We start from the raw sequence: 228,436 nt of genomic DNA on the forward strand, positions 1-228,436 counted from the left end.
GCAGTACCAGGTATTTGCCACTGAGGCGTTGCAGTTTCTTCGTGAAATGGCGGGGGCGAGTTAAGCCATGGCCGAATCCGAGAGCGGTGCCGATAAAAGCGAGGAACCCACGGAGAAACGCCTACGCGAATCCCGTGAAAAGGGGCAGATTGCCCGTTCAAAAGAACTCAATACCCTGGCGGTAACCCTCGGCGGTTTTGGTGGCATGCTCGCGTTTGGCGGCAGCATGGCTAACGCCATGCTCGACATCATGCGGGGTAATTTCTCGCTGACCCGCGAGGTGATCATGGATGAGCGCAGCATGTCGCTGTGGCTGGCAGCCTCTGGGCAGATCGCGCTGGAAGCGCTGTTCCCGCTGTTCGTGTTGTTGTTGATTGTGTCTATTGTGGGGCCGATTTCTCTCGGTGGCTGGCTGTTCTCGGCCGAAGCCATGGCGCCCAAACTCAGTCGCATGAACCCTCTGGCAGGGCTCAAACGCATGTTTTCGACCGATGCCTTGGTTGAGCTGCTCAAGGCGTTGGCCAAGTTCACCCTGATTCTGTTGGTGGGCGTAGCGGTGCTTTCGGCCTGGCAAGAAGACCTGCTGGCGATCGTCCATGAGCCGATTGAAGCGGCCATCCTGCACTCCGCCACGGTGGTGGGCTGGAGTGCATTGTGGATGTCCTGTGGGCTGATTCTGATTGCCGCCGTGGATGTGCCGTTTCAGCTCTGGAGCAGTAAGCAGAAGCTGATGATGACCAAGCAGGAAGTGCGCGACGAGTACAAGGACAGCGAGGGTAAGCCCGAGGTCAAGCAGCGTATTCGCCAGTTGCAGCGTGAAATGGCCGAGCGACGCATGATGCAGTCGGTGCCCGACGCTGATGTTGTCATTACCAACCCGACGCACTTTGCCGTGGCTTTGAAGTACGACCCGGCCAAAGGCAGTGCGCCGGTGCTGCTGGCCAAGGGCGGTGACTTCACCGCATTGAAGATTCGCGAAATCGCCAACGAGCACAAGGTCATGGTGCTTGAGTCACCAGCCTTGGCGCGGGCGGTGTTCTATTCCACTGAGCTGGATCAGGAAATCCCGGCCGGCCTGTACCTGGCCATCGCTCAGGTCCTGGCGTACGTCTACCAGCTGCGTCAGTACCAGGCGGGCAAGGGCAAACGTCCCGGCCCGCTGCCGGATGTGCCCATCCCTCCAGATTTACGCCGCGACGAGTGATTTCATCTGCTGTTACAGCGTGTCCAGGTTTGTTTTGTTGCAACCTGAAGAAGTTGGACAGCTTCTTGCAAAACCCTCCCCAAAGGCGCGCTCAGCGTCAAAAGATTGAATTGGCTGGGGTAGGGATGTGGCAATAAATCGCTCGCAAGTGCTCAATGATGCGCGCAGTAACCTCTCGGGGTTGAAGCAGGGCAATCTGGGCATCCCGCTGTTGCTGCTGGTCATGCTCGGCATGGTCATGTTGCCCATCCCGCCTTTCCTGCTGGATGTGCTGTTCACCTTCAGTATTGCCCTGTCGATCGTCGTCCTGCTGGTGGCGATCTATGCGTTGCGCCCACTGGATTTCGCCGTTTTCCCGACCATTTTGCTGGCGGCGACCTTGCTGCGTCTGGCGCTTAACGTCGCCTCCACCCGGGTGGTGCTGTTGCATGGTCAGGATGGCCACGACGCTGCGGGTAAGGTGATCCAGGCTTTCGGTGAGGTGGTGATCGGCGGTAACTACGTGGTCGGTATCGTGGTGTTCGCGATCCTGATGATCATCAACTTCGTGGTGGTCACCAAAGGTGCCGGACGTATCTCCGAGGTCAGTGCGCGTTTCACCTTGGACGCCATGCCGGGCAAGCAGATGGCCATCGACGCGGACCTGAATGCCGGGTTGATCGACCAGGCGGAGGCCAAGAAGCGTCGCAGCGAAGTGTCCCAGGAAGCCGACTTCTACGGCTCCATGGACGGTGCCAGCAAGTTTGTGCGCGGCGATGCGATTGCCGGCCTGCTGATTCTGTTTATCAACCTGATTGGCGGCATCGCCATCGGTATCCTCCAGCATGATTTGAGCTTTGCCGACGCCGGCCGTATCTACACCTTGCTGACCATTGGTGACGGTCTGGTGGCGCAGATTCCATCGCTGCTGCTGTCGACTGCAGCGGCGATCATGGTGACCCGCGTTTCCAGCTCGGAAGACATGGGCGCTCAAGTCAATCGGCAGATGTTCGCCTCGCCGCGGGCGCTGGCGGTGACGGCTGCGGTGATGATCGCCATGGGCTTGGTGCCCGGTATGCCGCATTTCTCTTTTATCAGCCTGGGTCTGGTGGCTGCGGGTGCCGCGTACTGGATTGCCAACAAACAGCGTACAACCAAGGAAAACGAGATCAAGGAAGTGCAGCGCCAACAGGAATTGCTGCCGGCGCAGAAGGCTCAAGAGGTCAAGGAGCTGGGCTGGGACGACGTAACACCGGTGGATATGGTCGGCTTGGAAGTGGGTTATCGGCTGATTCCGTTGGTTGACCGTAACCAGGGTGGCCAGCTGCTGGCGCGGATCAAGGGCGTGCGTAAGAAACTCTCACAGGAAATGGGCTTTCTGATGCCCTCGGTGCATATCCGCGACAACCTGGACCTGCAGCCCAATGCCTATCGCCTGACGCTAATGGGGGTGAGCGTAGCCGAGGCCGAGGTGTACCCGGATCGTGAGCTGGCGATCAACCCCGGCCAGGTGTTCGGTCCGCTCAATGGCATCGCCGCCAAGGATCCGGCATTCGGTCTGGAGGCGGTGTGGATCGACCCGAGTCAGCGCGATCAGGCGCAGTCGCTTGGCTACACCGTGGTGGACGCCAGTACCGTAGTGGCGACCCACCTTAACCAGGTCCTGCACAAACATGCCCACGAGCTGCTGGGTCATGAGGAAGTGCAACAGTTGATGCAGCTCTTGGCCAAGAGCTCGCCGAAGCTCGCTGAAGAGCTGGTGCCAGGGATGATTTCCCTGTCAACCCTGCTCAAGGTGCTGCAGAGCCTGCTGCAGGAACAGGTGCCGGTACGCGATATCCGCACCATCGCCGAGGCCATCGCCAACGTCGCGGTGAAGAGTCAAGATCCCGCCGCGATGGTGGCGGCGGTACGCGTCGCGTTGGCCCGCGCAATCGTGCAAAGCATTGTGGGACTAGAGCTGGAGCTGCCTGTGATCACGCTGGAGCCCAGGTTGGAACAGATATTGCTCAACAGTATCCAGAAAGCCGGTCAAGGCTCCGAGGAGGGCATCCTCCTGGAACCTGGAATGGCTGAGAAGCTGCAGCGTTCCCTGGTGGAAGCGGCGCAGCGCCAGGAAATGCTCGGCAAGCCAGTGATTCTGCTGGTAGCCGGTCCGGTCCGGGCGATGCTCTCGCGATTCGCGCGGCTGGCGGTTCCGAGTATCCATGTACTGGCATACCAGGAAATTCCGGATAACAAGCAGGTCACCATCGTTGCGACGGTGGGGCAGAACTAACCGAGGTTACAGGCCATGCAGGTCAAACGCTTTTTCGCCGCCGATATGCGTACCGCCATGAAATTGGTGCGTGATGAGCTGGGTGCCGATGCCTCGATCATTGGCAATCGCCGGGTAGCCGGTGGTGTCGAATTGACCGCCGCGCTGGATTATCAGGTGCCAGCCGCACCGGCGCGTCAGCCCAACCCTGCGTTGGAAGCCGAGCTGCGCAAGACTCAGGCGAAAATTGCCACGGCCCAGGCCGAGCTGACCACCCGTACTCAGGTCGATGCCGGCAAAGACCGCCAGCTGTTTGGCGCTGCTGACAGCCTGCCTGCTGACAGCTTGGCGGCTGTGATGCGCAAATCGCAGGCAGCGCCAGCTGCGGCAACCGATCAGCGCGCCCTGGATGCCATGCGTTTCGAACTGCATGGCCTGCGTGAGCTGATTGAAGTGCAGCTGGGCTCGATTGCCTGGGGGCAGTTGCAGAACCGTCGCCCGCAGCAAGCCAATTTGTGGCGTCGCCTGCAGCGCATGGGCTTGTCGGCCGAATTGTCGAAAGCGCTACTGGAACGTGTGAATACGGTGACTGAACCTCGCCAGGCCTGGCGCATGGTGCTGGCGCACCTGGCTCACGCAATCAAAACGCCGAAGCAGGAACCGATGGAAGAGGGCGGCGTAATCGCCTTGGTAGGCCCTGCTGGCATGGGCAAAACCACTACTCTGGCCAAGCTGGCCGCGCGTTACGTGCTCAAGTACGGCGCCCAGCATATTGCCCTGGTCAGCCTGGACAGCTACCGCATTGGTGCTCAGGAGCAGCTCAAGACCTTGGGGCGTATTCTCAATGTCCCGGTAACGCTGGTTGACCCTGGTCAATCGTTGACTCAAGCCTTGGCTCCGCTGGCGCGCAAGCGGGTGGTGCTGATTGACACTGCCGGCCTGCCCGCCAATGACCCAGCCCTGCGCATGCAGCTGGAAACGCTGGCAAGCCGTGGTGTCAACGCAAAAAATTATCTGGTCATGGCCGCTACCAGCCAGGGCCAAGTGCTGAAAGCCGCCTACCATAGTTATAAGCGTTGCGGCTTGTCTGGCTGCATTCTGACAAAAGCGGATGAGGCCACCAGCCTGGGTGAGGTTTTAGGACTGGCTATTAGCCAGCGTCTACCGGTAGCCTATCTCGCTGATGGGCCACGCATTCCCGATGATCTGCAGATTCCACGCAGTCATCAATTGGTTAGCCGGGCCGTAGGGCTGCAGGCAACCCAGGATCCAAGCGAAGATACGATGGCGGAGATGTTTGCCGGGCTTTACCAGCAACCCGCACGACGCGTCAGTTAAGCGTCCTGCTGTTGGCAATGAACCGCGCTTAGCCAGCCAAGTGGCTCCAGTCGAAGTTAGACAAGGTGTGTAGAAATATGGGTATGCATCCCGTACAGGTGATTGCGGTGACCGGCGGCAAAGGTGGCGTCGGTAAGACCAACGTCTCGGTGAACCTGGCGTTGGCCCTGGCTGATCTCGGCCGTCGGGTGATGCTGATGGACGCCGACCTTGGCTTGGCTAACGTCGACGTTTTGTTGGGCCTCAGCGCCAAACGCACCCTGGAAGACGTCATCAGTGGCGAGTGCGAGCTGCGCGATGTGTTGCTGCAGGGCCCTGGCGGCATTCGTATCGTGCCGGCAGCCTCGGGTATTCAGAGCATGGTGCAGCTGTCACCCATGCAACATGCGGGGCTGATCCAGGCGTTTAGCGATATCAGTGACAACCTCGACGTGTTGATCATCGACACTGCCGCGGGTATCGGTGACGGTGTCGTGAGCTTCGTGCGCGCGGCCCAGGAAGTGCTGGTGGTAGTGTGTGATGAGCCGACCTCGATTACCGATGCCTACGCGCTGATAAAACTGCTTAATCGCGATCACGGCATGAATCGTTTCCGGGTATTGGCCAATATGGCCCACAGCCCGCAGGAAGGTCGCAACCTCTTTGCTAAGCTGACTAAAGTGACTGATCGTTTCCTTGATGTTGCCCTGCAGTATGTAGGCGCGGTGCCATACGACGAGTCAGTGCGCAAGGCCGTGCAGAAGCAGCGTGCGGTCTACGAAGCCTTTCCGCGTTCGAAGTGTGCGCTGGCGTTCAAGGCGATAGCCCAGAAAGTTGACGCCTGGCCGTTACCGGCCAATCCGCGTGGCCATTTGGAGTTTTTCGTTGAGCGTCTGGTGCAGCAACCGATCGCGGACACGGCTATATGACAGCAGCCTCTGGACTTCGTATGTATAGCAAGGCGCAGGCGCAGGATTCCCAGCACCAGTTGATCGAGCGCTACGCGCCCCTGGTCAAACGCATTGCCTATCACCTGTTGGCCCGCCTGCCGGCCAATGTACAGGTCGACGATCTGATTCAGGCCGGAATGATCGGCCTGCTCGAAGCGTCAAAAAAATACGACTCCAGTAAAGGCGCCAGTTTCGAGACGTTTGCGGGTATTCGCATTCGCGGTTCGATGCTCGATGAAGTGCGCAAAGGCGACTGGGCGCCACGTTCGGTGCATCGCAATAGCCGCATGGTCAGTGATGCAATTAGAAAAATTGAAGCCAGAACGGGCCGAGACGCTAAAGATCAAGAGGTTGCGGCCGAACTCCAATTGAGTCTCGAGGATTACTACGGCATTCTTGGCGACACTTTAGGCAGCCGCCTGTTCAGTTTCGACGACCTGTTGCAGGACGGCGAACACGGTGGGCTGGGTGAAGACGCTGGCAGCAACCACCTCGAACCTTCTCGTGATCTGGAAGATGAACGCTTTCAGGCGGCCCTGGCAGATGCCATTGCCAACCTGCCGGAGCGCGAGCGCTTGGTGTTAGCGCTATATTACGATGAAGAACTGAATCTTAAAGAGATCGGCGAGGTGTTAGGGGTTAGCGAATCACGTGTAAGCCAACTACACAGTCAGTGTGCCGCACGTTTACGTGCTCGACTGGGTGAGTGGCGCGCACATTGAGTTGAATTCGCTGATGCTGGGCCGGTTTCACGATTAAAAGCGCATGCAGGTTGCTGCCTGCGTTTGGGACTGTACGGAGGTCGACTTGGACAAGAACATGAAAATCCTCATCGTTGATGACTTTTCAACGATGCGACGGATCATCAAGAACCTTCTGCGTGACTTGGGGTTCACCAATACCGCGGAAGCGGATGATGGCGTCACCGCGCTGCCCATGCTGCAAAGCGGTAGCTTCGATTTCCTCGTGACTGACTGGAACATGCCTGGCATGACGGGTATCGATCTGTTGCGCGCAGTGCGTGCGGATGATCGCTTGAAAACCTTGCCGGTACTGATGGTCACGGCAGAAGCCAAGCGTGATCAGATCATCGAAGCAGCCCAGGCGGGGGTTAACGGTTATGTGGTCAAGCCGTTCACAGCTCAAGTGCTGAAAGAGAAGATTGAAAAGATCTTCGAGCGGGTCAACGGCTGATGTTTGCCACGAGGGTGCTATGGAGCATAAAGATTCCGTTCAAGGTGACCTTGAGTCGACCCTGAAATACAACGCTCGCCAACTGGTAGATAGCCTGGAACAAGGCAACTTTGGTGAAGCGGTACAGCTGATACATGAGCTCAATAAGGCACGTGACCATGGTCTTTACCATGAAGTCGGTAAGCTGACTCGTGAGCTGCATAACGCCATCGTCAATTTCCAGCTCGACCCCCGTGTGCCACATGCCACTGAGGTTTCGCAAATTACCGATGCCACTGAGCGCCTGAATTATGTGGTGACGATGACCGAAAAAGCGGCCAATCGCACCATGGATCTGGTCGAGCAAAGTGCCCCGCTGGTAAATGACCTCAGCGATGAAGCGCAAAGCCTCAGCGGTGATTGGGGGCGCTTCATGCGCCGCGAAATGAGTGCAGATGGCTTTCGCGAGTTAGCTAAGCGTGTGGAGCTTTTTCTCGCGCGAAGCGAACGCGACGGTGCCAAGATTTCTGCACACCTCAATGACATCCTATTGGCCCAGGATTATCAGGATCTGACCGGCCAGGTGATCAAGCGTGTAACGCAGCTGGTTACCGAAGTGGAAAGCAACTTGCTGAAACTGGTGCTGATGGCCAGTCAGGTTGATCAGTTTGCCGGCATTGAGCACAACCATGAGTTGCTCCGCGCCGAACAAGAAAAACAAAAAGAGCCTTCGCGTGGTGAAGGTCCGCAGATTCATGCCGATAAGCGTGAAGACGTCGCATCCAATCAGGATGATGTCGACGACCTGCTTTCCAGCCTGGGATTTTAGGAGCACGTCTTATGAGCTTCGGCGCCGATGAAGAAATCCTCCAGGACTTCCTGGTAGAGGCCGGCGAGATTCTTGAACTACTGTCTGAGCAGCTTGTAGAGCTGGAAAGTCGCCCGGACGACATGAATCTACTCAACGCCATTTTTCGCGGGTTTCACACCGTCAAAGGTGGTGCTGGCTTTCTCCAGCTCAATGAGCTGGTGGAATGCTGCCATATCGCAGAAAACGTCTTTGACATCCTGCGTAAGGGTGAGCGGCGCGTCGACTCCGCGTTGATGGATGTGGTGCTGGAAGCACTGGATGCTGTCAACAGCATGTTTACCGAGGTCCGTGAACGTACCGATCTCACTCCGGCTACGCCTGAGCTGCTTGCCGCCTTGGCGCGTTTGGCTGAACCGGCGGGTGCTGATGATGCCGCACCCGTTGAAGCACACGCTGAGCCTGAGCTGGAATCTGAACCTGAGGTTGCAGTCGAGGTTGAAGAGGCCGCTGGCGATATCACTGACACTGAATTCGAGCAGTTATTAGGCGCCTTGGGGGACTCACCGGCGCCAATGGCTGCGGCTGCAAGCAGTGATGAAATCACTGATGATGAGTTTGAGTCGTTGCTTGATCAGCTGCATGGCAAAGGCCAATTTGTAGCACCTGATGTAGCTGTAGCTCGCGCTGTGCCTGCTGTGGCGGCATCTGCTGCAACGGCCACGGGCGGTGATGAAATCACCGACGATGAATTTGAATCGTTGCTCGATCAGTTGCACGGTAAAGGTCAGTTTGCGCCTCCTCCTGTATCGGCGCCTGCCGCACCTGAAGCGGTGGCTGAGTCCGCTGCTGCGCCGAGTGGCGACATCACGGATGATGAGTTTGAAGCACTGCTTGATCAGCTGCATGGCAAAGGCAAGTTTGTTGAGCCTGAAGCGATCAAACCTGTAACGCCTGCGTCGACTGCCAAGCCTGCAGAGCCTGCCAAAGCAGCCGCCAAACCTGCGGCAAAACCTGCCGCTAAGGTTGAACCTGCAAAAGCTCCTGCAGCTCCGGTCGCTGCGCCTGTTGCTGAGAAGGCTGCGCCGCCCAGTGAAGCGGAAACCACTGTGCGGGTCGATACCGCACGGCTCGACGAAATCATGAACATGGTTGGCGAGCTGGTGCTGGTGCGAAATCGCTTGGTGCGACTCGGATCAAGCAGTGGCGATGAGGCTATGTCTAAAGCGGTGTCGAACCTGGATGTGGTGACGGCTGACTTGCAGACAGCGGTCATGAAAACCCGCATGCAGCCCATCAAGAAGGTGTTCGGGCGCTTCCCTCGGCTGGTTCGCGATTTGGCGCGAAACCTTAAGAAAGAGATCAACTTGGAGTTGGTCGGTGAAGAAACTGACCTCGACAAGAACCTGGTTGAAGCCTTGGCTGATCCGCTGGTCCACTTGGTGCGTAACGCGGTTGACCATGGCATTGAAACCCCGGAAGAGCGTGAAGCCTCAGGTAAGGCGCGTGGCGGTAAGGTGATATTGTCCGCCGAGCAGGAAGGTGATCACATCCTCTTGTCGATCTCTGACGATGGCAAGGGCATGGACGCGGATGTACTGCGTGCCAAAGCCGTGGAAAAAGGCTTGCTGGATAAAGACGCGGCCGACCGTCTCAATGAGTTCGAATGCTACAACCTGATCTTTGCCCCGGGCTTCTCGACCAAGACTGAGATTTCCGATGTGTCTGGGCGCGGCGTTGGCATGGATGTGGTGAAAACTAAGATTTCCCAGCTCAACGGCACGGTCAATGTGTTTTCGGTCAAGGGACAGGGCTCAAAAATCGTTATCAAGGTGCCGCTGACGCTGGCGATCATGCCGACACTGATGGTGATGTTGGCCAATCAGGCGTTTGCTTTCCCGCTGGTCAACGTGAACGAGATTTTCCACCTCGATCTGTCGCGAACCAATGTGGTTGACGGCCAGGAAGTGGTGATCGTGCGCGACAAGGCGTTGCCGCTGTTCTATCTAAAGCGCTGGTTGATCGGCAGTGCAGCACACGTGGAGCAGGGTGAGGGGCATGTGGTGATTCTCACTGTTGGCAGTCAGCGTATTGGCTTCGTGGTCGATCAACTGGTCGGACAGGAAGAAGTGGTCATCAAACCGCTGGGCAAAATGCTGCAGGGTACGCCAGGCATGTCGGGTGCAACCATTACCGGTGATGGTCGTATTGCCCTGATTCTTGACGTGCCGAGCATGCTCAAGCGTTACGCGCGGCGCATCTGATTGTTAGCGGCGCAGCTATCTGTGGCGCCGTTTAGGAGTGTTTATGGCTGTTAAGGTGTTGGTGGTTGATGACTCCGGTTTTTTCCGCCGGCGCGTGTCGGAAATTCTTTCAGCCGACCCGAATATCCAGGTAATCGGCACCGCCACTAACGGCCGTGAAGCCATCGAGCAGGCGCAGGCGCTCAAGCCCGATGTGATTACCATGGATTACGAGATGCCGATGATGGATGGCATCACCGCTGTACGTAACATCATGCAGCGCTGCCCGACACCCGTACTGATGTTCTCCTCGCTAACCCATGAAGGTGCGCGAGTGACGTTGGATGCGCTGGAAGCCGGTGCGGTGGATTTTCTGCCGAAGAATTTTGAGGACATTTCGCGCAATCCAGAGCGAGTTAAGCAACTGCTTTGCGAGAAAATTCATACGATTGCCCGCAGTAATCGTCGCAGTTTCAGCCCATCGCCTGTCTCTACTCCCGCAGCTATACCCGCTGCAGCAGCCAAGCCTGCGGCGCGTCCAGTAACCTCTGCCAGCACGCCAAGCCGTCCAGCTGTGGCGCCTGCCCCCGTTGTTGCCAGTGCGGCGCCAAAACGTAAATCCTACAAGCTTGTTGCGATCGGTACTTCCACCGGTGGGCCGGTTGCGCTTCAGCGGGTACTGACTCAATTGCAGGTGAATTTTCCAGCGCCAATCGTGCTGATCCAGCATATGCCGGCTGCCTTTACCAAAGCCTTTGCCGAACGTCTCGACAAGCTCTGCCGCATCAGTGTCAAGGAAGCTGAGGACGGTGATGTCTTGCGTCCCGGTCTGGCACTGCTCGCACCGGGTGGCAAGCAGATGATGGTGGATGCGCGGGGCGTGGTGAAAATCCTGCCTGGCGATGAGCGCCTGAATTACAAACCCTGTGTCGATATCACTTTTGGCTCGGTCGCCAAGTCTTATGGTGACAAGGTGCTGGCAGTGGTGCTCACAGGTATGGGGGCGGACGGCCGTGAGGGCGCTCGCCTGCTCAAGCAGAGTGGAAGCCAAGTGTGGGCGCAAGACGAAGCCAGCTGTGTGATCTACGGCATGCCGATGGCTATTGTGAAAGCCAACCTGGCTGATGCGATTTACCCGCTGGATGATATCGGCAGGCACCTGGCGGAGACCTGTATTTAATGGATGTACTGAGCCTTATTGGGGTCATCCTGGCGTTTGTCGCCATTCTTGGCGGCAACTATCTCGAAGGGGGCCATGCTGCGGCCCTGCTCAATGGGCCGGCTGCATTGATTGTGATTGGCGGTACCTTGGGTGCGGCTTTTTTGCAGGCACCCGTGCATGTGTTCAAACGGGCGCTGGCCATTATTAGTTGGATATTCTTTCCGCCGCGCGTGGACTTGGCCGGTGGTATTAATCGGGTGGTTGGTTGGAGCATGACTGCGCGCAAGGAGGGTTTGCTCGGTCTTGAGGCCGTGGCAGATGCCGAACCCGATCCCTATGCGCGCAAAGGCTTGCAGCTGTTGGTCGATGGCGCCGAGCCTGAGGCTATTCGCAGTATTCTCGAGGTCGATCTGTACACCCAGGAAGGCCGTGATATTCAGGCAGCCAAAGTGTTTGAAAGCATGGGCGGTTATGCGCCGACCATCGGCATTATTGGTGCGGTGATGGGTTTGATCCATGTGATGGGTAACCTGGCCGATCCAAGCATGCTTGGCAGCGGAATTGCCGTGGCGTTTGTGGCAACCATCTACGGTGTTGGTTTTGCCAACCTGTTGTTATTGCCGATTGGTAACAAGCTCAAAGCTATCGCTCAGCGCCAATCCCGTTATCGCGAGATGCTGCTTGAAGGCATCCTGTCGATTGCGGAGGGTGAAAACCCGCGCTCCATCGAACTGAAGCTGCAAGGCTTCATGGATTGATGGGGACACCTTATGGCCCGCCGGCGTCATCAAGAAGAGCATGAAAATCATGAGCGGTGGCTAGTCTCTTACGCCGACTTCATTACTCTGCTGTTCGCCTTTTTTGTGGTCATGTACTCGATTTCCTCGCTCAATGAAGGCAAGTACAAAATTCTTTCTGACAGCCTGACAGGGGTGTTCAATCAACCTGATCGCGCTATCAAACCGATTCCGGTTGGTGATGAGCGTCCGCGGACCACGGAGCCGGACCGTTCCTTGGTTGATGAGGAAAGCGCTCAGTCTTCGGCTGATGATCTGCAGAATATTGCCAACAGTGTGCGCGAGGCTTTCGGCGACTTGATTCAGTCGGATCAGCTGAAGGTCAGTGGAAATGAGCTGTGGATCGAGATTGAGCTCAGCTCTAGCCTGTTGTTCACCAGCGGCGATGCCATTCCTAACAATGCAGCGTTCGATATTATCGAAAAGGTAGCCAAAATTCTGGCGCCGTACGAGAATCCAATACACGTGGAAGGCTTTACCGATAATCTGCCTATTCAGACGGCTCAGTTCCCTACCAACTGGGAGCTGTCTACCGCAAGGGCTGCGAGTATCGTGCGTATGCTGACGATGGATGGGGTCAACCCCAGTCGCCTGGCAGCGGTCGGTTATGGTGAGTTCCAGCCCGTCGCGGATAACACCACCGCTGAAGGGCGCGGGCGCAATCGTCGCGTCGTGTTAGTGATCTCGCGTAATCTAGACGTACGTCGCAGCGTTAGCGGTGTGGGCAGTGCCAATGCTAAGCCTGATGCGGCGTTGCAACGTGCTGGCACGCAACCTGCAAAAGCCCCAGCAGCGCCGGTCCCGCAAGCGGGTGCCGTCAATCCCCCGTCGCCGGTCCCATAGGGTGGCCCCGTTCTCGGTCAGGCTGCAGCTGAACCGGGAGGATGATAACGATGAGAGTCTGGGCAGTAGCCAATCAAAAAGGTGGAGTCGGTAAGACCACCACATCAATCGCTCTTGCAGGCCTGTTGGCAGATGCCGGCAAGCGTGTGGTGATCGTCGATCTCGATCCCCATGGGTCGATGACCAGCTACTTCGGGCATGACCCGGACAGCCTGGAACACAGCAGCTTCGATTTGTTCCAACATAAAGGCGCTGTGCCGCGCGGTTTGCCCCAGCAGCTGCTCCTGCCTACCAGTGATGAGCGTATCTCCCTGCTGCCGTCCAGCACTGCACTGGCCACCCTGGAGCGCCAGTCACCCGGGCAGAGTGGCTTGGGCTTGGTGATAGCCAAGAGCCTTGCGCAGCTTTGGCAGGATTTTGATCATGCGGTGATCGACAGTCCGCCCTTGCTTGGGGTACTGATGGTCAATGCACTGGCGGCAAGTCAGCAGCTGGTAATTCCTGTGCAGACTGAATTTCTGGCTGTAAAAGGCTTGGAGCGGATGGTCAATACCTTGGCGATGATCAACCGTTCGCGTCAGCAGGCGTTGCCGTACACCATCGTACCGACCCTGTTCGACCGTCGTACCCAAGCGTCGATGGGCACGCTGCGTGTGTTGCGCAACAGTTACCCTGATCACCTGTGGCCGGCCTATATTCCGGTTGATACGCGTTTACGTGATGCCAGTCGGGCAGGGCTGACCCCGTCAACGTTTGATAGCAACAGCCGCGGTGTACTGGCTTATCGCGCCTTACTCAAACACCTGCTTTCTCAGCAGATTGCTGCTCAGGTCGCTTGAGATGAACGACTATGCTGAAGATATGGGCTCAAGTCTGTCGCTAGCGCGGCCGATAGTCTGTACAGACTGTTATTGCGAGTTGTCTTGATGAGTCGTCCTTTAGCCACCGCTACACGTTCGCAACAGGTCTTGCAGTCCTATTTGGATGGCTTGTTGCAGGAGGCTGCGGTCGAGTTTGTCGATAGCATCACGCTGGATGAATTCGAGGCCGCGGTGCTGGAAGAGCAGGTGCGCGATGCGCGCAGCATGCCGCAGGTGAGCGTGGCTAAGGTCAAGCCTCTGGCTGAGTTGGCGCCGCGTCCATTGGTGCTGCCCACTTTCGAGATGCCCACTGCGCACGTTGATGTTCACGTCGAGTCGCTGCCAGAGGTTGTAGAAACTGTTGTAGTGGCTGAGTCGGTGCAGTCAGAGCCGCAGATGTTGGTGGTACCTGAGGCGGTGCCGCAGGGGCGGCCTGAATGGGCGCAAGGGTCTTTCGAATGCCTGTTATTTGATGTGGCTGGGCTGACCTTAGCCGTTCCGCTGGTGTGCCTGGGTTCGATTTATCCCCTGGAGGGGCAGGAGCTGACACCATTATTTGGTCAGCCTGACTGGTTTCTCGGCATACTGCCGAGCCAGGCCGGTAACCTGAAAGTGTTGGATACAGCGCGCTGGGTGATGCCTGACCGTTATCGCGATGATTTTCGCGAAGGGTTGCAGTATGTAATTTCCGTTGAAGGTTATGAGTGGGGGCTGGCGGTGCATCAGGTCAGTCGCTCGATTCGGCTGGATCCCGACGAGGTTAAATGGCGCAGCCAGCGTACGCAGCGTCCGTGGCTCGCGGGTACGGTGATTGAACACATGTGTGCCTTGTTGGATGTCGCATCCCTGGCCGAGTTGATTGCCAGTGGTGCTGCCAAGCGCATGGCGGCCAAGCAGGTGCATTGAATAACGCGGGGCTGTGCGAGGTGCGCAGCTTTGCATCTATAGTAATCATAGCGGGGTATACACCCGCGATCGCCGCCGCGAGCGGTTCATGACGAGGCTAGGGACATGAAGAAAAGTTCTGCACAAGGTTCTGATGATCCGATTCTGCAGTGGGTAACGTTCCGCCTGGATAACGAAACCTATGGCATCAATGTGATGCAGGTTCAGGAAGTCCTGCGCTACACCGAAATTGCCCCTGTGCCGGGTGCGCCAAGCTATGTGCTGGGCATCATCAACCTGCGCGGCAATGTGGTCACAGTCATCGATACACGTCAGCGTTTCGGGTTGGACTCCACCGAGGTGACCGATAACACCCGTATCGTGATTATCGAGGCCGACAAGCAAGTGGTCGGTATCTTGGTCGATAGCGTGGCAGAAGTGGTTTATCTGCGTCAGTCTGAAGTGGAAACTGCTCCGAACGTGGGCAATGACGAATCTGCCAAGTTTATCCAGGGCGTGTGCAACAAGAACGGCGAGCTGCTGATTCTGGTTGAGCTGGACAAGATGATGAGCGAAGAAGAGTGGTCCGATCTGGAGAGCATCTAAGTCATGCTCGAAGCGCTGCTGGTCGCATTAGCCCTGGTGTGCCTGGGGCTGGTATGCGTCAGTATCTGGCTTGTCAGGCAGTTGCGTGACTTTATCAAGTTGCAAGGTGAGCGTGACGCAGTGCGTGATCGCCGGCTCAAAGAACTTAGCCGGCGACTGGATGCCTACCTGACTGGTAGCGTGCAGATGGGTGAGGAGTTGCACGAATTGCGCAGGGTTGTTGCACCTTTGCCGGACAAACTTAATCAGATTGAGCAGCGTGATCCTAGCAGCCTGTCATTTACTCAGGCTGCACGTTTGGCGGGTATGGGTGCCAGCGTGGATGATCTGACCCAGTCATGCGGTCTGAGTAAGGCCGAGGCTGAGTTGGTCAGCAAGATGCAGCAGGCCAAACTGCAGCGCTCCTGAGGCTCCCTCACTCTGGCGGTCCTGCCAATAAACGCAGCGGTGGTGTGATGTCGGTATCCCGCCCGCTACCGGCCGGTGCCTTACCTTTCAAATACCAAGCAAAGGCGATGATTTCCGCGATACAGCGATACAGCTGCTCGGGAATTGCATCACCCAGTTCCAGTCGCGCCAATAATCGCACCAGCTCAGCATTTTCATAGATCGGTACTTCGTACTCGCGGGCAATCGCCAGAATGGCTTCGGCCAGTTCGTCATCGCCTTTGGCACTGAGTACGGGCGCTTTCTGGCCGTCGTAGGTGAGGGCGATGGCTTGGCGGGGTGCGGTCTTCTTCATGCGGTTTCATCCACCCAGCGCTGTTCCAGCGTCGTGCGCGGCCCGCGTGGCGGCGTGCCTTGGTTGCAGGCCAGCTCGCCAACCTGCACGCCTGCGGCATTCAGGCGTTGACGCAGGTTATCCAGCTCCGCATCGATCAGGTTGACGGTGCTGCTGCGCTCAGCCCACAACTGACTAGAAAGGCGGCCATGGGCCAATTGCGCCTGCACCTGCAAGGGACCTAGTGGATCCAGATCAAAGGCCAGTTCGACTTTCCACAGGGTTTCCTTTTTATCGGGTTTGCCTTGTGGGTTGCTTTCATCGCGCTGGATTTTTACCTGCAGTGGAACCAATTCTTGCTGATTGCGCATCGGCAGTTCCAGTTGCCAGGTGGTCAGCAGGTTGCCATCCGGACCGACCTGGCTCTGCGCAAGGCTGGAAAGTTGGTGGGTCTGCAGGCGAGAGAGGGCAGCCGCGGCGAGCTTTAGCATGGTTTCCAGGTCGGCCTCACCTTCCATGGCCTGTAGCAGGCGTGAGGGCAGGGGGAAATTCAGCGCTTGCTGGCGATTCGTGGCTTTGCCCAGGTTGCCGAGCAGGTCGCGTGCAAGGGCGGGCATCGCCTGAGCCAGCGATGTCCCTGCGGTGGCTGCGGCCAGTGGTGTGCCGGTGGATAGATTCGGCAGTAATTGAGTGATCAGGCGCAGCAGGTTGGCTTTCAGGTCGTTCGGCAGTGCCTGGCCCTGACCGCCAAGTAATTTGCTTTCCAGCAGGATGCCACTGTTTTCAAGGGCGGCAGCCAGGCCTTTGGCGCTGCTCAACTGCGCGGCGTCGGGCATGATGCCGAAGAGTTTGTCGATGCTGGTGCGTAGGCCTTCGCTCATGTCGGCATTGCCACGGATACCCTGCAGGGCGCTGAACAGCCCTTCCAATGAGCCCTGGCGGTTGCTTTGGTTGCCCAGTTGCTGGCTCAGGGCAAGTTGGTCAAGGCGGCCACTCAGGGGCAGGAAATTCAGCGCCTGGCTGCCCTGTACCTGAGCGCTGAGCAGGCTACCTAAAGGCAGTGCCAGCGGGGTTTCCAGAGACAGCTTGCTGCCGGCCAGTGGCGTATTGAGCAAGCTGACCAGCACCTTGTAGATCACCTGTTGCGAGCGGCCCTGCAGCAATTGTTCGCGGGCCACTACCTTGCCCTGCAGCAGGGTGCCGATGGGCAATTGGTCGAGGTCCAGGCTGGTTAGAGGTTTGTCCCCTCCCATCAGCAGGGACAGGGCCAGCCGGGTTTCCGACAGGGCGGTTACGGCCAGGGATGTGCCCTGAGCCAACGGGCGCGGGCTGTTGGCCTCAAGGGTCGCCTGATTTCCATTATTCAGGGTCAGCTTGAGCAGCACCTGAAAACTCTGCGCCACTTCCTTGAGTGCGATGACTTCGGCCTTGGCGGTTTCGCCACTGGCCAGCAAGCCTTGCATGGGCTGTAACAGTTTCACTGCCAGGTCCGCCGCGACAGCGCTGGGGCGGCTGCTGGGGGGCGTTGGCGCAATAGGCCGCGGACTGCTGATTTCGCTCATTGGCGGGTTACACCCTGTCGAAAATGCCCGCTGCGGCAGGCGGAGCTGGGCATGTATAATCGCGCCCCGTCTGGTTCGGCTGCGCATTCCATTTGCGTCAGTATAGCGGCCAAGACGCTGCCGACTTGAACAGCTTTTGCCATCCATCTTAGGTGCCGATGCCTTGACCAGCCCTCTTCTTGAAGCCGTTGCGCTCGCCTGTGAGCGAGACTGGCGCATGCTCTTCGAGCGTGTGGAGCTGCGTCTGGTTCCCGGTGAAATGCTTCAGGTGGCGGGCCCCAATGGCAGTGGTAAAACCAGTCTGCTGCGCTTGCTGGCTGGGTTGATGCAGCCCACTGCTGGTGAGATTCGTCTGAATGGTCGCCCGTTGACCGCGCAGCGCGCCGAGCTTGCGCGCAACCTGCTGTGGATTGGACATGCCGCCGGCATCAAGGGCTTGCTTACTGCCGAGGAAAACCTCACCTGGCTTTGCGCCCTGCATCAGCCGGTCGAGCGCGAGACCATCTGGCAGGCTCTGGCGGCGGTGGGGCTGCGCGGGTTTGAAGATGTGCCTTGCCACACCCTGTCCGCCGGGCAACAGCGCCGTGTCGCGTTGGCGCGTTTGTATCTGCCAGGCCCGTCGCTGTGGGTGCTGGATGAACCGTTTACTGCGCTGGACAAGGCGGCAGTGGCGCAGCTGGAGAACCATCTCGCCGCGCATTGTCAGCAAGGTGGCCTGGTGGTGCTGACCACGCACCATGAATTGACGGTCAAGCCGGCCGGCTACCGCGAGCTTGATCTGGGGCAGCGTCCGTTATGAGCAATGTCTTTAGCCTATTGCTCGCCCGCGAGGCGCGCCTGTTGTTTCGCCGCCCGGCCGAGCTGGCCAATCCGTTAGTGTTCTTTGCCATTGTGATTGCGTTGTTCCCATTGGCGGTGGGGCCGCAGACGCAGTTGTTACAAAGCCTTTCGCCGGGGCTGGTGTGGGTGGCGGCCCTATTGGCCGTGCTGCTCTCGCTGGACGGGCTGTTTCGCAGTGATTTCGAGGACGGCTCGCTGGAGCAGTGGGTCCTTTCGCCGCACCCCCTGGCTCTTCTGGTTCTGGCCAAGGTGCTGGCACACTGGCTGTTCTCAGGCCTGGCGCTGGTGCTGTTGGCGCCACTGCTGGCGTTGATGTTGGGTTTGCCGGGGCGCTGCCTGCCGGTGCTGCTGATCTCGCTGCTCCTCGGTACGCCGGTGCTGAGCTTACTGGGCGCAGTTGGCGCGGCGCTGACGGTGGGTCTGAAGCGTGGCGGCCTGTTGCTCGCGTTGCTGATTTTGCCGTTGTACATCCCGGTGCTGATTCTGGGCAGCGGTGCGCTACAAGCCAGCCTGCAAGGATTGCCGGCGGTTGGTCACTTGTTGTGGCTGGCCAGCCTCACCGCATTGGCGGTGACCTTGACACCTTTTGCCATCGCCGCTGGTCTGACGATCAGTGTCGCTGAGTAGACAATAAGCCTGAATGGCCGGTTGATCGTGGTGCCTGCCTGCGCCCTGATCAGCCCTAGCACTGATGAGTAACCTGATGAACTGGACGTGGTTTCACAAGCTCGGCTCGCCTAAATGGTTTTATGAAATCAGCAGCCGCTGGCTCCCCTGGTTGGCCCTGGCCGCCGCTGTGCTGTTGGCGGTCGGCCTGGTTTGGGGCCTCGCCTTTGCGCCGCCGGATTACCAGCAGGGCAACAGCTTTCGCATCATCTACATCCATGTGCCTGCGGCGTTTCTCGCTCAGTCGATCTACGTAATGTTGGCGGTGGCCGGCGTTGTCGGGCTGGTGTGGAAAATGAAACTGGCCGATGTCGCCTTGCAGCAGGCCGCACCCATCGGCGCCTGGATGACGGCGATCGCTCTGGTGACCGGTGCGGTGTGGGGCAAGCCGACCTGGGGTACTTACTGGGTGTGGGATGCTCGCCTGACCTCGATGCTGATTCTGCTGTTCCTGTATTTCGGTGTAATCGCCCTCGGCAATGCCATCACCAACCGTGATAGCGCGGCCAAGGCCTGTGCGGTGCTGGCCATTGTGGGTGTGGTGAACATCCCGATCATCAAATACTCGGTGGAGTGGTGGAACACCCTGCACCAGCCGGCCACCTTCAGTGTGGTGGCCAAGCCGGCCATGCCGTTTGAGATGTGGATGCCGCTGCTGATCATGGTGCTGGGCTTCTACTGCTTCTTTGGGGCCGTGCTGCTGATGCGCATGCGCCTGGAAGTGCTCAAGCGCGAGGCCCGCAGCAGTTGGGCCAAAACTGAGATCAAGGCGCAGGTGGAGAAGAGGCTATGAGTTTTGCCAGCTTCAGCGAGTTTCTCGCCATGGGCACCCACGGGCCTTATGTCTGGTCCTGTTATGCCATCAGCCTGGCTGTGCTGGGGCTGAATGTGGCGCTGCCAATCCTGGCGCGTCGCCGTTATCTGCAAGACGAGGCGCGTCGTTTGCGCCGGGAGGAGTCGAAGTGAACCCCGTGCGTAAAAAACGCCTGTATATCGTCCTGGCAATCATCGCCGGTGTCGGCATCGCTGTGGCGCTGGCCCTGAGCGCGTTGCAGCAGAACATCAACCTGTTCTACACCCCGACCCAGATCGCTAACGGCGAAGCCCCGCAGGACACTCGCATCCGTGCCGGCGGCCTGGTTGAGGAGGGCTCGGTGAAGCGCTCCAGCGACTCACTGGACACCGATTTTGTCGTCACTGACGGCGCCAAGAGCGTGACCATCCGCTACAGCGGCATCCTTCCGGACCTGTTTCGTGAAGGGCAGGGCATCGTCGCCATGGGCAAGCTCGACGCCAGCGGCGTGCTGATTGCCGATGAAGTACTGGCCAAACACGACGAAAACTACATGCCGCCGGAAGTCATGCAGGCCTTGGAGCAGAGCGGCATGAAACAGCAGCACGACGCGGCCAAAGCGGCCAAGCAAGCGTCCCCATCGGAGTACGCACAATGATCCCCGAACTCGGCCATCTGGCGATGATTCTGGCGCTGTGCATGGCGCTGGTGCAGGCAACACTGCCGTTGATCGGTGCCTGGCGGGGTGACCGGCAATGGATGAGCCTGGCGCAGCCGGCTGCCTGGGGGCAGTTCGCCTTTATGCTGTTTGCGTTCGTCTGCCTGACCTATGCCTTTATGATCGACGACTTCACCGTCGCCTATGTGGCCAACAACTCCAACAGCGCGTTGCCGTGGTATTACAAATTCAGCGCCGTGTGGGGTGCCCACGAAGGGTCGCTGCTGCTGTGGGGGCTGATCCTTGCCGGTTGGACCTTTGCCGTGTCGATCTTCTCGCGGCAGTTGCCTGAAGAGATGCTCGCCCGTGTGCTGGCGATCATGGGCATCATCAGCATCGGCTTTTTGTTGTTTTTGATCATCACGTCCAATCCGTTCGAGCGCCTGCTGTTTGACACCCCGTCTGATGGCCGTGACCTCAACCCGCTGTTGCAGGACTTCGGTCTGATCATCCACCCGCCGATGCTCTACATGGGCTATGTCGGCTTCTCCGTGGCCTTCGCCTTCGCCATTGCGGCGTTGCTGGGCGGCAAGCTCGATGCAGCATGGGCGCGCTGGTCGCGGCCGTGGACCATCGTCGCTTGGGCCTTCCTTGGCATCGGTATCGCGCTGGGCTCGTGGTGGGCCTACTACGAACTTGGCTGGGGTGGTTGGTGGTTCTGGGATCCGGTGGAAAACGCCTCCTTTATGCCCTGGTTGGTCGGCACCGCGTTGATCCACTCCCTGGCTGTGACGGAAAAGCGCGGCGTGTTCAAAAGCTGGACCGTACTGCTGGCGATTGCCGCGTTCTCCTTGAGCCTGCTGGGCACCTTCCTGGTCCGTTCCGGCGTGCTGACCTCGGTGCATGCTTTCGCCAGTGACCCTGAGCGCGGCGTGTTTATTCTGGTGTTCCTGCTGATCGTGGTGGGCAGCTCCTTGGCGCTGTTTGCCATCCGCGCGCCGGTGGTGAAAAGCCAAGTTGGCTTTGCCCTGTGGTCGCGGGAAACCTTGCTGCTGGTCAACAACCTGATTCTGGTGGTGTCCGCTGCGATGATCCTGCTCGGCACCCTCTACCCCTTGGTGCTGGATGCCACCACTGGCGCGAAATTGTCCGTTGGGCCGCCTTACTTCAACGCCTTGTTTGTGCCGCTGATGGGCTTGCTGATGGCTGTAATTGCCGTCGGTGTGATCGTGCGTTGGAAGGACACACCGGTGCAGTGGTTGCTTGGCATGCTCGCCCCGGTGCTGATCGGCAGCGTGGTGCTGGCTGTTATCGCGACGTTCCTGGTCGGTGATTTCAACTGGGCGGTGCTCGCTGTTTGCCTGTTGTCCGCTTGGGTGGTGCTGGCGGGTGTGCGCGACATCCTTGAGAAAACCCGTCACAAAGGCCTGCTCAAAGGGCTGCCAAGCCTGACCCGTAGCTACTGGGGCATGCAAACTGCGCACTTGGGCATGGCGGTGTGTGCCCTCGGTGTGGTGTTGACCAGCGTGGGCAGCTTTGAGCGTGACATGCGCATGGCGCCGGGCGAGTCGGTCGAAATCGGCGGTTACCAGTTTATCTTCGAAGGGGCTGAGCACTTTGAAGGGCCGAACTTTACGTCGGATAAAGGCACGGTGCGGATCCTCGAAGCGGGCAAACAAATTGCCGTGCTGCACCCCGAGAAACGCCTGTACACCGTGCAGCAATCGGTGATGACCGAGGCGGGCATTGATGCCGGTATCACCCGTGACCTGTTCGTTGCTTTGGGTGAGCCGCTGGAAGACGGTGCGTGGGCGGTGCGTGTCCACATCAAACCGTTCGTCCGTTGGATCTGGTTTGGCGCCTTGTTGATGGGGCTCGGTGGCTTCCTGGCCGCTGCGGATAAGCGCTACCGGATGAAGGTGCGCACCCGTGTGCGTGATGCCCTGGGTATGGCGGGGGCGCAGGCATGAAGCGTTTACTGCTGCTGTTGCCGTTAGTGGTTTTTCTGGGCGTCGCGGTGTTTCTCTACCGCGGCTTGTTTCTAGACCCTTCCGAACTGCCATCGGCGTTGATCGGTAAACCCCTGCCGGCGTTCTCCCTGCCGGCGGTGCAGGATGGCAAGCCGCTTACCGACGCTGATCTCAAGGGCAAGCCGGCGCTGGTCAACGTTTGGGCCACCTGGTGTGTGGCCTGCCGCGTGGAACACCCAGTGCTGAACAAACTGGCCAAGCTGGGTGTGACCATCTACGGGGTCAACTACAAGGACGACAACGCCGCCGCGCAGAAGTGGCTGGTGGAGTTCCATGACCCCTATCAGCTGAACATCAACGATGCGCGCGGCACCCTGGGCCTGGACTTAGGCGTGTATGGCGCACCCGAGACCTTCCTGATCGACAAGGACGGCATCATCCGCCACAAGTTTGTCGGGGTGATCGATGAGCGTGTCTGGCGCGAACAGCTGGCGCCGCTGTATCAGGCACTTGTCGACGAGGCCCAGCCATGAAGCGTCTGCTGAGTGCTGCGGTACTAGGGTTGGCCTTGCTGGGCACCGCTCAGGCCGCAATCGACACTTACGAGTTTGCCAGTGAGGCGGAGCGTGAGCGTTACCGCAACCTGGTCGAAGAGCTGCGTTGCCCCAAGTGCCAGAACCAGAACATTGCCGACTCTGATGCGCCGATTGCCATGGACCTGCGCGCGCAGATCTTCCGCATGCTGGAAGAGGGGCAGAGCAATGAGCAGATCATTGATTTTCTGGTCAGCCGTTATGGTGATTTCGTGCTCTACAAACCGCCGGTCACCGCGCGCACCTTGCTGCTGTGGTATGGCCCAGCTGGCTTGTTGGCCGGTGGTTTTGTCCTGCTGGGGGGCATCCTGTTGCGTCGTCGTAGCAAGCCGGGCGTTATCGCCAGCGGCCTGTCTGCCGATGAACAGCAACGTCTGGCTGCTTTGCTAAATCAAACGCCTGTGGATAAGAAAGACTGATGATTGAATTCTGGTTGTGCGCTGGCCTGCTGTTGCTGACAGCCCTGGCGTTTCTGCTGATCCCGGTGCTGCGTGCACGCAAGGTTCAGGCTGAGGAAGACCGTACGGCACTCAACGTGACCCTTTATCAGGAGCGCTTGCTGGATCTGCAAAGCCAGCACGCTGCCGGGGCACTGAATGCTGAGCAGTTGGCCAGTGGCCGTGACGAGGCTGCTCGCGAGCTGCTCGCGGATACTGAGGGTGCGCTGGCGCAGCCGACCCAGCGCAAGCTGGGCAGCACGGTCCCGTTGATTGCCGCGCTGCTGATGCCGCTGCTGGGTTATGGCCTTTATCAGCACTGGGGCGCCATTGGGGATGTTGAGCGCGCACAGGTTTTTGCAGCGCAGCCGAAGACCATCGAGGAAATGACCGCACGCTTGGAGGCCGCAGTAAAGAGCAACCCTGAGTCGGCGGAAAGTTGGTACTTCCTGGGGCGTACCTATATGGCGCAGGAACGTGCCGCCGATGCCGTCGTGGCGTTTGAGCGTGCTGTGGGTGTGGCCGGGCGTGAGCCGGAGTTGCTCGGGCAGTGGGCTCAGGCGCTGTATTTCGCCGGTGACAAGCAGTGGACCGCGCAATTGCAGGCGTTGACAGATGAAGCACTGAAAGCCGATCCGGCGGAGGTTACCAGTCTTGGGCTGTTAGGGATTGCGGCCTATGAAAGCGGCCAGTTCCAGAAAGCCATCGGTCACTGGCAGCAGCTGGTAGCGGTGTTGCCGGCGGAAGACCCGTCTCGCCAGGCTATTCAGGGGGGGATTGAGCGTGCTCAGGAGCAATTGGGCGAGCCCGCCACTCAGTCAACACCCGCTACCTCTCCAGGTCTGACAGTTCGGGTTGAGTTGGACCCTGCGCTGCAGGGCAAGGTGCAACCGGGCGATGCGGTGTTCGTGTTTGCTCGAGCGGTCTCCGGGCCGCCGATGCCGCTCGCGGTCAAGCGTCTGAGCGTGGCTGATTTGCCGGCTGAGGTCAGCCTGTCAGACAGCGATGCGATGATGCCGCAGCTGAAGATCTCCGGCTTCGAACAGGTGCAGTTGGTCGCGCGCATTTCGCGCAGTGGTAACGCTACGGCCGGTGAATGGGTAGGTAGCAGCCAGCCGCTGGCCAGCAAGACCACGGAATTGCAGCAGCTGCGGATCGACAGTGCCGACAGCAAAGCCCCATGAAGTCGTTACTGCGTGGCGTCGTGCTGATTGGCCTGCTGGGGCTCGGTGCTTGCGTGCAAACACCAACGGCTACCGTGCCCGTTACCAGTCCAAGTGGCAGTAGCAACCACCCACGCTTTGCCCCGCCACCTGGGGTGGACAGCCAGTGGAATGCGCAGTTAGGGGTGTACGTGGTGGGTGGTGCTTCTCACCTCTATTACCGTGAGCGCACCTATTACCGTTGGAACTCTGGCTGGAGTTTGGCCGGTAATCCGCAGGGCCCCTGGTTGCCTACCGACAGCAGCGGTGTGCCGCCGGGCTTATATCGTCGTTACGCTCAGTAAGCGTTTTTAGTGGGCAGGGCAGGGCGTCGCTGGGCGGCGTTCGATATCCGGCTCGAAATCTTCGATCAACCGGCAGATGGCCTGACCATCTGGGGCGCACTCGCCTTTGTCGGCCCAGTCGTCGAAGGCGTTCTGCATCACCAGCGCCAGGCGTTGGCACTCCTCGATATGCGCCTGTAGCGCCGCCAAGCGTTCACTGAGCAGGTCACGGACCTCGGCGCAGGGCGCCTGGCCGTTATCGGCACTGGTGAGTATCTGCTGTGTGTCTTTCAGGCTAAAACCCAAGCGCCGGGCGCGCGCGATAAAACGCAGGCGTTGCAGGTCGGTGCTGGAGTATTCCTGGTAGCCGTTATCCGGGTTGCGCGTAGGCCTGAGCAGGCCGAGATCGGTGTAGTGACGCACGGTCTCACTGCTGACGACGGCGGCTTTGGCCAGTTGGGCGACACGCATCGATAAACACTCCGAAAAACTAAAGGCCGCGCCAGGTTAAAACCTGGGGGCGGCCCTTGGGTCAAGCTCGCAGGCTTATTCGGCGATCTGCAGCTTGCGCGCCTCGTGGTAGAAGAAGCGAATTTTCTCGTACTCGAACGGTGAATTGAGCTGACCGTAGCGGAAGTTCACCGTGGAGCGCTGGTCGACCACTTCCAGCAGGGTAATTTCTGGGTGGCTGACACTGGCTTCGGCAACATTTAACCAATTGACCTGGCTCTTGGCGGCAAAGTCTGCCACCAGACCGCCGGTATCACGCAGGTTCGATGGCCCCAGCAGCGGCAGAATCAGGTAAGGCCCGGCAGGGGTGCCGTAATAGCCCAGGGTCTGACCGAAGTCTTCGCGCTGCTTGGGCAGGCCCATGCGTGTAGCAGGGTCCCAAAGCCCGGCTACCCCAAGGGTGGTGTTGAGCAGCAGGCGCCCGGTGGTCTGCATGGCGCGCTTGCCCTTGAGCTGCAGCGCGCTGTTGAGCAGGTTGGGTACATCACCCAGGTTGCTGAAGAAGTTGCTGACGCCGGTCTGCACCAGGTTGGGGGTGATATAGCGGTAGCCATCGACAATCGGCAAGAACACCCACTCATCGAAGCGGTAGTTGAAGTGATAGACGCGACGGTTCCACGACTCCAGCGGGTCATAGACGTTGAGCGCGTTGAGGGTCGAACGTTCAAACTCGCGCTGGTCAAGCCCCGGGTTGAACTGCAGGTGCTGCAGCGGTTGTTTGAAACCGTCGTCATCAACGGTGTGCTGGGCATGCGCCAGGCCGCTACCGAGCGCAAGGGTGAAAAACACGGCAATAAAGGTTGGCTTAGCCACGGAAGAACTCCAGCATGGCGTCGCTATTGACGCGGTAGTTGAGGTTGCCGCAATGGCCACCCAGCGGGTAAACGGTCAGGCGATCCCCCAGGGTGCGCCGCAAAAAGCCCAGATCACCCGGGCCGAGGATGAGGTCATCGGCATTGTGCATAACGGCGATCTTGCTGCTGTTTTTCAGGTAATCGGCGACGCCATACAGGCTGATCTGGTCAATCAGCTGCGCCACGCTGCCACCGTCAGTACGTGCGCGCCACATGGGGATCAGTTGCTCGGTCAGGTAACAGTCGAAGTCGCACTGCAGGGCGCGCCGGAAGAATGGCGTAAGACTGGTGCCTTCGCTGATCGGGTAGTTGATCGGGGTAATCAGTCCGCGGCGGTTGATCAGGTCCGAGGTAAAGGCGATATCGGCAGCTGAGAAGCGAAAAGCCGCGCCAATCAGCATGGCCATCTGCTCGTCGTTGAGCTGCTCGCCGGAGTTCTGGAAGTCATAGAGCAGGGCGTCATTGATGTCGACGTAGCCCTTGTTCTGGAAGTAGCGGGTCAACTTGCCCAACACCAGTTCATAGAATGTGGTGCTGTTGTCGATGCCATCCACCTTGGTCTGCACGAGGCGGTCAAGATTAGTGGTTGATGTGTAGAGGTTGACCGGCGGGTTGAGCAGCAGCACACGCTTGAAGTTGAAGCTGCGACGGGTCTCGTCCAGCTCGCTGACAAAGGCCGCCTGCAGCGCACCCAGGCTGTAGCCGGTGAGGTGATATTCACTGACTTTCAAGCGCGGATGCTGGGCGCGCACCGCCTGCATGGTGCGGTACAGATCGTCGGCGTCTTCACGGGTAATGCCGGGCGTGGCAAAGCGTGAGGCGGAGGTCATGAAGTCATAGCTGGTCGGCGACGACAATTGCACCACGTGATAACCCGCACCGTAGAACAGCTTCTTCAGGTATTCCGGGGTGCTGCTGGCGTAATGCGCGCCCGTGCCGGCAATGATAAAGATCAGCGGCGCTTCGCCGGACTGTTTGGCAATGCGGTAGTGCATCTTGGTCACCGGCCAGAAGTTTTCTGGCAATTCAAACTCGCGCTCCGGGCGCAGTTTGATCTGGTGGTCACTTTGGTTGATGTCCGCGTCAGCCGGCAGTTTCGGACGCAGCTCGGGCGGTGTGGTTGCCAGAGTGGCTTCGAAAGGGTTGCTGATCGGGTAGCCATAACTGCTGGCGTCGATATCGGCGGCGCTGACGGGAGCCATCAGGGCGAGGCAACTGAGAAGGGCAAGCAGACGAGGGACAGGCGACATGGCTAAATCTCTTGAGAGCTAGGGCTGATGCAGTGCTTCAGGTGCGGGTCGATTTGACCACATAAGCGTGGTTAAGTGCCGTTTAGTTATAGAACTGTCGGTTTTCAGGCAAAAGAGCCATTTGAAAATGGGGGCGTCAAGGCAATACGGCCAACTGTTCAACCCAGATTAGCTCGCAGGCACCGTCACCGGTGTCTTCGCGGCTGAGTGAACTGATCCAACGATAGCCATCGTCACCGTCGATTCGCACCAGCTGTCCACTCAGGCGAATCTGCTGACCTTCTTTGAGTCCGGCCAGGGTGCTGGCTACCGCCGGGTTGGCGGGTATCAGGTGCATATTGGCGCTGTGGATCTGGATCTGTCGGCGTTCGATTGGCAGTTGTTCGGCGCGCCAGAAATACCAGCGGTTACGCTGGCTGATGGTGATATGGCGCAGCACCTCCGGATCAGCCATCGGCCCCCAACCGAGCGCCAGATCGGTTGGCGAGAGCTTGGCGCCGCGGTCAAAGTAATAGTCTTCACGCCCGAGGATGCGCGCTTCCAGTTGGAACGGCTGCAACGTACTGACGGTGTGCGCGGCTAAGCGCCAACTGCCGCTGTGTGATGGGGGGCTGGCAGGCGGGCCGCTGGGCGTGGGCAGCACAATGACCCACAGCATCCAGAGGCCGAGCAAGCTTGCGGCGATCAGTATCAGGCGACGTATCAGCATGGCTGGATTCTAGCCGCAGCGGCGGTGAGTAGGCGATTTCGGGGGGTGTTATCCGTGACGCGGCGGCTTATCCTACGCAGCCTTTTCAATTGCCCGAGTTACCCATGTCTCGTTATTTGCCTCTGACTGCTCTGCTGATCGCCGCGGCCCTGTGTCTGGCCCTGAGCTTTGTGCTGCGTTACCAACTGATGGAAGGCGCACAGTGGGTTGGTTTATGCGTTGATGACCCGCAGCAGATGGCTTGCCAGGTACGTGCCAGCCTTGGCTGGTTGATCCATTTCCGTGTATTGGCTTGGGCTGCGCTGGTCTGTGCCGTGTTGGCATTTGTGTTGCCCGGCGCTTGGGGCAAGCGACTGGCAGTGCCGGCCTTGCTGCTCGGCCTGCCGGCGCTTGTGTTGTACAGCGCCAGCCTGGCAGTTTTTGCCGTCGTGCTGGCGCTGCTGCGTTGGGTGCGTGCGCCGCAAATCGCCTGATTAGGCGGCTTGCGCTTTAACCCGCAGGCTGCGCCACAGCGCCGCCACCAGTAGCACGCAGGTCATCGCCCAGCCGATGGCTTGCCAGTTGCTCAGAGTTTCCTGGTACAGCTGCGGTGCAATGCAGGCGCCGATCAGCAAGGCAAGCAATGCAACTTCACGGCGGTAGCCGCCTACTGGGCGGCACAGGTAGATCAGTGCCGGTAGCAGCAGTGCCGCGCTGGGGAAGCTGCGGTAGCGCGCATCCACCACCAGCGCGAGCATCATCACCGCGCCGGCAAAGCCGCTCAGGGTCAGCCACAGTGCGCCCCGGCTATGCAGCCAGTTGAAGGTACGTGCGCGCCAGCCATTTCGGCTGCTGAGTAGCAGTGCGCCATGGCTCAGCACCACGAGGTTGAGCACGATCAGTGCACCTGCCCAGAGCCATTCGCCCACGTAACGGCTGGTGACCAGCGTTAGTTCTGCAAACAGTCCGATACAGGCAGCACCCACTGCCGCAAGCAGCGGTAACAAGAGCGCGGCGCGGGGGGAGTGGGGGCGGCCAGCCCACATCAGGGTGGCGGCTGCAAGGATCAGGCTGATCATCAGCCAGGTCGGCCAGTGCGGCAGGTTGGACACCGGACCGGCGAGGATTGATTTGTCCTGACGATCCGCATCGTAGAGCCCCCAATAACCTCCGACGGCACCTTCACTGACACGTTTCCACGGCTGGTCAAAGGCCTCGATCAGGTTGTAGCGCCAGCCGTTTTGCTCGGCCATGGCGACGAAACCACGAATGAATTTCGCTTGGTTGGCCAGGCTGGGTACGGCAGTTTCGCGTTGGCGACCTTCGCTTGGCCAGCCGGTCTCGCCGATTAGGATGTCCTTGGGGGCATAGGCGTTGCCAAAGGTCTGGCGGACTTCGGCGACTTCATGCAGCGCATTCTCGATACCCGCTGGGTTGTCTTCCCAATAAGGCAGTAGGTGGATGGTGATGAAGTCCACTGCGGGAGCAACTTCCGGATGCTTGAGCCAGAACTCCCAGACATCGGCATAGGTTACCGGCTGCTTGATCTGTGCCTTGACCTGTTCAATCAACACCACCAGTTGCTGCGGGGTCACTTCCTTGCGTAGCAGCGCTTCGTTACCGACGATCACTGCTTGCACCACATCTGGGTGTGCGTTGGCGATTTTAACCAGGCCGGCAATCTCAACCGCGGTGTCGGCTGGGTTTCGGCTGACCCAGGCGCCGACGATGAGCTTCAAACCATGTTTGCGCGCCATGTTCGGCAACTCTTCCAGGCCAGTCACCGAATAGGTGCGCAGGCACTCAAAGCGCTCGGCGAGTAGCGCCAGGTCGGCTTCCATTCGCTCTGGACGCAGCTGCATCGGTTGATCGAAGGGCGATTGGTCTTTGTCGAACGGTGTGTAGGACGCGCACTGCAGTTTGTGCGTGGGCGTTGCGGCATCCGCCAATGTGACGGGTTGACCAATGCCATACCACAGGCCGAATAGCGCAAGGAGGCCAAGCAGGCAGGCAAATGCAAAAGGAGCGGTAGGAAAGCGAGAGGTAGCAGGCATGATACGGGCGCGTATGGTGGTTGAGCCGCGCATAGTAGCGGATTGGCACAGTGCCACGCTGGTTGTTTTTTATGCACTGTTCGGGTTTTTACCCTCGCACCAGGCCTTATGCCTGGTGATGCAGCCAGGCATGTGTGGGGCGTTCAGCGGCGGCTTTAGGGCGCCCCTCAATACGTTGCCAGACCTTCTCGTGAAAGTAGAAACCCACCGAGTTGCACAGCGGTTCAATAGCCGCTACCAGGCCACTGGCTGCGATACTGCCGGTCAGGGCGTAAGTGACACCAAAGGCGATGCAGAAGTGCATGAGGGTGAAGGTCAGGGTCTTGAGCATGGCGCACCTCGAGTGAGAATTATTCTTTACTGAGGTGTAGCGTAGTGGTGCGGCTGTGATTGGTGAAATGTTTGGATTGAATAGCTTTAATAGTTTTTGGTGATTTCTGTTCGTGGTGCGCGCCATAAGATAGGCAATAAAAAACCCGCACAAGGCGGGTTTTTTACATTCAAGCGAACTTGAATGGTGTTGCATGCGAGTTGCGTGTTCTGCGAACAGCTGCGTAAAGCCAGCTGCATTTCGCACCACGTGCGACCCAAAAATGGTCGGGGTAGGGGGATTCGAACTCCCGACATCCTGCTCCCAAAGCAGGCGCGCTACCGGACTGCGCTATACCCCGATGAACTACTGGCTCCGCGACCTGGACTCGAACCAGGGACCCAATGATTAACAGTCATTTGCTCTACCGACTGAGCTATCGCGGAACGATGGCGCGTATCCTACTGATTCAAAAAGGGAAGTCAAGCATATGCTGACTTCCTTTTAGCAGGTTTACAGCACCTGAGCGATGGCCTGGGTCACCGCAGGCAGGTTTCGCTGGTTCAGCGCGGCGACGCAGATGCGGCCAGTGCTGACCGCGTAGATGCCAAACTCGGTTTTCAAGCGTTCTACCTGCTCGGCGGTCAAGCCCGAGTAGGAGAACATACCGCGCTGCTGAGCGACAAAGCTGAAGTCGCGTTTGCAGTTCAATGCAGCCAGCTGTTCAACCATGGCCATGCGCATGCCGCGAATACGCTCGCGCATGCAGGCCAGCTCTTCTTCCCACAGGGCGCGCAGCTCAGGGCTGTTCAGCACACTGGCCACCACTGTGGCGCCATGGGTCGGCGGGTTGGAGTAGTTGGTGCGGATCACTCGCTTGGCTTGCGAGAGCACGCGGCCGGCTTCTTCCTGGCTGCCGGTGACAATCGACAGGGCCCCGACGCGCTCGCCGTAAAGTGAGAAAGATTTCGAGAACGAACTGGAGACGAAAAATGGAATGCCGGAGGCGGCAAACAGGCGCACGGCAAAGGCGTCTTGCTCGATGCCGTCGCCAAAGCCCTGGTAGGCGATGTCGAGGAACGGTACATGCTCACGCTCGCGCAGCACGTCCAACACGGCTTTCCAATCGTCCAGCGACAAGTCGACACCTGTCGGGTTGTGGCAGCAGGCATGCAGCACTACAACTGAGCGGGCAGGCAGGTTTTTCAGGTCTTCGAGCATGCCGGCGCGGTTGATGCCGTGGCTGGCTGCGTCGTAGTAGCGGTAGTTCTGTACTGGGAAACCCGCTGATTCAAACAAGGCGCGGTGGTTTTCCCAGCTTGGGTCGCTGATCGCCACCACAGTGTTGGGCAGCAAGCGCTTGAGGAAATCAGCGCCGGTCTTCAGTGCGCCCGTACCGCCAACGGCCTGGGTGGTGATCACCCGGCCAGCGGCGATCAGTTCAGAGTCAGCACCCAGCAACAGTTTCTGCACGGCGCTGTCATAGGCGGCAATGCCTTCGATCGGCAGGTAGCCGCGTGGGGCATGGGCTTCAATGCGGGCTTTCTCGGCTTCGGCTACGGCGCGTAGCAGCGGAATGCGGCCTTCCTCGTTGTAGTAAACGCCCACGCCCAAATTGACCTTGGTCGTGCGGGTATCGGCGTTGAAGGCTTCGTTGAGGCCCAGGATAGGATCGCGCGGAGCCATTTCGACGGCAGAGAACAGACTCATGGATGCGGCAGCTCTGAAGAGGAGAAGTGGGGATCAGGCAACACCCGACTAGGGGTTGCGTAAGTGCGGCGGTAGTATACCGGCGCATAACCTGTGCTGCGACAACAGGCACACGCTTTTCACCGGTTTTGACGTAGGCTTTCAGGCCGCGTCACATCCGCTTGTCGAGGTCCGTCATGTCCGAGTTTCAACTGGTCACCCGTTTCCAGCCTGCCGGCGATCAGCCCGAGGCGATTCGGCAGATGGTCGAAGGCCTTGAAGCAGGTTTGTCACACCAAACACTGTTAGGCGTGACGGGCTCGGGTAAGACGTTTTCCATCGCCAACGTGATTGCCCAAGTCCAGCGGCCGACGCTGGTGTTGGCGCCGAACAAGACCTTGGCTGCGCAGTTATACGGGGAGTTCAAGAGCTTCTTCCCGAACAACGCGGTGGAGTATTTCGTGTCTTATTACGACTACTACCAGCCAGAAGCTTATGTGCCGTCCTCGGACACCTTTATCGAGAAGGATGCGTCGATCAACGACCACATCGAGCAAATGCGCCTGTCGGCGACCAAAGCGCTGCTGGAACGGCCGGACGCGATCATCGTCACCACCGTGTCGTGCATCTACGGCCTGGGCAGCCCCGAGTCGTACCTGAAGATGGTGCTGCACGTCGATCGCGGCGACAAAATGGACCAGCGCGCCTTGCTGCGCCGCCTGGCTGACCTGCAATACACCCGCAATGACATGGACTTTGCCCGCGCCACCTTTCGCGTGCGCGGCGATGTGATTGATATTTACCCGGCCGAATCTGACCTGGAAGCCATTCGCATCGAACTGTTTGATGACGAGGTGGAAAGCATTTCGGCCTTCGACCCGCTGACTGGCGAGGTCATCCGCAAGCTGCCGCGTTTCACCTTCTACCCCAAGAGTCACTACGTCACCCCGCGTGAAGTGCTGCTGGAGGCGGTGGAGAAGATCAAAGTCGAGCTGGTTGAGCGCCTGGAGTACCTGCGCAGCAATAACAAACTGGTGGAAGCGCAGCGGCTGGAGCAACGCACCCGTTTTGACCTGGAGATGATCATCGAGCTGGGTTATTGCAACGGCATCGAAAACTACTCGCGTTACCTCTCGGGCCGTGATTCTGGCCAGCCGCCGCCGACACTGTATGACTACCTGCCAGACCAGGCGCTGCTGGTAATCGACGAGTCCCACGTCTCGGTGCCGCAGGTCGGCGCGATGTATAAGGGCGACCGTTCGCGTAAGGAAACCCTGGTCGAATACGGTTTCCGCCTGCCGTCGGCGCTGGATAACCGCCCCATGCGCTTCGAAGAGTGGGAGGCCGCCAGCCCGCAGACCATCTTCGTTTCCGCCACGCCGGGCAACTATGAAGCCGAGCATGCCGGCCGGGTGATCGAGCAGGTGGTGCGGCCGACTGGTCTGGTTGACCCGCAGATCGAGGTGCGCCCGGCGTTGACCCAAGTCGACGACCTGCTCTCGGAAATTCACAAACGTGTGGCCATCGAGGAGCGCGTGCTGGTCACCACCCTGACCAAGCGCATGGCCGAAGACTTGACCGATTACCTTGGGGATCACGGCGTCAAGGTGCGTTACCTGCACTCCGATATCGACACCGTAGAGCGCGTCGAGATCATCCGCGACTTACGCATCGGGGCGTTCGACGTGTTGGTGGGTATCAACCTGCTGCGCGAAGGCCTGGATATGCCGGAAGTGTCGCTGGTAGCAATTCTTGATGCGGACAAAGAGGGTTTCCTGCGTTCCGAACGCTCGTTGATCCAGACCATTGGCCGCGCTGCCCGTAACCTCAATGGTCGGGCGATTCTGTATGCCGACCGCATGACCGGTTCGATGGAGCGCGCCATCGGCGAAACCGAGCGGCGACGCAACAAGCAGATCGCTTTCAACGAAGCCAATGGCATTACCCCCAAGGGTGTGTTCAAAGACGTTAAGGACATCCTGGAGGGGGCCGTGGTGCCTGGCGCGCGCAGCAAGAAGCGCAAGGGCATGGCTCAGGCGGCTGAGGAAAGTGCGCGTTACGAGAACGAACTGCGGTCACCGAGCGAAATCACCAAGCGCATTCGCCAGCTGGAAGAGAAAATGTACGCCTTGGCCCGCGATCTGGAATTCGAGGCCGCCGCGCAGCTGCGTGATGAAATCCAGAAACTGCGCGATCGATTGCTGCAGGTTTGATTGGCTGGGTGTGGAAGGGGCTTTCGCCGCGACAGGCTGACTGTTTGTCCGCGGCTAAAGCCCCTTTTTCAGGTGTGCGATTAACGTCGGCCGAAGATAATCAGCACTACACCGCTGAGGGTGATGCCGCAGGCCAGCAGTGCCATCAAGCTGAGCCGTTCGCCCAGCAGCAGGTAGCCGAGCAGCAAGGCCACCACTGGGTTGACGAAGGCGAAGGTCGACACCAGGCTCGGGCGCACTTCACGCAACAGCCAGAAATACGCGGGATAAACACCCAGACTTACAGGTAGCACCAGATACGCCAGCCACAGCCAGGCATTGCCGCTTATTGCGCGCAGGTCCAGCGCTTGCCAGTCGCCATGCCACAGGCCGAACAACGCCAGCAATAGTGCGCCGATCAGCATCTGCAGGCTTAGTCCCAGCCAACTGGAACGAAACGGCGGGCGCTGGCGCATAAGCCAGGCACCGCCGGCCCAGAGCAGTGTGGCGAATACCACCAGCAGGCCGGCGAACCATTGCTCAGTCGACGCGCGTTGGTCCAAGCCGTTGTTCATCAGCAGGACAATTCCGCTGCAGGCCAGCGCCAGCCCACACATTACCCATAGCGGCGGACGCTCACCGAGCAGCCATTCCAACGCCACGCTCCACAGCGGCAGTGTGGTGTAGAGCATGGCCAGCATGCCGGTGGGCAGGTACTGGTTGGCGTAGATCAGCGCGCCCTGGCCGACGGCAATCAGCGCCAGGCTGCCGATCAGTACGCCGCCCCAGTCGCTGCGCTGGATGCGCAATTGGCCGCTGAGCAGCACCCAGGCCAGGGCGAGCAGGCCGGCAATCGAGAAACGCAGGCTGCCGATGACAAAGGGCGGGACTTCCAGCAAGAGGAAGTGGTTGGCCAGGTAAGTTGTGCCCCAGCCAATGTAGATAATGGCGAAGGCACCGATCAGCAGCAGGGAGCGGGTGCGCGAAGCGGATGCGGACATGGATGACCTGAAACAGCAGCGCGCCGGTATGCGGCGCGCAAGATGGATTAGTGCGCGGCACCACCGGTAGTGCCAGCGGGCAGTTTGCGCGTCAGCAGAACTGCCAGCATGCTGATGCCGAGGGCGATGCCGATGCAGTGGAAGGCGTCATTGTAGGCCATGATCGCCGCCTGCTGATGGGTGATCTCGCTGAGTTTGGCCAGTGCCGCTTGTTCGCTGCCGAGCTTTTCAGTCAGCAGCGCCAGGCGCTCGGCGACCTGCGGGTTTGTCGGTACCAGCGACTCGCGCAGGTAGTCGAAATACACCTTGGCACGGCTGTCCAGCAGGGTCGCTAGCAGGGCGATGCCAATGGCGCCGCCGAGGTTACGCAGAATGTTGAACAGGCTCGACGCCGAGCCGGCATCCTGCGGTAGCGTATAAGCAGTGGCGATCAGTGAAATGGTGACCATCACCAGCGGCTGGCCCAGCGCACGTAACAGCTGGATGTGGTTGAACTGCTCGCCGGCGAAATCCGGGTTGAGTACCCCGGAGAGGAAGCTGGCACCGCCGAACAGGCCAAACCCCAAAGCGCACAGCCATTTCGGCGAGATCTTCTTCATCAGCAGCGGCACCAGCGGAATCAGAAACAGCTGTGGCACGCCCATCCACATGATCACCTCGCCGATCTGCAGGGCGTTGTAGCCCTGGATCTGCGCCAGGTACAGCGGCAGTACATAGATCGAGCCATACAAGCCCATGCCCAGGCCGATGCTGGAAATACTCGACAGGCCGAAGTTGCGTTCACGCAGCACGCCGAGGTTGATCAGCGGGTTGGGACGCGAGATTTGCAGGATGACGAACAGCACCAGGCTGATCGCGGCGATGCTGCCCAGCCCGCTGATCAGGCTGGACTCCAGCCAGTCCTTGCGATGGCCTTCTTCGAGAAACACCTGCAGGCAGCCCAAGCCCATACCGAGGGTGACAATGCCGGCGTAATCGGTACTTTTCAGCAGCTGCCAGTCTGCGGGCTTTTTCTCCAGGCCGTACATCAGCCCGGCGATCATCAGCAGACCGGGCGGCACGTTGATGTAGAAGATGTATTCCCAGCCAAAGTTTTCCGTCAGCCAGCCGCCGAGGGTCGGGCCGATCGAGGGGGCGAAGGTGGCGGTCAGGGCGAACAGCGCCATGCCCTTGGCGCGGTGGTGTTCCGGCAGTTTGATCAGCGTCAGGGTGAACGCCAGGGGAATTAACGCGCCGCCGGTAAAGCCCTGCATGGCGCGGAACACGATCATGCTCTCCAGGCTCCAGGCCATTGAGCAGAGCAGCGAGGAGGCGAGGAAACCCAATGACACCCATACCGCCAAGCGGCGTGCCGAGAGCAACTGCACCAGCCAGGCGGTGAGCGGGATCATGATGATTTCCGCTACCAGGTAGGAGGTGGAAATCCACGAGCCTTCCTCCAGGGTGGCCGACAGCGCGCCCTGGATGTCCTTCAGCGATGAGTTAGTGATCTGGATATCCAGTACCGCCATAAAGGCACCGAGCATTACGCTCATCACCGCGATCCAGTCGCGCCGGCTCGGCTCGCCTGTGGGGCGGATCAGCGCATCAGCTGCCATGGTGCGGCTCGGACTGCAGGTCGACCTTGACCTCGACCGACATGCCCGGACGAATCAGCCCCTTGAGTGGGTTGTCGGCGGCAAAGGTAAGTTTCACCGGGATGCGCTGCACCACTTTGGTGAAGTTGCCGGTGGCGTTATCCGGCGGCAGCAGGCTGAACTGCGCACCTGAGGCGGCAAATAAGCTTTCGATGCGGCCTTCGATCGGCGTGTCAGGGAAGCTGTCGAAGGTCAGTTCGGCACTCTGCCCAGGGCGCATGTGGCCGATCTGGGTTTCTTTGAAGTTGGCCTGAATCCAGATGTCCTGATCCGGTACCAGTGACAGCAGGTAGGCGCCCGTCTGCACATATTGGCCGTGGCGTGCGGCGCGCTGGCCGATAAAACCGCTGATGGGCGCGCGAATTTCAGTGCGGGCAATATTCAGCTCAGCCTGGGCCAGGTCGGTACGGGCGCTGCTGATCTGCGCTTCCAGGCGCTTGATCTCGGCTTGCAGGGTGCTGACCTGCTGACGTTGGGCTTGTAGATCGGCTTGCGCTTTGTTCACTTGCGAGCGGGCGATGCGGCTGTCGGCGGCCAGGGTGGTGACACGCTCCTCGGAGACGAAACCCGGCTTGCGCAGGGTTTGTGCGCGTGACAGATCGATCTGCGTGCGGCCCAGAGTGGCTTCGCTGGCCGACACATCGGCACGACTTGCAGCAATCAGGCTGTCCTGTTGGTTCAGGGTACTGCGCGCCTGGCTCAGCTCGGCCTCGCGGGTGGCCAGGGTGGCTTCGGCGCGTTGCTTGGCCAGCTCAAAGTCGGCGCTTTCCAGCACCAATAGCAGCTCACCCTGCTCGACATGCTGGTTGTCTTGCACCAATACCTTGTCGATGCGTGCGCCCAGCTGGCTGGACACACGGGTGATTTCACCTTGTACATAGGCGTTGTCGGTGCTTTCAAGGTGTCGGCCGATCAGCCACCAATGGCCGAAAAAGGCGGCAGCGATGAGGCAGAGAAGAAGCAGGAAGACAAACAGGCGGCGTTGCAGTTGGGCAGGCATGGCGGGCGCTCGAAGCTCGGGCAAAAGTGTAAGCAAATCTAACAGTGTTCCTTTCGTGCCTGTAGTCGTTAGACTTCGGAAACTTTGTTGCTTATGAGGAACAATCATGGGGCTGGATGATGCGCTGATCTTCACGCGGGTGGTCGAGTGCCACAGCTTCACCCTGGCAGCGCAGGGGTTGGGTATGCAGAAGTCGACAGTCAGTCGACGCATTGTTCTGCTCGAAGAGCGTCTTGGTGTGCGCCTGCTCAACCGCACCACACGCAAGCTGCGCCTAACGGAAGTCGGACAGGCCTATTACGAGCGCTGTCGGCAGATCATGCTCGACTTTGCCGAGGCCGAGCAGGCGGTGATGCAATTGCAGTTGGAGCCCTCGGGATTGCTGCGCATCACTGCACCGATTGAATTTGGTCAGCTGTTCCTTGGCAGGGTACTGGGTGACTTCATGCGCCAGTACCCGCAGATCAGCGCCGAGGTGGAGTTGACCTCGCGGCATGTCGACCCCGTTGAGGAAGGGGTGGATATCGCCATTCTGGTGGGGCAGCCGCAGGACTCCACCTTGATTGCACGCAAGATGTTCGAGACCAGTCGGCGTCTGTATGCCAGTCCGGATTACCTGGCTCGGCACGGTACGCCGCGAACGGTCGAGGAATTGGCGGGGCATCGCGCCGTTATGTTGCCGCGTGACTCGTCGCGCTATTGGCCGTTGGCGGGCGAAAACATCACCTGCCAGAGTGTGCTGTCGTGCAACAACATCACCTTTGCCCGAGAAACCGTCATGGCGGGGGCTGGAATCGCCGGGCTACCGGTGATGATCTGCGGTGCTGCGGTAGAGACGGGGCAGCTGGTTGAACTGTTGCCCGAAGCGCGGCTGACGGTCGGCGAACTCTATGCGGTCTATCCATCACGGCGGTTCCAGGCCATGAAGGTGAAAACTTTCCTGGATTTTCTGATACGCAGTCTGTCGTTGTCGGGTGGTCACCTGCTGGAGCCGCCCACGGCTGGCCTGTTACCATCGCCGTCTTAATCCGCGTTCACTGCAACTCTTCGAGACTTTCCATGACCACCGTCCGCACCCGTATTGCGCCGTCGCCCACTGGTGATCCGCACGTAGGCACCGCCTATATCGCCCTGTTCAACCTGTGCTTTGCCCGTCAGCATGGTGGCGAATTTATCCTGCGTATCGAAGATACCGATCAGGTGCGTTCGACGCGTGAGTCTGAACAGCAGATCTACGACGCCCTGCGCTGGCTGGGCATCGAGTGGAGTGAAGGTCCTGATGTCGGCGGCCCGCACGGCCCGTATCGACAAAGCGAGCGCGGCCACATCTACCAGAAGTACAGCGCCGAGCTGGTAGAGAAGGGGCATGCCTTCCACTGCTTCTGCAGTGCTGAGCGTCTGGACAAAGTGCGTGCCGAGCAGATGGAAGCCAAGCAGACGCCGCGTTATGACGGCCATTGCATGCACTTGTCCGCCGACGAAGTACAACAGCGCCTGGCGGCTGGCGAGCCGAATGTGGTGCGGATGAAGGTACCGACCGAAGGCGTGTGCGTGGTACCGGACATGCTGCGTGGCGAAGTGGAGATCCCATGGGATCGCATGGACATGCAGGTGCTGATGAAGACTGATGGCCTGCCGACCTACTTCCTGGCCAACGTAGTCGACGACCACTTGATGGGTATCACCCACGTGCTGCGCGGTGAAGAATGGCTGCCGTCGGCACCCAAGCTGATCCTGTTGTACGAATACTTCGGCTGGGACAAACCGCAGCTGTGCTATATGCCGCTGCTGCGTAACCCGGACAAGAGCAAGCTGTCCAAGCGCAAGAACCCGACCTCGATCACTTTTTACGAGCGCATGGGCTTCTTGCCCCAGGCAATGCTCAACTACCTCGGGCGCATGGGCTGGTCGATGCCGGATGAGCGCGAGAAGTTCAGTCTCGACGAGATGGTTGCGCACTTCGATATCAACCGTGTATCGCTGGGCGGGCCGATCTTCGACCTGGAGAAGCTGTCCTGGCTCAACGGCCAGTGGATGCGTGAGCTGAGCGTCGAAGACTTCGCCGCTGGCGCGCAGAAGTGGGCGTTCAACAGCAACTACCTGATGCAGATCGCCCCGCATGTACAGGGCAGGGTAGAGACGTTTAGCCAGATCGCCCCGCTGGCCAGTTTCTTCTTTGCGGGCGGCTTGACGCTGGACGCCAAGCTGTTCGAGAGCAAAAAGCTCAGTGCCGATCAGGTACGCCAGGTCATGCAGTTGATCCTGTGGAAGCTTGAAGCGTTGCGTCAGTGGGAAAAGGACAGGATCACTGGTTGCATTCAGGCTGTCGTGGAGCACCTGGAGCTGAAGTTGCGTGATGCCATGCCGTTGATGTTTGCTGCTGTCACTGGCCAGGCCAGCTCGGTATCCGTACTCGATGCCATGGAAATCCTCGGCCCGGATCTGACTCGCTTCCGTCTGCGTCAGGCCATTGAGCTGCTCGGTGGTGTGTCGAAGAAAGAAAACAAAGAGTGGGAGAAGCTGCTGGCAGCCATTGCCTAAGCAGCTGAATGCCCCGTCCGGCTGTCGTTTTGGCGTGCCGGTATGGGGTAAGTGGTTGTTCTGTCAGCATAAAGAATGCAGATGCTGGTAAAAATTTTGTTGACAGGTGTGGGGCGCGCTCTTAACATGCGCCCCGTCCTTGAGATGGGGCTATAGCTCAGCTGGGAGAGCGCTTGCATGGCATGCAAGAGGTCAACGGTTCGATCCCGTTTAGCTCCACCATCTTCAAAGCCGTAAGGCTTGCCACAATCAGCTCTTGTAGCTGGTTGGTTGTAGAAGGGTTACGTCCCCTTCGTCTAGTGGCCTAGGACACCGCCCTTTCACGGCGGTAACAGGGGTTCGAGTCCCCTAGGGGACGCCAGTTTCAAAAAGCAGTGCTGGTTTGGGCTGTGAGCCGAGAGGCGATAAATCTGGGGGTATAGCTCAGCTGGGAGAGCGCTTGCATGGCATGCAAGAGGTCAACGGTTCGATCCCGTTTATCTCCACCAATTTTGCAGCAGTAACAACTGCCACGGGGCCAGCGTAAAGCTGGCCTTGTTCTTCGAAGGTTTCGTCCCCTTCGTCTAGTGGCCTAGGACACCGCCCTTTCACGGCGGTAACAGGGGTTCGAGTCCCCTAGGGGACGCCATTTTTGCCCGCTCTGCGGGATTTTGAAGGGTCATTCATTAGTGAATGGCCCTTTTGTTTTTGTGGCCTGATATCCCTGGCGGCCACCCTGCGGACCGTTGCTACGCGACGTTAAACATTGCTCCAAGCAATTTTTTCTACCTCCTGAACAGTATTCTCCAGCCGATCAGCGGTTGCTGCAGAGGCTTGCTTAATTATATTTCGATCTTAATATTATGGTCGTAATGTTAAGGAGGCAGGCATGAGCGATAAGAAGGCGCAAACCCGCGAGCGCATCCTCGCAGCTGCTCGTGCGGCGTTGTTGCAGCGCGGTCCTACTGAGCCTGGTCTGGCGGAGTTGATGGGCGCTGCAGGCCTGACAGTCGGTGGCTTCTATGCGCACTTCACGAGCAAGGACGCGCTGATGTTGGAAGTGTTCCAGCAGATGCTTTGTCAGCGCCGCGAGCGAGTCGCGCAGTTTGATCCCGTGCTGCCTGGCCATGAGCGTCGGGTGTTGCTGGCTGCCTTTCATCTCTCGCGTAAGCACCGTGATGCCAGCGAGCTAGGGTGTCCGTTGCCCAGTTCGATAGGCGAGCTGGCGCGTATGCCGGAAGGCTTTCGCGTCGTGCTGGCCGAGCATATCGAGTTGATCACTGCGCAGCTCGCGGGCCGTCCTGAAGAGGCTGAGCAGGCGCTGGCCGATATTGCCTTGATGGTCGGAGGGCTGGCGCTGGCACGCGCGCTGGGCCCTGGTGAGTTGTCTGATCGAGTCTTGCGTGCCGCTAAATCGGCAATCGTTTGAGGATATGGCAATGAATAGCATGAGCTGGGTTCGTGGTTTCAACGCATCGATTGGTCTGCTGGCGCCACATGCCCTGGCCAGCAAGTTGCGCCGGGAGTTTATGACGCCACACACCTTGCCGCCGCGGGATTGGGAGTTGCCGCTGCTGGCGCAGGCCGAGCGCATCACCCTGCGTTTCGGTCTGTCCGCGCTGCGTTGGGGCAGTGGGCCAGCCGTGTTGTTGATGCATGGCTGGGAAGGGCGGCCGACGCAGTTTGCCGAGCTGATCAAGGCTTTGGTTAATGCTGGCTACGGCGTGGTGGCGCTGGATGCTCCAGCTCATGGCCGTTCGCCTGGGCGCGAGGCCAATGTGGTGCTGTTTGCCCGTGCCTTGCTGGAGGCTGCCAGTGAGTTGCCACCACTCAAAGCAGTGATTGGTCACTCCATGGGCGGCGCTAGCGCCTTGCTGGCCACTCAGTTGGGCTTGCGTACTGAGGCGCTCGTCAGCATTGCCGCGCCCAGCCGAATTCTGACCATGCTGCGGCGCTTCTCGCACTACATGGGGCTGCCGCGCCAGGCCCGCGCGCACTTTGTCCAGTTGGTCGAAGAGCAGGCAGGGATTCCTGCAGGACAACTTGATAGCGCGCACTATCAACTGGATTTTCCCGGACTGGTCGTGCATGCGGTGGACGATCCGATGGTGCCGTTCAGCGAGGCGGAGGCCATTCACCAGAGTTGGTTCGACAGTCGTCTGCTGCGCCTCGAGCGTGGTGGGCATCAGCGCGTACTGGCCGATCCGCAGGTTGTACAGGCCGTGCTGACGCTGTTGGCGTCGTTGACTCAGGCACCGTCCAAGGCGCTCGCCTCGTAGCCAATAACCCGGTTACGCCCGGCTGCTTTGGCTTGATAGAGCGCTTGGTCAGCGTGCCGTAACAGCTGCTCGCGTTCGCTATTGGGGCCTGGCGTGAGCGTGTACACGCCGATGCTTAGGCTCAGGTCGATACTCAAACCCTGGTGCATGCAGGGGTGACTGGCCAGGTCTGCGCGAAGCTGCTCGGCCAGGTCCATTGCGCCAGATTGGTGGGTGTCGCAAAGCACGGCGGCAAACTCCTCACCGCCAAAACGTACCAGTAGGTCATTACTGCGCATGCGCTGCTGCATGCGTAGGGCGGCGTGCTGCAAGCAGGCATCGCCGACCAGATGGCCGTGCAGGTCGTTGACCTTCTTGAAGTGATCCAGGTCCATCATCAGCATTGAAATCGGCTGCTGGCTGCGTTTGGCCTGTGCCAGCAGACGCTCCAGTTCTTCGTTGAGCACCTGACGATTGAGGAGCCCGGTCAGGCTGTCGCGACGACTCAGTTCGGCCAGCTGACGGTTGGCAATCGATAGTTCCTGCAGGGCCTGTTGCAGGGAGGCGGTGCGCTCCTGCACGCGGGCTTCCAAGCCTTCGTTAATTTGTTGTTGCAGGTCCAGGCTCTTGGCCTGCTCCAAGCGCAGCTGGTGCTCGTTGGCAAATAGCTGAGCTTGAGCTTCTTGCTGGGCGTTTTGCGCAAGCCGAATGCGTAAGCCAAGGGCAATTGAAAAGATCACCAGCTCAAGCAGGCTGCCGATCTGCTGGGCGTGCAGGGTTAGCAGCGAATTGGCGATCAGGCCGGTGCCGCTCAGCACGCTGAACAGGCTGGCGATAATCAGTGCTGACCAGCCCAGGGCAAACAGCTTGGCCGGCGGGTAGCCGTCGCGCCAGCGCAGCACGGTGAAGATGCAGCCGAAAATTGCACAGACCAGAAGCAGCACGAAACTGCCGATTAACGCGACGAGGTAGGGCGCTGCCACGGCCAGTGCCATCACCAGCAGGCTGCAGCCAATTAGGCCGTGGCAAATCCAGCTGTAAGCCCGATGGTGATTTTTGAGGTCGAGCACGCCATGGGTGAACAGTACGCCGAACAGTGTCGCCAGCGCCGAACTGAACGGGAAACTCATCTGCTGCCAAGTCAGTGACTCGGGCCAGAACCATTGCAAGGCGAAGCCTAACTGGATGAACTGGTAAAAACTGAAGCTGGCGACAAACAGGCTGTACCAGAGGTAGTTACGGTCGCGGGTGATGATAAAAATCGACAGGTTGTAAATCATCATCACCAGCAGCGCACCAAAGAACAGGCCCTGGAGCAGCAGCATGCGTTGTTCATACTGGTTGAAGGCCTGGCTGCTCATCAGGCTTGCGCTGAGGTTGGCCGAGCCGTCGGTCTGCATGCGCAGGATCAGCTCACGTTCCTCCCCGGCAGCCAGGCTGAATGGCAACACCAGTTGGCGGTGATTGACCCAGCGTTGGTCGAAGGGCCGCTGATCGCCCGCCTGGTACACCCGGCCGTCGTCCAGGCCGTATGCGTCCAGGGTGTCGAGCAGCGGATTACCGATCAATAGCACCCAGTTGATGGCGTTATCAGCCGGGTTGTGCAGGCTGAAACGCAACCAGTAGGCGTGTGTGCTGTACCCGAAACTGGCATCGCGACGGGCTACCGGTTGCCAGGCCGATTCAGGCAGCTGGCGAACGCTGTGAATGTCCGCCAGGCCTTCGGGGTCAGCCCAGACATGCATGGCCGGGCCTGGCAGCAGCGGGGTATCGCTGGCTAGAAGCGGCAGGCTGGAGGCCTGCGCCAGTGTCGGCAGCAACAGCAGTAGGAGTACGCGCAGCAACACAATCAAAAGAGGCATTCCATGGCAAGGATGTTGGCGACACTACAACGGTGCATTATTACGCGGCCTTATGACATACCGATAGCTTCTCCGAGGTCGCTTATGAGTCAAAATTTGTTGCATTGCCATGCTCAGCGCGACGCTTGTCTGCATGCGCTGGCTGCTGATCTGACAACGCAGATTCGGGCCACACTGGGGCAACAGCCTCGCGCCGGTCTGATCCTGCCCGGCGGCAGTAGCCCGCAGGCCTTATTGCCCCTCTTGGCGCGGCAGTTGGACAGCCAACGGATTGACATCAGTCCCAGCGATGAGCGCTGGGTGCCAGCGCAGGCGGCAGAAAGTAATTGGCAGCTGTTGCATCAGGGGCTGCCGCAGGCTAATTGCCTTGACCCACGCCAAGGCGCAACGCTTGAACAATCGGCATTGAGCTGGGGCGAGCAGTTGGCGCAGTGGCCACCGTTTAGTGCAGTGTTGCTGGGCATGGGTGAAGACGCGCATATCGCCTCGCTGTTTCCCGGTATGCCCGGCCTGGCTGCTGCGCTGGATCCGCAAGCTCAACCTGCAGCCTTGCCAGCTCTGGCGCCGCAAGAGCCACGCCAACGGTTATCACTAAACTTGGCGATGTTGCAGCGCGGGAAGTGGTTGGGCTTGCTGGCGTTCGGCGAGCGCAAGCGCGAGCTGATTGATGCCGTGCTGGCGGATCAACCTTCGGCTCGCGAGTTACCGCTGTATGCTTGGCTGCAGCGCAGTCCGTTGCCGGTAAATATCTACTGGGCACCCTGAGAGCATGTTGAGGTCTGCTGCATATAGGCGTTGCTGCGTTAGAGCAGTGGCTAAGCCGTTACACTGCAAGCCTGTACCTCACCGAGAAAGGGAATAGTCATGTTGCATCCGGTTGTTGAGCAGGTGACCGCCGCACTGGAAAAACGCTCGGCCAAACGCCGCGAGCGCTATTTACAGCGCTTGACCCAGGCTGCCGCGCGCACCGCACATCAGGCCCTGGGTTGCTCCAACCTGGCCCATGCTCTGGCGGCGCAACCTGATGATGCGCGGCTGATCATGAAACAGGGTGGCTCGCCACATGTCGCGATCATTTCCAGCTACAACGATCTGCTCTCGGCCCATGCGCCGCTCAGGGACTATCCCGAGCGTCTGAAAGTGGCGCTGGCCAAGGCTGGCGCGACCTCGCAGTTCGCCGCCGGGGTGCCGGCCATGTGCGATGGCATCACCCAGGGCGAGGGCGGCATGCAACTGTCGCTGTTTTCCCGCGACCTGATTGCCCAGGCTGCCGGCATCGGCTTGACCCACGGTATTTTCGATGGCGCGCTGTATTTGGGGGTGTGCGACAAGATCGTCCCCGGCCTGCTGATTGGCGCGCTGCATTTCGGTCATCTGCCGGCCGTATTCGTGCCGGCCGGGCCCATGCAATCTGGGTTGCCGAACAAGGAAAAAGCCGCAGTCCGCCAGCGTTATGCCCGTGGCGAAGCCAGTCGTGATGAGCTGCTGGCTGCCGAGTTGGCTGCTTACCACCAGGCCGGCACCTGCACCTTCTACGGCACGGCCAATACCAATCAGTTGCTGATGGAAGCCATGGGCCTGCACGTGCCGGGCAGCGCCTTTATTCACCCCTACACACCGCTGCGCGATGCCATGACTGATGAGGCAGCGCGCCTGGTGGCGCACAACAGCCGCCAGGGCGAGCGCTATCTGCCGGTCGGTCAGCAGATTGATGCGCGGGCGCTGATCAATGCGGTGGTGGCTTTGCTTGCCAGCGGCGGCTCGACCAATCACACCTTGCACCTGCCGGCCATCGCTCGAGCGGCGGGCTATGAACTGAGCTGGGATGATTTCGCCGCGTTATCCAAGGTGGTGCCGCTGCTGGCGCGGGTTTATCCGAATGGCGCGGCGGACGTGAATCAGTTTCAGGCCGCCGGTGGACCGGCCTGGCTGCTGCGTGAACTGCTTGGCGCCGGCTTGATGTATGACGATGTAGCCACCGCCGCCGGACATGGTTTACGTGCCTATACCCGCGAGCCCTGGCTGGAGGGCGAGCGTCTGGCCTGGCGTGACCTGCCGGCACAGAGCCCGGCGCCGGATATTGTCCGGCACGTGGCTGAGCCTTTTGCTGAGGAGGGCGGGCTGGTGCTGCTGGCTGGCAACCTGGGGCGCGCCATCCTGAAAACCTCAGCGGTGGATCCGGCGTTCTGGCATATCCGCGCCCAGGCGCGCATCTTCGATTCGGAAGCAGCTGTGCAGGCGGCCTACAGTGCCGATGAGCTGCAAGGTGACCTGGTGCTGGTAGTGCGCTTCCAAGGCCCACAAGCCAATGGCATGCCTGAGCTGCACAAACTGATGCCGTTGTTGGCCAATTTGCAGCAAGCCGGCCAGCGGGTAGCCCTAGTGACCGATGGGCGCATGTCTGGGGCTTTGGGGCAGGTATCCACTGCCTTGCACGTCACCCCGGAGGCGGCGGCCGGTGGTCCCTTGGCGCGGCTGCAGGACGGTGATTGGTTGGTACTGGATGCACAAAATGGCCTGCTGCAGGTGGAACTGACTGAGCAGCAATTGGCCGCGCGGCCATTGGCATCTGCCAGTACCGAGCTGGAATTGGGCTATGGTCTGGAAATGTTCGCCGCGCAGCGCCGCCTGGTCGGGTCGGCTGAGCAGGGCGCCAGCAGCCTGTTTGAAGACTGAACGCGACAATTGAATTTGAGAGCGGGGAACAAGGCATGAGCCTGACGATGGATGTGGTGCTGCAGCAGGCCCGCCCGGTGTTGCCGGTGCTGGTGATTGAAGACATCAGCCTGGCGGTGGACCTGGCCCGTGCGCTGCACGCCGGTGGCATCCGCGTGCTGGAAGTGACCTTGCGCACGCCGCGGGCATTGGATGCCCTGGCGGCGATGCGCAAGGAACTGCCGGACCTGTTGATTGGCGCCGGCACAGTGATCCACGCCGAGCAGTTTCTCGAAGCCCGCGATGCCGGTGCGCAGTTTGCCGTCAGCCCTGGCTGCACTGAACGTCTGGCGGCGGCGGCAGAGGATTCCGGCCTGCCATATTTGCCGGGGGTGATGACGCCGTCCGAGGTGCTGCTGGCGCTGGAATACGGCTACCGCTCGCTCAAGCTGTTTCCGGCCGATGGCGCCACCAGTATCAAGATGCTCAAGAGCTTCAAAGGCCCGTTTACCGGTATTCGCTTCTGCCCAACTGGCGGGGTAACCCCGGATAACCTGTTGGGCTTCCTGCGATTGCCCAACGTGGCCTGTGTCGGCGGCACCTGGATCGCGCCAAGTAACCTGGTACGCGCACGTGCCTGGGATCAGATCACCCAGCTGGCCGCCGAGGCGCGCGCCCTGGCCGGTAGCCTGGAGCAGTCGGCATGAGCTGGGAACTGAGCAATCCCTTTGTCATTGATATACAGGTCACGGCCGAGGATATCGACGGCCTTGGTCATGCCAATAATGCGGTCTACGTCAGCTGGTTGGAGCGCTGCGCCTGGCGCCATTCGCAGTTTCTGGGGCTGGACCTGGCTGAGTATCGCCGCCTCGACCGCGCTATGGCCGTGCTGCGCCATGAGATCGACTACCTGGCCAGCGCCTACGAAGACCAGCAGCTGCAGATGGCTACCTGGATCGTCGAGTCCGACCAGCGCCTGAAGATGGACCGACGCTTCCAGCTGATTCGCCCGGAAGATGGCATGACCCTGTTGCGCGCGAAAACCACTTTTGTCTGCATCGAACTGTCCAGCGGTAAGCCTAAGCGCATGCCTCCGGAGTTTGTTGAGGGTTATGGCGCTGCCTTGCAACCCCCATTTCCCATGGAGCTGTGACGCGCCGTTGGGCTAATGCCTGAGCGTTTCACCATCACGCCGCGTACACTACGCGGCGTTTTTCTACCTGCGGCCTTTAGCTAACGCGCGGCACAGCATCTTCAAGAGACTGCCTATGCAAATCGCCCTGGCCCCGATGGAGGGATTGGTCGACGAAATCCTTCGCGATGTACTCACTCAGGTGGGTGGCATCGATTGGTGTGTGACGGAATTTATCCGGGTTACCGAGCGGGTATTGCCCGGCAGCACCTATGAGAAGCTCGCACCTGAATTGTTCAGCAGCGCGCAAACGGCCGCAGGCACGCCGCTGCGCGTACAGTTCCTCGGCTCCGATCCAGCCTGCCTGGCGGATAACGCGGCGTTTGCCTGCACCCTCGGCGCGCCTGTGATCGACCTCAATTTCGGCTGCCCGGCCAAGACGGTGAACAAGTCCCGTGGCGGTGCAGTATTGCTCAAAGAGCCTGAGCTGCTGCATGCCATCGTCCGTGAAGTGCGTCGTGCGGTGCCGGCCGCGATCCCGGTCACGGCGAAAATGCGCCTGGGTTTCGATCACAAGGACTATGCCCTTGAGTGCGCCGAGGCATTGGCCGAGGGCGGCGCGGCGCAGATCGTGGTGCACGCGCGGACCAAGGTTGAAGGCTACAAGCCGCCGGCACATTGGGAGTGGGTGGCCCGGGTACAGGACGTGGTCAAGGTGCCGGTATTTGCCAATGGCGAGATCTGGACCCTGGATGACTGGCGGCGTTGCCGTGAGGTCAGTGGGGTTGAGGACATCATGCTCGGTCGTGGCCTGGTGGCGCGTCCTGACCTGGCCCGGCAGATTGCCGCTGCCAGGGCAGGGCAGGACGTGGTTGCCATGAGTTGGGCTGAGTTGCAGCCGCTGCTTGCGGATTTCTGGCTGCAGGCGCGGTGCAAAATGTCACCACGCTACGCACCGGGGCGGCTCAAACAGTGGTTGGCCATGCTGACGCGCAGCTACCCCGAAGCCACCGAGCTGTTCAACCTGCTGCGCCGCGAAAACGACTGTCTGCGCATTGATGGCTTGCTCGGTATCCAGTTTGCCGAGGTAGAGCCTGTCGAGCAGGCCAGTGCCTGACGATCTGCCAGCCCTTACTGCCGCTGTGGCGCTGTGCAAAACATGCAGCACTTGAAATTTTTCTGAGTCACCACATGTTCAGTGGTGTGGGATGCCGAAATCGGGTCCTGCGCTTATTCACTCGCTGAACATCAGGAGATTTTTATGAGCACTGCATTTTCCATGACACCGCTGTTCCGTCAGTCCGTTGGCTTCGACCGGTTTAATGATCTGTTCGAGTCGGCCATGCGCAACGAGGCAGGTAGCAGCTATCCACCCTATAACGTCGAGAAGTATGCCGACGATCAATACCGCATTGTGGTTGCGGCTGCGGGCTTCCAAGAAGACGATTTGGAGCTGCAGGTCGAGCGCGGCGTGTTGACCGTTAGCGGTGGCAAGCGCGATACCAGCGCCGAGAACGTCACATACCTGTACCAGGGCATCGCTCAGCGCGCCTTCAAACTGTCGTTCCGCTTGGCCGACCATATCGAGGTCAAGGCTGCCAGCCTGGTCAACGGCCTGCTGAATATCGACCTGGTGCGTATCGTGCCGGAAGAGGCAAAAGCCAAGCGCATTCCAATTGGTGCTGGTCGCACTGTGCTGCAGAGCTAAGCAGCGTTGCGGTTAACAACAAGGGCACCTGCGGGTGCCCTTGTTGTTTTACAGGGGCGCCGGGATGCGGTTGTCGTGCAGCAACTGGCGGAACTGCTGCAGTGGCACCGGCCGGCTGAACAGGTAGCCCTGATAGTGGTGACAGCCCTGTTGCTGGAGAAACTCCAACTGATCGACCTGTTCAACCCCTTCGGCAATCATGCCCAAGCCCAGGCTGCGAGCCATGGCGACGATTGCGCGGATAATCTCGGCATCGTTGGCATCGAGGGTGGCGTCGCGCACGAACGACTGATCAATCTTCAGCACATCCACCGGCAGGCGCTTGAGGTAGGTCAGCGAGCTGTAGCCGGTGCCAAAATCGTCCATGGCGAAGGTTACACCGAGGCGTTTGAGGCGATTCATCTTGGCGATGGTGTCGTCGATGTTCTGGATCACGATGCCTTCGGTGATTTCCAGTTTGAGCATCTGCGGCGGCAGGTGGCTGTTGGTCAGGCTGCTTTCTACTCGGTCAACAAAGTCATGCTGACGGAACTGTCGAGGGCTGATGTTGACGCATAGGCTGAACTGCGCGCCGTTGACCATGCCCTGCTCAATCAGGCGGGCGCAGGCGTGGCAGGCTTCGGCAAGTACCCATGCGCCGACTTCAAGAATCAGCCCGCTTTCTTCGAGCACATGGATAAACAGCGCCGGCGACTGCGGCCCGAGGGTTGGGTGCATCCAGCGCAAGAGGGCTTCGGCCCCGATAATCTGGTTGTTCCGTGCATCCACCTGAGGCTGAAAGTACAACTCGAATTCACCCCGGGCGAGCGCCAGACGCAGGTCGTTTTCCAGGCGCAGGCGTTCGCTGGCAGCCTTCTGCATGGTGTTGCGAAACAGTTGGATGCAGTTGCGGCCCGAGTCTTTGGCCCTGTACAGGGCGATATCCGCACGCTTGAGCACATCGGATGGTGTATCGCCGTGGTCAGGCACCAGGGCGATGCCAATGCTGGGCGTGACTTGCAGTTGGTGGCCGTCGAGCAGCATGGGTTCGGCGAGTAAGTGGCGCAGTTTTTCCGCCAGGGCGCGGACCTGTTGCACGACCTTTGAACGCTTGCCTTCCAGGCCGGAAATCAGCACGACAAATTCGTCGCCACCCAGACGTGCCACCGTATCTTCCTGGCGTACGCTGGACTCCAAGCGCGCCGTCACCAGCTTGAGCACCGCATCGCCGACGGGATGGCCGAGTGAGTCGTTGATGTGTTTGAAGTGGTCCAGGTCAATAAATAGCAGGGCGCCACGCAGTTCGTGACGTTTGAGCAGGGCGATTTGCTGGGTCAGGCGATCAAGCAGCAGTGCACGGTTGGGCAGGTTGGTCAGCGAGTCGTGGTAAGCCAGGTGCTGCACCTGAGCCTGGGCTTCCTTGAGCTCGCTGATATCGCGGGCGGTGAGCAGCAGGCAGGGCGTGTTGTTTAGCTCGATGGGTTCAACCGACACCTCAACCAGCTTGATCGTGCCGTCGCGGTGCTTGCCGTGCATTTCCATGTGGTAGACATGACCGTCGCGCTGCAGCCGCTGGATCATCGCGTCACGCTCAGCCAGGTCTGCCCAGACATTGAGCTCCATGGCGCTGCGCCCGATCACCTCGTCAATGTTGTAGCCGGTTAGGCGACCGAAACCTTCGTTGACTTCGATATAGCGGCCGCTGTCGCGTTCGGTAATGGTGATGGCGTCGGGGCTTGAGTGGAACGCCAGGGCGAACTTCTCCTGGCTGGCCTGCAGCTCGGCCTGGGCTTTTTGCCGTTCGCTGATGTCACGGAAGGTGGTGAGGATGCAGGGTTGGTTATTCAGCAGCAGGGGTCTGGTGGACACCACGCAGGTGATCACGCGCCCTTGTTTATCGAGGTAATCCGCCACTTCGTTATGCAGGCTCTTATCGCGTTCGAGCTTGTCGTACAGCGCGGTTCGCACGTCGAGGTCGGCCCAAAAGTTCAGCTCGGTCATGCGCCGGCCGATAATTTCCTCGGGCTGCCAGCCGAAGGCCTGGCTGAAGCTTGAGTTGATTTCCATAGCCACGCCGTCCGGCAGGGTGGTCAGGGCGACGGGGTCGGGGCTGGCTTGGAACAGGTTGGCGAATTTGGCTTCAGAAGCGGCTAGGCGTTGTTCGCGGCGCACACGCTCGCTGATATCGATGAGGATGCCGGCCATGCGTTCAGGTTTGCCGTCGGCGTCGCGGTAGAGCTTGGCGGTGCTTTCCAGGTAATGCACCTCCTTGTTGCCGTACACCGCGCGGTAGGTGACCTGGTAATCCTCGGTGAGTCCCTGCGCCAAGTTATTGAAGTGCTTGCGCATGGCGTGACGATCTTCCAGTGGGACGCAGCTGAAGAACTTGCGAAAATCATCGTGGAAGGGCTCATCTTCCAAGCCGTGTAGCTTTGAGGCGCGCGCCGAGCCAAACAGCATGTTGCTGGGGATGTGCCAGTCCCACGTGCCGAGGTCGGCCGAATCCAGGGCCAGATTCAGGCGCTCCTGGCTATCGTGAAGATCACGCTCCTGCTGGCGTTGCTGGGTAATGTCACGCAGCGACAGAACCAGGCAGGGAATGCCATCCAGGGTAATTTCGCCGCCAAACAGCAGGTTCCGGCGAATGCTGCCATCGCGGTGGTAGAGCGGTACTTCCAGGCCGTTGAGGGTGTTGCTTTTGACCGCATCCATCATCCGTTGGCGATCTTTGAGGCATGCCCAGATGCCCATTTCCAGCGAGGTGCGGCCTAGGGTCTGTTCGCTGGTCCAGCCGAATTGACGTTCGAAACCTGCGTTGATTTCGATAAAGCGGCCGCTGGATTTCTCCGTGATAACCACCGCGTCCGGGCTGTAATTGAAGGCCTGGGCGAACTTTTCCTCGCTGCTGCGCAGTGCCTGTTCGCGGGCTTGCTGGTTGCTGATGTCGCGGATGACACCAATGACACGCTGCTTGCCATCGGCGTCCAGTTGCAGGCTGCCGCTGATCTCCAGCCAGTGCAAGCTGCCGTCCGGCCAGCGAATACGGTGGCGGAAGGCACGGTTGCTGGGGTTGCCAGCGAGCAGTTGTTCAAACAGGCGCAGAATATCCGGACGGTCTTCCTCGGGAATCAGCTCTATATAGTCGATGCGTTTTTTCAGCGGTTGCTTGGGGTCGAGGCCGAACAGCGCCTGGGCGCCCCGTGACCAGCTGACCCGACCGCTTTCGATGTCCCAGTACCAAGTGCCCAGTTTGGCGCCGTTAAGGGCGCGCAACAGGCGCGGGGCATCGTTCCAGGCGCTTTCGAATTCGGCAGGATCCAGTGCCGGGATAAACGGCAGTGGCGGACGGCGATCACTGGATTTAGCCACGACCAACTCTTCCTTTGTATGCGTGGGTTTCCTGGTCGCTGGCTGAGCTACGGGGCTGAGTCATGCAGAAACCTTTCTTATCGTTATAAGCCCACGTTAGCCCCTAGTCGCTGGCCATTGCAAGGCCATCACGCTGAGCATCCAGCAGGTTCATAAAGGCCCGCGCGGCGTTGGAAAGGGTGCGTTCAGTGTGGCTGATATAGCCCAGCTGACGGGTCAGCTGGATGCCCGGTAATGGCAGGCGCGCGACCTGATCATCGAGCATAGTGCGCGGCAGCACGCTCCAGGCCAGGCCGATGGAAACCATCATCTTGATGGTTTCCAGGTAGTTGGTGCTCATGGCGATATTCGGCGTCAGCCCCTGGGCCTCGAACAGGCGCCGCACAATGTGGTGGGTAAAGGTGTTGCCGCCGGGAAATACCGCCGGGTGGTGTGCCACATCGGCCAGGCTGATCGCCTTGCTACGTGCCAGTGGATGCTCGGGTGCAGCGACGAAATCCAGCGGATCGTCCCAAACAGCTACCGCATGCACCGGCTCACGGGTTTCCGGGGCCAGGGTTATCACCGCCAGCTCGGCGCGGCCATGCAGCACTTCTTCATAGGCCACTTCGGAGTCGAGAAACTGGATATCCAGCGCCACCTGTGGATGCGCCCGGGTAAAGGCGCGCAACAGCGGCGGCAGGCGGTGCAGGCCAATATGATGACTGGTGGCCAGGGTCAGGCGGCCGCTGATCTCGCCATTCAGATTGGTCAGCGCGCGGCGCGTATCATCCAGCACATTGAGTATCTGGTAGGCCCGCGGCAGCAAGGCGCGGCCGGCCTCGGTCAGGCTGACCTCACGGCCCAGGCGGTCGAACAGGCGCACATTGAGCTGCTGCTCCAGGCTGGCGATGCGTTTGCTCACCGCCGGCTGGGTAAGGTGCAGGCGTTCCGCAGCCTCGGAGAAGCTGCCCAGCTCGGCGATGGCGATAAAGGCGTTGAGGGTGGCGAGGTCCATGGCGGCTGTTCCTGGCAGTTTGCGGGGCGCAATAGGCGCGGCTCAAGCTTACTTGTATTCCACTGAGGAATCCTTTGGATGAAAAATATGAATTTGAGTAATTTAATGCAAGCCCATAGGATTACCCCATAAGCCAAAGGGTTATTTGCCCAGGCATAGAAACAGGTTGATGAGGGATAGCGGATGGCTGGCAAAACGCTGTACGACAAGCTCTGGGAAATGCACGAAGTGAAGCGCCGCGACGATGGCTCGTCGCTGATCTACATCGACCGGCATATCCTCCACGAAGTGACCTCGCCCCAGGCCTTTGAGGGCTTGCGTCTGGCCGGGCGCAAACCGTGGCGCATCGACGCCAACATCGCCACTCCGGACCACAACGTGCCGACCACCAAAGCCGAGCGTCAGGGCGGCCTGGAAGCCATCGCCGATGAAGTGTCGCGCATTCAGGTGCAAACCCTGGATGAGAACTGCGATGACTTCGGCATCCTCGAATTCAAGATGAATGACATCCGTCAGGGAATTGTTCACGTGGTTGGACCAGAGCAGGGCGCGACCTTGCCGGGCATGACCGTGGTCTGCGGCGACTCGCACACTTCGACCCACGGCGCATTCGGCGCGCTGGCCCATGGCATCGGCACCTCTGAGGTCGAGCATGTGCTCGCCACCCAGTGCCTGGTGGCCAAGAAGATGAAGAACATGCAGGTGCTGGTCGAAGGCAAACTGCCGTTCGGCGTGACCGCCAAAGACATCGTACTGGCCGTGATCGGCAAGATCGGCACCGCTGGCGGCAACGGCCATGCGTTGGAGTTTGCTGGCAGCGCAATCCGCGATCTGTCGCTGGAAGGGCGCATGACCATCTGCAACATGTCCATCGAAGCCGGTGCCCGCGTCGGCCTGGTGGCGGTGGATGAGAAAACCATTGCCTATGTCGAAGGTCGTCCGTTTGCCCCGAAAGGCGCCGATTGGGCCGCCGCTGTGGCGCAGTGGCAGGACCTGGTATCCGACGACGATGCGCATTTCGACACCGTGGTTGAGCTGCGCGCTGAAGACATCAAACCGCAAGTCAGCTGGGGCACTTCGCCGGAAATGGTGCTGGCGGTTGACCAGAACGTGCCGGACCCGGCTGCCGAAAGCGACCCGGTGAAGAAGGATTCGATCATCCGCGCCCTGAAATACATGGGCTTGCAGGCCAATCAAGCGATCACCGATATCCAGCTGGATCGCGTATTTATCGGCTCCTGCACCAACTCGCGCATCGAAGACCTGCGCGCCGCTGCTGAAGTGGCCAAGGGCCGCAAGGTCGCCAGCACCATCAAGCAGGCGATGGTGGTGCCGGGCTCCGGTCTGGTTAAAGCCCAGGCGGAACAAGAAGGGTTGCACCACATCTTTATCGAAGCCGGCTTTGAGTGGCGCGAGCCAGGCTGCTCCATGTGCCTGGCGATGAACCCGGACAAGCTAGGCAGTGGCGAGCATTGCGCCTCCACCTCCAACCGTAACTTCGAAGGCCGTCAGGGCGCTGGTGGGCGTACTCACCTGGTCAGCCCGGCGATGGCTGCGGCGGCGGCGGTGACTGGCCGCTTTATCGATGTGCGCGAATTGATCCAGGCCTAAGGAGCTGACGATGAAAGCCTTTACCCAACACACCGGCCTGGTTGCACCGCTCGATCGCGCCAACGTCGACACCGACCAGATCATCCCCAAGCAGTTCTTGAAGTCGATCAAGCGCACCGGCTTCGGCCCGAACCTGTTTGATGAGTGGCGTTACCACGATGTTGGCCAGCCGAACCAGGACAACTCCAAGCGCCCGGTGAATCAGGAGTTCGTGCTGAACTTCGCGCGTTACCAAGGTGCCAGCGTGCTGCTGGCGCGGGAGAACTTTGGTTGTGGTTCGAGCCGCGAACACGCGCCTTGGGCGCTGGAAGAATACGGTTTCCGCACCATTATTGCGCCGAGCTTTGCCGATATCTTCTTCAACAACAGCTTCAAGAACGGCCTGCTGCCGATCATCCTCAAGGAAGACGAGGTCGATGCACTGTTCCAGCAGGCCGAAGCCACGGTTGGCTACCAGCTGACCGTCGACTTGGCCGCGCAAACCGTGACTCGTCCGGATGGCGTGCAGTACAGCTTCGAGGTCGATGCCTTCCGTAAGCATTGCCTGCTCAATGGCCTGGACGATATCGGCCTGACCCTGCAGGACAGCAACGCGATCAAGACCTTTGAAAGCACTTACCAGCAGCGCAGCCCTTGGCTGTTCGGCGCTATCAAGTAATCAGTGGGCGAGTGCATGTGTCACTTGCCGATTTAATGAGTTGAGAAAAGTATGTCCAAGCAGATTCTGATTCTCCCCGGTGACGGTATTGGCCCGGAAATCATGGCCGAAGCGGTCAAGGTGCTGAACCTGGCTAACGATAAGTACAACCTGGGTTTCGAGCTGAGCTTCGATGACCTCGGTGGTGCGGCCATCGACCGTTATGGCGTGCCGCTGGCAGATGAAACGCTGGACCGCGCCAAGGCCGCCGATGCCATTCTGCTCGGTGCTGTCGGTGGCCCGAAGTGGGACGCTATTGATCCGGCTATCCGCCCGGAGCGTGGCCTGCTGAAAATTCGCTCGCAGCTGGGGCTGTTCGGCAACCTGCGTCCGGCGATTCTCTATCCGCAACTGGCCGATGCCTCCAGCCTCAAGCGCGAAATCGTTGCCGGCCTGGATATCCTGATCGTGCGTGAGCTGACCGGCGGCATCTATTTCGGCCAGCCGCGCGAAAGCAAAGTGCTGGAAAACGGTGAGCGCATGGCCTACGACACCCTGCCGTACAGCGAGAGTGAAATCCGCCGTATCGCCCGCGTCGGCTTCGACATGGCCCGCGTGCGTGGCAAGAAGCTTTGCTCGGTGGACAAAGCCAACGTGCTGGCTTCCAGCCAACTCTGGCGTGCTGTGGTCATTGAAGTCGCCAAGGATTATCCGGACGTCGAACTCAGCCATATGTACGTCGACAACGCTGCCATGCAGCTGGTGCGCGCACCGAAGCAGTTCGACGTGATGGTCACCGACAACATGTTTGGCGACATCCTTTCTGACGAAGCCTCCATGCTCACCGGCTCTATCGGCATGCTGCCGTCGGCGTCGCTGGACGCCAACAACAAGGGCATGTACGAACCGTGCCACGGCAGCGCGCCGGATATCGCCGGCCAGGGTATTGCCAACCCGTTGGCGACCATTCTGTCGGTGTCGATGATGCTGCGTTACAGCTTCAACCAGACGGTCGCGGCTGATGCCATCGAGCTGGCTGTGAGCAAGGTGCTCGATCAGGGCCTGCGTACCGGCGATATCTACAGCGCGGGTACTACCAAGGTCGGCACGGCGGCGATGGGTGATGCGGTAGTCGAAGCGCTGCGTAGTCTGTAATCTTCCTGGCCCGCCGGAGGTCTCCGGTGGTCAGCTTATATAGGTGTAGTGGTTATGAAACGTGTAGGTCTGATCGGTTGGCGCGGCATGGTCGGTTCCGTGCTGATGCAACGCATGCTGGAAGAGCAGGATTTCGACTTGATCGAGCCGGTGTTCTTCACCACCTCCAATGTCGGCGGCCAAGGCCCGGCGATTGGCAAGGAAACGGCGCCCTTGAAGGACGCCTACAGCATTGACGAGCTGAAAAGCCTGGACGTGATCCTCACCTGCCAAGGTGGCGACTACACCAGCGAAGTCTTCCCCAAGCTGCGCGAAGCCGGCTGGCAGGGTTACTGGATTGATGCTGCCTCGTCGTTGCGCATGGATGACAGTTCGGTCATCGTGCTCGACCCGGTCAACCGCAAGGTGATCGACCAGCAGCTGGATGCTGGCACCAAGAACTACATCGGCGGCAACTGCACCGTCAGCCTGATGCTGATGGCGCTGGGCGGCCTGTACGAGGCTGGCCTGGTCGAGTGGATGAGCGCCATGACCTATCAGGCGGCTTCTGGTGCCGGCGCGCAGAATATGCGCGAGCTGATCAAGCAGATGGGCGCAATCAACGCCTCGGTAGCTGATGAACTGGCCGACCCGGCCAGCGCCATTCTGGATATCGACCGCAAAGTGGCCGAAGCCATGCGCGGCGAGTCGTTCCCTGTCGATAACTTCGGCGTGCCGCTGGCCGGTAGCCTGATCCCTTATATCGACAAGGAGCTGCCGAACGGCCAGAGCCGTGAAGAGTGGAAGGGCCAGGCAGAAACCAACAAGATCCTCGGTCGTTTCAAGAACCCGATCCCGGTTGATGGCCTGTGCGTGCGCATCGGTGCCATGCGTTGCCATAGCCAAGCGCTGACCATCAAGCTGAACAAGGATGTGCCGCTGTCGGACATCGAAGGCCTGATCAGCCAGCACAACCCCTGGGTCAAGCTGGTGCCGAACCAGCGTGAAGCCAGTATTCGCGAGCTGGGTCCGACTGCTGTAACAGGTACCCTGAGCGTGCCGGTCGGTCGTCTGCGCAAACTCAACATGGGTTCGCAGTACCTCGGAGCGTTCACTGTCGGCGATCAGCTGCTGTGGGGCGCGGCCGAGCCGCTGCGGCGCATGCTGCGCATCCTGCTGGAGCGTTAATCGCGCGGCGCTGATACGTAAACAGGCTGACTAAGAGGGGCGGGCTGTTGGGCATTCGAGTCAAATCGAGTGCTCAATAGTCCGCTCCTTTGCATTTTGCGGGTGCAGCTATACAGTGCTGGGCTTATTTATCAGAGCCTTGCCATGACCCGTACTTTTGATATTGCCGTAATCGGCGCCACCGGCAGCGTTGGTGAAACCCTGGTGCAGCTGCTGGAAGAGCGCGAGTTCCCGGTGGCTAATCTGCATCTGGTAGCCAGCGGTGAGTCAGCCGGACGCTCCTTGTCCTACAAGGGCAAGAACCTGCGCGTACGTGATCTGGAAACCTTTGATTTTGCCAGTGTGCGGCTGGTGTTCTTCGCTGCTGGCAGCAAGGTGACGCAGAAGTATGCCGCGCAAGCTGCTGCCGCTGGCTGCGCAGTGATTGATCTGGCCAGCGGTTTGCCAGCCGCGCAGGCGCCACGAGTGATTCCCGAGGTCAATCCTGCCGTCTTAGCGAGCTTGACGGCGCCTTATCTGTTGACCAGCCCAAGCGCCCCGGGTATTGCACTGGCCGCGGTGCTGGCGGCGTTGCCTGAGCAAGTGCGTATTCATCGGGTGACTGTGACGGCCTGCCTGGCGGTTTCCAGCCGCGGACGGGAAGGGGTGTCTGAATTGGCGCGGCAGACTGCCGAGCTGCTCAACGGGCGGGCGCTCGAACCGCAGCTGTTTGATCGGCAAATGGCGTTTAATCTACTGGCGCAGGTCGAACAGACTGACAGCTCGGGGCACTCGGCGCTGGAGCAGCAGATTGCCGGCGAGCTTAAGGAGTTGCTGGCCTTGCCCGATTTGCAGGTTGCGGTGACCTGTATTCAGGTTCCGGTGTTCTTTGGCGACAGCCTGAGCGTTTCAGTGCAGGCCGAATCGGCCATCGACCTGAGCCAGGTCTATGCCTCATTGGAAGCCGCGCCCGCTCTGGAGTTGGTCGAGTTGGATGATTACCCAACCGCCGTCGGCGACGCTGTCGGCCAGGATGTGGTCTATGTTGGCCGAGTGCGCGCCGGTTTGGCTGATCCTGCTGAACTCAATTTGTGGATTGCGTCTGATAACGTGAGAAAAGGCGCAGCGCTAAACGCTGTGCAATTAGCCGAGTTGTTGATAAAACACTATCTGTAAAAGATACTTACCAAGAAATTTGAAGAATCTTTCGAGCTTGGCAATACTGGCTGAGTTGATTGCTGGATGGGGTTGCGTCTTCGGGCGTGGTAGGCAGCAATTATCAACATCCTCTCGCTGGCCGAGAAAAAAAGATAAAACAAGGGATAACGCTATGGTTCGGGTTCGCAAACTGGTGCTGGCAATCGCAGCTGCTTCGGCGCTGTCATCCGGTATGGCGCACGCGCTGGGGCTGGGTGAGGTGACCCTGCAATCGGCGCTCAATCAGCCGTTAGTGGCTGAGATTGAGTTGCTGGAAGTGCGTGACCTGGCTTCCAACGAAGTTATACCGACCCTAGCGTCCCCGGAAGCATTCACTAAAGCCGGCGTTGATCGTCAGTTCTTCCTGACTGACCTGAAATTCACCCCGGTGCTCAAGCCCAATGGCAAAAGCGTCATTCGGGTGACCTCCAGCAAACCCATGCGTGAGCCTTACCTGAACTTCCTAGTTGAAGTGCTCTGGCCGAATGGCCGTTTGTTGCGTGAATACACCGTGTTGCTGGATCCGCCGCTGTATACCCCGCAGAGCGTTATTCCTGCAGCAGCGCAAATGCCTGTAGCTGCACCAGCGCCTGCGCCACGTGTGCAAGCTCCTGCTCCTGCTCCGCGCCCGGCCCCAGCTGCAGTTAAGCCTGTAGCGCCTACGACCCCGGCAGCACCTGCTGCGCCAGTGGGCAAACCGCTGGAAGGCAATGAATACAAAACCACCGCCAACGACACCCTCTGGGAAATTGCCCAGCGAGCGCGTGCTGGTGGCAGCGTGCATCAGGCCATGTTGGCAATCCAGGATCTGAACCCGGATGCCTTTATCGGTGGCAACATCAATCGTCTGAAAAACGGTCAGGTGCTGCGTCTGCCTGATGAGCAGCAAGTCAAGAGCCGTGCCCAGGGCGAAGCCCTGGCTCAGGTTGCCGAGCAGAATGCAGCCTGGCGTGAAGGTCGCAGCGTTGCCGCCAGCGCTCGCCAGTTGGATGCCACTAAGCGCACTAGCGCCGCCGCGACTCCAGCCAAGGTGGAAACTGGCGATAGCCTGAAACTGGTTGCTGCTGACAGCGGTAAAGCCACTACTGGCAGCGACAAGGGCGCAGCCGACAGCAAAGCGCTGACTGACAAATTGGCCGTGACCCAGGAAAGCCTGGATTCCAGTCGTCGTGAAAATGATGAGCTGAAAGGCCGCATGACAGACCTGCAGAGCCAGCTCGACAAGCTGCAGCGTCTGATTCAGTTGAAAGACGACCAAATGGCCAAGCTGCAGGCTGATCTTGCTGCTCAAGGCCAAGCCCCAGCTGTTGCGCCTGCCGCCCCCGTAGCACCGGTAGCTGAAGCCCCGGCTACTCCGGTTGAGCCTGCGCCAGAGGCCGCGCCAAAGGATCCAGCTGCTGCTACTCCCGTAGTGCCGGCTGCTACACCTGAAACGGATTTTAACTACAGCGAAGAGCCCGCTGCCCAGCCGGAGACTGCAGCACCTGTTGCGGTGGAACCCGCTCCGATTGCTGCTCCTGAGCCAGCTCCGGTCACCCCTGTTGCTGAAGCACCGGTAGTGGCTGAGCCGCAAGCTGAAAGCAGTACCCTTGATGATTTGTTGGCTAACCCGATTTTGCTGGGCGCTGCAGGTGGTGGTGCACTGCTGATATTGCTGGTGGCGCTGATGATGCTGTCGCGCCGCAATGCACTGAAAGAAGCCGAGCTGCAGGAAAGCTTGGCAGCTGATGACGCCCCGTCCGATCTGGATGCTGGTCTGGACCTTCAGGATGACAGCTTTGCTGGCATGGCTGATGAACTGGATGGTCAGCAAACCGATCTGCCGAGCGAAGAGCGTGTGACTGCGCAAACCGGCGATGCCTTGGGTGAGGCTGACATCTATATTGCCTACGGTCGCTTCCCTCAGGCTGCTGAACTACTACAAAGCGCCATCAATGATGAGCCTCAGCGCAGTGATCTGCGTCTGAAATTGATGGAAGTCTATGCCGAGATGGGTGACCGTAATGGTTTTGCCCGTCAGGACAGCGAGCTGCGTGAGATTGGTGGCAGTGCTGCCGAGCTTGATCAGATCAAGGCCCGCTACCCAGCTATGGCCGTTGCTGCTGGCGCAGGCTTTGCTGCCGCAGCTGCTGCTGAAGAAAGCCTGGACACCTTCAGTCTGGACGATCTTGCTCTGGACGAGCCTAGCCCGAAAGCCGCTGCTGGCGATCAAGACGATGCATTCGATCTGAGCCTGGATGATCTCGAGTCTGAGCTGGATCGTGATCTGCAGGCTGCCGGTAACACTGCTTCGCTGGATGATCTGGATAGCTTGTCACTTGATGACGATCTGGACTTCAGCTCGCCGGTTGAGCAAGCCGACAACAAGGATGACGACCTGGGTTTTGATCTGAGTCTACCTGAAAGCGGCGATACTGGTCTGGATCTGAGCGGCGATCTGGCTGATTTCAGTCTGGATCTGGATACTCCGGCCAAGCCTGCGGCAGCTGCCGAAGACGACTTTCTGCTGAGTCTGGATGACGAGCTAAGTGCAGCGCCGATCGTGGCTGAGTCAGGTTTTGATCTGCCGAGTGAGCAAGCGGGTGGTGATTTCGACTTGTCGGCTGATTTCGACCTGTCGCTGAATGATGATGCGCCTGCGCAGCCATCAAGTGACAGTTTCGCTGCTCAGTTGGATGAAGTTAGCGCTGAGCTGGACCTGTTGTCTGATGACTTGGATCAGCCAGCGGATCTGGGTATGCCGACAAGCACTGCTTCGTCTGGTATGGATAATGACGATGACTTCGACTTCCTCTCGGGTACCGACGAGACAGCAACCAAGCTCGATCTGGCGCGTGCCTACATCGATATGGGTGATACCGAAGGTGCTCGCGATATCCTCGATGAAGTCATCACCGAAGGTAACGAAGGTCAGCAAAGTGAAGCGCGTGAGCTGATCGCTAAATTGGTTTGATACATGTCTGATGGTCTTACTACAACGGCAGCCGAATCGGCTGCCGTTGGCGTTTTCAAGATAGCCCTGGGTGTCGAGTACAAAGGTTCGCGCTATCGTGGTTTTCAGCGTCAGCGTGCAGGCGTGCCTTCAATTCAGGAATCGCTGGAAAAAGCCCTTGCGAAAGTCGCCGGCGGCGTTCCCGTAACCCTGAGTTGTGCCGGGCGTACCGATGCACTGGTGCATGCCAGTGCCCAGGTGGTGCATTTCAGTACGCCGGTCGAGCGCTCCATGCATGCTTGGGTCATGGGCGCGAATATGAATTTGCCTGGTGATATCAGCGTGACGTGGGCCAAGTCGATGCCGGCGCACTTTGATGCGCGTTTTTGCGCCCAGGCGCGGCGTTACCGTTATGTGATCTATAACGACCAGATTCGCCCGGCGCATATGGCCGAAGAGGTCACGTGGAATCATCGGCCGCTGGATGTCGAGCGCATGCGCCAAGCCGCGCAGTGTTTTATCGGTACCCATGATTTCAGTGCCTTCCGTGCCCGCCAGTGTCAGGCCAAGTCGCCGATCAAAACGGTGCATCACCTTGAGCTATTGCAGCACGGACGGTTTATCGTGCTGGATATCCGCGCCAATGCCTTTCTGCATCATATGGTGCGCAATATCGCTGGGGTGCTAATGACCATTGGTGCGGGCGAGCGGCCGATTGAGTGGGCGCAGGAAGTGCTGGAAACCCGCGTGCGGCGTACCGGTGGAGTGACTGCGCACCCTTATGGTTTGTATTTGGTGCAGGTTGATTACCCCGAGGAGTTCGACTTGCCCAAACGCTACTTGGGGCCGCACTTTCTTTCCGGCTTGCCTGATGTGGCGGCTGACGCCTGAAAGGCTATTTGCTAGCATCCGGCTTCCACTGAATTTATCGAGGTCATCCTGTTGTCAGCCGTTCGCAGCAAGGTTTGTGGCATTACCCGCATAGAGGACGCATTGTCGGCTGTCGAGGCGGGCGCTGATGCAATTGGCCTGGTGTTCTATGCCAAGAGCCCGCGCGCGGTCACGCTGCAGCAAGCGCGCTCGATCATTGCTGCTTTGCCACCTTTTGTGACCACGGTGGGCCTGTTTGTCGATGCCAGTCGTTGTGAGCTAGGTGAGATTCTCGATGCTGTGCCGCTGGATTTGCTGCAGTTCCATGGCGACGAGAACCCTGAAGACTGTGATGGCTACCATCGCCCCTATATCAAGGCGTTACGGGTCAAGCCGGGCGATGACATTGCTGCGCAGGTGGCGCTTTTCAAGAATGCCAGTGGTGTCCTGCTGGACACCTATGTGCCAGGCATTCCGGGGGGGACGGGGGAGGCCTTCGATTGGTCGCTTGTGCCTCAAGGCTTGAGCAAGCCGGTTATTCTGGCGGGCGGCCTGACGGCTGAGAATGTTGCCCAGGCCATCGCTCAGGTGCGTCCCTATGCCGTGGATGTCAGTGGTGGCGTCGAAAAGACCAAGGGCATCAAGGATGCTGAGAAGATTCGCGCTTTTATGCAGGCGGTAAAGACTGCTTAAGGTGCGCAGGGTTGATGTGACGACGCTGCTGGCTTGGTCGTCCATACCCCTGTTGCAGGTTTGATAAACGCTGCAGGCGGTCGTTTGAGGTGGCGGGTGGGTAATGCGGATAGCTCTCACCGGCCCCTGAATCGACCGTACCCATGAATTTTCCCGGTTAGGCTTGGTCGCATTTAGTGCAGCCCGTCCGGTTAACAGCTTTGGAGAGTCAAGAGCATGAGCAACTGGTTGGTAGACAAACTGATCCCATCGATCATGCGTTCCGAGGTCAAAAAGAGTTCGGTGCCCGAAGGCCTGTGGCACAAGTGCCCGTCCTGCGATTCGGTGCTGTACAAGCCTGAGCTGGAAAAGACCCTGGATGTTTGCCCCAAGTGCAATCACCACATGCGTATCGATGCCCGCACGCGCCTGGATATCTTCTTAGATGCTGAAGGACGTGAAGAACTGGGCGCCGATCTTGAACCGGTTGATCGCCTGAAGTTTCGCGACAGCAAGAAGTACAAGGATCGCCTTGCTGGCGCGCAAAAGCAGACCGGCGAGAAAGATGCCCTGGTATCGATTCGCGGCACCCTGGAGGGCATGCCGATTGTGACTTGCGCGTTCGAGTTCTCCTTTATGGGTGGTTCGATGGGCGCCATTGTGGGTGAGCGCTTTGTCCGCGCCGCCAATGCCGCTTTGGAGCAGCGTTGCCCGCTAGTGTGCTTCTCCGCATCCGGCGGTGCACGCATGCAGGAAGCGCTGATCTCGCTGATGCAGATGGCCAAGACTTCGGCCGTGCTGGCACGCTTACGTGAAGAGGGTATTCCATTTATTTCCGTGCTGACTGACCCCGTGTACGGCGGCGTGTCGGCTAGTCTGGCCATGCTCGGTGATGTGATTGTTGCCGAGCCCCGCGCTCTGATTGGCTTTGCTGGCCCGCGGGTGATTGAGCAGACCGTGCGCGAGAAGCTGCCGGAAGGCTTCCAACGCAGCGAATTCCTGTTGGAGCACGGCGCCATCGATATGATCATTCACCGCGCTGAACTGCGTCCGCGTCTCGCGCGTTTGCTGGCTCAGCTGATGGGGCTGCCGTCGCCTGTAGCCCTGCCGGCGACTGCATGACCGAGCGCTCCCTTGCCGATTGGCTGAGCTATCTGGAGCAGCTGCACCCCAGCGCCATTGATATGGGGCTGGAGCGCTCGCGGATCGTTTTACAGCGTCTTGGTTTGGCCAAGCTGGCGCCGCATGTGGTTACCGTCACTGGAACCAATGGCAAGGGTTCGACCTGTGCGTTTATTGCCTCGCTGCTGCAAGCGCAGGGCCTCAAAGTCGGTGTCTACAGCTCACCGCACCTGTTGCGTTACAACGAGCGAGTACAGATCGCTGGCGTCGAAGCCACTGACGTCATGCTCTGTGAGGCCTTCGCTGTGGTCGAGGCCGCGCGTGGTGACACCTCACTGACCTATTTCGAAATGGGCACTCTGGCCGCCTTCTGGTTATTCCAGCAAGCTGGTTTGGATGCGCTGGTGCTGGAAGTTGGACTAGGCGGGCGCCTGGACGCAGTGAATCTACTGGACGCCGATATCGCTCTGGTTACCAGCATCGGCATCGACCACGCCGACTGGCTGGGTGATACCCGTGAGTCGGTCGCTTTTGAGAAGGCTGGTATTTTCCGTGCTGGGAAACCTGCTCTGTGTGGCGATCTTGAGCCGCCGCAGCCGCTGCTTGATCAAGTGGTACTGCTCGATGCTCCATTCTTTCTGCGTGGTCGTGACTATGACCTGAGCCTGAATGCGCAGGATTGGTCCTGGTACGGCCTCAATCATCAAGGCGAAGTGCTGAAGCTGGCCCATTTGCCGCTGCTCGACCTGCCCATGGAAAACGCTGCCCTGGCTCTGCAGGCGTATGCAGTGATGCAGCTGCCCTGGCAGCCTGAGGTGATCAGTCAGGCGTTGCAGCAGACCCGGGTGACCGGGCGTCTAGATCGCAGAAGCCTCAATTGGCAGGGTAAGTCACTCACACTGCTGCTCGATGTTGGGCATAATCCCCATGCTGCCGAGTATCTCGCTCAGCGCCTGGCTAGTCGGGCGCTGTCAGGCAAGCGCCTGGCCGTGTTTGGTTTGCTGGCTGACAAGGACCTGCCCGGTGTAGTGGCGCCGTTGTTAAGCGAAGTGGACAGTTGGGCGGTGGCGGCTTTGCCGACCAGTCGTACACGGGCTGCCAGCGAGTTGCAGTCGCACCTGCAGCATAGCGGGGCGCAAGTTACCGCTTATGCCAGTGTGCAGGCGGCACTTGAGGCTCAGTGTGAGCAGGCTTCGGATGGGGATGAAGTGCTGCTGTTTGGATCTTTCTACTGTGTGGCCGAGGCCCTGGATTGGCTGGCCCGCCAAGCCAATGGGGGCGTGCAGGATGGCTTTGCTGGATAAGGGATTGAAACAGCGCATGGTCGGTGCGTTGGTATTGCTGGCGCTGGCAGTTATTTTCCTGCCAATGCTGTTGTCGCGTGAGGATGAGTCGCAGCGCGTGCAGGTAGACGCGCCTGAAATGCCTGCGGCTCCCCAGGCTCCCGAAGTTGAATTACAGCCTGTGGCCGTGCCTGAACCACAGCTTTTGCCTGATGAGCCGATTGGTAGCGAGGCCGCGCAAAGCCTGGAGCCAAGCGAGCCTGTTGTGAGTGAGCTGCCGGCCGAACCCATCACTCTAGGGATACCAGCAGCCGCGCCTGAGCCTGTGGCAGAACCACCTCAGCCTGCGCCGAGTAAGCTGGATGCCAATAGCTTGCCGATCAGTTGGTCGGTGCAGTTGGCGAGCCTGTCCAGCAGTGATGGCGCGCAGAAACTACAGAAAACCCTGCGCAGCCAGGGCTACAACGCCTATATCCGCAGCGTCGATGGCATGAACCGGGTCTTTGTCGGGCCGCTGATTGAGCGTGCCGAGGCGGATCGCCTGCGTGATCAGCTCAATCGTCAGCACAAGCTCAATGGTTTTGTGGTGCGTTTTCAGCCCGAAGCCGGCTGAGTAAGAGGCTTGACGTTCTTCGCCAAGCCGAACTGTTTGACCCGCCACTAGGCTGGCCGGGCATTTCAGCGGTTGGCGAATCCTTTGCTTACGCCCCACACAGGTGCTCTGCTAAAATGCAGCGCCTTTCTTGTCGGTAACCTGCATCGTGGCATTCACCTGGGTCGATTGGGCGATTATCGCCGTTGTCGCCGTTTCAAGTCTGATCAGTCTGAGCCGAGGCTTCGTCAAGGAAGCCCTGTCATTGCTTACCTGGATCATTGCTGGCGTGGTCGCCTGGATGTTGGGCGGCGCACTGTCGCAGCACCTGGTGGATTTTATCGAAACACCCTCGGCGCGCGTGATTGCAGGTTGCGCGATTCTATTTGTGGTCACCCTGTTGGTTGGTGCCCTGGTCAATTACCTGATTGGTGAATTGATCCGGGTGACCGGACTGTCAGGGACAGATCGTTTTCTCGGCATGGTTTTCGGCGCGGCGCGCGGAGGCCTGCTGGTCGTGGTGCTGGTCGGTTTGATCAGCCTGGCACCGGTGGAGCAAGACAGCTGGTGGCAGGAATCAGCACTTGTACCGCATTTTCTGATGGTTGCTGATTGGTCGAAAAACCTGATCCTGGGTCTGTCCAGTGAGTGGCTGGCTAGCGGCGTTACGGCGCCGGTGGAGTTACCGTTCAAAGAGGCACTGCAGCAGCCTAAACTGCCGTAAGTGCATTGCGAATCATCGTGTTTCATTGAGTAGGGGTTGCGTCACATGTGCGGCATTGTCGGTATCGTCGGTAAATCGAACGTCAATCAGGCGCTGTATGACGGGCTCACCGTCCTCCAGCACCGCGGCCAGGATGCTGCCGGTATTGTCACCAGCCATGATGGCCGTCTGTTCCTGCGCAAGGACAACGGTCTGGTACGTGACGTGTTCCAACAACGCCACATGCAGCGTCTGGTCGGCCATATGGGCATTGGCCACGTGCGTTACCCGACTGCGGGTAGCTCCAGCTCGGCCGAAGCGCAGCCGTTCTACGTCAACTCGCCGTATGGCATCACCCTGGCGCACAACGGCAACTTGACCAACGTCGAGCAGCTGGCCAAGGAGATCTACGAGTCTGACCTGCGCCACGTGAACACCAACTCTGATTCGGAAGTGCTGCTTAACGTGTTCGCTCACGAGCTGGCCCAGCGCGGCAAACTGCAGCCCACCGAAGAAGACGTGTTCGCTGCCGTGACTGACGTGCACGAGCGCTGCCTTGGTGGCTACGCGGTAGTGGCGATGATCACCGGTTACGGCATTGTTGGTTTCCGCGACCCTAACGGCATTCGTCCGATCGTCTTCGGTCAGCGTCATACCGACGAAGGCGTGGAATACATGATCGCCTCGGAAAGCGTCTCCCTCGACGTGCTCGGCTTCACCCTGATTCGCGACCTCGCGCCGGGCGAAGCGGTGTACATCACCGAAGAAGGCAAGCTGTTCACCCGTCAGTGCGCGGCGAACCCAAAATACGCGCCCTGCATCTTTGAGCACGTCTATCTTGCGCGTCCGGACTCGATCATGGATGGCATCTCGGTGTACAAGGCGCGCCTGCGCATGGGCGAGAAGCTGGCCGACAAGATCCTCCGTGAACGTCCGCAGCATGACATTGACGTGGTTATTCCGATTCCGGATACCAGCCGTACTGCTGCACTGGAACTGGCCAACCATCTCGGCGTGAAGTTCCGCGAAGGCTTCGTCAAGAACCGTTATATCGGTCGTACCTTTATCATGCCGGGCCAGGCAGCCCGCAAGAAATCCGTACGGCAGAAGCTCAACGCCATCGAGCTGGAGTTCCGCGGCAAGAACGTGATGCTGGTGGATGACTCCATCGTGCGCGGCACCACCTGCAAGCAGATCATTCAGATGGCCCGTGAAGCCGGGGCGAAGAACGTGTACTTCTGCTCGGCCGCACCAGCGGTGCGTTACCCGAACGTGTACGGCATCGACATGCCCAGCGCCCATGAGTTGATCGCGCACGGCCGCACCACCGAGGAAGTCTGCGAGCTGATCGGCGCCGACTGGCTGATCTATCAAGATCTTCCTGATCTGATCGAAGCGGTCAGTGGCAGCAAGAAGATCAAGATCGACAACTTTGACTGCGCGGTGTTTGACGGCAAGTACGTGACCGGCGATGTCGACGCGGCTTATCTGGATAAGATCGAGCAGGCGCGCAACGATGCCTCTAAGGTCAAGTCCCAGGCCGTCAGCGCGATTATCGACCTGTACAACAACTAGGTTGCAGTCCGGCCCGCTGCGGCGGGCCGGTTGAGGAAATTGGCAATGACGATTGAATGGCAAGCCGGGCGTCTGGACAGTGATCTCGACGGCGTAGGCTTCGATACCCTGGCGGTGCGCGCCGGTCAGCACCGCTCGCCAGAAGGTGAGCACAGCGAGGCGATCTACCCAACCTCCAGCTACGTATTCCGCACCGCGGCTGATGCTGCCGCGCGTTTTGCTGGCGAAGTGCCGGGCAATGTTTATTCGCGCTACACCAACCCAACTGTGCGTGCTTTCGAGGAGCGCATCGCCGCCCTGGAAGGGGCCGAGCAGGCGGTCGCGACCTCATCCGGCATGTCGGCGATTCTGGCCATTGTCATGAGCCTGTGCAGCGCCGGTGACCATGTACTGGTGTCGCGAAGCGTATTCGGTTCGACCATCAGCCTGTTTGAGAAGTACCTCAAGCGCTTCGGCGTGCAGGTCGACTACGTGCCGCTGGCTGATCTTGATGGCTGGGCCGCTGCCTTCAAGCCCAACACCAAGCTGCTGTTTGTCGAGTCGCCGTCCAATCCGTTGGCCGAACTGGTGGACATTGCTGCATTGGCGGATATTGCTCACAGCAAAGGCGCGCTACTGGCGGTGGATAACTGCTTCTGCACCCCGGCGCTGCAACAGCCGCTGAAGCTCGGTGCAGACGTGGTGATGCATTCGGCAACCAAATACATCGACGGCCAGGGCCGCAGCATGGGCGGTGTAGTGGCAGGCTCGGCCAAGCTAATGACCGAAGTGGTGGGTTTTCTGCGTACCGCCGGGCCAACACTCAGCCCATTCAACGCCTGGATCTTCCTCAAAGGCTTGGAAACCCTGCGCATCCGCATGCAGGCGCATTGCGCCAGCGCGCTGCAATTGGCGCAGTGGCTGCAGCAACAGCCCGGCATTGAGCATGTCTACTACGCCGGTTTGCCCAGCCATCCGCAGCATGAGTTGGCCAAGCGTCAGCAGAGTGCTTTCGGTGCCGTGGTCAGCTTTGAGGTCAAGGGCGGCAAAGAGGCGGCCTGGCGTTTTATCGATGCCACGCGGGTGATCTCGATCACCACCAACCTCGGTGACACCAAGACCACCATCGCCCATCCCGCGACCACCTCGCACGGTCGTTTGAGTCCTGCTGAGCGTGCTAACGCCGGTATTCGCGACAACCTGATCCGCGTCGCGGTGGGCCTGGAAGACCTGGCCGACCTGCAAGCCGATCTGGCTCGCGGCCTGGCGGCGCTCTAAGTCGCTCTCCCCACCTGGCGGGCCTTCTCGGCCCGCCAGGCTGCTTCATTTCTCCCCAAATTCATTCTCTTGTCTCGCCAAATTCTCGGGCGCGTATGGCTGTGGGCAATCCTTTGGTTAGCTGCGGGTAAAACATGACGCACTTCAAAGTCTGAAGGTGCGCAGGCGCTAGCATCCTTGGCCAGGTGCGGCGTCTGACCGTGCGAACAATAATAAGAACAGGGTCTGCCTGATGGACCGACTTCAGCCATGCGTATTGCCTGCCAATGGTGTGCTCCGCCAGAGCCTGCTGAACCTGTTGGCGCGCAGTGAAGATTTTGCCCTGACTTTACTGCTGGCCCCGGCCGGCTCGGGAAAGTCGACGCTGTTGCAACACTGGCGCGGCCGTTGCGCTGCCGCGGTGGTGCATTACCCGCTGCAAGCGCGGGACAACGACCCGCTGTGTTTTTTCCGCCGCCTGGCTGACAGCATCCGCGCTCAGGTAGGCGATTTTGATACGTCCTGGTTCAACCCTCTGGCGGTGGCCTCCAGCCTGTCACCGCAGCTATTGGGTGAGCTGCTCGCGGATGCCCTGGCGCGAGTCGAGGGCCCGCTGTTTATCGTGCTGGATGATTTTCAGTGGATCGAGTCGCGCAGCATTCTCGAGGTGATGGCGGCGCTGCTGGAGAAGCTGCCAGGCCATGTCCATCTGATCATCGCCAGCCGTAACCACCCAGGCTTTGCCCTGAGCCAGCTGAAGTTGGAAAACCGCCTGCTGTGTATTGATCAGCATGACCTACGTTTGTCAGTTGAGCAGGTGCAGCAGCTCAATACCCACCTGGGTGGTCAGGCGCTCAGTCAGGCGTATGTCGACAGCCTGCTGGGCATGACCGAAGGCTGGGTGGCGGGGGTTAAGATTGCGCTGCTGGCCTATGCGCGCTTCGGTACTCAGGCGCTGCAGCGCTTTAACGGCAGCCAGCCAGAAATCGTCGATTATTTCGGCCATGTGGTGCTGCGTCAGTTGCCGCCGGGCCTACGCGAGTTTCTGCTCTGTTGCGGCCTGTTTGAACGGTTTGACGGTGCGCTTTGCGACTATGTGATGCAGCGTAATGGCTCGGCGTTGCTGCTGGAGGAGTTGGCTGAACGCCAACTGTTCTTGCTGCCGGTGGACAATCAGCCCGGCTGGTTTCGTTTTCACGCCCTGCTGCAGGATTTTCTCTGTCGTCGTCTGCAGGTCGAGGAATACGCGCGCCTGGATCAGCTGCACAGCCGTGCCGCCGACTATTACCTGAGCCTGGGCGAGTATGAGCAGGCGTTGCAGCATGCCCGGCACTGTAGCGATCAAAACGTCTTCCTCGGCCTGTTGGAGCACTGCTGTGCGTCATGGGTGCGCAGTGGGCAGTTTGGCGACATTCTGCGTTGGCTTGAACCGCTGCCGGAGACGCAGCTGCTGGCGCAACCCAAGTTGCTCGGCTGGTTGATTGCGGCGCTATCACTGTCGCGGCGTTTTCACCAGGCGCATTACTACCTTGAGTTGCTCGATACTCTTGAACACACCATGCCAGGCGTAAATCTGGAGCCGGCAACGCGGCAGTTTCTTGCCCTGTTGCTGGGCTTGTTCGAGCAGGACAAGGACTTTGTGCCGCCGCCGGCCTGGCGCGACTTGCTGGGTGCAGGGCAGGACCTGGAAATTCGCGCTTGCACCCTGGCGGTGATTGCTTATCAGCATCTATTGGCGGCGCGCCTGCAGGATGCGATTCGTTTTGCCAGCGAGTCCAAGCAGTTGCTCGCGCAATGTGGGCACAGCTTTCTGGAAAGTTACACCGATCTGATTATCGCCCTCTGCCACCGCAATGCCGGGCGCGCCACCCATGCGCGTAAGCAGGTGTGTCTGGACTACCAAGGCACCGATTCTGTTTCTCCGGCCTGGGTCAATCGCGCCACGGCCATGGTGGTGGTGCTGTATGAGCAGAATCAGCTGGTCGAGGCGCAGCAGCTGTGTAACGAGCTGATGGCGATGGTCAACTCATCCTCGGCCACCGAAGCGATTGCCACGGTCTACATCACCTTGTCGCGGTTGCTGCATCGCCAGCAGCTGACAGCGCGTTCCAGCCGCTTGCTCGACCAGCTGTCGTGCATCCTGCAGCTGGGCAACTACGCGCGTTTTGTCAGCCAGATGGCCCAGGAAAGCATGCGTCAGGCGTACCTGAGCGGTAAGAGTGTCGTCATGGATGCCGTAGCTCAGCGCTACTGTTTGCTTGGGCGGTTGCAGGCCGGGGAATGGGAGCGCGTGCGCGCCTATGACGAAAGTTGGGAACGTCAGGGGTTGGCCTGTGTGTACTGGTTGCAGGCACGCGGTGCGCAGGCGCAGGCCGAGCGGATTCTCAAGGTGCTGGCGGCCTCGTTGCGGCAAAGTGAGATGCGTGCGCGGCTGCTGATCGTCGAAGCCAACCGCCTGGTGCTGGCGGCGCCCAGCCAGAGCAAGGGCCAGCAACTGGCTGCTTTGGCGGGGCTGGTTGAGACTTATGGCATCGTCAATATCAATCGCTCGGTATTCGATGAGGCCCCAGGTTTTGCCGCCAGGGTGCTGGATCTGGTGCAGGCCGGCTTATTGGTGGTACCGGACAATTACCGTGAGCACTACGCAGAGTTTCTCCAGGGTATTCAGGTTGCGCCGGCTCTAGATACGCTGGCCGGCGGCCTGCTGACAGGGCGTGAGGTGGAGGTGTTCGAGTGCCTGCTTAGCGGCCTGTCGAACACTCAGATCAGCGACAAGACCGGTATCGCTTTGTCCACCACCAAATGGCACCTGAAAAACATCTACTCCAAGCTCAATGTCTCCAGTCGCACCGAGGCGATTCTCGCCGTACGGCCGCGCGCCACGCTCAACTAGATCGCTCTGCCCACCTGATTGGCCATAGCCCCTCCGCTGGAGGGGGGCGATCCGCTGTACCCGTCGATAGGCTTGATCCTGCGCTGCTATGTCAGTAGCCGCCTTGTCCGTACAACAATAAAAACGGGAGCATTAGCCATGTCGGTATGGGTCACTTGGCCAGCTTTGACCAAGCTGGGAACGCTGGGCGTAGTCTCCGGACTACTGGTGCTGGCGGTTGAACGCCAGGCGTTGTTCGAGAACAACCTCTTCGATGTTGAAAACTACGCGGGCTACAACGCCAACATCACCTGTGATGCGCGCAGCCAGGCGGCTCGTACTGAAGACGGTACCTGCAACATTCTCAGTAACCCGGCCGAGGGTTCGGTGTATCGGCGCTTTGGCCGTAACGTCAACCCGGCGGTGACCCAGGGTGAAACCACCACCTTGCTTAGCCCTAACCCGCGTGAGGTGAGTAACAGCCTCATGGCGCGCGAGGATTTCAAGCCGGCGCCAAGCCTGAACTTTATCGCCGCCGCCTGGATTCAATTTATGGTGCACGACTGGTTCGATCACGGCCCGAATGCCGACGCCGACCCGATCCAGTTCCCTCTGCCCCCGGGCGATTTGCTGGGCAGCGGCAGTATGTCGGTCAAGCGCACGCAGCCTGACCCGACGCGCAGCAGCAGTGACGCCGGCAAACCGCAAACCTACCGCAACCACAACACCCACTGGTGGGACGGCTCGCAGCTGTATGGCAGCAGCAAGGAAACCAACGACAAGGTGCGCTCGTTTGTCGACGGCAAGCTCAAGGTCAACGCCAACGGTACTTTGCCCACTGAGCTGCTCAGCGGTAAACCGGTCACCGGGTTCAACGAAAACTGGTGGTTAGGCCTGAGCATGCTGCATCAGCTGTTCACCCTCGAACACAACGCCATCGCCAGTAAGCTCAAGCAGAAGTACCCGGCGCAGAGCGACCAGTGGCTGTACGACCGCGCACGCCTGATCAACTCGGCGCTGATGGCCAAGATCCACACCGTGGAGTGGACCCCAGCGGTGATCGCCAACCCAATCACCGAACGCGCCATGTACTCCAACTGGTGGGGCCTGCTCGGCCAGGGCGGCCCGCGTGATGACTTCCAGGCCGAAGTACGCATGCTGCAGGCGGACTTGGCGCGCTCCGACTCCTTCGTCAAGCGTATCCTCGGTTTCGACCCGAATGTGGCGCCGGGCGTTGGTAACAGTGCCATCGACCACGCCCTGACCGGCATCGTCGGCTCCACCGCGCCGAACAACTACGGCGTGCCGTTCACCCTTACCGAAGAGTTCGTCGCGGTGTACCGCATGCACCCGCTGATGCGTGACAACGTGCAGGTGTATGACATCGGCTCGAACCAGGTTTCGCGCACCATCGCACTGCAGAACACCCGTGACCGCGACGCCGAAAACCTGCTCAACGACGAGCGCCCGGAGCGCCTGTGGTACTCCTTCGGCATCACCAATCCGGGTTCGCTGACGCTGAACAACTACCCGAACTTCTTGCGTAACCTGTCGATGCCGCTGGTGGGTGATATCGACCTGGCCGCCATCGATGTGTTGCGTGACCGTGAGCGTGGCGTGCCGCGCTATAACGAGTTCCGCCGGCAGATCGGCCTCAACCCGATCACTAAGTTCGAGGACCTGACCAAGGATGCCGCGACCCTGGCCGAGCTCAAGCGTCTGTATAACAACGACATCGAGAAGATCGACACCCTGGTCGGTCAGTTGGCGGAAACCGTACGTCCTGAGGGCTTTGCCTTCGGTGAAACGGCATTCCAAATATTTATCATGAACGCCTCGCGCCGCCTGATGGCTGACCGCTTCTATACCAAGGATTACCGTCCGGAGGTGTATACCCCGGAAGGAATCGACTGGGTCGAACACACCACCATGGTGGATGTGCTGCGTCGGCATAACCCGCAGCTGCAAGCCAGCCTGGCCGGCGTGGAAAACGCCTTCAAACCCTGGGGGCTGAATATTCCGGCGGACTACGAAAGCTGGCCTGGGGCCAACAAGCAGGAAAACCTTTGGGTCAACGGCGCGCTGCGCACCCAGTATGCGGCGGACAAACTGCCAGCGTTGCAGCCGGTGAATGTTGGCGGGTTGATCGGCTCAATCCTCTGGAACAAGGTCAAGGTGCGCAGCGACGTGGCCCCGGCCGGTTATGAGAAGCCGATTCATCCGCATGGTGTGATGGCCAAGGTCAAGTTCGTCGCGGTGCCCAATAACCCCTACAGCGGCCTGTTCCAGGGCTCTGACAGCGGCCTGCTGCGGCTGTCGGTTACCGGTGATCCGGCGGATCGCGGTTTCGCACCGGGGCTGGCGTGGAAGGCCTTTGTCGATGGCAAACCGTCGGAGAACGTGTCCGCGCTGTACACCCTGAGCGGGCAGGGCGCTAACCATAACTTCTTCGCCAATGAGCTGTCGCAGTACGTGGTGCCGGAAGCCAATGACACCCTGGGCACAACCATCCTGTTCTCCGCGGTGAGCCTCAAACCGACGTTGCTGCTGCTCAACGACCTGGCAGAAGTCACCCAGGCTGGCGCCGCCGTAGCTAAACCCAAAGCGCCGACGCAGATTTACTTTGTGCCGCGCACCGAGCTGCGTAATCGTTTCGCCAGCACAGCCCATGACTTCCGTACGGACCTGCTGACCCTGAATGCCGGCACCAAGGTCTATGACGTGTACGCCACCTCGATGGAGATCAAGACCTCGATCATTCCATCGATCAGCCGCAGTTACGCCGCTCAGCGGCGCAACAGCGCGGTGAAGATTGGCGAGATGGAACTGACCTCGGCCTTTATCGCGTCTACCTTCGGTGACAGCGGTGTGTTCTTCAAGCACCAGCGTAACGAAGATAAGTAAGGATTCATCGCGGTAAACAAAAAGGCCTCGGTATCCACCGAGGCCTTTTTTATTGCTATGTCGCCTGATTACGTATCCGTAACCATCACTCGCGCAGGTCGATCGCCTCAGGAGTGTTCTGGTCAAACAGCTGCACAGGGTCGCGCGGCAAAATGCCAGGACGGTAGTCCTCACGTACGTCGCCCAGTACCCGGATATCGCTGTATTTCTTCCCAGACAACGCCGCCAGGCCTGCGCCATCGCGCACCACGGTTGGACGCAGGAAGACCATCAGGTTGCGCTTGATGCGGGTTTCCTTGGTTGAGCGGAACAGGGCGCCTACTAGCGGAATATCGCCGAGCAGTGGCACCTTGGAGTCAGCCTGGGTCACGTCATCCTGAATCAGCCCGCCGAGCACGATGACCTGGCCATTTTCGGCAAGGATAGTGCTCTTGATCGAGCGCTTGTTGGTAATCAGGTCAACGGCATTGACGCCCTGGCTGGTGGGCGCAATAGAGGAGATTTCCTGCTCAATTTCCAGGCGCAGGTTGGCGCCTTCGTTGATGTGCGGGGTAACTTTCAGGGTCACGCCGATGTCCTGGCGTTCGATGGTGGTGAAGGGGTTATCCGCGCCCGAACCGCTGGTGGTAAAGGAGCCGGTCTGGAAGGGGACGTTCTGCCCGACCAGAATTTCCGCTTTCTGGTGATCCAGCGTCAGCAGGCTGGGCGTGGACAGTAGATTGCTTTTGCTATTTGCCGACAGCGCAGTAATCAGCACCCCGAAACTGTCTGTGCCCAGGCCGATGATGGCGCCATCCGGCAGGTTGGCCAGGGTGTTGTTATCAGTGTCGCTGCCGCTGTCCTGGATGGCTTGTAATACACGTCCCACAGACAATCCGGTGCCGCTGAAGTTGGTGCCGCCCAGGCCACCGGTACTGCCGCGGCCATCCACGGCCCACTGCACACCGAGGGCGTCGGTGATATCGCCGGAGACTTCGACAATCGCTGCCTCGACCATAACCTGAGCGCGTGGCACATCCAGCTGGCGCACGATGTCTTCCAGGGTCGCCACCACATCAGGTTCGGCCAGCAGCACCAGAGCGTTGAGGCTCTCGTCGGCGCGGATCAGGATGGTCTGCGGCTTGCCAGTGGTTTCACCACCGGTTTCAGGTTTGAGTTTTTCGGAAATCTCGCCGAGGGTTTCCGCCAGGCTCTTGGCATCACCATGACGCAGGCGAATCACGCGGGTATTGGCCGAGCGGCTGGTGGGTGTGTCCAGCGACTGTGCCAGGGCCACCAACTTGGCCCGTGCGGCCGGCGGGCCGAGCAGAATCAGGCGGTTGGTGCGGCCGTCGGCAATCACCTGAGTGCCAGACGCGCCCTTGGCCTGGCCACGGTCTACGGCATTGCGCAGCACTTCGGCGGTGTCCATGACCCAGGCGTGTTGCAGATTGAGCACGCTGTAGTCGTTTTGGCCTTTCTGGTCGAGCTGACGCAGCAGGTCTTCGATGCGTTCAATATTGGCTGTACGGTCGCTGATGATGATGGCGTTGGCGCTGCTGATCGCCGCCAGGTGGCCGTACTGCGGCACCAGTGGGCGGATCAGCGGAATCAGTTCGGTGGCCGAGCCATGCTGTACCTGTATCAGTCGGGTTTCCAGGCGGTCTGGTGCGTTGCGCCCGGCGTCCGCATCGGCCTTGGCCTCGGCGTTGGGGACGATGCGCGCCTGGTCGCCCTGGGTGATCACGCTGAAGCCGTGGGTGGCCATCACCGAGAGAAACAGTTGATACACCTCAGTTAGTGTCAACGGGCTGTTGGACACCACGCTGACCTGGCCCTTGACCCGTGGGTCGACGACGAAGGTCTGCCCGCTGATCTGCGCGACCTGGTCGATAAACTCACGGATGTCGGCGCCCTTGAGGTTGATGGTCCAGTTTTCTTCCTGCTGGCTGGCGCTGGGCGCTACAGCAGTAACGGCAGCACTCAGTGGCAGCGAGCTGAAGGCAAGGCCGGCGGCCAGCAGGGCGAAGGTGAGGCGCGAGAGAGTCGGAGTCATCGTGTCAGTTGGTTTCCAAAGGCTGTTCGGTGGATTCTGCAGTGCCCGGCAGTGTGCTGGAGTCCTGCATCTGCTGGCGCAACGCATCCATGCGTTCACGTAATTGGCTCAGGTCGTCGGATTCCATTTCGCTGAGCTGCTCAAGTGGGTCCGCTATGGCCTCCGAGGTATTGCTCTGCAGGCTGCTGGTGCTCGAGTTATTCAGCGGGAAGCTAAGGCTTTCGCGGCGGCCATTGCGCAGCAGTTCAACGTGGTCGGCAGCTACCGCATGCAGGCGTACACCGCTGCTGATCTCGCTGTTGAGGGTGTAGCGCTGGGCGGTGCTGCCTTCACTGCGAATAATCGCGGTGGAGCGCTGCGGATCGGCATGTACAAAACTGCCAAGCAGGGTCAGGCGCAGGTTGGTACTGGGTGCTGGGCTGTCGCTGGTTGCGCTGCTGGTGCCGAATAGCTGGCCAATTTCAGTAGGCTGTACAGCGGTTTGCACGGTAGTGGCCGAAGTGTCATTCGCACTGATCGGGGTGCGCAACAGGCGCAGCCAATCGGCGCTTTGCCAGGCAAGGCTAACGCTCATGGCGATCACCAGCGCAAAGCCCACCAGAGTGGTGGCATGGCGCTGCAGCCAGCGTTGGGAGGCCAAAAGGGGCAAGGGGCGTCACTCCGGAACTTATTATTATGTGGCGTGGATCGCGCGCTGATCATAGACACTTGCCGGGCATTTGGCAGCCCCCCGTTGGGGTAGTGTGTCGATCCGCTCAATGTGCTAAAGATAGTGCGCTGTTTTCATGCTGTTTCCGCCAACTTACAACAATTAATTCACAGAACCCTGGCTAGCTGTCCTGCGTTTGGCGCCTGTTGCGTGGTGTCGGGTTATTGTGACAAAGGCATGTTACGAATGAATGCGCTGCTTATCGAAGTGCCCTTACGGCGTTTGCCCTTCAGCTTTGCCAAGCGCCATGGTGTGGTGCTGTTAAGCGTTGAGGGCGCATCCAGCCTGGTTTATCGCCCAGGCGTCGAACTGGTGGCGCTGAGCGAGGCGCAGCGGTTTGTCGGTGCACAGCTGCCGTTGCAGGCGCTGTCGGCAGAGGCCTTCGAGCAGGCCCTGGCCAAGGCCTATCAGCATGATTCAGCCTCCATGCAGTTGGCTGAAGACATCGGCGGCAGCCTGGACCTGGCGGCATTGGCCGAGCAGGTGCCGGAAACCGAAGACCTGCTGGAGCAGGAGGACGACGCGCCGATCATCCGCCTGATTAACGCCATCCTCGGCGAGGCGATCAAGGAAAACGCCTCGGACATCCACCTGGAAACCTTCGAAAAACGCTTAGTCGTGCGCTTCCGGGTGGACGGCATTCTGCGTGAAGTGCTGGAGCCCAAGCGAGAACTGGCGGCGTTATTGGTCTCGCGGATCAAGGTCATGGCGCGGTTGGATATCGCTGAAAAGCGTATCCCGCAGGATGGCCGTATTTCCCTGAAAGTCGGTGGTCGTGAAGTCGACGTGCGGGTTTCGACCCTGCCATCGGCCAATGGCGAGCGCGTGGTGCTGCGTTTGCTGGATAAACAAGCCGGCCGTCTCAACCTGCAACACCTGGGCATGAGTACGCGCGACCGCGACCTGATGGAAACCACCGTACGCAAGCCCCACGGCATTCTGCTGGTCACTGGGCCTACCGGTTCGGGTAAGACCACCACGCTGTACGCCAGCCTGGTCAGCCTGAATGACCGCACGCGCAATATCCTCACCGTCGAAGACCCGATCGAATATCACCTCGAAGGCATCGGCCAGACTCAGGTCAATTCCAAGGTCGATATGACCTTTGCCCGTGGCCTGCGCGCGATCCTGCGTCAGGACCCGGACGTGGTGATGGTCGGCGAGATCCGCGACAAGGAAACCGCCGAAATTGCCGTGCAGGCCTCGTTGACCGGTCACCTGGTGCTCTCGACCCTGCACACCAACAGCGCCATCGGCGCGATTACCCGTCTGGTGGACATGGGCATCGAGCCGTTCCTGCTGTCGTCGTCCTTGCTTGGTGTGCTGGCCCAGCGTCTGGTGCGGGTGCTCTGCCCACATTGCAAAGAGGCCTACCAGGCCGATGAAGCCGAGTGCAAATTGCTCGGTGTACCGTTCGCGCGTCCACCGACGCTGTATCACGCCCGCGGCTGCGCCGAGTGCCATCAGCAGGGCTACCGCGGCCGTACCGGTATCTATGAGCTGGTGGTGTTTGATGACCACTTGCGCACGCTTATTCACAACGCCGCTTCCGAGCAGGACATGACCCGCCACGCCCGCAGCCTCGGCCCGAGCATCCGCGAGGATGGCCGACGCAAGGTGCTGGAAGGCGCGACCACGGTCGAGGAAGTGCTGCGCGTGACTCGCGAAGAATGAGCGGGGAAGAATAATGGCCGCGTTCGAATACCTCGCCCTCGACGGCAAAGGTCGCCAGCAGAAAGGCGTGCTGGAAGCCGACAGCGCGCGCCAGGTGCGGCAGATTCTGCGCGAACGGCAACTGGCGCCGCTGGATGTGAAGGCTACTCGCACCCGTGAAAATGCTGGCGCAGGCTCACATTTCAGTTTTGCCCGAGGTATTTCCGCTCGCGATCTGGCGTTGATCACCCGGCAATTGGCGACTTTGGTGCAGGCCGCTTTGCCTATTGAGGAGTCCTTGCGCGCGGCCGCCGCGCAAGCCAGCTCACCGCGTATCCAAAGCATGCTGCTGGCGGTGCGTGCGCGGGTGCTGGAAGGCCATGATCTGGCCAGCAGCCTGAAAGAATTTCCCTCGGCTTTCCCTGAGCTGTACCGCGCCACGGTGGCGGCGGGCGAGCATGCCGGCCATCTTGGTCCGGTGCTGGAGCAGTTGGCCGACTACACCGAACAACGTCAGCAGTCGCGGCAGAAAATCCAACTGGCGCTGCTTTATCCACTGATTCTGATGTGCGCTTCGCTGCTGATAGTCGGCTTCCTGCTCGGTTATGTGGTGCCGGACGTGGTGCGGGTGTTTGTCGACTCCGGGCAAACCCTGCCGGCGCTGACTCGCGGTTTGATTGCCCTGAGCGATTGGGTCAAAGGCTGGGGCTGGCTGGCGGTGATTCTCGCCATCCTGGGCGTGTTCGCCCTGCGCTGGGCGCTGCGTGATGATGCGGTCAAGGCGCGCTGGCATGGCTTCTTGCTGCGCATCCCGCTGGTGGGACGGCTGATTCGTGCCACTGACTGCGCGCGGTTTGCCTCGACCCTGGCCATTCTGACCCGCAGCGGCGTACCGCTAGTTGAAGCCCTGGGCATCGGCGCACAGGTGATTGCCAACCGGGTGATCCGCGCCGATGTAGTAATTGCCGCGCAGAAGGTGCGCGAGGGCGGCAGCCTGACCCGCGCGCTGGAGGCTAGCGGGCAGTTTCCGCCGATGATGCTGCATATGATCGCCAGCGGCGAACGCTCGGGTGAGCTGGATCAGATGCTGGCCCGCACCGCGCGTAATCAGGAAAACGATTTGGGTGCCCAGGTGGCGCTGCTGGTGGGGCTGTTCGAGCCCTTTATGCTGGTTTTTATGGGGGCGGTGGTGCTGGTGATCGTACTGGCCATTCTGCTGCCGATTCTGTCTCTCAATCAGTTGGTGGGGTAAGCAGTGAACAAGCGTCAATCCGGTTTTACGCTGATCGAAATCATGGTAGTGGTGGTGATCCTCGGCATCCTCGCCGCGTTGGTGGTGCCACAGGTAATGAGCCGCCCGGATCAGGCCAAGGTCACCGTGGCCAAGGGCGATATCAAGGCCGTGGCGGCCGCGCTGGATATGTACAAGCTGGATAACCATGCATACCCCAGCACCCAGCAGGGCCTGGAAGCGCTGGTGAAGAAGCCATCCGGCAACCCGCAGCCGAAGAACTGGAATCGCGACGGTTACCTCAAGCGCTTGCCGATCGATCCGTGGGGCAACGTCTACCAATACCTGGCACCGGGCACCAAGGGGGCTTTCGACCTGTATTCCCTGGGCGCCGACGGCAAGGAAGGCGGCAGTGATCAGGATACCGATATCGGTAACTGGGACCTCTGATCCCCATGCGCCAGCAACCGAGCCAGGCTGGGGGCTTTACCCTGATCGAACTGCTGGTGGTGCTGGTGATTCTTGGCAGCCTGATCGGTATTGCGGTGCTCAGCGTGGGCATCGCCGGTCCGGGGCGCGAGTTGCATAACGAAGCCGAACGGCTGGCCGGGTTGATTGGCGTGCTGGCCGAGGAAGCGGTGCTGGATAACCAGGAGTACGGCTTGCTGCTCAGCCGCGAGGCCTACCAAGTGCTGCGTTACGACTCGGCGAAGCAGAGTTGGCAGGCCTTGTCGGCCAAGCCCCATAAGCTGCCGGGCTGGGCCGAGCTGAGTGTCGAGCTGGAAGGTGCGGCGCTGGAGCTACCGCTGCCTGAGGGCGAAGAACCCAGCAAAGGTGCACTGACGCCGCAGTTGTTGTTGCTGTCGAGCGGGGAAATCAGCCCGTTTCGTTTGCGCTTGGCCGAGCGCCGCGCTGATGGGCTGCGCCTGCAATTGGTCAGCGATGGTTTCCAGCTGCCAAAGGTTGAGAGCGAGCAGCCGGCAGGACGCAAACGATGAGGCGCGCGGGCGGCTTTACCCTGCTTGAGGTGCTGGTTGCTTTGGCAATTTTTGCGCTGGTCGCCGCTAGCGTACTGACGGCCACCGCGCGCAGCCTGCAAACCGCCTCGCGGTTGGAAGAAAAGACCCTGGCCATGTGGATCGCCGACAACCAGCTGGCGGAGTTGCAGTTGTCGAAGACTCCGGTTGCTGATGGCCGCGACCAGGGCGAGGTGGATTTCGCGGGGCGGCGCTGGCAATGGCAAAGCGAGGTGCTGGCCACCAGTGAGGCAGATATGCGCCGCGTCACCCTGTGGGTCGCGCCCGCAGAGCAGGGGCGTTCGGGCGGCGATGTGCGTGAGCGTGCGGTGGTCAGCCTGAACGCTTTTCTCGGGGTGCTGCAATGAGGGCGGTGCGCGGTTTTACCCTGCTCGAATTGCTGATCGCCATCGCCATCTTTGCGCTGCTGGGGCTGGGCACCTACCGCATGCTCGACAGCGTGCTGCAAACCGACAAAGTCACCCGAGCCCATGAAATGCAATTGCGCGAGCTGGTGCGCGCCATGGCCGCATTCGAGCGCGATGTGTTGCAGGTACAGGCCCGACCCACGCGTGATCCCTTTGGTGATCCTCGCGCCGCTTTGCTCGGCGAAGACCTCGATAATCCGGCCCTGGAACTGACCCGCAGCGGCTGGCGCAATCCCCTGGGGCAGTCGCGCTCCGGCCTGCAGCGCGTGCGCTGGCAGCTCAGTGGCGAGCAGTGGCAGCGCCACTACTGGACGGTGCTGGATCAGGCGCAGGACAGCCAGCCGCAAGTGCAGCAAGCGCTGGATGGGGTGACCCGACTGCAATTGCGCTATCTGGATCAGGAGGGCATCTGGCAGACCAGTTGGCCGCCGCTGGGCAATAACCCGGACGATGCGCTCAAGCTGTTGCCGCAGGCCGTTGAGCTGGTGCTGGAACATCGCCGCTATGGCGAGCTGCGCCGTGTGTTACGCCTGCCCGAAGGCTTGCCGGAGCGCTTGCAGCAAGCACCCGAGCCGAGCCCGGACGACCCCGCCGAGCCCGGTGGCGATATTCCCGAGGAGCCGCGCTCATGAATCGGCAGCGCGGTATGGCGCTGATCACCGTCTTGCTGGTGGTGGCGGTGGTCACGGTGGTCAGCGCCGGGATTATCGCCCGCCAGCAGCTGTCGATCCGCAGCAGCGCCAATCAGCTGCACGTGCGCCAAGCCTGGCATTACGCCCTGGGCGGCGAGACCCTGGCCAAGGCTATTCTGCAGCGCGATCTGCGTGAGGGTGACCCGCGTGCGCCGGTGGATCATCCGGGCGAGGCCTGGGCCAAAGCTCGTGCGCCCTTTGCCCTGGATGAGGGCGGCGCATTGCGTGTGCAGATCACCGATCTGACTGGGCGTTTCAATCTCAACAGCCTGCTGCGTCAGGGCCAGCCCAATGAGGCCGCCGTGGCGCAGTTGCGCCGTCTGTTGCTGGGGCTGCAGATCGAAGCGCCCTACGCCGAGCGCCTGCTCGACTGGTTGGACGCTGACGATCAGCCCAGCGGTGGTTACGGCGCGGAAGACAATCAATATCTGCTGGCGCAGCCGCCTTATCGCGCGGGCAACCGAGAGTTGAAGGATGTCTCCGAACTGCGCTTGTTGCTGGAAATGACCGAGGCGGATTACCAGCGCCTGTCGCCCTATGTCAGCGCGTTGCCGGCGGATGCCACGCTTAACGTCAATACCGCCAGCGCGCGGGTATTGGCCAGCGTGGCTGAAGGGTTGCCCCTGAGCACCGCCCAGGGCCTGGTCGCCGCGCGGGGCAGTGAGGGCTATCGTGATTTACCGAGCTTTACCGCGCAGCTCAGCGGCTTGCAGGTGCAGAGCCAGGGCCTGGCGGTCGGCAGTCAGTATTTTCAGGTGCTCAGCGAAGTCACTGTTGGTGAGCGCCGTCAGGTTTTACGCAGCACCTTGCAGCGCGCCAGTGATGGTCAGTTGTATGTTCTAGCCCGTGATTTGGGGCAGGGCGGTATGCCGCCGGCGCCCGTTGAGGAAGTCGAACCATGAGTCAGACCTATGTGTTTCTGCCACCCGCCGCCTGTAGCGGCGCGCAGGCGGATCTACCCGTGCAGTGGGTGGCCGACGGCGTAAGCGAAACCCTGGAATTCTGTGAGGCGCAGACGCAGCTTGGCGGCAATTGGACCCTGGTCCTGCCCGTTGAGGCGGTGACGTCCTGCGCGGTCAATCTGCCGACGCGCAAAGCCCGCTGGCTGCGTCAGGCGCTACCTTTTGCGGTAGAAGAGCTGCTCGCCGAAGAGGTCGAGCTGATGCACCTGGCGTTGGGTGAGCAATTGGCCGATGGCCGTCATCGGGTGTTTGCCGTGCGCCGCAGCTGGCTGGCCGGCTGGCTGGCGTTGTGCCCCACAGCGCCGCAGGCGATAGTTGTGGATGCCGATCTGCTGCCAGGGCAGGGCACTGCGCTCTTGCTGCTGCACGGTCGCTGGTTGCTGGGCGGCGAGAATGTCACGCGGATGGCGCTGCAGGCGCAGGATTGGCCGCAGCTGAGCCCCCTGTGCGCGCAGTCACAGGTTGCCTGGTGTGATCCGCAGCACCCGGCGCCGCAACCGGTGGATGAAAGCATAGTGGTGGTCGATCCCTATGTTTGGCTGGCCCAGCAGCCGCTGCGCAATAACCTGGCCCAGGGCGAGTTCGCCTTGCAAAGCAGTAGCGGCCAGTGGCAGCGCTGGCGGCCATTGTTGGGGCTGGTCGGTATGTGGCTGGTGTTGCAGTGGGGCTTCAATCTGGCGCAGGGCTGGCACCTGCAGCGTCAGGCCGATGAATATGCCGCTGCCAGCGCCGCGTTGTACAAGGAGCTGTTCCCGCAGGACAGCAAGCTGATCAACCTGCGTGCGCAGTTTGATCAGCATCTACAGGCAGGCGCGGGCAGCGGGCAAACCCGTCTGCTCGGCTTGCTCGCCCAGGTCAGCGGCGCTTTGGCTGCTGAGGGCGGCCAGGTGCAGATCAGTCAGGTGGATTTCAGTGAAGTACGTGGCGATCTGGCCATGCAGGTGCAGGCCGCCGGCTTTGCCGAGCTGGAGCGTCTGCGTGAGCGCTTGCAGGAAAGTGGCCTGGCGGTACAACTGGGCTCGGCCAGCCGTGAAGGTGCAAGCGTCAGCGCGCGCGTGGTGATCGGAGGATGAGTATGGTTTCGCAAGGCAAGGGCTTTACCGCGCAGTTGGATAATTCGCTGTTGCTGCAGCGCTGGCGTGCTCTGGCGCCGCGTGAGCAGTTTTCGCTCGGCAGTCTTGGGGCGTTTCTGCTGCTGGTGCTGCTCTATCTGACGCTCTGGCAACCGACGCAGGAGCGCCTGGCCGCAGCACGCAGTGCATTTGAAACGCAGCGCGAATTGAATGCCTACCTGCATAGTCAGGCGCCGGCGGCGCGTAATGTGGCCAGCACCCCGCAACAGGCGATTGATCCGGAGCGGCTGCAAGGCATGGTCACGGCCACGGCTGCGACCCAGGGCCTGACCATCGAGCGCCTGGACAACTCCGGCGACGGCGCTGTGCAGCTCAATCTGCAGCCGGCACCTTTTGCCCAGCTGTTGCGTTGGTTCACTGTGCTGCAGGAACAGGGCGTGCAAATCGCCGAAGCCGGGCTGGATCGCGCCGAAGACAATAAGGTGGCTGCTCGGCTCAGTCTGCGGGTGGCTCAATAATGGTGCGGCGAGTTCCTTAGTGGCACCTGGGGAGGGCAGCAGTTTTTGCACTTTTTTAGAAAAACTTGAAGCAGGGTGTTGACTTAGGTGCGGCCCTTGCGTAAATTTCGCGCCTCGCAAGCAGCGGGTGATTAGCTCAGCTGGGAGAGCATCTGCCTTACAAGCAGAGGGTCGGCGGTTCGATCCCGTCATCACCCACCACTCTTGTGAAACCGGACGAAAGTCCACCGACGCGCAGCGGTAGTTCAGTCGGTTAGAATACCGGCCTGTCACGCCGGGGGTCGCGGGTTCGAGTCCCGTCCGCTGCGCCATATTTTCCTGCTTGAGTTCGCTCAGGTTGAGATGGAAAAGCCCTAACAGGCGGCTTCATCAGATTAAGCAAGAGTTGTACGGACGAAAGTCCACCGACATGCAGCGGTAGTTCAGTCGGTTAGAATACCGGCCTGTCACGCCGGGGGTCGCGGGTTCGAGTCCCGTCCGCTGCGCCATATTAGAAAGCCCGCTGATAGCGATATCAGCGGGTTTTTTATTGCCATGCCATCCATGGCGGCAACCCTTCGGGCCGTCGCTGCGCGACGTTAAAAATGGCTCCCGGCCATTTTTTATTGCCTGTAATTTCCTGCGATTGGCCTGAATCTGGTTGCGCGACAAACTGTCATCTTGCGTTCATCTACCTGCCCTAGCCTGATTGGCATGCTCTTTGTTTATGCAATGAGCAGTCGCTGACATATCGAGTGGGAGGAATAGGCAATGGACGATTATCAAGAAGAGCTGCTGGAAGCGCGCGCCACCGAGCAGGATGTGCCGGAGCGTGACGAAGACGCCACCGAGCTCTGATCTGTTTTAGCGCTGCTAGAGCGCCCGGCGCTGTTCGCGGCGATATTCGCCTGGGGTTTGCTGGTTCCAGCGTTTGAACGCGCGCTGGAAGGCTTCGGCGGAGGCAAAGCCGAGCAGGTAGGCGATTTCGCCAAAGGCCAGCTCGGTGTCGCGAATATAGGCCATGGCCAGGTCGCGGCGGGTGTCGTTAAGGATGCTGCGAAACTGCGTGCCTTCCTCGGCCAGCTTGCGCCGCAGGGTCCAGGTCGGTAGCTGCAAGCGTGCTGCCACTTCTGCCAGATCAGGTTCGCGGCCGTGCAGCAATGGGCCGAGCAGTTGAGTAATGCGCTCGCGCAGGTTGCGGGTGCGGGTCAACTGCGTCAGTTCCCGCTCACAGATTTCCAGCAGGTGCCGCCAGGTGCTCGGGCAGTGTTCGGGGTTGCGCAGGTTCAGGCTCTGCTGGCCCAGGCGCAGTTGGTTATGCTCACTGGCAAATTCCACCGGACAGTTAAACAGTTCGCCGTACTGCGCTGCATAGATGGGCGCGGGAAATTCTATCTGCACTTTCTCCACGGGCAGCGCTTGTTGCGCCAGCTTGCTGAGTTGTTGCGTCCAGCTTGCCAGTACCGAGTCGACGACAAAGCGGTTATAGGCGTTGTACGGGCTGATCGAATAGAAGCGCAGCCAGGCGCCCCGATTGTCCTCGTGCAGGCTCGACTGGCCGCGGTAGTTGCTGGCATACAACGGCTCGAAGCGAGTCAGCGCGCGCGCCGCTTCACGCACCGTCGGTGCCTGCATGGCTGTCACACCGGCTAAGCCGAGTTGGCTCAGACGGCTGGTTTGCCCCATCAGCAGGCCAAGGCCGGGTTCGCCGCATTGTTGGATGGCGCTATGACCCAGGCGCATGTAGCGCGGTATCGACAGTCGCGCGCGCGGCTCGGCCAGGCGCGCGGCATCCAGGCCGTAGCTATCGAGCAACGGTTGTGGGTCCTGGGCGCAGCGGCGCATGGCGTCCGCCAGGCTGTCGACAAAGCCCACCGACAGATCGCCGAGTTTCACCCGTGTGCTTTTCAGCATTGCAGCGTTATTCCGTCTGCGCCCATTCAGTGCTGGGCATTTAGATAAGGCGCCAGGGTAGGCAGGTGCTTGGGCTTTGCCAAGAGCTGCTGCTCTTTTTGATCATTAGGTTGTAACTTTAGGTCATTGAGCTGTTCGGCGCGGCTGATTATCGTCTAGACCATATTCGACCGCGACCCGCTAAGAGGTTGCGGCATCCGTGAAAGCCAACACCCGATGTGGAGATTTCCATGACTGCTCAGTACCCCCACCTGCTGGCCCCGCTTGATCTGGGCTTCACCACTCTGAAGAACCGCACCCTGATGGGCTCGATGCACACCGGGTTGGAAGAAAAGCCCAATGGTTTCGAGCGCATGGCGGCCTACTTCGCCGAGCGTGCCCGTGGTGGCGTTGGCCTGATGGTGACGGGCGGTATCGGCCCGAACGATGAGGGCGGCGTGTATTCCGGCGCAGCCAAGCTGACCACTCCGGAAGAGGCGGAAAAGCACAAGATCGTTACCCGTGCGGTGCACGCGGCGGACGGCAAGATCTGCATGCAGATACTCCACGCCGGCCGCTATGCCTACAGCCCGAAATCGGTAGCGCCAAGCGCGATCCAGGCGCCGATAAACCCGTTCAAGCCCAAAGAGCTGGACGAGGAAGGCATCGAGAAGCAGATCCAGGACTTTATCAACTGCTCCGTGCTGGCCCAGCAGGCCGAGTACGACGGCGTCGAGATCATGGGTTCGGAAGGTTATTTCATTAACCAGTTCCTCGCTGCCCACACCAACCATCGCACCGATCGCTGGGGCGGCAGCTACGAGAACCGTATGCGCCTGCCGGTGGAAATCGTCCGCCGTGTGCGTGAGGCCGTTGGCCCGAACTTCATCATCATCTACCGCCTGTCGATGCTCGATCTGGTCGAAGGTGGCAGCACCTGGGACGAGATCGTCCTGCTGGCCAAGGCCATCGAGAAGGCCGGCGCTACCATCATCAACACCGGTATCGGCTGGCACGAAGCACGTATCCCGACCATCGCCACTAAGGTGCCGCGTGCGGCGTTCACCAAGGTCACCGCCAAGCTCAAGGGCGAGGTCAGCATTCCGTTGATCACCACCAACCGCATCAACACCCCGGAAGTGGCCGAGCAAGTGTTGGCCGAAGGCGACGCCGATATGGTGTCCATGGCCCGTCCGTTCCTCGCCGACCCGGATTTCGTCAACAAGGCCGCAGAAGGCCGCAGCGATGAAATCAACACCTGCATCGGCTGCAACCAGGCCTGCCTGGATCACACCTTCGGCGGCAAGCTGACCAGCTGCCTGGTCAACCCGCGCGCCTGCCACGAGACCGAGCTGAACTACATTCCCACCGCTGCGGTGAAGAAGATTGCCGTAGTCGGGGCCGGTCCTGCTGGCCTGTCCGCTGCCACCGTGGCCGCCGAGCGTGGCCATAGCGTGACCCTGTTCGATTCGGCCAGCGAAATCGGCGGCCAGTTCAACGTGGCCAAGCGCGTGCCGGGCAAGGAAGAGTTCTTTGAGACCCTGCGCTACTTCAAGCGCAAGCTGGAAACCACTGGCGTTGATCTGCGCCTGAACACCCGTGTTTCGGCCGACGAGCTGGCCAAGGGCGGCTTCGATGAAATCATCCTGGCCACCGGTATCGCGCCGCGCACTCCGGCCATCCCGGGTATTGAACACGGCAAGGTAATCAGCTACCTGGACGCCATCCTGCAGCGCAAGCCGGTCGGCCAGAAGGTTGCGGTGATTGGCGCCGGCGGTATCGGCTTCGATGTGTCCGAATTCATCACCCATCAGGGCGAGGCCACCAGCCTCAACCGCGAGGAGTTCTGGAAGGAGTGGGGCATCGACGGCGCGCTGGAAGCCCGTGGCGGCGTGGCGGGTATTCAGGCCCATCCGCACCCGGCTGCGCGTGAAGTGTTCCTGCTGCAGCGCAAGAAATCCAAAGTCGGCGACGGCTTGGGCAAGACCACTGGCTGGATTCACCGTACCGGCCTGAAGAACAAGAATGTGCAGATGCTCAACTCGGTCGAGTACCTCAAGGTCGACGACGCCGGCCTGCATATCAGCATCGCCGGTGGTGAGCCGCAGGTATTGCCAGTGGATACGGTGATTGTCTGTGCTGGGCAAGACCCGCTGCGCGAGTTGCAAGAAGGTCTGGAAAGCGCCGGGCAGAACGTGCACCTGATTGGCGGTGCTGATGTGGCCAGTGAGCTGGATGCCAAGCGTGCGATCAACCAGGGCTCGCGCCTCGCCGCCGAACTCTAACGCAACCGACGCCCCGCCTAGTGCGGGGCGTTTTGCATTTGGCTCACAACAATAAGGAGAAGCTCATGTCCAGCAACGCTCAACTTCAACCGGCAGCGGCCGCAACGCTCGCGCAGTGGCATGCCCTGATGCAGAACAACGACTTGCGCAGCCTGCCGGAATTACTACACCCGCAGGCGGTGTTCCGTTCACCCATGGCGCACAAGCCCTATGCCGGTGCTCCGGTGGTGTCGCTGATTCTCAATACCGTGAGTAAGGTGTTCGTCGACTTTGCCTACCACCGCGAGCTGGCCAGCGCCGATGGTCTCAACGTGGTGTTGGAGTTCAGTGCCAAGGTGGGCGAGCGCGAGCTCAAGGGCATCGACATGATTCGCTTCGATGAAACCGGCAAGATCGTCGATTTTGAAGTGATGGTTCGCCCCATGAGTGGTCTGCAGGCCTTGGGCGAGGAAATGGGTCGACGCCTGGCTCCATTCCTGGCTGCCGCCAAAGCCTGAGTCGTTGCACCAAATCCATCACAGTTTCGCCCTGTAAGCCGGTTTTTAGCGGCTGGCTGGCAGGGTGACTGCCAACACAGTCACATTGCTGGGCTTGGTTTTTCCCCTAGACTTGCCTGAACAAGGGTATAGCGCCTGCAACATAGGTATTGCTTAGCCCGTCAGATTGTTGGCAGTCTTGTCATATGCGCCATTTTTTGCGCACCATGATCAAGATGAGTCACCGCTGAGCGGAGCCCCGTTTCGGCCTAGAGGAAAAGCGATGAGCATGCAGAACAAGCCACAGATGGTTGAGGCCGTACTGTTCTTCAGTGAGCGCGGTGGCATCTGCAAGCAAATGTTTTTCCCTGAGTTCGAAGCGTTGCTCGATGGCGTAGTGAATATGCCGGAGTTCGCCGACGAGCAGATGCGGGTTGCCTATGTGCTGATCAATCCGCGCTTGCTGATCAAGGCGCTGGTGTTTTTCTACCTCGATTTCGACGAAAAGGGTGCGCCGGATTCCGGTTGGAATATCCCCTTGCAGGCTTTGGCCGAGCGGGCAGGGCGCGGCCCTGATCTGGGTGCCGGACCGATTCGCCTGGCGTGCCGCAGCCAGTGTCCGGTGTCCTGGCACCAGATGCACCTGTGGGACCCCAGCCTGACCCCAGGCAATAACGACCTTGCACTGCTGCGCGATGTGGTCAAACGCAACAGCTTGGGGCTTCTCGCCGAAGATGAAAGCACTCAGGCGGTGGCCCCTGAGCGCTTGCAAATGGCTTCGGAGGATAAGTGGTACGCACCTGATCCCGCTCAGGAAGAAGCTGCCAAGGCCACCGAGAAGCTTGATCAGGAACAACGTCTGAAAGCTGCACAACTGATCAAGCAGCAACGTCTGCGCATCAGCAGCCTGGCCCAGCAGCATGAGGAAGAGCTGGCCAAGTTCAAGTTGGCCAGCGACGAGCAGAGTAAGAACTTGCAGGCGCAAATCCACGGTCTGCATCAGGCCTTGCGTCAGCAAGAAGAGCACAATGCTGCGTTGAAGGCGCAGCTGGCTGCCCAGGCGGCCAGTTTCCAGACCTCCCGTGAGGAGATGACCGAGCAACTGCGGGCGCTGGAGCGTGATGGTCGCAGTGAGAGCGACAGCTTGCGCGCGCAGTTCGAAGGCGAGATGCAGGCCAAGATTGCTTCTGCAGTGGCTGAATACAAAGAGCAGATTGCCATTCGCGATGTTGAGCTGGCTTATCGCGGCGAGCAGGACACGCAAGCGTTGCAGGAGATCAATCGCCTCAAACGCGCATACGCCGATCTGGCCAGTCAGGGCGGTGATCAGATTCTCGAGCGCCTGGCCAAGCTCGGTGTGGTCTTTGTGGTCTATCACCCAGGCGCGGGTCACCTGACCATCCCGCTGCAGGACATCGCTGCCTACCAGGACAACCCGCTGGCCTATGCGGCAGCCAAGTGTTTTGTCAGTGAAGAGCAATACCGTCACTGGTTGGCGCATTATCAGAAGCCGAGTTGTGAGGCTTCTTTGCCCAGTGGCGAGCGTTGCGCCATCCCCATCGACCGTATCGATACGCCGAGCCGTTTTGTTTTGGGTGAATCCAATTGCTGTGCGCGGCACAAAGCCAGTAGCCGTTTGCGCACTGTCAGTTAACCTTGTCTGTTGTCCTGCCTGAGTGGGCGCCCCATGCCCCGTTGCGGCACTTTCCGTTGGATTGGTCGGTGGCTGCTGGAGTTGAGCTGGCGGTGCTGCGCCTTGACCTGCTCGACCCACTCATCAGCGGTAATAAATGGTTCAAGCTCACCCATCATCTGCGCGCTGCAGAGGTCGCTGGCGCCTCGGGCGTGATCAGCCTGGGCGGCGCGCACTCCAATCATCTGCATGCACTTGCTGCCGCCGGTCAGCGTTTCAACTTTCAAACGGTCGGGCTTTTGCGCGGTCACCCGCAGCAGACGCCAACGGTGACCGATCTGCAGGCCTTCGGCATGCAGCTGCATTGGCTGGGCTATGCGGGTTATCGCGCTCGGCATGCGGCTGATTTCTGGTTGCCATGGCAAGCGCTTTATCCGGGTTTCTATCCAGTGCCGGAGGGCGGTGGTGGTCTGCCGGGTGCGCTGGGGTGTATGGGCTTGGTGCAGCACGTTCGCCAGCAGCTTCCAGCTCTGGGGTGGGCTGATTACGATGCCTGGTGGTTGGCAGCAGGCACGGGCACCACGCTGGCCGGTTTGCTGCTCGGTGAAGCGGCTGCGCATCCGGTGCATGCGGCGCTCGCTGTACCGGCGGATCATGGCGTCGAGCAGCAGGTGCAAACGATTATTCAGGCGGCCGGTATGCCGGTGGGGTCTTATCAGCTGCATGAGGCCAGCCGTGGTGGATTTGCCAAGGTGGATGCTGAATTGCTCCATTTTATGCAGGCGGCAGAAACGCAGAGTGGTGTGCCGCTGGAGCCGCTGTATACCGCCAAGGCATTAATGGCGTTGCGCCAGCAGGTCGAGGCCGGTTACTTTGCTCGCGGCAGTCGTTTGGTGTTTGTGCACACGGGCGGCTTGCAGGGCCGTGCCGCGGCCTTGCAGCAGGCGGCGAAAGCATGATCGGCCGATTAACCCAGCTACACTGAACTTCACCAGCGGAGCCTGGATACTCCATGAGCGAACCTCTTAACCCCGAACAGTTGCGCAGCCTGACGCCACTCAATGTGCTGTCTGAACAGCAATGGCGCGAATTGCGTGCGCAGTTGGTGCCGCAACCGTTGTTGGCGGGTCAGTTGTTGTTTCGTCCGGGGGATCAGGCGCGGCTGACCTATTACCTGCTGGCGGGTGAGCTATTGCTGCAATCGGTCGATGGCCAGGCGCAGCGCTTGCAGGCTGGCAGTGAGGCCAGTTGTCACCCGTTGTCGCCGAGCCTGCCGCGCTTGCACGAAGCGCGGGCGCTGACTGATGTCAGTGTGCTGGCGTTGGACACCGCGACCCTCAATCGGCTGCTGACCTGGCGCCTGGCTTATCAGGATCTGCTACTCGAACTGGGGCAGGATCATGCCGAAGTCGAATGGTTGGAACGCCTGCTAGAAAACCCACTGTTTGCCAAGGTGCCGCCGTCTAACGTACGCGCTATGTTGGCACGCCTGCAGCGTGTCGAGCTGGCCGCAGGCAGTACAGTGCTGCAGGAGGGTGATATCGGTGACAGCTGCTATTTCCTGAAAAATGGTCGGGCTGAGGTGATCCGCGGTGCGGGCAGCGCTCAGCAGGTGTTGGCCGAGCTGGAGATCGGCGCCTGCTTTGGTGAGGAGGCCTTGCTGGCCGACAGCCCGCGCAATGCCACGGTGACCATGCTGGAAGATGGTGTGGTACTGCGTCTGGATCGTCAGGATTTCTTTGCGTTGCTGAAGGCTCCGGTGGTCGATGAGGTGTCGCTCGGCGAAGCATCACGTTTGCTGGCGGCGGGTGCGCAGTGGTTGGATGTGCGTCTGCAGGAAGAATACGAGCGTGCCCATGCGCTGCAGTCGCTGAATATGCCGTTGCAATTGCTGCGTCTGAAAGCGCGCTTACTGGATAAGACGCGTACTTATCTGTGTTACTGCGACAGCGGCAAGCGCAGCAGCAGTGCAGTGTTTCTACTTTCGCAGCTTGGCTACCGCGCCTATGCACTGCGTGATGGGGTGGATGCCTTGCCGGCGGTCCAGCGTGATGCGCTGCTCTGTGAGAGTGGTTCGGGCTATCTCGCGCGCTCGGGCGGTCGAACCGAGCGCAGCCTCTGAGCTAGTCGCCCGGTTGCGCGGGCCAGTGGTCATTGACCAAAAATACTCGCTCGGCTTCCAGCCAATCATTCTGTGGGCCTTCAATCAGGCATACGAGCAGCTGTGCGTTAGCATCGCTCGGTAGCGCCGCAAGCCATTGATTGAAATGCTCCCGCGACCATAAACACGCTTCTTCAATACACGCAGGCGCTAGCCAGGCGTGACGGTCCAATGGCTGCCATTGACCAGGTGTGTGCATGGCAAAATCGCTCCAGTCAGCACGATGCAGCCAACGCCCACGCAGGTGTTCAGGGTTGCCCTCTGCCGGCGCGGCATAGGATGGCTGCTGCCAGGGATAGAACAGATAACCGCCCAGCCACAGCGCCGCCTGCGGCCGTTGAATATTCAGCTCGGATAAGCGCTGTTGGGCTTCGGCGCGGGTCGACAACGGCAACTGGTGCTGGCCTAGATGCGTCAGCTTGAGATCCAGGCGGTCGTGGCTGCCGGGGCCTAGCCAGTGCGCCAGATCCGTGCCATTGCACGACGGTTGGCCCAGGTACAGTTTGATGGCCAACTCCAGGTGATGCACGCCTTCCTCGTCACGCAGCAGCATGTCCAGCTCACCCAGGGTATGACCGTGTTGGCGGATGGGCAGGTTGGCGGCCAGTACCTCGACACCCGGCGCGGCATGCAGGGCAAACTGCCAGAGCCGTTCGTAATACAGCCCCAGACGGCGTATTGATCGTTGGCTTAGCCACTGCTGCAAATCATGGCTGTCGGCATCCAGGCTCAGGAGCCAGTCCGCCAAAGCGTCGGGTTGCTGGCTCCAGCGACTGGCCTGGAGAGGATGACGCTGTGGCCAGGGTGTTTGCGCCAGCAGCGGTGGTGAAAGCAGCGCCCAGGCCAGGTCGCGTACAGCAGGCTGGCGCAGCTGCGAAGGCAGGTTGGTGAGCAGAGGAAAGGGCGTCATGTTGCGAGCATAGCGCTTCAAGGCTAATTGGCGTCGACTGCGCATCGGTGCGGCGGGTTTAAAAACCATTCACGCGTTCTCAACGGGTTGTTAATCGATGCCATAGGCAGTCAGCGGTTTGCCGCTGCCATGGGCTTTCGCCCATAATCCGACCCATTAGATCCAGAGCCTGGCGGGAGCACCATGGAGCAGTTTCGTAATATCGGCATCATCGGTCGACTGGGCAGCACCCAGGTTCTCGACACCATTCGCCGGCTGAAGAAATTTCTGCTCGCTCGTCACCTGCATGTGATCCTCGAAGACACCATTGCCGAAGTGCTGCCGGGCCATGGCTTGCAGACCTCGTCACGCAAAATTCTCGGCGAAGTGTGCGACCTGGTCATCGTGGTTGGCGGCGACGGCAGCATGCTCGGCGCCGCCCGCGCCCTGGCGCGGCATAAGGTGCCGGTGCTGGGCGTCAACCGTGGCAGCCTGGGCTTTCTCACCGATATTCGCCCCGATGAACTGGAAGTCAAAGTGGCCCAGGTGCTCGAAGGGCATTATCTGACCGAAAACCGCTTTCTACTGGAGGCCGAGGTGCGCCGTAATGGCGAGGCCATCGGCCAGGGCGATGCACTCAACGATGTGGTGCTGCACCCGGGTAAGTCCACGCGGATGATCGAGTTCGAGCTGTTTATCGACGGCCAGTTTGTTTGCAGCCAGAAGGCCGACGGTTTGATTGTCGCCACACCGACCGGCTCCACGGCCTATGCGCTGTCTGCCGGCGGGCCGATCATGCACCCCAAGCTGGACGCCATCGTGATTGTGCCGATGTACCCGCACACGCTGTCCAGTCGGCCGATTGTGGTGGATGGCAACAGCGAGCTGAAAATCGTCGTGTCCAAGGATCTGCAGCTGTATCCGCAGGTTTCCTGTGATGGACAGAATCACTTCACCTGCGCCCCCGGTGACACGGTCACTGTGGCTAAACGGCCGCAGAAGCTGCGCCTGATTCATCCGCTGGATCACAACTATTACGAAGTCTGTCGGAACAAGTTGGGCTGGGGTAGCCGGCTTGGCGGGGGGGCTTGATGCACCTCGATCCCGCTCGCGGTTACGACCTGATCGGCGATATCCATGGCTGCGCAAAAACCTTGGAACGCCTGCTCAGCAGCCTGGGCTACCGCCAGCAGGCCGGGGTGTGGCAGCACCCTAAGCGTATGGCGATCTTTCTAGGGGATCTGGTCGATCGTGGCCCGCGTATCCGTGAAGCGTTGCACCTGGTGCGCGATATGGTCACGGCCGGACAGGCGCTGTGCATCATGGGTAACCATGAGTTCAATGCCTTGGCCTGGAGTACACCGGCCGCGCCTGGCAGCGGTCGGCAGTTTGTCCGTGAGCACACGCCACGGCATGCGCGGCTGATCAAGGAAACCCTGGAGCAGTTCGACGCTTACCCGGCGGAGTGGCAGGGTTTTCTCGACTGGTTCTACGAGTTACCGCTGTTTATCGATGCTGGGCATTTCCGTGTGGTCCATGCCTGTTGGGACGACAGCCTGATTGAGCCGTTGCGTGCGCAGTTTGCCGATGGCTGCATCGATGAGCATTTTCTCCAGGCCGCCGCCGTGCATGGCAGTTTTGCCAATACCGCGCTGGATCGACTGCTGCGCGGCACTGATATGCGTTTGCCACATGGCATGACCCTGACCAGCGATGACGGCTTTACCCGCGCGCACTTTCGCACCAAATTCTGGGAAGAAGACCCACAAACTTACGGCGATATCGTCTTCCAGCCTGATGCTCTGCCGGAACTGGCAGCGCAGATGCCGCTCAGCGAGATGCAGAAAACCGAACTGCTTAAATACGGTGCTGATCAGCCGCTGCTGTTTGTTGGCCATTACTGGCGCAGCGGCAAACCAGCGCCGATTCGCAGCAACCTGGCCTGCCTGGATTACAGCGCCGTCTTGAACGGCAAACTGGTGGCCTATCGGTTGGATCAAGAGACGCGTCTGGAGGCCAGTAAGTTTGTGTGGGTCGATGTCGACAGTCCGGAGGCGCGGCCATGAACGCAGTCGCGGCAATGCGTTTGCCTGAGCATGTCGATCTGAGTGGTTTTATTACCTTGTTGCAGCGCTTAAAGGTGCCGCATCGGGTCGCGGAAGAGGCGGGCGAACAGGTGCTCTGGGTGCCCGGAGAGCAGTTAGCCGAGCAGGTGCGTGAGCTTTATGGGCGCTATCCGCAGGGCGATGCTGAGGTGTTGCTTGAGCCGTCACAGGCTTCTAAAAATAGTGCTCAGGGCTTTGTTCAGCAGCTGAAAAACAGCCCGTTAACGGCAATCATGTTGGCGCTGACTTTCGTGGTCTTTGCTGTCACAGGTACAGGCGAGAATTACACGACAGTCCGCTGGTTTAGTTTTGTCGATTTTCGCATTCAGGATGGCCACATCTACCTCGCTTACCTGAATGAGACCCTGGCCAGCAGCCAATGGTGGCGCCTGTTGACGCCGATGTTGATCCATTTCGGCTGGTTGCATCTGGCCATGAACAGTCTCTGGTATTGGGAGCTGGGGCGGCGGATCGAGGCACGTCAGGGTGCCATGATGTTATTGGGGCTGAGCCTGCTGTTCAGTCTGACGGCCAATTTCGCCCAGTACCTGAATGCCGGCCCATCGCTGTTTGGCGGCTTGTCCGGGGTGCTGTATGGCTTACTTGGGCATTGCTGGATCTTCCAGCGGTTGGCACCTACTCCCGCCTATCGGCTGCCGCCAGGGGTATTGGTAATGATGCTGGCCTGGCTGCTGATCTGCATGACTGGCATCTTCGAGCTGCTGCAATTCGGCGCAATTGCTAACGCGGCGCATGTCGGCGGCCTGCTGGCCGGTTGCCTGACCGGGCTGCTCGGTGGCGCGCTGGCGCGTCGGCGACACAGTTAGTTCTTCTACAGGCTGGTAAACTGCCACTTTGCATTTGGAGGCGCGTATGTCGTCCTTTCTTGAAGCGATTGAAAACATCACCCCTGAGATCTACCAGAGCCTGAAATTGGCTGTGGAAATTGGCAAATGGCCGGATGGCCGCAAGCTGACTCAGGAGCAGAAAGAGCTGACCCTGCAGGCGCTGATCGCCTGGGAAACGCACAACCTGCCGGAAGAAGAGCGCATCGGTTATATGGGCCCGCAGGAATGCAGCAGCAAATCCGCGCCTATCCCCAATCTGTTGTTCAAGTCCTCGGATACTCTGCACTGATGAGTGAGTTGGCCCGTGGTGCCCTGAGCAAAATGGCGGCGCAGCTGGATGCGCCGGTGCAATACAGCTTTCGCTTAGGCGATGAGCTGCTGCCGGTTAATCCGTTGATCGGTAAGACCCTGCGTCTGGAGTTTTTAGGCGCGATCCACTGCACCCACTGCGGGCGTAAAACCAAGAGCAGCTACAGCCAGGGTTATTGCTACCCCTGCATGCAGAAGCTGGCGCAGTGCGATATCTGCATCATGAGTCCGGAGCGCTGCCACTATGATGCAGGCACCTGCCGTGAGCCGAGCTGGGGCGAGCAGTTCTGCATGACTGATCATGTGGTCTATCTGGCTAACTCCAGCGGCATTAAAGTCGGCATTACCCGGGCCACGCAGATCCCTACGCGTTGGATCGACCAGGGCGCGACTCAAGCGCTGCCGATTCTGCGGGTCGCCACGCGTCAGCAGTCTGGCTTTGTCGAAGACCTATTGCGTAGCCAGGTGGCGGATAAAACCAATTGGCGCGCCTTGCTCAAGGGCGATGCCGCGCCGGTGGATCTGCTTGCCGTACGCGAGCAGCTGTTTGCCACGTGCAGCAGTGGGCTGACCGAGTTGCAGCAGCGCTTTGGCATCCAGGCCATTCAGCCGCTCAGTGATCAGCCGGTGGTGCAGATCAGTTATCCGATTGACGCCTACCCGGCCAAGATCACCAGCTTCAATCTGGACAAGAATCCGCTGGCCGAAGGCACCTTGCTGGGCATCAAGGGCCAGTACCTGATGTTCGATACCGGCGTGATTAACATCCGCAAATACACCGCTTACCAGCTGGCCGTCCACGAACTGGCCGCCTGAGTTACTTATTCGCGAACCCGGCGCCCGCGCGCCGCAGACAAAGGGCCACAAGCCATGCGCACCGAACAGCCGAAGATGATCTACCTCAAGGACTACCAGGCCCCGGATTATCTGATTGATGAAACGCACCTGACATTCGAGTTGTTCGAGGACCATACCCTGGTGCATGCGCAACTGGTCATGCGTCGTAACCCGGCGGCGGGCACTGGTTTGCCGCCTCTGGTGCTGGACGGTCAGCAGCTTGAGCTGCTCAGTGTGGCGCTGGATGACCGCGAGCTGAGTGCCGGCGATTACCAGCTGAGCGACAGCCATCTGACCTTGCAGCCCAATAACGCCAGCTTCGTGATCGACAGCAGCGTGCGCATCCATCCGGAGAGCAACACCGCGCTGGAAGGGCTGTACAAATCCAGCGGCATGTTTTGCACCCAGTGCGAGGCCGAGGGTTTCCGCAAGATCACCTATTACCTCGACCGCCCGGATGTGATGAGCAAGTTCACCACTACCCTGAGCGCCGCGCAGCATGACTACCCGGTGCTGCTGTCCAACGGCAACCCGATTGCCAGCGGCAGCGACGAAGGCGGTCGTCATTGGGCGACCTGGGAAGACCCGTTTATGAAACCGGCCTACCTGTTTGCCCTGGTCGCTGGTGATCTCTGGTGTGTGGAAGACAGCTTCACCACCATGAGCAAGCGCGACGTGGCGCTGCGCATTTATGTCGAGCCGGAAAACATCGACAAGTGCCAGCACGCCATGGACAGTCTGAAAAAATCCATGAAGTGGGATGAAGAGGTCTACGGCCGTGAGTATGACCTGGACATCTTTATGATCGTCGCGGTCAACGACTTCAACATGGGCGCCATGGAAAACAAGGGCCTGAATATCTTCAACTCCAGCTGTGTGCTGGCCAAGGCAGAAACCGCTACCGATGCCGCGCATCAGCGCGTTGAGGCCGTCGTGGCCCACGAGTATTTCCACAACTGGTCGGGCAACCGCGTGACCTGTCGCGACTGGTTCCAGCTGTCGCTCAAGGAAGGCTTTACCGTTTTCCGTGATGCCGAGTTCAGCGCCGATATGCACTCGCGTACGGTTAAACGCATTGAAGACGTGGCGTACCTGCGTACTCACCAGTTTGCCGAAGATGCTGGCCCCATGGCCCATCCTGTGCGTCCGGACGCCTTTATGGAAATCTCCAACTTCTACACCCTGACGGTGTACGAAAAAGGCTCGGAAGTGGTGCGCATGATCCGCACCCTGGTCGGTGCAGAGGGCTTCCGCAAAGGCAGCGATTTGTACTTCGCGCGCCACGACGGTCAGGCTGTGACATGCGACGATTTTATCCGCGCGATGGAAGAGGCCAATGGCATCGACCTGACCCAGTTCAAACGCTGGTACAGCCAGGCTGGCACACCGCGCCTGGAAGTCAGCGAAAGCTACGATGCTGCCGCTAACAGCTATCGCCTGCAATTCCGTCAGAGCTGCCCTGCCACGCCGGGGCAGGCCGAGAAGCAACCCTTTGTCATCCCTGTGGAGCTAGCTCTGCTGGATGCCCAAGGGCGTGAGCTGCCGCTGCAACTGGTCAGTGAAAACGTCGCCTTGGGCACTTCCCGCGTGCTGCAAATAACTGAAGCCGAACAGGCGTTCACCTTTGTCAATTTGGCGGAAAAACCGCTGCCGTCCTTGCTGCGCGGTTTCTCTGCACCGATCAAGCTGAGCTTCCCTTACAGCCGTGATCAGTTGATGTTCCTGATGCAGCACGACAGCGATGGCTTCAACCGCTGGGAAGCGGGGCAGCAACTGTCCGTGCAAGTGCTGCAGGATCTGATTGGTCAGCATCAACGCGCTGAGCCGCTGGTGCTTGATCAGCGCCTGGTCGAGGCCTGCCGTACGCTGCTGGCCGATGAATCGCTGGATCAGGCTATGGTCGCTGAAATGCTCTCGCTGCCAGGTGAAGCCTACCTGACAGAAATCAGCGCGGTGGCCGATGTCGAAGCGATCCATGCCGCCCGTGAATTTGCTCGCAAGCAACTGTCGGATGCGTTGTTTGAGCTGCTGTGGGCGCGCTACCAGCGTAACCGTGAGGTGTCCCGTACCAGCACTTATATGGCCGAGGCCGAGCACTTCGCCCGGCGCAGCCTACAGAACATCGCGTTGTCTTACCTGATGCTCAGTTGCAAGGCTGAGGTGTTGGCAGCTTGTTTGGAGCAGTTCGAGAACGCTGACAATATGACCGAGCGTTTGACTGCGTTGGCGGTGCTGGTCAATTCGCCGTTCGAAGCCGAAAAGGCAACTGCCCTGGCCAGCTTCGCCGATTTCTTCAAAGACAACCCGCTGGTTATGGATCAGTGGTTCAGCGTGCAGGCAGCTTGCGCCTTGCCAGGTGCGCTACAGCGTGTTGAGCAACTGATGCAGCATCCAGCGTTTACCTTGAAGAACCCGAATAAGGTTCGCGCCTTGATCGGTGCATTTGCCGGGCAAAACCTGCGGGGTTTCCATCAGACTGATGGCAGTGGCTACCGCTTCCTGGCCGACCAGGTGATTACCCTGAATGCCCTCAACCCGCAGATCGCCTCGCGCTTGCTGGCGCCGCTGACTCGTTGGGCTAAATATGGCAGTGCACGTCAGGCTCAAATGAAGGAGCAGCTGCAACGCATTCTGGCTTCAGGTGAGCTGTCTAGCGACGTGTATGAAGTGGTCAGCAAGAGTCTGGCTGGTTAATTGATCAGCGGTAACAAAGTAGGGGCGGTCATGTTACCCCTACTTAAATTTGTATGTGTCTGATCGTTTTTCGATCAATTCGTTAATACTAAAGACCGATCAAACAGGCCTGTGTGCAATGCATGGGGTTAGATGCTCTTCACGAAGTCCTACCGAGTCGCATAAAAGTGTTACCCGTTTCGAACGGGTAACACTTTTTGTGTTACCTGATTAGATGTAAGCAAAGTTTGCACAATCTGAATTGGCCTGCTTGGCTTGACCTTGGCCGATTTGTTTGAAGCGTCTGGATGCTTAATCCCGGGTGGGGTGACTGATCACGCCAGATGGTAGGACAAAATAGGAAAAATCCATCACCGCATACAGTTGATTGGTTGCTGAATGATCAGTCATAAAATGGTTTTATGGTTTGAGTTGTGCGTTACTGTTTTTTTTATACGGTCGTTTGAATTGGCACCATGGTTGCAAGGAACTAAATTGATTTGACCTCGTCATGGTGCACGCCAAACAGTGAGGTGCGTGTAAGCGCGTTGGGGGCTTGCCTTCCAATCAACATTTAAGGCCGTCATCAGTATGGCCATAACGTGCCTCAGCGGTTGGGGTACAAAAAAGATGATCTGTCCACGGAGTAATGTTTCGATGGAAATTAAGTCCCGTAAGCCCGTATTGCGTTTCGCACCTGCCAAGGCAGGTTTTGCTTTTGTCGGCATTCTTCCACTCCTGGTGGCGGCCCATGCCCAAGCTGTGGAATTCAGCTTCGCAGACAATGAAATCAGCGGCTCCATCGATACCACCGTGTCCTACGGTCAGCTCTGGCGCGTACAAGGTCAGGACAAGACCAACAACGATATCAATACCAACGACGGTAACCGTAACTTCGGTACTGGCTTGGTTTCTGAAGTCTTCAAAGTTACTTCCGATATGGAAGTGACCTACCAGAATTACGGCGCTTTTGTGCGCGGCACGGCGTTCTATGACACCCAGATCATGGACAAACGTAACGACTACTACGACTCCAGCCTGGCGTATCAGCCAAGCCAGAATGTACCGAAAGACGACAGCTTTACCCGTGGCACCCGCCACTCGGCCGGTCGTAACGCTGAAATCCTTGACGCCTATGTTTACGGTAACTGGGATATCGCCGACATGCCGGTCGGTGTGCGCTTTGGTAAGCAGGTATTCAACTGGGGTGAAGGCCTGTTCTACCGCGGTGGTGTAAACACCACCAACCCGGTTGATGCCGGCAAGTTCCGTCTGCCTGGCGCAGAAGTTAAAGAAGTGCTGGTGCCGGTTGAAGCGCTGAGCTTTAGCGTCGGCCTGACTGACAATATCTCCATGGACGCGTTCTACCAGTTCAACTGGAAAGAGTCGGCGATTGATCCGGTTGGTACTTATTTCTCTGAGACTGACTTGTTTGGTGAGGGTGGTAATACTGCCTATAACAATTTCGCGGGCACAGCGCTGGCGGGTGTAATTCCTACATATAATGCATCTGCCAATCCGTTGAATCCGAATCTGGCAGCATTGAAGGCTACTGGTCTTTATCAGGCGGGAACTAATAAGTCTTTTGGCAATATCCTAAAGGTTGCAGACGTAACAGAAGATCTTAACGCTAAAAATGATGGTCAGTATGGCTTGTCATTTAAGTATATCGCCGAAGAGTTGAATTCTACTGAGTTTGGTGCTTATCTCGTTAATTATCATGCCAAAGAGCCTACTATTTATGCCGATTTGAATGGCTACAAAGGTGTTGATATTGGTGCTTTGGCGGGCACGCTCTGCGGTATTACTCTTGGTCTTAACCCGAATTGCGCTAACCCTGCATCTGCTACATTCCAGAATTTTGTTCCGGCGGCAGGCGGGCTAGCTACTGTTGATATGCTTGGCTCCACCCAGGCTAAGCGCGAGTATGCCGAAGATATCCGGATGTACGGTTTCAGTTTCAACACCACGCTGAATGAAACTTCAGTATTCGGTGAGCTTGCATATCGTCCAAACCTGCCTGTGGGTATCTCTGCCACGAATGACCTGTTGGGTGATATCGTTCTGCAGGGCGGTTCTCTGGCTAATAATCGCGGTGGCAGTCTCGGTAGTGGACTGATTTCGGGTCAGCAAGTTAATCGCAATTCACAGGTCAGTAACTATCGCCGTGTTGAAGCGTTTAATGCGTCCATTGGTGCAATCCACAACTTTGGCACTGTGTTGAGCTTTGATTCGCTGTTCGGTGTTGCCGAACTCGCCTCGGAGCACCTGCGCGGTGATAGCCTGAAATACAGGTCTGTCAATGGCGAGCGTTGCATCGCAGGCCGCGCCAACACCTCCTACGCTACAGATGCCGCGATGGCCAAGCAGGACTGCGCATCGAGTGACGCCTATGGTTACACCTTGGTGCTGTCGGGTACTTGGAACGATGTGTACGCAGGCGTGAATCTGTCGCCATTTACGGTTTTCAAGCATGACTTCCAGGGCAATGGCCATCAGACCGGTAACTTCATCGAAGATCGTAAGGCATACACTCTGGGCCTGCGCGCTAGCTACCTGAACAGCCTGGAAGCTGAAATTCAATACACCGAGTTTATGGGTGCAGGTCAGAGCAACTCGGGTCGCGACCGCGACAACGTCGGCTTGAACGTCAAGTATTCCTTCTAAACATAACTAGAAAATATCGAGTGCCTGCGGGCACTCGGTTGCTGACTTATTTCACGGAGAATCAAGATGCTGAAAAAGCACACGTTGATGGGGGCCGCGATTGCGCTGGCACTGTCCGCTGGCAGCGCGTTCGCTGCGGTTTCGCCTGCAGAAGCAGCCAAATTGGGCGCAAACCTCACCCCGTTCGGTGCCGAGAAAGCCGGCAACGCGGCGGGCACTATTCCTGAGTGGAACGGTGGTATCACCAAGGCTCCGGCGGGTTACACCACGCCAGGCCAGCACCACGTCGATCCGTTTGCAGATGACAAGCCGCTGTTCACCATCACCAAAGCCAACCTGGATCAGTACAAAGACAACCTGACCCCAGGTCAGATTGCGATGTTCAACACCTACCCGAACAGCTACCAGATGCCGGTCTATCAGACTCGTCGCTCCGGTTCTGCGCCGCAGTGGGTGTATGACAACACCATCAAGAACGCTACTACTGCCAAGTTGCTGGATGGCGGCAACGGCTTCTCCGACGCCTACGGCGGCATCCCGTTCCCGATCCCGCAAAATGGCGTAGAAGCGTTGTGGAACCACATCGCACGCTACCGTGGTACCTACATTGTGCGTCGCGCTTCGGAAGTGGCCGTGCAGCGTAACGGTAGCTACTCGCTGGTGACCTCGCAGCAAGAAGCGATGTTCAAGTTCTACAACCCGAAAGGGACTGCAGCAGATCTGAACAACATCATGTTCTACTACCTGTCCTTCACCAAGAGCCCGGCGCGTCTGGCAGGTGGTGCGGTACTGGTGCACGAAACCCTGGATCAGGTAAAAGAGCCGCGTCAGGCTTGGGGCTACAACGCCGGTCAGCGTCGCGTACGTCGCGCGCCGAACCTGGCTTATGACACCCCGATCGCTGCCGCTGACGGCCTGCGCACAGCAGACGACACCGACATGATCAACGGTTCGCCAGATCGTTATGACTGGAAACTGGTGGGCAAGAAGGAAATCTACATTCCTTATAACAGCTACAAAGTCACCAGCCCTGAAGTTAAGTACAAGGACCTGTTACAAGTCGGTCACTTGAACCCAGCGTTTACTCGCAACGAACTACACCGTGTGTGGGTGGTTGAAGGTACGCTGAAGTCGGGTGCTCGCCACATCTACTCCAAGCGCACCCTGTTCCTCGACGAGGACAGCTGGCAAGCAGCAGTGGTTGATCAGTACGACGGTCGCGGTGATCTTTGGCGCGTGTCGATTGCCTACCTGAAAAACTACTACGACCTGCCGACCACTTGGTCTGCACTGGATAGCTTCCACGACCTACAAGCCCGTCGTTACCATGTGCAGAACTTGGATAACGAAGAGCCAAGCACCATCGACTTTAGCCAGGCTGTGCCGGATGACGGTTACTTCAAGCCTGCTGCGCTGCGTCGCCGCGGTACGCGTTAATCCGCGTGTAGGTTGAGCAAAAGGCCGCTACTGTTGTAGCGGCCTTTTGCTATTTGTCAGCCAAACAGGGCATGGTAGACGGGCGGGTTTAACAAAACATAACGTCGCGCCGATTGTCAGGCCTTTTGAAAGCTCAGTAGGATAGGCGCACTGCTATAAGGGTAGTGCTACCTATAAGAATAAGGGGGAAGGTATATGAGTGAGCCCGTCATGCGGCGCACCCAGGCCGGTCGTTCTGTGGGGTCGTCCCACACGCCGGAGTTCCGCGTCCACTCGCCACTGACTAAAGCGCTTTCGCTGTGCAGTGTGCTGTCCATGCTGATGCTCGCCAGTGCGCCAATGCACGTGCAAGCTGAAACCGTCAAAACTGAAGTCCAATCCGTTGTATCGGCCAAAGCTCAGCACAGCTTGTTGCTGGATATTGTCAGTGTTGGCAAGCGCTTGGTGGCTGTAGGCGATCGGGGCCACATACTCTTTTCCGATGACGATGGCGGCAGCTGGACACAAGCTAGCGTGCCATCCAAGCAGATGTTGACTGCCGTTTTCTTCCTCGACGATAGCCATGGTTGGGCTGTCGGTCACGATGCGCAGATTCTCGCCAGCAGCGATGGCGGCGCCACCTGGGTGAAGCAGTTCGAAGATCTTGAGCGCGAAGCGCCGTTGCTGGATATCTGGTTCAAGGACCGCAACAACGGTTTTGCAGTGGGTGCCTATGGTGCTTTGCTGACCACTACCGATGGCGGTACAACCTGGGAAGACGTCAGTGAGCGTATGGACAATGAGGATGCCTATCACCTCAATGCCATTGTCGAAGTGAAGGATTCAGGTCTGTTTATCGTTGGCGAGCAGGGTGTGATGTTCCGCTCACCTGATTGGGGGCAATCCTGGGAAACACTGGAAAGCCCGTATGAAGGTTCACTGTTTGGTGCGCTCGGTACCGGCGAGCCCGGTGCGGTGCTGGCCTATGGCCTACGGGGACACTTGTTCCGCTCTGCAGATTTCGGCAGCACGTGGGAGCGTATTTCGCTCAAAACGGCGAACAATGGTGAGCTGGAGTTTGGCTTAGCCAATGGTGCCATATTCAAGGATGGCAGCATCGTGATTGTCGGCCATGGTGGCAGCGTGCTGCGTAGCATCGACAAGGGGCGTAGTTTCAGCGTCCTAAATCGTCCTGATCGTTTGTCCTTGGCTGGCCTTGCCATGGATAACAGCGGCCGCATGATCCTCGTCGGGCAGGGTGGCGTACATGTTTCCGCGCCGACTGATGCCAGTCTTGGCCAACAATAATAAGCTGGGGTAGCGTTTGATGAGTAACCATCACCAGGACAAGGCGAGCTTTCTTGAACGCCTGATTTTCAACAACCGGCCTGCGGTGATTCTGATCTGCTTGCTGGTAAGCATTTTCCTGTTCTACCAAGCCTCGCAAATCCGGCCATCGACCAGCTTTGAAAAAATGATTCCGCTGAGCCATCCGTTCATTCAGAACATGATGGAGCACCGTAATGACCTGGCCAACCTTGGCAACACGGTGCGTATTTCGGTAGAAGCCAAAGATGGCGATATCTTCACCAAGGAATACATGGAGACGCTGCGTCAGATCAACGACGAAGCTTTTTATATTCCTGGTGTCGACCGTTCTGGCCTGAAGTCCTTGTGGACTCCTAGCGTGCGCTGGACCGAAGTGACCGAAGAAGGCTTTGCCGGCGGTGAGGTAATTCCGCAAACCTACGACGGCAGTGCCGAGAGCATGGAGGAGTTGCGCAGCAATGTCCTCAAATCCGGCCAGGTCGGTCGTCTGGTGGCGAACAATTTTAAGTCCAGCATCGTCGATGTACCGCTGCTTGAGTCCTATCCTGATCCAAACGACCAGGGCAAGTTGATCAAACTGGACTATCAGCAGTTCTCCCACCAGCTTGAGGAGAAAATCCGCGAAAAGTACCAGGCGCAGAACCCTAATGTGCAGATTCACATCATCGGTTTTGCCAAGAAGGTCGGCGACCTGATCGATGGTCTGGTGATGGTGGTCGGCTTCTTCGCCATCGCCTTGCTGATCACCTTCGTCCTGCTGTACTGGTTCAGCTGGTGTATCCGCAGCACCGTCGGCGTGCTGGTAACCACACTGGTTGCAGTGGGCTGGCAACTGGGTCTGATGAACCTGGTTGGATTTGGTCTCGACCCATACTCCATGCTGGTGCCGTTCCTGATCTTCGCCATCGGTATTTCCCATGGCGTGCAGAAGATCAATGGTATCGCGCTGCAATCCAGTGGCGCCGATAACCCATTGATGGCGGCGCGGCGCACCTTCCGCCAGCTGTTTCTGCCGGGCATGATCGCGATTCTGGCTGACGCCGTGGGCTTTATCACCCTGCTGATCATCGACATTGGTGTGATCCATGAGTTGGCGATCGGGGCTTCCATCGGTGTAGCGGTTATCGTCTTCACCAACCTTATTCTGCTGCCGGTTGCAATTTCCTACTTGGGTATCAGCAAGAAGGCGATTGAGCGCAGCAAGAAGGATGAGGTGGCCGAGAAGCCGATGTGGCGTCTGTTGTCCAACGTCGCCCATCCGAATGTTGCGCCGTTTATGGTTGTGCTGGCGCTGGTGGGTGGTGTCAGCAGCTTCTTCTATCAGAAGGCTTACCTGCAGGTCGGCGACCTGGATCAGGGGGCGCCTGAGCTGCGTCCTGATTCGCGCTACAACCAGGACAACGACTTCATCATCAAGAACTATTCGACCAGTTCCGATGTATTGGTGGTGATGGTCAAGACGGCTCCTGAAGGCTGTTCGGCTTTCAAGACGTTGTCGGCCATGGATGAGCTGATGTGGAAGATGGAGAACACCAAAGGTGTGCAGTCTGCGGTTTCCATGGTCACGGTGTCGCGCCAGATGATCAAGGGGATGAACGAAGGCAACCTGAAGTGGGAAACTCTGTCGCGTAACCAGGACGTGTTGAATAACTCGATTGCCCGGGCGGATGGCCTGTACAACGCTGATTGTTCGGTTGCCCCGGTGCTGGTGTTCCTTGAGGATCACAAGGCCGAGACACTTAAACGTGCGGTCAGCTCGGTACAGGAGTTTGCCAAGGTGAATAACCAGGAGGATCTGGATTTCCGCCTGGCTGCTGGTAACGCGGGTATCGAGGCGGCGACCAACGAAGTGATTGCCAGTTCCGAGTTGACCATCCTGGTGCTGGTTTATATCTGGGTGGCGGTGATGTGCATGATCACCTTCCGTTCTGTGCCTGCGACTATCTGCATCGTGTTGCCGCTGATCCTGACCTCGATTCTGGGTAACGCACTGATGGCGTTCCTGGGTATCGGCATGAAGGTCGCAACGTTGCCAGTGATCGCGCTCGGCGTGGGCATTGGTGTGGATTACGGCATCTACATCTACAGCCGCTTGGAAAGCTTCCTGCGTGCGGGCTTGCCGCTGCAAGAGGCCTACTACCAGACGCTCAAGTCCACCGGTAAAGCTGTGCTGTTTACTGGCCTGTGCTTGGCCATCGGCGTTGCCACCTGGATCTTCTCGGCGATCAAGTTCCAGGCTGACATGGGCCTGATGTTGACCTTTATGTTTGTCGTCAACATGTTTGGTGCCTTGCTGCTGTTGCCGGCTCTGGCGCGCTTCCTGATCAAACCAGAAAAACTGGTTGGCAAAACAGGTGGTTCGTTGCTTTCGCACTAAGGGCAGCTTGATGGCGTAAGCGTCTTGCGCTTATGCCAGGCCCAAAAACAGAAACCCTCGGTGAAGCGATTCCCGAGGGTTTTCTGTTTCTGGCGTTTGGGTAACGACTGCCGTGGCAGGCTCCGCTGCGTAGGCTTTATCCATCCTGAGAGGCGCCGCTAGGCCTGCTTTGGCTGTTAGAAAAACTGCTTGCCGGCAAGTTGTGCACAGAGCCTAAGTATTGCTAAACAGATGGGCTGGCCTGGCTTGTGTTATGCCCTGCTAGGCAATGCTGCCCATCACTGGCTGTGTCCGCGCGGGTTTAACGCGGATACAGCGGGGGCAGAGCGCTGGTATCCGTGTTGGTATTGCTCTCAAGGTCTTCTACGGCAGGCAGGCTACGAATGGCCAGCCACAGATTGCGACCTTGCCAGTGCTGACCGCTTTCGCTGTAGAGCGCGCCATTCAGGCCGTCGAGGGCTTCAGACAATGGGATAAAACGCGCGGCCATATCGGCGAGGGTTTCCGGCTGCTGCCGGGCCCAGGCGTCCAGCGCATGGCGCGTGGCCTGCGAGTCGTTAGCCAGGCAGCTGCGCTTGAGATCATCGAGCAGGTTGCGTTGGCTTGGCCCCGTCTGCTGGCTAGGCAATACAGGAGGCTGACGGCGCGCGCGCCACCACAGGGTAAAGCCGAGCAGGGTGGTCAGGCCCAGAAGTGCAGTGCTGAGTTGCCAGGCCCAGAGGTGGGCATTGTCCACCTCGCGCACGGTTGGGCTTGCTACTTCAATCGGCAGGGTTTCCATGTTTGGATTTGCGGCCACCTGCAGCTTACGCGTGGGCAGGCTGCTGCGTTCGAGTTGGTCGGTCGTGGTGTTCCACCACAGCACATCGATTGCCGGCAGGGTGATCTCGCCTTCACGGTTGGCTACCAGAGCTTCACGTTCTTCACGGCTGGCTACCAGACCGTTGTCGTTGGCCTGGTTGGCTAATTGGGGTTGGTCGGGGTAGCGGCGCAGGCCGGCTACTTGGGTGGCGGGCAAGGGCGGTAATTGTGCGCTGGCCAAACCTTCAACCTTGAGCAGTAGGCTGCGCGTCAGCGAATCACCGACGCGGGCCGCCTCCGGTTGTGGACTCCAGACTTCACTCAGGCTGAGTGCGCGCGCCGGCAGCCAGGGCGCGTCGGCCGGATAGCTGGCTGGCTTGGCTTTCACCGTCAGCGGAATTTCCGGCGAACGGACCCGCACCACTTTGCCGGGGCGTGGACCGAACGGGTTGTATGCATTGCTGGCGGAGCGATCAACCGCAGTGGCGGTAAAGGCTTGCGAGGGGATCAGCAGGTCGCCACTTTCCTGGGGAAAAATCGCGTAGCGCAGTTCAATTACCCCATGGCGTATGCCGTTGATGTCTTTCTCGTAGGTGCGCGGTTCACCAAGCGCTTCAACGCGCGCCTGGGGCATCTCCAGTTGGGTCAGGCTGCTGTCGTCGTACAGTGAAACGGAGTGGTAGATGCGCAGTGTCAGCACGGTTTGCGCCTGCACGTAGACACTTTCCTGGTCCAGGCTGGCATCGATAAACACCGGTGCCAGGCGACTGTCATCGGCGCTCGCGGCTTGCTGAACATGCAGGGTAATCGGCTCGCTTTGCAGCTGGCCGAGTGTGAGCGGAGGTATCACCACATAACCGCTGTGTTTGGGTTGCAGGGTGACGATCCAGCGCGTGCTGGCCTGGGCACCGTTGCTGCCGCTGGTCAGGCGGTTGACCTGGCGGGTGCCGAGCACCTCAAACAGCTCATTGAGCGGCTGCAGGTCGGGCTTGCCGAACAGCGTGGCGTCATCTGATTCCAGGGTCAGCTCAACGCTCTCGCCGGCATCCAGGCGCGTACGGTCGACGCTGGCGGTCAGGCTTTGCGCGCTGACGTTCAGGGCCAGCAGGCCAAGCAGAAGGGTACAGAGCAGTCGGCTCATTGCAGTTGTTCCTGGCGCTGTTGTTGTTCCAGCCTGAATTTACGCCGCAGTAGCTCGCCCGGATCGTCCGGAATCTGCCGCAGCCATTGTTCCAATGCCTGACGCCGTTCGCCGTCGAGGGCCGGCTCGGCGCTGGCGATCTGTTCTTCGCCGCTGTCGCTGTCGTCTTCTTCTGGTTGTTTCGGCGGTATATCCACGTCTTCGTCGGCGCCGGGTTGTACGGGTTTTTCGCCCTCATCATCAGACTCTGACGGCTTGGCCGGCGATTGCTCGGCCTGCTGCTGGGCATCTGGATCGGACTGGCCGACCTGTGGTTGGCTGTTGGGCTTGTTCTCTTGCTCGGTGGGCTCTTGCGGATTGTCGGCCTGACTCTGCTGTTGCTGCTGGTTTTGGCGCAGCAGCTCTTCGACCAGGGCTTTGTTCTTTTGCGCCTGGGCCAAGTCGGGTTGTAGTTCCAGCGCCTGGGTGTAGGCGTCTAGGGCGGCTTCCAGTTCGTTGCTACGCGCCAGGGCGTTGCCACGGTTGTAGTGGTCGCTGGCGCTTTCGCCATTGGCGAAGCGTTCGGCGGCCGCGGCGTAATCGCCGGCCTGGTAGAGCGCCTGGCCTTGCCAGCGCGGATCGTGGAAACGCTGCGCGGCTTCTGCCGGTTGTTGCGCCTCAAGCAGGCGCTGGCCTTGTTGATCGGCACGTAGCCAGAGGTCATCGAAGCTGAAGGCGTAGCTGTTCTGCGGCAGGCTCAGCAGCAACAGCGGCAGGCACAGCAGCCAGCCGCGGCGTGCAGCGCAGGCAGCGAGTAACAGCAGGGGCAGAAGCAGCCAGTGGCTCTGGTCTGCCCAGGCTTGCAGCTGGGTCAGCTCACCATCGCGGCGCAGCTGTTGGGGGGCATCGAGTAGGCCGAGGTTGCGCAGGTCGCGCTCATCCAGCGTTACGCCCTGATACTGCCCGCCCAGCTCGTTGGCAAAGCGCTTGAGGCCGTTGCTGTCCAGGCGTGGCAGCAGGATGGTGCCCTGAGCGTCCTTGAGGAATGAGCCGTCCTCCTGAATGATCGGCGCGCCCTGGGTGCTGCCAATGCCGAGAATGCGTAGGCGCTCACCACGGCGGCCGAGCGCCTGGGTGATGGCCTGGCGTTGCGTCTCGTCGAGGCTGCTGGTTAGCAGCAGCAGGCGGCCATTGCCCTGGGCGCCCCGCTCGAGCAGTTGCAGCGCCTTGATCACCGCCAGGTCAGCGCGCTTGCCAGGCTCGGGCATGATTTCTGGGCTTAGTGCATCAAGCAGGTTGCGGCTGGTGGCCAGGTCGTCGGAGAGCGGCACCAGGGTATGTGCGCTACCGGCATACACGACAATGGCGGTTTGCGCATCCTGCCGTGCTTCCAGCAGATCGAGCAGCTTGCGCTTAGCCTGGGCCAGGCGATTGGGTGAGGCGTCGCTGGCGAGCATCTCAGGGGTCAGTTCGAGCAGTACCACCAGCGGGTCGGCCGGCTTGGGGTTCTGTTGCTCGATGCGTTGCCAGCTGGGGCCTAGCAGCGCCAATAGTGCAAGGAGCCAGGCTAGGCCGAGGGCCAGCCAGGGCAGGCGACTGTTGCGCCCACCGGTGGCGGTTAGCAGCGCGGACTGGAACGCGGCCGGCAGCAACGCTTGCCAGCGACCGCTGCGTTTCTCCCGGTGCCAAAGCTGCCAGAGCAAAAAGCCCAATAGCGGTATCAGCAGCAGCCAGAAGGGGCGTTGCCAGTGGGGCCAGAGGCTGGTCAGTTCGCTCATGACGGTTTCCCCCGTAGCCGTGTCAGCTGAGTACGCCAGCGTTGTTGCAGGCTTGGCCAGAGTGTTTGGCTGACCAGCAGCAGGCTGAACAGCAGGGCCAGGCCCAGCGGCCAGGGATAGAGTGGCAAGGTCGGCCGCGCCAGAGTCGGTTTCTGCGCCACAGGCTCCAATCTATCGAGGGTCGCTTCGATCGCCTGCAGTTCTTCACTGTCACGGGCGCGGAAGTATTCGCCGCCGGTGGCTTCGGCAATTGCCCGCAGGCTCGGCTCGTCCAGATCGATACCGGGATTAAAGCCGAGCATGCCGAGTACGCCGCCTTGTTCGGGGTCGGCACCGATGCCTATCGGGTAAATGGTGATGCCTTCTTCGGCGGCCAGGCGTGCGGCAGTCAAGGGATCGATTTCGCCACCATTGTTGGCACCGTCAGTCACCAGTACCAGTACGCGGCTCTGCGCCGGACGCTCGCGCAGGCGCTTGACCGCCAGGCCAATGGCGTCGCCGATGGCGGTCTGTGGTCCGGCGATGTTCTTCTGCGCCTCATCCAGCCAGGTATGCACGGTCTGCCGGTCGAAGGTCAGCGGCGACTGCAGGTAGGCGCGGCTGCCGAATAGGATCAAGCCAACCCGATCACCCTGACGGCCATCGATAAACTCACCGAGCAGGTGTTTGACCAGGGTCAGACGACTGACTTCCTGGTCTTCCCACACCATGTCGGAATAATCCATGGAGCCGGATACATCCACCGCCAGCAGCAGGTCGCGGCCGCTGGCCGGCAACGGCAGCGGCTCACCCAGCCATTGCGGGCGCGCGCAGGCGAGCAGCAGTAACAGCCAGATCAGTGCAAACGGTGCTTGTTGTCGCAGGGCAGGTAGCCGTACGCGGGCGCGGCGGCCGCTCAAACCTTCCAGTTCGGCCAGGAAGCTGATTTTCAACGCTGCTTCGCCGCTGTCCGCAGGCGGTAGCCAGGCGCGGAGCAACCAGGGCAGCGGGGCGACCAGAAAGACCCAGGGCCAGGCAAACTCAAACATGTTTGCGAATCCAGATCGCTACGGCCTGGTTGAGCCCGGCGATGGCCTTGTCATCCAGGTTGCAGTGCGGGCGATAGGCGCCTTCCACCAGAATCATCCAGCGAGTCAGGCCGGCGGCTGGGCAGCGGCTGTCGAGAAAGGCCAGCCAGGCGCGGCTACTGAGGATATGGCTGTTGCTTTGCGGGTAACGCTCGCGGCACAGGCGTTTGAGGATGGCGTTGAGTTGCTGAAGCCAGGGGCCGGCATCGACGCCGTCATAAGGTTTGCTCAGGCGTTCGAGTTCGTTCAGCGCGGCCTGGCGCAATGGGTCGAGCGGCGCTTCGTTCGACTGCTCGGCCGCTTTGCGTGGCAGGTGTTTAAGCAGCCTGAAGGCGCCCCACAGCAGCACAGGCAACAGCAGGGCGAGCAGCCACCAGCCCGGAGCCGGCGGCCACCAGCTGATCGGCGCAGGGGCGATCAGTGGTTCGAGTTGGTCCAGCGGGTTCACAGGGCTTTCCTCGGCCGCTGGGCATTCAGGTGCTCGCGCAGCTGCTCGATAATCTCGCTCTGGGTGTTCAGGGCCAGCAGCGGCACGCCGAGCTTCTGCGCCAGGCGCTGCCAGCGTGCCTGGCGGGCATCGGCCAGGCTGCGGTATGCCTGGCGCAGTTCGGCATCCTGGGTATCCAGCTCCAACTGTGCGCCATATTCGGTAAAGCGCAGCAGGCCAGCATTGGGCAGAGCGTGGTCGAGCGGGTCGGAAAGGGGCAGCAACAGCAGGTCGGTATGCCGCGCCAATAGCAGCAGCTGCTGTTCGCTGCTGTCGTTCAGCGTGCGCTCATCACAGAGAATCACCACCAGACTGCCGGGGCGCAGCACTTCGCGGGCGCGGCGCAAGGCCAGGCCGAAGCTGTCGCGCCCACCCTGGCTGTCGTTGCTCAGGGCCTGATTGGCTTTGGCCAGGCGGCTGAGCAGTTGCAGCAGGCTCTGCTTGCTGCGCCGTGGTTTGATTTCGTGGTGTTCGTTGTCGCCAAACACCAGCCCGCCGATGCGGTCGTTGTGGCCCAGCGCAGCCCAGCCGATCAGGCTGGCGGCCTGGGCGGCGAGTACCGATTTGAACATCAGTCCGGAGCCGAAGAACAGACGCTTGCTCTGCTCGACCATGATGTAAATCGGCCGCTCGCGCTCTTCGTGGAATAGCTTGGTGTGCGGCTCCTGGGTGCGCGCGGTCACTCGCCAGTCGATGGTGCGTACGTCGTCGCCGGGCTGGTACACGCGCACCTGGTCGAAGTCCACGCCGCGCCCGCGCAGTTTGGAGTGGTGCAGACCAATCAGTGGGCTGCGCCGTGCCGGTGTGGAGAACAGCTGCACCTCACGCACACGGTGGCGCATCTCGATCAGTTCACCGAGGCTGACGCGAATGCCGGGCTGCGCGGGTTGGTCGTGCATGGTGGTTAGGCGACCGCCACAACGTCGAGAATGCGCTGCACCACGCGGTCCTGGTCGATGCCGGCGGCTTCTGCCTCAAACGACAAAATGATGCGGTGCCGCAGCACGTCGAACAGCACCGCCTGGATATCTTCCGGGCTGACGAAGTCCCGCCCGGCCAGCCAGGCGTGGGCCCGTGCACAGCGGTCCAGGGCAATCGAGCCGCGCGGGCTGGCGCCGTAGGCAATCCACTCGGCCAGCTCAGGGTCGAACTTGGCCGGTGTGCGCGAGGCCATCACCAGTTGCACCAAATACTCTTCCACTGCGTCGGCCATATACAGGCCGAGAATTTCCTGGCGCGCGGCAAAGATTGCCTGCTGGCTGACTAGCTGCTCAGGCTTGGTTTCACCGTTGAGCGCTTCACCACGGGCCTGGGCGAGGATCTTGCGTTCCACGCTGGCATCGGGGAAACCGATCTTCACGTGCATCAGAAAGCGGTCGAGCTGGGCTTCGGGCAGCGGGTAGGTGCCTTCCTGCTCGATCGGGTTCTGCGTAGCCATCACCAGAAACAGCGGCGACAGGTGATAGGTGCTGCGGCCAACGCTGACCTGGCGCTCGGCCATGGCTTCGAGTAACGCCGATTGCACCTTGGCCGGGGCACGATTGATTTCATCGGCCAGCACCAGATTGTGGAAGATCGGCCCCTGCTGGAACACGAAGCTGCCGGTTTCCGGACGATAGATCTCGGTGCCGGTGATATCCGCCGGGAGCAAGTCAGGGGTGAACTGTATGCGGTGGAACTCGGCCTCGATACCTTCGGCCAGCTCCTTGATCGCCTTGGTCTTGGCCAGACCGGGAGCGCCTTCGACCAGCATGTGGCCATCGGCGAGCAAGGCAATCAGCAGCCTTTCGATGAGTTTTTCCTGGCCGAGGATCTGACTTGAAAGAAAATGTCGCAGCGCGACAAGCGCTTCACGGTGTTCCATCGTTAAGCTCATCCGGCAAATGTGACCAGCGAGTCTTGAATCTCGCCAGAGTTAAGTGGCAGCCACTTTAATGCAATCGCGGCCTCCTAGACTAACGTTGAACAACAAGGTTGTGGCGAAGGTCATTACTCGTGACTGCCTTGATCGAGTCCCCTGACGAATAACAAGCCAAACGGAGCAAACCCATGGCGTTCTTTACGGCGGCCAGCAAAGCCGATTTTCAGCACCACCTGCAAACGGCGCTGGCGCAGCACGTCAGTGAACAGGCTCTGCCACAAGTAGCCCTGTTCGCCGAGCAATTCTTCGGCATCATCGCCCTCGAGGAGCTGACCCAGCGTCGCCTCTCTGATCTGGTCGGTTGCACCTTGTCGTCCTGGCGGTTGCTGGAGCGTTTTGAACCGGCCAAGCCCGAAGTGCGGGTATTCAACCCCGATTATGAAAAACACGGCTGGCAGTCCACCCATACCGCCGTAGAAATTCTGCACAGCGATATTCCGTTTCTGGTCGACTCGGTGCGCATGGAGCTGAACCGCCGCGGTTACAGCATCCACACCCTGCAGAACAGCGTGTTCAGCGTACGCCGCAACAAGAGCGGCGAGCTGCAGGAAATCCTGCCCAAAGGTGCTCAGGGCAAGGATGTGCAGCAGGAAGCCCTGATGTTCCTGGAGATTGACCGCAGCTCCAACGTCGGTGAATTGAAGACCCTGGAAAAAGACCTGCAAGAAGTCTTTGGCGATGTGCGCCTGAGTGTCGCCGACTTCCAGCCGATGAAAGCCAAGGCCAAAGAACTGCTGGCCTGGCTGGATAAGGCCAAACTCAAGGTTGAAGGCGCCGAGCTGGAAGAGATCAAGGTATTCATGAGCTGGTTGCTCGACGACCACTTCACCTTCCTCGGCTATGAAGAGTTCACTGTTGCCGACAGCACTGGCGGCGGCAGCATGGTCTATGACGAAAAGTCCCTGCTGGGCTTGTCCAAGCGCCTGCGCAGCGGCCTCAAGGCCGATGAGTTGCATATCGAACCTGAAGCCGTGGCCTACCTGCGCGAGCCGCAGCTGCTGTCCTTCGCCAAGGCTGCCGTACCAAGCCGCGTGCACCGCCCTGCGTACCCGGATTTGGTGTCGATCCGCGAACTGGACGCCAAGGGCAAGGTGATCAAGGAATGCCGCTTTATGGGCTTGTACACCTCCGCGGTGTATGCCGAGAGCGTGTGGAGCATTCCGTTTATCCGCCGCAAGGTGGCGGTGATTAAGCAGCGTTCCGGTTTCGATAGCAGCGCGCACCTGGGCAAAGAGCTGGCTCAAGTCCTAGAAGTGCTGCCGCGTGACGACCTGTTCCAGACCCCGGTGGATGAGCTGTTCAACACCACCATGGCGATCGTGCAGATTCAGGAACGCAACAAGATTCGCGTATTCCTGCGTCGCGACCCGTACGGTCGTTTCTGCTATTGCCTGGCTTATGTGCCACGCGATGTGTACTCCACCGAAACCCGCATGAAGATCCAACAGGTGCTGATGGAGCGCCTGCAGGCCACCGATTGCGAGTTCTGGACCTTCTTCTCCGAGTCGGTACTGGCGCGGGTGCAGTTCATCCTCAAGGTTGACCCGAAGAACCGCGTGCAGATCGACCCGCTGCGCCTGGAAAAAGAAGTCATCCAGGCCTGCCGTTCGTGGAAGGACGATTACACCAGCCTGATTGTCGAAAGCCTTGGCGAAGCTCAGGGCACTGAAGTGCTAAGCGAGTTCCCCGGCGGTTTCCCGGCCGGTTACCGCGAACGTTTCGCCCCGCACTCGGCGGTGGTGGATATGCAGCACCTGCTTAGCCTGAATAATGAACGTCAGCTGGTGATGAGCTTCTACCAGCCGCTGACCCAGGGCGAGCAGCAGCTGCACTGCAAGCTGTACCACGCCGACACGCCGCTGCCGTTGTCGGACGTGCTGCCGATTCTGGAAAACCTCGGCCTGCGCGTACTGGGCGAGTTCCCTTACAAACTGCGCCGCGCTGATGGCCGCGAGTTCTGGATTCACGACTTCGCCTTCACCTATGCCGAAGGCCTGGATGTCGACATCCAGCAGCTCAACGACACCCTGCAGGGCGCTTTCGTCAATATCGTTGGCGGTGCGGCGGAGAACGACGGCTTCAACCGTCTGGTGCTGATGGCCGCCATGCCGTGGCGTGATGTGGCGTTGCTGCGTGCTTACGCCCGCTACCTCAAGCAGATTCGTCTGGGCTTCGACCTCAGCTACATCGCCAGCACCCTGGTCAACCACGCTGATATCGCCAAGGAGCTGGTGCGCCTGTTCAAGACGCGTTTCTACCTGGCGCGCAAGCTCACCGCCGATGATCTGGAAGACAAGCAGCAGAAGCTTGAACAGGCGATTCTCGCCGCGCTGGACAACGTTGCGGTGCTCAACGAAGACCGCATCCTGCGCCGCTACCTGGACCTGATCAAAGCTACCCTGCGCACCAACTTCTACCAGACCGATGCAGCCGGGCAGAACAAGTCCTACTTCAGCTTCAAACTCAACCCACGGGCGATTCCGGATATTCCACGTCCGACGCCGAAGTTCGAAATCTTCGTCTACTCGCCGCGTGTTGAAGGTGTGCACCTGCGCTTTGGCGACGTCGCCCGTGGCGGCCTGCGTTGGTCGGACCGTGAGGAAGACTTCCGTACCGAGGTGCTGGGTCTGGTCAAGGCGCAGCAGGTGAAGAACGCAGTCATCGTGCCGATGGGCGCCAAGGGCGGCTTTATCCCACGGCGTCTGCCGCTGGGTGGCTCGCGTGATGATGTGTTGGCCGAGGGCATTGCCTGCTACCGCATCTTTATCAGCGGCCTGCTGGATATCACCGACAACCTGAAAGACGGCGCCGTGGTGCCACCGCAGAACGTGGTGCGTCACGATGGCGACGATCCGTACCTGGTGGTGGCGGCCGACAAAGGCACCGCGACCTTCTCTGATATCGCTAACGGCATTGCTGCCGAATACGGTTTCTGGTTGGACGACGCCTTCGCCTCGGGCGGCTCGGCCGGTTACGACCACAAAGGCATGGGCATCACCGCCAAGGGCGGTTGGGTCTCGGTGCAGCGCCATTTCCGCGAGCGCGGCATCGACGTGCAGAAAGACAACGTCACCGTAATCGGCATCGGTGATATGGCTGGCGACGTATTCGGCAACGGCCTGCTGCTGTCGGAAAGCCTGCAGCTGGTCGCGGCCTTCAACCACATGCACATCTTTATCGACCCCAACCCGGATGCGGCCAAGAGCTTTGTTGAGCGTCAGCGCCTGTTTGATCTGCCACGCTCTAGCTGGGCCGATTACGACGCCAAACTGATTTCGGCGGGTGGCGGGATCTTCCTGCGCAGCGCCAAGAGCATCGCCATCAGCCCGCAGATGAAAGAGCGCTTCGACATCAGTGCTGACAAGCTGGCGCCCAACGAACTGCTGAATGCCTTGCTCAAAGCACCGGTGGATCTGCTGTGGAACGGCGGCATCGGCACCTACGTGAAATCCAGTAAGGAAAGCCACGCCGATGTCGGCGACAAGGCCAACGACCTGCTGCGCGTGGATGGCCGCGAACTGCGTGCCAAAGTGGTGGGTGAGGGCGGTAACCTCGGCATGACCCAGCTGGGTCGTGTCGAGTACGGCCTCAATGGCGGCAAGAGCAACACCGACTTTATCGACAACGCCGGTGGTGTGGACTGTTCCGACCATGAAGTGAACATCAAGATTCTGCTCGGCGAAATCGTCGGCGCGGGTGACATGACCGGCAAGCAGCGCAACAAGCTGTTGGTGGAAATGACCGATGCAGTTGGTGGACTGGTGTTGGGCAACAACTACAAGCAGACCCAGGCGTTGTCGCTGGCTGAGCGCCGTGCGCGTGAGCGGGTGAGTGAGTACAAGCGCCTGATGACGGCTCTGGAAGCGGCCGGCAAGCTGGATCGCGCGCTGGAGTTTCTGCCTACCGACGACGAGCTCAACGAACGTGCCGCCAATGGTCTGGGTCTGACTCGTCCTGAACTGTCGGTGCTGATCTCCTACAGCAAGATCGATCTCAAGGAATCGCTGCTGAAATCCCTGGTGCCGGACGATGAGTACCTGGCACGCGAGATGGAAACCGCCTTCCCGCCGCTGTTGGCGAAGAAGTTCGGTGAGCCGATGCGTCGCCATCGCCTTAAGCGCGAAATCGTCAGCACGCAGATTGCCAACGACTTGGTTAACCACATGGGCATCACCTTCGTGCAGCGCCTGAGGGAGTCCACTGGCATGAGCGCGGCGAATGTCGCCGGCGCCTATGTGATCGTGCGTGACCTGTTCCGCTTGCCGCATTGGTGGAAACAGATCGAGGCCCTGGACTATCAGGTTCCTGCCGAACTGCAACTGCAGTTGATGGATGAGCTGATGCGTCTTGGCCGCCGTGCCACGCGCTGGTTCCTGCGCAGCCGCCGCAACGAGCTGGATGCGGCCCGTGACGTTGCGCATTTCGCACCGCGCATCGAAGCACTGGTGGGTCGACTCGACGAACTGCTCGAAGGCCCGGCCCGTGAACAGTGGCTGGCACGCTTCCAGGGGTATGTTGAAGCCGGTGTGCCGGAAGAACTGGCGCGGGTAGTGGCTGGCACCAGCCATCTGTACACCCTGTTGCCGATCATCGAAGCATCGGATGTGACCGGGCAGGAGCCGGCTCGGGTTGCGGCGGCGTACTTCGCCATTGGCGGGTCGCTGGAGCTGTCCTGGTACCTGCAGCAGATCACTAGCCTGCCGGTGGAAAACAACTGGCAAGCGCTGGCCCGCGAGGCCTTCCGCGATGACCTGGACTGGCAGCAGCGCGCTATCACGGTGTCTGTACTGCAAATGGCCGAAGGTCCTGCAGATATCGAGGAACGGGTCGGTGTGTGGCTGGATCAGCACCGCCGTCTGGTGGATCGCTGGAAGGTTATGCTCGGCGAACTGCGTGCGGCCACCAACACCGATTACGCCATGTATGCCGTGGCTAACCGCGAGTTGATGGACCTGGCGCAAAGCGCCTGATAAAGGCAGCGCAGGCTTGGCCTGCGCTGACTGCAGTAATAAAAAAGCCCCGCGATTGCGGGGCTTTTTTATTGGCGACGGTTATGCGGCGACTGTGGTTATCAGTCGTCGAAATCCATCCAGCCGCCCATCTCTTTCCAGCGGTTGACGATGCCGCAGAATAGCTCGGCGGTCTTCTCGGTGTCGTAGCGGGCCGAGTGTGCTTCCTTGCCGTCGAAGTCGATGTCGGCGGCCTGGCAGGCTTTGGCCAATACGGTTTGACCGTACGCCAGACCAGCCAAGGTGGCGGTGTCGAAGCTGGAGAATGGGTGGAACGGGTTGCGCTTGATGCCCGTGCGGTTAACCGCAGCATTAAGGAAGCCCAGGTCGAAGCTGCTGTTATGGCCAACCAGGATCGCCCGCTTGCAGCTGTTGGCTTTCAGCGATTTGCGCAGGCCACGGAAGATTTCCGTCAGCGCATGCTCTTCAGTGACGGCCATGCGCAGCGGGTGATCGAGCTTGATGCCGGTGAAGTCCAGCGCCGCTTGTTCGATATTCGCGCCTTCAAACGGCTCGATACGGAAGAACTGGGTGTGCTCAGGGTAGAGGAAGCCGCCTTCGTCCATGCCGATGGTGGTGGCAGCAATTTCCAGCAGAGCATCGGTGGCGCAATTGAAACCACCGGTTTCCACGTCCACGACTACCGGCAGGTAGCCACGAAAGCGTGCGGCCATCGGGTGGCGCGGGCCGGAGTGGCTGCCGCTTTCGGCTTCGTCGTCGTACAGGTCTTCACTCACGCTTGGTTCTCCAGCAGACGCCAGCGCAGGGTTTCACCGGCGCGCAGCGGGATAACGGTTTGCTCGCCCAATGGCAAGCTGGCCGGTGCGGTCCAGTCTTCACGCACCAGAGTGATGCTGTCGGTGTTGCGCGGCAGGCCGTAGAAGTCCGGGCCGTTCAGGCTGGCGAAGGCTTCCAGTTTGTCCAGCGCATTGCGCTGCTCAAAAGCCTCGGCATACAGCTCGATGGCCGCATAGGCGGTGTAGCAACCGGCGCAGCCGCAGGCGGCTTCCTTGGCGTGCTTGGCATGTGGCGCCGAGTCGGTGCCGAGGAAGAACTTGGCGTTGCCGCTGGTGGCCGCATCCAGCAGGGCGTCCTGATGGGTGTTGCGCTTGAGAATCGGCAGGCAATAGAAGTGCGGGCGAATGCCGCCAACCAGCATGTGGTTGCGGTTGTACAGCAGGTGGTGGGCAGTGATGGTGGCGCCGACGTTGGCCGAAGCGCCTTGCACAAACTCCACCGCATCACGGGTGGTGATGTGCTCGAACACCACTTTCAGGGTCGGGAAGCGCTCGACCACACGGCTCAGATGTTCACCGATAAACACCTTCTCGCGGTCGAAAACATCGACTTCGCTGCGTGTCACTTCACCGTGCACCAGCAGCGGCAGGCCGACTTCGGCCATGGATTCGAGCACCGGGAAAATCTTGTCGATGCTGGTCACGCCCGAGTCGGAGTTGGTGGTCGCGCCGGCCGGGTAGAGCTTGGCCGCATGCACAAAACCCGAGGCCTTGGCCGTGCGCACATCGTCAGGCTGGGTCAGATCGGTGAGGTACAGCACCATCAGCGGCTCGAAACGGCTGCCGGCAGGGCGGGCGCTGAGAATGCGCTGGCGATAGGCGTCGGCTTCGCTGGCGTTGCGCACGGGCGGTACCAGGTTGGGCATGATGATGGCGCGGCCGAAGGTACGGGCGACATCGGCGACGGTGTGGGGCAGAACGCCACCGTCGCGCAGGTGGATGTGCCAGTCGTCGGGACGCAGCAGGGTAAGGCGGTCAGTCATGGAAGCTTCCAGGCGGGCAAAACGTAGTGAGAATGCTACCGGAAAAGCCCCTTGGCAGCACGCTGAAAGCGGCTGTCGCGGGTAAAGCGGATTGAAGGCGGGGTTGGTTTATGGTCCGCCCCGAGCAATAGCCATAAAGCACTGCTCAAGTTTTCCGCCGTGGCACCGATAGACAAGAGGTAAGCCGTATTCCCTGGAGTCTGTCGTGCGACCCTACCCACTCGCGGTGCTTTGCCTGCTGGCAAGCCAGCCCGTCCTAGCCATCAGCTTCCAGACTCGTCTGGAGAAGATTGAGTGGCAGGTCGAAGGCGATCAGTTCGAGTGCCGCCTGTCGCAACCGATCACCGATTTCGGTTCTGGGGTGTTTGTACGCCGTGCGGGCGAACAGGTCACCTTCAGCTTGAAAGCCCGTGAGCGCTGGCTGGGTGCCGGTAATGCAACCTTGCTGGCGGCGGCGGCGCCCTGGCAGCCGGGGCGTGGTGATATCAACTTGGGCTCAGTCAGTGTGGTGCCGGCCGAGGTGCTGTTCAACAGTTCGCAAGAGCAAGGCACGCGCTTGCTGACTGGTCTGTTGGAGGGGCGCAGTCCTCTGGTACGCCATCGCGCAGCCATGGGGGGGGATGCGGTTGAGGTGCGCCTGCTGCCGGCCAAATTCAATAAGGCCTACCACGAGTACCTGGATTGCACGGCCAAGCTGCTGCCGGTGAATTTCGATCAAGTGCGCAAGAGCCAGGTCGGCTTTCCAGGTGGGGGGGTGGCGCTGGAACCGCTGGCCCAGGCCAAACTCGATATCATCCTCAGCTTTCTCAAGGCCGACCCCAGCGTCAATCGCATTCAGCTAGACGGCCATGCCGACAATGGCGGTAATCGTCTGACTAATCGCGATTTGTCGCGCCGCCGTGCGTTGGCGGTGATGGAGTACCTCAAGGCCAACGGCATTCCTGCCGAGCAGATCACCATGCGTTTTCATGGTGAGCGCTACCCGGTGGCGCCGAATAACAACGAAGCCAATCGGGCGAAGAACCGCCGAGTAACCATTCTGCTTGACCGAGTGCCGGAAGCAGCAGTGCCTCCTGCGCCAGCAGCGGAGCCGGCGCCTGCTGCTGCGGATCCAGCGGCCACCTCCTAGCGCCTGCAACTCGTCTGTTGTCCAACAATTATCCGTCGCTTGGTCGTCACAAGCTGTCGCGCCTCTGTAAATCAGGCGGCATGGGCAGTAGAATCGTCGGTTTTCCCGCACAACCCCGTGGAGTTGATGGCATGGCCGACGTAAACAAGGTAGTCCTGGCATATTCCGGTGGCCTGGACACTTCCGTGATCCTCAAGTGGCTGCAAGATACCTATAACTGCGAAGTGGTGACCTTCACCGCTGACCTCGGCCAGGGTGAGGAAGTCGAGCCGGCACGCGCCAAGGCACAGGCCATGGGCGTCAAGGAAATCTATATCGACGACCTGCGCGAAGAATTCGTCCGCGATTTCGTCTACCCAATGTTCCGCGCCAACACCGTCTACGAAGGTGAGTACCTGCTGGGCACGTCCATCGCTCGCCCGCTGATTGCTAAGCGTTTGATCGAAATCGCCAACGAAACCGGCGCCGACGCCATTTCCCATGGCGCCACCGGCAAAGGTAACGACCAGGTGCGCTTCGAACTGGGCGCCTACGCGCTCAAGCCCGGCGTAAAAGTGATTGCCCCATGGCGCGAGTGGGACCTGCTGTCGCGCGAGAAGTTGATGGACTACGCCGAGAAGCATGCCATCCCGATCGAGCGTCACGGCAAGAAAAAGTCGCCGTACTCCATGGATGCCAACCTGCTGCACATCTCCTATGAAGGTGGCGTGCTGGAAGACACTTGGACCGAGCACGAAGAAGACATGTGGCGCTGGACCAAGTCTCCAGAAGCCGCGCCGGATACCCCAACCTATATCGAGCTGACCTACCGCGCCGGTGACATCGTCGCCATCGACGGCAAGGCCATGAGCCCGGCCACCGTCCTGGCTGAGCTGAACCGCATCGGCGGCGAAAACGGCATCGGTCGTCTGGATATCGTTGAAAACCGCTTTGTTGGCATGAAGTCCCGTGGCTGCTACGAGACCCCTGGCGGCACCATCATGCTCAAAGGCCACCGCGCCATTGAATCGATCACCCTGGACCGCGAAGTCGCTCACCTGAAAGACGAGCTGATGCCGAAATACGCCAGCCTGATCTACAACGGTTTCTGGTGGAGCCCTGAGCGTCTGATGCTGCAACAGATGATCGATGCGTCTCAGGCCAACGTGAACGGCGTGGTACGCATGAAACTGTATAAAGGCAACGTGATCATCACTGGTCGCAAGTCTGATGATTCGCTGTTCGACGCCAATATCGCCACCTTTGAAGAAGATGGCGGTGCTTACAACCAGGCCGACGCTGGCGGTTTCATCAAGCTCAACGCCCTGCGCATGCGCATCGCTGCGGGCAAAGGCCGTAAGATGCTCTGATAGACTTGAGCACCTGAGCCACACCAAGCCCCGGCCATAAGCCGGGGTTTGCATTTATAAGCCCACACAGCCGGGCATTGATGAGGAGACACCTGATGAGACTGCTGCATACCATGCTGCGCGTCGGCGATATGGATAAATCCATCGCGTTCTACACCGAAGTGCTGGGCATGACCCTGCTACGCCGCAAAGACTACCCAGAAGGGCAGTTCACCCTAGCCTTTGTCGGCTATGGCGATGAAGCGCACAACAGCGTGATCGAACTGACCCATAACTGGGGCGTGGAAAGCTACGAACTGGGCACCGGCTATGGTCATATCGCTTTGGAAGTGGCCGATGTGTACAAGGCTTGCGAAGACATTCGCACCCGCGGCGGCAAGATCACCCGCGAGCCCGGGCCGATGAAGCACGGCACCAGCATTCTGGCGTTCGTCGAAGATCCGGATGGTTACAAAATTGAGCTGTTGTCGCCGTCGCGCGCCGATTAAGGCCGGCTGAGTCAGCTGAGCCACAAAAAAGCCCCGCAGTGTAGCGGGGCTTTTTTGTTGGCAAGACCGTTAAAGGTCGAAGTCGTATTCGGCCAATTGCTTGTGCAGGCGGCGCTCTTCAAGGAAGTTATCGATGATGCGGCGCTTGGTCAGGTTGGTCTTGGCCACCTCGACCGGTGCTTCGGCATCGTCCGCTTCTTCAGCAACAAAATCTTCGTCGAGCTCAAGTTCTTCTTTGTCAGTGCTCATCAGTTCTGCTCCAGGCTACAAGGGCCATTTGCGCACCTTATAACGGCAAAACCTGGGCGGGTAAAAAAGATTTTTTCAATGAGCTTATTGAGCGACTAAATAGTGGCTCAATCGTCGGAGGTTTTCTGTTTGTATTCGCACAGGTCTTCGATGCGGCAGCTGCCGCAGCGCGGCTTGCGCGCTTGACACACATAGCGACCATGGAGGATCAGCCAGTGGTGTGAGTCGAGGAGAAATTCCTTGGGAACAAATTTCATCAGCTTCTTTTCCACTTCCACGACATTCTTGCCGGGAGCGATGCCGGTGCGGTTGCTGACGCGGAAAATATGCGTGTCCACCGCCATCGCCAGCTGGCGGAACGCCGTATTGAGCACCACGTTGGCGGTTTTACGCCCGACGCCAGGCAGGGCTTCGAGGTCTTCGCGGTTGTCCGGCACCTGGCTGCCGTGCTTCTCGATCAGGATACGGCAGGCCTCGATGACGTTCTTCGCCTTGCTGTTATACAAACCGATGGTCTTGATGTATTCGCTTAGCCCCTCGACGCCGAGTGCGTAAATCGCCTCGGGCGTATTGGCCACCGGGAACAGCTTGGCGGTGGCCTTGTTCACGCTGACGTCAGTGGCCTGGGCAGACAGCGTCACCGCGACCAGCAGTTCAAACGGCGTGTTGTAGGCCAGTTCTGTCTTGGGTTCAGGGTTGTCTTCATGCAGGCGACGGAAGATTTCGTAGCGCTTGGCCGCGTTCACTCGATCACTCCAGTGACGCGTACGCGACGGCTTTGCACAGGAGCTTCTGGTTCCTGCGCCTTGGCTTTGGCCTCGAGGTGTTCATCGATGCGATTTTTGCCTGCCACCAGCAGGCCCAGCACCAGAAATGCCCCCGGCGGCAGGATCGCCAGGAGGAAGCCCTTGTAGTCACTTAACAGTGTCAGTTGCCAATTTGCGGCGATCGGGCCGAACAGCAGCTGCATATTGGCAAACAGTGCGCCGGTGCCAAGCAGTTCACGCACGGCCCCGATCACCACCATCACCAGGCCGAAACCAATGCCCATCATCAGTCCATCAAAGGCGGCATGGCTGACCTTGTTCTTGGCGGCAAAGGCTTCGGCGCGGCCGAGGATGATGCAGTTGGTGGTGATCAGCGGAATGAAGATGCCGAGTATCTGGTACAGCTCGTAGGTGAAGGCCTGCATCAGCAGCTCGGTGCAGGTGGTCAGCGCAGCGATGATCATGACAAATGCGGGCAAGCGCACCGCATCGGTGACCGCATTGCGGATCAGCGACACGGCAGCATTCGAACAAGCCAGCACCAGGGCAGTGGCCAGGCCCATGCCCAGGGCATTGACTACCGAGTTGCTGACTCCTAGCAGGGGACACAAGCCAAGCAACTGGACCAGGCCGGGATTGTTCTTCCACAGGCTGTTGACGACGATTTCGCGGTAACTAGCCATTGTCAGTCTCCCGGAGCGTGAGCAGTTCAGCGCGGTGCTCATCGAAATACTGCAGCGCCTTGTGCACCGCTTTGACCACGGCGCGCGGGGTGATAGTGGCCCCAGCGAATTGATCGAACTGGCCGCCGTCCTTCTTCACCGCCCAGCCGGACTCATCCGGACTCTGTAATGAGGTGCCCACGAAACTGTTGATCCAGCTGCTCTTGGCCAACTCGATCTTGTCGCCCAGGCCCGGTGTTTCCTTGTGGCTGATCACCCGCACGCCGGCCAGGCGGCCATCGGCCAGGATGCCGATCAGCAGGCTGATGCTACCGCTGTAACCGTCCGGGGCCGTGGCCTGCAGGATCACCGCACTGGGTTCGCCATTGCGAGTGGCCAGATAGGCCGCAGTAGGGCCTTTGTTGCCCAGCAATGGGTCATTAACGTCGCGGATGTTGTCCAGCAGGTGGTTGTCATAGCTGCCGGCGGGCAGAATCTGCGCCAGCGCCTGGACCTTGGCTTCACGCTGGGCGGCCTCAATACGTTTGGCCGTACCCAGTTGCGTAATAGCGACGATGCCCACTGTCAGAATGGCGAAAGCCCCCAGTACCAAGGCGTTTTTCAGCATCGAGCGGCTAATTTCAGGCAGGGCCACTGTCACTCTCCCAACTTGAAGCCGCGTGTCGGCTTGCGATGGCCGTAGGTGCGCGGCCGCGTGTAATAGTCGATGGTCGGGGCTGCCAGGTTCATCAGCAGCACGGCGAAGGCGACGCCGTCCGGGTAACCGCCCCAGGCGCGGATCACATAGACCAACACGCCAACGCCTATGCCGAAGATCAGCCGGCCGAGGTTGCTGGTGGCGCCGCTGACCGGATCGGTGACGATAAAGAAGGCGCCGAGCATGGTTGCGCCGGTCAGCAGATGAAACAGCGGCGAGCCGTTAGAGTCCGAGCCTGAGCCGTTCCAGAACAGCAGGCTCATCACGGCCAGGCCCGCGAGCATGCCCACTGGCGCATGCCAGGTGAACAGGCGCTTGTGCAGCAGGTACAGGCCGCCGGCGAGGAAGGCCAGATTGACCGCCTCGGTGGCGGCGCCGCCGAGATAGCCGAACGCGGGGTGCTGCGCCCACAGCTCGTCAATGGTCAGGCTTTTATTGACCTTCAGTGCGTCCAGCGCAGTGGCCTGTGCCCAGCCGTCAGGCAGGTTGGCGATGCCGAGAATCTGTTGCAGCCCTTCAAGCAGGCCGACCGTATGCGGCGCTGGCCAGCTGGTCATTTCCACCGGGAAAGAAATCAGCACCACCACATAACCGAGCATGGCCGGGTTGAAGGGGTTCTGCCCGAGACCGCCATACAGCTGCTTGCCGAACACCACGGCAAACCCGGTCGCCACCAAGGTCAGCCACCAGGGCGAATAGGGCGGCAGCGCCAGGGCCAGCAGTACAGCGGTCACCAGTACGCTGTAGTCCTTGAGGAAGAACAGCACCGGGCGTTTACGCAGGGCCAGGATAGCCGCTTCAAAACCCAGTGCGCAGGCGCTGGCCCACAGCAGGTTGATCAACGTGCCTGCGCCGAACAGCCAGGTCAGGGCGAGAATCCCCGGCACCGTAGCCAGCAGCACCTGCAGCATCACTTGCTGGGTGCGATTGCTGCCCTTGGCGTGGGGCGATGTGATGCGGGGCAGGGCCATTGGCACTCCGGTTGTTGAGTTGGCTACGCAGGGCTGTTATCAGCTGCCTGCGTGTTCCTGTAATTGGCGTTCGGCATCGGCCAGGCGTTGACGTGCAGCCGTCAGGGCGTCTGCTGGGCTGTTGGCGTCACGTTCAAGCTTGCGCAGATCCGCACGGGCAAAGGCTACTTCGGTCTTCAACGCACGAGTGGTTTCATCAATCGGTTTTTTGTCGGTGAGCACCAGCTCAGGTGCCGGCTTGCCGGATGCGTCCTCGGCCTGGTGCAGCGCCTGCTCGGCGGCTGCCAATGCCTCGCGCAGGCTGATAAGCGCGGCTTCATCGCTGCCGGCTTTTTCGGCCTTTTTCAATTCGGCGCGCTTCATCGCCAGTTCGATCTTGGCTTTTTTCAGCGGATCGGAGGCTTCTGCATCGGGCGCTTTTGCGGTGGCGGTCGGTGCCTGGGCTTCCAGGCTGGCCAGCAGTTTTTCGGCGGCTTCCAGCTGGCTGCGCAGCTGCTGCAATTCGCTTTGCTGCTCGTCGTTGGGTGCTTCGAGCTTCTCCAGCTTGCGTACTTGCGCGCGTAGCATGGCAGCGTCGATTTTGGCCTTTTTCAATGCGCCGTCGTCGGCAGCAGGTTTGGCGATTGGTGCTGGCGCGTGAGCTTCCAGGCTGGCCAGCAGTTTTTCTGCGGCGTCCAGTTGGCTGCGCAGTTGCTGCAGTTCGCTTTGTTGCTCGTCGCTTGGCGATTCGAGTTTTTCCAGCTTGCGTACTTGCGCGCGTAGCATGGCAGCGTCGATCTTGGCCTTTTTCAATACGCCATCGTCGGCAGTCGGTTTGACGGTTGGTGCTGGCGCCTGGGCTTCCAGGCTGGCCAGCAGTTTTTCGGCGGCTTCCAGCTGGCTGCGCAGTTGTTGCAGTTCGCTTTGCTGCTCATCGCTGGGCGCTTCAAGCTTCTCCAGTTTGCGAACTTGGGCGCGGAGCATGGCGGCGTCGATCTTGGCTTTTTTCACTGCACCATCGTCGGCAACTAGGGTGGCCGCCGCCATGGCAGGCGGGTTGGCGGCCATGGCCATGTCGAGCGCTTGCTGAGCGATGGCCGCTGCGCTGCGCAGCTCGTCGACCTGGGCCTGTAGCTCGGGGCTGGCGTGGGTTGCCAGCTGCTTTTCGGCTTTTTTCAGGGCGACCTGGGCCATGCTGGCTTCGATCTTGAGTTTTTTCTGTTCATCACTCAGCCCGGCCGGTTTGGCCGCTGCTGTATCACTGCTAGCCATAGCGGGTGCGGCCTGGGCTTGCGCTGCCTTGGCTTGGGCCGCTTTGGCAGCACGGGCCTGACGTTCGGCTTCTTTCTGTTCTTCAGCGCGGCGCAGGCGTTCCTGGCGCAGCTCGAAGCGCTGCTTCGACTGCTCGGCCTTGAGTTGTTTCTGCTCCAGATCGCGAATCTCACCCTTGGCCGCGCGGTAGTACTGCACCAGAGGGATGCTCGACGGGCAGACATAGGCGCAGGCGCCGCATTCGATGCAGTCGAACAGGTTATGCGCCTTGAGCTGTTCATGCTCCTGGCCGATGGCGAAGAAGTGCAGCTGCTGCGGCAGCAGGCTGGCCGGGCAGGCTTCGGCGCATTCGCCGCAGCGGATGCACGGCATGGCCGGCGGCGGTGGTGGCAGCTCGGCGGTGGTCGAGGCCAGCAGGCAGTTGGTGGTCTTGATCACGGGTACGGCGAAGTCGTGCAGGGTAAAGCCCATCATCGGGCCGCCCATGATCAGGCGGTTCAGCTTGCTGCGGTCGAGGCCAGCAAACTCCAGCAATTCACCCGCCGGCGTGCCGAGCAATACCTCGACGTTCATCGGTCGGGCCAGGGCCTCACCGGTCAGGGTGGTAATGCGCGAGATCAGCGGTTTGCCGTGCATCACCGCGTCATGGATGGCTACGCAGGTGCCAACGTTCTGGCAGAGCATACCGATATCCGCCGGCAGGCCGCCGCTGGGCACTTCCACACCAGTGAGAATCTGGATCAGCTGTTTTTCGCCACCGGAGGGGTATTTGGTGGGGAATACCTTGAGCTGATAGCTGCGCTCGTTCAGCGCGCTGCGCACGGCGGCGATGGCTTCGGGCTTGTTGTCTTCGATGCCGATCAGCACCTGATCCGGCTGGATCAGCTGCACCAGAATATCGATGCCGCTGATCAGCTCACTAGCATGCTCGCGCATCAGCAGATCATCGGCGCTGATATAGGGCTCGCACTCGGTGCCGTTGATGATCAGCGTGTGGATCTTCTGCGTCGGCCGCGCGTTGAGTTTCACTGCGGTGGGGAAGCCCGCACCGCCCAGACCGCTGATCCCTGCCTGGCGAATCAGCTCAACCAGAGCGCTGCTTTCCAGGTGACGATAGTCAGGCTGTGGTGTCAGTGCGATCCACTCATCCAGCCCATCGCTTTCGATGATGATGGCTGGGGCGAGCATGCCCGAGACATGCGGGTAAGGCTGCGGGCCGATAAAACTCACGGTGCCAGAGGTCGGCGCATGCACGGGCACGCTGACAAAACCATTGGCAGCGGCGATCAGCTGGCCTTTCAGCACGCGCTCACCCACGGCGACCACAGGTTCTGCGGGCGCGCCGATATGCTGGTTGAGTGGCAGTGTCAGGCGCTTGGGCAGCGGCGCTGGCTGGATCGGCGTGCGGTTGGACAGCTCCTTGCGCTCGGCCGGATGAATGCCGCCGGGGATATCCCAGATACGTTCCTGCGCACTCATGCCGCTTGCTCCCGGTCACTGGCAATCAATTGGCCGGGGGCCAAGGGTTTTTCCCATTTCCAGCTTTGCACGGTGCTGCCCACTTCGATCATGTCGATGCAGTCCACCGGACAGGGTTCGACGCACAGGTCGCAGCCGGTGCACTCGCTGACGATCACCGTGTGCATTTGCTTGGCCGCGCCGACGATGGCGTCCACCGGGCAGGCCTGGATGCACTTGGTGCAGCCGATGCATTCTGCTTCGCGGATATAGGCGACCATTTGCGGCTTTTCGCCTTCTACGGCGTCCAGCGGCTCGGCTTCAACGTCGAGCAGATCCGCCAACGCCTGAATGGTTGCTTCGCCGCCGGGCGGGCATTTGTTGATCTTGTCGCCGCCAGCAATTGCCTCGGCGTAGGGTTTGCAGCCGGGGTAGCCGCATTGGCCGCACTGGGTTTGCGGCAACAGGGCGTTGATCTGCTCGGCAATCGGATTGCCTTCGACCTTGAAGCGCACGGCGGCGAAACCGAGGATGGCGCCGGCCACCAGGCACAGGGCGAGCAGGGCAAGAACGGCGATCAGCACCAGGCTCATAGCTTGATCAGCCCGGTAAAGCCCATAAAGGCCAGGGACATCAGCCCGGCGGTGATCATTCCGATGGCCGCGCCCTGGAAGGACTTCGGCACGTCGGCAATCGCGATGCGCTCACGCATGGCCGCGAACAGCACCAGCACCAGGGAGAAGCCGAGGCCGGCGGCAAAGCCGTTGGCGGTAGCGGTGATAAAGGTGAATTCGGCCTTGTTGGCGTTGAGCAGGGCCACGCCGAGGACGATGCAGTTGGTGGTGATCAGCGGCAGGAAAATGCCGAGCACGCGGTACAACAGCGGGCTGGTCTTGTTCACCACCATTTCGGTGAACTGCACCACCACGGCAATCACCAGAATAAAGCTGATGGTGCGCAGGTATTCGATATCCAGCGGCTTGAGCACGTACTGCTGCACCAGGTAGCTGCACATGGCGGCCAGGGTCAGCACGAAGGTGGTGGCCAGCGACAGGCCGATAGCCGTCTCGATCTTCTTCGAGACGCCCATAAAGGGACACAGGCCAAGGAACTGGACCAACACGAAGTTGTTGACCAGGATGGCGCTGACCATGATCAAGGCGAGTTCGGTCATTGCAGGTTCCGTGAATGGACGGGCAAAGGCCGCAGGAAAGGGGTGGCTATTATCGGTAAGCCGATCCAGCCATACAAGCCGGATCAGCCTTCCTGAGGTGCTGCCATAAGGCTAGCGCAGCCTGATCAGAGTGGCTGCGCTATTGGGTCGCAGGTTTATTTGACCCGCTGGCCCGGCTTGGCACCGCTGTCCGGGCTGAGCAGGTAGATTTCCTCGCCGCCAGGGCCGGCCGCCAGGACCATGCCTTCGCTGATGCCGAACTTCATCTTGCGCGCCGCCAGGTTGGCCACATACAGAGTCAGGCGGCCTTCCAGCTTGCTCGGGTCCGGGTAGGCGCTCTTGATGCCGCTGAACACGTTGCGCTTGGCATCGCCAATATCCAAGGTCAGGCGCAGCAGCTTGTCGGCACCTTCAACAAACGCGCACTTCTCGATAAGGGCGATACGCAGGTCGACCGCGGCAAAGGCGTCGAAGGCGATTTCGGCGGCCAATGGGTCTTTGGTCAGCTCGCCGTTGCCTGGTGTAGCAGGTGTGGCTTCGCTGGCGGCCAGGTCTTCTTTGGAAGCTTCGATCATGGCGTCGATTTTCGCAGGCTCGATACGGGTCAGCAGAGCGGTAAACGGGTTTAGCTGGTGGTTGGCCAGCAGCGTCTGGTGGTCGTCCCAGCTCAAAGGCGCGACATTGAGGAAGGCCTCGGCATCGCTGGCCAGCTTGGGCAGCACCGGTTTCAAGAAGATCACCAGCTGGCGGAACAGGTTTACGCCCAGAGCGCAGATGGCCTGCACTTCGTCCTGCTTGCCGTCCTGTTTGGCCAGGGACCAGGGCGCCTTGTCGGCGATCCAGGCGTTGGCGCGGTCGGCCAGGGCCATGATTTCGCGCATGGCGCGGGCGAAATCGCGGGCCTCGTAGGCTTCGGCGATGCTCGGTGCGGCAGCCTGGAAGGCCTCGGTCAGCTCAGGTGCGGCATTGCCGGCTACCAGCAGGCCGTTGTTGCTCTTGTGGATAAAGCCGGCGCAGCGGCTGGCGATATTTACCACTTTGCCAACCAGGTCCGAGTTGACCTTCTGTACGAAGTCTTCCAGGTTCAGGTCGAGGTCATCCACGCCACGGCCCAGTTTGGCCGCGTAGTAGTAGCGCAGGTATTCCGGGTTCAGATGATCCAGGTAGGTGCGGGCCTTGATAAAGGTGCCGCGTGACTTGGACATCTTCTGCCCGTTGACCGTCAGGTAGCCGTGCACGGCTACTGCAGTAGGCTTGCGCAGGCCGGCGCCTTCTAGCATGGCCGGCCAGAACAGGGCGTGGAAGTTGACGATGTCCTTGCCGATAAAGTGGTACAGCTCGGCGGTCGAGTCCTTGTTCCAGAACGCGTCGAAGTCCAGCTCCGGGCGCTTGGCGCAGAGGTTCTTGAAGCTGGCCATATAGCCGATCGGCGCGTCCAGCCAAACGTAGAAGTACTTGCCCGGCTCGTCGGGGATTTCGAAGCCGAAGTAGGGCGCATCGCGGCTGATGTCCCATTCCTGCAGGCCGGAATCCAGCCATTCGGCGATCTTGTTGGCTACTGCGTCCTGTAGCGCGCCGCCACGGGTCCAGCTTTTCAGCATGGCCTCAAAGTCCGGCAGCTTGAAGAAGAAGTGCTTGGAGTCGCGCAGCTCAGGTACGGCGCCGGAGATGGCCGAGCGCGGGTTTTTCAGCTCGGTCGGCTCGTAGGTGGCGCCGCATTTTTCGCAGTTGTCGCCGTACTGATCTTCCGCCGCGCACTTGGGGCAGGTGCCTTTGATAAAGCGGTCGGCGAGGAACATGCCCTTCTCAGGGTCGAAGTACTGGGTCACCGAGCGGGTGGCGATATGCCCGGCGTCGCGCAGCTTCAGGTAGATGGCCGCAGACAGCTCGCGGTTTTCATCCGAGTGCGTCGAATGGTAGTTGTCGAAGTTGACCCCGAAGTCGGCAAAGTCGGCGGTGTGTTCGGCCTGCACATTGGCAATCAACTGTTCCGGGGTGATGCCTTCCTTCTCGGCGCGCAGCATGATCGCCGAGCCATGCGCATCATCGGCGCAGACGTAGATGGCCTGGTTGCCGCGCAGCTTCTGGAAACGCACCCACATGTCGGTCTGGATGTACTCGAGCATATGGCCAAGGTGAATCGAACCGTTGGCGTAGGGCAGGGCGCTGGTAACGAGAATCTTGCGGACTTGGCTCATGGGATCGGCTGCACTGGTAACTCAGGGAAGCCGGCAACTATATAGGGGCAGCGGATATTTTTCACCCTTGCGCAGGCAATGCCTGCCGGTGCGCGCCTATGGAGTTAGCCTGGGGTAAGATGCCTGCCTGCTTTACTCAGCCTTTCGGAGCCTTCCATGAGTGTCGTTACCCGCGCAGCGGTCGAAGCCGCCTTGTCCCAATACACCGACCCGCACTTGAATCAGGACCCGGTTAGCGCCGGTTGCCTACGTGAGGTGGATATTCAGGGCGGGCAGGTCAAGGTGCGCCTGCAGTTGGGCTACGCGGCGGGGCTGTTCAAGAGCGGCTGGGCGCAGATGCTGCAGATGGCCCTGGAAAACCTCGACGGTGTCGAGCGTGCACAGGTACAGGTTGATTGCGTGATCGAAGCGCATAAGGCGCAGGATCAGGTGCCGGCGCTGGCCAATGTGAAGAATGTGATTGCCGTGGCCTCCGGCAAAGGCGGTGTGGGCAAGTCCACCACGGCAGCCAATCTGGCGTTGGCGCTGGCCCGTGAAGGTGCCAAGGTCGGCATTCTCGATGCGGATATCTACGGGCCGAGCCAGGGCATCATGTTCGGTATCCCGGAAGGCACGCGGCCGCAGGTGAAAGACCAGAAGTGGTTTGTGCCGCTCAAGGCGCATGGCGTGGAAGTGATGTCCATGGCCTTTCTCACCGATGAAAATACGCCGGTGGTATGGCGCGGGCCTATGGTGTCTGGCGCGCTGCTGCAGTTGATCACCCAGACCGCCTGGGATGACCTGGATTATCTGGTGGTCGATATGCCGCCGGGTACCGGTGACATCCAGCTGACCCTGGCGCAGAAGGTGCCGGTGGCTGGCGCGGTGATCGTCACCACGCCCCAGGATCTGGCCCTGCTGGATGCCAAAAAGGGCGTGGAAATGTTCCGCAAGGTGAATATCCCGGTGCTCGGCGTGGTGGAAAACATGGCTGTGCATATCTGCTCGAACTGCGGGCATGCCGAGCATCTGTTCGGTGAGGGCGGCGGCGAGAAGCTGGCGGCGCAGTTTGGCGTCGATCTGCTGGCGTCGTTGCCGCTGTCGATGGCCATTCGCATGCAGTCCGACGGCGGTAAGCCAACTACCATCGCCGATCCGGAAAGCCAGATCGCGATGATCTATCAGGAAACTGCACGTAACGTCGGCGCGCGGATTGCTCAGGGCACTGCGCAGCAGGCAATGCCGAGCATTGTGATCAGCGAAGATTGATTCGGTAGTGGCGCACGCAAGTGCGCCACATCCTGCGCGCAGATAAGTAAGCGCCCGTAAAAAAGCCCCGCACTAGGCGGGGCTTTTCTCAAGCGAGGTTAGTGCAGGTTATACAACCTGAACTTCCTCAGCTTGCATGCCTTTCTGACCACGGGTAGCGACGAAAGTCACTGCCTGGCCTTCTTTCAGGCTCTTGAAGCCATCGCTCTGGATAGCTTTGAAGTGTACGAAGAGGTCGTCACCGGACTGTGGGGTGATGAAGCCGTAGCCTTTTTCATCGTTGAACCACTTGACGGTGCCATTCTGACGATTCGACATGTTATGTCTCCTAACAAATTTATTAACAGCCCTGGAAAAGCCCAGGCCGGGACTGAGTGCAACGAGTACTAGGAGTCGGACGATGTTTGGATCGAAATCTAGGCATCAAGTAGCGATTCGCGGTGACACATGCAGCACAGTGGGCCAACCATACTCGCTTTTAACGCTAAGCGCGAATGCTCTGTGCATCTTTCTGTTATTTGGCGACAGATAGACGGTTTACCGTTTTGCGCCCCGTGCTTGCTCAAGAGCCTTTGAACCCTGTCGCCGGCCCCGGTAAGATGCGTGCACTTTTCACCCTTCGCTACAGCAGGACAGCCGCCATGAGCATCAAATCGGATAAGTGGATTCGCCGCATGGCGCTAGAGCACGGCATGATTGAGCCCTTTGTTGAGCGCCAAGTGCGCGCTGAAGGTGCCCAGCCGCTGATTTCCTATGGCGTTTCCAGCTATGGCTACGATGTACGCTGCGCCGATGAGTTCAAGGTGTTTACCAACATCAATTCGGCAACTGTCGATCCGAAGAACTTCGACGAAAAGAGCTTTGTCGATGTGAAAAGCGATGTTTGCATCATTCCGCCTAACTCGTTCGCATTGGCTCGCACCGTTGAGTTCTTCCGTATTCCGCGTGATGTGCTGACCATCTGCCTGGGCAAGAGCACTTATGCGCGCTGCGGCATCATCGTCAACGTCACCCCGTTGGAGCCAGAGTGGGAAGGTCATGTGACCTTGGAATTCTCCAATACCACCACTTTGCCGGCGAAGATCTACGCCAACGAAGGTGTGGCACAGATGCTGTTCCTGCAGTCCGATGAGCCTTGCGAAGTGTCCTATAAGGATCGTGGCGGTAAGTACCAAGGTCAGCTGGGTGTGACGCTGCCTCGAGCCTAAGCGGTTGATGGAACGAAAAAGCCGGGCAATGCCCGGCTTTTTCATGTGTATCGGAAGTTCAGGGAACAAGTGGCAGTTCGCGCTTATGGCGAGTGGCGTCATAGGTGCGCACGATGATGGCGTATGCCTCGTCGCGAACTGGCTGGCCGTGCAGGAAAGCGTCAATTTCGCTGTAGGTGACGCCATGCGCTTCTTCGTCCGGCTTGCCGGGACGCAGTTCTTCCAGATCAGCTGTAGGCACCTTGAACACCAGATTTTCCGGTGCTCCCAGATGCTTGGCGATGGCGCGAACCTGGCCTTTGACCAGGCCAGACAGCGGGGCAAAGTCGCAGGCGCCGTCACCGAACTTGGTGAAAAAGCCCATCACCGCTTCAGCGGCGTGGTCAGTGCCAATCACCAGCCCGTTGTTGGCGTTGGCAATGGCAAACTGCGCAACCATGCGGATGCGCGCTTTAATATTGCCGGTAACGAAGTCGCGGCGGGCATCGCTGAGCTTCTGCAGATGAGTCACCTGCTCGCCGAGGCCCGATACGCTGTCCGCGATATTCACCGTGTCTTCTTCATCGGCGCGGATGAATTTCAGTGAGTCCTGGGCGTCTTGTTCGTCGTGTTGGGTGCCGTGAGGGAGGCGCACGGCGATAAAGCGATAGGCCTGATCACCGGTTTCTGCCCGAAGCTCTTCCACAGACAGCTGTGCCAGGCGGCCGGCGGTCAACGAGTCGACGCCGCCGCTGATACCCAATACCAGTACCTTGAGGCCCGAGTTGCGCAGGCATTGCTTGATAAACGCCTTGCGCTTGTCGATTTGCGCGACGAGTGCGGCGGAGTCGGCAAAGGGCGGCACAACGTCAAGTTCAGCAGCGATTTCGGCTTGGCGGTTGCTCATTTCAAAGTCCTCACTGGGAGCAGAACAAGTGGCTTATGCAGGTCGCGCAGCAGAAATGCTGACGGTAGGGCATCAAGCGTTAGCGTAATGACAAAGCTTACGTTGAACCGGCTGTGAAGTGCACGCTAGAGCTGCAAGACTTTAATGTGCGGAGCGAGTCGAAGGAAAATACTCGACCGTGATCGAAACCGGCATGAGAACTGGCAGCTAAGGTGCATTAGGGAATCGCGGGCAAAAGAAAGGGCGCTAAAAAGCGCCCTAAAACGATGATGATCTATGGAGTAAGTCCACTTACTCAGAGGGTGCGCCGCTGAATTGGTTCAGTGGCGGCCGACGAACGGTAGTTGGCCGCTGGTGAGCTTCAATTTGCAGGCATCAGCAGCAAACGTTTATTGCCATAGACCTTGTCGAGATTCTGCGATTGGAATGGGAAGCTCATGTAGCTGCCCTTGAGCCAGGCGTCGATGCCGTCTGCGTAATGCTTGCTGGCCGGGTTGCCGGATTGTCCGGAGCTGTTGAGGCCAATCAGGGGCTCTTCGCGGCCGAAGTCGACGACGATGCGCATAGCTGGAATTAGCCAGGTATCGAAGTTCTCGCCCCAGTTGTAAGCCGCCACATTCAGTGTGCCGTGGTCACCGCCCGCAGGGTAGGGGCCGCGATCCAGGTAGCTTTTGATGGCGTTGATGCTGGTGCGTTGGCTGGAGCTCATGTATTGCGCCAGTTGGCTGGTTTCGGTGGTCCAGTTGTAGGTGTGTAGCTTGCCCCATTGCCAAGCGCTGCGCTCACTGCCCAATTTGGTTTCAAGCAGGGTGACGGCGCCGGCCAGGCTGCGTGCCAAGATGGTCGGTTTATCTTCGCGCTGCGCCGTGCGGGTGTCATTCCAGAACGGGCTGTCTTCGCGGCCGAGCAAATGATCGGCCTGAGCGGAGTAGGAGTTATTAGCGGTATCTACCAGGGCTTTCCAGGCACGTGTGCTGTCGGGGCCGAGTTCGTCGAGGAAGGTTTCTCGCGCGCTTTGGTGGAGGAATGCACTGTAGAGCGCGGCGTCCGCGGATGTTGCGGCCATTTTGCCGTCAAACTTCATCAGTCGGTCATGCGCTTCGCGTGCCTTGCTGCGCTCGATGGCGGGTAATGCATCAATGGCGGCTTTCAGGCTTTCAGCCATGCCTGGTGCACTGAACATGTTCTGCAGTTTGGCAACGAAGGGCGAGGTCTGGTCGTACTGCATGGCAATCATGCTTTGGGTGTCATGCCTGCCCGTTGCCGCCAGCGCGGCGATGCGCTCGGCGCGTTCGGGGTAGAACCAGGAGTTGGACAGCTGCATGCCATAACCGCGCGGTACGGTGCGGTGGTTGGCGGTGCCTAGCCAGCCATCTGGCGGGTCCTGATCGTAGGGGTGCAGCATCGGGTCGGCGAAACCGTCCCAGTCATACTGGCTGTCCCAGCCGGGGGAGGGCATCAGGCCCAGGCCGGCGCGGCGGTTGGGGAAGCGCCCGGTAACTTGCCAGCCGATATGCTGCGCATCGGCGAAGACAATGTTCAATGGCATGGCGCGCACTTCACGGGTGGCCTCGAAGGCCTGCTCGACTGATTGCGCTCGCGACAGGTCGAAGAAAGCGTCCAAGGTCTTGTCAGCTTCAAACTGCGTAGTTTTCAGGGCCAAACCGTAGCGACTGCTCAGCTGCATGGGCTGCAGCATGTGTTTGCGTTCGCCCAGTACCGAGTTCAGCAGCGGGCCGTGGCGGGTTTCGAAAATGGTTTCGCGAATCGGCCGCTCACCTTTGATAAAGAAGGTTTCCTGGCGTTCCTGCGCCGGTAGCCATTTGCCGTCGGCCAGGTAGTGCAGACGGCCGCCTTGCTGCTTGACCTGCTCAAGGAAAAGGTCCTGGTTATCGCCCATGACCATGGTCATGCCCCAGCCCAGCTTGCCGTTGAAGCCCGCGACCACCGCCGGTACGCCTGCAATCGACACGCCCGCTGCCTGATATTTGGGTGAGCGGATTTGCACGAAATTCCACACCGAGGGCATCGACAGCGGTAGGTGGGTGTCGTTGGCCAGCAGGCTTTTGCCACTGCGTGTGCGCTGCGGGGCAAATGCCCAGTTGTTGGACGCCGCCACGCCGAGCATATGCGCATCGGCAAATTGACTGACGGCTGCGCTGACATCGCTCAAGCCAGCCAGCTGGCCCTTGAGGTCAAGGCCTTTGAGTTTGGCAGCTTCTTCAAGTGGCAACGGCTCATCAGGGTAGGTTGGCAGCAGCCAGGCCAGCTGTTCGCTGCCGACTTTTTGTGCAAGTTCCAGAGAGGCGATTTCTTCCTGCAGGTTGACCGCCAGGCCGAAGTTCAGCAGACAGAACACCAGCACTGAGTCTTCGGCTTTCCAGTACGCCGGGCGATAGCCGGACTCGGCCAGGTCCATCGGCAGCTTGTCGCGGTAGCGGAACAGGTAGGCGTTGACCCCGCGGGCATAGACCTCGAAGAATTTTTTAATCCGAGGCGAGGCGTTGCTGTAGAGCACTTCAGCGCTTTTTTTCAGGTTAACCGCGCGCATGAAACGGTCCATTTCCAGCACGCCTGGGCCGGCCATCTCGGCCAGCCGACCTTCAGCCATCAGCCGTAGGCCAACCATTTGGCTAAGCCGATCGCTAGCGTGCACGTAGCCCAGGGCGAACAACGCGTCATGAAAGGTGGTGGTTTCGATTAGTGGCATACCCAGCGGATTGCGGCGAATCACCACGCTTTGCGCCAGGCCCTTGACCCGCACGATGCCCTGATCAGGGTGCACGCTGTCGCTGTAGCGGCTGTTCAGAAATGACTGACAGCCCGTAAGCGCGACGACGGCCGTCAGTAAGGCGGCGAGGCTTAGATGGGCCATGGGGCGTAACGCGCGCGCTAGCATGCAGCAGGCTCCTTGCGGGTGGAAAACGGTCGGTTGGGGTGTGCGCTTTCCAGAAGCGTAAGCGCGCAGGTGAGGAGGTACTAAGTTAGCCAGCCGCCATGCACCTGACAAGGCGCATGGTGAGTAAGTCAGGCGCTTTGCCGCAACGGCGGTACAGCCTCATCAAGCAGCCAGCGAGCGGCGGCGCGGGCGGCGGCCTTGTGCTGCAACTCAAGCTCACTGAAACGTTGCTCATGCTGACGGCGTACGCTTCTTTCAAGCGCTTTCCAGTCGGCGTGGGTCGGCACCTGGGCGGTGGCGGTGAACAGCAAGTGAAAAACCTCACAGCGCGGGTCCTGACTGAGGCTGCTGTCGTAGTTATCCAGCAATACCTTGATCCGAATAGCACCTTCAATCAGCGGAAGCTGACCCTCAAGTAAGCTGCTGGCAAGGATGCGCAGATCACCACCGATGCGTTCGCGCTGTGTATTGAGTGCCTGAGTCTGGATTTTTTCCTGGGCCCAGACCCGCCGCCACAGATGCAGGGCGTAGAGCGCGAGCGCGGCAATCAATACAGCACTGCCAAGCAGGACTAGTAGCGTGAGGTTGTTCATCACAGGCTTATGCGCCGTGGCATTTCTTGAATTTCTTTTCGCTACCGCATGGGCAGGGGTCGTTGCGGCCAACGTCTTTCAGGGCGTTGCGGGCAGGTTCCTGGTGGCCGTGGTTGCAGTGCGGGCCATGCACGTGGCCGTGATCATGGCTGTGTGCGTGATCGTGGTCGTGGTTGCAGTGAGGGCCGTGGACGTGTTCTTGCTGGGTCATGCGAGTTACTCCGGAATGTAATCGCCGGGAATTATCTCGCCATTGCGCGACATGTGCACGCTCTGTCCGAACAGCCAGCCGGTTTTTACTGCACCTTGAAGGCGGTAAGGGATGGGCTGGTCCGGTTTATCCAGGGCCTTGACGATCTGTCGCAGGTGGCGCCAAAGGTTGGTGCGCACCGGTATGGAAAAGTTGTGGTGGCCATGGGCCGGAACGGTAAATGAAACGCTCGATTCGCCTTCAGCCAGTTTGACCTGGTTCAGGTGCACCAAATAGTCCATCCCGCGGACAGGCAGGCTGAAATTATTGGGGTTATCGATGCGAAAGCGCAGCGTGAAATGCTGCTCCAACAACTTGGCTTTAACGACGTCGACTTTAACGAGGCGTACTTCGGGCGACTTCAGATCGCCTGGAGAGGAGCATCCGCTAAGGCCTGACAGAAGGCCAAAAAACATCAATAGGCTGAGAATTCTTATCGTTTGCGCCTGATAAAACATTGCATACTCCGAATGACGCATCAGTGTAACAAGCAAGTGCTTGGCTGCCACCTGTTGTGACGGTAAAAAAACCTGCGCCATACTGAGCAACGAATAGGACAGGAGTATGACCATGGCTCGCTACGAAATTGCCTTCAGTGCGCAGCTGGTTCCGGGTGCCCAGTTGGAACTGGTGAAGGCCAACCTGGCCAAGCTGTTTCAAGCGGATGAACAGCGCCTGGCGTTGCTGTTCTCGGGGCGACGGATCGTGATCAAAAGCAACTTGGATGCAGCGGGTGCGGAAAAATACCGTTCGACCCTAGAGCGGGCGGGCGCCTTGGCTGAAGTGGCTTGCTTGGATGATGAGATCGAGGAAATCGAGTTGACTGCGCCGCCGGCGATGGCCGTCACGCCGGTTGTGTCTCCAGCTGCTGCATCAGTGCAGGCGGGAAGTGGCCAGCCTGCTGGGCGCCTGAAGGTCGCGCCGCGAGATGAGTACATGGCCGCATTTAGCGAAGTTGACGCTCCGGATTTTGGCATTGCGCCACTGGGCGACGACGTTCAAGACGGCAAGCCGCAGGTGCAGGCGCCAGCTCTAGACCTGTCGCAGTTCAGCTTGGCGCCGCCCGGCAGCGACATGGGCGAGGCTAAAAAAGCCCCAGCCGGACCGCCGCCGGATATTTCTCATCTGAAACTGCAGGATTAGCCTGCTCTGCGCCGAGAGTCCTAGGAGGAGGCTCTCGGAGAAACACTGGGTGTCAGTGATCAGAAATAACTCGCGCAGCACTTCTTGAATTTCAGTCCACTGGCGCACGGGCAGGTATCGTTGCGGCCAAGTTTCAGCTCAACTGTAGGGTCAATGAAATACCAGTGGCCGTTATTGCACACAAATGCCGAGCGTTCGCGGTGGTTGTGTGTGCCGCTTTCATCACGCCAGTGCGCGGTAAAGGTGACGTAGGCGTGCTGCGGTTCGCCTTCGATTAGCTGCGCTTCTTCAACCTCAAGCCCGAGCCAGGTGCTGCCCAGGCTCCAGGCCAGGATGGCGTCACGGTCGAGGCCAGCTTGCTGGGCGGCAAGTGTGCTGCGCACCAGATAATCGATCAGTCCCAGGGCGTAGGCGCTATAGCGTGAGCGCATCAACGCTTCTGCGCTAGGGGCTGGTATGCCTGCGTGATAACGACCGCAGCATGATGCCAGCAGTTGGTCGCTGCCGCATGGGCAAGGTGTGTTGCTCATGGCTTTACCACCAGTACTTGCCAAAATTCTCCGGATTGGCCCAGAACTTTGCGTTCAGCCAGTCAGGTACTTGCTTGTATTCCAGCAGGTCGTAGGTGAATAGATTGAGCGTCTGCTCATCGCGCTGGAAACGCTCACTAGCCTGAAGAGCCAAGGCAAAGAAATCGGTTTCTTGCCACTCACAGGCCTGCAGATCGACCAGCACAGCCATTCGGCTGGCATTCAGGTTGCGAATTCCCCCAAGCAGCTCCAGCCCGGCACGTTTTGGCAGGTGTTCAAGGCAGTCGACAATCAGCGCCAGATCGAAACGTTGGGCGGCTACTTCATTAGATAGAACGCCTGCATCCGCCTGCACCAAGTGGCAACTTGGATGAGCCTGGATAAATGCTTCAATGGCAGGTAGTTTTCGGCTACCGACTACCAACAGGCGTTCTGGCGTGTAGCGTGCCAACAGGGCGGCAAGGTCTTGCTGGGGTGTTCGGGTGGATGGGGTTGCAGGCATAACGGCTCCTCGCTCAAGTGTGCAGAGACTAACGTGCTGCAGTAATGCGGCCTAGTGCGGATCGTGCTAGTAATGTGTTTGCATATTCTCTGGCATATTTTGTTACTGGCGTCTTTACTTCGTCAGTATCGGTTTTTGCCGATTTACCAATAGGAGACGTATATATGAGCATCACCAGGAAAGCATTACCCCTGATTGTCGCGAGTACCTTTTTGACCGGTTGTGCCGGGCTACAAAAAACGGATTGGCCAACCTGTGCCGCAATCGGCGGTGTAGGTGGTGCTGCTCTGGGCGCTATTGAAAGCTCTTCGTGGGCCGGTGGTGGTGCCGTCGTAGGTGCCGGTATGGCAGCTGCATATTGCTGGGTGCATGGCGCCAGCGATGAGCAGGTTGTTGTGGTTGAAGAAGTGGTTGAAGAAGTTGTCGTTGCTGAACCAGCTGAAGTCGTACGTGTAGAGCTGGACGTCAAGTTCGACTTCGACAAGGCTCAGGTCAAACCAGAAAGCTACGGTGACATCAAAAACCTGGCTGACTTCCTCACTCAATACCCACAAACCACCACCGTGGTTGAAGGTCATACCGACTCCGTCGGTAGCGACGCATACAACCAGACCCTGTCCGAGCGTCGTGCCAATGCGGTGCGTGATGTACTGGTTAACCAGTACGGCGTAGGCAGCGATCGCGTTAACGCTGTGGGCTATGGCGAAACTCGTCCGGTTGCGGACAACGCCAGCGCTGATGGTCGTGCCGTGAACCGCCGCGTAGAAGCTGAAGTAGAAGCTCGTCCTTGATCGTCTGACTCCAGACGTTCTGAAGAAAACAAGCCAGGCCCTCTAGGGGTCTGGCTTGTGTAGCTTCCTGGGTAGGTCTTTACTCCTAAGTTACCGGCAGTAGCCGGTATTACAGGAGATTCCTACCATGAGAGTTAGATCCATCGTGGGGCTAGCCCCCATTCTCTTGGTCAGCAGTGTTCTTTCAGGTTGCGTCACAACTTCCAGTACGGGAGATGCGCCGCTCAACCAAGGGAACTGGCCCCTGTGCAGTGCGATTGGCGGTCTGACCGGTGCAGGTCTGGGCGCAATCGAAAGTTCTACGTGGGCAGCAGGTGGAGCGGTGGCCGGTGCGGTCATTGGCACGCTGATTTGTTACGCCCAGGATGGTGATGAAGACGATGACGGCGTGTTCGACCGTCGTGACCGTTGCCCAGGAACCCCGCCTAATACACCAGTTCACCATAACGGCTGCCCGATCAAGGAATATGCCAGTACGCCTGCCGAAGCAGAGCCTGAGCCCATTGAAATGGTGGAGTCGGTTCGGGTAGAGCTGGATGTTAAGTTCGATTTCAACAAGTCCGATGTTAAAGAAGACAGTCAGGCCGATATCAAAAGTCTTGCTGACTTCATGAAGCAGTACCCGCAAACCACCACGACTGTTGAAGGGCATACCGATGCGGTGGGCAGTGATGCATACAACCAGGGACTTTCCGAACGGCGGGCGAATGCTGTGCGTGATGTACTGGTCAATCAACATGGTATCGACAGCAGCAGGGTTTCGTCGGTCGGTTATGGTGAATCGCGGCCGGTAGCGGATAACGACACTGACTCCGGGCGTGCAATTAATCGTCGTGTTGAAGCGGAGGTTGAAGCGCAGCCATAACCGACGTGATGCGCTGTCAGGCCGTTGCGAACCCATCAGCCATGTTCGCAACGGCCTAACAGCGAAGCGTAGTTTTAAACCAGTAAAAGCTGTGAAGGCATTCGTTCCTCATGGTTTTTACTGGTCTTCTGGCAGCTCACTCCCAAAGCAGATAAGGTGCAGCGAAATAAAAAACTGCCGGGGGCGGATATGAAGGTATTTCTGACGTTGGGTAAGGTGCTGACGGCATTATTCTGGGGTGTTGTACTGGCAAACCTGCTGCAGCCCTTTGCACAACCCTTTGCGCTGCTGTTGAACGGCGCTGGGGCTTTTATTCTGCTGATCCATGCCCTTGAACTGTGGTTTTTTAGCAAGCGCATCGCCGCTTGCCCCAAACCGGCTCACGAGCGTGTGCACGTCATGCTGTTCGGCGTGTTTCAGTTGCTTGGGCTGCCCGCTGAGCCAGTAGCCGAGCCTGAGCCAGCGCAGCAGATGGAGGCCGAAAATGCGTAAGCTCATCGTCCTCGCTGCGCTGTTCAGTCCGCTGGCATTAGCCCAGGCGGTGATTGAAGTTGATTCCCATGCGGTTATGCGTCTACCCAGCACTACCAGCGTGTTGCTGTTAGACCGTCTGGCGATTGCCGATAATGGCACCTTGCTGATTCCATCTGGCTTGACCGAAATTCGTGTCGCACAGCTGCGCCTTGGGCGTGATGCGCGGCTGGCGATTGCCCCTGGTGATCAGGTGTTGCGCCTTGAAATTGAAACCGCCGATATTGCCAGTGGCGCACAGATCAGCGCGCGTGGCGCACGCGGCAGTGCTGAAAAGCCGGCGCTGCCGGGGCGCAACCTGAGTCTGCGACTGCAGGCCGTTACCCTGGAAAATTTAGTGCTGGATGCCCGCGGCGGCACAGGTGCGCCAGGCTATGCAGGTCTAGCTGGTGCTGATGGCAAGCCAGGTGGCTGCACCTGGGGTGAAGCCAGTCGCGGTCATGACGGTTTGAATGGGGGCGACGGCCAGCCGGGTGCTGCCGGTGCGCAGGTGCGCTTGGAAGTGCCACAGGATTTCCCTGTTGAGCAGGTACAGGTGCGTTTGGATGGCGGCAGTGGCGGTCAGCCGGGCGCGCCTGGTGCAGGCGGTCAAGGCGGCGTGAGTAAGGGTTGCTGGTTGTACAGCACCGATGGCGCTCGCGACGGCAAGCCAGGACAAGCAGGGCGTGCCGGTGAGCCAGGCCCTGCAGGTGCGCTGAATATCGTGCAGTTCTAAGCTGCTTTGAGGGCCAGCCGCTGCCCGAAAGCAGCGGCTGCGTAAGTAGGCTTAGAGCGAAGGGCGCAGGCCCGCGATTGTTACCCCCAACAATCCCAGCAACAAGTTGATACCAACCAGTCGTCGAATACGCCCAAGCACGGCGCCACCATTCGGCCAATCCTCTGCCGCCACGGCGCGGCGTAACTCAGGCAGTTGCAGTGCCTGAATCCGCAGAAACAGCGCCAGCATGGCGATATACAGCCCCATCATGATGTGCACGTAGCGCGGTGCGGTATCGAAGCCGCTAAAGCGCAGGTGCAGCATGCCTACACCGGTGACCGGCAGCACAATCACCGCCGCCCATACCCAGTAGAAAAACCGTGGGAAGACCTCCAGCCAGAGTTTCAGGCGCGGCGGGGCTTCTAGGGCGGCGACTGCGGCTGGGCGCAGGATCATCCACGCGAAGAACATACCGCCCACCCAGATTAGGGCGGCGAGCAGATGCAGGCTGTAGACGAAAGCGTATGGGGTCATGCAGGCACTCCTGTTGATTGAGGCGCTTGTTGCGATCTGCGGCGCGTCGGCCCTGCTGCTATAGAAACAGGCTCTCGCTCGCGAGTTCGTAAACAGGGCCTAAGCGATTCAGCGCTGGATCGATTAGCGCGCTATGATAGCCGCCGATTACAAACACTGAAAATTTATCCAGCCTTTTCGCGTCAAAATCCCCATGCTCAGTACCGAACTCAAGTCCCAGATCCAGGGCGCTTACTCCCGTTTTCTCGAGGCCAAGTCGCTCAAGCCGCGCTATGGCCAGCGCCTGATGATTGCCGAAATTGCCAAAGTGTTGGGGGCGATTAAAACGGACGACGAAGGCCGTCGCCTGGGTGACCCTGCCGTCGTAGCGGTTGAGGCCGGCACCGGTACTGGCAAAACAGTGGCCTACAGCTTGGCGGCGATCCCCACGGCGAAGGCCGCAGGTAAGCGCCTGGTGATCGCCACGGCCACCGTTGCCCTGCAAGAGCAGATCGTGCACAAGGATCTACCGGACCTTATGCGCAATAGCGGGCTGAATTTCAGCTTTGCCCTGGCCAAGGGACGGGGGCGTTACCTGTGCCTATCCAAGCTGGATATCCTGTTGCAGGAGGGTCAGGCGCAAAGCGCCACCGCCCAGCTGTTCGAGGAAGAAGGCTTCAAGATCGATGTGGATGAGCAGAGCCAGAAGCTGTTCACCACGATGATCGAAAAACTCGCCGGCAATAAATGGGACGGCGACCGTGACAGCTGGCCGGAAGAGCTGGAAGACACGCGCTGGTCGCAACTGACCACTGATCACAGCCAATGCACCAACCGCCATTGTCCGAACTTTCAGCAATGCGCCTTCTACAAGGCACGCGAGGGCATGGGCAAGGTCGACGTCATCGTCACCAACCATGACATGGTCCTGGCTGACCTGGCCCTGGGCGGCGGTGCGGTGCTGCCGGACCCGCGCGACACCCTTTACGTGTTCGACGAAGGCCATCACCTGCCGGACAAGGCCATTGGCCATTTCGCCCACTTCACCCGCTTGCGCTCGACTGCCGATTGGCTGACCCAGATCGACAAGAACCTGACCAAGTTGCTGGCGCAGAATCCGCTGCCCGGGGATCTAGGCAGGCTGATCGAACAGGTGCCGGAATTGGCGCGGGAGCTTAAAACCCAGCAGCAATTTATGTTCGCCGCCTGTGAGCAGGTGGCCGACTTCAAACCGGGCGAAGATATGCAGGGCCGCGAGCGGCCGCGCCATCGCTTTATCGGCGGTGTGGTGCCGGAGCACTTGACCGAGCTGGGTCTGGAGCTGAAAAAGGGTTTTTCCAAGCTCAATGATCTGTTCACTGGCGTAACGGAACAGCTCAAGGAAGCCATGGATGGTGAGGGGGCTGTCGGTATTGCCAGTCACCAGGCTGAGGAATGGTACCCGCTGTTCGGCAGCCTGCTGGCGCGGGCCAAGGGCAATTGGGAGCTGTGGCTGGCCTTTACCGCTGAAGACCCGGAGGAAAGCCCGCCCATGGCGCGTTGGTTGACCCTGGCCGATAGCGGTGCGCTGTTCGATATCGAGGTCAATGCCAGCCCGATCCTGGCGGCGGAAACCCTGCGACGTAATCTGTGGAATGTCGCCTATGGCGCCCTGGTGACCTCGGCGACCCTGACGGCGTTGGGTACCTTTGATCGCTACCGTATGCGCGCCGGCTTGCCGAAAGTGGCAGTTACCACCGTGGTGCCGAGCCCGTTCCATCATTCCGACGCCGGTGTGCTGCGGGTGCCCAATCTGAACGCCGATCCGCGTGATGCGGTGGCGCACACGGCGGCGATTATTCGCGAGCTGCCTGGTCTGGTAGAGGGTTCACGCGGCACCCTGGTGCTGTTTTCGTCGCGCAAGCAGATGCAGGAAGTCTTCGACGGCCTGGAGCGCGACTGGCGCAAGCGGGTGTTTATCCAGGGCAACCTGTCCAAGCAGGAAACCCTGAACAAGCATAAGGCGCGGGTCGATTCCGGCGAGGAAAGCGTGTTGTTTGGCCTGGCCAGCTTTGCCGAAGGTGTCGATCTGCCGGGCGCCTACTGCGAGCATGTGGTGATCGCCAAGATCCCCTTCGCCGTACCGGACGATCCGGTAGAAGCGGCCCTGGCCGAGTGGATCGAAGCGCGCGGTGGCAACCCCTTTATGGAAATTGCCGTGCCGGATGCATCGCTGCGTCTGGTCCAAGCATGCGGCCGATTGCTGCGCACCGAAGCGGATCGCGGCATTATTACCCTGCTGGACCGGCGTGTGGTCACCCAGCGCTACGGCAAATCGATTCTCAATGCTTTGCCGCCGTTTCGTCGGGAAATCAGTTAGCAGTCCACATGGTAAGCAACTCGTTGAGCCTTATCGGCTCCAAGTGGCGCATGGATAATGCCTTGGTAAGCACCAGGGCCTGGATTTTGCCTCCGGCAGTGTTGCCCGAGGCGGTTGAAACAATGGGGGAGTGTGGTTCGTGAAGGTTAAGCGCAGGCTGCAAACGGCTGTTCTGGTATCAGCGCTCGTGGGTTTTTACGGGGCGGCCGTGGCCACAGAGCAGCAGGAACTGTTCAACTTTGTTCGGCCGATGGATGCCGTGCAGGTCACGACACAGGATGCCGATCTGCCCAACCGCATCGGCGAGCCGACCCCGCAAGGCGAAGTGCTGCGTCGAGTGACCTTCCATCCTGCCGAGCAGCCGAGCCTGCGCCTGACCCCGCAAAACGGTAGCTGGGACTGGTCGCAGCAGGCGCTGGTCAGCCTGCGTGTGCAGAACGCCATGGATTGGGCGCTGACCCTGGATGTGCTGATCGAGAGCACTGACGGCCAGCGCCTGAGCACGCGTATCGCCCTGCCTGCCGGCCCTGCGCAAACCCTGTTGATTCCTTTGCAGGCGGCCTCGCCCCGCGATCAGGGTATGCGTGCCGGCGTACCGATGCCCTGGACGCACAAAGGCCAGCGCCTGCTGCTGGCGGATACGGTCACGGGTGCGCTGGACCTGAGCAAGGTCAGCGCGGTCACCCTGTCCATGCCGCAGCCGAAAGCCGCGCAACATATTCTGATCAGCCAGTTTGGCGTGAGCACCGAGCAGCTTTCGGCGGCGGCCTATGCCGGCATCGTCGACAGTTACGGCCAGTACACACGGGCCGATTGGCCAGGCAAGGTCAAGAACGACGAGCAATTGCAGCAGGCTGTGGCCCAGGAGCAGAAACAATTGCATACCTGGCTGGCTGAACGCCCTGCGCAGGACAAGTTTGCAGGCTGGACCGGCGGGATGCCGTTTGAGGCGAGCGGCTTCTTTCGCACCGAGAAACGCGACGGCCGTTGGTACCTGGTAACGCCAGAGGGCCATCCGTTCTACTCGCTAGGTGTCAATGCGGTCACCGCGCAACAGAGTGCTACTTACGTTGAGGGGCGTGAAGCGATGTTTGCCGGCTTGCCGCAGCCGGGCGAAGCACTGGCAGCCTATTTCGGCACGTCCGACAGCCGCAGCGACACCGGCGCCAATCAGGGCCGGGCATTTGCCAGCGGGCGCTGGTTCGATTTCTACAAGGCCAACCTGCAGCGCAGCTACGGTCAGGTTGACCCCGCGGCCTGGCGTACACTGAGCCAGGATCGTCTGCAGGCCTGGGGTTTCAATACCCTAGGGAACTGGAGCGAGCCGGCCTTTGGCAGCGATACCCGCATGCCGTTCAGCATCCCGCTGTCGATTCATGGCGATTACGCCACCATCAGCACCGGCGTCGATTGGTGGGGCGCGATGCCTGATCCATTCGACCCGCGTTTTGCCATGGCCACCGAGCGCGCAGTGGCGATTGCTTCGCGCGATCACCGCGACAATCCCTGGCTGCTCGGTTATTTCGCTGATAACGAACTGGCCTGGGCTGGCCCGGCGGATGACCCCAACGGTCGTTACGCCCTGGCGTACGCCACGCTGCGCCTGACCACCGATGTGCCGGCCAAGCGCGCCTTCCTCAAGCAGCTGCGCGACAAGTATCGCAATCAGAATGGCCTGTCCCGCGCCTGGGGTATCGAGCTGCCGGCCTGGGAGCTGATGGAAGATCCGGGCTTTAAGGCGCCGCTGCCAAGTGCCGAGTACCCGGCCATCGAGAAGGACATGCAGGCATTCTTGCGCCTGTATGCCGACACCTATTTCAAGACCATTGCCGATTCGCTCGACTGGCACGCGCCCAATCACCTGCTGCTGGGTGGTCGTTTCGCCAGCAGTATTCCCGAGGCGGTGAATGCCTGCGCCGAGTTCTGCGATGTGCTGAGTTTCAACTTCTATACACGTGAGCCGCAGCATGGGTATGACTTTGCTGCCCTGCGCCAGCTGGACAAACCGTTGATGGTCACCGAGTTCCACTTCGGCTCTCGTGACCGTGGGCCGTTCTGGGGCGGAGTTGCCGAGGTTTATAAGGAAGAAGAGCGCGGCCCGGCCTATTCGCATTTCCTGGCCAAGGCCCTGGAAGAGCCGCAGATCGTCGGCTTGCACTGGTTCCAGTACCTCGATCAGCCGGTTACCGGGCGTTTACTGGATGGCGAGAATGGTCATTTGGGTCTGCTCGCCATTACCGACCGGCCTTGGGATGGCTTTGTCAAAGCCGTGCGCAAGGCCAACCTCGATGTTCCTAAGACGCTGCTCAAGCCTGTAACTGCGCCAGTTCCTGCGGCTCCGTAAAGGGCTATTCGCCTAGCTGATAGTAGGATTACCAGCCTTGTGCTGGGTTCACCGCAGGCGTCAGAGCTGAAACAATCTGCCGAACATTTGGCGAGTATAAAAAGGGGGCAGGGTGGTGCAGATACAGGGTTATTTCGACCTCAAGTTCGAAGCGCTTAGAGACGCCTTTGCAGCACTGTTCGATGAGCCACAGGAGCGCGGTATGGCGCTCTGCGTGCAGGTCGGCGGTGAAACCGTGGTGGATCTGTGGGCCGGGGTTGCCGACAAGGAGGGTCAGCAGGCCTGGCACAGCGACACCATCCTTAACCTGTTCTCCTGTACCAAGACCTTTGCTGCAGTCACCGCCTTGCAGTTGGTGGGTGAGGGCAAGCTGGAACTGGATGCGCCAGTCGCACGCTACTGGCCCGAGTTTGCCGCCGCCGGCAAGAACAAGATCACCCTGCGTCACTTGCTCAGCCATCAGGCCGGGCTGCCTGCCTTGCGCGAGATGTTGCCGGCCGAAGCTTTATACGACTGGCATGCGATGACCACGGCTCTGGCCGCTGAACAGCCTTGGTGGCCATTGGGTGAGGGCCACGGTTATGCGCCGATCACCTATGGCTGGCTGGTGGGTGAGGTGTTGCGCCGAGTTGAGGGGCGTGGGCCGGGCGAATCCATCGTCGCGCGCACGGCCAAACCACTGGGTCTGGATTTTCATGTCGGTCTGGCCGATGAAGAGTTCGACCGGGTGGCGATCATCTCTCGTGGCAAGGGCAACTTTGGCGACGCCGCAGCCCAGCGTCTGCTCAAAACCATGATGAGCGAACCAGCGGCCATGAGCACGCGGGCCTTTACCAACCCGCCGTCGATCATGACCAGTACCAATAAGCCTGAGTGGCGGCGCATGCAGCAGCCTGCGGCGAATGGTCATGGCAATGCCCGTAGTCTGGCCGGTTTCTACAGCGGTCTGCTGGATGGTCAGTTGCTGGAAAGCGAGTTGCTGGCCGAGCTGACCCGTGAACACGCGGTCGGTGAAGACAAGACCCTGCTGACCCGCACCCGCTTCGGTCTGGGCTGCATGCTGGATCAGCCCGAGGTCGCCAACGCCACCTATGGCATGGGGCCGCGCGCCTTTGGTCACCCTGGCGCCGGCGGTTCCATTGGCTTTGCCGACCCGGAGCGAGATGTGGCCTTCGGTTTTGTCACCAACAACCTAGGACCGTTCGTCTTGATGGACCCTCGTGCGCAGAAACTTGCGCGTCTATTGGCTGATTGTTTGTAGCCAGCTCGGCTAAACTGCTGCGCAACATGGTTTGGCCCGCCGCCCGCGCGGGCCACTGACCGGCTTATTTTTGCTTACCACGTGTGGATACCCGATGCTCGCCAACAAAACTCTCGCCATCGCTTTGTGTGTACTGATCAGCGGTTGCAGCCTTTTCGAGAAATCCGAAAAGCCCGCGCCGAAAGCGGTGCCAATGCCGCCGCCGGCAGTGACTCAGGCCTGGTTGGATGTGTACGAGCCGAAGGTGCGTGAAGCGATCAAAGGCACCCATTTCGAGTTTGAGCGTCGGGAAAATCTGCTGGTGGTCACTGCGCCGGTGCAGGGCTCCTTCAACCCGGATCGTCCGCACATGATGCTGCCAGCCACCCTGGCCCCGCTGAGCCGCATGGCTAAGTTGCTGGAAAGTGATGAAACCATCGGGGTATTGATTCTCGGCCATGCTGACAGCAGCGGTGAAGTAAACGCCAACCGTGACCTTAGCCAGCAGCGCGCCCGTGCATTTACCTCGATTTTCCGCCTTAGCGGGCTCAAGCAGAACCGCTTAATGGTCAAGGGCCTGGGCTCGGACATGCCGCGTGCGGCCAACGACAGCCAACAAGGCCGTGCGCTGAATCGCCGGGTGGAAATTCTCCTGACCTCGAAAGCCACCCTGAACGCGCTTATCGCCAAATACAGCCAGCCGGCAGCGGCTCCCGCCCCAGCAGTCGCGGCCAGCAAAACCGTAGCAGACAAAAACGCCAAAACTGTTGCCAAGGCCGATAAGCCCGCCAAAAGCCAGTAAGGGCTTTGTCGCGGCGTGTTGCCGCAGATCAAGCCAAATAGAGCGCTCGCGGGTAAGCTAGGCACCATCTGTTCGAGAGGATGTGCCCATGACTCAAACCCTGGCTGATATGCGCCGTGACTACACCCGTGATGGCTTGAGCGAAACGCAGGCGCCGCTCGAGCCGTTTGCGTTATTTGAGCAGTGGTTTGCCGAGGCGGTGAAAACCGAGCAGGTACCGGTCGAACCCAATGCCATGACCCTGGCGACCGTTGATGCCGACGGTCGCCCGCACTGCCGGGTGCTGTTGCTCAAGGGGCTGGATGCGCGCGGCTTCACCTTCTTCAGTAATTACGACAGCGCCAAAGGTAAGCATCTGGCTGCCAACCCCTTTGCCGCCATGACCTTCTTCTGGCCCAGCCTGGAGCGTCAGGTGCGCATTGAGGGGCGTGTTGAGCGGGTCACGGCCGATGAGTGTGATGCTTACTTTCAGGTGCGTCCGCTGGGCAGCCGACTGGGGGCATGGGCCTCGCCGCAGAGTCGGGTGATTGCCGATCGTGCTGAGCTGGAAGCCCTGCTTGAAGAGACCGAACAACGCTTCCTGGATCGCGCGCCACATTGCCCGCCGCACTGGGGTGGCTATCGCCTGCTGCCGGAGCGCATCGAGTTCTGGCAAGGTCGCTCCAGTCGTCTGCATGACCGCCTCAACTTCCGTTTGCAGGGCGCCGACTGGCTCCGCGAGCGCTTGGCTCCCTGAGTTCTCATCAGTCGCCGGCGTATTCTCCGGCGGCTTGCTCAAGCCAGGCGGGTAGGTTACTGCGCGTGATACCGGCGGCCTGGGCTTCAGCTAGGCGAGTAAGCATATAGCTGCGTTTGGCTGCGCAGTCGCCCGCCAGTGATAACGCCAGGTCGCGGTCCATCCAGCGTTTGATTCGCACATACAGCCACCAGTGGAAGTACAGCCCAGCCACACTGGTGATGACGACGATAAAGTAATCCATAAGTCCTCCAAGCCAAGTCTTAGCTTAGGCTGATTGGGTATTGAGGTTGCACGCGGCGTAGTGTCGCGCTAACGCTCCGCATCGCAGCTTGGGTAAAGATTTGCTGCATATTGGCGGGTGACAGCTAAGCTGCGCAGGCGGTTTAATGAACACCTGCCTAACTGGAGAAATGATCATGCGTAACCCTGTTCTGTTGGCCGCTTCGTTTGCCGTGCTGACCCTGTTGGGCGGCTGCGCCTCCAGCCTGACTGGTGACACCTACTCGCGTGATGAGGCGCGAACCGTGCAGACCGTGCGCATGGGCACCATCGAAGCACTGCGCCCAGTGAAGATCGAAGGCACCAAGACCCCAATCGGCGCCGGTGCCGGTGCGGTTATCGGCGGTGTCGCCGGTAGTGGTGTGGGCGGTGGTCGCGGCAGTGCCGTGGCGGCCGTGATCGGTGCAGTGGCCGGTGGTTTGCTCGGCGCGATGACCGAGGAAGGGCTGACCCGCACCCAAGGTGTGGAAATCACCGTCCGCGAGGATGACGGCAGTATGCGTGCCTATGTTCAGGCCGTTGAAGAAAATCAGGTTTTCCGCGTTGGTGAGCGTGTGCGCATCCTGACGGTAAATGGCACCAGCCGCGTTTCTCACTGAGCCTTGAAAAAGCCGGATCAGTTTTGACTGATCCGGCTTTTTATTGCCTTTTTTCTAGATAAACCAGACGTTTATCCTTGTTTTAAGGGGTTTTCAGGCGACTTCGCGGGAAACGGAGTTTTTAGTAATAATTCTATCCATGACGGTTAGCCGATAGTTATGGATAATCGCGCACGCTGTTGTACCGGCAGGCGCTCGTAACGCCGCGGTGCAATACTTTTGTATGAGTGCGGCTTCGGTCAGTGCTATGGCGGGCCGCCAGTAAGCAAGTTAGGGAGTCAGCCGGGCACGGTAACGTGCCGGGTTCGTATTAAGGGGTTTTTCTATGACGCTTGCGCTGATCATCGCCTTGCCATTTCTCGGCATTTTTCTGCCATTACTGGCCGAGCGTCTGGGCCGTTCCGCCTGCGCCGCGGCGGCCGGGGTGGCGCCGCTGATGGCTCTGGTACTGCTGCTTTCGCAGCAGTCGGCGGTGTTCTCTGGCGAGCTGCTGAAGGTCAAGCTGGAGTGGTTACCGGCCCTGGGCCTGAATCTCAGCCTGCGTCTCGATGGTTTGGGCTTTCTGTTTGCCCTGCTGATTCTCGGCATTGGCCTGCTGGTGATTCTTTATGCGCGTTACTACCTGTCGAAGAAGGAGCCGATGGGGCGTTTCTTCGCTTTCCTCTTGCTGTTTATGGGCGCCATGCTCGGCGTGGTGCTGTCGGAAAACCTGCTGCTGATGCTGATGTTCTGGGAGCTGACCAGCCTGTCGTCGTTCCTGCTGATTGGTTTCTGGGGCGCCCGTTCCGATGCCCGCAAAGGCGCGCGCATGGCCTTGGCCGTGACCGGCGGCGGTGGTCTGGCATTGTTCGCCGGGATTCTGCTGATCGGCCATATCGCCGGCAGTTTCGAGTTATCCCAGGTGCTGGCGGCCGGTTATGCGATCCGCGCCCATGAGCTGTACCCGCTGGCACTGATTCTGGTGCTGCTGGGCGTATTCACCAAGTCGGCGCAGTTCCCGTTCCATTTCTGGCTGCCCCATGCTATGGCCGCGCCGACGCCGGTGTCGGCGTATCTGCATTCGGCGACCATGGTCAAAGCCGGGGTGTTTCTCCTGGCGCGTCTGTATCCGGCGTTGGCAGGGTCGGAGTGGTGGTTCTACCTGGTCAGTATCACCGGCCTGGTGACCTTGCTGGTTGGTGCCGGGATGGCCCTGTTTCAGCATGACCTCAAGGGTTTGCTGGCCTATTCAACGATCAGCCACCTGGGCCTGATCACCTTGCTGTTCGGCCTCGATACCCGCTTGGCCGCTGTGGCAGCGGTGTTCCACATCATCAACCACGCCACCTTCAAGGCCTCGCTGTTTATGGCGGCAGGGATCATCGACCACGAAACCGGTAGCCGCGATATGCGGCGCATCAACGGTATGTGGAAGTACATGCCGCACACGGCGGTTCTGGCGATGGTGGCAGCCTCGGCGATGGCCGGGGTGCCGTTGCTCAATGGCTTCTTGAGCAAGGAAATGTTCTTTACCGAAACGCTCAATCAGCACCTGCTGGGCAGCTTCAATTGGGTGATTCCGGCGGCGGCCACCTTGGCTGGGGTGTTCTCGGTGGCGTATTCGCTGCGCTTTATCCACGACGTGTTTTTCAACGGCGAGCCGGTCGACCTGCCGCATTACCCGCCGCATGAACCGCCGCGCTACATGAAGGTGCCGGTGGAGATTTTGGTGTTCCTCTGCCTGCTGGTGGGGATTATTCCGGCCTATACCGTGGCACCGTTGCTGGCTGCTGCCGCTTCCGCCACCCTGGGCGGTGATGTGCCAAGTTACAGTCTGGCGATCTGGCATGGTTTCAACCTGCCGCTACTGATGAGCTTTATTGCCTTGTTCGGCGGGATTCTGGTGTACGTGTTCCGTCAGCCGCTGTTCCGTTGGTATGCCGGGCTGCCGAGTGTGGATGCCAAGTTGATCTTTGAGCGCGGCGTACAGGCGCTGGTCAAGGCATGCAGCGGCTTTACCCAATGGCTGGAGAATGCTTCGCTGCAGCGCTACCTGGCACTTTTGCTGGCGGCCGCCTTGTTGGTGGTGACTCAGGGGCTGAGCTCCTTGCCGCAGATCAGCGGGCCGCTGGCGATGACCGAGATTGACGGCATCACTGCCCTGGGCCTGGGCATCATGGCGTTTGCCGCGCTGGTAACGGTGGTGTTCCACCGGCAGCGTCTGGTTTCGTTGTTGATGCTTAGCGTGGTCGGTCTGATGGTGGCCTTGGCCTTCGCCCGCTATTCGGCGCCGGATTTGGCCCTGACCCAGCTCTCGGTCGAGGTGGTGACCATCATCCTGTTGATGCTCGCCTTGTTCTTCCTGCCGGCGCAGACGCGCATCGAGTCGAGCAGCCTGCGCGGTTTGCGTGACTTCGCCCTGGCGGTCGGCAGTGGGCTGATGGTTGCGATGCTGGTGTTCGCCGTGCTGACGCGGCCGTACGACAGCATTTCAGCGTTCTTCCTGGAGAACAGCGTACCGGGCGGCGGCGGCACCAACGTGGTCAACGTGATTCTGGTGGACTTCCGTGGCTTCGATACCCTCGGTGAGGTCACTGTGCTGGCGATTGCGGCCGTGGGCATCTTTGCCTTGCTCGATGGTTTGCGCCTGTTCCAACCCAAGGTCGATGCGCAGGGCCGCAGCTGGGCGCGGGACCGTCATCCGCTGATCCTCGCCACCTTGTCGCGGGTGCTACTGCCGATGGCGCTACTGGTCTCGGTGTTTATCTTCCTGCGTGGCCACAACCTGCCCGGTGGCGGCTTTATTGCCGGCTTGGTGACAGCCGTAGCGCTGATCCTGCAATACGTCGCCAGCGGCGTGCAGTGGACGCAGTCGCGCCTGCCGCTGAATTACCAAAGCATGGCAGGTCTCGGCGTGATGATTGCCGGCCTGACGGGTTTGGGCAGCTGGCTGTTTGATCGGCCGTTCCTGACCTCGGCTTTTGGTCATTTCCATATCCCGCTGGTCGGAGAAATTGAGCTGGCTACTGCCCTGTTGTTTGACCTGGGCGTGTACCTGACAGTGGTCGGCGCGACCCTGCTGATTCTCGCCAACCTGGGCAAGTTGACCCAGGAAAAAGCTGTAGAAGAGGTGCTTTGAAATGGAAGCCATATTTGCCGCAACCTTGGGCCTCCTCACCGCAAGCGGTGTTTATCTGCTGCTGCGCGCCCGGACCTTCCCAGTGGTGCTGGGGCTGACGCTGATTTCCTACGCGGTCAACCTGTTCCTGTTTGCCATGGGCCGCTTGCAGGGCGGTGTGGTCACGGTGATTGGCAAGGGCAGTGCCTACGCGGACCCACTGCCGCAGGCGCTGGTGCTGACTGCCATCGTGATCGGCTTTGCCATGACGGCCTTCGTGGTGGTGCTGGCGCTGCGCAGCGTGGGCGAAACCCAGACCGACCATGTTGACGGCCAGGAGCCAGCACAATGAATCACGGCGTGATCCTGCCCATTCTGCTGCCGATGTTTGCCGGCAGCCTGTTGCTGCTGGGTGCGGGCCTGAGCCTGCGGGTCAAACGCAGCCTGTCGCTGGTGGCAACCCTGTTGCTGCTGCCATTGAGCGGCTATCTGCTCTGGCTGGCTGATCAGGACGTGCTGCAGGTGTATGCCGCCGGTAACTGGGCGGCGCCGTTCGGCATCATCCTGCTGCTCGATCGGCTGAGCGCCTTGTTGCTGGTGGTCACGGCGGTGCTGGGTAGCTTTGCCCTGTTGTATGCGGTGCGGGGCGACGATGAGCGCGGGCAGAGTTTTCATGCGCTGTTCCAGTTTCAGCTGATGGGCATCAACGGCGCCTTCCTCACGGGTGATCTGTTCAACCTGTTCGTGTTCTTCGAAATCCTGCTGATCGCCTCCTATGCGCTGCTGGTGCATGGCGGTGGGGCAGAACGGGTGCGCGCGGGGCTGCATTACGTGGTACTGAACCTGGTGGGGTCGGCGTTCTTCCTGCTCGCCGTGGGCGTGCTGTATGGCATCACCGGCACCCTGAACATGGCTGATATGGCCATTCGCGTGGCGGCTGCCGGGCCGGATGATGCGGCGCTGCTGGGCGCTGCCGGCTTGCTGCTGCTGGTGGTGTTTGGCCTCAAGGCGGCGTTTCTGCCACTGTATTTCTGGCTGCCCAAGGCCTATGCCTCGGCCACTGCGCCGGTCGCCGCGCTGTTTGCGATCATGACCAAGGTCGGCCTGTATTCGATCATCCGCGTGTACACGCTGATCTTCGGTGACGAGGCCGGCAGCCTGGCCAACATGGCCAACGACTGGCTCTGGCCGATTGCCTTGCTGACCCTGGCACTGGGTGTGATCGGTGCACTGGCCGCCGTTAGCTTGCAGGGGCTCCTGGCGTATCTGGTGGTGGTATCGGTGGGCACTTTGCTCGCCGGCATTGCCATCGGCACTGAGCAAGCCCTGGCCGCAGCCCTGTATTACCTGGTGCACAGCACCTGGGTGGCCGGTGGGCTGTTCCTGCTGGCTGATCTGATTGCCCGTCAGCGCGGCGATAAGCAGGCGCTGCTGGTGCAAGGTCCCGCGCTGCAGAACCCGCACCTGCTCGGCGGCCTGTTCTTCTTCGGCGCGATTGCAGTGGCCGGCCTGCCGCCGCTGTCTGGGTTTATCGGCAAGCTGTTGCTGCTGCGCTCGCTGGAGCCGGGCGTGCAGGCGCTCATGCTGTGGCCCGTGGTGCTGGGCGGCGGCCTGCTGACCCTGGTGGCCCTCAGCCGTGCCGGTAGCATGCTGTTCTGGCGTGTCGGCTTGAGCCAGCTGGACAGTGCCGAGCTGGATTACGGCCGGCTGTTAGCCTGCGCTGGTTTGCTGCTGCTCAGCCTGGTGTTGATGGTTGGTGCCGCGCCGCTGCTGAGTTATGTCGAGGCTACCGCCAGCCAACTGCATGACTTGGCGCTGTACCGGCAAATCATCGAATCGGGAGCTGCACGATGAAAGCACGTCGCTGGTTACCCCATCCGCTGCTGAGCGTGTGCCTGCTGTTGGTCTGGCTGCTGCTGATGAATGACCTGAGCCTGGGCCACTGGTTGCTCGGTGCGCTGCTCGGCTGGGCCATTCCGCTGTTGACCCAGGTGTTCTGGATCAACCCTCCACGGGTGCACAAACCGTTCAAGCTGTGCCTGTTTTTGCTGCGCATCCTCGGCGATATCATCACGGCCAACCTGCAGGTGGCCAAGCTGATCCTTGGGTCGACCGCCAAGCTGCGCCCAGCCTTCGTGGAAATTCCCATGCTGCTGGAAGATGAACTGGCCCTGACCATGCTCACCAGCATTATTTCTCTGACCCCGGGCACGGTCTCTGCCGACCTCAGTGACGACCGTAAGATGCTCCTGGTGCACGGCCTGGATGTGCCGGACCCTGACGCCTTGGTCGCAGAAATCAAACAGCGTTACGAAGCCCCCCTGCTGGAGGTGTTCACATGCTCGCCTACGTGATCCCGCTGTGCCTGATGATCATTGGCGTGGCCCTGGTGCTGACCATGGCGCGCCTGATCATCGGCCCGGATTTGCCCGACCGCATCCTGGCCCTGGATACCCTGTATATCAACGCGATTGCCATGCTGGTGTTGCTCGGTATTTGGCTGGGATCGGACCTGTATTTTGAAGCCGCCCTGCTGATTGCGGTGATGGGCTTTATCGGCACGGTCGCAGTGGCCAAGTATTTGTTGCGCGGCGACATCATCGAGTAACAACGTTCTACGGAGACTGCTGAATGGATACCTGGATCGAAGCGCTGGTGGCGCTGTTTCTGCTGATCGGCAGCCTATTCGCCTTGATCGGTGCGATTGGTTTGTACCGCCTGCCGGACTTTTTTATGCGCCTGCATGGCCCGACCAAAGCCAGCACCCTGGGCGTGGGCGGCATGGTGATCGCTTCGCTGATCTACTTCAGCTTTCGCGGTGAGGGCGTCAGTTTGCATGAGCTGCTGATTACCCTGTTTCTGTTTATCACTGCCCCGGTCAGCGCCCACATGTTGGCCAAAGCCGCACTGCAGCAGAAGCTGCGGATCAGCGAGCAAACTCGCGGTAAGCCCTGGGAACAATAAGCCCACACAGTTCAAGGCGCTGACTGTATCTGTCGGCGTCGCGTATGCCTCTCTACACTGCAGCCTTTAGTCAGGGGCTTGGTATGCAAGAGCGGGAAAGGGGCATCGCGATCATCTGCCTGGTGATCGCCATGGCGCTGTGGGGTAGTTCCTTTATTGCGCTGAAACTGGCCTTTGCCGAATTGCCGCCGCTGTGGGTGATCTTCGGCCGTATGGCCCTGGGCAGCCTGGTGTTTCTGCTGGCCTGGCGCTGGCGCGGACAGATGCATTATCGCGCCGGTGACTGGAAGTACCTGCTTGGCCTGGCTGCCTGCGAACCCTGCCTGTATTTCCTCTTTGAAGCCCTGGCGCTGCAGCAAACCAGCGCCGCGCAAGCGGGCATGGTCACGGCTTTGCTGCCGCTGCTGGTGGCGGTGGGGGCGTTTGTCTTCCTGCGTGAACGGATCAGTCGCATCACCCTGTCGGGGTTTCTGATCGCCCTGGTCGGCGCCGTATGGCTGAGCCTGGCCGGCAGTGCCGACGAGCACGCCAGTAACCCCATCCTCGGCAACTTCTACGAGCTGCTCGCGATGCTCTGCGCCATGGGTTACACCCTGTTGCTCAAGCACTTGTCATCGCGCTATTCGCCCTTTCTGCTGACCGCCATGGTGGCCTTTGTCGGCACTGTTTTCTTTCTGCCTTTGGCCTGGTTCAGCGCGCCGTTGCCGACCAGCGTCAGCCCCATGGGCCTGGGCGCGGTGGCCTATCTGGGCATTCTGGTCACCGTGGGCGCTTATGGGCTCTACAACTTCGGCGTCAGCCGCTTGCCGGCCAGCCAGGCCTCAGGTTTTACCAACCTGATCCCGGTGTTCACCTTGCTGTTCGCCATACTGTTATTGGGCGAAAGCCTGAATAGCATGCAGATGCTGGCAGCCGCCTTTGTGTTTGCCGGCGTGTTGTTGAGTCAGTGGCGAGGCGCGCGCGTGGTGCCCGCTGGTGTTCTGGATTAGGGGATAAGGTATGAGCGATTCAAGAAGCTGGGCGCGCGAAGCGATCCGCATCATCGAGGCGGATTTTCAGCGCAGCGCCGACACCCACCTGATACCCCTGTCGCTGCCGGGATTGCCCGGCGTCGAGCTGTATTTCAAGGACGAATCCAGCCACCCCACCGGCAGCCTCAAACACCGGCTGGCGCGATCGTTGTTTCTTTATGCGCTGTGTAACGGCTGGCTCAAACCCGGCGCACCGGTGATCGAGGCGTCCAGTGGTTCCACGGCAATTTCCGAGGCCTATTTCGCCCGCTTACTGGGGCTGCCGTTTATCGCGGTGATGCCGGCCAGCACCTCGAAGGAGAAGATCGCACAGATCGCTTTCTACGGCGGCCAGAGCCATCTGGTGACTGATCCAACGCAGATATACGCCGAGTCTGAGCGCCTTGCGCGAGAGACCGGCGGGCATTTTATGGATCAGTTCACCTACGCCGAGCGCGCCACTGACTGGCGCGCCAACAACAACATCGCCGAGTCGATCTTCCAGCAGCTGCGCAGTGAACGTTTCCCTGAGCCTAGTTGGCTGGTGTCCAGCCCTGGCACCGGCGGCACTCTGGCGACGTTGGGGCGCTATGTGCGTTATCGCCGCCACAACACTCAGGTGTTGTGCGCGGATGCCGAGCGTTCGGTGTTTTTCGATTACTACCGCACCGGTGATGCCAGCCTGTGCCTGAACCACGGTTCGCGTATCGAAGGTATTGGCCGGCCACGGGTCGAGGCGTCCTTTCTGCCGACGGTGATCGATGCCATGTGCAAGGTGCCGGATGCCTTGTCGTTGGCCGCCATGCATTACCTGGCGCAGCGCCTGGGTCGGAAAGTGGGCGGCTCCAGCGGTACCAATCTGATTGGCGCGCTGCTGGTTGCACAGCGGATGGTCGCGGCGGGGGAGTCCGGTTCGGTGGTGGCGATTCTCTGCGATGGCGGTGAGCGCTATGCCGACACCTACTACGATTTCGCCTGGCTCAGTGCTCAGGGGTTCGAGCTGGCCGCGTTCATTACTGCTGTGGCGGACTGTGCCGAGCGTGGCATTCCTTTGCCTGCTGACCTGCCTACCGCCGGTCTATAGCTTAAACCGGCGGGCGGACTGAGTTGCGCCATGGGCTGATCAGTAACCAGCAGCGGCGTATCAGGCTTCTGCAATCCCGAGCATGTCGCGAATCAGCGCTTCGGCCACACGAATGCCATCCACCCCGGCAGAGAGAATGCCGCCGGCGTAGCCGGCACCTTCACCAGCCGGGTACAGGCCGCGAACGTTGAGGCTCTGCATATCCGCGTCACGGGTAATGCGCAGTGGCGAAGAGGTGCGGGTCTCGATGCCGGTCAGCACCGCGTCATGCAGGTCGAAACCTTTGATCTGCTTGCCGAAGGCCGGCAGCGCTTCGCGGATCGCCTCGATGGCAAAGTCCGGCAATGCCAGGGCCAGGTCGCCCAGTTTGATTCCCGGTTTGTACGACGGCTCGACGCTGCCCAGTTCAGTAGAAGGCTTGCCGGCAATAAAGTCGCCGACCAGCTGTCCTGGCGCTTCGTAGTTGCTGCCGCCGAGCAGGTAGGCCTGAGATTCCAGCCGCTCCTGCAATTCCACACCGGCCAGTGGGCCGCCTGGGTAATCCTGCTCTGGAGTAATGCCGACGACGATGCCGGCGTTGGCGTTGCGTTCGTTGCGTGAGTACTGGCTCATGCCGTTTGTCACCACGCGGTTCGGCTCCGAGGTGGCCGCGACTACGGTGCCGCCTGGGCACATGCAGAAGCTGTAGACCGAGCGGCCGTTTTTGGCGTGGTGCACCAGTTTGTAGTCTGCAGCGCCGAGCTTGGGGTGGCCGGCGTATTTACCGAGGCGTGCGCGGTCGATCAGACCTTGCGGGTGCTCGATACGAAAGCCCACCGAAAACGGCTTGGCTTCCATAAAGACCTCGCGCTTATGCAGCATGCGGAAGGTGTCACGCGAGCTGTGGCCCAGGGCCAGGATCACCTGGCGGCTGAGAATCTGCTCGCCGCTGTCGAGCACCACGCCTTTGAGCTGGCCATCCTCGATCAGCACATCGCTGACGCGCTGCTGAAAACGCACTTCGCCGCCCAGCGCTTTGATCTCTTCACGCATGGTGGCGACCACGCCGGTGAGGCGGAAGGTGCCGATATGTGGCTTGCTGACGTAGAGAATTTCCTCTGGCGCGCCGGCTTTGACGAACTCCTGCAGCACCTTGCGCCCGTAATGTTTGGGGTCTTTGATCTGGCTGTACAGCTTGCCGTCGGAGAAGGTGCCGGCACCGCCCTCGCCAAACTGCACGTTGGACTCGGGGTTAAGCACGTTCTTGCGCCACAGGCCCCAGGTGTCCTTGGTGCGCTGGCGCACTTCGGTGCCGCGTTCCAGCACGATGGGCTTGAGTCCGGCCTGGGCCAGAATCAGCGCGGCGAAAATCCCGCACGGGCCAAAGCCGACTACCAGCGGACGCTCTGCGAGGTTCTCGGACGCCATGCCGACTGGTTTGTAGGCGGTATCCGGGGTGACGCTGATATGCCGGTCATCGCTGAACGTGGCCAGCAGCGCCGCTTCATCGCGCAGCTCGCAGTCGATGGTGTAGATGAAGTGCATCTCACTGGATTTTTTGCGCGCATCGTAGCTGCGCTTGAACAAGGTGAAGTCGAGCAGCTCGCTGTCGGCGATGTCCAGGCGCTGGACGATGGCCGGGCGCAGGGCTTCTTCGGGGTGGTCGAGGGGCAGCTTGAGTTCAGTGATACGAAGCATGAAGGCGATCCACTTTCAGGGCCGGAGGCAACCCGGCAGCTTTTAAAAGGCGACGATTATACGCCTGATCAGTGGTTAAAGGCCGCTGCCGATAAACGGCAGCGGCCCGTCATGGGGCGCGCTCAACCCATAGTGCTAGCGCACCTCAGGCTTTACCCAAGCCAGCATCACGTCGAGCATGCGGTTGGCGAAGGCCCACTCGTTGTCATACCAGGCCAAGACCTTGACCAGATCGCCCTGCACGCGGGTGTGGCTGAGGTCGACCACGCAGGACACCGGGTAGCCGTTGAAGTCGCTGGACACCAGTGCCAGCTCGTTGCACTCCATCACCCCAGGCGGCAATTGCATAGCGCCGGCCTTTAGCGCGGCGTTGATCGCTTCACGGCTGGTCGGGCGTTCGCTGGTAAAGGTCAGATCGACCAGCGACACGTTGGGCGTCGGTACGCGTATCGACAGCCCATCCAAGCGGCCGATCAGCTCCGGCATGACCAGGCCGATGGCTTTGGCCGCACCGGTGCTGGTGGGGATCATCGACAGCGCGGCGGCACGGGCGCGGTAGAGGTCGCTGTGGGTCTTGTCCAGCAGGTTCTGGTCATTGGTGTAAGAGTGGATGGTGTTGACCAGCCCCTGACGAATGCCCACGGCTTCGTGCAGTACCTTGGCCATTGGTGCCAGGCAGTTAGTGGTGCAGGAGGCGTTGGACACAATCTGCTGATCGCCCAGCAGTTGATGGTTAACGCCGTAGACCACGGTCAGGTCGGCGCTGTCCAGTGGGTGTGAGAGCAGCACGCGCGGGCTGCCGGCGCTGATGTGCTGTTCGACCTGTTCGCGCTTTTTCAGTTTGCCGGTGCATTCGAGCGCCAGATCCACCGCATGCTCACGCCAGGGCAGATTAGTCACTTCGCGCTCACGCAGCAGCTGGATCGGGTGGCCGTTTACCAGCAGGGTATCGCCGTCCAGGCTGATATCGCCAGGAAAGCGGCCGAAGGTGGAGTCGAAGCGGGTGAGGTGGGCGAGGGTGCTTTGCTCACCCAGATCATTGATCGCGGTGAGGTGGATCTGCTGCTCCAGTTTGCGCTCGAACAACGCGCGCACCAGGCAGCGACCGATACGTCCATATCCATTGATAGCAATGCGCAGCATAACGATATCCCTTTGGCTGTCTTCACTTGCAGCTTAGGCCAATCGTCTGCCGCTCGGCTGATCTATCTCAGCTATCTGATTGCTAATCGTTGCGCGCGCCGCCGAGGTAGGCGCAGCCCCGCAGGACTTGCCCATTAAGACGCAACTCGGCGCTCAGGTGCTGCACCGCACCACTCATGCCGTCGACGCAGCGCTGGCGGGCGACCCACAGATCCAGGCGTTGGCCGTTGGCTTCACTGCTGAGGTTAAGGCGGCCTTCGGGCAATTGCTCTTCCAGGTACGGCAGCGCCTGTGGCTCCTGACCTGGGCGATTGAGGATCAGACCCTGATTGCTTACCGCGATATTCCAATCCGGCTCGTGGCCGCTGGCACGCAGGAGGGTGCGGGCGAAGTTGATGTCTGTGCAGCCATGGCCTTCAGCCTGAACGCGGTACACCTGGCCCGGCACGAACTGGCCATCGACACCTTTCTGCGCATTGGCCTGCAGCTGGCCGCGCATATCGACATACAGCGTTGTGTGGCCATCATTGAATAGCGTGCTGGCATCGCTGCTCAGCTCGGCTGCGCTGTCTTCCTTGAGAATAAATTGACGTTGTTCCTGGCAGGGGCGAAACAGCAACTGGCCCGCGTTCAGGCTGAGCTCGCCCTGCATGCGCGTCTGCTCGATCACCGGCTCGGCGGGTTTGTCGGTAAACACCTGGCAGCTGGCGAGCAGTGGCAACAAGGCAAGGCAAAAAGGGCGGCTGAAACGCATTGTGGCACTCCTGAAAAGTGCGCTCACGTTACCTAGGCCCCTGGCGTATCACAAGGGCATACCGCCACTGGTGACGGCATTTTCAGCCGCGTTCGTGGCGGGCTAGCCGTGTTAAGTCCGCTCGATAGGGCCTGAGTGGCGAGCTAGCTAAAACCCCGCAGCATGGGGGTCTGCATGTGTTGTCTTCGATTTAATCTACGCGTTATAAATTTGGCGCTATTAATGTGACGCCCTGGCATGTCTCGTCGTCATGCTGTGCACTCCGGGTAATGCCTGGCGTGTGGTTTCAGCGTGATAGTTGCTGATTCCTTTCTAGCTACAGTTCGCCGAGTCCTCGGCAATCCCGTCCAGACGCGCTGCCACAACAATAACTCCAGCTGCTGATTTGGCTTTTGATACGTACGTTGGAGAGAGGCCGCTTTATGAATACCTGGTTTGCCAATATCAGCGTCACCCGCAAGTTGCTGATAGGTTTTGGCGTTGTGCTGGCGATGACAGTGTTGATGGCCTGGACGGGCTGGAGTGGGCTGGGCAGTGTGATTCAGCGCGCCAACTGGATGAGCGATATTACCTACCTCAACAGCAGCCTCACCAATCTGCGTATTGCGCGGTTGCAGTACATGATCGCTAACGGTGATTTGCCCACCGCTGAACGCCTACAGTCGACCTTAAGCACTTACATTGCCAAGCAAGAGGCGCTGCAGGCTTCGTTCAAGAATCCGGTCAATGTGGCGTTACTCAAGAAGCAGGGTGCGATCAACGATGAGTACCAAGTGTCCTTGAATGCCATGAAGGCTGCCTATAAAGAAGCCAATGCAGCTAATGAGGTATTGGCCCTCAGGGCGGCCGAGGCCGTTGAGCAAGTTCGCCAGATCATGGCAGTTGTCGTGCAATTACCCGAATTTGATCCACAGCGCTTTGCTCAGTATCAGGCGATTACTGACAGCAGGGCCGAGTTGCTGCAGGTGCAACACCTGGTCAGTGTGTTCCGTAACAATGCCAGCCCCGCAAATGAGTCGGCGATGATTCAGGGGGTTGAGGCGATCATGGCAGGGCTGGCGGATGTGAGTCGTGCATTCGTCGGGTCACAGCAAGCCGCTGTGTTGCAGGTTGAGCGTAGTTTGGCGCAGTACCGGGATGCGGTGTTGGCGCTGCGTGATGCCACGCAGGCCATTGCGCGCGCGCGTCAGGAGATGACCGTGCAGGGCGCTGAGATTGTCAAAATCAGCGACGAGCTTTACAGCTTCCAGCTTGACCGTCTGGCGGTCGAAAGTGCGGCGGCGCGCTACCTGCAGGTGGCGGCTACAGCGATGGCTTTGCTGCTTGGGCTGCTTGCTGCATGGCTGATTACACGGCAGATCATTCGCCCACTGCGTGCGACGCTGTTGGATGTTGGGCGCATTGCCAGTGGCGATCTGACACCGAGTGCCGCAGTGGTGCGTCAGGATGAGTTGGGTGTGTTGCAGCAAGGCGTGCAGCGTATGGCCAGCACCTTGCGTGAGTTGATTGGCGGCATTCGTGATGGCGTGAGCCAGATCAGCAGTGCTGCCGAGGAGCTGTCTGCCGTAACCGCGCAGACCAGTGCTGGGGCCAATAACCAGAAGAGTGAAACCGATCAAGTGGCCACCGCCATGCACGAGATGTCTGCCACCGTGCAGGAGGTTGCGCGCAATGCCGAGCAGGCGTCTCACGCCGCGACGGACGCTGACAGTGAGGCGCGTAAAGGTGACAAAGTGGTAGCCCAGGCCATTGCCCAAATTGAGCGTCTGGCTGACGAAGTGGGGCGCTCCACTGGCGCCATGACGGCTCTGCAGCAAGAAAGTCAGAAGATTGGCAGTGTGATGGATGTCATCAAGGCCGTGGCTGAGCAGACGAACCTGCTCGCACTCAACGCGGCTATTGAGGCTGCGCGCGCCGGTGAGGCGGGTCGAGGTTTCGCGGTGGTCGCGGATGAGGTGCGTGGTTTGGCTCAACGCACGCAGAAGTCCACTGAGGAGATCGAGGGCTTGGTTGCGGGGCTGCAGAATGGCACGCAGCAGGTGGCCAGCATCATGTTGAGCAGCCGTACCCTGACGGACAGCAGTGTCGAGCTGACCCGGCGCGCGGGTGATTCGCTGGAAAGCATTACCCGTACAGTGTCGAATATTCAGTCGATGAATCAGCAGATTGCAGCGGCGGCTGAGCAGCAAAGTGCGGTGGCTGAAGAGATCAGTCGCAGCATCATCAGCGTGCGGGATGTGTCCGAGCAGACGGCCTCTGCCAGTGATGAAACGGCACGGGCCAGCGTTGAACTGGCGCGTCTGGGTAATCAGCTGCAGATGATGGTGAGTCGTTTCCGGGTCTAGCTGCTGCACTGACAGTTGAACGCAAACGCCCCGCAATGCGGGGCGTTTTTGTGTGGCGGGCAACTATCCGTTGGGTCAGATCAGCTCGGCCCACATGTCGTATTCATCGGCATCGACGATGCGCACGCGGACCTTGTCGCCCGGATTGACGTCGGTGCTGGCGATAAACACGCTGCCATCGATTTCTGGAGCATCAGCGTAGCAGCGGGCAACGGCGCCTTGGTCGTCGACTTCATCGATCAGCACGTCCATCTCCTTGCCGACCTTGAGTTGCAGGCGGGCGGTGCTGATGGCTTGCTGGTGGGCCATGAAACGGTCCCAGCGATCCTGTTTGATGTCATTGGGTACCGGGTTGTCGAGCAGGTTGGCCGGCGCGCCTTCTACGGGGGAATACTGGAAGCAACCGACGCGATCGAGCTGCGCTTCGGTCAACCAGTCGAGCAGGTACTGGAAGTCTTCTTCAGTTTCGCCGGGAAAGCCGACGATAAAGGTCGAGCGGATGGTCAGCTCCGGGCAGATCTCGCGCCAGGCTTTGATGCGTGCCAGGGTCTTGTCTTCGAAGGCGGGGCGCTTCATCAGCTTGAGCACTTTCGGGCTGGCGTGCTGGAAGGGAATATCCAGGTACGGCAGGATCTTGCCAGCGGCCATCAGCGGGATCAGCTCGTCGACGTGTGGGTAGGGGTAGACGTAGTGCAGGCGCACCCATACGCCCAGGCTGGAGAGTGCTTCGCACAGTTCGGTCATGCGGGTTTTCACCGGCTGGCCGTTCCAGAAGTCGGTCTTGTATTTCATGTCGACGCCATAGGCGCTGGTGTCCTGGGAAATCACCAGCAGCTCTTTGACGCCGGCTTTGACCAGGCGCTCAGCTTCGTTGAGTACTTCGCCAACCGGGCGGCTGACCAGTTTGCCGCGCATCGACGGGATGATGCAGAAGCTGCAGCTGTGGTTACAGCCTTCGGAAATCTTCAGGTAGGCATAGTGACGCGGGGTGAGTTTGATGCCCTGCGGCGGCACCAGGTCGATCAGCGGGTTGTGGTCCTGGCGCGGCGGCACGACTTCATGCACGGCGTTGACCACTTGCTCGTACTGCTGCGGGCCTGTCACCGAGAGCACGCTGGGATGCACGTCGCGGATGCTGCCTTCTTCCACGCCCATGCAGCCGGTGACGATCACTTTGCCGTTTTCTTTGATCGCTTCGCCGATCACTTCCAGGGATTCGGCTTTAGCACTGTCGATAAAGCCGCAGGTGTTGACCACCACCACATCAGCGTCCTGATAAGTCGACACCACTTCATAACCTTCCATGCGCAGCTGAGTCAGGATGCGCTCAGAGTCCACCAGCGCCTTGGGGCAACCGAGTGATACAAAGCCGACTTTCGGCGTGGCGGGGGTGGACATGGCGTTAACCTCAGGCGTGTACGGATGGATGCTGGGCGCTGGTCGCGCCTCTGATCAAAAAGTGCGCAATTCTAGCGGCGACGCTGGCAATTGACCAGCACTGAGCGTCACCTGTGTATCAGGACTGAATGCTTGGCGGCGTCAGGGCTGCTTACTTGGCAAGATGCGGGTCAGGGTGTTGTCGCGCACAACAAAGTGGTGGAACAGCCCGGCCGCAGCATGCAGGCCAATCAACCAGTATCCGGCGCTACCGGCCAGTTCATGCCATTCCTTTATCGTGCCAGCCAAATCCGGGTTTTTGCTGACCAAGGGTGGCAACTCCAGGCCAAAAAATGGGATGGGTTTACCGGCGGCGCTGAGGATCAACCAGCCGGCCAGTGGGGCGCCGATCATCAGGCCGTAGAGTGCTAGGTGCATCAGTTTTGCCGGGATGGCTTGCCAGGTAGGCAGGGTAGGTTGGATGACCGGCGTGGGTGCAATCAAGCGTGCCAGCAAGCGCAGCCACACGAGCGTGAAGACGGCGAGGCCCAGCATAAAGTGCCATTGCTTGAGCAATTCACGGGTATCGCTGCCTTTGGGGAAGTTCCCTTTGAGTTCTATGCATGCGTAGACGCCGGCAATAAGTATCAGCATCAGCCAGTGCAGCGCTATATTCAGGCTGCCATAGCGCGCTTCCGTATTTTTCCAGGGCATGGTGTTTTGCCTCCTAGGCTGTCAGTGATCATCGGCTTCAGTGTAGGCAGGCAACTTCCAGCTCTCATTGAGCGTGATCAGCTAAATCGCGCACAAACAAAAAGGCCACTCGATTGAGTGGCCTTTTTGAGTATCTGGTTGCGGGAGCCGGATTTGAACCGACGACCTTCGGGTTATGAGCCCGACGAGCTACCAGACTGCTCCATCCCGCGCCGGCAATTCTATATAGAAATCGTTGTGTGTCAACAAAATAGTGTTTTTAATCAAATGCTTAGAATGCGTGTGCGAGAGAAACAAAAAAGGCCACTCGATTGAGTGGCCTTTTTTGAGTATCTGGTTGCGGGAGCCGGATTTGAACCGACGACCTTCGGGTTATGAGCCCGACGAGCTACCAGACTGCTCCATCCCGCGGCGCCAATTATAGCGTTTAAATGCTGCTTGTCAACCTAAAGGTGGCCAGAAGTTGTTTTTATTCAGATGCTTAGCCGTGCGTTGATTGATTTTTCGCTGCAGAACCCTGTGCTAGAGCCTGATTGGGTGGACAGGTTTGCTGTCGGCATAGCCCGCAAGCGGGCTGTTGGGCTAGAGTCCGTGCCCATTAAATGGGAGGAAAGTTATGAGCGTTGAATGCAAAGCCTGTGGTGCTCAGGTACCGGCCGATGCCAAGACCTGTCCGGGTTGCGGGGCTGCCGTGGCGGCGAAGACCAAGTTGGTGCCATTGGCTGCGTTTATGCTGATCGTCATCCTGATTATCCAGTCTTATATGAGTAAGTCTGAGGATGCGGCGAGCGAGGCCAAGCCGGCAGCGCCTGTAAGTTCAGCCGAGCAGTAGCCGCAGGATCGGTGGGCTTGGTGATGAACAGCCGCAAGATCATTCACGTGGACTGTGATTGCTTTTATGCCGCAATCGAGATGCGGGATGACCCGAGCCTGGCCAGCAAGCCCTTGGCGGTCGGTGGCTCGGCAGACCGGCGCGGGGTGATTGCCACCTGTAATTACGAGGCGCGCAGTTATGGCGTGCGCTCAGCGATGGCTTCCGGGCAGGCGTTGAAATTGTGTCCGGACCTGGTGATCGTCAAGCCGCGGATGGATGCCTACAAGGCGGTATCGCGGGAGATTCAGGCGATCTTTCGCGACTACACCGAGCTGATCGAACCCTTGTCGCTGGATGAGGCCTACCTGGATGTAACCGACAGCCCGCACTTTGCCGGCAGCGCCACGCGCATCGCTCAGGATATTCGCCGGCGGGTCTCGCAGGAGCTGCATATCACCGTCTCGGCGGGCGTGGCGCCGAACAAGTTCCTGGCCAAGATCGCCAGCGACTGGAAGAAGCCTAACGGTCTGTTTGTGATTACCCCGGATCAGGTTGAGGATTTTGTTGCTGCCTTGCCGGTGAGCAAGCTGCATGGCGTGGGCAAGGTCACGGCCGACAAGCTTGGGCGCTTGGGCATTCGTACCTGCAGCGACCTGCGCGAGTGGAACAAGCTGGCGTTGGTCAAGGAGTTCGGCAGTTTTGGCGAGCGGTTGTGGGGGCTGGCGCGCGGGATTGATGAGCGAGTCGTGCATAACGACAGTCGGCGTCAGTCGGTCAGCGTGGAAAACACCTTCGACAAAGATTTGCCAGACCTGGCCGCCTGCCTGGAACAGTTACCTGCGCTGCTGGAACAACTGGCCAAGAGAATGGAGCGGCTGGATGCGAGTTATCGGCCGGACAAGCCCTTCGTCAAAATCAAGTTCCACGACTTTAGCCAGACCACTCTGGAACAGGGCGGGGCGCGGCGTGATCTAGAGAGCTATACACGGTTGATAAGCGCCGCTTTCGCCCGTGGCAACAAGGCTGTGCGCTTGCTTGGGGTTGGTGTGCGTTTGCATGACTTGCGCGGTAAGCACGAGCAGCTGGAGTTGTTTGCACCCTGACAGCGGGTGTGTGGGGCTGAAAATAAAGAAGGCGAAGCCCCAGGGCTTCGCCTTCTTTAGTTGCGTGCGGATCAGTGCTTGCGCGGTACCGGTTTGAGCAGCTCATCTGGCGGCATTTCGCAGGCGATTTTGCGCCCTAGCAGAGCTTCGATGGCAGGCAGGGCGTAGGCGTCATCTTCCCCTGCAAAGCTGATCGACGTACCACTGCTGCCGGCGCGGCCGGTACGACCGATGCGGTGCACGTAGTCGTCCGGGGTTTCCGGCAGGGTGAAGTTGATCACGTGGCTGATCGCATCGACGTGGATACCGCGACCGGCCACATCGGTGGCGACCATCACGCGGATCTTGCCTTCACGGAAGCCTTCCAGTGCGCGGATACGTTTGTGCTGCGGCACGTCACCGGACATCTGCACGGCGCTGATGCCGTCACGGGTCAGGCGTTCTTCGATGCGCCGCACTTCATCCTTGCGGTTGGCGAAGACCATCACGCGAATCCAGTCGTTCTGGGTGATCAGGTTGTACAGCAGCTTGTATTTATCGCTGCCGGCTACGGCATAGACGTGCTGTTCGACCGTATCGCTGGCGACGTTTTCCGGTTCGATCTCGACGATGGCCGGCTCGGTGGTCCATTGCTTGGCCAGATTCATCACGTCTTCGGTGAAGGTCGCGGAGAACAGCAGGGTCTGGCGTTCGCCCTTCATCGGGGTCTGGCGGATGATCTGGCGGACCTGAGGGATAAAGCCCATATCGAGCATGCGGTCGGCTTCGTCGAGCACCATCACTTCGACCATATCCAGGTGCACTTCGCCGCGCTGGTTGAAGTCGAGCAAACGCCCTGGGGTGGCGACCAGAATGTCGCAGAAGCGCGATTCAAGCAGCTTGAGCTGTTTATCGAAGTCCATGCCGCCAACAAAGCTCATCACGTTGAGGCCGGTGTATTTGGTCAGGTCGGCCGCATCCTTGGCAATCTGCACCACCAGCTCGCGGGTCGGCGCAATGATCAGCGCGCGTGGCTCGCCCATATAACGCTCTTTCGGCGGTGGGGTTTGCAGCAGCTGGGTGATGATCGAGATCAGGAAGGCAGCAGTTTTGCCTGTGCCAGTCTGGGCGCGACCGATGGCGTCACGGCCACTGAGGGTGTAGCCCAGTACCTGCGCCTGGATCGGTGTGCAGTAAGGGAAGCCAAGGTCATGGATGGCATGCATCAGCTCGGGGGAGAGCTTGAAGTCATGAAAACGGGTCTTACCCTCGGCCGGTACTACGGCGAAGTCTTCCAGTTTCCAGGTGTCAACTGGTTTGGCCGGGCGTTCGCGGCGCGGTTTCGCCGGTTTTTCCTTGCTCTGCAACGGTTTTTCAGCGGCTTCAGCGGTGCGCGGTGAGGCACTGCGGCTGGGTTTGTCAGCGCTGGCGTCAGGCTGGACGCGCGGTGCGCTGGGCGTTACAGGGGGCGGAGTGACTGGGTTGGGCTGTTCGCCCTCGGCTTTGCCGAATATTTTCTTGAGTGCTTTGAGCACGGTCATCTCATCAATTGGTTAAGGAGTGAACGGTCGCCAGTGTAAAGCAAGAAGCCGGCGCGGCGAAGGGCCGCGCCGGATGGCGGTAGTTGGCTGGTTTTTACTCAATTTTCGGGAAGGCTGGCAAGCAGCAGACGCTGCACATTGCCGCCCATGATGGCGGTGATGTCCGCCTGGCTGAAGCCGGCCTTGAGCAGGCCTTCGGTCAGTTGCGGCAAGCCCGTTACATCAAACGGTGCATGGATGGTGCCGTTGAAATCCGAGCCCAGTGCCACGTGCTGCACGCCAATCAAGTCTGCGGTATAGCGCATTGCCTTGACGATGGCCTCGACCGAAGTAGCGCAGACGGCTGCATCCCAGTAACCGATACCGATGACCCCGCCGGTGGCGGCGATGGCTTTCAGGTGTTTGTCGCTGAGGTTGCGCGGGCCTTTGCAGGTGCCTTCAACGCCTGTGTGGGAAACCAGTACCGGGCGCGTGCTGATAGCCAGTACATCATCGATCAGCGGGCGCGAGGCGTGGGCCAGGTCGATCAGCATGGCTTTTTCTTCCAGGCGTTTGATCACCTGGCGGCCCAGCGGGGTCAGGCCGCCTTTTTCCAGACCGTGGGCCGAACCGCCGATTTCGTTATCGAAGAAGTGGGTCAGGCCGGTGATGCGAAAGCCGGCGTCATAGAGTGCGTCAACGTTCTCCAGTTTGCCTTCAAGCGGCTGCAAACCCTCGGTGGCGAGAATTGCTGCTACGCGCTGTGGGTCTTTTTGCCAGGCGCTGACAAAACTGGCGAGGTCGCCGCGGCTCTTGATCATGATCAGGCGACCGTCGCTGTTGGCGCTGGCCTCATTGAGCTTGTGCGCCTGGTATAGCGCACGTTGCAGCAGGCTGTTCCAGGTTTCCTTGGGCCAGCGCTGGGCCATGGCCAACAGGGTGATGTTGTCGGTCTCGCCGCTATTGCTTTCATAGTTGATGCCGCGCGGCGTCTTGGTCACGGTGGAGAACACCTGCAGGCCAACACGGCCTTCGAGCATGCGTGGCAGGTCGGAGTGGCCGAAGTCATAGCGCTTGAGCAGGTCACGTTCCCACAGCAGCACGTCGTCATGCAGGTCGGCGATAAACAGCTGTTGATGCAGCTGCGTGGCCGCTTCGCTGGCTGGATAAGGCGCGGGGGATTCGACGCTGTTCATCTTGCGGTCAAGCAAGGAGGGCAGGGCAAACACACTGCCCGCAGCGATCAACAGGATTATCAGCAGGGTGATCAGAATCTTGCGCATATTAAGGTGCCATCCGGGCGTTGTTGTTATGCGCAGCACTCTAGCAAGAGTGAGTAAGAAATGTGATGGGGTGGGCCTGCCGTTGTGGGGGATTAGCCGCAGAGGCAGTCGCGGCCTTTCTGCTTGGCTTGATACAGCGCGCTGTCGGCGCGGGCGATCAGGCCCTGCAGGCTGTCTTTGGACTGCATCTGTGCCAGGCCGATGGACACAGTCACCCCTGGCAGCACGCCAATCGGCGAATGAAACGAGCTGACGTGGTGCAGCGCCAGGCGCAGCCGTTCGCCAATGCTGCGGGCTTCCTCGGTGCCGATTTCCGGCAGCAGAATGACGAATTCTTCGCCGCCGAAGCGGGTCAGGCTGTCTTTAGGTCGCAGCTGGTTGCGCAGGGTGTTGGCCACCAGGCACAGGGCATAGTCGCCGGCGAGATGGCCATGTTTGTCGTTGTAGGCTTTGAAGTGGTCGACATCCAGCATCAGCATGCACAGCGGTTTGCCATTGAAGGCGCTGCGGGTGCTTTCGCGCTCAAAGATATGCTCCAGCCAGCGGCGGTTATAGGCACCGGTAAGGGCGTCGATATTGGCCGTTTGCTCGCTGTCGAGAATAATCCGGTTGCCTTTGCGCACACGGTCGCAGAGCAGCTCGAGCATGTTCTGCATCAATTCGGGGGATTGCTGGAACAGGTTGAACAGCGACTCACGGTGCAAGCGCAGTGCTTGGCTAGGTTCGGTTGCCACCACATAGGCGGACGGGTGTTCGTTGTCGATAAAGCTGATTTCCCCCGCGCAGTCGCCGACTTTCAGGGTGCTGACGGCCTGGCTGTCGAGTGAGCCGAGGTACACCTTGAGCTGGCCCTTGAGCAGCAGGTAGAGGTACTGGTTGCGGTTGAAGGGGGATAACAACACTTCCCCTGCATCCAGGTCGCAGGCGCGGAATTCTTTAAGCAGCTGATTAATGCCGCTGGCGGCGACGTTATTGAACAGTCGCAAGTGGCGAATTTGCTGCAGATCAGCCTGCCATTTGGCGTTTTTCATTGGGGCGGCAGGTGTGGCTGTAGGCTATGAATAGTGGGCATCGCTAACGCTCCCTGCATTAAGGGCGAACACCATGCCTGAACATATTCCGCTGCCTGTGGCCTGACAATCCTTGTCAGACGCACGGGCGACCAGCGGTATTGAAGTTGAATGGTTTATCACAATTCTGGCGTGTTCCTTGCGCCAGTGATTGTTTACTCGGTGAGGTGCAGTTCTATCGCAACGGCAAAGCCCGCCAGTCGTTGGCTCACTGCATCGGCCAGTGCGGCCTGGTCGGCGGGTATATAGATGTGGGCAATCTGGCCGCGTTTGTCGTCACTCAAGACCTCCACGCGCAGACGGGCATCTATTTCTGCCAGTGCCGACTGATAAACGCGGGCAATCGCATCGAAGCGCAGCGCCGGTTTGAAGGTTTTACCCACCGCGGTCAGCGGTATGGTGTCAATGATCCAGGCATCCTTGGGGATCGCCGCGCGTTCGTGAATGTGTTCGGCTGCATGGGCCAACAGTTCGGCTTCGCTGACCTCAGCGCCGGGTTTGAGTTGCACGTAGACCACCGGCAGTTCGCCGGCCTTTTCGTCAGGCTTACCGACCGCTGCAGCCATGGCCACGGCGGGGTGTTTGTGCAGCGCTTCTTCAATCATCTGTGGGTCGATATTGTGGCCGCCACGGATGATCAGATCCTTGCTGCGCCCGGTGAGCCAGATGTAACCATCAGCATCCACGCGGCCGAGGTCGCCGGTGTTGAACCAGTCGCCGTCGACCCAGATGCCGGTGTTCTTGCTGCTCTGCAGGTAACCCTTGAACACCGTGGCGCCACGGATGCACAGGTTGCCAATTTCATTGCGGTTGGCCTCCCTTAGATAGTTGCCCAGTTCGTCGAGCACCTTGATGCTCACTTCGCAGTAAGGCATTGGCAGGCCGATGGAGCCGGGGCGACGCTCGCCAGCAGGTGGGTTGGCGCAGCTGCCGCAGGTGCCTTCGGTGAGGCCATAGCCTTCGATCAGGGTCAGCCCAGTTTTGCTTTCGAACTGGCGAATCAGCTCAACGGGCATCGGTGCCGCGCCGCATAGGGCGTATTTGAGTGAGCTGAGATCATGGCCTTCGCTCGGCACCTGCAGCAGGCCGGCGTAGATGGTTGGTACGCCGCTAAAGAAGCTGACGTTATGGCGTTCGATGATCGTCCAGAAATTGCTGATCAGGTTGGCGTTGCGGTACCCCTGCGGCGTAGCCAGCAGCACTTCGGCGCCGCCGATAAAAGCAGTCAGACCTGTAACAATCACCCCGTTGACGTGAAACAGCGGCAGGCCGCAAAGGGTGACATCGCCCGGCTCGAAGCGGGTAACCAAGTTCATGCTGAACGCCATGGCCACTTCGTTTCCATGGCTGTGCGGTGCGAGCTTCGGCGTACCAGTGGTGCCGCCGGTGTGGAAGTAGCTGGCAATGTCGTCTGGCGCGATTACGCGGCCGCTTTCCAGGTGGTCGTCTGGGCAGGCCGCGATCAGCTCATCAAAGTCCAGTACGCCTTCTGGCAGCGACCCGCGCTGCGCTTTGATCGCACTACGCTGCGGCTCCGGCAGCAGATTGGCCATGTCCACGCAGATAATCGCCTTGAGCGCAGGCAGTTGCTCGCGCAGGCCTTCGGCCTTCGCCCATAGGTCGGTGCCGGGGAAGGGCGCCAGGGTCACCAGCAGCTCTGAGTCCGAGGCCTGGATCAGCTCGGCGATATGTTCCGGGTCGAGCAGCGGGTTGATCGCATTGACGATCCCTGCCGCTTCGCCGCCCCAAATGGTGAAGTGGGTGTGCGGCAGGTTGGGCAACAGAAACGACACCGCCTTGCCCGGACGTAAGCCCAGGCGGTGGAAGGCGTTGGCGGTCTGGGTGATCTTGCCCAGCAGCTGCCTGTAACTGAGGCGGTAAGCCGCCTCGTTTGCTGTGCCTTGGAGGATGAACGAGAGCGCCGGTGCATCTGCTTGCTGCGCTGCACTGCGGCAGATCAGCTCATACGTGCTGGCCGGCAGGTCGCGTTCGGCCAGCGGTGTTTGCTCGATCAGCTGGATATCACGCAGGGTCTTGATCGCAGGTATGGCAGGCATAGGTGGTCTCGCTCGCAGGCAGTCAACTGGTAAACCGTTGCTCCAGCCAGTCGGCGATGTCGCGGATTTCCTCATTCACCACTTCGTGGCCCATCGGGTAATCACGCCATTGCACGCTGACTCCGGATGCAATCAGGTAGTCATGGGCTGCACGGCCCATGGCCGGCAGTACGATGTCGTCGAATGTGCCATGCAAACACAGGACCGGCAGTTGTCTTTTTGTATCTGCAAGGACGACCTCGTCGCTGAATGTAGGGGCGTAGGTTGACAGTGCAATTACGCCGCCGAGCGCAAACTGCCAGCGTAGGAAGGCAGTGTGCAGCACCACCGCGCCGCCCTGGGAGAAGCCGGCGAGGACGATGCGGGCCGGGTCGATACCGCTGTCACGCTGCGCTTCGATTAGTTCGATCACCTGTTGCGCCGAGGCTTCCAGCTGTTCGCGGTTAATCGCGCGGGCCGGGCTCATGGCCAGGATGTCGTACCAGCTGGGCATGGCGTAGCCGCCGTTGATGGTTACCGCCTGAGTCGGTGCTTGCGGCAACACGAAGCGGGTGCTGTGCAGGCGCTTCTGCAGCATCTCGGCAACCGGCATAAAGTCATAACGGTCGGCACCTAGGCCGTGCAACCAAATGACGCACGCATCGGCGGCAAGTGTGGGCTGAAGAATCAAGGGTTCACTCATTTGAGGCTCCGCTGTGGTGCATGCGCGCTGATTTAGTGCGCGGGAAAATTTAGGGGGTGGCGATTCTAGAAAGAAGTTGTCGCCAGGGTGCAAGTTTTGCTCTTGACCTGTCCGTATGGTGCTCAAAGCGCGGCGCTGGTACGGGCCTTGCTATACACCTTAGGGACTGATGACGTGGCCGGGCCGTGGTAACACTGCCACCAAACCGGGCACGGAGCAGACTGAAATGCCGTTAACGGCGCTTCACAGGTTCGCCAGGTGCTGCATGCTGTGCGACAAGTCACTTGCTATCTGTCTCTAGCCCATTCAAATAATGGGCGGGTGAGAGTTTATGGCCGCTGGAGCAATCGGCAACTAAACTCGCGCTAAGGTTTGATCCCCGGTTGAGTGTGTTGCTGCCGACACAGTCAACGAGCCCCATAAGGGTACGGTGGTAGAACCGAGACTCCAAACACAACAAAAGCAACTGGAGGTTTTAATGAAGATGGTGAAATCCACATTGGCAGTACTGACCACCGCCGCTGTTCTCGGTGTCAGCAGTTTTGCTCAAGCAGGCGCTACTCTGGATGCGATCCAGAAGAAAGGTTTCGTACAGTGCGGTATCAGCGATGGTCTGCCTGGCTTCTCCTACGCCGATGAGAAGGGTAACTACCTGGGTCTCGACGTTGACGTATGCCGCGCAGTTGCTGCTGCGGTATTTGGTGACGCGACTAAGGTCAAGTACAGCCCGCTGACCGCCAAAGAGCGCTTCACCGCGCTGCAGTCCGGCGAAGTCGACATCCTCTCGCGTAACACCACCTGGACCAGCTCGCGTGATTCGGGCCTGGGTCTGAACTTTGCCGGCGTTAACTACTACGACGGTCAAGGCTTCCTGGTTAACAAGAAACTTGGCGTTTCCAGCGCTAAAGAACTCGATGGCGCAACTGTCTGCATCCAGGCAGGTACCACCACCGAGCTGAACCTCTCCGACTACTTCCGTGCCAATGGCCTGAAGTACACCCCGATCACTTACGACACCTCCGACGAGAGCGCCAAATCGGTTGAAGCTGGCCGTTGCGACGTGCTGACCTCCGACCAATCGCAGCTGTACGCACAGCGCATCAAGCTGGCTGACCCGGATTCTTACGTGGTACTGCCGGAAGTGATCTCGAAAGAGCCACTGGGCCCGGTCGTGCGCCAGGGTGACGAAGAGTGGTTCGACATCGTGCGCTGGTCGCTCTACGCGATGGTTAACGCTGAAGAGTTGGGTGTGACTTCGGCCAACGTCGAAGAGCAAGCCAAATCCACCAAGAACCCCGACGTAGCACGTCTGCTCGGCGCTGAAGGTGAGTTCGGTAAAGATCTGAAACTGCCGAAAGACTGGGCTGTACAGATCGTCAAGCAAGTGGGCAACTACGGCGAAAGCTTCGAGCGCAACGTCGGTACCGGCAGCGAGCTGAAGATCGAACGTGGCCTCAACGCCCTGTGGAACAAAGGTGGTCTGCAGTACGCACCGCCGGTGCGCTGACCATCCGCTGCCAGTCACTCGTCCTGAGTGGCTGGCATTGTTCTGATTGATGTGAACCTCATGCCCGCTAATGCGGGCATGAGAGTTCCAAGAGGGCTCCTATGCAAACCACTGCAAATGTCCCGCGCCCCGGTGGATCGGTTTGGACCGACCCCAAGGCGCGTGCTTGGCTATTTCAAATTCTTGCCGTTATCGCCGTTGTGGCGCTCGGCTGGTTTCTGTTTGACAACACCCAGACCAACCTGGAAAAACGCGGGATTACGTCCGGGTTTTCCTTTCTCAATAACAGCGCCGGTTTCGGTATTGCCCAGCACCTGATCGACTACGACGAAAGCAACTCCTATGGGCGTGTTTTCGTGGTGGGCCTGCTCAACACCTTGTTGGTGTCGGTGATTGGTATTGTTCTGGCGACGCTGTTGGGTTTTTTGCTGGGTGTGGCACGTCTGTCGCCGAACTGGTTGATCAGCAAGCTGGCCACGGTATACATCGAGACGTTCCGTAATATCCCGCCGTTGCTGCAAATCTTCTTCTGGTACTTCGCTGTCATGCTCTCCCTGCCAGGACCGCGGCAGAGCATGGGCGTTGGTGAAGCGTTCTTCCTCAACAGCCGCGGCCTGTATATGCCGGCCCCAAGCCCGACCGACAGCTTTGGCTTGTTTGCCGGTGCGGTGGTTGTGGCGATCATTGGTGTGGTGCTGCTGTCGCGCTGGTCGAAGGCGCGCTTTGAGGCCACTGGCCAGCTGTTTCCGGTGTCGCTGGGGGCAATACCGCTGCTGATCGGCCTGCCGGGTCTGGCGATTTTGCTGGGCGGCAACCCGTTGCAGTGGAGTGTGCCGGAGCTGACGGGCTTCAACTTCCGTGGCGGCTGGGTGCTGATTCCTGAGCTGATGGCGTTGACCTTGGCGTTGACCATCTACACCGCTGCCTTTATCGCCGAGAACGTACGTTCCGGGATCATGGCCGTCAACCACGGGCAGACCGAAGCGGCGCGCTCTCTGGGCCTGCCAGCGGGCAAGACCCTGCGCTTGGTGATTATTCCGCAGGCGCTGCGGGTGATCATTCCGCCGTTGACCAGCCAATACCTCAACCTGGCGAAAAACTCCTCACTGGCGGCCGGTATCGGTTATCCGGACATGGTCTCGCTGTTCGCCGGCACGGTACTCAACCAGACCGGGCAAGCGATCGAGGTGATCGCCATCACCATGAGTGTGTACCTGGCAATCAGTATCAGCATTTCCATGCTGATGAACTGGTACAACAAGCGCATTGCGCTGATCGAGCGGTAAGGAGCAGCCATGCAAACGCATACGTTCAAACCTGATCTACCGCCACCCGCGCTGAGCGTTGGTGTGGTGGGTTGGCTGCGCGCCAACCTGTTCTCCAGCTGGTTCAACACCCTGCTGACATTGTTTGCAGCCTATTTGGTCTGGCTGATGCTGCCACCGCTGATTCAGTGGGCGTTCATTGATGCAGACTGGACCGGTACCACCCGTGCCGACTGCACCAGTGGCGGCGCGTGCTGGGTGTTTGTGCAGCAGCGTTTCGGCCAGTTTATGTACGGTTTCTACCCGAGTGAGCTGCGCTGGCGCGTTGACCTGACCCTGTGGTTAGCGGTCATCGGTGCTGCACCGCTGTTCGTGCCGCAAATGCCGCGTAAGGCCATGTATGGCCTGGCTTTCCTGGTGGTTTACCCGCTGCTGGCCTTCTGGTTGCTGCACGGTGGTTTCTTCGGTCTGTCGACTGTGTCCACCAGCCAGTGGGGCGGTCTGATGCTCACGTTGGTGATTGCCGCTGTGGGTATTGCCGGCGCTTTGCCGCTGGGCATTTTGCTGGCGCTGGGACGGCGTTCGGACATGCCGGCGATCCGCGTGATCTGCGTGACCTTTATCGAGTTCTGGCGCGGTGTGCCGTTGATCACCGTGCTGTTTATGTCCTCGGTCATGTTGCCGCTGTTCCTGCCTGAGGGCCTGAGCTTCGACAAACTGATGCGTGCGTTGATCGGGGTGATCCTGTTCCAGTCGGCCTATATCGCCGAAGTGGTGCGCGGTGGCCTGCAGGCGATTCCAAAAGGTCAGTACGAGGCCGCTGCGGCCATGGGCCTGGGCTATTGGCGGATGATGGGCCTGGTGATTCTGCCGCAAGCCCTGAAGCTGGTTATTCCCGGCATCGTCAACACCTTTATTGCGCTGTTCAAGGACACCAGCCTGGTGATCATCATCGGCCTGTTCGACCTGCTCAACAGCATCAAGCAAGCCACCACCGATCCGGCTTGGCTGGGCATGGCCACTGAAGGCTATGTATTCGCCGCGCTGATTTTCTGGATTTTCTGTTTTGGTATGTCCCGCTACTCCCAGCATCTGGAGCGTAAGCTGGACACCGGCCACAAGCGTTAGGAGTGAGTTATGAGTGAAGCCAACAAGCAACCCAGCGCCGAACCGATGATCCTGCTGCAGGGCTTGAACAAGTGGTACGGCCAGTTCCATGTGCTCAAGGACATCAACCTGAGCGTGCAGCCGGGCGAGCGTATCGTGTTGTGCGGGCCTTCGGGCTCGGGCAAATCGACCACCATCCGCTGCATCAATCGGCTGGAAGAACACCAGCAAGGTCGTATCGTGGTTGATGGCACCGAGCTGACCCACGACCTCAAGCACATCGAAGCGGTGCGCCGCGAAGTCGGCATGGTGTTCCAGCACTTCAACCTGTTCCCGCACCTGACCGTGCTACAGAACTGCACCCTGGCGCCGATGTGGGTACGCAAGATGCCCAAGCGTCAGGCGGAAGAGATTGCCATGCACTTTCTTGAGCGCGTGCGCATTCCGGAGCAGGCCCACAAGTACCCAGGGCAACTTTCTGGCGGCCAGCAACAGCGTGTGGCGATTGCCCGTGCGCTGTGCATGAAGCCGAAGATCATGCTGTTCGACGAGCCGACCTCGGCCCTCGATCCGGAAATGGTCAAGGAAGTGCTGGATACCATGATCGGCCTGGCCGAAGACGGTATGACCATGCTCTGCGTAACCCACGAAATGGGCTTCGCCCGCACCGTGGCGAACCGGGTGATCTTTATGGACAAGGGTGAGATCGTGGAACAGAACGAGCCCAACGCCTTCTTCACCAATCCGCAGAACGAACGCACCAAACTGTTCCTCAGCCAGATCATTCACTGAGTTTCAGCCGCAATAAAAAAGGGAGCCTTCGGGCTCCCTTTTTTTGTTGCGCATGGTTTGTACGCGTAGAGTCTGTTTCGGATCTCGCGAGCTAGAGCAAAACAAGGCGCTACGTTAGTAACAGTCTGTAGCAGTTACTGCATTGCAACCCAGTTTGGTCGACGCGCAGCTGATCTGAGACGGGCTCTTATTTGCTCTCAGGCCATAGGCGCAATGGCTTGCCTTCGGCGGGCCACAGTCGCAGCTGCTCGGTGGCGGAAAAATCCCAGCGCTCTACCGTGCTCAGGCTAGCGAGAAAGCGCGCTTCCTGCTCCATCAAGGCTGGGGCGCACATCTTGCGGGTGCTGCCGGGGGCGCTGAAGCTCAGCTTGTCGCCCTCCAGGGTGTAGCTGGCAAACCAGTGGTTGCAGCCGGCGTTGCCATAGGCGCGGCCGTCGTCACCGAGGGTGATGGTCAGGTGGCTGCGGTCGATCAGTGGACGTTCGCCGATCCATTCCACCTGGTAGCTGTGCTCGGTTTCCAGCTGCGGTGCGGATGTGGCGCAGCCAATTAGGCCGGCAGCCAGCAGGCTGATAGTCAGTACGCGTTTCATATCACCTCCTTGTTGATGCATTTCGGGCACAGGTGCTTGGCATTTTTCGACTGCCAGCCCAGTTCTTTGATGCGCGCTTCGGCGGCAGGTGCCTGGGCCTTTTTGCCGAGGGCGGCGTCGACGGCGAACTCGAAGTCCAGCTGCGCATTGCAGCTGTCGCAGTTGGCCTGCCAATTGAAGATCGCCAGCTCCTTGAACGCCGGGCCGGTGGCCACCGCCACCCACTGGCCACGCGGGTTGATCAGATGACGAACCTTGTCGGCCTGCAGGCGCATCGACAATTCGCGGCTACCTTTGAGGGTCACCAGCAAGGTGTCGCCACTCTGGATCGAGCCGCCATTACCGGTGACCTGGTAACGGCCCGGTGCCAAAGCACGGCATTCAATCAGGGTGTGTTCGGGGTTGAGCAGGTTGTAGCGAAAATCGTGTTCAGCCATGGAGCCTCCAAATAGGCGCAAATGCTACCACGCAGCCGCTATTGGCTGCGTTGGCCTGCTGCTTCAGGCGTTGACTTCAGCTTCGCGGGCCAGCCGGTCGATGGCGGCATCCAGCTCATCCAGGGCGTGCTGGGCAGCCGGATCATTTTGTTTCAGCAGGGTTTCGCTGCGCTGGCAGGCGGCACGTAGCTGCGGTACGCCGCAGTAACGGGTAGCGCCGTGCAGGCGGTGAACGCGTTCGATCAGGCTGTTGCGCTCGCCACTGTCGCGCGCCTGACGAATGGCCTGGCGGTCGCCGGGCAGGCCGGCGAGCAGCATGCTCAGCATATCGGCGGCCAGGTCCGCCTTGCCGGCAGCCAGGCGCAGACCTTCGTCGGCATCCAGCACGCTGAGGTTGTTATGCGTGTTGCTGATGCCGGTGTGCTCATTGCTCTGGTTGCGCAGGGCCAGGCCTGTCCATTTGAGTACCACCTGGGCCAGTTGACGCTCGCTGATCGGCTTGGTCAGGTAGTCGTCCAGGCCGCTTTGCAGCAGGGCGCGTTTCTCGTTGGCCAGGGCGTGGGCGGTCAGCGCAACAATCGGCACCGGACTCCGGCCGCGTTGGCTTTCCTGTTGGCGAATGGCTTCGGTGGCCTGGCGGCCGTCCATGCCGGGCATCTGCACATCCATAAAGATCAGGTCGAATGGCTGTTCGGCAGCTTTCTCCACGGCCTCATAGCCGCTGTTGGCGATGCTGACTTGCGCGCCCATGTCGTCCAGCAGGGTTTGTACCAGCAGCAGGTTGGCTGGGTTATCGTCGACGCAGAGAATCAACGGCGGGCGACTCGGTGCGCTCTGCTTGTTTTCTGCACGGTTCTGCCGTGGGCTCACCAGCTCAGCCAGACCGCGCTGCAGCTTGCGCGTACAGGCCGGCTTGGCCTGCAGCTGGCTGTACGCATCCGGCAACAGGCTGTGATAGAGCGACTGTTCGGTGGTGGGGCACAGCAGTAGGGTTTTGCAGGCCAGGCGTTCGAGCTCCCAGATGCGTTGATCGAGGCGCTCCGGCGGCAAGGTCTGGGTACTCACGCCGAGTACCGCCAGTTCAATTGGCTGGGCACTATGTCGCGCCTCTGCGACGGCGCTGAGCAGGCTGTCGAGGTTGTCGAAGCCACTGACCTGCAGGCCGCAGTCTTCCAGTTGATGTTGCAGGGCCTGGCGTGCCAGGTCGTGGTGTTCCAGGGCGGCCGCGCGACGACCGAGCAGGGGTGGCCGCGGCAGGTCTTCGGCATCGTCACGGGCCTTGGGCAGGCTCAGAGTGATCCAGAATTCCGAGCCTTCCTCTGGGGTGCTGTCGACGCCGATTTCGCCGCCCATCTGTTCGATCAGGCGTTTGGATATCACCAGGCCCAGGCCGGTGCCGCCGGCCTGGCGGCTGAGCGAATTGTCGGCCTGGCTGAAGGCCTGGAACAGTTCGCGCAGGTCGTCATCAGACAGGCCAATGCCGGTGTCCTGCACGCTGATGCGCAGCTGCGCGCGGTCGGCGCTTTCATCTTCAAGCATGGCGCGAATCACGATGGTACCCGCACGGGTGAACTTGATCGCGTTGCTCACCAGGTTGGTCAGCACCTGCTTGAGCCGCAACGGGTCGCCTATCAGCGACAGCGGCGTGTCGCGGTAGACCAGGCTGAGCAGCTCCAGCTGTTTGGCGTGGGCGGCCGGGGCGAGGATGGTCAAGGTGTCCTGCAACAGATCGCGCAGGTTGAACGGGATATTTTCCAACACCAGCTTGCCGGCTTCGATCTTCGAGAAATCGAGAATCTCGTTAATGATCGCCAGCAGGCTGTCGGCGGATTTTTCGATGGTACCCAGGTAATCTTGCTGGCGCGGCGTCAGTTCGCTTTTCTGCAGCAGGTTGGTGAAACCGAGGATGCCGTTGAGCGGAGTACGGATCTCGTGGCTCATATTGGCGAGGAATTCGGATTTGATCCGGCTGGCCTCCAGGGCTTCTTTACGCGCCAGGTCGAGTTCGATGTTCTGGATTTCGATGGTCTCCAGGTTCTGCCGCACGTCTTCGGTGGCCTGGTCGACGCTGTGTTGCAATTCTTCCTGGGCGTTCTGCAGCGACTCGGCCATGCGGTTGATGCCAGAGGCCAGTTCGTCCAGCTCATGGCTGCCGAGTGGCGGCAGGCGGGTTTCCAGGTGGCCGTCCTTGAGCTGGGCGACGCTCTGTTTGATCTGTCGCAGCGGGTCGTTGATCGTGCGGCTCATGCGCACGGCCAACAGGGCGGTGACCATCAGCCCGGTGGCAATCAGCAGCAGGCTGGCCAGCAGGCTGCGGTAGCCGCTGAGCAGGGTGCTGTGGTGGGACAGCTCCAGCTCGACCCAGCCGAGCAGCCGGGTGTCAGGCTCCCCTGTGGTTTTGCCGGTGATGCTCAGGTGCTGCTGATACACCGGCAACAGAAAGCGCGTGGCGTTCTGATTGCTGTTCTGCGCGGGTTGCGGCTCGCCAGCTGCCGGCGAGGGATTAAGCATGCTCGGCCCGGCATGGGCCAGGATGTTGCGCTCGGCGGCGAGAAAACTCACGGCACGCACATCCGGTTGATCGAGTGCCTGGTTGGCAATGCGCTGCAGCACCTCGCTGTCGCCGGCATGCAGCGCTGGTGCGGCCAATGGCGCGAGCTGCTCGATGATCATCTGCCCGCGCTGCAGCAGTTGTCCCTGCAGGCCGGATAATTGCACCCAGGTGAAATAGCCGCCTAACACCAGCGCCAACAGGCTGGTGGGCAACAGGGTGAGCATGAGCACACGACCTTTAATGCCTAAATCCTTTAACACGCGCTGCCTCCTTGGGTGATGTTTTGGCAGTGTAGCGATTCAGCCGGCGAGAATCTGTAGGTGAGTGCGGCGTGGTTAGTAGGTAGAATTATTCTCATTTGAATCGGTGAATTGCTCGTGCTCACTTGTAACCTTCCAACCGCGCGGATTCTTGCGGTTGAAGATGATCCGCTGCTGGCCAGCCATCTGCAGCAGCATCTGCAGGACAGCGGTTACGGCGTCACCCTCAGTCGCGATGGCAGTGAAGGACTGCGACTGGCAGTCGAGGGTGACTTCGATTTAGTCCTGATGGACATCCTGCTGCCTGGCATCAGCGGCTTGCAGGTATTGCAGAACCTGCGTGAGCAGCGCGGCGTGCCGGTCATTCTGATGTCGGCATTGGGTGGCGAACAGGACCGGATTGCCGGTTTCAGCCAGGGTGCGGATGACTACCTACCCAAGCCCTTCAGTATGGATGAACTGAAAGTGCGCATCGAAGCGGTGCTGCGCCGGGTGGCGTATGAGCGGCGTGAATTCACTGCACCGGGGCTGGATCCACAGTTGCAGTTTGATGATTCCCGCACGGATGTGTGCCTGTGCGGGCAATGGGCTGATCTAACCCAGACTGAGTTTCGCCTGCTTGAGCTGTTTGTGCGCCACCCGGAAGGCTTGATGACCAAGGCCTTTCTCTACCAGCAGGTGCTGCGCCGCGCCTATTCACGGCACGACCGCAGCCTGGATATGCATATCAGTCATATCCGGCGCAAGTTGCTGGCTCTTGGCTACAGCGCCGGGCGCCTGGAGACCGTGTGGGGCAAAGGTTATCTGTTTACCCGCGAGGGCGTTTGAGCCATGCCGGGACGTCACTCGTTGTTCTGGCGGCTGGCTTTGCTGGTCATGGCTTTCTGCCTGCTGATCATCTGGGTTAGCTGGTCCTGGGGCGGGCGTATCGAGTTTCGCGGCTATCTGCTCAGTGAAGCGGCGCAGCAGCAACTGCTTGGCTATGCCGCTGAGGCTGAGCAGGTCTGGCGCAGTGCCGGTGCCGAAGGCGTCGAGCGCTGGCAGACGCAGATGCAGCAGCGCGAGTCAGTCTGGCTGGCGGTGCTTGGTCGCGATTTGCGCGCCCTCGGCACGCGGACCTTGAGCCTTGCAGAAACCGAGCGGCTTACGGCCATGCGCCATATCGACTGGCCGATGAGTAAGCGCGCCAGTGGCCTGCCGGTCATTGCCTTGCCGTTTCCGCAGCGACCACAGGATGGCCAACTGGTGATCGAGTTGCCGGAGCGTTTTCTGCCGCAGGGTTTTACCTGGCACGCCCAGTTGTTGGTGCACGGCCTGCTGCCCTGCGGGCTGGCGCTGCTGCTCTGTGCTTTGCTGTATCGCTTGCTGATTACCCCGTTGCAGCACCTGCGTGAGCAGGCCAACGCCCTGCGTGATGAGCAACTGAGTGTGCGCACGGCCAGTCAGATCAGTACCCGTCAGGATGAACTGGGCGAGCTGGGTCGCGCCTTCGACCATATGGCCGAGCGCCTGCAGGGCATGCTCAGCCTGCAGCGTCAGCTACTGCGCGATCTTTCCCATGAGCTGCGTACACCCTTGAGCCGTTTGCGGGTGGCCTGTGAGAGTGGCCTGGATGCCGAGCAACTGCGCCAGCGCCTGGAGCGAGAGGTCAACGGCATGCAGTGCCTGGTGGATGACACCCTGGAGTTAATCTGGCTGGGTACAGAGCGTCCGCAACCTGAGCTGGAACCGATCAGCCTGCCTTCGCTGTGGGCATTGCTGGCCGATGATGCCTGTTTTGAAAGTGGCTGGCCGCAGGCCCAGCTGCGTTGCCTGTTACCTGAGCACTGCTGCGTGCGCGGGCAGCTCAATGGCCTGGCGCAGGCGCTGGAAAACGGTTTGCGCAATGCCATTCGGCATTCCCCCCCTGGCGCAATGATCAGCCTGGATGGGCGCTTGGAGCAGGGCGATTGGCTGTTCTGGCTGGAGGATCAGGGTGGTGGCGTGGCGGCTACGCAGCTGGAGCAGATGTTCCTGCCGTTTATTCGTTTGTCAGCGGCTCGCCCCGGCGGTGATGGTTTTGGCCTGGGCCTGGCGATTGCCCGCAGCGCCATGCAGATGCAGGGCGGGGCGATGTGGGCCGAAAACACGGGTGAAGGTTTGCGCCTGAATTTCCGGCTGAAAAGTGTATAGATTGTAAATGAACTTTACTCGCAAATAAGAATGAGTAGCATCTGCGCCGTTCCCGTGTACCGGTCGGGCTGGCGTAGTGTGTGACTGCCTGCCCTTGAGCCTGGACGCGGACCATTCGCCACAGGAGAGGGTGTTCATGCAGTCGCGATTCAAGCTCAGTCATCTGTCATTGGCCATCGTTGCGGCCAGTCTTTCCCCCTGCACGCTGTTTGCCGCCGACGTGGTGGATGCCGAGGTCGATGCCCTGAGTGCAGCCGCCGAACCCACCAATGCGATCAAGCTCAAGGATGCTGTGGTCACCGCCAAGCAGGAGCTCAAGCAGGCGCCGGGTGTGTCGATCATTACCTCTGAAGACATCAAGAAGCGTCCGCCGGCCAATGACCTCTCCGATGTGATCCGCCGCGAGCCGGGGGTCAATCTAACTGGTAACAGCACCAGTGGCAGCCGTGGCAACAATCGCCAGATCGACCTGCGCGGCATGGGCCCGGAAAACACCCTGATTCTTATCGATGGCCGTCCCTCCAGCTCGCGTAACGCCGTGAGATACGGTTGGACCGGTGACCGTGACACCCGTGGCGAAACTAACTGGGTGCCGGCTGAAGAAGTCGAGCGCATCGAAATCCTCCGCGGCCCGGCCGCCGCACGCTATGGCTCTGGGGCCATGGGCGGGGTGGTGAATATCATCACCAAGCGGCCGACTGAAGAGTTGCGTGGTTCGGTCACCCTGTACGCGATCCAGCCGGAAGACGATGCCGAAGGGACCGGCCAGCGTGCCAACTTCAACCTCAGCGGTGCGCTGAACGACAGTCTGGCCTTCCGCCTGTATGGCGGTGCCAACAAGACCAATGCCGATGATGCCGACATCAACGGTGAACACCAGGTGGGGGCCGATACTCTGGTGGCGGGTCGTGAAGGCGTGCGCAACAAGGACATCAGTGGCCTGCTCAGCTGGCAGCTTAACCCCGATCACAGCCTGGATCTGGAAGCCACCTACAGCCGTCAGGGCAACATCTACGCCGGCGACACCATGCTTAACGGTGGTGGCGCGTTCGTGAACCAGCTGTATGGCAAGGAAACCAACATCATCCAGCGCAGCAGCTACGCGCTAACCCATAACGGCAGTTACGACTGGGGCAGCTCCACCGCCTCGCTGGCTTATGACTACACCCGTAACGAGCGCCTCAATGAAGGCCTAGCCGGGGGCGGTGAGGGTGCGCCGGCGGAAGGTGCCGGAGTGTTCATGTCGCGCCTGCGCAACACCCGCGCCAATGCCGAAGTCAATTTGCCGCTGGAAGTCGGTGCGCCGCAGGTGCTGACCTTGGGCGGCGAATACCTCTATGAAAGCCTGAATGACCCAGGCTCCATGCGCGCGCAAACCTGGGACCCGGGTGTCGGCGGTGTGCCGGCGGTTCCTGGTTTTGACCGCAGCCAGACCAAGACCACCGCACACAGCTTTGCCCTGTTTGCCGAGGACAATATCGAGGTGGGTGATCGCACCATCGTTACCCCAGGGCTGCGCTATGACGACCATGAAGAGTTTGGCGGCAACTGGAGTCCGAGCCTCAATGCCTCCCATGAACTGACCGATGAGCTGACCCTCAAAGGCGGTATCGCCCGGGCCTACAAGACCCCCAACCTGTATCAGTCCAACCCCAACTACCTGCTCTATAGCATGGGTTTTGGCTGTAACGCGGCAGAAGCCAACACTGGCGGCTGCTACCTGATCGGTAATCCGGATCTGGAGCCGGAAACCAGCATCAACAAGGAAATCGGTCTGGCTCTGGATAAGGGGACATGGCGCACCAGTGCGACCTACTTCCGCAACGACTACAAGAACAAGATCGTTTCCAGCAACACGGCGGAGTTCCGCCTGGCGAACGGTCGTCGTGTGCAGAACTGGGAAAACTCCGGTAAAGCTGTCGTCGAAGGGGTTGAAGGCAACCTGTTCGTCACCCTTAGCCCGGCGCTGGAGTGGAACACCAACTTCACCTACATGATCGAGTCCAATGACAAGAACAGCGGCGAGCCGCTGAGCATCATCCCCGAGTACACCGTCAACACCAGCCTGGACTGGGCTGCCACCGAGAAGCTGTCGCTGCAGGTCAGTGGCACCTACTACGGCACCCAGGAGGCCCCGAGCTACAACGCTCGGCGCAACGTGGCGATCGACAGCCAGGCACAGAAGGACATCGATCCTTACGGCCTGATGGGCGTCAGCGCCGGCTATGCCTTCAATGAGCAGTACAGCGTGCGCATGGGGATCAACAACCTGTTCGACAAACGCATCTACCGCGAAGGCAACGCCACCGAAGCCGGGGCCAACACCTACAACGAAGCCGGGCGTGCCTACTTCGCCTCGGTCACCGCATCCTTCTAGGTCATCGTGCTCCTTACCCGTTGCTACGGCGGGTTTCGGCTCCGTCAGGCGTGTCCTGGCGGAGCCTTTTCAGTGCAGGAAAACGCTTAATGCAAGTGTGGAATCAGGGGTATCTGGCCGAGTTGCCCTATCCCCATCATGTGCAGCCGCAGTTGGCACCGAGTTGGCTGGTGGCGCTGCAGACGGCCCTCGGGCAACGCGCAAGCAGCCTGTTGTCGGGGTTTCGCTATTGCGAACTGGGTTGTGGGCAAGGCCTGAATAGCCTGTTGCTGGCCGCCAGCAATCCCGAGGGGCAGTTCGTGGCGGTGGATTTCAACCCCCAACATATCGCCCATGGCCGTCGACTGGCCGCGGCTGCGCAGTTGAGCAATATCGAGTTTGTGCAAGCCGATCTCACCGAGCTGCTCGCGCAACCGGGTGAGGGTTATGACTTTATCGTGGCCCATGGCGTGTACAGCTGGGTGGCACCCGCGCAGCGTGCGGCCATCCGTGGCTTTGTCGAGCAGCGCCTCAAAGCCAATGGGCTGCTGTGCCTGGGTTATATGTGTCAGCCCGGCATGGCGCCGTTGGCAGCGGCTCAGCGGTTTATCTGGCAGCACGCACAACACAGCGAAGGTTCACCGCCGCAGCGCGTGCGGGCAGCTCTGGACGCATTACAGGCCTTGCAACAAGGCGGCGCCGGCTATTTTGTCGAGCAGCCTGAGATGGCCCGGCTGCTGGCGCGCAGTGCCGAGCAGGGGCTGGATTATCTGGCTCATGAGCTGCTGTGTGAGCACTGGCAACCGTTGCCGGTGGCCGACGTCATGGCGGAGTTTGCCAGCCTTGGCTGTCAACTGATCGGCAGCGCCATTCCACTGGAAAACATCGATGCTTTGTCGTTGCCCGGTAACTGCCTGGCCGCGATTCAGGGCCTGACTGATCCGCTGCTGCGGGAAACCGCCAAGGACCTGGCGCGCAACCAGGCCCAGCGCAGTGACCTGTATCAGCGCGGCGATCAGGCCCTGTCGGCCATGGCGCATCAGCACGCCTTGTTGGACAGCTGCTGGGCACTGTTGGCCTCTGCGCCGGCACCGGGGGCGGTGGAATTTTCAACGCGCATCGGTTCGTTGCAGGGCGGTGCCGAGTTGTATCAGCCGCTGCTGCAGGCCCTTGGCGAGGGGCCGCAAAGTTTTGCCGAGCTGGCGCGGCGCCCCGCCTTGAAGGCGCAGGTTGGCCAGCTCAGCGGTGCCTTGCAGCTATTGATGTGGGCGGGCTATGCCCATCCGTTGCTGCACGCGCCGGTGGATGTCACGCGCTGTCAGGCACTCAACCGTCTGTTGGCCGAAGGGGCCTTGCAAGGTGAGGGCTACGCGCACCTGGCGGCACCGAGCCTGGGCGCGAGCGTGCCGGCAGACAAGCTGGAAATGGCGGCCACTCGCGTGTTGCTGGAGCATCCGCAGTTACGCGGCGTTTTACTGAGTGAAACCATTCAGGCCCTGCTGCGCCGCCACGGCGTAACGGTGGAACAGGCCGCCGAGCGCGTGCAGCGCTTCGAGCAATACACCTTGCCCAGTTGGCAAGTGCTGGGGGTAGTGCCATGAAGCGCTGCTGGTTGTGGTTGTTCTGTCTGTCCTGGCTGAACGTAGTGAACGCTGCGGATTATCCCGGTTACCAACGGCTTGAGCCGTTTCAGGTGCAGTCGGCAGATGCCCAGCGCAGCTATCAAGTGCAGCTGCTGGTACCGACGCGTGCAGCGCCGGCTAGCGGTTTCCCAGTGCTTTATCTGCTTGATGGTCATGCCGCGCTGGCGGCGCTGAAGGCGCAATGTCTGGACGAGCTGAAGGCGGGGACGCCGCCGCTGCTGGTGTTTATCGGGCATGCCGGTGAGCGGCCCTTCAATGTGCCGGCACGCACCCTCGATTACACCCCGGCACGTCGCGATGGTCAGCCGATGCAGGCCTTCAATGGCGTGCAGGGTGGCGGTGCCGCGGCCTTTCTGGCGTTGCTAGAGCAGCGCATCAAGCCGCAGGTGGCAGCGCAGCAACCGATTGATCCGGCGCAACAGGCGCTCTGGGGGCATTCGTTCGGCGGGCTGTTCGTGCTCAACACCCTGCTCACTCAGCCCGCGAGCTTTAGCCGCTATATCGCAGCCAGCCCGTCGCTGTGGTGGCAGTCCGGGCTGTTGCTGGAGACTGAACGTGACTTTGCCGGGGCCACTGCCCAGCTGTTGATCGTGCGCGGCAGTGATGAAGGCCTGCCTGGCAACGCCCGATCCGGAGTCGATCCGTCAGTGCTGGAGCAGCGGCGCAAGGCCATGGCTGCGGTTCCGGTTGATGCCGCGCGGCAGATGGCCGAACGCCTGGGGCGCTGGCCGGATATGCAGGTGACGTATGAGGAATTTGCCGGCTTGGGCCATGGGCCGATGTTGGCCGCGTCTTTGCGGCCAGCACTGCGGATGGCGGCTGGTTTGGCGCAGGAGGGAAGCGATGAGTAAGGCCGGAGAAACAACCCAGGCATGGCCGATCTGTTCACGGGTGTTGGCCGGGTTGCTGGGCGGCTATGTGTTCACCTACGCATTGACCGCTGCCCTGGCGCAGCTGTTGCCGCTGGACCGGGTGGATGCGCTGCTGATCGCCAGCTTGCTGTCATTCATCGTCTACACCCTGGTGATTCTCTGGGCGTTTGCCGCACGCAGCGCCTGGTGCGCTTGGGTGGTGGTGCCGGCCGCTGCGCCGCTGGCGCTGATCGGCTTCTGGCCACACCTGCTGGAGCGTCTGGCATGAAACAGACCCTGACCCAATCCATGGCCTGGCTGCACACCTGGGGTGGCCTGCTGTTCGGCTGGCTGCTGTTTGCCATCTTTCTCACCGGCAGCCTGGCGGTGTTCGACCAGGAGATTGATCACTGGATGCAGCCGGAGATCAAGCAGGCGTCGGTCAGCAACGCTCAGGCTGTCGAGCATGCCGTGGCCTATCTGCAACGCCAGCATGCCAATGCCAGCGCCTGGAACATCAGCCTGCCCAGCGAGCGCATGCCTGCCTTGCGGGTGACGGTGGGCGACCGACGCTCAGGCATCAGCACGTACTTGGACCCACTCACCGGTGAGCCCTTGGTGGTGCGCGACACGGCCGGCGGTACATTTTTCTTTCGTTTTCACTACAGCCTCAGCATGCCGCGCAACCCGGGTATCTGGATTGTCGGGTTAGCGGCGATGGCGATGCTGGTGGCGCTGATCAGCGGCATCATCATTCACAAGAAGTTCTTCAAGGAATTCTTCACTTTCCGCCCGAACAAGGCCCAGCGCTCCTGGCTGGATGCACACAATGCCAGTGCAGTGTTGCTGTTACCGTTTCACCTGATGATCACCTATACCGGCCTGTCGATCTTTGCCCTGATCTATATGCCGGCAGCGCTGGACAGCCTCTATAAAGGGGATTTTGAAACGTTCTACCGCGAACACATCGAGGTCATGGAGGAACCGCGTCAGGCGCAGACTCACCCGGCGCCGCTGACGCCGCTGACGCCGCTGGCCCCGCTATTGGCCCAGGCCGAAGCACGCATGGGGCCGCTGAGTGGTGTGGTGATCGAGCACCCCGGCCGCAGTGATGCGCATATCGAAATGCGCCGCGTGCTGGGTAACCGTATTGCCCTGACCAAAGGCCACAACATGGTGTTTGACGGTGTTACCGGTGAGCTGCTGGCCGGGCCGCCGGAGCTGCGCCCCAGTGTGCTGGCGCAACGGGTGATGTTTGGCCTGCACTTTGCGCAGTTCGGTGGCTACCCGATGCGCTGGCTGTACTTCGTTTGCGGCGTGCTCAGCAGCGCCATGATCGCCACCGGGCTGGTGCTGTTTACGGTGAAGCGGCGGCGTAAATACGCCAGCGAAAGTCGCTTGGGGCAACAGCTCTATCGCCTGGTCGAAAGCCTCAATGTGGCAGTGATCAGCGGCCTGGCTGTGGCCTGTATCGGTCTGCTGTGGCTCAACCGCCTATTGCCGGTTGAGCTGGCCCAGCGTGCCGGTTGGGAAGTACGCGGCTTCTTTGCAATCTGGCTGCTGAGCTTGCTGCACGCCTGGCTGCGCCCGCGCCTGCAGGCCTGGCGTGAGCAGCTGAGCCTGGCTGCGGTGCTGTGCCTGGGCTTACCGCTGCTCAGTGTAATCAGTGACGGCCAGGCCTGGGGCGACAGTATGCGCCTGTGGCTGGAGGTGACGGTGGTGGCACTGGGCCTGCTGCTGGCCTGGAGTGTCTGGCGTTTGCATCAGCCACAAGTGCAACACAGCGAGCGGCGGGTGCGGCACGCACAGGCGCAGGTGAATTGAGATGATGACCGCATTCTTGGGCAGTCTCTTGCTGGCTTACAGCAGCATGCTGGCGCTGTGTCAGGGCCTTGAACGGCACTACAAACAGGTTTGGGGCAGGGCGCCGACGTTGTTGCAACGCCGCGTTCTGCGTGGCAGTGGCTGGTTGCTGCTGGTGGCCAGCCTGTGGGGTTGCGCGCAAGCCTGGGGCTGGGCGATGGGCCCGGTGGGTTGGTTCGGCATGCTGTCGCTGAGCGGCTTTGCCCTGGCCCTGCTGTTGCCCTATGCACCGCGCCTTGCGGTGTACGGACCGTTGCTGGGGCTGCCGTGTTGGCTGTTGCTGTTCGCCCTTGCGGGGTAATTTTGCAGCTGTGTAGTGGTGTTCGCTGATATGGCCGAGCGCAGTTTGCCGTTATCATGGCGGCCTTCTTTGCTTCTGGATCATCTCGTTCGCCATGAGCCCGCATTACCCAACCATCGCCGATTGCGTCGGCAACACCCCACTGGTGCGCCTGCAGCGCCTGCCGGGCAACACCAGCAACACCTTGCTGTTGAAGCTGGAAGGCAACAATCCGGCTGGTTCGGTAAAGGATCGTCCGGCGTTGTCGATGATCACTCGCGCCGAGCAGCGCGGCGACATCCAGCCCGGTGATGTGTTGATTGAGGCCACCAGCGGCAATACCGGCATCGCCCTGGCCATGGCCGCGGCGATTAAGGGTTACCGCATGGTGCTGATCATGCCGGACAACTCCACCGCCGAACGCAAGGCGGCGATGACTGCCTACGGCGCGCAGCTGATTCTGGTCGGCGGTATGGAAGAAGCCCGCGACCTGGCCCTGCAGATGCAGGCGGATGGCAAGGGCAAAGTGCTCGATCAGTTCGCCAATGGTGACAACCCGATTGCCCACTACACCAGCACCGGCCCGGAAATCTGGCAGCAGACGGGTGGGCAGATCACCCATTTCGTCAGCTCGATGGGCACCACCGGGACCATCATGGGCGTCTCGCGTTTCCTGAAAGAGCAGAAGCCGGACGTGCAGATCGTCGGTCTGCAGCCGATGGAAGGCGCTGCGATTCCCGGTATCCGCCGCTGGCCGCAGGAGTATCTGCCGAAGATTTATCAGGCCGAGCGGGTTGATCGCATTATCGACATGGGCCAGCAGGAAGCCGAAGACGTGATGCGCCGCCTGGCGCGTGAAGAAGGCATCTTCTGCGGGGTGTCCTCCGGCGGTTCGGTGGCGGCGATGTTGCGTCTGTCCCAGGAAGTCGAGAATGCGGTGATGGTGGCGATCATCTGCGACCGTGGCGACCGTTACCTGTCCAGCGGCGTTTACGACGCCCCGAGCAACTGATGGCCAAGAAAGACGGCGGTCTGCGCTTTCAACCCAGCGGTGGTTCCCGGGCGCCCCAGGTGCCGGTGGGCAAGAAGCAGAAGCTCACCATCGAGCGCCTGGCCAACGATGGTCGTGGCATCGCTTTCAGCGAAGGGCGTACCTGGTTTGTCAGCGGTGGATTGGCCGGCGAGCAGATCGAAGCGCGGGTGCTGGGTGCCCACGGCAAGGTAGTCGAGGCGCGGGTTGAGCGCATTCTCACCGCCAGTGCTGAGCGGCGTAGCGAGGCTTGCGTGCATGCCAAGGTCTGTGGCGGCTGCAGCTTGCAGCATATGCCCCATGCCGATCAGCTTGCCCTGAAACAGCGCATGCTCGCCGAGCAGCTCAGCCGCTTGGCCAATCTTGAACCGCAAGAATGGGCAGCGCCATTGGTCGGCCCTGAGCTGGGCTATCGCCGCCGCGCACGGATTGCCGTGCGCTGGGACAACAAGGCCAAGCGCCTTGATGTGGGTTTTCGCGCAGCGGCGAGCCAGGACATCATCGCCATCAGCGATTGCCCGGTGCTGGTACAACCTTTGCAGCCGATCCTGCGCGCGTTACCCCAGGTGCTGCGTGAGTTGGATAAACCTCAGGCCATTGGTCATGTCGAGTTGTTCAGCGGCAGCTCCAGTGCTGTGCTGATAAGGCATACCGCTGTATTGAGCGAAGCGGACCTGGCCCGTTTGCAGGCGTTCTGCATGGCGCAGAATGCGCAGCTCTGGTTACACGGTACGGACGAGCCGCAGCCGTTTGATCCAGCGCAGCAGCTGAGTTATCGCTTGGATGCGTTTGCGCTCGACCTGGCGTATCGGCCCGGTGACTTTGTGCAGGTCAACCAGCCGGTGAATGACGCCATGGTCGCGCAGGCGCTGGATTGGCTGGCTCCGCAGTCCGATGAGCGGGTACTGGATCTGTTCTGCGGTCTGGGCAATTTCGCCTTGCCATTGGCTCAGCGAGTGGGTGAACTGGTGGCGGTGGAGGGCGTGCAAACCATGGTCGAGCGCGCCGCCGAGAATGCCGTGAGCAATGGTCTGGGCAATGCGCACTTTTTCCAGGCCGACCTGTCCAACCCGCTGGTCGATGCGAGCTGGGCTCAGGGCGGTTTCGCCGCGGTGCTGTTGGACCCGCCGCGGGATGGCGCGTTGCAGGTGGTCAAGCAAATGACGGCGTTGGGCGTCAAACGGGTGCTGTATGTGTCGTGCAACCCGACGACCCTGGCCCGTGACAGCGCCGAGTTACTGGCGCAAGGCTATCGGCTGGAACGTGCCGCTATCCTCGATATGTTTCCGCAAACCGCGCACGTCGAAGCGATGGCGCTGTTTGTCAGGCAGTAGATAGAAGCGCCGTATCCCGGCGCTGCAGGGGCGCGCAGGGAGTGCGCCTTAAGTGGTTAAACCGACCGGCTCATAGAAGGCGGCGACTGTTCGGTGTGCATGCCGCGCACCGTAGGGAAGGTAAGCAAGATGGTTCAGGTCAGAGCGCATCAGCCGATCAACGATGACGGCAGCATCAACCTTGAAGCCTGGCTCGGGCATGTACTGAGCGTCGATCCGGCACTGGATCGCGAAGCCCTGCGCGAGGCCTGCGAGTTCGCCCGCGAGGCTGAGCAACAGGCCAATGCCGCGAAGAATCTGTGGACTGAGGGCGCGTCGAGTTTTCGCTCCGGTCTGGAAATCGCCGAAATTCTCGCCGACCTCAAGCTCGATCAGGACTCCCTGGTCGCAGCCGTAATCTATCGCTGCGTGCGCGAAGGCAAGGTGCCCTTGGCGCTGGTGCATCAGCGCTTCGGCCCGGTGGTGGCCAAGCTGGTCGAAGGCGTGCTGCGCATGGCGGCAATCAGCGCATCCTTGAACCCGCGTGATTCCCTGGTGCTCGGCTCCCAGGCGCAGGTGGAAAACCTGCGCAAGATGCTTGTGGCGATGGTCGATGACGTACGCGTAGCGTTGATCAAGCTGGCCGAGCGCACCTGCGCGATCCGCGCGGTGAAAGAGGCTGATGACGAGAAACGTCAGCGCGTGGCCCGCGAGGTTTTCGACATCTACGCCCCGTTGGCTCACCGCCTGGGCATTGGCCATATCAAGTGGGAGCTGGAAGATCTGTCCTTCCGCTACCTGGAGCCTGAGCAGTACAAGCAGATCGCCAAACTGCTACACGAGCGCCGGCTGGACCGTGAGCATTACATCAATGAAGTGATGGGTCAGTTGCGCGTTGAGCTGGAGGCCACCGGGGTCAAGGCTGACATCAGCGGGCGGGCCAAACACATCTATTCGATCTGGCGCAAAATGCAGCGCAAGGGTCTGCAGTTCAGCCAGATCTATGACGTGCGCGCGGTGCGCGTGCTGGTGCCGGAAGTGCGCGATTGCTACACCGCCCTCGGTATCGTGCACACCCTGTGGCGGCACATTCCCAAGGAGTTTGACGATTACATCGCCAACCCCAAGGAAAACGGCTACCGCTCGCTGCACACCGCTGTGCTCGGCCCGGAAGGTAAGGTGCTGGAAGTGCAGATCCGCACCCAGGCCATGCATGAGGAAGCCGAACTGGGCGTGTGCGCGCACTGGCGTTACAAAGGCACCGACGTCAAAGCCAGCTCCAATCATTACGAAGAGAAAATTTCCTGGCTGCGTCAGGTGCTCGAATGGCACGAAGAGCTGGGCGATATCGGCGGTCTGGCCGAACAGCTGCGCGTGGATATTGAGCCGGACCGGGTCTATGTGTTCACTCCGGACGGTCACGCAATCGACCTGCCCAAGGGCGCCACGCCGCTGGATTTTGCCTACCGCGTGCACACCGAGATCGGCCACAACTGCCGTGGCGCGAAGATTAACGGGCGCATCGTGCCGCTCAACTACAGCCTGCAGACCGGCGAGCAGGTGGAGATCATCACCAGCAAGCACGGCACGCCAAGCCGCGACTGGCTGAACTCCAACCTTGGTTATGTCACCACCTCGCGGGCGCGGGCGAAGATCGTCCACTGGTTCAAACTGCAGGACCGCGACCAGAATGTCGCGGCCGGTAAGGTCCAGTTGGAGCGTGAGCTGCAGCGCCTAGCGTTGCCGCATGTGGACTTCGAAAAACTGGCCGAGAAGGCCAATATGAAGACCAGCGAGGACTTGTTCGCCTCCCTCGGTGCCGGCGACCTGCGCCTGGCGCAACTGGTCAACCTGGCGCAGCAACTGGTCGAGCCGGATCGAGTCAACGAGCAGCTGGAGCTGATCCCGCGCAAGGCGTTGGGCTTCAAACCAGGCAAGCGCGGCGATATCCAGATTCAGGGCGTCGGCAACCTGCTGACGCAGATGGCCGGTTGCTGCCAGCCGCTGCCGGGCGATCCGATTGTCGGCTACATCACCCAGGGTCGTGGTGTGAGCATCCACCGTCAGGACTGCGCCTCGGTGCTGCAACTGGCTGGGCGCGAGCCGGAGCGGATTATCCAGGTCAACTGGGGCCCGGTGCCGGTGCAGACCTACCCGGTGGAAATCATCATCAAGGCCTACGATCGTTCTGGCCTGCTGCGTGACGTGACCCAGGTGCTGCTCAACGAGAAGCTCAATGTGCTGGCGGTGAATACCCGCTCGAACAAGGACGACAACACCGCGTCCATGTCGATCACCGTGGAGATTCCGGGGCTTGAGGCGCTTGGGCGCTTGTTGGGGCGTATCAGTCAATTGCCCAATATCATCGAAGCCCGTCGCCACCGAGTTTCCTGAGGCGATTACGATCTAACTGGATTTGCCATGTACCAACTCGACGACCTGCTGCACCTGATGGCCCGGCTGCGTGACCCGCAGCATGGTTGCCCGTGGGATCTCAAGCAGAACTACGCGACGATTGTGCCGCATACGATCGAAGAGGCGTACGAGGTGGCCGATGCCATCGAGCGCGGCGACTTCGATCATCTGCCGGGTGAGCTGGGCGACCTGCTGTTTCAGGTGGTGTATTACAGCCAGCTGGCGCGCGAAGAAGGGCGCTTCGAGTTTGCCCAGGTGGTTGATGCCATCACCACCAAGCTGATTCGCCGTCATCCCCATGTATTCCCCGATGGCGATCTGTATGGCGCTGTGGACGTGGCCAAGCTGGAAGAGGCCGCGGTCAAACAGCGCTGGGAAGAGATCAAGGCCGAAGAGCGCGCCGAAAAAGCTGCAGCCCCCGAGCAACTCTCATTGCTCGACGATGTGCCCACGGCGCTGCCGTCGCTAAGTCGGGCGATCAAATTGCAAAAGCGTGCCGCCCAGGTTGGTTTCGACTGGCCCGAGGCCTTGCCGGTGGTCGACAAGGTGCGCGAAGAATTGGATGAAGTGCTCGAAGCCATGAGCGAGAACGACCCTGAGGCGATTAGCGAGGAGATCGGCGATCTGCTGTTTGTGGTCAGCAACCTGGCGCGGCACCTGAAGGTCGATCCGGAAACTGCCCTGCGTGCAGCCAACGCTAAATTCGAGCGGCGTTTTCGTTTTATCGAGCAGGCATTGCGCGAAGCGGGGCGCAACATGGAAGATTGCGCCCTGGATGAATTGGACGCGCTCTGGGGCGAAGCCAAAAAGCTGGAAAAGCAGACCCCGAGTTGTTGATTGTGCGAGTGCGGTCTGCCCGCTGATGGTGGGCACGCCCGCTTTAAATTGATGGTTGGAAAGGTAGGTTATGGCTCTCTCACTACGCGATCAGCTGCTCAAAGCCGGGCTGGTCAATGAAAAGCAGGCCAAGCAGGCCGGCAAGCAACAGCAGAAACAACAGCGCCTGGTGCATAAAGGTCAGGCCGAGAAGGACGAATCGCAAAAGCTCGCCGCCCAGCAGGCAATGGCCGAAAAGGCCGCGCGTGACCAGGAGCTGAACCGTCAGCAGCAGGAAAAAATCGAGCAGAAGGCCCGTGCCGCGCAGATCAAACAACTGATTGAAGTCTCGCGTCTTCCCAAGCTGACCACCGAGGATTACTACAACTTCGTCGATGACAAGAAGGTCAAACGGCTGTCGGTGAACACCCTGGTGCGCAACAAACTCAGCAGTGGCTCGCTGGCCATTGTCCGTCACGGCGGCGGCTATGAAGTGATCCCGCGTGAAGCCGCACTGAAGATTCAGGAGCGCGATCCTCAACGTGTGGTGCTGCTCAACACCCCAACCGAAGCGCCGGATGCCGATGATCCGTACGCGGCCTATCAGGTGCCAGATGACCTGATGTGGTGATGGCGCCTAGCCTCACCCACAGACCCCCGCCCACAAAAAAGCCGAGCATATAGCTCGGCTTTTTTATTCGCGCTAACTCAATCCTGGCGACCTTGAACCGCTTTGCCGTCGACGGTGCCTTCCTTGAGCATGATCTGGTATTCCTTGCCGTCTTTTTCGACCTGATGCAGGCGTACCAGCAGGAATTCCCAATCTTTGGCGAACCAGAGGATGGTCTTGCGGCTGCTTTGTGTCGGGTCACGCACGCGTTCTACCTTGATGGCGTCGATCAGGCCAGCTTTGGTACGCACGGTTTCTTCACCCAGCACACGGAAATCGTAGGTTTCCACTTCGTCGCCATCGACCACCTGGTAGCTCATGCTCTTGGTGCCGGCGGCCACGTCATATTGCAGGGCCAGTTGGTAGGTCGACTTGTCCAGCAGGCCGCGGTTCAGTGGCAGGCGCACCGGGGTGTCGCGATCACTGCCGATGACCTGTTTGGCGCTCCAGTCGAAGTCGTGCTCGATCTTCTTGCCCTTGCCCAGGCCGTTGCGTTCATACAGGTAAGTCTGCGGCAGGAAGACTTCTTTATCCACGCGCAGGGTGCTTTGTTCGGTCAGGCTGGCGACCAGCATGGAGGCTTCGAAGTTCAGCTTCCATACGCCGTTATCCAGCGCTTCAAGGCTGCGTTCAGCGCTGCCGCTGACAGGCAGTTGCTTCCAGTCGGCGGTGTAGCTGGCGGAGAAGGGTTTCAGCTCGACGGCCAGTGCCGGCAGGCTCAAAAGTGTCAGTGCGAACAGTAAGGCGCGACCCATGGTGTCTCCTTGATTACGTTCGAATTAGCTGTCCAGTGCTCGGTAACAGTTGCTCGTCCAACATCGCCCCCTGCGCGGCCAGCTGCAAACGGCCTTCGGCAAACCAGCGCACGGCCAGCGGGTAAATCACATGTTCTTGCTCGTGTACGCGCTGCGCGAGGCTGCTGGGCGAGTCATCCGACTGTACCGGTACCACTGCCTGTACGACCAGTGGTCCGCCATCGAGTTCCTCGCTGACGAAGTGCACGCTGCAGCCGTGTTCGCTGTCACCCGCTTCCAGCGCCCGCTGATGGGTGTGCAGACCTTTATATTTCGGCAGCAAGGACGGGTGGATATTCAACAGGCGACCCGCGTAATGACGGACGAAACCGGGGGTGAGAATGCGCATAAACCCGGCGAGCACCACCAACTGCGGATCAAACGCATCAATGGCCTCGACCAGCGCGGCATCGAAGGCTTCGCGGCCGTCGAACTGCTTGTGGTCGAGCACGGCGGTGGCGATGCCAGCCTGTTTGGCGCGCTCCAGGCCATAGGCATCGGCGCTGTTGGAAATCACCGCGCTGATACGTGCCGGATTGCCGTCATGGGCGATGCTGTCGATCAGCGCCTGCAGGTTGCTGCCGGAGCCGGAGATCAGCACCACCACATTACACTGTGCCGACATTAGTGCTGTTTCAGGTTGTTCAATACGACCTGAGCAGCACCTTCGGCGGCTGTGCCGATTTGGCCGATCACCCAAGGCTGCTCGCCAGCAGCGGTCAGGGTTTGCAGGGTGATATCGACTTGATCCTGGGCCACGCAGATAACCATGCCGACGCCGCAGTTGAGGACGCGGTGCATCTCGTGTTCATCGACGTTGCCTTTTTCCTGCAGCCAGTCGAAGACCGCTGGGCGCGTCCAGCTGGCGACGTCGACCACGGCTTGTGCGCCTTTCGGCAGCACGCGCGGGATGTTGTCGAGCAGACCACCACCGGTGATGTGGGCCATGGCTTTGACTGCGCCAGTGTCCTTGATCAGTTTGAGCAGCGGTTTGACGTAAATGCGGGTTGGCGCCATCAGCAGGTCGGTCAGCGGCTTGCCGTCGACCTGGGTGGTTTCGATTTCAGTGCCCGACACTTCGATGATCTTGCGGATCAGCGAGTAGCCGTTGGAGTGCGGGCCGGAGGACGGCAGGGCGATCAGCGCGTCACCAGTGGCGACTTTCGAACCGTCGATGATTTCGGCTTTTTCCACCACACCGACGCAGAAGCCGGCCAGGTCGTAGTCTTCGCCTTCGTACATGCCGGGCATTTCGGCTGTTTCACCGCCAACCAGCGAACAACCGGCCAACTCGCAGCCGGCGCCAATGCCGGTGACAACGGTGGCGGCGACATCGACATTGAGCTTGCCGGTGGCGTAGTAATCGAGGAAGAACAGCGGCTCGGCGCCACATACCACCAGGTCGTTGACGCACATGGCGACCAGGTCCTGGCCGATGCTGTCGTGCTTGTTCAGGTTAAGCGCCAGGCGCAGCTTGGTGCCGACGCCGTCAGTGCCGGATACCAGCACCGGTTGCTTGTAGCCCGCCGGGATCTCGCACAGGGCGCCGAAGCCACCCAGCCCACCCATGACTTCCGGACGCGCGGTGCGCTTGGCCACGCCTTTGATGCGTTCGACCAGGGCTTCGCCTGCGTCGATATCTACACCTGCGTCCTTGTAGCTGATGGAGGGTTGCTTGCTCATAGATCCAGGCCTTTAGGGGAAATTCGGATTGGCACCACCGCTTATGGCGGCGGTCTGCGAAGGCGCGCGATTTTATCAGGCTTACCCGGCAGCGGCCACCCGCTAAGGTTGCGGCTGTTGGGGCGGCTGTTTAAGCTCGAAATCTGGCTGTTGTTGGCTATTTGCGGCTGAAAAGGGCTTTGGAATGCGCCTTAACAGCACCTAAACTCGCACTCTTGAGCCACCGCGGCCTTCCTTATGTGGCGTGGGTTGTTCACAACTGTTGTTAAACCTGGCCTGCGCGCCACTTTCCGTCTGTCGAGAATTCATCCATGCGTTTGACCGCTCGCCTGCTTCTAGTTTGTTTGTCGCTGTCCGGCCTGCCGGCGTTTGCCGCGCCGGTAAGTGATCTGTACCAAGTCCGCGAAGCGGTCAGCAGTCAGCAACCGGAAGAACGTGCTGCCGCCCTGAGCCGCGCGCTGGATACCCTGGTGTTGCGCCTGACCGGTAAAGCCGATGCGGCGCAGAGCCCCGCACTGGCGGCGCTGCGCAAGGACCCGCAACAGATCGTCAGTCAATACGGCTATGAAGGCGACAAACTGTTGGTCGATTTTGACCCACTGAGCACCGACCGCAGCCTGCGTCAGGCGGGCCTGGCGCTGTGGGGAGCGAATCGTCCGAGCATTCTGCTGTGGTGGTTGAGCGATGCCAGTGATGGCAGTCGCCTGCTCGGTGATGGCCAAGCTGCTGCCGCACCGCTCAATCAGGCCGCACAGCACCGTGGTCTGCCGCTGCGCCTGCCGTTGGCCGATCTGGCCGAGCAACTGGTGGCGGTGCCGGAAAACCTCACGGCGAATGATCCGGCTGCCCTGCGTGAAGCCTCCGAACGCTACGCCACCGATGCCTTGCTGGCAGTGATGGCGCGCGAAGCAAATGGCCAATGGCAGGCCGAGTGGCGGCTGTGGCTGGGCGATGAGCGGGAGCAGGGCACTGTGCAGGGTGCCGATCAAGCCGCGTTGGCCGATGCCATTCTGTTGGCGGTCAACCAACGTCTGGCACCACGCTTTATTGTCGCCGCCGGCGCGGCCAGTGGTCTGACCGTGGAAGTGCAGGGCGTTGACCTGACGCGTTATGCCGAGCTGCAGCGCATTCTTGAGCCGTTCGCGGCGCAACTGCGCAAGGTGCAGGGCAATACACTGACCTTTGCCGTCAATGCCAATCCCGAGCAGTTGCGTGCGCAACTGGGCCTGGCGCGCTTGCAGGAAGTGCCAGCAGAAGCACCAGTGGTTGACGCCAGCCAGTCGGTTACGCCGCCGGCTACTGCGGCTGAGCCCGCTTCCGCAGTGGTGGCGCCTGACAATGTGCTGAGGTTTCGCTGGTAGACTGCGGCAATTATTCCGGTCCCTGATTTGAAAACCGCAGCTATCGAGCTGCGGTTTTCTTATGTAACGGGCCTCGGGTTTAGTATTTCTGGATAAAACGTTGGCATATGGGGCGCTGGGCATGATCGATTCGCACCGTTGGATATGGATAGTCGCGGCACTGCTGCTGTGCGGCCTGTTGTACCTGCTGGCGCCGATTCTCTCGCCGTTTCTGATAGGCGTTCTGCTGGCCTATATGGGCGACCCGCTGGTCGACCGTCTGGAGCGATGGAAACTCTCGCGGACTTGGGGCGTGGTGGTGGTCTTTGCATTGATCACCCTGATCATGGCCATCCTGCTGCTGGTATTGGTGCCCATGCTGGGCAAGCAGCTGGTGCGCTTGTACGAGTTGATCCCGGAGATGCTCGACTGGGCACAGAATCAGGCCCTGCCATGGGTTCAACTCAAGCTGGGGCTTAGCGAAGGCTTCTGGCGCTTTGATCAACTGAAGACCGCGTTGTCCGGGCAGTTGGGTAAAACCACCGATATCGTCGGCATGCTGCTGTCCACGGCCACCTCTTCAGGCCTGGCGCTGCTGGCTTGGCTGGCGAACCTGGTGCTGATTCCGGTGGTGAGCTTCTACCTGATGCGCGATTGGGACCTGATGGTCGCCAAGCTGCGCAGCTTGCTGCCGCGCGGTCGTGAAGGCCTGGTTGTGCAGCTGTTCGGCGAATGCCACGAAGTGCTCGGCGCTTTCCTGCGCGGTCAGTTACTGGTGATGCTGGCGCTAGGTGTGATGTATGCCACCGGGTTGATGGTGATTGGCTTGGAACTCGGGCTACTGATCGGCGTACTGGCCGGCTTGGCCAGTATCGTGCCGTATTTGGGCGTGGTGGTCGGCATCGGTGCGGCATTGACGGCTGGCCTGTTTCAGTTCGGCATGGACCCCTACCCACTGGTGGCCATCGCTGCAGTCTTTATCGTCGGGCAAATGCTCGAAGGCATGCTGCTAACACCGATGCTGGTGGGCGACCGTATCGGCCTGCATCCGGTCGCAGTGATCTTCGCCATCATGGCCGGCGGCCAACTGTTCGGCTTTACCGGCATCCTTCTGGCTTTGCCAGTGGCTGCGGTGATCATGGTGTTAGTGCGTCATCTGCATGATTTCTATAAACTTTCCGATCTTTACGGTGAGCCAGCCAACGGTTCCGACGAGCCGCCCAACCCAGCATGACACCCATACAACTGCCTTTAGGTGTGCGTCTACGTGATGACGCCACTTTCGCCAATTACTACCCTGGAGCCAATGCTGCGGCGTTGGGCTATGTCGAGCGTTTGTGTGAAGCGGATGCTGGCTGGACGGAAAGCCTGATTTATCTGTGGGGCGGCGAGGGTGTAGGGCGTAGTCACTTGTTGCAGGCGGCGTGTTTGCGCTTTGAGCAGCGCGGCGAGCCGGCGGTGTATCTGCCGCTGGCTGAGGTGGTCGAGTACGGCCCGGCGCTACTGGACAATCTGGAGCAGTGCGAACTGGTCTGTCTGGATGATCTGGATGCGGTGGCCGGACGCAGCGACTGGGAAGAAGCGCTGTTTCACCTTTTCAATCGTCTACGCGACAGCGGTCGGCGTCTGTTGCTGGGCGCCAGCACTTCACCGCGCGAATTGCCGGTGCAGCTGGCGGACCTGCAATCGCGCCTGACTTTGGCACTAGTATTCCAGCTGCAGTCACTCTCCGATGAGGACAAACTGCGTGCTCTGCAACTGCGGGCTTCGCGTCGCGGCTTGCACCTGAGTGATGAAGTCGGGCGTTTTATCCTGACTCGTGGTGAGCGCAGCATGAGCGCTTTGTTCGATTTGCTTGAGCGCCTGGATCAGGCGTCATTGCAGGCTCAGCGCAAGCTGACCATTCCCTTCCTGAAAGAAACCCTCGGCTGGTAAAGCTCCCGCCATATAACGCTGAGCCTGCATGCAGCCAGGCTCAGCGTTTATCTTAGTTTTCCCCTGCCAACTTGCGCTCGTACTGAAAGCGCCAGCGGGTAAACATCAGGGCTGCGCAGAACAAGCTGAAGCTCAGCCCTGTCAGTAGCCAGCCGTACAGCGCTTTGCTCGGGTCGAAGGCCGCAAGAACGCCCTGAATAAAATACAGATTCACCACAAAGCACGCCCAGGCGTGGGCGCGAGCGTTGCCGAGGATCAGACCAGGGGCGAGTAAAAGCAGCGGGGCGAGCTGTACGCCAAGGATCACCCAGAGAAGTTTTCCTGGAACATTGGCGAACCATAGGTTCCACACCAGCAGTAATGCGCCCAGGCCAAAAAAGCTCAGCAGGCTGGCGATGCGGCTGATGCTAAGGCGCGGCTCTAGCCACTCCAGGGTCGGCAGTGGTTTTGCGGTTTTAGCCACGGGTGTTCTCCAGTTTTGCAGCGGTTTGCGCCAGGCGTTGACCGAGTGCGCGGCACAGGGCTGTTTCGTGTTCATCGAGGGCGCGTTTGCCATCGGCACCGGCATGGTGGCTAGCACCGTACGGCGTACCGCCGCCTCGGGTTTCCAGCAGCGCAGCTTCGCTGTAAGGCAGCCCGGTGATCAGCATGCCGTGGTGCAGCAGGGGCAGCAGCATCGATAGCAGGGTGGTTTCCTGGCCGCCGTGTAGGCTGGCGGTGGAGGTGAACACGCCGGCCGGCTTGCCGACTAGGCCGCCGGTCAGCCACAGGCCGCTGGTGCCATCGAGGAAGTACTTGAGCGGCGCGGCCATATTGCCGAAACGGGTCGGGCTGCCGAGTGCCAGGCCGGCGCAGTTTTTTAGGTCATCCAGGCTGGCGTACAAGGCGCCTTCTGCCGGGATATCCGCGGTCACTGCTTCGCATTCGCTGGAGACAGCAGGCACGGTGCGTACACGCGCTTCGAGGCCACCCATTTCTACGCCGCGTGCAATCTGGCGGGCCATTTCAGCAGTGGCGCCATGGCGGCTGTAGTACAGCACCAGGATGTAGTGTGTGCTCACGGCAGAATCTCCAGAACATTTTCAGGTGGGCGACCGATGACGGCTTTGTCTCCGACGACCAGAATGGGGCGTTCAATCAGTTTGGGCTGGCTGGCCATGGCCGCGATCAGTTGTGTGTCAGTCAGTTGCGGGTCGCTCAGGCCGAGAGCCTTGTATTCATCTTCACTCGTGCGCAGTAGCTGCCGTGCGCGGATGCCGAGCTTATCCAACAGTGCCTGCAGCTGGTCGGCACTCAGCGGTGTTTCCAGGTAGCGCACGATGGTTGGGCTGAGCCCGCGGTCTTCCAGTAATTGCAATGCACTGCGTGATTTCGAGCAGCGCGGGTTATGGTACAGCGTCATAGCGGTCATGTTCGGGTCGCCGATTACCTTCGATGGAGGCTATTCTAACCGCTAACAGCATTCCCACCTGCGCTTGTGAGTCAGGTTGTCGGGATGCAAATGGCTAAGGAGAGGGCATGCTGCAGCGTGTTAACAACCTGTTGGAGTTCTGGCGTTTTCTGTTGCAGCGCTTTATCGCCGACCAAGGCACCAGCAATGCGGCAGCCTTGACCTACACCACCCTATTTGCGGTGGTGCCGATGATGACGGTGACCTTTTCCATGCTCTCGGCTATTCCGGCGTTCCAGGATACCGGCGAGCAGATTCAGAGCTTTATCTTCCGAAATTTTGTGCCCTCAGCTGGCGAGACCCTGCAGCAATACCTGCGTGACTTCACTACCCAGGCGCGCCAGCTGACCTGGATTGGTGTAGCCGTGTTGGCTGCGACGGCGTTCTGGATGCTGGTGACGATCGAGAAAACCTTCAACACCATCTGGCGTGTGCGTCAGCCGCGCCGGGGTGTGTCGAGCTTTTTGCTGTACTGGGCGATCCTCAGCCTGGGCCCGCTGCTGCTGGGCGGTGGCTTTGCCATCAGCACCTACTTCACGTCACTGTCGCTGATCTCGGGTCCGGATGCTTTGCTTGGGGCGCAGGCCCTGCTGAAATTCATGCCGCTGGTATTCAGTGTGGCCGCATTCACCTTGCTCTATGCGACGGTGCCGAATGCTCAGGTACCAGTTCGCCATGCGTTGCTGGGGGGCTTGTTTGCAGCGGTGTTGTTCGAAGTGGCGAAGATGCTATTCGGCCTGTATGTGCGCCTGTTTCCCGGTTATCAGCTGATCTACGGGGCATTTGCCACGGTGCCGCTGTTTCTGTTGTGGATCTATCTGTCCTGGTTGATTGTGCTGTTTGGCGCTGAACTGGTCTGCAACCTGGGGTTCTCCCAGCAATGGCGCAAGCGCGCAATACCACGCTTGTTGATGGCGCTTGGCGTCTTGCGGGTGTTCTATGAGCGTCAGCAGTCGGGTTTGAAAGTGCGCTTGCTGGACGTGCAGCGTCAGGGCTGGTCGTTGGCGGAACATGAATGGGAAGAGATTTTGGTGTTTCTCGAGCAGCAGAAACTGATTGCCCCGACCGGTTCCGGTTCCTGGGTATTGAGCCGCGATCTTGGCCACTATTCGCTGCAACAACTGCTCAGCCACAGTCCTTGGCCGTTGCCTAGGGCTGAGAATCTACCCGAACAGCTTGATGAAGCTTGGTATCCAGCGCTGCGCAATGGCTTGATGAAGTTGCAGGAAGAGCAAACGGCGCTATTTGGTGAGGACCTGGCGACGTGGTTGCAGGTAGAGGCTGACGCTGCAACATGACGTAAAACGTCAGTTTGCGGCGCTGAACTGGTGGCGCATGATGGCATTGGTGACCATGAAGGTCGCCAAACGCGGTTAAAGGGAAGCTGGCACGCTTCTGGCTATTTATCCTGCAGATAGCGATCAGGTTGCCAGCAGGGCAGGGATTGGCGGAGTGTGAAGGCGTTATGACAGCCACTAACGGCAAAGTGATTCATCTGTATCAGCGTGACCCGCAAGAGGCCCTTGAGCGCCTCAATCGCATTACTGGCCTGCGCTTCAGCAGCTGGCCGCAGTCGTTGGTCAATTCCAGCCCACCTGAGCCTTCAATCATATCGAGCTCACCTGAAACCCCAGTCCAGACAGATTCCGATGCCACTTGCGGGCCGGCAGGAATGCTCTCGCGCTAAATGCAAAACCCCGCGTCGGTGCGCGGGGGTTTTTATATCGCTGAGTGCGATCAGGCGAGTGCTTGGCGGCTATCGGTTTGGGGCAATTCGACGGCTTGAACAAACAACTCCTCAACCACCAGGCTGGTCGCTGGTGCGGCAGAGCGCAGGCGCACCTGCATCTCTTCAATCTTCTGCTTCACAGGCAGGCGAGCCACGCTGGATAGCAGGATTTTGCTGTGCTGGTTGACGTTGCCATGGTCGACCATCACTTCGCGGCGGGTGGTGCCATCGCGGTAGCTGATCAACAGGGATACGGGCAGGTTGGCCAGCCCTGGCAGGTGCAGCCAGGCGGCTACGTTGAACTCAGCGACGCGCCCTTCGTATTGAGTGACCTGTAAGCGGGCGAGGTTGACGATGGCAGATGGCACGGGGCCGACCAACTTATCGAGGGCTTGGGTCATGGTGTGTTCCAGGCTAATAACGGATCGCAGCAAGCGTAAGTGCGAGCAAGTATAAGCGCGGGGCATCCGATGAAACTGTGCGCTCTGCCGACGTTCGGCGTGACCTTTCTCGCAGTTTTAGCGTATCAGCAACGGTGCCTAAGCCAGCTGCATTGGGTAGCGAGTGACGGATGCGGTGACCAGATTGGCGGGCGGCAATGGCAGGATCGCCTGGTTGTGCGCGCTGGCCAGTTGCAGCCAGACATTTTCCCCTTCAACAAACTGTCCATTAGGCAGCCATAACCCATGATGCCAGCCGTTGCCTGGTGCAGGTGTGCTCTGTAGGACGCCGGGGTGGGTCTGGGCACTGGGTGCGCGGCGTAACCAGACCGAGCGCGGCAAGCCTATAAGGTAGCGCAGGCCCAGGTGCAGACCTTCGCTGTTGAGATGGCGCCATCGCACCAGGGCCAGGGTGGGCGTATCGCTGCCGGTGATCAGCAACACCAGTTGGCCAACCGACAGCTGCGCGGCCTGATCGGCATTGCACAGCAAACGTGCGCCGCCCGCGCTGGCATCAAGCATTTGTGCGCTGGTGCGCAAAGGCCGTTGTTCCAGTAGCTGCGCATGAATAGCCGGTAAACCAACCGCCAGGCTGCATTCAGAGCTATGGTCGGCACGGGTATGCCGACGTTGTTGGCGCCCCAGCCAATGCTGCTGCACACGCTCCAGCAGTTGGCGTTCCGCTTTGCTTTGCAATGGCGCTGGCTCATGCAGCGCCACTAACAAGGCGCCCAGCTCGAAGCGGCGTAGATAGTCGGCACTGCCTTCTGGCGTTTGTGCATAACTCAGGCAGGGCTGCGCCTCGGTCAGGTCGATGGTCGGCCCTTCGATCTCATCGTCCTCATCCCAGGGCAGCAAGCGCGCGAGTTCGGCCAGCGGCGATAGGGCGCCGAACAGCAGCGCACATTCGCCATCGGCAAGGTGAAACGGGTTGCTCAGTGCTAGCAGTAGCATCTGCTGGTAAATGCCGCGCATGGTGTTTGCCGGTTGCGGTGTAAACGCTGCCGCCACTGGCTCATCCAGGCAATTTTGATGTTCGCCGATCCAGTACAGCAGGTGGCTGTCGCGCCATAGGCTGGGCGGTGGCTCCTGATACAGCTGGTAGTGGCGCAGCAGGCTTTGTGCGAGAAAGTGTTGGGCCATGTACAAGCACCAGGCCAGGTGCGGACGTGAGGGCTGGCGGCCTTGCAGGATTTGCAGCAGCAGGCGTTTGAAACCGATGGCCAATTCACTGCACAGGTGTACGAACAATGCCGTGGGGGGATTCTCGCCTTGATAGGCCTTGCTGTAATGCCGGTACTGGTCGCTGAAGCTTTGCAGTGCGCGCTGCCTTTCGAGTAAGGTCATGGCGCTGCGGTTGAGCTTGAAGAGCAGGCTTAGTGCCTGCTGCAAGGCCAGTTCTGCGGGTTGTAAGCGAGCCTGAGCCAGTTGCTCGTTGAGATCGGCCAATGGCGCGACCTCGGTTTCGAGGATGTCTGGCACTTCCAGGCGCAAGGCATCTAACGTCATATCAACCTTATTGAATCAGGGAGCGAATGCATGGCTATGCATTTCCAGGCGATCATTCGTGCTGTTGCGGTTCTAGGCATAGGTCTGATTCTGGCCGGCTGTGCTGAAGACATTGGCGTCGATCAATATGGACGAAAGGTAGCGGTTGAGCGCCTGGAAGGCCAGTGGTTAGTGATTAATTACTGGGCGCAGTGGTGTGCACCCTGCCGTACCGAGATTCCTGAACTCAATGCCTTGGAAAAACAACTCAAGGAACAGTCTGTGCAGGTGCTTGGGGTGAATTTCGACGCGTTGCAGGGCGAGAAACTCAGCAAGGCCGCGCAAGATATGGGCATTACGTTTACGGTGTTGGCGCAGGACCCGGCCGAGCGCTATCAGTTGCCGCGTGCCGAGGTGTTGCCGGTGACGTACATCGTTGACGATCAGGGACGCATGCGTGAGCGCTTACTGGGTGAACAGACGGCGGCTGGTTTAACGGCTCGCTTGGCTGCACTCAAGGCGGAGGGCTAAGTCGTGGCGCGCATTTGCAAGCATGGTTACGTCAGCGGTGGCGTACAGGGTGTCGGTTTTCGCCGCGCGACTGCAAAGCACGCTGAGCGTCTGGATCTGGGTGGCTGGGTGCGTAACGTGGTCGACGGTCGGGTCGAAGTACTGTTTGAAGGCGATGAGGCTGCTGTGGCTGAACTGGCAAGCTGGTTAGAGCAAGGGCCCGAGGCTGCCGACGTAACCCAGTTGGAACTGCAGAATCATGCCTTGCAGGGGATCGCCGGATTTATCGTGCGCCGCTAAATAAGCTCAGGGTTTGACGTACCAGAAGTCGTGCCAGAAACCGACCACCTTGGCTGAGTAGGTGTGCTTGCCCAGGCTGCCGTTGTAGCGTGCCAGCGCTCGGTTCAGATCGCCGTTTTCCTTGCGCAGATAGAAGCTGAGGATAGTGCAGCCATAGCGCAGGTTAGTGGCCGTGTCAGTGAGGTTATCTTGCGGTCGGCCCAGTTCGGCTTTCCAAAAAGGCATCACTTGCATCATGCCTTGAGCGCCAACGGATGAGATGGCGAAACGGTCGAAATGGCTTTCGGCATGAATCAGTGCAATCACTAAATCAGGACGTAAGCCCACCTTGCTGGCTTCACGATGCACGAGCCGCAGCAGGCTCAGGCGCTCCTCAGCATCCGGAATATAGCGGCGCAAGCGTGTGGACATATCCAGCAGCCAGACTTCGGCCTCGAAACGATCCTGAAAGCTGTCCGCCTGGGCCACGGTCTGTTGCAGCAGCGCGCGCAGTTCTGGCTCCGGCGCCTGACGCACGTCGGCATACGCCGCACCGCAGAGCAGCAGGGTTAATACTGCGCAGATCAGGCGCTGCAGCATGGATGTATCAGTCGTTGCCAGGGTCGGCAACCAGGCGGCCGGCATCTTTGGTCAGGGCCTGCAGGAAAATCTTTTGCAGTTCGGGGTCATTGCGCGTCAGTTCGATCAGGCTCTGCTCCAGTTCACTGGCTTCTTCCTCAAGCCCCAGCTCGGAAAGACGTTTAACCCGGTGTACCCACTGAGCCACATCGTCGCCTTCCAGATCTTTGTAAATCAGCTCGTGAGCTTCTTGAAGCTTGCCGCGCAAGGTGCGACTGACTAACAGGGATGCATCAGCACGCGCTGAGCCCTGATCATCTTCAACCGTCAGCAGCAGAGTGCTGACGCGCGTTACATCCTCTTCGGCAAACGGGCTGTCGAGCAGGTTCAGGCGCAGGATGCCGTTGCGGTCGGTTAGCAGTTCATGGATCTGTTCGCCGGCTTTGACGCGCACAGGGCGCTCGGCCCATGGCAGGCTGGAATACTCCAGGCGTGCATCTTGACGGTGCTCTTCAAGGCTGGCGAGGTTCTGCTGTGAGCGACCGTTGGATTCAACGTTCATTGCCGGATTGAGCCCGGCAAAGCCATAGCTGATCCAGTCCTTGGTGACGGTATCCGGCAGGCTGCCGAGCAATACCACATTGAGTGCATTGGCACCGATGCCGCCAACGACCGCCAGTGCTCCCAATGGCACTTCATACAGCTCACGCCAGGGCTGGTAGGGGGTGTAGCGGTCATAGCGACGTGTCACGTCAAACGCTGTGACCTCAAAGGTTTTCTGCTCATGCACGCGTACTCGGCGCTGTGGCAGCTCCAATACACGTGGTTCACCGACATCAATCTGCAGGCTGTGATCGAGCAATTTGCGCTCGACGCGCTCCTCATGCTCGCTACGTTGCGGCAACTGGTTGGCGCAACCGCTGAGTAGCAGACAGCCACCCACAAGGGTGGCGATGAGGCTGAGGGTGTTTCGCTTGAACATGACGACTCTTGCTAAAGGGGCTGAGATCAGTGGCTGATGCGGGCCTGGATAAAGCTCAGGATATCGGCGACAGGTACCGCCTGGGCTTCAGTTTCCTTGCGGCTCTTATACTCCAGGTTGCCTTCGGCCAGGCCGCGATCGCTGACTACGATGCGATGCGGGATGCCGATAAGTTCCATATCTGCGAATTTGATGCCCGGGCTGGTCTTTTTGTCACGGTCATCAAGCAGTACCTCGAAACCGGCAGCTGTAAGCTCGGCATACAGCTTGTCGGTGGCTTCGCGCACGGCATCAGTTTCGTAACGCAGCGGCACCAGGGCGATATGGAAAGGCGCTAGGGCGTCATTCCAGAGAATGCCGCGGTCATCATTGTTCTGCTCGATAGCGGCCGCCACTACGCGGGAAACGCCGATGCCATAGCAGCCCATGGTCAGTGTGACCGGCTTGCCGTTTTCGCCGAGCACCTGGCAATTCAGCGCTTCGCTGTACTTGGTGCCTAACTGGAAGATATGCCCGACTTCGATGCCGCGCTTGATTTCCAGGGTGCCTTTGCCATCCGGACTCGGGTCGCCGGCCAGCACGTTACGCAAGTCGGCCACTTCCGGCAGCGGTAGGTCGCGCTCCCAGTTGACGCCGAAATAGTGTTTGTCGTCGATGTTAGCGCCAGAAGCGAAGTCGCTCATCAGGGCAACCGAGCGGTCGATGATGCACGGGATTGGCAGGTTGACCGGGCCTAGCGAGCCAGGGCCGGCGCCGATGGCTGCGCGAATTTCGGCTTCGTTGGCGAAAACCAATGGGCTCGCAACCAGCTCCAGGTTGGCGGCCTTGATTTCGTTGAGTTCGTGGTCGCCGCGTACGATCAAGGCAACCAGGGTGCCTTTCTTGGCGCCGTGCACCATCAGGGTCTTGATGGTCTTCTCGATGGCCAGGCCAAAGCCTTGTACCAGTGCGTCAATGGTCTTGGTGTCCGGTGTTTCAACCATGCGCATGGTTTCAGTCGCCGCGCCGCGACTGTTCTCGCGCGGAACCGCTTCGGCCTTCTCGATGTTGGCGGCGTAGTCGGAGCTGTCGCTGAAGGCGATATCATCTTCGCCGGAGTCGGCCAGTACGTGGAACTCGTGGGAGCCAGTACCACCGATCGAGCCGGTATCAGCCTGCACGGGGCGGAAGTTCAGGCCCAGGCGGGTAAATACATTGCAGTAGGCCTGGTGCATGCGGTCATAGGTTTCCTGCAGCGAAGCCTGGTCAACGTGGAAGGAGTAGGCATCCTTCATGATGAATTCGCGACCACGCATCAAGCCGAAGCGCGGGCGGATTTCGTCGCGGAACTTGGTCTGGATCTGATACAGATTGATTGGTAGCTGCTTGTAGCTGTTCAGCTCATTACGAGCCAGATCGGTGATCACTTCTTCATGGGTCGGGCCGGCGCAGAAATCGCGGCCGTGACGATCTTTCATGCGCAACAGCTCTGGGCCGTACTGCTCCCAGCGCCCAGACTCCTGCCACAGCTCCGCAGGCTGAATGCCGGGCATCAGCACTTCCAGTGCGCCGGCAGCATTCATTTCTTCGCGCACGACCTTCTCAACCTTGCGCAGCACACGCAGGCCCATAGGTAGCCAGGTGTACAAGCCGGAAGCCAGCTTGCGGATCATGCCGGCACGCAGCATCAGCTGATGGCTGATCACCACGGCATCGGATGGGGTTTCTTTCAGGGTCGAGAGCAGGAACTGGCTGGTACGCATATTTGGCTGTTCTGTCGGTTGCAAGAGATTTTGAATGGCCCGCATTGTACGGTGCCTATACAGATGCGTACAGGATGCTGGTGTGTGCTCATAAAAGGAGGGGAGTGTGTCGATATTGACGGCGGAACAGGTGCAGGCGCTGATTCGAACAGGGTTGCCGATGGCGGAAGATATCAACTTGTGTATCGATCGGCTGGACGGCGATGGGGCGCTCGCCCGGGTGCCATTTCACAGCAAGCTGATTCGCCCCGGCGGCACCTTGTCCGGACCAACCATTATGGCGCTGGCGGATGCAGCGATGTATGCGGTGGTGCTGGGCAGTCTCGGTCGGGTGGAAATGGCTGTGACGTCTAATTTGAATATCAACTTTCTGGTTAAACCCAAGCCAGTTGATCTGTTAGCCGAAGCTCGGATATTGAGATTGAGTCGCAGGCAGGCTGTTTGCGAAGTGTCTGTTTATTCGCAGGGCAACGAAGAGGAGTTGGTGGCGCATGTAACGGGGACTTATGCGTTGCCGTTGTAAGTTTTTAGCAGGCAATAAAAAAGCCCGACCTAGGTCGGGCTTTTCTTACCAGCTAAACGGTCTGAATTACAGAACGCTCAGTGGGTACTCGAGATAAGCGCGTACTTCGTTGGTATCACCAGTAGAGTTTCCAGTGGTGCCGCGCAGAACAGATGAGCGAACGCGGAGGGAAAGATCTTTCGCTGCGCCTTCCTGAACTACATATTTAACTTGGTTAAAGAACTCATGTTCCTTACCGTCGTTAGAAGTGTCAGCCAGCTTGATATTGTCAGCCCATACATAGGCAGTCTTAAAGCTCAGGCCTGGGACACCATAAGTTGCCATGTCGAGTTCATAGCTGGCCTGCCAGGAGCGCTCGTCTTCTTGGTTGAAATCGGAAAGGTAGCTGTTGGCCAAGAAAATGGTGCCGCCGCCGTCTCCTACGCCATAGTCGTAGCCGCGATCACCGGTGCTGCGCTGGTGAGCCAAGATAAACGCATGAGCACCTAGGCTATATTTAGCGGCAAGACTCCATATGGTGTTGTCTTGGTCCTTGTCGGTGCCTGTGTATTTTTTATCATAATCGGTTTTGTAGATGTTGAAGTCAAAGTTCAGTGCCTGATCTTCAGTCAGCGAAATGTTGTAATTCAGGTTCCCGTACTTCTTCTCAAAGGTATCTTCTAGGTCACTGTAGTAAAGAGCAGTGCTGAAGTTGTCGGTGAAGCTGTAAGACCCACCTGCTACGTTAATCGATTTCAGACCACCGCTGTCGCGGCCAGATTGATTAAGTGTATTGAATGCAGTGAATCGGCCAGCATTTAATTCGAGACCTTCGATCTCTGTGCTGGTGATCATGGTGCCTTCAAAAGTTTCTGGCAGCAGGCGGCCGTCATCATAAGCCAACACCGGAAGCGAAGGCATTTGCGAGCCGTGGGTCAGTACAGTATTGGAAATACGAGCCTTAACTGCAGCATTGGCGATGGTCAGGTCTTTCCCATCATTTCCCGGGAGCATGTTAACTCCGCGGCGGCCGCTGCCTGTGTCCAGTTGGAATAGGGTGCCAGCGTAGGCATTTACACCAACACCTACGGTACCTTGGGTAAAGCCAGATTCAAAAATTGCACGGGCACTGGCGCCCCACTCTTCGGAGTAGCCACTTTTGAAACCACCACCTGCTTTTTGATTAAAGCCACCGCCATTTCGTGCGTCTCGGTTGTAATACATGCTGCGCGCGAGGAGCGACAGGCTGCTGTCTTCGACAAAGCCTTTAGACTCTGATTGATCGGAGGCCATGGCCATTTGGGTGGTGCCCGCTGCTACTGCGAGGGCGATTACGCTCCACTTCATCACTTGCATCGTGATTGCTCCTTTGGTTTAGAAAAGTTGCGCCGTCCGGCTGGTTGTTATATGAACGGCTCTTTCTTTTTGTGTCGGCGGTAACTTATAGCACGCTGCCAATGTTGGCGATAGTTGCAATCTATTCATTACGATTTCTTCACGGCTGTGTCGCAAAAGCTTATGAATCATGTCGCATTTTTGTAGAAGCAGCTGCGTGCTAGGAAGCCAACGCTAACGGATTTTTGCGCTTGCTCGCAGGTTGCTTTCGGCAGCCAAACGGTGCAGTGCGATTCGTCACGGATTGCTTAGCAATAGTCGTGCACAAAACCCCAAAAGCCAATTTTTTATCTTCGAATTGACCTGTGTTGCCGGGTTTTTCGGGGGGGTGCATTGGTTTGTTGGTGATTTTTCAGGGGTTCTTTCTATTTTTGTGGCAGGGAAAAGGGGTTTTAGGTGAGCGCTTTCTGCTCGGTTTTCAGTGAGTTGCTGTTGCACGGGTGCTATGTAGCATCTAGCTGCTGCCGGGGGATTACCGAAGGGAACAGTTTTGGTGCGTGCGGTTGGGGTGTTTTTGTTGGGTGCTGTCTATTGGTGCGTGGTGAGTGTGTGTTGACCATGGGTGTCGGGTTTGCTGCTTCGGCGTATCCTACGTAACCGGTATTTGCTGGCTCTGATTGCGGTTTGGCGGTCTGTTAGCTAACCCGGGTTCAGTTGTTGTCGCTCGATCTGTTCGGTGTCGGTCAGGGCCGAGTTAGTAGGTTTGTCTTAAAGGTAATAGTCATGTTTGTTCTGGATTCGCGGTTGCAGCAGGACACTGTTTGGTTGGGTGATTACCCGTTATGCAGTTTGCTGCTGATGAATGATGCGCAGTACCCCTGGTTTATCCTGGTGCCGCGCCGTGAAGACGTCAGTGAGTTGTTCCAGCTGGATGGTGCTGACCAGCTGCAGCTATGGCAGGAAACCAACGGCCTTGCCGAAGTACTCAAGGATTGTTTTGCAGCGGACAAAATGAATGTCGCGACCTTGGGCAATGTGGTGAGTCAGCTGCATATGCATGTCATCGTTCGGCGTCGCGAGGATGCTGCATGGCCGGCGCCTGTTTGGGGTAAGCATCCAGCGCAGCCATACACGCCTGAGCAATTGGCCGTATTGAAAGCCCGTTTACGCCTGGTTTTGACCGGGAATTTTTGTTTTGCTGAGAGCTGACTGGTGGACATAGACGAACGCATTAACGACTTGCAAAGCCGGTTGGCTTTTCAGGACGATACTATTCAGGCGCTCAATGATGCGCTGGTGGCGCAACAGCGGCTTCTGGAGCGTTTGCAGCTGCAGGTGGCTGCGTTGATCAAGCGTCAGGATGAAGTGAGTTCGCAGTTCGGGATGGCTGAGGATGAGGCGCCACCGCCCCATTATTGATTGTCCATAAACGCAAAAGGCCCGCAATGAGCGGGCCTTTTGCGTTGTGGCATTTAGCGCCGTGCGGGCAGTGCGGCGATGACATCTTCGGCTTGTAAGCCTTTGTCACGTTGCATTACGGCAAACTCAACTCGCTGGCCTTCGACCAGTACGCGGTGACCTTCGCCGCGAATGGCCCGAAAGTGCACGAAAATGTCGTCGCCCGAGTCACGCGAGATAAAGCCGAACCCCTTCGAGGTGTTGAACCACTTAACGGTACCTGTTTCGCGGTCACCCAGATCTTGCGAGCTTGAAGTGTTGCGCGGTTTAAGGCGCAAGTTGGTCGCTAGGTGAACGGCTACTGCGGCAGCGATAATAAGTAGGCTAAACAGGCTGGCCGGTTGGTTGGCAATGACTGGCAGCGGGGCGAGCAGAATCAAGGCTTGTAGCAGCGTGCCGAGTACCAGCAATGCGGAAACCAGGTTTTGTGCTTGATGGCGCAGGCCGGCATGCCAGATGGGTAGCTGTGGGGCTAGTAATAGGTTCAGTAAGCCGAACAAGGCAAGGCACAGTGCGCTGGGTTGTTCCAGGAGTGGTTGGGAGGTGTCGCCAAAGTGGGGAGCAAAAGAAAGCAGCAGGGCAATGGCGCCCGTCAGAAGGTGGACAATTTTCAACATGTTCAATGGGCTCGCTTAATTCAAAGAGTCAGCAGAAATGGCTGGCTGCGCGTATTGGGCATTGCAAGGGGAGTAGTAAAAGCGCGTGGTACCAGCCTATGTGCTGACCTATGGATGCAGGTCAGCAGCACGGCACGTATTTAACAGCAAAGAGGTGGGGTTCTCAATCAAGCACTAAGCGCTGTTTCACTTGGTATGGGGCTTATCTGGTTGCGGCCATCACGCTTGGCTTGATAAAGCGCGTCATCGGCACGTGTGAGCAAGGTTTCCAATGTGTCACCGCGTTCGGCAAGGGCGAAGCCGAAAGACGCGGTAATGCTGTCGAGTACTTCATCTGTGCGGCGCACTTTGATGCGTAAAGACTGGATCTTCAGGCGTAATTGCTCGGCAAAGGCATAGGCCGTGGCGTTATCAAAACAATCGCGAAGGATGATGCAGAATTCTTCGCCGCCGTAACGTGCTGCTATGGCACGAGCGGGAAGTAGGTCGCGCAACAACTGGCCAACGTGCTGAAGGACGCGATCACCCAGGGGGTGACCGTATTGGTCGTTGAACTGCTTGAAGTGATCGATATCGAGCATTACCAGTGCGACACCGTCGTGTTCTGTACTCAGTGTCTGCTCTAGCAGTTTGCTAAAGGCGTTGCGGTTGAAAACCTGAGTCAGGCTGTCCAGTGTCGCGGCGATGTGCGCGCGCTCAAGCTGGCTGCGCAGGCTCTTGATCTCTTGCTGGGCGGCATTTAGGCGGTAGAGGAATTTGTCTTGCTGGTCCTGCATTAACTGCGTGCTCTGCTGCAGTTCATTCAAAACATTGGGCAGGTCATCTATGACCGGTTCATGCAGGGCCGCTAGGCCGTGCTCGAGACTGATTTGATAATTGCGGCTGCCGATGATGCTGCGCGATACATTGCCTTCGATGTCGTCGACCAGCTCGATGACCTGCTGTTGGCCGGCACGCGCCTCTTCGAGCTCACCATTGATGATGTAGTCGCGGAACAGCTTGGCTGCGGTTTCAGGCGGGAAACTGTCAAAGTCGGCGACGGTTTTTTCCAGGCGACGGTTGAGCTCAGGTTCCAGGCCTTTGCTGTAGGTGTACCAGAGGGCGTAATGCACGGGGTTGGGAGGGATGTCATGGTGCATCATGAGCGGTACCGCCTTCTTCAGAAGCGCCGCAGCGTCGCGGGTTTCCTCGGGGTACAGTTCCAGAATGCTGGGAGCTTTAGCGGGTTTGTTCATGCACGTCACTGTGGCCAAGTTGCAATTGACCAAAGCATAGAACAGCTGCTGGGCAAGCGCCTAGCAAAAGGCCCGCAGATGCGGGCCTTTTGCATGATTTACCTACGCAGCAAGAAGGCTGCGCAGCATCCAGGCGGTTTTTTCATGCACCTGCATGCGCTGGGTCAACAGGTCCGCAGTGGGCTCGTCGCTGACTTTGTCCAGCAGTGGGAAGATGCCGCGGGCTGTACGCACTAGAGCTTCCTGGCCCTGAACGAGTTGCTTGATCATGTCTTGTGCGTTTGGTACGCCTTCCTCTTCTTTGATCGAGGAGAGGCGGGCGTAAGCAGCGTAGGTACCGGGCGCTGGGAACCCCAGGGCGCGAATACGTTCGGCAATCTGGTCGACGGCCAGCGACAGTTCGGTGTACTGGCCCTCAAACATCAAGTGCAGGGTATTGAACATCGGGCCGGTGACGTTCCAATGAAAATTATGGGTTTTCAGGTACAGGGTGTAGGTATCTGCGAGTAAGCGCGACAGGCCTTCGGCGATGGCTGCGCGGTCCTGCTCGGCAATTCCAATATTGATTTCCATACCATTTCTCCTCTCAGGTGGCTCGGGGTTTGGCTGCCCGCATAATGGGCAGAGACTACCATGGGTTTTACCGAGCTTTATCGTGGTTTATATCAATGCGAGTGATGATTGGAGGCTATTAAGGGGTGTGGGTTCAATTTTTCTTGGGTTAACGATGTGCCAGTTCTGGGTGCTGTTGCAGGGTCTGGTTGAATAGCTCGACCCAGTGTGCGCTGAACTGCCGTCCGGCGAGGTTGTTGATTTCCAAAATGGCGCGTATGAGTGGGCGTTTATTCAGTGTCTGGTGTGCGCGTTCATGGGTGCGGGCTTCAAAGGTGTCGACGATATTGATTATCAGGGCGCCGGGGCTGGTTTCGATCTCTTTCAGGCCTTTAGGGTAACCGCTGCCGTCGGCGTGCTCCTGATGCTGCACCGTTATTTCAGCCGCAGCATCCCAGCGTGGCATCCGCTTGAGCAGGTCGTAAGCGAGCCGCGGATGGGATTGCATTTGACGGCGCTCTTCGCGGTTAAAGTGGGCTTCCTTGTGCAGCATCTCCAGTGGCAGAAAAGCCATGCCCAGATCGTGCAGGCAAATGGCTGCGGCCAGTTGCTCAGGTTG

207 protein-coding genes, 11 tRNA genes and 3 pseudogenes (2 of these 221 running past the window's edge) are annotated in these 228,436 nt (G+C 59.8%); 141 read left to right on the forward strand and 80 right to left on the reverse strand.

Annotated elements, in window-relative coordinates; translation table 11 throughout:
- The 16 genes from fliR to BLO50_RS10230 all read left to right on the forward strand — a co-directional run.
- Positions 1-64: the final stretch of a flagellar biosynthetic protein FliR gene (fliR, locus tag BLO50_RS10155; RefSeq protein ID WP_090252099.1), read on the forward strand. Its footprint begins 713 nt before the window's first position; only the last 64 of its 777 coding nucleotides appear in the window; its start codon lies beyond the left edge, outside the window; its stop codon occupies positions 62-64.
- Positions 65-67: 3 nt separating this feature from the next.
- Positions 68-1,204: a flagellar biosynthesis protein FlhB gene (gene flhB, locus BLO50_RS10160; protein ID WP_090252102.1), complete on the forward strand. Its 1,137-nt coding sequence runs from the start codon at positions 68-70 to the stop codon at positions 1,202-1,204.
- Positions 1,205-1,337: 133 nt separating this feature from the next.
- Positions 1,338-3,461, forward strand: coding sequence for a flagellar biosynthesis protein FlhA (gene flhA, locus BLO50_RS10165; protein ID WP_090254047.1), 2,124 nt, complete (start codon positions 1,338-1,340; stop codon positions 3,459-3,461).
- Between the two features lie 15 nt (positions 3,462-3,476).
- Complete coding sequence (gene flhF / locus BLO50_RS10170; RefSeq protein WP_090252103.1) at positions 3,477-4,778, forward strand: flagellar biosynthesis GTPase FlhF; 1,302 nt, start codon at positions 3,477-3,479, stop codon at positions 4,776-4,778.
- Positions 4,779-4,855: 77 nt separating this feature from the next.
- Positions 4,856-5,686, forward strand: a complete 831-nt coding sequence (gene fleN / locus BLO50_RS10175) for a flagellar synthesis regulator FleN (RefSeq protein ID WP_090252106.1) — start codon at positions 4,856-4,858, stop codon at positions 5,684-5,686.
- Positions 5,683-6,429 (forward strand): RNA polymerase sigma factor FliA, encoded by a 747-nt coding sequence (gene fliA, locus BLO50_RS10180; protein ID WP_167145311.1) that lies wholly within the window; start codon positions 5,683-5,685, stop codon positions 6,427-6,429. Before fleN ends, fliA begins: the two co-directional genes overlap by 4 nt.
- Positions 6,430-6,526: 97 nt before the next feature.
- Positions 6,527-6,901, forward strand: coding sequence for a chemotaxis response regulator CheY (locus BLO50_RS10185; RefSeq protein WP_090254048.1), 375 nt, complete (start codon positions 6,527-6,529; stop codon positions 6,899-6,901).
- Between the two features lie 19 nt (positions 6,902-6,920).
- The gene (locus tag BLO50_RS10190) at positions 6,921-7,709 is read left to right on the forward strand and encodes a protein phosphatase CheZ (RefSeq protein ID WP_090252112.1); all 789 of its coding nucleotides are present in this window, start codon (positions 6,921-6,923) and stop codon (positions 7,707-7,709) included.
- Between the two features lie 11 nt (positions 7,710-7,720).
- A complete protein-coding gene (locus tag BLO50_RS10195) occupies positions 7,721-9,952 on the forward strand; it encodes a chemotaxis protein CheA (RefSeq protein ID WP_090252115.1) in 2,232 nt (743 codons plus the stop codon).
- 43 nt (positions 9,953-9,995) lie between these two features.
- Complete coding sequence (locus BLO50_RS10200; RefSeq protein WP_090252118.1) at positions 9,996-11,111, forward strand: protein-glutamate methylesterase/protein-glutamine glutaminase; 1,116 nt, start codon at positions 9,996-9,998, stop codon at positions 11,109-11,111.
- Positions 11,111-11,851, forward strand: coding sequence for a flagellar motor protein (locus BLO50_RS10205; protein ID WP_090252121.1), 741 nt, complete (start codon positions 11,111-11,113; stop codon positions 11,849-11,851). Before BLO50_RS10200 ends, BLO50_RS10205 begins: the two co-directional genes overlap by 1 nt.
- A gap of 12 nt (positions 11,852-11,863) precedes the next feature.
- Entirely contained in the window at positions 11,864-12,733 is an 870-nt protein-coding gene (gene motD, locus BLO50_RS10210) for a flagellar motor protein MotD (RefSeq protein ID WP_090252123.1), read from the forward strand.
- A 50-nt stretch (positions 12,734-12,783) separates the two neighbouring features.
- Positions 12,784-13,572: a ParA family protein gene (locus BLO50_RS10215; protein WP_090252125.1), complete on the forward strand. Its 789-nt coding sequence runs from the start codon at positions 12,784-12,786 to the stop codon at positions 13,570-13,572.
- An 87-nt stretch (positions 13,573-13,659) separates the two neighbouring features.
- Positions 13,660-14,499, forward strand: a complete 840-nt coding sequence (locus BLO50_RS10220) for a CheW domain-containing protein (protein ID WP_090252128.1) — start codon at positions 13,660-13,662, stop codon at positions 14,497-14,499.
- Positions 14,500-14,604: 105 nt separating this feature from the next.
- A complete protein-coding gene (locus tag BLO50_RS10225; RefSeq protein ID WP_090252131.1) occupies positions 14,605-15,084 on the forward strand; it encodes a chemotaxis protein CheW in 480 nt (159 codons plus the stop codon).
- 3 nt (positions 15,085-15,087) lie between these two features.
- Entirely contained in the window at positions 15,088-15,492 is a 405-nt protein-coding gene (locus BLO50_RS10230; RefSeq protein ID WP_090252133.1) for a DUF2802 domain-containing protein, read from the forward strand.
- A gap of 7 nt (positions 15,493-15,499) precedes the next feature.
- Here the strand turns inward: BLO50_RS10230 and BLO50_RS10235 are convergent, their stop codons facing one another.
- On the reverse strand, positions 15,500-15,826 hold the full coding sequence (locus tag BLO50_RS10235; protein WP_090252137.1) for an EscU/YscU/HrcU family type III secretion system export apparatus switch protein: 327 nt from the start codon (positions 15,824-15,826) through the stop codon (positions 15,500-15,502).
- Entirely contained in the window at positions 15,823-17,367 is a 1,545-nt protein-coding gene (gene fliK / locus BLO50_RS10240; protein WP_090252139.1) for a flagellar hook-length control protein FliK, read from the reverse strand. Before fliK ends, BLO50_RS10235 begins: the two co-directional genes overlap by 4 nt.
- A gap of 163 nt (positions 17,368-17,530) precedes the next feature.
- On the opposite strand from fliK, the gene ccmA reads away from it, so the two are divergent.
- The 10 genes from ccmA to BLO50_RS10290 all read left to right on the forward strand — a co-directional run bounded on the left by ccmA (position 17,531) and on the right by BLO50_RS10290 (position 24,831).
- Positions 17,531-18,166, forward strand: coding sequence for a cytochrome c biogenesis heme-transporting ATPase CcmA (ccmA, locus tag BLO50_RS10245; protein ID WP_090254051.1), 636 nt, complete (start codon positions 17,531-17,533; stop codon positions 18,164-18,166).
- Entirely contained in the window at positions 18,163-18,834 is a 672-nt protein-coding gene (ccmB, locus tag BLO50_RS10250; protein WP_090252142.1) for a heme exporter protein CcmB, read from the forward strand. Before ccmA ends, ccmB begins: the two co-directional genes overlap by 4 nt.
- Before the next feature lie 73 nt (positions 18,835-18,907).
- Positions 18,908-19,666: a heme ABC transporter permease gene (locus tag BLO50_RS10255; RefSeq protein WP_169852845.1), complete on the forward strand. Its 759-nt coding sequence runs from the start codon at positions 18,908-18,910 to the stop codon at positions 19,664-19,666.
- Positions 19,663-19,839, forward strand: coding sequence for a heme exporter protein CcmD (gene ccmD, locus BLO50_RS10260; protein WP_090244811.1), 177 nt, complete (start codon positions 19,663-19,665; stop codon positions 19,837-19,839). Before BLO50_RS10255 ends, ccmD begins: the two co-directional genes overlap by 4 nt.
- Positions 19,836-20,324 (forward strand): cytochrome c maturation protein CcmE, encoded by a 489-nt coding sequence (ccmE, locus tag BLO50_RS10265; protein ID WP_090252147.1) that lies wholly within the window; start codon positions 19,836-19,838, stop codon positions 20,322-20,324. The genes ccmD and ccmE overlap by 4 nt, the downstream gene beginning before the upstream one ends.
- Entirely contained in the window at positions 20,321-22,294 is a 1,974-nt protein-coding gene (locus tag BLO50_RS10270) for a heme lyase CcmF/NrfE family subunit (protein WP_090252150.1), read from the forward strand. The genes ccmE and BLO50_RS10270 overlap by 4 nt, the downstream gene beginning before the upstream one ends.
- Positions 22,291-22,827, forward strand: coding sequence for a DsbE family thiol:disulfide interchange protein (locus tag BLO50_RS10275; RefSeq protein WP_090252152.1), 537 nt, complete (start codon positions 22,291-22,293; stop codon positions 22,825-22,827). The genes BLO50_RS10270 and BLO50_RS10275 overlap by 4 nt, the downstream gene beginning before the upstream one ends.
- On the forward strand, positions 22,824-23,306 hold the full coding sequence (locus BLO50_RS10280; RefSeq protein ID WP_090252155.1) for a cytochrome c-type biogenesis protein: 483 nt from the start codon (positions 22,824-22,826) through the stop codon (positions 23,304-23,306). Before BLO50_RS10275 ends, BLO50_RS10280 begins: the two co-directional genes overlap by 4 nt.
- Complete coding sequence (gene ccmI / locus BLO50_RS10285; RefSeq protein WP_090252157.1) at positions 23,306-24,508, forward strand: c-type cytochrome biogenesis protein CcmI; 1,203 nt, start codon at positions 23,306-23,308, stop codon at positions 24,506-24,508. The genes BLO50_RS10280 and ccmI overlap by 1 nt, the downstream gene beginning before the upstream one ends.
- Positions 24,505-24,831 (forward strand): hypothetical protein, encoded by a 327-nt coding sequence (locus tag BLO50_RS10290; protein ID WP_090252160.1) that lies wholly within the window; start codon positions 24,505-24,507, stop codon positions 24,829-24,831. Before ccmI ends, BLO50_RS10290 begins: the two co-directional genes overlap by 4 nt.
- Before the next feature lie 6 nt (positions 24,832-24,837).
- On the opposite strand, the gene BLO50_RS10295 is transcribed toward BLO50_RS10290, so the two are convergent.
- The 4 genes from BLO50_RS10295 to BLO50_RS10310 form a co-directional block, all read right to left on the reverse strand.
- Entirely contained in the window at positions 24,838-25,281 is a 444-nt protein-coding gene (locus BLO50_RS10295) for a MerR family DNA-binding protein (protein ID WP_090252164.1), read from the reverse strand.
- A 75-nt stretch (positions 25,282-25,356) separates the two neighbouring features.
- A complete protein-coding gene (locus tag BLO50_RS10300; protein WP_167354465.1) occupies positions 25,357-26,115 on the reverse strand; it encodes an MlaA family lipoprotein in 759 nt (252 codons plus the stop codon).
- Between the two features lie 10 nt (positions 26,116-26,125).
- On the reverse strand, positions 26,126-27,424 hold the full coding sequence (locus tag BLO50_RS10305) for a serine/threonine protein kinase (protein ID WP_090252168.1): 1,299 nt from the start codon (positions 27,422-27,424) through the stop codon (positions 26,126-26,128).
- A 136-nt stretch (positions 27,425-27,560) separates the two neighbouring features.
- On the reverse strand, positions 27,561-28,133 hold the full coding sequence (locus tag BLO50_RS10310) for a hypothetical protein (RefSeq protein WP_090252170.1): 573 nt from the start codon (positions 28,131-28,133) through the stop codon (positions 27,561-27,563).
- A gap of 104 nt (positions 28,134-28,237) precedes the next feature.
- On the opposite strand from BLO50_RS10310, the gene BLO50_RS10315 reads away from it, so the two are divergent.
- Entirely contained in the window at positions 28,238-28,606 is a 369-nt protein-coding gene (locus BLO50_RS10315) for a hypothetical protein (protein WP_090252173.1), read from the forward strand.
- Here BLO50_RS10315 and BLO50_RS10320 read toward each other — a convergent pair whose 3' ends face one another.
- The 5 genes from BLO50_RS10320 to BLO50_RS10340 all read right to left on the reverse strand — a co-directional run bounded on the left by BLO50_RS10320 (position 28,607) and on the right by BLO50_RS10340 (position 32,186).
- Positions 28,607-30,166, reverse strand: coding sequence for a glycoside hydrolase family 17 protein (locus BLO50_RS10320; protein ID WP_090254055.1), 1,560 nt, complete (start codon positions 30,164-30,166; stop codon positions 28,607-28,609). It lies immediately after the preceding gene.
- Positions 30,167-30,272: 106 nt separating this feature from the next.
- On the reverse strand, positions 30,273-30,497 hold the full coding sequence (locus BLO50_RS10325) for a DUF2061 domain-containing protein (RefSeq protein ID WP_090252175.1): 225 nt from the start codon (positions 30,495-30,497) through the stop codon (positions 30,273-30,275).
- Positions 30,498-30,760: 263 nt separating this feature from the next.
- Positions 30,761-30,837, reverse strand: a tRNA-Pro gene (locus tag BLO50_RS10330).
- A 9-nt stretch (positions 30,838-30,846) separates the two neighbouring features.
- Positions 30,847-30,922, reverse strand: a tRNA-Asn gene (locus BLO50_RS10335).
- A gap of 67 nt (positions 30,923-30,989) precedes the next feature.
- On the reverse strand, positions 30,990-32,186 hold the full coding sequence (locus BLO50_RS10340; RefSeq protein WP_090252178.1) for an amino acid aminotransferase: 1,197 nt from the start codon (positions 32,184-32,186) through the stop codon (positions 30,990-30,992).
- Between the two features lie 176 nt (positions 32,187-32,362).
- Between BLO50_RS10340 and uvrB the strand changes: the two genes are divergently transcribed.
- Positions 32,363-34,378 (forward strand): excinuclease ABC subunit UvrB, encoded by a 2,016-nt coding sequence (gene uvrB / locus BLO50_RS10345; RefSeq protein WP_090252181.1) that lies wholly within the window; start codon positions 32,363-32,365, stop codon positions 34,376-34,378.
- Between the two features lie 80 nt (positions 34,379-34,458).
- Here uvrB and BLO50_RS10350 read toward each other — a convergent pair whose 3' ends face one another.
- From BLO50_RS10350 to BLO50_RS10360, 3 genes are read right to left on the reverse strand one after another with little or no spacing between them, the layout of a single operon-like run.
- Positions 34,459-35,358 (reverse strand): EamA family transporter, encoded by a 900-nt coding sequence (locus BLO50_RS10350; RefSeq protein ID WP_090252185.1) that lies wholly within the window; start codon positions 35,356-35,358, stop codon positions 34,459-34,461.
- 47 nt (positions 35,359-35,405) lie between these two features.
- Entirely contained in the window at positions 35,406-36,956 is a 1,551-nt protein-coding gene (locus BLO50_RS10355; RefSeq protein ID WP_090252187.1) for an MDR family MFS transporter, read from the reverse strand.
- Positions 36,946-37,995, reverse strand: coding sequence for an HlyD family secretion protein (locus BLO50_RS10360; protein WP_090252190.1), 1,050 nt, complete (start codon positions 37,993-37,995; stop codon positions 36,946-36,948). Before BLO50_RS10360 ends, BLO50_RS10355 begins: the two co-directional genes overlap by 11 nt.
- 106 nt (positions 37,996-38,101) lie before the next feature.
- Here BLO50_RS10360 and BLO50_RS10365 point away from each other — a divergent pair, with 106 nt between their 5' ends.
- From BLO50_RS10365 to BLO50_RS10400, 8 genes are all read left to right on the forward strand, one after another.
- Positions 38,102-39,022, forward strand: coding sequence for a LysR family transcriptional regulator (locus tag BLO50_RS10365; RefSeq protein WP_090252193.1), 921 nt, complete (start codon positions 38,102-38,104; stop codon positions 39,020-39,022).
- Between the two features lie 32 nt (positions 39,023-39,054).
- Complete coding sequence (gltX, locus tag BLO50_RS10370) at positions 39,055-40,536, forward strand: glutamate--tRNA ligase (protein WP_090252196.1); 1,482 nt, start codon at positions 39,055-39,057, stop codon at positions 40,534-40,536.
- Between the two features lie 146 nt (positions 40,537-40,682).
- Positions 40,683-40,758: transfer RNA gene (locus tag BLO50_RS10375), tRNA-Ala, on the forward strand.
- Between the two features lie 63 nt (positions 40,759-40,821).
- Positions 40,822-40,897 (forward strand) — tRNA-Glu (locus tag BLO50_RS10380).
- 51 nt (positions 40,898-40,948) lie between these two features.
- Positions 40,949-41,024 (forward strand) — tRNA-Ala (locus tag BLO50_RS10385).
- Between the two features lie 64 nt (positions 41,025-41,088).
- Positions 41,089-41,164 (forward strand) — tRNA-Glu (locus BLO50_RS10390).
- 240 nt (positions 41,165-41,404) lie between these two features.
- Complete coding sequence (locus BLO50_RS10395) at positions 41,405-41,944, forward strand: TetR/AcrR family transcriptional regulator (protein ID WP_090252200.1); 540 nt, start codon at positions 41,405-41,407, stop codon at positions 41,942-41,944.
- A gap of 10 nt (positions 41,945-41,954) precedes the next feature.
- Positions 41,955-42,794, forward strand: coding sequence for an alpha/beta fold hydrolase (locus BLO50_RS10400; protein WP_090252202.1), 840 nt, complete (start codon positions 41,955-41,957; stop codon positions 42,792-42,794).
- Here the strand turns inward: BLO50_RS10400 and BLO50_RS10405 are convergent.
- Positions 42,764-44,620: a sensor domain-containing diguanylate cyclase gene (locus BLO50_RS10405; RefSeq protein ID WP_244152894.1), complete on the reverse strand. Its 1,857-nt coding sequence runs from the start codon at positions 44,618-44,620 to the stop codon at positions 42,764-42,766. The genes BLO50_RS10400 and BLO50_RS10405 overlap by 31 nt on opposite strands.
- A gap of 99 nt (positions 44,621-44,719) precedes the next feature.
- Between BLO50_RS10405 and BLO50_RS10410 the strand changes: the two genes are divergently transcribed.
- The 6 genes from BLO50_RS10410 to BLO50_RS10435 all read left to right on the forward strand — a co-directional run bounded on the left by BLO50_RS10410 (position 44,720) and on the right by BLO50_RS10435 (position 50,130).
- Complete coding sequence (locus tag BLO50_RS10410) at positions 44,720-45,400, forward strand: 6-phosphogluconolactonase (RefSeq protein ID WP_167354451.1); 681 nt, start codon at positions 44,720-44,722, stop codon at positions 45,398-45,400.
- A 102-nt stretch (positions 45,401-45,502) separates the two neighbouring features.
- Positions 45,503-47,311, forward strand: coding sequence for a phosphogluconate dehydratase (gene edd, locus BLO50_RS10415; protein ID WP_208597435.1), 1,809 nt, complete (start codon positions 45,503-45,505; stop codon positions 47,309-47,311).
- A 35-nt stretch (positions 47,312-47,346) separates the two neighbouring features.
- Complete coding sequence (locus tag BLO50_RS10420) at positions 47,347-47,997, forward strand: bifunctional 4-hydroxy-2-oxoglutarate aldolase/2-dehydro-3-deoxy-phosphogluconate aldolase (protein ID WP_090252212.1); 651 nt, start codon at positions 47,347-47,349, stop codon at positions 47,995-47,997.
- Positions 47,994-48,443, forward strand: a complete 450-nt coding sequence (locus BLO50_RS10425; RefSeq protein WP_090252215.1) for an acyl-CoA thioesterase — start codon at positions 47,994-47,996, stop codon at positions 48,441-48,443. Before BLO50_RS10420 ends, BLO50_RS10425 begins: the two co-directional genes overlap by 4 nt.
- A 115-nt stretch (positions 48,444-48,558) precedes the next feature.
- Entirely contained in the window at positions 48,559-49,539 is a 981-nt protein-coding gene (locus tag BLO50_RS10430; protein WP_090252218.1) for a tRNA dihydrouridine synthase, read from the forward strand.
- Between the two features lie 144 nt (positions 49,540-49,683).
- Positions 49,684-50,130: an Hsp20 family protein gene (locus tag BLO50_RS10435; RefSeq protein ID WP_090252221.1), complete on the forward strand. Its 447-nt coding sequence runs from the start codon at positions 49,684-49,686 to the stop codon at positions 50,128-50,130.
- Between the two features lie 48 nt (positions 50,131-50,178).
- Here the strand turns inward: BLO50_RS10435 and BLO50_RS10440 are convergent, their stop codons facing one another.
- Together BLO50_RS10440 and BLO50_RS10445 are read right to left on the reverse strand one after the other, a co-directional pair.
- Positions 50,179-53,478 carry a bifunctional diguanylate cyclase/phosphodiesterase gene (locus tag BLO50_RS10440; RefSeq protein WP_090252223.1) on the reverse strand — a complete coding sequence of 1,100 codons (3,300 nt, stop codon included), beginning with the start codon at positions 53,476-53,478 and terminating at the stop codon, positions 50,179-50,181.
- Between the two features lie 103 nt (positions 53,479-53,581).
- Complete coding sequence (locus tag BLO50_RS10445; RefSeq protein WP_090252225.1) at positions 53,582-54,475, reverse strand: LysR family transcriptional regulator; 894 nt, start codon at positions 54,473-54,475, stop codon at positions 53,582-53,584.
- 183 nt (positions 54,476-54,658) lie between these two features.
- Between BLO50_RS10445 and leuC the strand changes: the two genes are divergently transcribed.
- The 16 genes from leuC to BLO50_RS10525 all read left to right on the forward strand — a co-directional run bounded on the left by leuC (position 54,659) and on the right by BLO50_RS10525 (position 76,982).
- Entirely contained in the window at positions 54,659-56,086 is a 1,428-nt protein-coding gene (gene leuC, locus BLO50_RS10450) for a 3-isopropylmalate dehydratase large subunit (protein WP_090252227.1), read from the forward strand.
- Between the two features lie 10 nt (positions 56,087-56,096).
- Complete coding sequence (gene leuD / locus BLO50_RS10455) at positions 56,097-56,744, forward strand: 3-isopropylmalate dehydratase small subunit (protein WP_090252229.1); 648 nt, start codon at positions 56,097-56,099, stop codon at positions 56,742-56,744.
- A gap of 51 nt (positions 56,745-56,795) precedes the next feature.
- Positions 56,796-57,878, forward strand: a complete 1,083-nt coding sequence (gene leuB, locus BLO50_RS10460; protein ID WP_090252234.1) for a 3-isopropylmalate dehydrogenase — start codon at positions 56,796-56,798, stop codon at positions 57,876-57,878.
- A 54-nt stretch (positions 57,879-57,932) separates the two neighbouring features.
- The gene (gene asd, locus BLO50_RS10465) at positions 57,933-59,045 is read left to right on the forward strand and encodes an aspartate-semialdehyde dehydrogenase (RefSeq protein ID WP_069521323.1); all 1,113 of its coding nucleotides are present in this window, start codon (positions 57,933-57,935) and stop codon (positions 59,043-59,045) included.
- Between the two features lie 144 nt (positions 59,046-59,189).
- A complete protein-coding gene (locus BLO50_RS10470; RefSeq protein WP_090252237.1) occupies positions 59,190-60,200 on the forward strand; it encodes an aspartate-semialdehyde dehydrogenase in 1,011 nt (336 codons plus the stop codon).
- Between the two features lie 154 nt (positions 60,201-60,354).
- Positions 60,355-63,174 carry a motility hub landmark protein FimV gene (locus BLO50_RS10475; RefSeq protein WP_090252239.1) on the forward strand — a complete coding sequence of 940 codons (2,820 nt, stop codon included), beginning with the start codon at positions 60,355-60,357 and terminating at the stop codon, positions 63,172-63,174.
- Between the two features lie 3 nt (positions 63,175-63,177).
- Entirely contained in the window at positions 63,178-64,044 is an 867-nt protein-coding gene (gene truA / locus BLO50_RS10480; RefSeq protein WP_090252242.1) for a tRNA pseudouridine(38-40) synthase TruA, read from the forward strand.
- Between the two features lie 51 nt (positions 64,045-64,095).
- Positions 64,096-64,716 (forward strand): phosphoribosylanthranilate isomerase, encoded by a 621-nt coding sequence (locus BLO50_RS10485; RefSeq protein ID WP_090252245.1) that lies wholly within the window; start codon positions 64,096-64,098, stop codon positions 64,714-64,716.
- 216 nt (positions 64,717-64,932) lie between these two features.
- A complete protein-coding gene (accD, locus tag BLO50_RS10490; protein WP_090252247.1) occupies positions 64,933-65,817 on the forward strand; it encodes an acetyl-CoA carboxylase, carboxyltransferase subunit beta in 885 nt (294 codons plus the stop codon).
- Complete coding sequence (folC, locus tag BLO50_RS10495; protein WP_090252250.1) at positions 65,814-67,121, forward strand: bifunctional tetrahydrofolate synthase/dihydrofolate synthase; 1,308 nt, start codon at positions 65,814-65,816, stop codon at positions 67,119-67,121. The genes accD and folC overlap by 4 nt, the downstream gene beginning before the upstream one ends.
- Positions 67,105-67,713, forward strand: coding sequence for an SPOR domain-containing protein (locus BLO50_RS10500; protein WP_090252252.1), 609 nt, complete (start codon positions 67,105-67,107; stop codon positions 67,711-67,713). The genes folC and BLO50_RS10500 overlap by 17 nt, the downstream gene beginning before the upstream one ends.
- 148 nt (positions 67,714-67,861) lie before the next feature.
- Positions 67,862-68,416, forward strand: coding sequence for a CvpA family protein (locus tag BLO50_RS10505; protein WP_090254057.1), 555 nt, complete (start codon positions 67,862-67,864; stop codon positions 68,414-68,416).
- Positions 68,417-68,461: 45 nt separating this feature from the next.
- Complete coding sequence (gene purF / locus BLO50_RS10510) at positions 68,462-69,970, forward strand: amidophosphoribosyltransferase (RefSeq protein WP_090252254.1); 1,509 nt, start codon at positions 68,462-68,464, stop codon at positions 69,968-69,970.
- A gap of 45 nt (positions 69,971-70,015) precedes the next feature.
- Positions 70,016-71,227: an O-succinylhomoserine sulfhydrylase gene (locus BLO50_RS10515; protein WP_090252258.1), complete on the forward strand. Its 1,212-nt coding sequence runs from the start codon at positions 70,016-70,018 to the stop codon at positions 71,225-71,227.
- A 232-nt stretch (positions 71,228-71,459) separates the two neighbouring features.
- Entirely contained in the window at positions 71,460-74,099 is a 2,640-nt protein-coding gene (locus BLO50_RS10520; RefSeq protein ID WP_090252261.1) for a winged helix-turn-helix domain-containing protein, read from the forward strand.
- A 138-nt stretch (positions 74,100-74,237) separates the two neighbouring features.
- The gene (locus BLO50_RS10525) at positions 74,238-76,982 is read left to right on the forward strand and encodes a peroxidase family protein (RefSeq protein WP_090252264.1); all 2,745 of its coding nucleotides are present in this window, start codon (positions 74,238-74,240) and stop codon (positions 76,980-76,982) included.
- 85 nt (positions 76,983-77,067) lie between these two features.
- Here the strand turns inward: BLO50_RS10525 and gspD are convergent, their stop codons facing one another.
- Entirely contained in the window at positions 77,068-79,017 is a 1,950-nt protein-coding gene (gene gspD / locus BLO50_RS10530) for a type II secretion system secretin GspD (protein ID WP_090252267.1), read from the reverse strand.
- Positions 79,018-79,021: 4 nt separating this feature from the next.
- A complete protein-coding gene (locus tag BLO50_RS10535; RefSeq protein ID WP_090252270.1) occupies positions 79,022-79,666 on the reverse strand; it encodes a type II secretion system protein N in 645 nt (214 codons plus the stop codon).
- Positions 79,667-79,903: 237 nt separating this feature from the next.
- On the opposite strand from BLO50_RS10535, the gene gspE reads away from it, so the two are divergent.
- The 12 genes from gspE (at position 79,904) to BLO50_RS10595 (ending at position 87,787) form a co-directional block, all read left to right on the forward strand.
- Positions 79,904-81,400 carry a type II secretion system ATPase GspE gene (gene gspE / locus BLO50_RS10540; protein ID WP_244152874.1) on the forward strand — a complete coding sequence of 499 codons (1,497 nt, stop codon included), beginning with the start codon at positions 79,904-79,906 and terminating at the stop codon, positions 81,398-81,400.
- 13 nt (positions 81,401-81,413) lie between these two features.
- Positions 81,414-82,631: a GspF family T2SS innner membrane protein variant XcpS gene (gene xcpS / locus BLO50_RS10545; protein ID WP_090252275.1), complete on the forward strand. Its 1,218-nt coding sequence runs from the start codon at positions 81,414-81,416 to the stop codon at positions 82,629-82,631.
- 3 nt (positions 82,632-82,634) lie between these two features.
- Positions 82,635-83,060, forward strand: coding sequence for a type II secretion system major pseudopilin GspG (gspG, locus tag BLO50_RS10550; protein ID WP_090252278.1), 426 nt, complete (start codon positions 82,635-82,637; stop codon positions 83,058-83,060).
- A gap of 5 nt (positions 83,061-83,065) precedes the next feature.
- Positions 83,066-83,608, forward strand: a complete 543-nt coding sequence (gene gspH / locus BLO50_RS10555) for a type II secretion system minor pseudopilin GspH (protein ID WP_090252280.1) — start codon at positions 83,066-83,068, stop codon at positions 83,606-83,608.
- Positions 83,605-83,994 (forward strand): type II secretion system minor pseudopilin GspI, encoded by a 390-nt coding sequence (gene gspI, locus BLO50_RS10560; RefSeq protein ID WP_090252283.1) that lies wholly within the window; start codon positions 83,605-83,607, stop codon positions 83,992-83,994. The genes gspH and gspI overlap by 4 nt, the downstream gene beginning before the upstream one ends.
- Positions 83,991-84,686 carry a type II secretion system minor pseudopilin GspJ gene (gspJ, locus tag BLO50_RS10565; RefSeq protein WP_090252285.1) on the forward strand — a complete coding sequence of 232 codons (696 nt, stop codon included), beginning with the start codon at positions 83,991-83,993 and terminating at the stop codon, positions 84,684-84,686. Before gspI ends, gspJ begins: the two co-directional genes overlap by 4 nt.
- Positions 84,683-85,648 (forward strand): type II secretion system minor pseudopilin GspK, encoded by a 966-nt coding sequence (gene gspK, locus BLO50_RS10570; protein ID WP_090252288.1) that lies wholly within the window; start codon positions 84,683-84,685, stop codon positions 85,646-85,648. The genes gspJ and gspK overlap by 4 nt, the downstream gene beginning before the upstream one ends.
- The gene (gspL, locus tag BLO50_RS10575; RefSeq protein ID WP_090252290.1) at positions 85,645-86,781 is read left to right on the forward strand and encodes a type II secretion system protein GspL; all 1,137 of its coding nucleotides are present in this window, start codon (positions 85,645-85,647) and stop codon (positions 86,779-86,781) included. Before gspK ends, gspL begins: the two co-directional genes overlap by 4 nt.
- Positions 86,778-87,299, forward strand: coding sequence for a type II secretion system protein M (locus BLO50_RS10580; protein ID WP_090252293.1), 522 nt, complete (start codon positions 86,778-86,780; stop codon positions 87,297-87,299). The genes gspL and BLO50_RS10580 overlap by 4 nt, the downstream gene beginning before the upstream one ends.
- A 125-nt stretch (positions 87,300-87,424) precedes the next feature.
- Positions 87,425-87,500 (forward strand) — tRNA-Val (locus BLO50_RS10585).
- A 33-nt stretch (positions 87,501-87,533) separates the two neighbouring features.
- Positions 87,534-87,610 (forward strand) — tRNA-Asp (locus BLO50_RS10590).
- Positions 87,611-87,710: 100 nt separating this feature from the next.
- Positions 87,711-87,787 (forward strand) — tRNA-Asp (locus tag BLO50_RS10595).
- A gap of 364 nt (positions 87,788-88,151) precedes the next feature.
- Here the strand turns inward: BLO50_RS10595 and BLO50_RS10600 are convergent.
- Entirely contained in the window at positions 88,152-89,192 is a 1,041-nt protein-coding gene (locus BLO50_RS10600; RefSeq protein WP_420875457.1) for an AraC family transcriptional regulator, read from the reverse strand.
- A gap of 230 nt (positions 89,193-89,422) precedes the next feature.
- Here BLO50_RS10600 and BLO50_RS10605 point away from each other — a divergent pair, with 230 nt between their 5' ends.
- The 5 genes from BLO50_RS10605 to BLO50_RS10625 all read left to right on the forward strand — a co-directional run bounded on the left by BLO50_RS10605 (position 89,423) and on the right by BLO50_RS10625 (position 95,687).
- Positions 89,423-91,456, forward strand: a complete 2,034-nt coding sequence (locus BLO50_RS10605; protein WP_090252296.1) for an NADPH-dependent 2,4-dienoyl-CoA reductase — start codon at positions 89,423-89,425, stop codon at positions 91,454-91,456.
- Between the two features lie 65 nt (positions 91,457-91,521).
- A complete protein-coding gene (locus BLO50_RS10610; RefSeq protein WP_090252298.1) occupies positions 91,522-91,953 on the forward strand; it encodes a nuclear transport factor 2 family protein in 432 nt (143 codons plus the stop codon).
- 262 nt (positions 91,954-92,215) lie between these two features.
- The gene (locus BLO50_RS10615) at positions 92,216-93,586 is read left to right on the forward strand and encodes a chromosome partitioning protein ParA (protein WP_090252301.1); all 1,371 of its coding nucleotides are present in this window, start codon (positions 92,216-92,218) and stop codon (positions 93,584-93,586) included.
- A 2-nt stretch (positions 93,587-93,588) separates the two neighbouring features.
- Positions 93,589-94,524, forward strand: coding sequence for a 1-aminocyclopropane-1-carboxylate deaminase/D-cysteine desulfhydrase (locus BLO50_RS10620; RefSeq protein ID WP_090252304.1), 936 nt, complete (start codon positions 93,589-93,591; stop codon positions 94,522-94,524).
- A gap of 53 nt (positions 94,525-94,577) precedes the next feature.
- Positions 94,578-95,687, forward strand: coding sequence for a cyclic nucleotide-binding domain-containing protein (locus BLO50_RS10625; RefSeq protein ID WP_090252307.1), 1,110 nt, complete (start codon positions 94,578-94,580; stop codon positions 95,685-95,687).
- 1 nt (position 95,688) lies between these two features.
- Here BLO50_RS10625 and BLO50_RS10630 read toward each other — a convergent pair whose 3' ends face one another.
- Positions 95,689-96,636 carry a DUF1853 family protein gene (locus BLO50_RS10630; protein WP_090254061.1) on the reverse strand — a complete coding sequence of 316 codons (948 nt, stop codon included), beginning with the start codon at positions 96,634-96,636 and terminating at the stop codon, positions 95,689-95,691.
- A 183-nt stretch (positions 96,637-96,819) separates the two neighbouring features.
- Between BLO50_RS10630 and BLO50_RS10635 the strand changes: the two genes are divergently transcribed.
- From BLO50_RS10635 to BLO50_RS10680, 10 genes are all read left to right on the forward strand, one after another.
- Entirely contained in the window at positions 96,820-97,707 is an 888-nt protein-coding gene (locus tag BLO50_RS10635) for an NAD(+) kinase (protein ID WP_090252309.1), read from the forward strand.
- Complete coding sequence (locus BLO50_RS10640) at positions 97,707-98,681, forward strand: metallophosphoesterase (RefSeq protein ID WP_090252313.1); 975 nt, start codon at positions 97,707-97,709, stop codon at positions 98,679-98,681. Before BLO50_RS10635 ends, BLO50_RS10640 begins: the two co-directional genes overlap by 1 nt.
- Complete coding sequence (locus BLO50_RS10645) at positions 98,678-99,547, forward strand: rhomboid family intramembrane serine protease (protein WP_090252316.1); 870 nt, start codon at positions 98,678-98,680, stop codon at positions 99,545-99,547. The genes BLO50_RS10640 and BLO50_RS10645 overlap by 4 nt, the downstream gene beginning before the upstream one ends.
- A 46-nt stretch (positions 99,548-99,593) precedes the next feature.
- The gene (locus BLO50_RS10650; protein ID WP_090252318.1) at positions 99,594-99,857 is read left to right on the forward strand and encodes a YeaC family protein; all 264 of its coding nucleotides are present in this window, start codon (positions 99,594-99,596) and stop codon (positions 99,855-99,857) included.
- Complete coding sequence (locus tag BLO50_RS10655; protein ID WP_090252321.1) at positions 99,857-100,693, forward strand: DUF2797 domain-containing protein; 837 nt, start codon at positions 99,857-99,859, stop codon at positions 100,691-100,693. The genes BLO50_RS10650 and BLO50_RS10655 overlap by 1 nt, the downstream gene beginning before the upstream one ends.
- Positions 100,694-100,747: 54 nt before the next feature.
- Complete coding sequence (pepN, locus tag BLO50_RS10660) at positions 100,748-103,408, forward strand: aminopeptidase N (protein WP_090252323.1); 2,661 nt, start codon at positions 100,748-100,750, stop codon at positions 103,406-103,408.
- A 636-nt stretch (positions 103,409-104,044) separates the two neighbouring features.
- Positions 104,045-106,054: a DUF1302 domain-containing protein gene (locus tag BLO50_RS10665; protein ID WP_090252326.1), complete on the forward strand. Its 2,010-nt coding sequence runs from the start codon at positions 104,045-104,047 to the stop codon at positions 106,052-106,054.
- 66 nt (positions 106,055-106,120) lie between these two features.
- Positions 106,121-107,491, forward strand: coding sequence for a DUF1329 domain-containing protein (locus BLO50_RS10670; protein ID WP_090252329.1), 1,371 nt, complete (start codon positions 106,121-106,123; stop codon positions 107,489-107,491).
- A 195-nt stretch (positions 107,492-107,686) separates the two neighbouring features.
- Positions 107,687-108,778 carry a WD40/YVTN/BNR-like repeat-containing protein gene (locus tag BLO50_RS10675; protein WP_244152875.1) on the forward strand — a complete coding sequence of 364 codons (1,092 nt, stop codon included), beginning with the start codon at positions 107,687-107,689 and terminating at the stop codon, positions 108,776-108,778.
- A gap of 19 nt (positions 108,779-108,797) precedes the next feature.
- On the forward strand, positions 108,798-111,176 hold the full coding sequence (locus BLO50_RS10680) for an efflux RND transporter permease subunit (RefSeq protein WP_090252334.1): 2,379 nt from the start codon (positions 108,798-108,800) through the stop codon (positions 111,174-111,176).
- A 301-nt stretch (positions 111,177-111,477) separates the two neighbouring features.
- Here BLO50_RS10680 and BLO50_RS10685 read toward each other — a convergent pair whose 3' ends face one another.
- Genes BLO50_RS10685 through BLO50_RS10710 form a run of 6 tightly spaced genes read right to left on the reverse strand, consistent with a single transcriptional unit; the run spans position 111,478 to position 118,293 of the window.
- Complete coding sequence (locus BLO50_RS10685; protein WP_090252337.1) at positions 111,478-113,118, reverse strand: BatD family protein; 1,641 nt, start codon at positions 113,116-113,118, stop codon at positions 111,478-111,480.
- Complete coding sequence (locus BLO50_RS10690) at positions 113,115-114,875, reverse strand: VWA domain-containing protein (RefSeq protein ID WP_374725326.1); 1,761 nt, start codon at positions 114,873-114,875, stop codon at positions 113,115-113,117. Before BLO50_RS10690 ends, BLO50_RS10685 begins: the two co-directional genes overlap by 4 nt.
- Entirely contained in the window at positions 114,872-115,903 is a 1,032-nt protein-coding gene (locus BLO50_RS10695) for a vWA domain-containing protein (RefSeq protein ID WP_090252339.1), read from the reverse strand. Before BLO50_RS10695 ends, BLO50_RS10690 begins: the two co-directional genes overlap by 4 nt.
- Positions 115,896-116,390, reverse strand: coding sequence for a DUF4381 domain-containing protein (locus BLO50_RS10700; protein WP_090252342.1), 495 nt, complete (start codon positions 116,388-116,390; stop codon positions 115,896-115,898). The genes BLO50_RS10695 and BLO50_RS10700 overlap by 8 nt, the downstream gene beginning before the upstream one ends.
- The gene (locus BLO50_RS10705) at positions 116,387-117,328 is read right to left on the reverse strand and encodes a DUF58 domain-containing protein (RefSeq protein ID WP_090252344.1); all 942 of its coding nucleotides are present in this window, start codon (positions 117,326-117,328) and stop codon (positions 116,387-116,389) included. Before BLO50_RS10705 ends, BLO50_RS10700 begins: the two co-directional genes overlap by 4 nt.
- 5 nt (positions 117,329-117,333) lie before the next feature.
- Positions 117,334-118,293: an AAA family ATPase gene (locus BLO50_RS10710; protein ID WP_090252347.1), complete on the reverse strand. Its 960-nt coding sequence runs from the start codon at positions 118,291-118,293 to the stop codon at positions 117,334-117,336.
- 185 nt (positions 118,294-118,478) lie between these two features.
- Between BLO50_RS10710 and BLO50_RS10715 the strand changes: the two genes are divergently transcribed.
- On the forward strand, positions 118,479-123,320 hold the full coding sequence (locus BLO50_RS10715; protein WP_090252350.1) for an NAD-glutamate dehydrogenase: 4,842 nt from the start codon (positions 118,479-118,481) through the stop codon (positions 123,318-123,320).
- Between the two features lie 101 nt (positions 123,321-123,421).
- Here the strand turns inward: BLO50_RS10715 and rnt are convergent, their stop codons facing one another.
- Both rnt and pyrC read right to left on the reverse strand, forming a co-directional pair.
- Complete coding sequence (gene rnt / locus BLO50_RS10720; protein ID WP_090252353.1) at positions 123,422-124,096, reverse strand: ribonuclease T; 675 nt, start codon at positions 124,094-124,096, stop codon at positions 123,422-123,424.
- Entirely contained in the window at positions 124,093-125,139 is a 1,047-nt protein-coding gene (pyrC, locus tag BLO50_RS10725) for a dihydroorotase (RefSeq protein ID WP_090252355.1), read from the reverse strand. Before pyrC ends, rnt begins: the two co-directional genes overlap by 4 nt.
- A gap of 205 nt (positions 125,140-125,344) precedes the next feature.
- On the opposite strand from pyrC, the gene BLO50_RS10730 reads away from it, so the two are divergent.
- The 3 genes from BLO50_RS10730 (at position 125,345) to gloA (ending at position 128,105) form a co-directional block, all read left to right on the forward strand.
- A complete protein-coding gene (locus BLO50_RS10730) occupies positions 125,345-126,268 on the forward strand; it encodes a flagellar protein MotY (RefSeq protein ID WP_090252358.1) in 924 nt (307 codons plus the stop codon).
- A 131-nt stretch (positions 126,269-126,399) separates the two neighbouring features.
- Positions 126,400-127,617 (forward strand): argininosuccinate synthase, encoded by a 1,218-nt coding sequence (locus BLO50_RS10735; RefSeq protein WP_090252361.1) that lies wholly within the window; start codon positions 126,400-126,402, stop codon positions 127,615-127,617.
- 95 nt (positions 127,618-127,712) lie between these two features.
- Complete coding sequence (gene gloA, locus BLO50_RS10740; RefSeq protein WP_090252363.1) at positions 127,713-128,105, forward strand: lactoylglutathione lyase; 393 nt, start codon at positions 127,713-127,715, stop codon at positions 128,103-128,105.
- Positions 128,106-128,174: 69 nt separating this feature from the next.
- Here gloA and BLO50_RS10745 read toward each other — a convergent pair whose 3' ends face one another.
- From BLO50_RS10745 to metG, 9 genes are all read right to left on the reverse strand, one after another.
- Positions 128,175-128,354 (reverse strand): PA3496 family putative envelope integrity protein, encoded by a 180-nt coding sequence (locus BLO50_RS10745; RefSeq protein WP_090252365.1) that lies wholly within the window; start codon positions 128,352-128,354, stop codon positions 128,175-128,177.
- A 107-nt stretch (positions 128,355-128,461) separates the two neighbouring features.
- Positions 128,462-129,100 carry an endonuclease III gene (gene nth, locus BLO50_RS10750; RefSeq protein ID WP_090252368.1) on the reverse strand — a complete coding sequence of 213 codons (639 nt, stop codon included), beginning with the start codon at positions 129,098-129,100 and terminating at the stop codon, positions 128,462-128,464.
- On the reverse strand, positions 129,097-129,804 hold the full coding sequence (locus tag BLO50_RS10755; RefSeq protein WP_420875458.1) for an electron transport complex subunit E: 708 nt from the start codon (positions 129,802-129,804) through the stop codon (positions 129,097-129,099). Before BLO50_RS10755 ends, nth begins: the two co-directional genes overlap by 4 nt.
- Positions 129,797-130,411 carry an electron transport complex subunit RsxG gene (gene rsxG, locus BLO50_RS10760; RefSeq protein WP_169852849.1) on the reverse strand — a complete coding sequence of 205 codons (615 nt, stop codon included), beginning with the start codon at positions 130,409-130,411 and terminating at the stop codon, positions 129,797-129,799. The genes BLO50_RS10755 and rsxG overlap by 8 nt, the downstream gene beginning before the upstream one ends.
- A gap of 29 nt (positions 130,412-130,440) precedes the next feature.
- Complete coding sequence (locus BLO50_RS10765) at positions 130,441-131,472, reverse strand: RnfABCDGE type electron transport complex subunit D (protein WP_090252373.1); 1,032 nt, start codon at positions 131,470-131,472, stop codon at positions 130,441-130,443.
- Between the two features lie 39 nt (positions 131,473-131,511).
- A complete protein-coding gene (gene rsxC, locus BLO50_RS10770) occupies positions 131,512-134,202 on the reverse strand; it encodes an electron transport complex subunit RsxC (protein ID WP_090252376.1) in 2,691 nt (896 codons plus the stop codon).
- The gene (rsxB, locus tag BLO50_RS10775; protein ID WP_090252379.1) at positions 134,199-134,774 is read right to left on the reverse strand and encodes an electron transport complex subunit RsxB; all 576 of its coding nucleotides are present in this window, start codon (positions 134,772-134,774) and stop codon (positions 134,199-134,201) included. Before rsxB ends, rsxC begins: the two co-directional genes overlap by 4 nt.
- Positions 134,771-135,355 carry an electron transport complex subunit RsxA gene (gene rsxA / locus BLO50_RS10780; protein ID WP_090252381.1) on the reverse strand — a complete coding sequence of 195 codons (585 nt, stop codon included), beginning with the start codon at positions 135,353-135,355 and terminating at the stop codon, positions 134,771-134,773. Before rsxA ends, rsxB begins: the two co-directional genes overlap by 4 nt.
- Positions 135,356-135,510: 155 nt before the next feature.
- Complete coding sequence (metG, locus tag BLO50_RS10785; protein WP_090252383.1) at positions 135,511-137,553, reverse strand: methionine--tRNA ligase; 2,043 nt, start codon at positions 137,551-137,553, stop codon at positions 135,511-135,513.
- Positions 137,554-137,709: 156 nt separating this feature from the next.
- Here metG and apbC point away from each other — a divergent pair, with 156 nt between their 5' ends.
- Positions 137,710-138,801 carry an iron-sulfur cluster carrier protein ApbC gene (apbC, locus tag BLO50_RS10790; protein WP_090252385.1) on the forward strand — a complete coding sequence of 364 codons (1,092 nt, stop codon included), beginning with the start codon at positions 137,710-137,712 and terminating at the stop codon, positions 138,799-138,801.
- Positions 138,802-138,909: 108 nt separating this feature from the next.
- Here apbC and BLO50_RS10795 read toward each other — a convergent pair whose 3' ends face one another.
- Complete coding sequence (locus BLO50_RS10795; RefSeq protein ID WP_090242762.1) at positions 138,910-139,119, reverse strand: cold-shock protein; 210 nt, start codon at positions 139,117-139,119, stop codon at positions 138,910-138,912.
- A 323-nt stretch (positions 139,120-139,442) separates the two neighbouring features.
- Here BLO50_RS10795 and dcd point away from each other — a divergent pair, with 323 nt between their 5' ends.
- Entirely contained in the window at positions 139,443-140,009 is a 567-nt protein-coding gene (gene dcd, locus BLO50_RS10800) for a dCTP deaminase (RefSeq protein WP_090252387.1), read from the forward strand.
- Between the two features lie 58 nt (positions 140,010-140,067).
- Here the strand turns inward: dcd and nadE are convergent, their stop codons facing one another.
- The 5 genes from nadE to BLO50_RS10825 all read right to left on the reverse strand — a co-directional run bounded on the left by nadE (position 140,068) and on the right by BLO50_RS10825 (position 145,095).
- Entirely contained in the window at positions 140,068-140,895 is an 828-nt protein-coding gene (gene nadE / locus BLO50_RS10805; RefSeq protein ID WP_090252389.1) for an ammonia-dependent NAD(+) synthetase, read from the reverse strand.
- Between the two features lie 361 nt (positions 140,896-141,256).
- Positions 141,257-143,770, reverse strand: a complete 2,514-nt coding sequence (locus BLO50_RS10810; RefSeq protein WP_420875464.1) for a penicillin acylase family protein — start codon at positions 143,768-143,770, stop codon at positions 141,257-141,259.
- 152 nt (positions 143,771-143,922) lie between these two features.
- Complete coding sequence (locus BLO50_RS10815) at positions 143,923-144,387, reverse strand: DUF2489 domain-containing protein (protein ID WP_090252394.1); 465 nt, start codon at positions 144,385-144,387, stop codon at positions 143,923-143,925.
- 7 nt (positions 144,388-144,394) lie between these two features.
- A complete protein-coding gene (locus tag BLO50_RS10820) occupies positions 144,395-144,598 on the reverse strand; it encodes an SEC-C metal-binding domain-containing protein (RefSeq protein ID WP_090252397.1) in 204 nt (67 codons plus the stop codon).
- Between the two features lie 5 nt (positions 144,599-144,603).
- Positions 144,604-145,095, reverse strand: coding sequence for an LEA/WHy family protein (locus BLO50_RS10825; protein ID WP_090252400.1), 492 nt, complete (start codon positions 145,093-145,095; stop codon positions 144,604-144,606).
- A gap of 112 nt (positions 145,096-145,207) precedes the next feature.
- Here BLO50_RS10825 and BLO50_RS10830 point away from each other — a divergent pair, with 112 nt between their 5' ends.
- The gene (locus BLO50_RS10830; protein ID WP_090252402.1) at positions 145,208-145,780 is read left to right on the forward strand and encodes a hypothetical protein; all 573 of its coding nucleotides are present in this window, start codon (positions 145,208-145,210) and stop codon (positions 145,778-145,780) included.
- 59 nt (positions 145,781-145,839) lie between these two features.
- On the opposite strand, the gene BLO50_RS10835 is transcribed toward BLO50_RS10830, so the two are convergent.
- Together BLO50_RS10835 and BLO50_RS10840 are read right to left on the reverse strand one after the other, a co-directional pair.
- Positions 145,840-146,310, reverse strand: a complete 471-nt coding sequence (locus BLO50_RS10835; RefSeq protein WP_090252405.1) for a YchJ family protein — start codon at positions 146,308-146,310, stop codon at positions 145,840-145,842.
- A gap of 4 nt (positions 146,311-146,314) precedes the next feature.
- The gene (locus BLO50_RS10840) at positions 146,315-146,812 is read right to left on the reverse strand and encodes a DUF6231 family protein (RefSeq protein WP_090252408.1); all 498 of its coding nucleotides are present in this window, start codon (positions 146,810-146,812) and stop codon (positions 146,315-146,317) included.
- Between the two features lie 437 nt (positions 146,813-147,249).
- On the opposite strand from BLO50_RS10840, the pseudogene BLO50_RS22040 reads away from it, so the two are divergent.
- The 4 genes and pseudogenes from BLO50_RS22040 to BLO50_RS10860 form a co-directional block, all read left to right on the forward strand.
- Positions 147,250-147,603, forward strand: a pseudogene (locus BLO50_RS22040) (OmpA family protein); the annotation flags it as partial.
- Positions 147,604-147,730: 127 nt separating this feature from the next.
- A complete protein-coding gene (locus tag BLO50_RS10850) occupies positions 147,731-148,468 on the forward strand; it encodes a PA1041 family peptidoglycan-binding anchor lipoprotein (RefSeq protein ID WP_090252413.1) in 738 nt (245 codons plus the stop codon).
- 189 nt (positions 148,469-148,657) lie between these two features.
- Positions 148,658-148,960, forward strand: a complete 303-nt coding sequence (locus BLO50_RS10855; RefSeq protein WP_090252415.1) for a DUF1145 domain-containing protein — start codon at positions 148,658-148,660, stop codon at positions 148,958-148,960.
- On the forward strand, positions 148,953-149,714 hold the full coding sequence (locus tag BLO50_RS10860) for a collagen-like domain-containing protein (protein WP_090252418.1): 762 nt from the start codon (positions 148,953-148,955) through the stop codon (positions 149,712-149,714). Before BLO50_RS10855 ends, BLO50_RS10860 begins: the two co-directional genes overlap by 8 nt.
- 51 nt (positions 149,715-149,765) lie before the next feature.
- Here the strand turns inward: BLO50_RS10860 and BLO50_RS10865 are convergent, their stop codons facing one another.
- Entirely contained in the window at positions 149,766-150,230 is a 465-nt protein-coding gene (locus tag BLO50_RS10865) for a CopD family protein (protein ID WP_090252421.1), read from the reverse strand.
- 193 nt (positions 150,231-150,423) lie between these two features.
- Here BLO50_RS10865 and dinG point away from each other — a divergent pair, with 193 nt between their 5' ends.
- From dinG to pdxH, 5 genes are all read left to right on the forward strand, one after another.
- The gene (gene dinG, locus BLO50_RS10870; RefSeq protein WP_090252423.1) at positions 150,424-152,568 is read left to right on the forward strand and encodes an ATP-dependent DNA helicase DinG; all 2,145 of its coding nucleotides are present in this window, start codon (positions 150,424-150,426) and stop codon (positions 152,566-152,568) included.
- Between the two features lie 250 nt (positions 152,569-152,818).
- The gene (locus BLO50_RS10875) at positions 152,819-154,912 is read left to right on the forward strand and encodes a beta-agarase (RefSeq protein WP_167354466.1); all 2,094 of its coding nucleotides are present in this window, start codon (positions 152,819-152,821) and stop codon (positions 154,910-154,912) included.
- Positions 154,913-155,027: 115 nt separating this feature from the next.
- Complete coding sequence (locus tag BLO50_RS10880) at positions 155,028-156,173, forward strand: serine hydrolase domain-containing protein (protein ID WP_090254066.1); 1,146 nt, start codon at positions 155,028-155,030, stop codon at positions 156,171-156,173.
- Between the two features lie 94 nt (positions 156,174-156,267).
- The gene (locus tag BLO50_RS10885) at positions 156,268-156,954 is read left to right on the forward strand and encodes an OmpA family protein (RefSeq protein WP_090252426.1); all 687 of its coding nucleotides are present in this window, start codon (positions 156,268-156,270) and stop codon (positions 156,952-156,954) included.
- 88 nt (positions 156,955-157,042) lie between these two features.
- On the forward strand, positions 157,043-157,690 hold the full coding sequence (gene pdxH / locus BLO50_RS10890; RefSeq protein ID WP_090252428.1) for a pyridoxamine 5'-phosphate oxidase: 648 nt from the start codon (positions 157,043-157,045) through the stop codon (positions 157,688-157,690).
- 7 nt (positions 157,691-157,697) lie between these two features.
- On the opposite strand, the gene BLO50_RS10895 is transcribed toward pdxH, so the two are convergent.
- Complete coding sequence (locus BLO50_RS10895; RefSeq protein ID WP_090252431.1) at positions 157,698-157,934, reverse strand: hypothetical protein; 237 nt, start codon at positions 157,932-157,934, stop codon at positions 157,698-157,700.
- 175 nt (positions 157,935-158,109) lie between these two features.
- Between BLO50_RS10895 and BLO50_RS10900 the strand changes: the two genes are divergently transcribed.
- The 9 genes from BLO50_RS10900 to BLO50_RS10940 all read left to right on the forward strand — a co-directional run bounded on the left by BLO50_RS10900 (position 158,110) and on the right by BLO50_RS10940 (position 166,726).
- The gene (locus BLO50_RS10900) at positions 158,110-158,571 is read left to right on the forward strand and encodes an outer membrane lipoprotein (protein WP_090254068.1); all 462 of its coding nucleotides are present in this window, start codon (positions 158,110-158,112) and stop codon (positions 158,569-158,571) included.
- A gap of 325 nt (positions 158,572-158,896) precedes the next feature.
- On the forward strand, positions 158,897-161,689 hold the full coding sequence (locus BLO50_RS10905; RefSeq protein WP_090252433.1) for a monovalent cation/H+ antiporter subunit A: 2,793 nt from the start codon (positions 158,897-158,899) through the stop codon (positions 161,687-161,689).
- Between the two features lies 1 nt (position 161,690).
- Positions 161,691-162,020 carry a Na+/H+ antiporter subunit C gene (locus tag BLO50_RS10910; protein ID WP_090252436.1) on the forward strand — a complete coding sequence of 110 codons (330 nt, stop codon included), beginning with the start codon at positions 161,691-161,693 and terminating at the stop codon, positions 162,018-162,020.
- A complete protein-coding gene (locus tag BLO50_RS10915) occupies positions 162,017-163,522 on the forward strand; it encodes a monovalent cation/H+ antiporter subunit D (protein WP_090252438.1) in 1,506 nt (501 codons plus the stop codon). Before BLO50_RS10910 ends, BLO50_RS10915 begins: the two co-directional genes overlap by 4 nt.
- Positions 163,519-164,022 carry a Na+/H+ antiporter subunit E gene (locus tag BLO50_RS10920; protein WP_090252441.1) on the forward strand — a complete coding sequence of 168 codons (504 nt, stop codon included), beginning with the start codon at positions 163,519-163,521 and terminating at the stop codon, positions 164,020-164,022. Before BLO50_RS10915 ends, BLO50_RS10920 begins: the two co-directional genes overlap by 4 nt.
- The gene (locus tag BLO50_RS10925; RefSeq protein WP_090252444.1) at positions 164,007-164,276 is read left to right on the forward strand and encodes a K+/H+ antiporter subunit F; all 270 of its coding nucleotides are present in this window, start codon (positions 164,007-164,009) and stop codon (positions 164,274-164,276) included. The genes BLO50_RS10920 and BLO50_RS10925 overlap by 16 nt, the downstream gene beginning before the upstream one ends.
- 23 nt (positions 164,277-164,299) lie before the next feature.
- Positions 164,300-164,632 (forward strand): Na+/H+ antiporter subunit G, encoded by a 333-nt coding sequence (locus BLO50_RS10930; protein ID WP_090252445.1) that lies wholly within the window; start codon positions 164,300-164,302, stop codon positions 164,630-164,632.
- A gap of 83 nt (positions 164,633-164,715) precedes the next feature.
- Positions 164,716-165,621, forward strand: a complete 906-nt coding sequence (locus tag BLO50_RS10935; RefSeq protein WP_090252448.1) for a DMT family transporter — start codon at positions 164,716-164,718, stop codon at positions 165,619-165,621.
- 10 nt (positions 165,622-165,631) lie between these two features.
- On the forward strand, positions 165,632-166,726 hold the full coding sequence (locus BLO50_RS10940) for a PLP-dependent cysteine synthase family protein (protein ID WP_090252450.1): 1,095 nt from the start codon (positions 165,632-165,634) through the stop codon (positions 166,724-166,726).
- Between the two features lie 60 nt (positions 166,727-166,786).
- Here BLO50_RS10940 and BLO50_RS10945 read toward each other — a convergent pair whose 3' ends face one another.
- From BLO50_RS10945 to BLO50_RS10955, 3 genes are all read right to left on the reverse strand, one after another.
- A complete protein-coding gene (locus BLO50_RS10945; RefSeq protein WP_090252453.1) occupies positions 166,787-168,403 on the reverse strand; it encodes an NAD(P)/FAD-dependent oxidoreductase in 1,617 nt (538 codons plus the stop codon).
- Positions 168,404-168,538: 135 nt separating this feature from the next.
- Positions 168,539-169,546 (reverse strand): type I glyceraldehyde-3-phosphate dehydrogenase, encoded by a 1,008-nt coding sequence (gap, locus tag BLO50_RS10950; protein ID WP_090252456.1) that lies wholly within the window; start codon positions 169,544-169,546, stop codon positions 168,539-168,541.
- Between the two features lie 82 nt (positions 169,547-169,628).
- On the reverse strand, positions 169,629-170,300 hold the full coding sequence (locus BLO50_RS10955; protein WP_090252458.1) for a COG3650 family protein: 672 nt from the start codon (positions 170,298-170,300) through the stop codon (positions 169,629-169,631).
- 557 nt (positions 170,301-170,857) lie between these two features.
- Here BLO50_RS10955 and BLO50_RS22280 point away from each other — a divergent pair.
- A pseudogene (locus tag BLO50_RS22280) lies at positions 170,858-171,790 on the forward strand (methyl-accepting chemotaxis protein); the annotation flags it as partial.
- Positions 171,782-172,645 carry a methyl-accepting chemotaxis protein gene (locus tag BLO50_RS22285; protein ID WP_420875465.1) on the forward strand — a complete coding sequence of 288 codons (864 nt, stop codon included), beginning with the start codon at positions 171,782-171,784 and terminating at the stop codon, positions 172,643-172,645. The pseudogene BLO50_RS22280 and the gene BLO50_RS22285, both read left to right, overlap by 9 nt.
- A gap of 75 nt (positions 172,646-172,720) precedes the next feature.
- Here the strand turns inward: BLO50_RS22285 and rimO are convergent, their stop codons facing one another.
- The 4 genes from rimO to BLO50_RS10980 form a co-directional block, all read right to left on the reverse strand.
- Positions 172,721-174,043, reverse strand: a complete 1,323-nt coding sequence (rimO, locus tag BLO50_RS10965) for a 30S ribosomal protein S12 methylthiotransferase RimO (protein ID WP_090252463.1) — start codon at positions 174,041-174,043, stop codon at positions 172,721-172,723.
- A 141-nt stretch (positions 174,044-174,184) separates the two neighbouring features.
- On the reverse strand, positions 174,185-174,736 hold the full coding sequence (locus tag BLO50_RS10970) for a cytochrome b (protein ID WP_090252465.1): 552 nt from the start codon (positions 174,734-174,736) through the stop codon (positions 174,185-174,187).
- Between the two features lie 135 nt (positions 174,737-174,871).
- Positions 174,872-174,948 (reverse strand) — tRNA-Met (locus BLO50_RS10975).
- 122 nt (positions 174,949-175,070) lie between these two features.
- A tRNA-Met gene (locus tag BLO50_RS10980) sits at positions 175,071-175,147 on the reverse strand.
- A 205-nt stretch (positions 175,148-175,352) separates the two neighbouring features.
- Between BLO50_RS10980 and BLO50_RS10985 the strand changes: the two genes are divergently transcribed.
- Both BLO50_RS10985 and dinB read left to right on the forward strand, forming a co-directional pair.
- The gene (locus tag BLO50_RS10985) at positions 175,353-175,568 is read left to right on the forward strand and encodes a zinc-ribbon domain-containing protein (protein ID WP_090252468.1); all 216 of its coding nucleotides are present in this window, start codon (positions 175,353-175,355) and stop codon (positions 175,566-175,568) included.
- A 23-nt stretch (positions 175,569-175,591) separates the two neighbouring features.
- A complete protein-coding gene (gene dinB, locus BLO50_RS10990) occupies positions 175,592-176,653 on the forward strand; it encodes a DNA polymerase IV (RefSeq protein ID WP_090252472.1) in 1,062 nt (353 codons plus the stop codon).
- A 71-nt stretch (positions 176,654-176,724) separates the two neighbouring features.
- On the opposite strand, the gene rhlB is transcribed toward dinB, so the two are convergent.
- The 5 genes from rhlB to BLO50_RS11015 form a co-directional block, all read right to left on the reverse strand.
- Positions 176,725-178,167, reverse strand: a complete 1,443-nt coding sequence (gene rhlB / locus BLO50_RS10995) for an ATP-dependent RNA helicase RhlB (RefSeq protein ID WP_090254069.1) — start codon at positions 178,165-178,167, stop codon at positions 176,725-176,727.
- Positions 178,168-178,271: 104 nt separating this feature from the next.
- The gene (locus BLO50_RS11000) at positions 178,272-179,435 is read right to left on the reverse strand and encodes a dipeptidase (protein WP_090252474.1); all 1,164 of its coding nucleotides are present in this window, start codon (positions 179,433-179,435) and stop codon (positions 178,272-178,274) included.
- Positions 179,436-179,527: 92 nt separating this feature from the next.
- Positions 179,528-180,466, reverse strand: a complete 939-nt coding sequence (locus tag BLO50_RS11005) for a GGDEF domain-containing protein (protein ID WP_090252478.1) — start codon at positions 180,464-180,466, stop codon at positions 179,528-179,530.
- Positions 180,467-180,660: 194 nt separating this feature from the next.
- Positions 180,661-182,562, reverse strand: a complete 1,902-nt coding sequence (locus tag BLO50_RS11010; RefSeq protein WP_090252480.1) for an acyl-CoA synthetase — start codon at positions 182,560-182,562, stop codon at positions 180,661-180,663.
- Between the two features lie 22 nt (positions 182,563-182,584).
- The gene (locus BLO50_RS11015; RefSeq protein WP_090252484.1) at positions 182,585-183,244 is read right to left on the reverse strand and encodes an alpha/beta hydrolase; all 660 of its coding nucleotides are present in this window, start codon (positions 183,242-183,244) and stop codon (positions 182,585-182,587) included.
- A 478-nt stretch (positions 183,245-183,722) separates the two neighbouring features.
- Here BLO50_RS11015 and BLO50_RS11020 point away from each other — a divergent pair, with 478 nt between their 5' ends.
- From BLO50_RS11020 to BLO50_RS11035, 4 genes are all read left to right on the forward strand, one after another.
- Positions 183,723-184,751: an amino acid ABC transporter substrate-binding protein gene (locus BLO50_RS11020; protein ID WP_090252487.1), complete on the forward strand. Its 1,029-nt coding sequence runs from the start codon at positions 183,723-183,725 to the stop codon at positions 184,749-184,751.
- 101 nt (positions 184,752-184,852) lie between these two features.
- Entirely contained in the window at positions 184,853-186,037 is a 1,185-nt protein-coding gene (locus BLO50_RS11025) for an amino acid ABC transporter permease (protein ID WP_090252490.1), read from the forward strand.
- Between the two features lie 9 nt (positions 186,038-186,046).
- Positions 186,047-187,144 (forward strand): amino acid ABC transporter permease, encoded by a 1,098-nt coding sequence (locus tag BLO50_RS11030; RefSeq protein ID WP_090252492.1) that lies wholly within the window; start codon positions 186,047-186,049, stop codon positions 187,142-187,144.
- A 9-nt stretch (positions 187,145-187,153) separates the two neighbouring features.
- The gene (locus tag BLO50_RS11035) at positions 187,154-187,915 is read left to right on the forward strand and encodes an amino acid ABC transporter ATP-binding protein (RefSeq protein WP_090252495.1); all 762 of its coding nucleotides are present in this window, start codon (positions 187,154-187,156) and stop codon (positions 187,913-187,915) included.
- Positions 187,916-188,102: 187 nt separating this feature from the next.
- Here the strand turns inward: BLO50_RS11035 and BLO50_RS11040 are convergent, their stop codons facing one another.
- From BLO50_RS11040 to BLO50_RS11050, 3 genes are all read right to left on the reverse strand, one after another.
- Positions 188,103-188,507 carry an META domain-containing protein gene (locus tag BLO50_RS11040; RefSeq protein WP_090252497.1) on the reverse strand — a complete coding sequence of 135 codons (405 nt, stop codon included), beginning with the start codon at positions 188,505-188,507 and terminating at the stop codon, positions 188,103-188,105.
- Complete coding sequence (locus BLO50_RS11045; RefSeq protein WP_090252500.1) at positions 188,504-188,944, reverse strand: hypothetical protein; 441 nt, start codon at positions 188,942-188,944, stop codon at positions 188,504-188,506. Before BLO50_RS11045 ends, BLO50_RS11040 begins: the two co-directional genes overlap by 4 nt.
- Positions 188,945-189,007: 63 nt before the next feature.
- Positions 189,008-191,758, reverse strand: a complete 2,751-nt coding sequence (locus BLO50_RS11050; protein WP_090252502.1) for an ATP-binding protein — start codon at positions 191,756-191,758, stop codon at positions 189,008-189,010.
- Positions 191,759-191,875: 117 nt separating this feature from the next.
- Here BLO50_RS11050 and BLO50_RS11055 point away from each other — a divergent pair, with 117 nt between their 5' ends.
- From BLO50_RS11055 to BLO50_RS11115, 13 genes are all read left to right on the forward strand, one after another.
- Positions 191,876-192,586 (forward strand): response regulator transcription factor, encoded by a 711-nt coding sequence (locus BLO50_RS11055; RefSeq protein WP_090254071.1) that lies wholly within the window; start codon positions 191,876-191,878, stop codon positions 192,584-192,586.
- A 3-nt stretch (positions 192,587-192,589) separates the two neighbouring features.
- Positions 192,590-193,930 (forward strand): sensor histidine kinase, encoded by a 1,341-nt coding sequence (locus BLO50_RS11060; protein WP_090252505.1) that lies wholly within the window; start codon positions 192,590-192,592, stop codon positions 193,928-193,930.
- A 136-nt stretch (positions 193,931-194,066) separates the two neighbouring features.
- Complete coding sequence (locus BLO50_RS11065) at positions 194,067-196,307, forward strand: TonB-dependent siderophore receptor (RefSeq protein WP_090252507.1); 2,241 nt, start codon at positions 194,067-194,069, stop codon at positions 196,305-196,307.
- Positions 196,308-196,396: 89 nt separating this feature from the next.
- Positions 196,397-197,887 (forward strand): class I SAM-dependent methyltransferase, encoded by a 1,491-nt coding sequence (locus BLO50_RS11070; protein WP_090252509.1) that lies wholly within the window; start codon positions 196,397-196,399, stop codon positions 197,885-197,887.
- Entirely contained in the window at positions 197,884-198,780 is an 897-nt protein-coding gene (locus BLO50_RS11075; protein ID WP_090252512.1) for an alpha/beta hydrolase, read from the forward strand. The genes BLO50_RS11070 and BLO50_RS11075 overlap by 4 nt, the downstream gene beginning before the upstream one ends.
- Positions 198,773-199,069 carry an iron transporter gene (locus BLO50_RS11080; RefSeq protein ID WP_090252514.1) on the forward strand — a complete coding sequence of 99 codons (297 nt, stop codon included), beginning with the start codon at positions 198,773-198,775 and terminating at the stop codon, positions 199,067-199,069. The genes BLO50_RS11075 and BLO50_RS11080 overlap by 8 nt, the downstream gene beginning before the upstream one ends.
- A complete protein-coding gene (locus BLO50_RS11085) occupies positions 199,066-200,604 on the forward strand; it encodes a PepSY-associated TM helix domain-containing protein (protein WP_090252516.1) in 1,539 nt (512 codons plus the stop codon). The genes BLO50_RS11080 and BLO50_RS11085 overlap by 4 nt, the downstream gene beginning before the upstream one ends.
- A 1-nt stretch (position 200,605) precedes the next feature.
- A complete protein-coding gene (locus tag BLO50_RS11090; RefSeq protein WP_090252519.1) occupies positions 200,606-200,944 on the forward strand; it encodes a DUF3325 domain-containing protein in 339 nt (112 codons plus the stop codon).
- Between the two features lie 94 nt (positions 200,945-201,038).
- Complete coding sequence (gene cysM / locus BLO50_RS11095; protein ID WP_090252522.1) at positions 201,039-201,935, forward strand: cysteine synthase CysM; 897 nt, start codon at positions 201,039-201,041, stop codon at positions 201,933-201,935.
- Positions 201,935-203,287 carry a 23S rRNA (uracil(1939)-C(5))-methyltransferase RlmD gene (gene rlmD / locus BLO50_RS11100; protein ID WP_090252525.1) on the forward strand — a complete coding sequence of 451 codons (1,353 nt, stop codon included), beginning with the start codon at positions 201,935-201,937 and terminating at the stop codon, positions 203,285-203,287. Before cysM ends, rlmD begins: the two co-directional genes overlap by 1 nt.
- A gap of 129 nt (positions 203,288-203,416) precedes the next feature.
- Complete coding sequence (relA, locus tag BLO50_RS11105; protein ID WP_090254073.1) at positions 203,417-205,660, forward strand: GTP diphosphokinase; 2,244 nt, start codon at positions 203,417-203,419, stop codon at positions 205,658-205,660.
- A gap of 27 nt (positions 205,661-205,687) precedes the next feature.
- Positions 205,688-206,518, forward strand: coding sequence for a nucleoside triphosphate pyrophosphohydrolase (gene mazG / locus BLO50_RS11110; RefSeq protein ID WP_090252527.1), 831 nt, complete (start codon positions 205,688-205,690; stop codon positions 206,516-206,518).
- A 70-nt stretch (positions 206,519-206,588) separates the two neighbouring features.
- Complete coding sequence (locus tag BLO50_RS11115; RefSeq protein WP_090252530.1) at positions 206,589-207,128, forward strand: DUF2058 domain-containing protein; 540 nt, start codon at positions 206,589-206,591, stop codon at positions 207,126-207,128.
- Between the two features lie 77 nt (positions 207,129-207,205).
- On the opposite strand, the gene BLO50_RS11120 is transcribed toward BLO50_RS11115, so the two are convergent.
- The 3 genes from BLO50_RS11120 to purM are packed head-to-tail and all read right to left on the reverse strand — an operon-like array spanning position 207,206 to position 209,644.
- Positions 207,206-207,922, reverse strand: coding sequence for a DUF3108 domain-containing protein (locus BLO50_RS11120; RefSeq protein ID WP_090252533.1), 717 nt, complete (start codon positions 207,920-207,922; stop codon positions 207,206-207,208).
- Between the two features lie 13 nt (positions 207,923-207,935).
- Positions 207,936-208,586 (reverse strand): phosphoribosylglycinamide formyltransferase, encoded by a 651-nt coding sequence (gene purN / locus BLO50_RS11125; protein WP_090252536.1) that lies wholly within the window; start codon positions 208,584-208,586, stop codon positions 207,936-207,938.
- Entirely contained in the window at positions 208,586-209,644 is a 1,059-nt protein-coding gene (purM, locus tag BLO50_RS11130; RefSeq protein ID WP_090252538.1) for a phosphoribosylformylglycinamidine cyclo-ligase, read from the reverse strand. The genes purN and purM overlap by 1 nt, the downstream gene beginning before the upstream one ends.
- A 311-nt stretch (positions 209,645-209,955) precedes the next feature.
- On the opposite strand from purM, the gene BLO50_RS11135 reads away from it, so the two are divergent.
- The 3 genes from BLO50_RS11135 to hda all read left to right on the forward strand — a co-directional run bounded on the left by BLO50_RS11135 (position 209,956) and on the right by hda (position 212,919).
- On the forward strand, positions 209,956-211,005 hold the full coding sequence (locus BLO50_RS11135) for a DUF2066 domain-containing protein (RefSeq protein WP_090252541.1): 1,050 nt from the start codon (positions 209,956-209,958) through the stop codon (positions 211,003-211,005).
- A 121-nt stretch (positions 211,006-211,126) separates the two neighbouring features.
- On the forward strand, positions 211,127-212,218 hold the full coding sequence (locus tag BLO50_RS11140; RefSeq protein ID WP_090252543.1) for an AI-2E family transporter: 1,092 nt from the start codon (positions 211,127-211,129) through the stop codon (positions 212,216-212,218).
- Positions 212,215-212,919: a DnaA regulatory inactivator Hda gene (gene hda / locus BLO50_RS11145; protein WP_090252546.1), complete on the forward strand. Its 705-nt coding sequence runs from the start codon at positions 212,215-212,217 to the stop codon at positions 212,917-212,919. The genes BLO50_RS11140 and hda overlap by 4 nt, the downstream gene beginning before the upstream one ends.
- 52 nt (positions 212,920-212,971) lie before the next feature.
- Here hda and BLO50_RS11150 read toward each other — a convergent pair whose 3' ends face one another.
- Genes BLO50_RS11150 through arsC form a run of 3 tightly spaced genes read right to left on the reverse strand, consistent with a single transcriptional unit; the run spans position 212,972 to position 214,330 of the window.
- Entirely contained in the window at positions 212,972-213,382 is a 411-nt protein-coding gene (locus tag BLO50_RS11150; protein ID WP_090252548.1) for a DUF2069 domain-containing protein, read from the reverse strand.
- Complete coding sequence (gene wrbA / locus BLO50_RS11155; protein ID WP_090252551.1) at positions 213,375-213,980, reverse strand: NAD(P)H:quinone oxidoreductase; 606 nt, start codon at positions 213,978-213,980, stop codon at positions 213,375-213,377. Before wrbA ends, BLO50_RS11150 begins: the two co-directional genes overlap by 8 nt.
- Complete coding sequence (arsC, locus tag BLO50_RS11160; protein WP_090252554.1) at positions 213,977-214,330, reverse strand: arsenate reductase (glutaredoxin); 354 nt, start codon at positions 214,328-214,330, stop codon at positions 213,977-213,979. Before arsC ends, wrbA begins: the two co-directional genes overlap by 4 nt.
- Before the next feature lie 107 nt (positions 214,331-214,437).
- Here arsC and BLO50_RS11165 point away from each other — a divergent pair, with 107 nt between their 5' ends.
- Both BLO50_RS11165 and BLO50_RS22045 read left to right on the forward strand, forming a co-directional pair.
- Complete coding sequence (locus BLO50_RS11165) at positions 214,438-215,667, forward strand: virulence factor BrkB family protein (protein WP_090252557.1); 1,230 nt, start codon at positions 214,438-214,440, stop codon at positions 215,665-215,667.
- A 167-nt stretch (positions 215,668-215,834) separates the two neighbouring features.
- Positions 215,835-216,056 carry a hypothetical protein gene (locus BLO50_RS22045; protein WP_090252560.1) on the forward strand — a complete coding sequence of 74 codons (222 nt, stop codon included), beginning with the start codon at positions 215,835-215,837 and terminating at the stop codon, positions 216,054-216,056.
- Between the two features lie 50 nt (positions 216,057-216,106).
- Here the strand turns inward: BLO50_RS22045 and BLO50_RS11175 are convergent, their stop codons facing one another.
- Both BLO50_RS11175 and BLO50_RS11180 read right to left on the reverse strand, forming a co-directional pair.
- On the reverse strand, positions 216,107-216,499 hold the full coding sequence (locus BLO50_RS11175; protein ID WP_090252562.1) for a hypothetical protein: 393 nt from the start codon (positions 216,497-216,499) through the stop codon (positions 216,107-216,109).
- Between the two features lie 138 nt (positions 216,500-216,637).
- On the reverse strand, positions 216,638-218,047 hold the full coding sequence (locus tag BLO50_RS11180) for a PilZ domain-containing protein (protein ID WP_090252563.1): 1,410 nt from the start codon (positions 218,045-218,047) through the stop codon (positions 216,638-216,640).
- A 30-nt stretch (positions 218,048-218,077) separates the two neighbouring features.
- Here BLO50_RS11180 and BLO50_RS11185 point away from each other — a divergent pair, with 30 nt between their 5' ends.
- A complete protein-coding gene (locus BLO50_RS11185; protein WP_090252566.1) occupies positions 218,078-218,557 on the forward strand; it encodes a TlpA disulfide reductase family protein in 480 nt (159 codons plus the stop codon).
- Positions 218,558-218,560: 3 nt separating this feature from the next.
- The gene (locus BLO50_RS11190) at positions 218,561-218,836 is read left to right on the forward strand and encodes an acylphosphatase (RefSeq protein ID WP_090252567.1); all 276 of its coding nucleotides are present in this window, start codon (positions 218,561-218,563) and stop codon (positions 218,834-218,836) included.
- Positions 218,837-218,842: 6 nt separating this feature from the next.
- On the opposite strand, the gene BLO50_RS11195 is transcribed toward BLO50_RS11190, so the two are convergent.
- Genes BLO50_RS11195 through BLO50_RS11205 form a run of 3 tightly spaced genes read right to left on the reverse strand, consistent with a single transcriptional unit; the run spans position 218,843 to position 222,118 of the window.
- Complete coding sequence (locus tag BLO50_RS11195; protein ID WP_090252569.1) at positions 218,843-219,415, reverse strand: lytic transglycosylase domain-containing protein; 573 nt, start codon at positions 219,413-219,415, stop codon at positions 218,843-218,845.
- 7 nt (positions 219,416-219,422) lie between these two features.
- Positions 219,423-220,376 carry a hypothetical protein gene (locus BLO50_RS11200; RefSeq protein ID WP_090252572.1) on the reverse strand — a complete coding sequence of 318 codons (954 nt, stop codon included), beginning with the start codon at positions 220,374-220,376 and terminating at the stop codon, positions 219,423-219,425.
- Between the two features lie 26 nt (positions 220,377-220,402).
- Positions 220,403-222,118, reverse strand: a complete 1,716-nt coding sequence (locus BLO50_RS11205) for a proline--tRNA ligase (protein ID WP_090252575.1) — start codon at positions 222,116-222,118, stop codon at positions 220,403-220,405.
- Positions 222,119-222,233: 115 nt separating this feature from the next.
- On the opposite strand from BLO50_RS11205, the gene BLO50_RS11210 reads away from it, so the two are divergent.
- Positions 222,234-222,641 carry a PaaI family thioesterase gene (locus BLO50_RS11210; RefSeq protein WP_090254075.1) on the forward strand — a complete coding sequence of 136 codons (408 nt, stop codon included), beginning with the start codon at positions 222,234-222,236 and terminating at the stop codon, positions 222,639-222,641.
- A gap of 66 nt (positions 222,642-222,707) precedes the next feature.
- On the opposite strand, the gene BLO50_RS11215 is transcribed toward BLO50_RS11210, so the two are convergent.
- Positions 222,708-223,976, reverse strand: coding sequence for an OprD family outer membrane porin (locus BLO50_RS11215; RefSeq protein WP_090252578.1), 1,269 nt, complete (start codon positions 223,974-223,976; stop codon positions 222,708-222,710).
- Positions 223,977-224,738: 762 nt separating this feature from the next.
- Between BLO50_RS11215 and BLO50_RS11220 the strand changes: the two genes are divergently transcribed.
- Both BLO50_RS11220 and BLO50_RS11225 read left to right on the forward strand, forming a co-directional pair.
- Positions 224,739-225,164 (forward strand): HIT family protein, encoded by a 426-nt coding sequence (locus BLO50_RS11220; protein ID WP_090252580.1) that lies wholly within the window; start codon positions 224,739-224,741, stop codon positions 225,162-225,164.
- Positions 225,165-225,167: 3 nt separating this feature from the next.
- Positions 225,168-225,374, forward strand: coding sequence for a SlyX family protein (locus BLO50_RS11225; protein ID WP_090252583.1), 207 nt, complete (start codon positions 225,168-225,170; stop codon positions 225,372-225,374).
- Positions 225,375-225,427: 53 nt separating this feature from the next.
- On the opposite strand, the gene BLO50_RS22050 is transcribed toward BLO50_RS11225, so the two are convergent.
- The 5 genes and pseudogenes from BLO50_RS22050 to BLO50_RS11245 form a co-directional block, all read right to left on the reverse strand.
- The gene (locus BLO50_RS22050) at positions 225,428-225,652 is read right to left on the reverse strand and encodes a cold-shock protein (protein ID WP_169852850.1); all 225 of its coding nucleotides are present in this window, start codon (positions 225,650-225,652) and stop codon (positions 225,428-225,430) included.
- 57 nt (positions 225,653-225,709) lie between these two features.
- Positions 225,710-226,030, reverse strand: a pseudogene (locus BLO50_RS22155) (cold shock domain-containing protein membrane protein); the annotation flags it as partial.
- Between the two features lie 167 nt (positions 226,031-226,197).
- Positions 226,198-227,265: a GGDEF domain-containing protein gene (locus tag BLO50_RS11235; RefSeq protein WP_090252588.1), complete on the reverse strand. Its 1,068-nt coding sequence runs from the start codon at positions 227,263-227,265 to the stop codon at positions 226,198-226,200.
- Positions 227,266-227,367: 102 nt separating this feature from the next.
- Positions 227,368-227,838 carry a Dps family protein gene (locus BLO50_RS11240; protein WP_090252593.1) on the reverse strand — a complete coding sequence of 157 codons (471 nt, stop codon included), beginning with the start codon at positions 227,836-227,838 and terminating at the stop codon, positions 227,368-227,370.
- Positions 227,839-227,986: 148 nt separating this feature from the next.
- Positions 227,987-228,436 carry the final stretch of an HD domain-containing phosphohydrolase gene (locus BLO50_RS11245; RefSeq protein ID WP_090252595.1) on the reverse strand. It continues 672 nt past the right edge of the window, so 450 of the gene's 1,122 nt are visible here — the last part of the coding sequence; its start codon lies off the right edge, out of view — the gene reads right to left on this strand; it ends in the stop codon at positions 227,987-227,989.

The organism is Pseudomonas peli, from assembly GCF_900099645.1.
Classification (GTDB): domain Bacteria; phylum Pseudomonadota; class Gammaproteobacteria; order Pseudomonadales; family Pseudomonadaceae; genus Aquipseudomonas; species Aquipseudomonas peli.

Coding starts and splice junctions, on each gene's coding strand:
- flhB (WP_090252102.1), top strand. CDS start 68: ATGGCCGAATCCGAGAGCGGTGCCGATAAAAGCGAGGAACCCACGGAG.
- flhF (WP_090252103.1), top strand. CDS start 3,477: ATGCAGGTCAAACGCTTTTTCGCCGCCGATATGCGTACCGCCATGAAA.
- fleN (WP_090252106.1), top strand. CDS start 4,856: ATGGGTATGCATCCCGTACAGGTGATTGCGGTGACCGGCGGCAAAGGT.
- fliA (WP_167145311.1), top strand. CDS start 5,683: ATGACAGCAGCCTCTGGACTTCGTATGTATAGCAAGGCGCAGGCGCAG.
- BLO50_RS10185 (WP_090254048.1), top strand. CDS start 6,527: ATGAAAATCCTCATCGTTGATGACTTTTCAACGATGCGACGGATCATC.
- BLO50_RS10190 (WP_090252112.1), top strand. CDS start 6,921: ATGGAGCATAAAGATTCCGTTCAAGGTGACCTTGAGTCGACCCTGAAA.
- BLO50_RS10195 (WP_090252115.1), top strand. CDS start 7,721: ATGAGCTTCGGCGCCGATGAAGAAATCCTCCAGGACTTCCTGGTAGAG.
- BLO50_RS10200 (WP_090252118.1), top strand. CDS start 9,996: ATGGCTGTTAAGGTGTTGGTGGTTGATGACTCCGGTTTTTTCCGCCGG.
- BLO50_RS10205 (WP_090252121.1), top strand. CDS start 11,111: ATGGATGTACTGAGCCTTATTGGGGTCATCCTGGCGTTTGTCGCCATT.
- motD (WP_090252123.1), top strand. CDS start 11,864: ATGGCCCGCCGGCGTCATCAAGAAGAGCATGAAAATCATGAGCGGTGG.
- BLO50_RS10215 (WP_090252125.1), top strand. CDS start 12,784: ATGAGAGTCTGGGCAGTAGCCAATCAAAAAGGTGGAGTCGGTAAGACC.
- BLO50_RS10220 (WP_090252128.1), top strand. CDS start 13,660: ATGAGTCGTCCTTTAGCCACCGCTACACGTTCGCAACAGGTCTTGCAG.
- BLO50_RS10225 (WP_090252131.1), top strand. CDS start 14,605: ATGAAGAAAAGTTCTGCACAAGGTTCTGATGATCCGATTCTGCAGTGG.
- BLO50_RS10230 (WP_090252133.1), top strand. CDS start 15,088: ATGCTCGAAGCGCTGCTGGTCGCATTAGCCCTGGTGTGCCTGGGGCTG.
- BLO50_RS10235 (WP_090252137.1), bottom strand. CDS start 15,826: ATGAAGAAGACCGCACCCCGCCAAGCCATCGCCCTCACCTACGACGGC.
- fliK (WP_090252139.1), bottom strand. CDS start 17,367: ATGAGCGAAATCAGCAGTCCGCGGCCTATTGCGCCAACGCCCCCCAGC.
- ccmB (WP_090252142.1), top strand. CDS start 18,163: ATGAGCAATGTCTTTAGCCTATTGCTCGCCCGCGAGGCGCGCCTGTTG.
- ccmD (WP_090244811.1), top strand. CDS start 19,663: ATGAGTTTTGCCAGCTTCAGCGAGTTTCTCGCCATGGGCACCCACGGG.
- BLO50_RS10270 (WP_090252150.1), top strand. CDS start 20,321: ATGATCCCCGAACTCGGCCATCTGGCGATGATTCTGGCGCTGTGCATG.
- BLO50_RS10275 (WP_090252152.1), top strand. CDS start 22,291: ATGAAGCGTTTACTGCTGCTGTTGCCGTTAGTGGTTTTTCTGGGCGTC.
- BLO50_RS10280 (WP_090252155.1), top strand. CDS start 22,824: ATGAAGCGTCTGCTGAGTGCTGCGGTACTAGGGTTGGCCTTGCTGGGC.
- ccmI (WP_090252157.1), top strand. CDS start 23,306: ATGATTGAATTCTGGTTGTGCGCTGGCCTGCTGTTGCTGACAGCCCTG.
- BLO50_RS10290 (WP_090252160.1), top strand. CDS start 24,505: ATGAAGTCGTTACTGCGTGGCGTCGTGCTGATTGGCCTGCTGGGGCTC.
- BLO50_RS10295 (WP_090252164.1), bottom strand. CDS start 25,281: ATGCGTGTCGCCCAACTGGCCAAAGCCGCCGTCGTCAGCAGTGAGACC.
- BLO50_RS10305 (WP_090252168.1), bottom strand. CDS start 27,424: ATGTCGCCTGTCCCTCGTCTGCTTGCCCTTCTCAGTTGCCTCGCCCTG.
- BLO50_RS10310 (WP_090252170.1), bottom strand. CDS start 28,133: ATGCTGATACGTCGCCTGATACTGATCGCCGCAAGCTTGCTCGGCCTC.
- BLO50_RS10315 (WP_090252173.1), top strand. CDS start 28,238: ATGTCTCGTTATTTGCCTCTGACTGCTCTGCTGATCGCCGCGGCCCTG.
- BLO50_RS10320 (WP_090254055.1), bottom strand. CDS start 30,166: ATGCCTGCTACCTCTCGCTTTCCTACCGCTCCTTTTGCATTTGCCTGC.
- BLO50_RS10325 (WP_090252175.1), bottom strand. CDS start 30,497: ATGCTCAAGACCCTGACCTTCACCCTCATGCACTTCTGCATCGCCTTT.
- BLO50_RS10340 (WP_090252178.1), bottom strand. CDS start 32,186: ATGAGTCTGTTCTCTGCCGTCGAAATGGCTCCGCGCGATCCTATCCTG.
- uvrB (WP_090252181.1), top strand. CDS start 32,363: ATGTCCGAGTTTCAACTGGTCACCCGTTTCCAGCCTGCCGGCGATCAG.
- BLO50_RS10350 (WP_090252185.1), bottom strand. CDS start 35,358: ATGTCCGCATCCGCTTCGCGCACCCGCTCCCTGCTGCTGATCGGTGCC.
- BLO50_RS10355 (WP_090252187.1), bottom strand. CDS start 36,956: ATGGCAGCTGATGCGCTGATCCGCCCCACAGGCGAGCCGAGCCGGCGC.
- BLO50_RS10360 (WP_090252190.1), bottom strand. CDS start 37,995: ATGCCTGCCCAACTGCAACGCCGCCTGTTTGTCTTCCTGCTTCTTCTC.
- BLO50_RS10365 (WP_090252193.1), top strand. CDS start 38,102: ATGGGGCTGGATGATGCGCTGATCTTCACGCGGGTGGTCGAGTGCCAC.
- gltX (WP_090252196.1), top strand. CDS start 39,055: ATGACCACCGTCCGCACCCGTATTGCGCCGTCGCCCACTGGTGATCCG.
- BLO50_RS10395 (WP_090252200.1), top strand. CDS start 41,405: ATGAGCGATAAGAAGGCGCAAACCCGCGAGCGCATCCTCGCAGCTGCT.
- BLO50_RS10400 (WP_090252202.1), top strand. CDS start 41,955: ATGAATAGCATGAGCTGGGTTCGTGGTTTCAACGCATCGATTGGTCTG.
- BLO50_RS10410 (WP_167354451.1), top strand. CDS start 44,720: ATGAGTCAAAATTTGTTGCATTGCCATGCTCAGCGCGACGCTTGTCTG.
- BLO50_RS10420 (WP_090252212.1), top strand. CDS start 47,347: ATGAGCCTGACGATGGATGTGGTGCTGCAGCAGGCCCGCCCGGTGTTG.
- BLO50_RS10425 (WP_090252215.1), top strand. CDS start 47,994: ATGAGCTGGGAACTGAGCAATCCCTTTGTCATTGATATACAGGTCACG.
- BLO50_RS10430 (WP_090252218.1), top strand. CDS start 48,559: ATGCAAATCGCCCTGGCCCCGATGGAGGGATTGGTCGACGAAATCCTT.
- BLO50_RS10435 (WP_090252221.1), top strand. CDS start 49,684: ATGAGCACTGCATTTTCCATGACACCGCTGTTCCGTCAGTCCGTTGGC.
- BLO50_RS10445 (WP_090252225.1), bottom strand. CDS start 54,475: ATGGACCTCGCCACCCTCAACGCCTTTATCGCCATCGCCGAGCTGGGC.
- leuC (WP_090252227.1), top strand. CDS start 54,659: ATGGCTGGCAAAACGCTGTACGACAAGCTCTGGGAAATGCACGAAGTG.
- leuD (WP_090252229.1), top strand. CDS start 56,097: ATGAAAGCCTTTACCCAACACACCGGCCTGGTTGCACCGCTCGATCGC.
- leuB (WP_090252234.1), top strand. CDS start 56,796: ATGTCCAAGCAGATTCTGATTCTCCCCGGTGACGGTATTGGCCCGGAA.
- asd (WP_069521323.1), top strand. CDS start 57,933: ATGAAACGTGTAGGTCTGATCGGTTGGCGCGGCATGGTCGGTTCCGTG.
- BLO50_RS10470 (WP_090252237.1), top strand. CDS start 59,190: ATGACCCGTACTTTTGATATTGCCGTAATCGGCGCCACCGGCAGCGTT.
- BLO50_RS10475 (WP_090252239.1), top strand. CDS start 60,355: ATGGTTCGGGTTCGCAAACTGGTGCTGGCAATCGCAGCTGCTTCGGCG.
- truA (WP_090252242.1), top strand. CDS start 63,178: ATGTCTGATGGTCTTACTACAACGGCAGCCGAATCGGCTGCCGTTGGC.
- accD (WP_090252247.1), top strand. CDS start 64,933: ATGAGCAACTGGTTGGTAGACAAACTGATCCCATCGATCATGCGTTCC.
- folC (WP_090252250.1), top strand. CDS start 65,814: ATGACCGAGCGCTCCCTTGCCGATTGGCTGAGCTATCTGGAGCAGCTG.
- BLO50_RS10500 (WP_090252252.1), top strand. CDS start 67,105: ATGGCTTTGCTGGATAAGGGATTGAAACAGCGCATGGTCGGTGCGTTG.
- purF (WP_090252254.1), top strand. CDS start 68,462: ATGTGCGGCATTGTCGGTATCGTCGGTAAATCGAACGTCAATCAGGCG.
- BLO50_RS10515 (WP_090252258.1), top strand. CDS start 70,016: ATGACGATTGAATGGCAAGCCGGGCGTCTGGACAGTGATCTCGACGGC.
- BLO50_RS10520 (WP_090252261.1), top strand. CDS start 71,460: ATGGACCGACTTCAGCCATGCGTATTGCCTGCCAATGGTGTGCTCCGC.
- BLO50_RS10525 (WP_090252264.1), top strand. CDS start 74,238: ATGTCGGTATGGGTCACTTGGCCAGCTTTGACCAAGCTGGGAACGCTG.
- gspD (WP_090252267.1), bottom strand. CDS start 79,017: ATGACTCCGACTCTCTCGCGCCTCACCTTCGCCCTGCTGGCCGCCGGC.
- gspE (WP_244152874.1), top strand. CDS start 79,904: ATGTTACGAATGAATGCGCTGCTTATCGAAGTGCCCTTACGGCGTTTG.
- xcpS (WP_090252275.1), top strand. CDS start 81,414: ATGGCCGCGTTCGAATACCTCGCCCTCGACGGCAAAGGTCGCCAGCAG.
- gspH (WP_090252280.1), top strand. CDS start 83,066: ATGCGCCAGCAACCGAGCCAGGCTGGGGGCTTTACCCTGATCGAACTG.
- gspI (WP_090252283.1), top strand. CDS start 83,605: ATGAGGCGCGCGGGCGGCTTTACCCTGCTTGAGGTGCTGGTTGCTTTG.
- gspJ (WP_090252285.1), top strand. CDS start 83,991: ATGAGGGCGGTGCGCGGTTTTACCCTGCTCGAATTGCTGATCGCCATC.
- gspK (WP_090252288.1), top strand. CDS start 84,683: ATGAATCGGCAGCGCGGTATGGCGCTGATCACCGTCTTGCTGGTGGTG.
- gspL (WP_090252290.1), top strand. CDS start 85,645: ATGAGTCAGACCTATGTGTTTCTGCCACCCGCCGCCTGTAGCGGCGCG.
- BLO50_RS10580 (WP_090252293.1), top strand. CDS start 86,778: ATGAGTATGGTTTCGCAAGGCAAGGGCTTTACCGCGCAGTTGGATAAT.
- BLO50_RS10600 (WP_420875457.1), bottom strand. CDS start 89,192: ATGCTGAAAAGCACACGGGTGAAACTCGGCGATCTGTCGGTGGGCTTT.
- BLO50_RS10605 (WP_090252296.1), top strand. CDS start 89,423: ATGACTGCTCAGTACCCCCACCTGCTGGCCCCGCTTGATCTGGGCTTC.
- BLO50_RS10610 (WP_090252298.1), top strand. CDS start 91,522: ATGTCCAGCAACGCTCAACTTCAACCGGCAGCGGCCGCAACGCTCGCG.
- BLO50_RS10615 (WP_090252301.1), top strand. CDS start 92,216: ATGAGCATGCAGAACAAGCCACAGATGGTTGAGGCCGTACTGTTCTTC.
- BLO50_RS10625 (WP_090252307.1), top strand. CDS start 94,578: ATGAGCGAACCTCTTAACCCCGAACAGTTGCGCAGCCTGACGCCACTC.
- BLO50_RS10630 (WP_090254061.1), bottom strand. CDS start 96,636: ATGACGCCCTTTCCTCTGCTCACCAACCTGCCTTCGCAGCTGCGCCAG.
- BLO50_RS10635 (WP_090252309.1), top strand. CDS start 96,820: ATGGAGCAGTTTCGTAATATCGGCATCATCGGTCGACTGGGCAGCACC.
- BLO50_RS10640 (WP_090252313.1), top strand. CDS start 97,707: ATGCACCTCGATCCCGCTCGCGGTTACGACCTGATCGGCGATATCCAT.
- BLO50_RS10645 (WP_090252316.1), top strand. CDS start 98,678: ATGAACGCAGTCGCGGCAATGCGTTTGCCTGAGCATGTCGATCTGAGT.
- BLO50_RS10650 (WP_090252318.1), top strand. CDS start 99,594: ATGTCGTCCTTTCTTGAAGCGATTGAAAACATCACCCCTGAGATCTAC.
- BLO50_RS10655 (WP_090252321.1), top strand. CDS start 99,857: ATGAGTGAGTTGGCCCGTGGTGCCCTGAGCAAAATGGCGGCGCAGCTG.
- pepN (WP_090252323.1), top strand. CDS start 100,748: ATGCGCACCGAACAGCCGAAGATGATCTACCTCAAGGACTACCAGGCC.
- BLO50_RS10665 (WP_090252326.1), top strand. CDS start 104,045: ATGGAAATTAAGTCCCGTAAGCCCGTATTGCGTTTCGCACCTGCCAAG.
- BLO50_RS10670 (WP_090252329.1), top strand. CDS start 106,121: ATGCTGAAAAAGCACACGTTGATGGGGGCCGCGATTGCGCTGGCACTG.
- BLO50_RS10675 (WP_244152875.1), top strand. CDS start 107,687: ATGAGTGAGCCCGTCATGCGGCGCACCCAGGCCGGTCGTTCTGTGGGG.
- BLO50_RS10680 (WP_090252334.1), top strand. CDS start 108,798: ATGAGTAACCATCACCAGGACAAGGCGAGCTTTCTTGAACGCCTGATT.
- BLO50_RS10685 (WP_090252337.1), bottom strand. CDS start 113,118: ATGAGCCGACTGCTCTGTACCCTTCTGCTTGGCCTGCTGGCCCTGAAC.
- BLO50_RS10690 (WP_374725326.1), bottom strand. CDS start 114,875: ATGAGCGAACTGACCAGCCTCTGGCCCCACTGGCAACGCCCCTTCTGG.
- BLO50_RS10695 (WP_090252339.1), bottom strand. CDS start 115,903: ATGTTTGAGTTTGCCTGGCCCTGGGTCTTTCTGGTCGCCCCGCTGCCC.
- BLO50_RS10705 (WP_090252344.1), bottom strand. CDS start 117,328: ATGCACGACCAACCCGCGCAGCCCGGCATTCGCGTCAGCCTCGGTGAA.
- BLO50_RS10710 (WP_090252347.1), bottom strand. CDS start 118,293: ATGGAACACCGTGAAGCGCTTGTCGCGCTGCGACATTTTCTTTCAAGT.
- BLO50_RS10715 (WP_090252350.1), top strand. CDS start 118,479: ATGGCGTTCTTTACGGCGGCCAGCAAAGCCGATTTTCAGCACCACCTG.
- pyrC (WP_090252355.1), bottom strand. CDS start 125,139: ATGACTGACCGCCTTACCCTGCTGCGTCCCGACGACTGGCACATCCAC.
- BLO50_RS10735 (WP_090252361.1), top strand. CDS start 126,400: ATGGCCGACGTAAACAAGGTAGTCCTGGCATATTCCGGTGGCCTGGAC.
- gloA (WP_090252363.1), top strand. CDS start 127,713: ATGAGACTGCTGCATACCATGCTGCGCGTCGGCGATATGGATAAATCC.
- BLO50_RS10745 (WP_090252365.1), bottom strand. CDS start 128,354: ATGAGCACTGACAAAGAAGAACTTGAGCTCGACGAAGATTTTGTTGCT.
- BLO50_RS10755 (WP_420875458.1), bottom strand. CDS start 129,804: ATGGCTAGTTACCGCGAAATCGTCGTCAACAGCCTGTGGAAGAACAAT.
- rsxG (WP_169852849.1), bottom strand. CDS start 130,411: ATGCTGAAAAACGCCTTGGTACTGGGGGCTTTCGCCATTCTGACAGTG.
- BLO50_RS10765 (WP_090252373.1), bottom strand. CDS start 131,472: ATGGCCCTGCCCCGCATCACATCGCCCCACGCCAAGGGCAGCAATCGC.
- rsxC (WP_090252376.1), bottom strand. CDS start 134,202: ATGAGTGCGCAGGAACGTATCTGGGATATCCCCGGCGGCATTCATCCG.
- rsxB (WP_090252379.1), bottom strand. CDS start 134,774: ATGAGCCTGGTGCTGATCGCCGTTCTTGCCCTGCTCGCCCTGTGCCTG.
- rsxA (WP_090252381.1), bottom strand. CDS start 135,355: ATGACCGAACTCGCCTTGATCATGGTCAGCGCCATCCTGGTCAACAAC.
- metG (WP_090252383.1), bottom strand. CDS start 137,553: ATGAGCCAAGTCCGCAAGATTCTCGTTACCAGCGCCCTGCCCTACGCC.
- apbC (WP_090252385.1), top strand. CDS start 137,710: ATGAGTGTCGTTACCCGCGCAGCGGTCGAAGCCGCCTTGTCCCAATAC.
- BLO50_RS10795 (WP_090242762.1), bottom strand. CDS start 139,119: ATGTCGAATCGTCAGAATGGCACCGTCAAGTGGTTCAACGATGAAAAA.
- dcd (WP_090252387.1), top strand. CDS start 139,443: ATGAGCATCAAATCGGATAAGTGGATTCGCCGCATGGCGCTAGAGCAC.
- nadE (WP_090252389.1), bottom strand. CDS start 140,895: ATGAGCAACCGCCAAGCCGAAATCGCTGCTGAACTTGACGTTGTGCCG.
- BLO50_RS10810 (WP_420875464.1), bottom strand. CDS start 143,770: ATGGCCCATCTAAGCCTCGCCGCCTTACTGACGGCCGTCGTCGCGCTT.
- BLO50_RS10815 (WP_090252394.1), bottom strand. CDS start 144,387: ATGAACAACCTCACGCTACTAGTCCTGCTTGGCAGTGCTGTATTGATT.
- BLO50_RS10820 (WP_090252397.1), bottom strand. CDS start 144,598: ATGACCCAGCAAGAACACGTCCACGGCCCTCACTGCAACCACGACCAC.
- BLO50_RS10825 (WP_090252400.1), bottom strand. CDS start 145,095: ATGTTTTATCAGGCGCAAACGATAAGAATTCTCAGCCTATTGATGTTT.
- BLO50_RS10830 (WP_090252402.1), top strand. CDS start 145,208: ATGGCTCGCTACGAAATTGCCTTCAGTGCGCAGCTGGTTCCGGGTGCC.
- BLO50_RS10835 (WP_090252405.1), bottom strand. CDS start 146,310: ATGAGCAACACACCTTGCCCATGCGGCAGCGACCAACTGCTGGCATCA.
- BLO50_RS10840 (WP_090252408.1), bottom strand. CDS start 146,812: ATGCCTGCAACCCCATCCACCCGAACACCCCAGCAAGACCTTGCCGCC.
- BLO50_RS10850 (WP_090252413.1), top strand. CDS start 147,731: ATGAGAGTTAGATCCATCGTGGGGCTAGCCCCCATTCTCTTGGTCAGC.
- BLO50_RS10855 (WP_090252415.1), top strand. CDS start 148,658: ATGAAGGTATTTCTGACGTTGGGTAAGGTGCTGACGGCATTATTCTGG.
- BLO50_RS10860 (WP_090252418.1), top strand. CDS start 148,953: ATGCGTAAGCTCATCGTCCTCGCTGCGCTGTTCAGTCCGCTGGCATTA.
- BLO50_RS10865 (WP_090252421.1), bottom strand. CDS start 150,230: ATGACCCCATACGCTTTCGTCTACAGCCTGCATCTGCTCGCCGCCCTA.
- dinG (WP_090252423.1), top strand. CDS start 150,424: ATGCTCAGTACCGAACTCAAGTCCCAGATCCAGGGCGCTTACTCCCGT.
- BLO50_RS10875 (WP_167354466.1), top strand. CDS start 152,819: ATGGATGCCGTGCAGGTCACGACACAGGATGCCGATCTGCCCAACCGC.
- BLO50_RS10885 (WP_090252426.1), top strand. CDS start 156,268: ATGCTCGCCAACAAAACTCTCGCCATCGCTTTGTGTGTACTGATCAGC.
- pdxH (WP_090252428.1), top strand. CDS start 157,043: ATGACTCAAACCCTGGCTGATATGCGCCGTGACTACACCCGTGATGGC.
- BLO50_RS10895 (WP_090252431.1), bottom strand. CDS start 157,934: ATGGATTACTTTATCGTCGTCATCACCAGTGTGGCTGGGCTGTACTTC.
- BLO50_RS10900 (WP_090254068.1), top strand. CDS start 158,110: ATGCGTAACCCTGTTCTGTTGGCCGCTTCGTTTGCCGTGCTGACCCTG.
- BLO50_RS10905 (WP_090252433.1), top strand. CDS start 158,897: ATGACGCTTGCGCTGATCATCGCCTTGCCATTTCTCGGCATTTTTCTG.
- BLO50_RS10910 (WP_090252436.1), top strand. CDS start 161,691: ATGGAAGCCATATTTGCCGCAACCTTGGGCCTCCTCACCGCAAGCGGT.
- BLO50_RS10915 (WP_090252438.1), top strand. CDS start 162,017: ATGAATCACGGCGTGATCCTGCCCATTCTGCTGCCGATGTTTGCCGGC.
- BLO50_RS10920 (WP_090252441.1), top strand. CDS start 163,519: ATGAAAGCACGTCGCTGGTTACCCCATCCGCTGCTGAGCGTGTGCCTG.
- BLO50_RS10925 (WP_090252444.1), top strand. CDS start 164,007: ATGCTCGCCTACGTGATCCCGCTGTGCCTGATGATCATTGGCGTGGCC.
- BLO50_RS10930 (WP_090252445.1), top strand. CDS start 164,300: ATGGATACCTGGATCGAAGCGCTGGTGGCGCTGTTTCTGCTGATCGGC.
- BLO50_RS10935 (WP_090252448.1), top strand. CDS start 164,716: ATGCAAGAGCGGGAAAGGGGCATCGCGATCATCTGCCTGGTGATCGCC.
- BLO50_RS10940 (WP_090252450.1), top strand. CDS start 165,632: ATGAGCGATTCAAGAAGCTGGGCGCGCGAAGCGATCCGCATCATCGAG.
- BLO50_RS10945 (WP_090252453.1), bottom strand. CDS start 168,403: ATGCTTCGTATCACTGAACTCAAGCTGCCCCTCGACCACCCCGAAGAA.
- gap (WP_090252456.1), bottom strand. CDS start 169,546: ATGCTGCGCATTGCTATCAATGGATATGGACGTATCGGTCGCTGCCTG.
- BLO50_RS10955 (WP_090252458.1), bottom strand. CDS start 170,300: ATGCGTTTCAGCCGCCCTTTTTGCCTTGCCTTGTTGCCACTGCTCGCC.
- BLO50_RS22285 (WP_420875465.1), top strand. CDS start 171,782: ATGGCCAGCACCTTGCGTGAGTTGATTGGCGGCATTCGTGATGGCGTG.
- rimO (WP_090252463.1), bottom strand. CDS start 174,043: ATGTCCACCCCCGCCACGCCGAAAGTCGGCTTTGTATCACTCGGTTGC.
- BLO50_RS10970 (WP_090252465.1), bottom strand. CDS start 174,736: ATGCCCTGGAAAAATACGGAAGCGCGCTATGGCAGCCTGAATATAGCG.
- BLO50_RS10985 (WP_090252468.1), top strand. CDS start 175,353: ATGAGCGTTGAATGCAAAGCCTGTGGTGCTCAGGTACCGGCCGATGCC.
- dinB (WP_090252472.1), top strand. CDS start 175,592: ATGAACAGCCGCAAGATCATTCACGTGGACTGTGATTGCTTTTATGCC.
- BLO50_RS11000 (WP_090252474.1), bottom strand. CDS start 179,435: ATGCGCAAGATTCTGATCACCCTGCTGATAATCCTGTTGATCGCTGCG.
- BLO50_RS11005 (WP_090252478.1), bottom strand. CDS start 180,466: ATGAAAAACGCCAAATGGCAGGCTGATCTGCAGCAAATTCGCCACTTG.
- BLO50_RS11010 (WP_090252480.1), bottom strand. CDS start 182,562: ATGCCTGCCATACCTGCGATCAAGACCCTGCGTGATATCCAGCTGATC.
- BLO50_RS11015 (WP_090252484.1), bottom strand. CDS start 183,244: ATGAGTGAACCCTTGATTCTTCAGCCCACACTTGCCGCCGATGCGTGC.
- BLO50_RS11020 (WP_090252487.1), top strand. CDS start 183,723: ATGAAGATGGTGAAATCCACATTGGCAGTACTGACCACCGCCGCTGTT.
- BLO50_RS11025 (WP_090252490.1), top strand. CDS start 184,853: ATGCAAACCACTGCAAATGTCCCGCGCCCCGGTGGATCGGTTTGGACC.
- BLO50_RS11030 (WP_090252492.1), top strand. CDS start 186,047: ATGCAAACGCATACGTTCAAACCTGATCTACCGCCACCCGCGCTGAGC.
- BLO50_RS11035 (WP_090252495.1), top strand. CDS start 187,154: ATGAGTGAAGCCAACAAGCAACCCAGCGCCGAACCGATGATCCTGCTG.
- BLO50_RS11040 (WP_090252497.1), bottom strand. CDS start 188,507: ATGAAACGCGTACTGACTATCAGCCTGCTGGCTGCCGGCCTAATTGGC.
- BLO50_RS11045 (WP_090252500.1), bottom strand. CDS start 188,944: ATGGCTGAACACGATTTTCGCTACAACCTGCTCAACCCCGAACACACC.
- BLO50_RS11060 (WP_090252505.1), top strand. CDS start 192,590: ATGCCGGGACGTCACTCGTTGTTCTGGCGGCTGGCTTTGCTGGTCATG.
- BLO50_RS11065 (WP_090252507.1), top strand. CDS start 194,067: ATGCAGTCGCGATTCAAGCTCAGTCATCTGTCATTGGCCATCGTTGCG.
- BLO50_RS11070 (WP_090252509.1), top strand. CDS start 196,397: ATGCAAGTGTGGAATCAGGGGTATCTGGCCGAGTTGCCCTATCCCCAT.
- BLO50_RS11075 (WP_090252512.1), top strand. CDS start 197,884: ATGAAGCGCTGCTGGTTGTGGTTGTTCTGTCTGTCCTGGCTGAACGTA.
- BLO50_RS11080 (WP_090252514.1), top strand. CDS start 198,773: ATGAGTAAGGCCGGAGAAACAACCCAGGCATGGCCGATCTGTTCACGG.
- BLO50_RS11085 (WP_090252516.1), top strand. CDS start 199,066: ATGAAACAGACCCTGACCCAATCCATGGCCTGGCTGCACACCTGGGGT.
- BLO50_RS11090 (WP_090252519.1), top strand. CDS start 200,606: ATGATGACCGCATTCTTGGGCAGTCTCTTGCTGGCTTACAGCAGCATG.
- cysM (WP_090252522.1), top strand. CDS start 201,039: ATGAGCCCGCATTACCCAACCATCGCCGATTGCGTCGGCAACACCCCA.
- rlmD (WP_090252525.1), top strand. CDS start 201,935: ATGGCCAAGAAAGACGGCGGTCTGCGCTTTCAACCCAGCGGTGGTTCC.
- relA (WP_090254073.1), top strand. CDS start 203,417: ATGGTTCAGGTCAGAGCGCATCAGCCGATCAACGATGACGGCAGCATC.
- mazG (WP_090252527.1), top strand. CDS start 205,688: ATGTACCAACTCGACGACCTGCTGCACCTGATGGCCCGGCTGCGTGAC.
- BLO50_RS11115 (WP_090252530.1), top strand. CDS start 206,589: ATGGCTCTCTCACTACGCGATCAGCTGCTCAAAGCCGGGCTGGTCAAT.
- BLO50_RS11120 (WP_090252533.1), bottom strand. CDS start 207,922: ATGGGTCGCGCCTTACTGTTCGCACTGACACTTTTGAGCCTGCCGGCA.
- purN (WP_090252536.1), bottom strand. CDS start 208,586: ATGTCGGCACAGTGTAATGTGGTGGTGCTGATCTCCGGCTCCGGCAGC.
- purM (WP_090252538.1), bottom strand. CDS start 209,644: ATGAGCAAGCAACCCTCCATCAGCTACAAGGACGCAGGTGTAGATATC.
- BLO50_RS11135 (WP_090252541.1), top strand. CDS start 209,956: ATGCGTTTGACCGCTCGCCTGCTTCTAGTTTGTTTGTCGCTGTCCGGC.
- BLO50_RS11140 (WP_090252543.1), top strand. CDS start 211,127: ATGATCGATTCGCACCGTTGGATATGGATAGTCGCGGCACTGCTGCTG.
- hda (WP_090252546.1), top strand. CDS start 212,215: ATGACACCCATACAACTGCCTTTAGGTGTGCGTCTACGTGATGACGCC.
- arsC (WP_090252554.1), bottom strand. CDS start 214,330: ATGACCGCTATGACGCTGTACCATAACCCGCGCTGCTCGAAATCACGC.
- BLO50_RS11165 (WP_090252557.1), top strand. CDS start 214,438: ATGCTGCAGCGTGTTAACAACCTGTTGGAGTTCTGGCGTTTTCTGTTG.
- BLO50_RS22045 (WP_090252560.1), top strand. CDS start 215,835: ATGACAGCCACTAACGGCAAAGTGATTCATCTGTATCAGCGTGACCCG.
- BLO50_RS11175 (WP_090252562.1), bottom strand. CDS start 216,499: ATGACCCAAGCCCTCGATAAGTTGGTCGGCCCCGTGCCATCTGCCATC.
- BLO50_RS11180 (WP_090252563.1), bottom strand. CDS start 218,047: ATGACGTTAGATGCCTTGCGCCTGGAAGTGCCAGACATCCTCGAAACC.
- BLO50_RS11185 (WP_090252566.1), top strand. CDS start 218,078: ATGGCTATGCATTTCCAGGCGATCATTCGTGCTGTTGCGGTTCTAGGC.
- BLO50_RS11195 (WP_090252569.1), bottom strand. CDS start 219,415: ATGCTGCAGCGCCTGATCTGCGCAGTATTAACCCTGCTGCTCTGCGGT.
- BLO50_RS11200 (WP_090252572.1), bottom strand. CDS start 220,376: ATGTTCAAGCGAAACACCCTCAGCCTCATCGCCACCCTTGTGGGTGGC.
- BLO50_RS11205 (WP_090252575.1), bottom strand. CDS start 222,118: ATGCGTACCAGCCAGTTCCTGCTCTCGACCCTGAAAGAAACCCCATCC.
- BLO50_RS11215 (WP_090252578.1), bottom strand. CDS start 223,976: ATGCAAGTGATGAAGTGGAGCGTAATCGCCCTCGCAGTAGCAGCGGGC.
- BLO50_RS11220 (WP_090252580.1), top strand. CDS start 224,739: ATGTTTGTTCTGGATTCGCGGTTGCAGCAGGACACTGTTTGGTTGGGT.
- BLO50_RS11235 (WP_090252588.1), bottom strand. CDS start 227,265: ATGAACAAACCCGCTAAAGCTCCCAGCATTCTGGAACTGTACCCCGAG.
- BLO50_RS11240 (WP_090252593.1), bottom strand. CDS start 227,838: ATGGAAATCAATATTGGAATTGCCGAGCAGGACCGCGCAGCCATCGCC.